This is a genomic window from Achromobacter sp. UMC71, from assembly GCF_014170305.1.
Taxonomy (GTDB): Bacteria; Pseudomonadota; Gammaproteobacteria; order Burkholderiales; family Burkholderiaceae_B; genus Achromobacter.
The window spans coordinates 1-193,953 of sequence record NZ_LZZT01000056.1; the positions used below are offsets into that span (position 1 = coordinate 1).

The window sequence follows — 193,953 nt, forward strand, 5'->3', positions numbered from 1 at the left end:
GCGTCTTCGGCCAGGGTGCGGCTGTCGGCAAAAATCTGCACCACGTGGCGCGCGGGCACCTCGGCGTCTTCCAGCACGGTCCAGCCCAGGCCGGCCTCGGCCAACAGGCGGCTGATGAAGGCGTAGTCGGTCTCGCGATACTGCGTGGTGTAGGGGCGCGGCGCCAGGTCGGCCAGCGCCCCTTCGACGTCGGCCGCGATGCGGTAGACATAGCCTTCATACGTGTCCAGCACATGGCGCACGATGTCCAGCACGGGCTTGTTCTCAAACAACCGGCTGGCACGCCGCTGCGTGGCCAGCCACAGCCAGGGCACCACCGTGAGCCGGTAGCGCGCCAGGCCCGCATCGCCGGCCAGCAGTTCAGCCTCGCGCACCACGCCGCTGCGGCCGCTGTGGCTGCCATCGGCGCGGGTGGTCCAGAGGGTAACGGGGCGCGAGATCATGTCCTGCAACGACAGGCCGGCGTCGTCCGACAGGGCCACCACGCGCAACTGCGCCACGTCCGACAACGCTTCGCGGCCGGTCCAGCCTTCGACGTGCAGCGACGCCAGTGCCCCCTCGCCTTGCAGGCGGTAGAGGCGGGCCTCGGAATTGAACAGGCCGCTCATTGGGGCAGCCCGACACGCAATAGCACCAATGACAGCATCAGGGATCTCCCATGTCGCATTGCACCTGCGCGCCGACAACGAGTGTCGATACGCCCCGGGGTCAACATCCCCGGTGGACAGGAAGAAATACCACGACGATTTGGCGTCAATGACAACCAACGTCGCTCAAGTTGCAACAAAAATTGAAAAAACGGCACGAGAATGAAAAAATCGAATGCTTCCTATCCGTCGTGCCGCCCCCGCGGCGCTTGCCCCACGCCATGCGCCTGCTTGCCGGCACCGCCTCCTGGACCGACCCCACGCTATTGGCCTGCGGCCGCTTCTATCCGCCTCACGCCAACAGCGCCGAAGCGCGGCTGCGCTTCTATGCCTCGCGTTTCAGGCTGGCCGAGGTGGATTCCAGCTACTACGCCCTGCCCAGCGCGGAAAACGCCTACCTGTGGGCGCAACGCACGCCGGACGACTTCGTCTTCAACATCAAGGCGTACCGGCTGTTCACCGGCCACCAGACGCCGCTGACGGCGCTGCCGGCCGATATCCGCCAGGAACTGGGCGACTGGCCCGAACCGGTGATCTACCACCGCGGCATGCCCGACGACCTGCGCGACGAACTATGGCGCCGCTACACGCTGGCGCTGGAGCCGCTGCGCATGGCGGACAAGCTGGGCGCGGTGCATTTTCAGTTTCCGCCGTGGGTCCAGCGCGATGCGCGCGGCATGGCGCTGGTTGCCGACTGCGTGCGGCGCCTGGACGAGCATCTGGTGTCGGTGGAATTTCGCCATCGCAGCTGGTTCGCCTCGGCCGAGGCCACGGCCGGCACGCTGGCGATGGAACGCGAATTGGGCGTGGCGCATACGGTGGTCGACGCGCCGCAAGGCTTTGACAACAGCGTGCCGGCGGTCTGGGCATGCACCCATCCCGACCTGACGCTGCTGCGCCTGCATGGCCGCAACGCAGCCACCTGGAACGCGACGGGCCCGGCCTCGTCGGGGCGTTTCCAGTACGAATATACGGAAGCGGAACTGGCCGAACTGGCGCGGCGCTTCCAGCAACTGGCGCAGCAGAGCGCGCAGGCGCACGCGGTGTTCAATACCAACTTCGAAGACCAGGGCATGCGCAACGCCGCGGCATTCAAGGCGGCGTTGGGCGGTGACGGCATTCAAGGCGGACGGGTTTGAATGCCGCGTGCGCTCAGCGCGACGGGCGCCCGCCTGCCCGACAGACCTAGGCCTCGGTTTCCGACAGCGCCTGCGGCGCGGGCGTGGCGCGTGCCACCTCCGCCAGGCTTTCGAGCAGCACTTCGAATTTGCGCGCGATGTCATGCTCGGGCACGCAGGCGTAGCCCAGCAACAGGCCAGGCCGGCGTCCTTCGGCATTGACGTAGTAGCGCGACAGCGCGCGGGTCAGCACGCCCTTGCGCCGCGCCACCTCGACCACGCGCAGGTCGTCCATGTGCGCCGGCAGGGTCAGCACCAGGTGCAGGCCCGCCAGGCTGGCATCGCGATGCAGCCAGTCGGGACCCAGGCGGCGTTCGATCAGGTTGACCAGCATGGCGCGGCGGCGCGCATACAGCATGCGCATGCGGCGGATATGGGCGGCGTAGTGGCCTTCGGCGATGAAGGTGGCGAGCGCCGCGTGCGTCATCAGGTGGCCTTCGCGGTAAAGCTCGGCGTGCGCGGCCTGGAACGCGGCGGTCAGCGCCTTGGGCAGCACCAGGTAGCCCACCCGCAGGCCGGGATACAGCGTCTTGCTGAAGGTGCCCATGTAGATCACGGGCGCGTCCGGTTCCAGCCCCAGCAGCGACGCGATGGGCCGGCCCGAGAAGCGGAATTCGCTGTCGTAGTCGTCTTCGATGATCCAGCTGCCGTGCTGGTGCGCCACCGCCAGTAGCTGGCGCCGGCGCGCCAGCGACATGACCGGCCCCAGCGGATACTGGTGCGATGGCGTGACGAAGATGAAGCGCGGCGGCGCGCCGCCCGGCAAGGCGCCGCCTTCCGGCAGCCGCATGCCTTCTTCGTCGACCGGCAGGTGCACCGTGCGCAGGCCATTGGCCTGCAGCACCGTGCGCGCGCCCCAGTAGCCGGGGTCTTCGACCCAGGCGGTTTCGCCCGTTTCACCCAGGATGCGGGTGGCCAGGTCGATGGCCTGGTGCGAGCCTTCGGTGATCAGGATCTGGTCGGGGTCGCAGTCGATCGAGCGCGTCAGCGCCAGATGCTGGGCCAGCGCCTCGCGCAGCGCGGGCAGGCCGCCGCCGTAGGCGTAGGTCAGCAGGTCCGGCGCGGGATTGCGCCACAGCGCGGAAAAGATGCGGCCGAATTTCTTGTGGGGGAATTCGGTCAGGTCGGGCACGCCCGGCATGAACGCGCCCCACTGGTAGGGCGAGGCCGACACGCCGTCGACGATGGCGGCCCCGCGCGCCGACAGGACCGCGCGCGGCGGCGGCGCCGGCGCGCGCCGCGACTGGCGGCCGCTGGCCAGGTAGGAATCCGGCAGCGAGGCGTTGACGAAGGTGCCGTTGCCCTGGCGGCTGCGGGTGTAGCCTTCAGCCAGCAGCTGGCTGTAGACGTGCACCACCGTATTGCGGGCGATGCCCAACTCGGCCGCCAGGTCTCGCGATGCGGGCAGGCGCGAGTCCGCGGCAATGGATCCATCGAGGATGGCTTCGCGTATGCCGTGGTAGAGCCGCTTGTTCATCGGCCCGCCCGCGGCATCAGCCAGGCGCAGCAGCAGCAAGTCACCGACGATGGACCGCAATTGGTTCTACCTGATTTATAAAAGTGGTTCCCACCAATGGGGCCATAGTAGCATTAAATAAACGCTTTCCCGCCCACTTGCCATCCGAGGCTGAGATGAAGAATCAGGACCTGAATACCCGCCGTTCCCTGGCCACGCCGCGCGGCGTCGGCGTCATGTGCGATTTCTATGCCGTGCGCGCCGAGAACGCCACGCTGTGGGATGCCAACGGCAAGGAATACATCGATTTCGCGGGCGGCATCGCGGTGCTGAACACCGGTCACCTGCACCCCAAGGTCAAGGCCGCCGTCAGCGCCCAGTTGGACAACTTCACGCATACCGCCTACCAGATCGTGCCCTACGAGGGCTACATCTCGCTGGCCGAGCGCATCAACCGCCTGGCCCCCATCGACGGCCTGAAGAAGTCCGCCTTCTTCACGACCGGCGTCGAAGCCGTCGAAAACGCCATCAAGATCGCGCGTTCGGCCACCGGCCGTTCGGGCGTCATCGCCTTCTCGGGCTCTTTCCACGGCCGCACCATGCTGGGCATGGCGCTGACCGGCAAGGTTGCCCCCTACAAGCTGTCCTTCGGCCCGATGCCGGGCGACATCTACCACGTGCCCTTCCCCAACGGCACGCAGTCCATCACCGTAGCCGATTCGCTCAAGGCGCTGGACTTGCTGTTCAAGGTCGACATCGATCCCAAGCGCGTCGCGGCCATCATCATCGAGCCGGTGCAAGGCGAAGGCGGCTTCAACATCACCCCGCCCGAACTCATGACCGCGCTGCGCAAGGTCTGCGACGAGCACGGCATTCTGCTGATCGCCGACGAAGTGCAGACCGGCTTCGGGCGCACCGGCAAGCTGTTCGCCATGGAGCACCACACGGTGCAGGCCGACCTGATCACCATGGCCAAGAGCCTGGGCGGCGGCTTCCCGATCTCGGGCGTGGTCGGCCGCGCCGACGTCATGGACGGCCCGGCCGCGGGCGGCCTGGGCGGCACCTATGCCGGCAACCCCCTGGCGGTGGCCGCGGCCCACGCCGTGCTGGACGTGATCGCCGAAGAAAAGCTGTGCGAGCGTTCCGTGATCCTGGGCGACAAGCTGCGCGCCCACCTGGAAGGCCTGCGCGCCAAGGTGGCGGGCATCGCCGACGTGCGCGGCCTGGGCTCGATGGTGGCGCTGGAACTGAACGACGCCAACGGCAAGCCCGACGCCGAAGCGGTCAAGAAGGTGCAGGCCCGCGCCCTGGAACGCGGCCTGATCTTGCTAAGCTGCGGGGTGTACGGCAACGTTCTGCGCTTCCTGTACCCCTTGACCATTCCCGACGCCCAGTTCGATCGCGCGCTGGCCATCCTGACCGAGTCGCTGGCCGCTTAAGGTCAAGTCGGTCCAGGTCAGGGCCCCGGCCCGACCATCCGGTTTTGCGGCCGTCGGGCACGGCGATTGCGGGCGTAGCGGAGTTCCGCTGCGCCCGCGTCAATTCCGCCCCGGCGGCTGCGTTCCCATATTGGAGACTTTTGCAATGACGTCTTTGACCCATCCCCTTTCGCGTCCCGAACTGCTGCGTGACGCCTGCTACATCGACGGCAAGTGGGTATCCGCCGGCAACGGCCCGTCCATTCCCGTAGACAATCCCTCGACCGGCAAGACCATCGTTTCCGTGCCCAAGCTGGGTCGCAAGGAAACCGAACAGGCCATCGCCAGCGCCGAGGCCGCCCTGCCCGCCTGGAGCGCCAAGACCGGCAAGGAGCGCGCCGCGATCCTGCTGAAGTGGGCCCAGCTGATGCTGCAGAACCAGCAGGACCTGGCCGCCATCATGACCTCGGAACAGGGCAAGCCCGTGACCGAGGCCGCCGGCGAAATCGCCTACGCGGCGTCGTTCCTGGAATGGTTCGCCGAAGAAGCCAAGCGCATCGACGGCGAAGTGCTGCAAAGCCCCAAGGCTGGCCAGCGCTTGATGGTGCTCAAGCAGCCCATCGGCGTGACCGCCGCGATCACGCCCTGGAACTTCCCGGCCGCGATGATCACCCGCAAGGTGGGCCCAGCCCTGGCTGCCGGCTGCACCATGGTGGTCAAGCCTGCCCAGCAGACGCCGCTGACCGCGCTGGCGCTGGCCGTGCTGGCCGAAGAAGCCGGCGTGCCAGCCGGCGTGTTCCACGTCATCACCGGCAGCTCGCGCGACATCGGCGCGGCGCTGTGCGAAAGCGAGGTGGTGCGCAAGCTGAGCTTCACCGGTTCGACCGAAGTGGGCCGCACGCTGATGGAACAATGCGCCCCCACCATCAAGAAGCTGTCGCTGGAACTGGGCGGCAATGCGCCGTTCATCGTGTTCGACGACGCCGACCTGGACCGCGCCGTGGACGGCATCCTGGCGTCCAAGTACCGCAATGCCGGCCAGACCTGCGTGTGCGCCAACCGCATCTACGTGCAGGCCGGCGTGTACGAGGAAATCGCCAAGCGCCTGGTGGCCAAGGTCAATGCCATGAAGGTGGGCGACGGCTTCGGTGACGGCGTGACGCAGGGTCCGCTGATCGACGCCAACGCCGTCGAAAAGGTGCAGGAGCACATCGCCGACGCCACCGCGCACGGCGCCAAGGTCATCGCTGGCGGCAAGCCGCATGCGCTGGGCGGCACGTTCTTCGAACCCACCGTGGTGCGCGACGTGACGCAGTCGATGCGCTTTGCCACCGAAGAAACCTTCGGGCCCGTGGCCCCGTTGTTCCGCTTTGAATCCGAAGACGAAGTCATCGGCATGGCCAACGACACCATCTTCGGCCTGGCCGCCTACTTCTTCACGCGCGACTACGCCCGCATCTGGCGCGTGTCCGAAGCGCTGGAATACGGCATCGTCGGCATCAATACCGGCCTGATCTCCAACGAAGTCGGCCCGTTCGGCGGCGTCAAGCAATCGGGCCTGGGCCGTGAAGGCTCCAAGCACGGCATCGAGGAATACCTCGAGCTCAAGTATCTGTGCGTGGACCTGGGCGCCTGAGCCGCCAGGGCCGGCCGGTCGCGACGAAAAGGCGCTCCCTTTACGTGGCGACAGGCTCTGGCCCCCCGGGCGCCCACGGCGCCCGGCCTGCGGATGGGGAGGATGAAACGGGACTCGGGTCCCGTTTATCCCCAGGAATTGTGGACAACCTGGCAGATAAGTCCTGCACAGGTAGCAAATTCCCTTTAAGTTCATACGGTTATAAATCACGATCAATTGCCGCCCAGGCGTGATAGATTTGCGCGTTCCCTGGACGAGCCAATATGAGCAGATCATTTACCCGTGAGGACACCCGCCGGCTGGCGAGCATCCTGGCAGAAGCGGCGCAGGCGGAAGTCATGCCGCGCTTTCGCAACCTGCCCGAGGGGTCCGTGCGCGACAAGACCTCGCCGCGCGACCTGGTGACCGACGCCGACGAGGCCGCCGAACGCCTGATCGCCGCGCGCCTGTCCAAGCTGCATCCGGGCGCCGTGCTGATCGGCGAAGAAGCCTCGACCCGCAATCCCGCCTTGCTGAACATGCTGGTCGACGCCGACCTGGCCTTCCTGATCGACCCGATCGACGGCACCCGCAACTACGTCGCCGGCCTGCCGCTGTTCGGCATGATGATCGCCGCCTGTCATCGCGGCGACGTGATCGCCGGCGTGATCTACGACCCCGTCAGCCGCGACAGCGCGCTGGCCGTGCGCGGCGAGGGCGCCTGGATGGAATACGAGAACGGCAAGCAGGCCACGCTGGCGGTGGCGGCCCCGGCCCCGCCCGAAGACATGGACGGCCTGATCTCCACCGGCGCCCTGCCCGAACCGCTGCGCACCACCGTCAACAGCAATCTGTCGCGGCTGGGCAGCACGGCCAGCCTGCGCTGCGCCGCGCACGAATACCGCATGCTGGCGGCCGGACATAGCCATGTCGCCCTGTACAACCAGTTGACGGCTTGGGACCACGCCGCCGGCTGGCTGCTGCATCGCGAAGCGGGTGGCTATGCGGCGCGCTTTGACGGGTCGCCCTACAAGCCCACCCACCGCAGCGGCGGCCTGTTGTATGCGCCCGATGCGGGCAGTTGGCATGCGGCGCGCAAGGCCCTGCTGGGCGACGCGGCGCCGGACGCCGAGGGCTGAAACGTCGGCCAATTCGCCGGAAAATGCTCGCAAACTCGGGGTTATCCCTAGGAATTATCCACAGTATCTGTGGACAACCCTATGGAAAGGTCTGTAACTGGCCGAAAAAACCCTTACAGGGCAGGCACTTGGTTAAACCGGTCAAAAACCGGCCGGCCTCTGTCCCCGTTATAAGGCGTCCAGCGCCACCGCGCAGGGCAGCTCCACCTTCAGGGTCAGCAGGTTGTCGGCCCGCGTGCGGCCCAGGTTGATGGCGGCGATCGGCATGCCGTTGCGCGCCGCCGCCGTCACAAACCGGTAACCGGAATAGACCATCAGCGACGAGCCGGCCACCAGCACCGCGTCGGCCGCCATCAGGCCGGCGTTGGCCCGCTCGACCCGGTCGCGCGGCACCGTTTCGCCGAAGAAAACCACGTCCGGCTTGACCACCCCGCCGCAGCGCGGACAGGGCGGCACGCGGAACGAAGCGAAATCCACCCCGTCCAGGTCGGCGTCGCCGTCCGGCGCGTCATCGGCCTCGAAGGCGATCCAGCCGGGATTGCGTTCGTGCAGGGTTTCCTGCCAGGCCTGGCGGCCGCCGCGCCAATCGCAATTCATGCAGCGCACTTCGTCCAGCCGGCCATGCAGGTCGACGACGTCGCGGCTGCCGGCGGCCTCGTGCAGGCCATCGACGTTCTGCGTGACCAGGATGGACACCAGGCCGCGATGCTGCAGGCGCGCCAGCGCCCGGTGCGAGGCGTTGGGCTGCACCTGGCCGAAACGGCGCCAGCCGACCATGCTACGGGCCCAGTAGCGGGCCCGGGCCAGGTCGTCGCCCATGAAGGTCTGCAGCGTCATGGGCGGCTTGCGCTTCCATTCGCCGTCGGTGTCGCGGTAATCGGGAATGCCGGAGTCGGTGCTGACGCCCGCCCCGGTCAGGACGAACAACCGCGGGTGGCGGTCGACAAAGCCGCGCAACGCGGCCAGATCCGAAACTCGTGTGTCCATCCTGGCTCCCTATCGACCGCCGCAACGCGGGTGTCAGCCGCCCAGGCCGCAATCCGGCATGTCGCTGACCAAGCTGGCCTGGGTGACGTTGCTGCCCGGCGGCACGCTGCGCGTAAGCCAGACGTTGCCGCCGATGGTCGACCCCTTGCCGATGGTGACGCGCCCCAGAATGGTGGCGCCCGCGTAGATCACGACATCATCTTCGATCAGCGGATGGCGCGCCAGGCCTTTCTTGAGCTCGCCGTTCTCGCCCGGCGGGAAGCGCTTGGCGCCCAGTGTGACCATCTGGTAGAGCCGCACGCGGTCGCCGATGATGGCGGTTTCGCCGATCACGACGCCCGTGCCGTGGTCGATGAAGAAGCTGCGGCCGATGGTGGCGCCGGGGTGGATGTCGATGCCGGTGTCGGCATGGGCGATCTCGGCCACGATGCGCGCCAGCATGGGCACACCCAGGCGGTACAGCACGTTGGCCAGGCGGTGGTGGATCATGGCGGCCACGCCGGGATAGCACAGCAGCACTTCGTCGACGCTGTGCGCGGCCGGGTCGCCCTGGTAGGCGGCGGTCACGTCCAGGTCCAGCGCGGCGCGCACGCGCGGCAGTTCGGCGCCGAACTGGCGCACGATCTCGATGGCGCGCTGCTGCGTATCGGCCTGCTGCGCAGGATCCTGGCGTCCGACGTATTGCAGTTCCAGGCCGACCTGGTGCAACAGCGCATCCAGCGCCGCGCCGATGGTGTGGCCGACGTAGAAGTCCTCGACTTCCTCGCGCAGGTCGATGGGGCCCAGGCGCATCGGGAACAAGGCGCCACAGAGGTCCTTGATGATCTGGCGCAGGCTTTCCTGGGACGGGAATTCGCGCAGGCCGGCATCTTCGCGCAGGCGGCCGCGCGGACCGCGCCAGGCGACGCGCGCCTCGCGCAGGCCGGACACGATGCTGTCCAGGTTCCAGTGGGCCGGGGGCAGGTAGGCCGGGCCGCTCATAGGGACCGCCCCGCCGGGGTGGACAGGCCGGCACGCAGGCCGGCCGGGGAATGGGAATCGAACATGAGGGTGCCTCGCTGACGGTGCATCGCCGGATGACGGCCGGGCCGCGCGGCGATGCTGCTTCGCAATATTTCCGTCAACTGTAACCGCTTCGCCCGGTTCGCGGAATCTGTCCGACAGGCTGTCGGGGTTTTATGCCGCGGGCGGATCGGTCTCGTAACCCCGCGGATTGCCCTGTTGCCAACGCCAGCCGTCAGCGCACATGGCGTCCACCCCGCGGCGGCTGCGCCAACCCAGCAGGGACGCCGCCAGGGCGGGATCGGCCCACATCCGCTCGATGTCGCCGGGACGGCGCGGCTGCGTGCGCAGGGGAATGCGGCACTGGTTGACCCGTTCGAACGCCTGCACCAGCTCGAGCACGCTGGTGCCCTGCCCCGTGCCCAGGTTGACCGCCACGAACCCGGGATGCGCCAGCGCATAGTCCAGCGCCTGCACATGCCCCTGGGCCAGGTCCATGACATGCAGATAGTCACGCACGCCGGTGCCGTCCGCCGTGGCGTAGTCGTCGCCGAACACGTTCAGGAAGGGCCGGCGCCCCACCGCCACCTGCGTGATGAAGGGAAACAGGTTGTTGGGCACGTCGCGCGGGCTTTCGCCGATCTGGCCGCTGGGATGCGCGCCGATCGGGTTGAAGTAGCGCAGCGTCACCGCGCCGAAACCGGCTTGCGCCGCGCACAGGTCGCGCAGCATCTGCTCGACCATCAGCTTGGTGCGGCCATAGGGATTGGCGGGCGCCAGCGGGTGCGCCTCGGTAAACGGCAGCGACTGAGGCTCGCCGTAGACCGTGGCCGACGAGCTGAACACCAGCCGCGCCACGCCCGTCTCGCGCATGGCGTGCAGCAGCGCCAGCGACCCCGCCACATTGTTGTCGTAGTACTTGAGCGGGTCGGCCACCGATTCGCCCACCGCCTTGCAGCCGGCCAGATGCAGCACGGCCCGCACCGGGTCGCCGCCGGCCGCCGCCTGCGCCAGTACGGCCTGCACCACGCCGGGCTGGCGGATATCGCCTTCGATCAGCGGAATCGACGCGCTGCACAGGCGCTCGACCCGTCGCACCGCCTCGGCGCTGCCGTTGCTGAAGTTGTCCAGCACCAGCGGGCGCTGGCCCGCGGCCAGCATCGCCACCAGCGTGTGCGCGCCGATATAGCCCGCGCCGCCGGTGACCAGAACTCGCATATCCGCCATAGCCCGCTCCGTCAAAGGTGGGCGGCCACGCCCGGCATGCGCGCATGACGCGGCAGCGGCGCTTGCGCGTGGCCGCGGTAGCGGTCGATCCAGTACGAGGTCGACGCGTCGTGGCCCCAATCCACCACGCCGGCCGACACTGGCACCGCCAACTCGCGCTCGATGCCGCTGGCCAGCCGCTTGCCCAGTTCCACGCCCCATTGGTCGAACGGATTGATGCCCCAGACCACGCTTTGCACGAACACCTTGTGCTCGTACAGCGCCAGCAGCGCGCCCAGGCCGCGCGGATCCAGCTGGCGCAGCACGATCAGTGTGGACGGCCGCCCGCCCGGATGCACCATGTGGCGCGCCAGGCTGCCCGCCTTGTCCGGGTCGTCGATGTGCGCCACGTCCAGCAGCGCCTGCTCCAGGCTCTTGCCGCGCAGCAACGCCTGGCGCTGCGCCAGGCAATTGGCCAGCAGCATGCGATGCGCATCGGGGCTGTCCAGATGGCCTTGCAGGCTGGCGATGAAATCCACCGGCGCGCCTTCGGCGCTCTGGTGCAACCACTGGAAGAAGGTGTGCTGCCCATCCGTGCCCGGCATGCCCCAGATGATGGGCGCGGTGGGCACGCCGACCTCGGCGCCGTCGCCGTCGACGCGCTTGCCCAGCGACTCCATTTCCAGCTGCTGCAGATAGGTCACCAGGTGCAGCAGCCGCGCGCTGTAGGCGGCGATGTTGAGCGAACCGTGGCCCAGCACGCTGCAATTGACCAGCCCGGCCAGCGCCAGCTGCACCGGGGCATTGGCGGCCCAGGGCGCCTGCTGGAAGTGCTGGTCCATGGCCTCGGCGCCGGCGCGCATGCCGATCAGCACGTCGGCGCCTACGGTCAGCGCGATCGACAGCCCCGCGACGGACCAGACGGAATAGCGGCCGCCGACCCAGTCGCACATGCGGAACACCTGGCTGGACGGCACCCCCAGGGCGCGCGCGGCCGGCACGTTGGCGGTCACCGCCGCCAGGTGCGCGGACACGTCCGCCACGCCGCCCTGCTTGAGCCAGGCGATGGCGGCGCGCGCGTTGTGCAGCGTCTCGGCGGTGGTGAACGACTTGGACGACACCACCACCAGGCAGCGCCGCGGGTCGACCCCCGCCACCGCATCATGAAACGCGTGGCCATCGATATTGGACAGGAAGCGGATCTGGCGCCGCTGCGCCGCGCCGCCAAAGGCCTGGATGGCCAGGCGCGGCCCCCAGTCGCTGCCGCCGATGCCGATGTGCAGCACCGTGGAGAAGTCAGCCGTCTGGTCCGTGCGCCGCACGAAATCAGCCATGCGCGAATATTCGCAGACCGAATCCTCGTCCTGGCCGTCCGGCTGTTCACGCGTGCGCCCGGCCCGCAGCGCGGTGTGCCAGGCGGGTTTGCCTTCGGTCCAGTTGACCGGTCCGCCCGCGAACAGCGCCTGGCGCGCCGCGTCCAGCCCGCGCGCCCGCAGCAGCGCCAGGGCGGCCGCTTCCAGCGCGGGTGACTGCCGCTGCATGGTCAGGTCCACGCACAGCCCCGCCGCCTCGATCACCTTCAGCGCGCCGGCGTCCAGGGGGGCATTGCCCGCCGCTTGCGCAAACGCCTGCCATTGCGGGCTGCCGGCCAGGCCGCCCGCCTCGCTCTCCGCCGCAATCTCTCTCGCAAAATTCGCCTTTCCCATCGCGTGATGCTCCTTAGAACGGTAAACGGATATGAGGTGCAATGCGCCGGAACGCATTGCGGAAGTCCTCCTCGATCCGGGCCAGCGCGGCCACGGTGTCTCCTTCAAAACGCAGTACGACCGTCGGCGTGGTGTTGGACGGGCGCGCCAGGCCGAAGCCATCGGCATAGTCCACCCGCACGCCGTCCAGGTCGTTGATGGACAGCGCGCCGGGAAACACCCCGTGTTCGCGCAGCGCCTCCACCAGCGCCACCTGTTCGCCTTGCGCCGTATCCAGCTTCAGTTCGGGGGTGGCGCAGGACTGCGGCAGGCTCTCGAGCAGCGCCGAGGGGTCCGGCGCCGCGGACAGTATCTCCAGCAGCCGGGCCGCCGCGTAGATGCCGTCGTCAAAGCCGTACCAGCGCTCCTTGAAGAACATGTGACCGCTCATCTCGCCGGCCAGCAGCGCCCCGGTTTCACGCATCCGGGCCTTGACCAGCGAATGCCCGGTCCGGCACATCGTCGCCTTGCCGCCCGCCTCGGTGATGGCGCGCGCCACGTGGCGGCTGCATTTGACGTCGTAGAGAATCTCGGCGCCGGGATTGCGCGCCAGCACGTCGCGCGCGAACAGGATCAATTGCCGGTCCGGCCAGATGATCTGGCCGGACTTGCTGACCACGCCCAGGCGGTCGCCGTCGCCGTCGAACGCCAGGCCGACTTCGCAATCGGAATAGCGCAGGCAATAGATCAGGTCCTGCAGGTTCTGTGGATCGGCGGGGTCGGGATGGTGGCCGGGGAACGAGCCGTCCACCTCGCAGAACAGTTCGGTGACCTCGCACCCCAGCGCGCGGAACAGCGCCGGCGCCACCGCGCCGGCCACGCCGCTGCCGCAGTCGATGGCGATCTTCATCGGCCGGCTCATGCGGATGTCGCCCAGCAGCCGGGCCGCGTAGCACGGCTGCATCTGCATCTGCGTGCGGCCGCCCGCCACGCTGGCCGAGGCGATCGGCAGACGCATGGCGTCGCGCAGCGCGGTGATGCCGTCGCCATACAGCGACGCGCCGTCCAGCACGATCTTGAAGCCGTTGTGCGCCGGCGGATTGTGGCTGCCGGTGATGGCGATGCCGGCCCCGGTATCCATCAGCCGCGCCGCGAAGTAGACCATCGGCGTGGTGGCCATGCCGATATCGATGACGTGCATGCCGGCCGAGCGCAGGCCAGCCTGCAGCGCGGCCGCGAGTTCCACGCTGCTCAGACGGCCATCGCGGCCCACCACCATGGCGCGCGCGCCCAGCTCCAGCGCCCGCGCGCCGGTCGCCATGCCCAGGCTATGGGCGAAGCGCGCGTCGATCTCGTCCGGCACCGTGCCGCGTATGTCGTAAGCCTTGAAGACCGCATCCAGGATCTGCGGGGATTCCCAGCCAAAAGTTCCATGCATGCCAGTTCTCCGCGGAGGTTACTTGGGGCCGTTCTGCTTGAAATCGCCGTAGTAGGCCGCCCGCGAGTAGCGGTAACCGCCATACTTGGACCGAAAGCCGAAGCGTTCGGGCATCAGTTTCAAGCCGTTGAACAGCACCCCGTCCACCGGCGCGCCCGCCTGGATCAGGCGCTTGGCGGTCTCGCGGATCTCGCCCACCGTATTCATGCCCGAACGCACCACCACCATGACCGCCGCCGCATGCGTGCCGACCACGGCCGCGTCGGGCGAGGACAGCACCGGCGCCGTATCCAGGATGACCATGTCGTACTGGCTGGCCAGTTCGCGCAGGGTCTGACCGAACACCGGCGAGGCCAGCAATTCCGACGGATCGAAGGTAACGGCGCCCGTGGCGATGAAGTCCACGCCTTCGGACACGCTGTGCTTGCGCACGCGCTCAAGCGGCACGGTGCCCGACAGCACTTCGAACAGGCCGTCTTCCTTGGGCACGCCAAAGTAGCGGTTCAGCTGCCCCTTGCGGAAGTCGGCATCGATCAGCAGCACGCGCTTGCCCACCCCGCCCTGGATGAAGGCGAAGTTGGCCGACAGGAACGACTTGCCCACGCCCGCCACCGGGCCGGTGAACATGACCATGTTGTTGGCCGACTGGCGCAGCGAGGCTTGCAGCACGTTGCGGAACGACCGCAGGCTTTCGATGGGCGGCGCGTTGCCCTGGCTTTGCGCCAATAGCGCCGGCACCGTGGCGTTCTTGCGGCGGCTGCGGCGCCATAGCTTGTCCTGCAGATCGCTGTGCGGAATGGCCGCCAGCACCGGCAGGCCGGTGTAGCGCTCCACGTCATCCGGTTCCGACAGGCCGCCGAACAGCGCATTGCGCACGAACGCGCACAGCATGCCGAAGATCAGGCCGATGGCCGTGGCCACGCCGACGATGATGGCGGCCTTGGGGCGCACCGGCTTGTCCGGCTGCACCGCCGCATCCAGGATGCGCACGTTGCCCACCTTGCCGGCGCGGATCAGGCGCAGTTGTTGCGCGTTGTTCAGCAGCCCCGTGTACAGCTCGGTATTGACGCGCACGTCGCGCACCAGCCGCACCACGTCCTGCTCCAGGTCGGGCAACTGCTTGATGTTGTTGCCGATGCGGTTGACGTCGCCGGTCAGCGAGGCGATCTGGCGGTCGATGGCGACAATGCTGGGATGGGTCGGCGCGAAGCGGGTGATCAGTTCCTGGCGCTTGGAGCGCAGTTCCATCACCTTGGTCTGGGCGTCGACCGATTGCGCCAGGATCAGCTTGGCCTCTTCGCTCAGGTCAATGGTGCCGCGCTTGTTACGCAGCGAGTTGTACTTGGTCTCGGCCGCATCCAGCTCCTGCTTGAGCTGCGGCAGCTGCTTGTCCAGGAACGCCAGCGACTTCTCGGCCTGGGCCGACTTGCGGTTGACGTTCTGCTGCACGTATTCCTGACCGATCTGGTTCAGCACCGCGGTAGTCAGCAAGGGATCGTTGCCTTCCAACGTCACGCCGATGACGCCCGAGGTGCGGCCACGCTCGAAGATGCCCAGGCGCGATTGCACGTCTTCGATGGCGGCCAGGCGCGAGCTGCGCGACACCGTGAATTCCGTGCCTGGCCGGCCGCCGATCGCATCGATATGCACATCCAGCGCCGCGCCGCCCGGCAGAACGAAGTGCTCGGGCTTGCCGACGGCGCCGCGGAATGTGGTGCCGGTGACTTTGTCGGTCAGGCTGTAGGCGCCCTCGCCCAGGGCTGTGACGCGAAAGGGCTTGCCCAGCCATTCGTTGGGCACATCCAGCTGCGACACCGAAATGGACTCACCGCCCCAGGCGTAGCCGCCACGCGGCAGGCCGGACGGATACGGCAGGCTTTCATAGCGCTGCGCCAGCCATTCGCCCACCACGGGGAAGTAACGCGGCTTGGCGTGGATGTACAGCATGAACTTGTCGACGGCCGGCCCCACCACCATGCGCGAACGCAGGACTTCCATCTCGCCGGAAGTCTCGGCCTTGGTGTCGAATATGGCCGAAACGTCGCCCAGCAGGCTGCGGCTCTGGCCCTGCGGCATCTCCTCCTCCACCTGGACGATGATGTCGGCCTGGTAGACCGATGGGGTGATCATGACGTAGGCGACTGCGCCCAATAGCGCAATCAAAGTGATGGCGATGATCAGCCATCGGTTGGAGAAAATGGCGTCCACGTGCGAGGACAGGGGGGTTTCCTGCTGACGAGCCGGGACGGAGGGCTCGAACGATTCGATGGGCAACGACATGCAGCTCTCCAAGAATAGGCGCCGCCGCGGTTGCGGCGCCCCCAAAGGCGTGGGTCGGAATCCGCGCGCGCCCAGCGGCGCGGGGCGGACCCCGGGTCAACTACTTGATTGAATGCACGGTCTGTACCGTTTGCGCGCTTGGGAACAGATTGCTGATGAAGCGGTTCCACCGCACCAGCGCAGCCGTATCCACGAACACGACGTCTTTGGGTTGCAACTCGAACTTCTCCGCCACCGCGTAAGCCTGCGGCGAAGCGGCGTTCAGATGGAACACCAGCGGCGTCGCCTGCTCGGTACTGCGCACCACGAACACCTGCGACGAATCCGCAGTCAGCTGGTTGGGTCCTCCGGCCACGCCCAGCGCTTCGTTCAACGTCAGCCTGCCGTCCCGCATCACGATCGAAGCGGGCGTCGTCACTTCACCGGTCACGAACACCTTGCTGTCTTCGCGCGGGGTCACCCTGACAATGTCGCCCGACTTCAGCATGACCTGGTTCAGGTCCTGGCCGCGGTCGATCAGCGCGGGCAGGTTGACGCGTGTGGGCTTGCCGTCGCGGATGACATAGACGCTGCTGCGGTCGCCGGTGGGCAGGATGCCGCCCGCGCGGTTGATCGCTTCAAGCAAGGTCATGGGGATGTCGTTGATCGCGACGGTGCCCGGCGTCTTCACTTCCCCTTCGACGTAGACCCGTTTGCTGCGGTACCCCAGCACCCGCACGGTGATCTGCGGATCCTGAATATATTTCCCCGAACTGTTCACTATGAGATTGCGCGCCTGAAGTTCCGTCAAGCCCGCCACTTTCAGCAGTCCTGTATAGGGAAATTGGATGTATCCAGTGGATGAGACCGTATACCCCGGAATGCCCGAGGCGGTATCCCCAAAGGCTAGTTCGGTCACCCCAGTGCCGATGGCGTAGGTTTGCGTCGGAAGGACCAGCTCGGGGTGATCCCACACCACGATCGAAAGGATGTCCCCGGGCCCGATGCGGTACGGCTCGGTCTTGTCGACCAGGCGCGATATGCCGTCGTTTTCCAGCAGCGCCTGGCGCGCCCGGTTGTCGGCCAGCACCAGGCTGGGCGTGATTTCCCGGATCTCGGCGACCGAGTTCGGATCGAGAGGATCGACGCGATGCTTGGCGTCGAAAGTCATGCCGGGGGAAAGGGCGCAAGCGCCTAGCGAGGACACGAGCGCGATGGCAGCGATGGCTCGGCTCAACGTTCCGAAAAATGTCGTCATGGCAAATCCACTGTGAATGACTTCGTTGCTTGGAAAGGAGCCCGATGCGTAACGGGTTGCGACATTCCACTCTCTTTTCAAGCCCCCGCACATTCGACGGATGCCCTAAGCCTTCTCCTACATCGTTTGGAGGTTTCGGGTGGCCCTTGCACTCAATAAGATTCCCACGGTAGCCACATGCTTTTGCGGCAGTGCACCGTTTTTTCCCCGCGGCCGCAGGGCGACTCCCCACCGGAAGGAGTTAGCGATGGACCCGTCTCAAACGGACACGTCGGCAAGATTCAACCGCGCCAGCTATCTGTACCGCATGCTGGATGCCGCAATCGTCGTCATTTGCGGCCTGGCCGTCACCGAGTTCAAGTTCTCGGACGAAGCGGTGATCGATCCGCCGCAGATCCACCTGTTCCTGATCTATCTGTGCGGCCTGGGCGTCATCGCCCTGTTCCCCGCCTTCCGTCTGTACGTGTCGTGGCGCGGCCGGATGCTGACCGATCTGGTCGTGCGCAGCCTGGCCGCCTGGGCCACCGTGTTCGCGCTGGGCATCCTGGTCAGTTTTCTCATGCATCAGAGCGCGGCGGTATCGCGCATGTGGGCGGCCACCTGGTTCGGTTGCGCGGCGCTGGCATTGGCCGGCGTACGCCTGGCGGTCTACGCCGTGCTGGGTGCGGCGCGCGACCGTGGCCTGAACAAAAAGCGCGTGCTGCTGGTGGGCTTTGGCGCCCTGGGCCATGACCTGTGGCGCCGGGTGGAACGCTATCGCGAGGCCGGCTACGAGGTCGCCGGCATCTATGCCGAACCCCATGAAAGCCTGCCGCCGCAGGTGCGGCGCCTGCATGAGCTGAACGCACTGCATAGCTTTGTGCGCGAACACACCGTGCGGGAAGTCTGGATCGTGCTGCCGATGGAGGCAGGCCAGGAATTGCGCGAGGTGCTGTACCACCTGCGCAACGACCTGGTGGATATCCGCTGGATTCCCGACGTGATGTCGATCCAGCTGCTGGGCCACCGCATCGGAGAATTTCTGGGCTTGCCCGCGATCCAGCTGAACAGCCTGCCGGCGGCCGGCGTGCGCGGCCTGGCCAAGGAAGCGTTCGACCGCAGTTTCGCGCTGTGCGCGCTGATCGGCCTGTCGCCGCTCATGCTGGCGGTGGCCGCCATGGTCAAGCTGACCTCGCGCGGCCCGGTGCTGTTCACCCAGCCGCGCCTGGGCGTGGACGGCAAGGTCTTCCATGTCTACAAGTTCCGCACCATGACCGTGCACCAGGAGCACGGCGTGGTCACCCAGGCCACCCGCAATGACAACCGCATCACCCGCATCGGCGGCTTCCTGCGCCGCACCAGCCTGGATGAGCTGCCGCAGTTCCTGAACGTGCTGCGCGGCGATATGTCGGTGGTGGGGCCGCGGCCGCATGCGCTGGAACATAACGAGCTCTACAAGGACCTGGTGCAGCGCTACATGATGCGCCACCGCGTCAAGCCCGGCATCACCGGATGGGCGCAGGTCAATGGCCTGCGCGGGCAGACCGACACGCTGCGCAAGATGAGCGACCGGGTCGAGTACGACATCTACTACATCCAGCACTGGACGTTCCGGATGGACCTGATGATCATCGCCCGCACGGCGGTTTCCGGATGGACGGGCCGAAATGTCTACTGAACCCTTGGGCTGGCCCGCCCTGCCGGGCCACCGCAAGCCCGCCGCGCCCCGCCTGGCCATCCCCGCCGCCGGCCTGCTGGCCGAGGACGACTTCCGCCGGGCGGTGCAGATGCTGCCGCTAGTGTCCATCGACCTGCTGCTGCGTGATCCGGCCGGCCGCTACCTGACGGGGCTGCGCAGCAATCCGCCCGCCCAGGGGGCCTGGTTCGTGCCGGGCGGCCGCGTGCGCAAGGACGAAACGCTGTCCCAGGCGCTGTGCCGCCTGGCCCGCGAAGAGCTGGGCCTGGCGGTGCCGCCGCAGGCCTGGCGTCCCCGCGGCGTCTACGAGCACTTCTACGGCACCAATTTCGCCGGCGAGGCCGGCCGCTCCACGCATTACATCGTTCTCGCCTATGAGGCCGAGCTGGCGCCCGACACCGCCGCCCTGCCCCTGGGCCAGCACCGACGCTACCGCTGGCAGCCCGCCGCGGCCATCGCCGCCGATCCCGGCGTGCACCCGTACACCCAGGCCTACTTCAAGGAGTCAGCGCCATGACCCAGCCCCAACCCCATCCCCCCTACCGGGCCGTGATTCTTTGCGGCGGTTCGGGCTCGCGCCTGTGGCCGTTGTCGCGCGAGCTGTTGCCCAAGCAGTTCATCCGTTTGACCGATGACCGCAGCCTGCTGCAGAACACCCTGCGGCGTCTGGATTCGGCCGGCGCCCAGGCCCGCCCGATGCTGGTCTGCAACGAGGCGCACCGCTACATCGCCGCCGAGCAGGCGCTGGAAATGGACATCCAGGATGTGGAGATTGTGCTGGAGCCCTTCGCCCGCAATACCGCGCCCGCCATCGCCGCGGCCACGCTGCGTGCGATGCGCGACGGCGAGGACCCGATCATGCTGATCATGCCGTCGGACCACGTGCTGGAAGACGGCCCGGTGCTGGCCGAGGCGTTCGCCCAGGCCTACCAGGCGGCCCGCGAGGGCGCGCTGGTGACCTTCGGCATCACCCCCACCGCCCCGCTCAGCGGCTACGGCTACATCCAGGCCGCCGAACCGGGCGACCTGGCGCCTGCCCGCCGGGTGCGCCGGTTTGTCGAAAAGCCCTCGCCCGAAGTGGCGCAGCGCTTCATCGAAGACGGCGGCTACTTCTGGAACAGCGGCATGTTCGCGTTCCAGGCCTCGGTCTTCCTGACCGAAATGGAACGGCTGGCCCCCAAGATCCTGGCGCAGGTGCGCGCCGCGGTAGCCGCCGGCCAGGGCGAAAGCGCCCTGTTCCAGTTGGACAGCGCCGCCTTCGAAGCCTGCCCCAGCGACTCGATGGACTACGCCATCATGGAGCGCACCGACAGCGCGGTGGTCATCCCGCTGGCTGCCTCCTGGAGCGATGTGGGCGCCTGGGACGCGGTCTGGGGCATCGCGCAGAAGACGGCCGAGGGCAATTCCACCACCGGCGACGTGATGGTCGAGGATTCGCGCAACTGCCTCATCCACTCGACCAGCCGCCTGGTCGCATCGGTGGGACTGGACGACATCGTGGTGATCGAAACCGCCGACGCCGTGCTGGTGGCCCACAAGACACGCTCGCAGGACGTCAAGCGGCTGGTGGAGGTGTTCAAGACCCAGCACCGCGCCGAAATGAACCACCACCGCGAGGTGCAGCGCCCCTGGGGGTCGTATGACTCGGTCGGCCACGGCCCGCGTTACCAGGTCAAGCGCATCACCGTCAAACCCGGCGCGCGCCTGTCGTCGCAGATGCATCATCACCGGGCCGAGCACTGGGTGGTGGTGTCGGGCACGGCCCGCATCTACAACGGCGACAAGCAGTACCTGCTGACCGAGAACCAGTCGACCTACATCCCGCTGGGCGAGGTCCACAGCCTGGAAAACCCCGGCAAGATTCCGCTGGAAATCATCGAGGTGCAGTCCGGCGCCTATCTGGGCGAAGACGACATCGTGCGCTTCCAGGACATGTATGGCCGGGTCTGACGTGACGGGTTCGGCCTCATCCCGTTCGGCCTCATCCTTTTGGCGCCCCGGCGTGGCGCGCTATTGCCTGCCGGCGGCGGCGGCGTTCTTCCTGACGCTGGTCACGGTGGGCAACCTGCCCGGCCTGGCGGCCGACATGTCCGCCACCTTCGGCGACAAGCGCCTGCACCTGGCGGCCTACGCCTGCCTGACCCTGCTCGTCTACGCCTCGGTGCGGCGCCGGCCGGGGCTGACCGCCCTGCTGGCCGTGACGGTGCTGGGTGCGCTGGACGAATGGATCCAGTCCTTTTTTGCCTACCGGCAAGCCGATCTCTTAGACCTTTTGGCCGATATCTCTGCGGCGGGTGCGACAGTAATCTCGTTGAACATCGGTTCCGCAGCCTTCGGCTCTTTTCGTGCAATGACTAAGTCTTAAGGATAAAACCATGCAAAAACGGGCACTGATTACCGGCGTTACCGGCCAAGACGGCGCCTATCTGGCGGAGTTCCTGCTGGCCAAGGGCTATGAAGTCCACGGTATCAAGCGGCGCGCCTCGCTGTTCAACACCGCGCGCATCGACCACCTGTACCAGGATCCGCACGACCAGCCCCGCAATTTCGTGCTGCACCACGGCGACATGACGGACTCCTGCAGCCTGATCCGGATCGTGCAATCGGTGCAACCCGACGAGATCTACAACCTGGCGGCGCAGAGCCACGTCGGGGTGTCGTTCGAAGAGCCGGAGTACACCGCCAATGCCGATGGACTGGGCACCCTGCGCCTGCTTGAAGCGATCCGCATTCTGAAGCTGGAGGACAAGGCCCGCTTCTACCAGGCGTCGACCTCGGAGCTGTACGGCCTGGTGCAGGAAACGCCGCAGAAGGAAACCACCCCGTTCTATCCGCGCAGCCCCTACGCCGCGGCCAAGCTGTACGCCTATTGGATCAGCGTGAACTACCGCGAAGCCTATGGCATGTACGCCTGCAACGGCATCCTGTTCAACCACGAATCGCCCAAGCGCGGCGAAACCTTCGTGACCCGCAAGATCACCCGCGGCCTGGCGCGCATTGTGCTGGGGCTGCAGGAATGCCTGTACCTGGGCAATCTGTCGGCGCTGCGCGACTGGGGCCACGCCCGCGACTACGTCGAAATGCAGTGGCTGATGCTGCAGCAGGACACCCCCGAGGACTACGTCATTGCCACAGGCCTGCAATACAGCGTGCGCGAATTCATCAATACCGCGGCGCGCGAGCTGGGCATCCTGCTGGCCTGGGAAGGCGAAGGCCTGGAGGAAACCGCCACCGTGCTGTTCAGCCCGGTGCACGACATCAAGCCGGGCCAGGTCATCGTGCGGGTCGATCCGCGCTATTTCCGCCCCACCGAGGTCGAGACCCTGCTGGGCGATCCCACCAAGGCGCGCGAAAAGCTGGGCTGGTCGCCCCGCACCACCTTCGCGCAACTGGTCAAGGAAATGGTGGAAAGCGACCTGAAGGACGCCCGGCGCGATGCGCTGGTGGAACAGAACGGCTACGAAATCTACGCCTACAAGGAGTAGCGCGCCATGACGAACCTGGACCAACGCGTGTTCGTGGCGGGCCACCGCGGCATGGTGGGGGCCGCGCTGGTGCGCGAACTGCAGCGGCGCGGCTACCGCAACATCGTGACGCGCGGGCACGCCGAGCTGGATCTGGAAAACCAGAACCAGGTACACCGCTTTTTCTCGACCACGCCCGTCGACGTGGTGTACCTGGCCGCCGCCAAGGTGGGCGGCATCCTGGCCAACCAGAATCATCCGGTGGATTTTCTCTACCGCAACCTGATGATCCAGTGCAACGTCATCCGGGCGGCCTATGCGGCCGGGGTGCGCAAGCTGCTGTTCCTGGGCTCGTCCTGCATCTACCCGCGCGAAGCACCGCAGCCGATCCGCGAGGATGCGCTGTTGACCGGTCCGCTGGAAGCCACCAACGAGCCCTACGCCATCGCCAAGATAGCGGGCCTGAAGCTGTGCGAGGCCTATCAGCGCGAATACGGCGCGCGCTTCATCTGCGCCATGCCGACCAACCTGTACGGCCCGCATGACAACTACGACCTGCACAGCAGCCATGTGCTGCCGGCGCTTATCCGCAAGTTCCACGAAGGCCGCGAGGCCAACCACGACAGCGTCACGCTGTGGGGCACCGGCAAGCCGCTGCGCGAGTTCCTGTATGTGGACGACCTGGCGCAGGCCTGCCTGATGCTGATGGAGTCGCCCTCGGCCGAAGGTATCTACAACATCGGCGCCGGCCAGGACCTGTCCATCGCCGAGCTGGCCCGGGTGGTGTCGCAGGTGGTGGGCTTCCAGGGCGCCATCGTGTACGACGCCAGCAAGCCCGACGGCACGCCGCGCAAGCTGCTGGATTCGTCGCGGGTGCGCGCGCTGGGCTGGAAACCGGAGATTTCGCTGCACCATGGCGTGACGCTGGCCTATGGCCACTTCCTGCGCGAGCAGGCACGCCATCCGCTGCCCGTGGCCTGAGCGCCACGCCCACAGAAAACAGGCTATCCGATGGTCCGATTCATCAGGAAGCACATCGCCGGCAATGCCTCGTTCTGGGGGCTGGTGGAATACGGCATCGGCCCGGTCGCCGCGCTGGTGGCGCTGCCGTTGCTGTTTCGCCAGCTGGGCACGGTGGGCTTCGGCCAGTATTCCATGATCATCGCGCTGGCGGGCTTTGGCAACGCCGCCAATCTGGGCGCGGCGGTCACCGCCACCAAGCTGGTGTCCGAGCGCGCCCACGAGCCCGGCGGCGCCCTGCGCGCGGCGGGCGTGGCCATGTCGCTGATCGGCTGCGCGCTGGGCGTGGTGACGCTGGCGGCCGTGGTCCTGTGGCTGGCGGTGGATCTGGGGTGGCCGGCCGCCACCTTCGGCGGCGTCGCCGTCACGCTGCTGGCCATGCCGGCCCTGGCGATCTACCTGACCCAGCAATACGACCAGTTGATGTCCGGTTGCCTGAAGGGGCGCGAGGATTTCCGCGCCACCGCGCTGTGCGAGGTCGTCAGCCGCAGCGGCACGATGGCGCTGGCCTGCGCCACGGCCTGGCTGACCGCGTCGCCCACCTGGACCGGGCTGGCCCAGGCGGTGGGCCTGCTGCTGGCCGGTTCGGTAAAGATGCGGGTGTTCGCCCGCCGCTATGGCCGCGTGCTGGTGCGTCCGGTGCGCGATCGCGGCGCCATGGCGGATGCCTTCCGGTTTTCACGCTGGTCCTGGCTGAACAGCCTGAGCGCACTGGCGTTCGGCTCGGTCGACCGGGTGCTGGTGGGCAGTCTGATGGGGCCGGCGGCGCTGGCCATCTATACGGTAGGGGTACAGGTCGGGCAGATCATCCATACGGCGTCGGTGGCCATCTTCCAGAAGGCGATGCCGCGCGTCAGCCGCCTGTCGGTGGCGCCGCCGCACCCTGGCGCGGCCGAGGAAGAAATCCGCCGCATGATGCTGTGGAACCTGCTGCTGTCCGCCAGCGCCACGCTGGCGGTGCTGGCGGTGAGCCGGCCGCTGCTGGACCTGCTGCTGGGCGATGCCGTGGCCAATGGCCACCTGGGCACGTTCCGCCTGCTGATCGTGGCGTCCGGATTGCTGTCGCTGAACGCGGCCGCGCATTTTTCGCTGCTCGGGCTGGGCAATTCCCGGGCGGTCGCCATTCTCAATGGCCTGGGCGGCCTGGCCATGCTGTGCGTCATGGCGGGGCTGGTACACGCGGTGGGGGAACATGCCGCGGCCTGGGGCCGCATGGCGTACGCCGCGATCACGCTGGCCGGCGTGGCCCTTGCCATCCGTCAATCCCGGCCCGACTACCCGGGCGCATTGCCTGCGGCAACCCGGTAGCCACCATGTTGAGGTCTTATATGCGCAAGCGTCACAACGAGTACTCGCGTCAACTCATCGACTTCGTCCGCGAGCTGCGTCCGCCCGCGCCCATCGCCGGCGGCCTGCTGCCCAAGGTGACCATCGTGACGCCCTCGTTCAACCAGGCCCGCTTCCTGGAGCGCACCATCGTGTCGGTGCTGAACCAAGGCTATCCACGGCTGGAATACATCATCATCGACGGCGGCTCCACCGATGGCAGCGTGGACATCATCCGCAAGTACGAGCGCTACCTGACCTACTGGGAAAGCGCGCCGGACCGCGGCCAGTCGCATGCCATCAACAAGGGGTTCGAGCGTGCCACCGGCGACTACGTCGGCTGGCAGAATTCCGACGACCTGTACTACCCCGGCGCACTGCGCAAGCTGGGCGCGGCGGCCGCCAAGGGCCGCGCGCCGATCGTCAGCGGCAACCTGTTCGTGGCCGACGCCGACAACCACATCTTCCGCAAGATCCACTACACCCCCGTGAACCGCGGCACGCTGACGGTGGTGAAGGCGTCGATTCCCAACCAGTCGGCCATCTTCCGCCGCGACCTGCTGCGCAAGCACGGCCTGCTGCAGGAGAGCATGCGCTACTGCATGGACCTGGAACTCTGGAGCCGGCTCCTGCGCGAGGGCAAGAACCTGATCGTGCCGGACGCCATGGGGGTCTACACCACCCATGACGAAACCAAAACGGCCCTGATGCAGGACGTGCTGCTGGAAGAGCGCGAACAGATCGTCGACCGGATCCGCCGCACCGAGCCGGGGCTGGGCAAGCTGTTCGAGCTGTCCTGCCGCGCGTCCAAGGTGGCGGCCCACGCGCGCCAGGGCGACCTGTCCTACCTGTTCGAAAAGCTGACCACCAAGCTGTTGGGACGCGACGACTGGGCCGCGCATTGACGCCTGCCACCCGCCATGGAGACGCCATGCAACCGCAACGCCGCTTATCCACCTTGCATCTGCTGGGCCTGTTCGCGTTCACCGCGCTGGCCCTGAATGATGACCGCTTCATCCTGGGGGTGGGCAGCTTCAAGCTGTCGCCTTTCGACGTACTGTTCGTGGCGATCGTGTTCGTCAAGATGCTGCGGCTGGCGGACCCCGGCGCCTATGCGTTGCCGCGCGGCGCGCTGGGCATGCTGCTGGGGCTGCAGACCCTGTCGGTGATCTACCTGCTGCTGGTGTCGCTGCACCACCCCGGCATCGACACCGGCGACGTGGCGCGGGACCTGCGGATCGTCTTCTATTTCCTGTGCACGCCGTTCCTTTGCTACAAGGATATCGACAGCCCGGCGGCCTACGCGGTGCTGCAGAAGTACATCGTGGCGGCCTGCCTGGCCGTCGCCACGCTGATGCTGCTGGAACAACTACAGGGCTTCAACGTCGCCAACCCGCTGCGCAACGTGCGCCTGGGCGTGTGGGCGATTCCGTTCGGCGTGGTGTCGCTGCTGTACTTTCGCAAGACGCTGAATGTGTCCGGGCCCAAGGCCTATATCCTGACGTTGTACATGCTGCTGGCGCTGGTGTTCTCGCTGAACCGCAGCCAGTACCTGCAGCTGATGGTGTCGGTGCTGCTGGCCGTGATGCTGGCCTCGGGGTCCGACATCCGGCGCCGCGTGGTGCTGATCTTCGCGCCGGCCGCCGTGGCCGGGCTGCTGGTCTTTGCCAGCATCGGCTACCTGGACGTGCTGACCAACCGGGTCTTCAGCGTCGAGCGCCTGGATGAAGACTCCAGCTACGGCGCCCGCATCCAGGAGATGCAGGGCCAGATGGATTCGTTCGCGGAAAGCCCGGTGTTCGGCAAGGGCGCGGGCTTTCGCAGCTGGGTGATGGGCGAAAACGGCTTCGAACTCAGCACCTTCGCGCACAATTCCTGGGCCTTCTACCTGATGAAGTTCGGCGTCGTCGGCACCATCATGATCATGCTGCCGCCCCTGCTGATCCTGCTGCTGACGCTATTCCGGCGCTACGCGCACCCCGGACTGGAACTGCACCGGCGCTATCTGCTGGCGACCGCGCCGATGTACATCTTCGTGGACTCGCTGTCCGGCGGCCTGGCCTATGCGCCCAAGACAGCCTTCACCGGATTCCTGCTGTGCTATTGCCTGTCGTTGATGCGCAATGCCCGCGCCATGCCCGTGCCGCCCGCTCCCGCGGACCCCAGCCCCCGTCCGGCCGCCCCGCGCCGGCCGCTACCGCGAGTCCTGCCCCATGCCTGATGTCCTGTTTGTGGCGCCCGATCTGCACGGCGGCGTCGGAAGATGCGTCGCCTTCATCGCCGATGCCCTGCCCGAACGCGGCGTCCAGGCATCGCTGTTCCTGCTGCGCGCCCGCAACCGCGAATACCCGGTATCCAATCCCCGGGTGACACGGGCCCTGCCCGTGATCGAATCGCCCACGTCGCTGCGGCTGATGCTGCCGCTGGCCTTCGCCCGCCTCGTGGCGCAGATCCGCCGCGACAAGCCCGCGGTGGTCTGCTCGCACGGCCTGCTGTGCAACATGCTGGTGGTGCTGGCCAAGAAGGTGCTGCGCGGCGACTTCGCCACGGTCGCGTTCGAACACAGCAGCCCGGCCATCCACTACGGCGCCTCGCGCATGCGGCGCCTGAAGTGCTGGCTGGTCAGCCAGACCTACCGCCGCCACGACGCCGTGGTCGGCGTCTCGCGCGGCGTCAAGGAAGATCTGGTCAGCATGTTCCCGCCGCTGCGCGGCAAGGTCCGCACCATCTACAATGGCGTGCCGCTGGAAAACGTGCGCGAGCAAAGCGCCCGGCGACCCGCACCGGGTCCCGCTGCCGCATCGATGGCCGCCGCGGCCGCCGGCCAGGCGCCCTATCACGTGGTCGCCGTGGGCCGCCTGGAGGCCGTCAAGGACTACGCGACTCTGATCGATGCCGCCGCGCTGCTGGACGACCCCGGCATCCACTTCACCATTCTGGGCGAAGGCTCGGAACACGCCGCGCTGCAAAAGCGCATCGACGCGCGCGCCTCGCGCAGCCCGGTGACGCTGGCCGGCCACATCGACAATCCGTTTCCGGTGATCGCCGGCGCCGGCGCCTTTGCCCTGACCTCGCTGCGCGAGAGCTTCGGCAATGTGCTGGTCGAGGCCCTGTGCCTGGGCGTGCCGGTCATTTCCACCGATTGCCCCCACGGGCCGGCCGAGATCCTGGATTCGGGCCGCTACGGGCTGCTGGTGCCCGTGGGCGACGCCGCGGCCCTGGCCGCGGCAGTGCGCCGCCTGGCCTACGACGGCGACATGCGCGAACAGCTGGCGGCCCAGGGCCCCGAGCGCGCCGACGCCTTTTCACTCGAACGGCATTGCCGCGACGTCATCGCGCTGTTCCAGCCGCTGATGCGCCGCAGCGCCTCCTGAACAAGGAAAGCATCATGTCCAAGATACCGGTATCCGTCGTCGTCATGACGAAGAACGAGGAACGCAATATCGCCAAGTGCCTGAAGGCGCTGGCCGATTTCGACGAAGTCTTCGTGGTCGACTCCAACAGCACCGACGCCACCTGCGCCATGGCCGCCGCGCTGGGCGCCAAGGTGTCGAACTTCCAGTGGAACGGCAAGTACCCCAAGAAAAAGCAGTGGTGCCTGGAGCAACTGCCCTTCACCCATCCGGTGGTCTTATATGTCGACGCCGATGAAGAGATGACACCGGCGCTGGCCAGCGAGATCCGGGCGGCGCTGCCACGCTTTGCCGCCGGCGCCGGTGGCGCCTTCGTGCCGTTCGACTATGTGTTCTGCGGCAAGAAGCTGCTGCACGGCCATCGCGTCTACAAGCTGGCGCTGCTGGCCCGCGAGCGCTCGCGCTTCCTGGACTACGACGATCTGGACGTGGCCCACATGTGGGAGGTCGAAGGCCATTACCAACCCCAGGTGCAGGGCGAGACCTTCGCGCTGCATGCCCGCATGGTGCACAACGACCACGATTCGCTTTACCACTACTTCGACAAGCACAACCGCTATTCGGACTGGGAAGCCAACCTGCGCATCAAGGGCCTGATGAACGATCCGCGCGAAGCCAACGTGGGCGCGCGCGCCCTGCTCAAGCGTATTTTCCAGGCCATGCCGTTCAAGGCGCCCATCTCGTTCCTGCATTCCTATGTGCTGCGGCTGGGCTTCCTGGACGGCCGCGCAGGCTTTGACTACGCCGTGGCCCGCGCCATGTATTACTGGCAGATCCGCATCAAGACCGAGGAAATCCGCAAGGCGCGCCAGGCGGATGCGGCCCAGGAACGCGGCGACGCCCTGCCTGGAGCCGCCAAATGAGCGCGCTGCAACGGCTGGACCACTTCGCGCTCGCCCCGGGCCAGCGCGGCCGCTCGGCGCTGACCGTGCAGCTGTGGTGGCTGGTGCAGGGGTCGCTGTTCCGCTGGTCGCCCCAGGTGGCCTATGGCTTCCGGCGCTGGCTGCTGCGCCGCTTCGGCGCGCGGGTGGGCCAGAAGGTATTGATCCGGCCCAGCGCCACGGTGACCTATCCCTGGAAGGTCGACATCGGCGACTACGCCTGGATCGGCGACGACGCGGTGCTCTACAGCCTGGGCCCGATACACATCGGCGCGCACGCGGTGGTGTCGCAACGCAGCTATCTGTGCGCGGCGGACCATGATGCCGCGCAGCCCGACTTTCCGCTGCGCGAGCGCGCCGTGTGCATCGAGGACGGCGCCTGGGTGGCGACCGACGTGTTCATCGGCCCCGGCGTCACCGTCGGGCGCGAAGCCGTGGTCGGCGCGCGCAGTTCGGTGTTCCGCAGCCTGCCGCCCGCCATGATCTGCCACGGCAGCCCCTGCAAGCCCGTCAGACCTCGCGTGGCGCCGCCGGCATGAAGATCCTTCTATATGGCATCAACTACGCGCCGGAGCTGACCGGCATCGGCAAATACAGCGCGGAGCTGGCCGAATGGCTGGCCGCCCGCGGACACGAGGTCAGCGTCGTCACGGCCCCGCCCTACTATCCCCAATGGCAGGTGCAGGACGGCTACCGCGCCGGCCGCTACCGCAAGGAAACACGCGCCGGCGTCACCGTCCGGCGCGCGCCGCTGTGGGTGCCCAAGCGGCCTGGCGGCGCCAAGCGCCTGGTCCACCTGGCCAGCTTCGCGCTGTCCAGCCTGCCGTCGCTGCTGCGCGCGGCGGCCGGCCGGCCCGATCTGATCATCGTGGTCGAACCAGCGCTGTTCTGCGCGCCCGCCGCCTGGCTGGCGGCGCGGCTGTGCGGCGCGAAGGCCTGGCTGCACATCCAGGATTACGAAGTGGACGCGGCTTTCGACCTGGGCCTGCTCAAGGGCGCCTGGCTGCGCACGGCCGTGCTGCGCGCCGAACGCTGGCTGATGCGGCGTTTCGACCGGGTGTCGACCATCTCGGGGCGCATGCGCGACCTGGCCCTGTACAAGGGCGTCGACCCCGAGCGCGTGGCGCTGCTGCCCAACTGGATCGATGTCAACGCCATCGCGCCCGGCCAGGCAGGCGGCCTGCGCGCCGAGCTGGGCATTCCCGCCGACGCCGTGGTGGCGCTGTATTCGGGCAACATGGGCGGCAAGCAAGGCCTGGGCACGCTGGCCGAGGTCGCGCGGCTGCTCGAACGCGAGGAACGGCTCTGGTTCGTCTTCTGCGGCCAGGGACCCGAGCGGGCGCCGCTGCAGGCCCAGTGCCAGGGCCTGGCGCGCGTGCGCTTCCTGGACCTGCAGCCGGCCGACCGGCTGGGCGCGCTGCTGAACACGGCCGACATCCATCTGCTGCCACAGCGCGCCGGCGCGGCCGACTTGGTGATGCCGTCCAAGCTGACCGGCATGCTGGCCAGCGGCCGTCCTGTCGTATGCGGCGCGGCGCGTGGCACCGAGCTGGCTGGCGTGGTGGCCCATTGCGGCCTGGTCACGCCGCCCGAAGACGCCGCCGCCATGGCGCAGGCGGTGCGCCAACTGGCCGGCAACGCGCAGATCCGCGCAACGATGGGCGCCGCCGCGCGCCGCTACGCCCTGGATCATCTGCACGTGGATGCGGTACTGGCGGCGGCGGAACGCGAGTTCGCCGCCGTGATCGGCGCCCCCGCCGGCCTTATTGCCCGTCGCCGCTCTTAGGGCCGCCCGGCGCCGTGGCTGGCGCTGGCGCTCCCGCGCTGCGCACCAACCCCATCTGCACCGCGATATAGGCCGCTTCCGCCTGGTTGCGCGCATTCAGCTTCCAGTACAGCGTGCGCGCGTGGCTCTTCACCGTGGCCACCGAGATGCCCACTTGCTGTCCGATCTCGCGCATGGTCTTGCCCTGCACCAGCAGTTGCAGGATCTCTTCCTGGCGCTGCGTCAATTCACGCAATTCCTGCAACGGCGCCGTTGATGAAACCATTGGCCGCCCGCTGGGCTGGGGATAGCATTCGCCCCCCGCCAGCACCAGACTCACCGCCGCGGCCAGCGCGTCCGGGCTGGAGGCCTTGGGCAGATAGCCCGCCACGCCGGCCCGGGCGCAGGCCGCCATCACGCTCGGATCCAGCACGGAATACAGCACCAGCACCAGCCGCGGCATGAACAGCGCCATGGCCTGCGACAGCAGGCCGATATCCGGTTCGGCCACGCCGCTGCAACCGATCACCAGCAATTCCACCGGCCGGTTGATCGAACTGGACATATTCACGAGATGGGCTGGCGAGATCGCCAGGATGTCCTCGGCGGTCCGCACACGCTCCAGCACATGCTGGATGGCGACACGAAGCAGAGCGTAGTCTTCGATTAGAACGGTTGTCATCCCGAGGGAAACCTTGTGACGCAGGGCCCAGACACGGTTCCCATGACCAGGCTGCGCCACGCTGCAACGGCGGCTCTGGTGCGTCGCCAGACTCACGGGAATCTCGTCCACTGCGCGGCGTCGTTCTGGCGGGCCTTGTGATTCGCCATCTCAACCCATGCTTGCGGACACAACCCATGCTATCAGCGGCTACGTCCGCTGAATCTCGTGCAGGAGGATGATTGGAGGTGGAAGGCCGCGGCACGGCGACCGCCGATGCTGCGTTGGATGCCCTAGGCGGGATGGTCGGGAGGCCTGGCATGGCGGACGCCGGCTGCCGGGCCGTGACCGCTATCCAAGCTTGCGACCGTACAGCTGACCCGCGTCCACATCGCGGCCGTTCGGTTCATGCCATTCCAGCGTGGCGCCACGCTGCAGGGCCGCGTAGACCGCTTCGCCCTTGTTCTTGACATGCAGGCGCTGGTACAGCGTGCAGGCATGCGTCTTGGCCGTTGCGACCGAGATATTGAGCATGCGGCTGACCGTCTTGATGGGGTAGCCCCTGGCCAGCAACACCAGCACCTCGTACTGGCGCGGCGTGATCTGCAGCAGCTGCGCTCCCGCGCTCATAGGCATCGAGCCCCTGGCGGCGCCGTCGTCCAGTTCGCGCGCCGGCAACGCGCAGGCCGCCTGCGCTGGCGCTTGCAGCGCCTGTTCACTGGGAAAGCACTGCCCGCCCGCCATGACCAGGCGGATCGCCGCTTCCAGTATTTCCACCGAAGCCGTTTTCATCAGGCAGCCATAGACGCTGGCGCCCGGCAACCCTTGCACCGGCATCGGCAACGGCATGACATCCGTCAGCAGCAGGATCCGTTTCGGGCTAAGCACCCGCTGGATCTCGTGCAACGTGCTCCAGGCCTCTTCGTTGTCTACCGGCAAGCCGTAGATCAACAGGTCTGCCCCTGCATGCGCGCCGTCCGCCTTGGAGACGTCGGCAAGCCCCATCCCTTCGATTTCCCACACATCATCCAACTTGCTCAGAATCTGCCACAACCCCAGCCGCAAGAGCGGGTGGGCTTCAATCAGGACCATCTTGGCCATGGTGTCCTCCTGGTTGTTCAACAGGCCTAGAAGGGATCTTCGCTGTGCTGAAGACTATTTTTTTTCCAACCCCGCGGGGGTGGTCCGCGTATCCCGGAATATCTAATGAAGCCGTACCGGGTCGTTTGGGCTGGGAGACTTTCGTAGCCAACATAACGGATGGCATGAACCAATCTTATGGTTCGGAATTGGCAAAATCAAGACGCTTCGAGTCGATATAATCCGACAAAAACAGAAATCATTCGTTAGCCTTAATCAGCCTCGTAAATCAGGATGAGAACGCCCCATCATCCTTTCATCCGCTAGGGTTTTCACCAGCGCTCCCAATGGGACAGGCGGCCGTCTCCCTCTAGGGAATAGCCATAAGGAATGGTTGCGGGCCTTGCATTCAGGCGGGCGGCAGACGGCTGCAAGCGCCATCGGCGCGGCGCGCCGCGGCGGCAGGAAGCACTCAGATTCGCCGGTGGTTCTGTCCATATGTTTCGGCGGACACATTGAACCCCGGTGTGCCGGTGGTAATCGAAATATAGGTAACATTTTTATTTTCAATTACGCCGCGTCATTTACTCCATATAGGCGAAGTCAAATACCGTATGCCCCCCCTGATGGTGCCAATGGTGCATTGAAGCATGACGTTTCCTCAGGAAGCTGGCGTAGTGGATTTCACCGTCCGTTTCGACGTAGGTGGACGGCGACAGCTCTTCGATGCGGTTCAGCGAGACGCCCTTGCCGTAGTGGCAGAAGCCTTGGTACTGCGCGCAGCGGGTGACCTCTCCGCCAGGCGAGACAACGATCCCGGCGTTGCGGGCCCGCATCGGGTTGCGCACGATGGGGTTGCTGGCGTGGGGCGTCCAGTGGCTGGAGCGCGGCGAGTCGGCGAAAAACGCGAACAGCTCGTCGCAGTGATTCTGGCCGTCGGCGCGATCGATATTGGTTAATAGCCACCAATATTCACCGCGCTTAAAAATAATGGTATCCACGGCCGAAATATCGGTCATAAGCGTTATATCAAGTTCCCATTTCAAAGGAAATTCCGTGCACTTCCATAATTCAATACTGCGATTTCCGCACGTCTCTGGAACCATGTACGTCGTGCCCTCATATTCAAATATGTAGGGAAACGATAAATGGTAGGGCAGGTTCAAGGCCGTACCCAATAGGCGGAAAGCCCCGTCCTCAAAGGTTGCGACCGAGATCGTGCCCTTGCGGGAAGTGAAATCGTAGTCTTCGAAAAATATATATGGATTCTTATCCTTGGTATATACAAAAGGATCCGCGAAAAAACGCCCCTTGGGTGGCTGCAATACCATAGCCTCGGATACCACCGCCTGTTGCCGGGTGGACGGAAACATACCGATCCGCCAGCGCACATTGCGCCCCATGACGCGGCGCACAATCAAATCCGTCATTAACCAGGCCTGGCGCGCGATGTAGGCGGCGCTGTCCCATTCGGCCGGATCGTCGCGGCGCTGGCCGCTCATGATCTGCATGACGGGCGGGGCGACCCCAGGCCGCGAGCGCGCCATCGCCTGCAAGGCGTCATAGACCATGAAGTTGCCCAGGCTGAATGCGCGCGTCTGGTTCTTCAGCCAGAACACTTCCGTGTTGAAACTGCGCTGGTCCAGCAGCGCATCCGCGTCGGCGTCCTGCCCGATCCGCCACAGCTTGACCGTCGTATGGTCCTCGCGTTGATAGACCTCCCAGAAGCCCGCGTAGCGGCTGGTGGCGACGGCAATATCGGAATAACTCAGGCGCCACAATCCCTGGCGCGCCCAGCCCGCCACCCGGGCGCGCGGTGTCGGCAGGGCGCCCAGCAATAGCACCAGGTCCAGACCCAACGCGGCGATGCCATCGTCGACGCCGGCTTCGGCGGGGCCGGCCGCCAGATTCAACACCGCGGTGGACGCGGGCACGCTGGCGCGCATGTCGCGGCAAGTCAGCATCTGCCGTTGCTTGGCGGGCAGCAGCCGCGACTCCAGCCGCGACAAGGTACCGAACAAGGCCTTCGCGCCCAGCCGCAACCTGCCATCGCCAGGCGCTTTTTGCATGACCAGCAGCGCGGTCAACTCGAATTCCGGACTGCGCGCCAGCCATTCGGCCATGTCGTGAATCCAGCCGGGCTGGTCCGTCCCGTCTATCAACAGCCCCACTCTGTAGGTTTTCATGTCTCCTGCTCCTGTGTCAGGGCGTGATGGCCAGCGGCACCGGAACGGCGATCGGGCTCGCCAGGTGCATGCACGGTGCAACGCTTTCAAGACCTCGCGCTGATACTGCGGCGTTTCGGCGAGGTCTTCCAGACGGCTTTCATCCTAGGTCGGCCGCCCGAGACCAAACGGCGTACGGCCATACGGATGAGGCGTTCGGGGTAAACCCTATTCGGGATTGCCGGGGGTCGCCTCTCTGGAACAGGGGGTGCATACTTCTTTCAAACGAACGTTTGAATTGAATCTAATGCAAGAACTCAGATCCTCCACTACTCGCGAATCGATTCTGGACACCGCCGAAGCCTTGTTCGCGCAACAAGGCCACGACGGCACGTCCATGCGCCAGATCACCGGCGCGGCGGGCGTCAACCTGGCGTCGGTGAATTACCACTTCGGCTCCAAGGAATCGCTGGTCCAGGCCGTGCTGAAACGGCGTCTGGAGATTCTCAACCGCGAACGGCTGCGCTTGCTCGACGAACTCGAGGCCCAGGCCAACGGCAAGCCGCTCAAGCCTTCGCAGATCGTCGACGCATTCTTCGGCACGCTGTTGCGCCTGGCCGCCGACCCTGGCCAAGCCGGCAGCACGTTCCTGCCGCTGCTCGAACGCACCATGACCGACCCGTCCGACTTCATCCGCGCGCTCTTCGCCGAGGAATACGCCGATGTGCTCGAGCGCTACCGCAACGCGCTGTTCGCGGCGTTGCCCGACGTGCCTCGCGCCGAAATCGTGTGGCGCTTCCAATTCATGCTGGGCGCCACGTCCTACGCCATCATCGGCACCGACCTGCTGCGGTCCGTGACCGGCTGGACGCTGGACGAAGCCGAGCAACCCGACAACCCCGGCCTGCTGCTGCCCCGCCTGATGAGCTTCCTGCTCGGCGGACTGCGCGCGCCCCTGCCGCAGCATTGCGCCACCTAGCAGGCGGCGGCGCGGCGGGTCCACAAGAATATTGAGAAAGGAGACAAGGAAATGAACGCAGTCATCGTCGCGCTGGTCGTCATCGCGCTCCTGGCCGCCGTGCTGCTGGGCGTGCGTCCGATCCGGCGCGCCTTGCTGTCGGCCCCGATCTTCAATCTCTACCGCAAGGTGCTGCCGCAGATGTCGGACACCGAGCGCGACGCGCTGGAGGCCGGCACGGTCTGGTGGGAAGGCGAACTGTTCCGCGGCCGCCCCGACTGGAGCCGCCTGCTGGCCTATCCGCGCCCGCGCCTGACTGACGAAGAGCAGCGCTTCCTGGACAACCAGGCCGAAGAGGCCTGCCGCATGGTCAACGACTGGAGCGTCACGCAAGAGCGCTTCGACCTGCCCGCCGAGGTCTGGACCTACCTCAAGCGCAACGGCTTTCTGGGCATGATCATTCCCAAGGAATACGGCGGCCTGGCCTTCTCGGCCTATGCCCATTCCGAAATCGTGACCAAGCTGTCGACCCGCTCGTCGGCGCTGGCGGTGTCGGTGATGGTGCCCAATTCGCTGGGGCCGGCCGAGCTGCTGCTGCACTACGGCACCGATGAACAGAAGAACCACTACCTGCCGCGTTTGGCGCGCGGCGACGAGGTGCCCGCCTTCGCGCTGACCAGCCCGTGGGCCGGCTCGGACGCCGCCGCCATTCCGGACAGCGGCATCGTCTGCAAAGGCGAATGGCAAGGCCGCGAAGTGATCGGCATGCGCGTCAGCTGGGACAAGCGCTACATCACGCTGGCGCCGGTCTGCACGCTGCTGGGCCTGGCCTTCCGCCTGTACGATCCCGACGGACTGCTGGGCAGCAAGAAAGACCTGGGCATCACCTGCGCGCTGGTGCCGCACGACCACCCGGGCGTGGACACCGGCCGCCGCCACTTCCCGCTGAACGCCATGTTCATGAACGGCCCCACCCGCGGGCAGGACGTGTTCATGCCGCTGGACTTCATCATCGGCGGTCCCGCCATGGCCGGCCAGGGCTGGCGCATGCTGATGGAATGCCTGGCCGCCGGCCGCTCGATCTCGCTGCCCTCGTCCAACACCGGCATGTCCAAGCTGACGGCGCGCGCCGTGGGCGCCTATGCCCGCGTGCGCAGCCAATTCCGCACCCCGGTCGGCAAGTTCGAAGGCGTGGAAGAAGCGCTGGCCCGCATCGGCGGCCACACCTACATGATGGACGCCGCCCGCAGCATGACCGCCGGCGCGGTCGACCTGGGCGAGAAGCCCTCGGTGGTGTCGGCCATCGTCAAATACCACGTCACCGAGCGCGCCCGCCAGGTGGTCAACGACGGCATGGACGTGATCGGCGGCAAGGGCATCTGCCTGGGGCCGTCCAACTTCCTGGGCCGCGCCTATCAGCAGATTCCCATCGGCATCACGGTGGAAGGCGCCAACATCCTGACGCGCAGCCTGATCATCTTCGGCCAGGGTGCGATCCGCTGCCATCCCTACGTGCTGGCCGAGATGCAGGCCGCGCAGTCGCCGGACCGCAAGCAGGGCCTGGACGATTTCGACCGCGCCTTCTGGGGCCATGTCGGTTTCGTGATGCGTAACAAGCTGCGCGCGCTGGGCACGTCCCTGACCGGCGGCCGCTGGGTCGGCGTCAACGCCGACGTAGCGCCCGAAATGAAGCGCTACTACCAGTTGCTCAGCCGCTATTCCGCCGCGTTCGCGCTGCTGGCCGATACCTCGATGCTGGTGCTGGGCGGCAGCCTGAAGCGCCGCGAGCGCCTCTCGGCGCGCCTGGGCGACATTCTGTCGCAGATGTACCTGGTCAGCGCCACGCTCAAGCGTTTTGAAGACGAAGGCCGCCAAAGCGCCGACGCGCCGCTGGCGCACTGGTCGATCCAGGACGCCCTGTTCCGGCTGCAGGAAGCCTTTGACGGCGTGCTGGAAAATTATCCGAACCGCCTGGTCGCATGGAGCCTGCGCCGCATCGTCTTCCCCTGGGGCCATCCGCAGGCCCTGCCGTCCGACCAATTGGGCCAGGAAGTGGCGCAACTGCTGATCAACCCGGGCGCCGCGCGCGACCGCCTGACCGCCGGCTGCCACCTGCCCGCCACCGCCGACGAGCCGGTGGGCGCGATCGAACAGGCCCTGGCCGCCACGTTGCAAGCCGAACCCATCGAAGCCAAGATCCGCGCCTTCGAGAAAAGCGGCGCGCTGGAAGGCAACCCGCAAGCCAACGTGCGCGACCTGGCCGACGCCGCCTTTGCGGCCGGCGGCATCACCGCCGAAGAATATGCGGTGGTCAAACGCCGCAACAGCTTGCGCGATGCGGTGGTGAAAGTGGATGATTTCCCCTTTGACTTCGGCATCACCGGCGCGGTCAAGCCGGCAGCCGAACGCAAAGCGGCCTGACCCAGGGAGGGATCGGATGGCATTCAAACCGGTATACGTGGTCGACGGCGCCCGCACGCCCTTCCTGAAGGCGCGCTCGGGCCCCGGCCCGTTTTCGGCCGGCGATCTGGCCGTGCAGGCCGGCCGCGGCCTGCTGCTGCGCCAACCCTACGCGCCCACCGACCTGGACGAGGTCATCGTGGGCTGCGCCGCACCCTCGGCCGACGAAGTCAACATCGGCCGCGTGATCGCGCTGCGGCTGGGCTGCGGCGACAAGGTGCCCGGCTGGACCGTGATGCGCAACTGCGCCTCGGGCATGCAGGCGCTGGACTCGGCCATCGCCAACATCCAGACCGGCCGCTCGCAATTGGTGCTGGCCGGCGGCGTCGACGCACTGTCGCGCGCGCCGGTGCTGTTTTCGGACAGCATGGTGCGCTGGCTGTCGGGCTGGTACGCCGCCCGCGGCGCGGGCGCCAAGCTGGCCGCGCTACGCCGCCTGCGCCTGCGCGACCTGGCGCCGGTCATCGGCCTGCTCAAGGGCCTGACGGATCCGGTGGTGGGCCTGTCCATGGGCCAGACCGCGGAAAACGTCGCCACCCGCTTCGGCATCAGCCGCCAGGCCATGGACGCCTATTCCGCGCAAAGCCACGCCCGCGCGCTGGCCGGCCGCGCCAGCGGCGCATTCGCCGAAATCGCGCCCCTGATCGACACGCAAGGCAAGCCCTACCCCGACGACGACGGCGTGCGCGAAGACTCCACGCCCGACAAACTGGCCAAGCTCAAGCCGGTGTTCGACAAGCCCTGGGGCAACATCACCGCCGGCAACAGCTCGCAGGTCACCGACGGCGCCGCCATGCTGGTGCTGGCCTCCGAAGCCGCCGTGCAGCGCTGGAACCTGCAACCGCTGGGCCGCATCCTGGACAGCCAATGGGCCGGCCTGGACCCCGCGCAGATGGGCCTGGGGCCGGTGCACGCGGCCACGCCCATCCTGCAGCGCCACGGCCTGGGCTTGAATGACCTGGACTTGTGGGAGATCAACGAGGCCTTCGCCGCCCAGGTGCTAGGCTGCCTGGCGGCCTGGCAGGACGACGCCTACTGCCAGGAACACTTCGGCACGCCCGCCTGGGGCGCGCTCGACCCCGCCCGCCTGAACGTGGACGGCGGCGCCATCGCCATCGGCCACCCGGTGGGCGCGTCCGGCGCCCGCATCGTGCTGCACCTGCTGGACGCGCTCAAGCGCCGCGGCGCCCGGCGCGGCATGGCCGCGATCTGCATCGGCGGCGGCATGGGCGGCGCGATGCTGGTAGAAACGTTGAACGAGGATCGCCAATGACCGCCCTGGAATCGCTTTCGCATTGGCGCCTGGAGCGCGAGGCCGACGGCTTGGCGTGGCTGACCTTCGACCGCGCCGGCAGCGCGGTCAATGCCTTGTCCGCCGACACCATGGCCGAGCTGGCCGTGGTGCTGGACGCACTGGATGCGCAGCCGCCCAAGGGCCTGGTGATCCGCTCGGGCAAATCGTCGGGCTTCATCGTGGGCGCCGACGTCAACGAATTCGCCGAACTCACCACGCCCGAGCAGGGCCGCGCCCTGGTGGCGCGCGGCTGGAACTTGTTCCACCGCCTTGCCGCGGTGCGCTACCCCACGCTCGCCCTGATCCAGGGCCACTGCCTGGGCGGCGGCCTGGAACTGGCGCTGGCCTGCCGCTACCGCCTGGTCGAGGACGCGCCCGGCGCGTCGCTGGCCCTGCCCGAAGTCATGCTGGGCATCTTCCCCGGCTGGGGCGGCATGCTGCGCCTGCCCCAAGTCATCGGCGCGCCGGCCGCGCTGGACATGATGCTGACCGGCCGCGGCGCCGACGCGCGCCGCGCGGCCTCGCTGGGCCTGGTCGATGCCCGCGTGCCCGCGCGCCTGCTGCTGGCCGCGGCGCGCGCCACCGTGCTGTCGGGCAAGCCGCCGCGCCGCGCGCGCGGCCTGGGCGCCTGGCTGAACCGCTGGCCGCTGAAAGCCGTGGCCGCCAACCGCGCCCGCAAGCAGATCGCCGCCAAAGACCCGCAGGTCCACTATCCCGCCGCGCCCGCCATCGTCGACATCTGGGAAAAGCACGGCGGCAACGCCCTGCAGGCGCCCGCGCTGATCGACGGCATCATCGCGTCGGACACCGCCCGCAACCTGCTGCGCGTGTTCCGCCTGCAAGAGCGCCTGAAGGCCAACGGCCGCCAGGCCGGCGTGCCGCCCGTGCGCCATGTGCACGTGGTCGGCGCCGGCGTCATGGGCGGCGACATCGCCGCCTGGTGCGCGCTCAAGGGCATGACGGTCACCCTGCAGGACCAGGACCTGGCCCGTATCGCCCCCGCCATCAAGCGCGCCGCCACCTTGTTCTCGCGCCGCCTGAAAGACCCGCGCGCCGCCCGCGCCGCGTTCGACCGCCTGGTGCCCGATCCGGCCGGCAGCGGCGTGCCGCTGGCCGACTTGGTAATCGAAGCCATCAGCGAACAGCCGGACGCCAAGCGCGGCCTGTACCAGACGCTGGAGCCGCGCATGAAGGCCGACGCGCTGCTGGCCACCAATACGTCCAGCCTGTCGCTCGAAACCTTGCGCACCGGGCTGGCGCGGCCCGAACGCCTGGTGGGCATCCACTTCTTCAACCCCGTGGCCAAGATGCCGCTGGTGGAAGTGGTGCACGCCGACGGCATCGCCGACGCCACGCTGGCGCGCGCCTGCGCCTTTGTCGGCCAGATCGGCAAGCTGGCCCTGCCCGTCAAGAGCGCGCCCGGCTTCCTGGTCAACGCGGTGCTGGCGCCCTACATGCTGCAGGCCATGCGCAGCGTGGACGACGGTCTGTCGCCCGCCGTGGTCGACGCCGCGATGGTGGCCTTCGGCATGCCGATGGGGCCGCTGGAACTGGCCGACACCGTCGGCCTGGACATTGCCCGCGCCGCGGGCCAGGAATTGGCCGGCGGCGCCGAACCGCCGCGCTGCCTGGCCGAACGGCTGGCGCGCGGCGACCTGGGCAAGAAAAGCGGCAGGGGCTTCTACACCTGGCGCGACGGCAAGCCGGTCAAGGACAAGGCGGGCGATGCGCGCGCGCCGGCCGGCCTGGCCGAGCGCCTGATCCAGCCCCTGATCGATGCCACCCGCGAGCGGGTCGAGTCCGGCGTGGTCGCCGACGCCGACCTGGCCGACGCGGGCGTGATTTTTGGAACCGGGTTCGCGCCATTCACGGGCGGGCCCTTGCATTACCAGCGCAGTCGCAGTTCGCAGCACAGCAGAGAAACGGCCAAGGAATCCATAAACCCCCAAGCCGAATAGACCGGGACACGAGACCGGCAGTGCCATAGACACACACATCCAACACGAGGAGGCAGTACCATGAGCAGACGTTCATTGTCCCTGAGCACCCTGTCCGCCCTGGTGGTCGGCCTGGGCGCAACCAGCGCCGCCCATGGCGCCGGCTTTCAGCTCCTGGAGCAGAATGCCAGCGGCCTGGGCAACGCTTACGCGGGATCGGCGGCAAATCCGGAAAACGCCAGCATCATCTACTACAACCCGGCAGGCATGACCTACCTGCCCGGCATCAACGTGTCGGGCGGGGTCAATCTGATCAAGCCCTCGTTCAAGTTCTCGGACAACGGCAATAGCCGCAATCCCACCGCGCTGGGCGGCACCCGCCCCACCGGCGGCGACGGCGGCGATGCTGGCAACCTGGGCGTCGTGCCCAACCTGTACGGCTCGTGGCAACTGAGCGACCAGTGGTTCATCGGCCTGGGCGTGGGCGCCCCGTTCGGCCTGATGACCGAGTACGACAAGGGCTGGGACGGCCAGTACCACTCGAACAAGTTCGAGATCAAGACCATCAACATCAATCCGTCGATCGCCTACAAGGTCAACGACAAGTTCTCGATGGGCTTTGGCGTGAACTGGCAGCACATCGACGCCACCTACAAGAAGAAGACCGTCGTGCCCGTGGCGCTGCCCGGCGGGCGCACCGTCTTCACCAACGGTGACGCCGACCTGAACCTGAAGGGCGACGCGTGGGGCTGGAACGTGGGCTTCATGCTGCAACCCACCGAAGACACCCGCATCGGCCTGTCGTACCGCTCCAAGATCAAGCACACCGCCAAGGGCGACACCGACATCGACAACATCGGCCCGACCGGCCAGTCGGTCTCGTTCGACGCCAAGGCCTCGGTCGACCTGCCTGACACCTTGATCCTCAGCGCTACCCACCAGCTCAACGAGAAATGGGAACTGCTTGGAGACATCTCGTGGACGGGCTGGAGCAGCATCCCCGACCTGAAGATCCGCAACTCCGGCACCGGCGCGCGCGATGACGACCTGCCGCTGAACTTCCGCGACACCTGGCGCATCGCCGTGGGTACGACGTATAAGTTCGCGCCCGACTGGAAGTGGAAGTTCGGCCTGGCCTACGACCAGTCCCCGGTCCACAAGGCCGAAGACCGCCCGACCTCGCTGCCCGACAACGACCGCTACTGGTTCTCGACGGGCGTGCAGTGGGCCGCCACCAAGAACACCACGATCGACCTGGGTTATACCTATCTGTACCTGCGCAAGACGGACATCGACACCACGTCCGGCAATCAGCTGACCAAGGGCCGCGTTGCGGGCACCTATGACAGCAGCGGCCATATCTTCGGCCTGCAACTGTCGTCCCGCTTCTAGCCTTGCCCCGGGCGGCGGGCGGGCCGGTCCCGCCTGCCGTCTGCATTTTCAGGAGACTTCCTTGAGCAAGTTCGTCGTCAAACACGTCGCCGTGCTGGGTGCCGGCGTCATGGGCGCGCAGATCGCCGCCCACCTGGCCAATGCCGGTGTGCCCGTCACGCTGTTCGATCTGGCCGCGCCCGAAGGCGACCGCAACGGCATCGTCAAGAAAGCGCTGGCCGGCCTGAAGAAACTCGAGCCCGCGCCGCTGGCCGGCGCCGCCCGCCTGGCCCTGATCACGCCCGCGAACTACGACGACCACCTGGAGCGCCTGCGCGGCTGCGACCTGATCATCGAGGCGATCGCCGAGCGCATGGACTGGAAGACGGCGCTGTACGAGCGCATCGCTTCGCACGTCGCCCCCGGCGCCATCATCGCGTCCAACACCTCCGGCCTGTCGATCGACGCGCTGGCCAACGCCCTGCCCGCCGGGCTGCGCGACCGCTTCTGCGGCATCCACTTCTTCAATCCGCCCCGCTACATGCGGCTGGTGGAAATCATCGCCACCTCGCACACCCAGCCGCCGGTGCTGGACCAGCTGGAAACCTGGCTGACGTCCACCCTGGGCAAGGGCGTCATCCGCGCGCTGGACACGCCCAACTTCGTGGCCAACCGGATCGGCGTGTTCTCGATCCTGGCCGCCGTCCACCACACCCAACGCCTGGGCCTGGGCTTTGACGAGGTCGACGCCCTGACCGGCCCCAAGATCGGCCGTCCCAAGAGCGCCACCTACCGCACCGCCGACGTGGTCGGGCTGGACACGCTGGCACACGTGATCGGCACCATGGACAAAGGCCTGCCGGACGACCCCTGGCACCGCTACTTCACGCTGCCGGCCTGGCTGTCGGCGCTGATCTCCAAGGGCGCGCTGGGCCAGAAAAGCGGCGCCGGCGTCTACCGCAAGGCCGGCCGCGAGATCCAGGTGCTGGACCTGAAAACGCAAGACTACCGGCCCAGCGACGGCAAGCTGGCCGACGAGGTCGCCGCCCTGCTCAAGGAACGCGATCCGGCCAAGCGCTTTGCCGCGCTGCGCGCCAGCAGCCATCCGCAGGCCCAGTTCCTCTGGAGCCTGTTCCGCGACATCTTCCACTACAGCGCCGTGCAGCTCGGCCAGGTCGCCGACAACGCGCGCGATCTGGACCTGGCCATGCGCTGGGGCTTCGGCTGGGCCCAAGGTCCGTTTGAAACCTGGCAGGCCGCGGGCTGGCAGGACATCGCCCGCGCCGTGGCCGACGACATCGAAGCTGGCCGCGCCATGAGCGACGCGCCGCTGCCGGCCTGGGCCCTGGAGCCCGACCGCAAAGGCGTGCACACGCCCCAAGGCTCGTACTCCGCCCGCACCGGCAGCCTGCACCCGCGTTCGACGCTGCCGGTATACCGGCGCCAGCTGTTCCCCGAGCGCGTCTTCGGCGAAGGCGCCGACGACCGTGGCGTCACCGTCTGGGAAAACGAAGGCGTGCGCCTGTGGAACCTGCCCGACGTGGATGCCGGCATCGCCATCCTGTCGGTCACGTCCAAGAACCACACCCTGGGCGCCGAAGTGCTCGAAGGCATCCTGCAATCCGTGGCCCGCGCCGAACGCGACTTCGACGGCCTGGTGATCTGGCACGACGCGCCCTTCGCGGTGGGCGCCAATCTGCAGCAGGTGTCGGAGGCCTGCGCGGCGGGCCAATGGGAGATGCTGGAAGCCACCGTCGAGAAATTCCAGCGCACCTCGCAGGCGTTCAAGTACGCGCAGATTCCCACCGTGGCGGCCGTGCAAGGCATGGCGCTGGGCGGCGGCTGCGAATTCCTGATGCACGCCTCGCACCGCGTGCTGGCGCTCGAAAGCTACATCGGCCTGGTCGAAGCCGGCGTCGGCCTGATCCCCGCCGGCGGCGGCAGCAAGGAATTCGCTGGCCGCGCCGCGGCGCTGGCGGCCAAGACGGCCACGCCCACGGAAGTCTTCCCCTACTTGCAGCCGGTGTTCCAGACCATCGCCATGGCGCAGGTCGCCAAGAGTGCGCGCGAGGCCGTCGACGCTGGCTTTGCCCGCGAACACGACATCGTGCTGTTCCACCCTGGCGAGCTGCTGTTCGTGGCCATCGGCCAGGCGCGCGCCGCGGCCACCGCCGGGTACGTGCCGCCGCCGCGCCTGCAGAACATTCCGGTGGCGGGCCGCAACGGCATCGCCAATTTCGAGATGGTGCTGGTGAACATGCGCGAAGGCGGCATGATCAGCGCCCACGACTACCGGGTGGCGCGCAGCGCGGCCGTGGCCCTGTGCGGCGGCGAAGTCGAGACCGGCGCCAAGGTGGACGAGGAATGGCTGCTGGCCGTCGAACGCAAGGAATTCGTGGCGCTGCTGCGCACGCCTGAAACCCAGGCCCGCATCCGCCATACCCTGGACACCGGCAAGCCCCTGCGCAATTGAGGAACTGACATGAGCAAGCAGATTCAAGAGGCCTATATCGTCGCCGCGACGCGCCTGCCGGTGGGCAAGCGCAACGGCGTCTATGCCACCACCCGGCCCGACGACATGCTGGCCGCCGTCCTGCGGGGCGTGCTGGCCCAGACGCCCTGGCTGGACCCGGCGCGCATCGACGACGTCATCACCGGCTGCGCCATGCCGGAAGCCGAGCAAGGCATGAACGTCGCGCGCATCGGCCTGTTGCTGGCCGGCCTGCCGCAAAGCGTGGCCGGCGTCACCGTCAACCGCTTCTGCGCCTCGGGCCTGCAGGCGGTGGCCGATGCCGCCGCCCGCATCCGCACCGGCGAAGCCGACATCATGATCGGCTCGGGCACCGAGTCCATGAGCGCCATGCCGCAGATCATGGGCAACAAGGTATCGCTGAACCCGTCCATCTTCTCGCACCCCGAGAACATCGGCATGGCCTTCGGCATGGGCCTGACCGGTGAAAAGGTCGCCGAGCAATGGAAGGTGTCGCGCGAAGACCAGGACGCCTTCGCGCTGGCCTCGCAACAGAAGGCCAACGCAGCCATCGCCGCCGGCCACTTCCGCGCCGAGACCACGCCGTTCGAAGTGGTAACGCGCCTGCCGGGCGGCTCCGACGGCAACCTGCGCGAAACCCGTCGCCTGGTCGAGGTAGACGAAGGTCCGCGCCCGGACAGTTCCGCCGAAGGGCTGGCGCGCCTGAAGCCGGTGTTCGCCGCGCGCGGCAGCGTCACCGCCGGCAACAGCTCGCAGATGTCCGACGGCGCCGCCGCCGTGGTGCTGGTGTCCGAACGCGTGCTGCGCGAGTTCAACCTCAGCCCGCTGGCGCGCTTCGTGGCTTTTTCCGTCGCCGGCGTGCCGCCGGAAATCATGGGCATCGGCCCCATGGCCGCCATTCCGAAGGTGCTGACCCGCGCCGGCATCCGCCAGGAAGACCTGGACTGGATCGAACTGAACGAGGCCTTCGCCGCCCAGTCGCTGGCGGTGATCCGGGAACTGAAGCTCGATCCCGCCAAGATCAACCCGCTGGGCGGCGCCATCGCGCTGGGCCATCCGCTGGGCGCCACCGGCGCGATCCGTACCGCCACCCTGACCCACGGCCTGCGCCGCACGGGCGGCAAGTACGGCTTGGTGACCATGTGCATCGGCACCGGCATGGGCGCGGCCGGTCTGTTCGAGGCCCTGTGACGCGGTGAAGCCCTATTGGTTCAAACGCCTGTCGCCGGCCTGGCGCGCACGCCTGATGCGGGTGGGATTCAACCTGCATCCGGCATTTCGCGCCACCGGCGGCCGGGTGTTGCACGTGTCGCAGGATTTTCAGCACATCCGCATCAAGCTGCCGCTGCTGCGGCGCACGCGCAACATTGTGGGATCCATGTACGGCGGCTCGCTGTTCGCGGTGACCGACGGCGCCCACCCCACCATGCTGATGTCCGCGCTGGGCGCGGACCACATCGTGTGGGACAAGGCGGCGTCCATCCGCTACCGCAAGCCCGCCTACACCACGCTGTATGTGGACTTCCGGCTGCCGCCGGGAGAAATCGCGGAAATACGCAGGATTCTTGCGCAGGACCATGAGACCACCCGGACCTACACCGTGGAATTGAAGGACAAGGACGGCGTCGTCTACGCCGTCGTGGAACGCACGATCTACATCGCCGACAAGAAGTACTACAAGCAGAAAACGACTGGAGGAGACACATGCGTTGCATCTCTGGAGGGCGAACCGCCGCCCTGAGCCTTATCCTGGCCGCCTGCCTGGCAGGCGCCCCGGCGCTGGCCGCCGACATGGAAGTGGCCGGCGTGCGCGTGCCGGAGCAATTGTCCGAAGGCGGCCACACGCTGGTGCTGAACGGCGCCGGCCTGCGCACCAAGTTCGTGGTCAAGGTCTACGTCGCGGCGCTGTACGCCAGCGCCCGGAGCCAGGACGCCGCGGCCTTGATCAACAGCAACGAGCCGCGCCGCATGCGGCTGCAGCTCTTGCGCGATGTCGACAGCAAGAGCCTGGACGCCGCGCTGCAGGACGGCTTGCGCGACAATACCCATAAAGCGGAACGCGCCGCCCTGCAGGCGCACGCCGACCGCCTGTCCGCCCTGATGGCCGAGATCGGCTCGGCCCGCGAAGGCGATGTGATCGACCTGGACTTCGACGCTCGCGGCGTCACCGTCACCGACAACGGCAAGCAGCGCGGCCGCATCGACGACCCGGCCTTTGCCCGCGCCCTGCTGCGGGTCTGGCTGGGCGACAACCCGGCGCAGTCTTCCCTGAAAAAAGCCCTACTGGGAACCCCGTAAAGATGGAACCAATCTGGCAAAAGAGCTACCCCCCAGGCGTGCCGGCGCAGATCGAGCTGGATCCGGCCGCCACGCTGGTCTCTATCGCGCGGGACAGCTGCCGGCAGTATGCCGACAAGACGGCGTACCTCAGCATGGGCAAATCGCTGACCTACCGCGAACTGGACCAGTTGACCCGCGACTTCGCCGCCTGGCTGCACGCCAACGGCCTGGGCCGCGGCGACCGCGTCGCGCTGATGATGCCCAACTTGCTGCAATATCCGATCTGCCTGTTCGGCGCGCTGCGCGCCGGCTGCGTCGTGGTCAACTGCAACCCGCTGTACACCGCCCACGAACTGGAACACCAGCTGGCCGACTCCGGCGCCCGCGCCATTGTGGTGGCCGACAACTTCGCGGCCACCGTGCAAAAGGCCCTGCCCAAGAGCGCCGTCGAATGCGTGCTGGTCACCTCCATCGGCGAACTGCTGGGGCCCGTCAAGGGCCGGCTGGTCGACTTCATGGTGCGCCGTGTAAAACGCATGGTGCCGGCCTGGTCGATCCCCGGAGCGCAGCGCCTGGGGCGCGCCCTGCGCGCGGGACGCGTTGCGCCGTTCAGCGAAGTGCCGTTGACGCAACGCGATCTGGCCTGCCTGCAATACACAGGCGGCACCACCGGCGTGGCCAAGGCCGCCATGCTGACCCACGGCAACCTGGCCGCCAACGTCACCCAGGCGCACACCTGGATCCGCCCCTGGGTGAGGGAAGGCCAGGAGTGCATCGTCACCGCGCTGCCGCTCTACCATATCTTCGCGCTCACGGCGAACTGCCTGACCTTCATGAAGATCGGCGCCAGCAACCTGCTCATCATCAATCCGCGCGACATCCCCGGCCTGATCAAGGAGATGTCCAGGGTGCCCGTCAGTGCCTTCACCGGCGTGAACACGCTCTTTAACGCCTTGCTGAACCACCCGGATTTCGCGAAGCTGGATTTCTCGCACTGGCGCATGACGCTGGGCGGCGGCATGGCGGTGCAGCGTGCCGTGGCGGACCGCTGGCTGGCCGTTACCGGCAAGTCGCTGGCGCAAGCCTACGGCCTGACCGAGACGTCGCCCGCCGTGACCATCAATCCGCTGGACGTGCAGACCTTCACCGGCTCCATCGGCCTGCCGGTGTCGTCCACCGAGATCTCCATCCGCAACGACGAGGGCCAGGAACAGGGCGTGGGCGAGGCGGGCGAAATCTGCGTGCGGGGGCCGCAGGTCACCCAGGGCTATTGGAACCGCCCCGACGAAACCGCGCTGGTGATGACCCCCGACGGCTTTCTGCGCACGGGCGACATCGGCTATGTCGACGAGGCCGGCTACGTCTTCCTGATCGACCGCAAGAAAGACATGATCCTGGTGTCCGGCTTCAACGTCTATCCCAACGAGGTCGAGGACGCCGCCGCGCTGCACCCCGGCGTGCGCGAGGTCGCCGCCATCGGCGTGCCGGACGAACGCTCCGGCGAAGCGGTCAAGCTGTACGTGATCCGCAAGGATCCCAACCTGGACGCCGAAACCCTGATCGCGCATTGCCGCACGCAGCTCACCGGCTACAAGGTGCCGCGCTACGTCGAGTTCCGCGACGAACTGCCGCGCACCAACGTGGGCAAGATCCTGCGGCGCGAGCTCAAGCCGGCGGCCGCGCCGCAGAAGGACACGGCCGGCGCCTGAGCCGGCCGGGACGCGTCGCGGGCGCAGCCTGGCGACGCGTCTCTCTTCACCACTGCCCGAAAAACACCCCCGCGCGCTTGTGCGCATTGGTGGCGCGTTCCACGGCATCGTCGCCCATGGTGATGCGGCGCTTGCCGCGCAGCATCCATTCCAGCAGACGCTGGCGCAATTCGGCGCGTACCGCCGCATGCGCGGCGCTGGCGCCCAAGTCCTGGAATTCGTCGGGGTCCGCCTGCAGGTCATAGAGCTGTTCGGGTTCGTCCAGCCAATACACATATCGCCAGCGGTCGGTGCGCACCGACCAGGCGCGCGCATTCTGCGGCGTCTTGCCGCGCAGCAGCCGGGCCTGGCGAAAGCTGTAGTCCAGCTCCGAGAACACGCAATCGCGCCACGGATCGTCGGCGGCCCGGCCGTGCAGCACCGTCTGCAGTTCGCGCCCTTCCAGCCGGTGCCACGGCCGTTCCACGCCCAACGCGCGCAGCACCGTGGGCACCAGATCGACGCTTTCCACCATGTCGGCCAGCGCCTGGCCGCGGGTGGCGTCGGCGGCGGCCGTCGGGTCCATGACGATGAACGGCACGCGCTGCACGGTGTCGTAGAACAGCTCTTTTTCGCCCAGCCAGTGATCGCCCAGGAAGTCGCCGTGGTCCGCCGTGAACACGATCAGCGTATTGCGCATCAGGCCGGCGCCTTCCATATAGTCGAACAGCCGGCCCAGGTGATCGTCCAGCTGGCGGATCAGGCCCTGGTAGGCCGGGCGCACCACCCGCACGCATTCGTCCGAGGAAAAGCTGACGCTTTCCTCGTGCTGGCGATAGGCCGCCACCACCGGATGGGCGCCTGCAAGCTCTTCGCGGTTGCGCCGCACCGGCAGGCACTGGTCCGCCGTGTAACGCGCGTGGTAGGGAGCCGGCGCCATGTAAGGCCAGTGCGGTTTCACGTAGCTCAGGTGCAGCACCCAGGGCTGGCTGCCGCGTCCTTTCATGAAATCCAGCGCCTGGTCGGTCATGTAGGCAGTTTCGGAATGCGGCTCGGCCACGCGCGCCGGCAGGTGCACGTTGCGCATGTTCCAGCCGCTGGCCACGCGGCCGTGCGCATCGACGCCGGCAATGACATAGTCGGTCCAGGGGTCCGGGCTATCGTAGCCCTGGCTGCGCAGAAAGGCCGGGTAGCCGCTTTCCTTGCCGGGTTCATGGTGGCCGTCGTAGCGGTCCGCCTCGATGAAGCCCCCGCGCGACAGCAGCGCGCCCAACTCGGAGCCGCCGTCGATCGACAGGCGCTCCATGCCGGCCCGGTCGGGGATGACGTGGGTCTTGCCCGCCAGCACCAGGTCGCGGCCCTGCCCCGCCAGGTATTCGCCCAGCGTGATCTCGTTGACCGACAGCGGCACCCGGTTCCAGGTGGCGCCGTGGCGCGACGGATAGCGGCCCGTGTAGTAGCTCATGCGCGACGGCCCGCACACGCCGGAATTGACGAACGCGCGGTCAAAGCGCACGCCGCGCGCCGCCAGGGCGTCCAGGCTGGGCGTCTGCAGATAGGGATGGCCGTAGCAGCTCAGGTGGTCCGCCCGCAGCTGGTCGGCCATGATGAACAACACATTCTGTACCGTGCTCATCGACATCCGCCTTTATTGCGTGGCCGTGAAGCCGGAAGCCCGCACCACCGGCTCCCATTGCTTGCGGTAGGCATCGAGCTCGGCCGTGGTGGCGGCCACGTCGGACGATACCGGCTCCAGGTACGACTCGCGCACCGCCTGCTGCATGGCGGGTTCGCGCATCAGCGCCGCGATGTCCGCGCCCAGCCGCTCGGCCTTGGCCGGGGCCATCGATGACGCGGCGAAGAACGCGTTCCAGCCGTCGGCCGCCAGGTTCACTCCCGCCTCGCGAAAGGTGGGCACGTCGGTCAATTCCGGATCGCGCGCCTCGCCCGAGGTCGCCAGGATGCGGATCTTGCCCGCGCGGTGCTGCGGCAGCAGCGTATCCAGAGTGTCGACCGCCTGCGGCAGGATGCCGCCGATCAGTTCGGAAATCAGCGGCGCCGACCCGCGGTAGCCGACCACCTCGGGTTCCTGCCCGAGTTCGCGGCCCAGCATCAGCGCGAAGAAGTGAGGCAGGCTGCCGGTGGCCGGCACGCCCACGGTGAACTGGCGCGGATTGGCCTGCAGCCATTGGCGCAGCGCCGCCACGTCGCGGATCGGCGAGGTGGCCGGCACCGCCAGGGCGAACTTGTAGCGGCTGACCAGCGACACCGGCTTGAAATCGCGCTGGGCGTCGTAACCCGGTTCGGCATAGACCAGCGGCGCCACCACCATCACGGCGGGGTTGGCCAGCATCAGCACGTTCTGGCGGGCGGCAAGGGCATGCAGCCCCTGCGCCGCGATGCGCCCCCCGGCCCCTGTCTTGTTTTCGACCACCACCGTCACGCCCAGCCGGTCCTTCAGCCGGTCGGCCACCAGCCGGGCCACGCGGTCGGAGCTGCCGCCGGGCGGGTAGCCCACCACGATGGTCAAAGCGCCGTCGAGCGGCGCTGTCTGGGCACAGGCCGGAACGGCCGAAGCCGCCGCAAGCGCCGCGAAAGCGGCGCCGGATATCCATTTACGCACGGTAATCTCCTTGGCGACAGCGGCCCCGCTGTCGGTTATGGTTCTATATGCTGGGCCTGGGGCCTGTTCACACTAGGCCAGGATAGGCGAAATGACTGTAGCGCCGCCGAGATGGCTTGATCTAATCCAGTACTTGGCATAACGATATGACCCCAAAAGAACCTGTCGAACACCCGCTGGCCGAGATGCTGATGTACCGGCTCTACCAGGCCTGGTCGCAGTCCAACCCCGTCTTCGTGCGCCTGTGCGAGGGCCGCTTCGGCATCACCCGGCGCGAATGGCGCCTGCTGGCCTGTGCGGTGGAAGGCGGCATCATGACGTCGGCCGAGCTGGCCGCCGCCGCCAAGCTGGACCTGGCGCGCACCTCGCGCACCCTGGGCGCGCTGTGCGAAAAAGGCTGGCTGCGGCGCCTGCCGGACAGCGCCGACCGGCGCGTGGTCCGCATCGAGGCCACCGAACGCGGCCTGTCGCGCTACCGCGCCCTCCTGCCCGAGGTGCTGCGCCTGAACGACCTCTTGGTGCAGGACCTGGACCCGGGCGAAGTCGCGCTGCTGCGCAACCTGCTGGCCCGCATCGAACAGCGCGGCCGGCGCATGGCCGAAGACAACATCGTGTCGGAAAAAGCCAGCCGCCGCGAAGGCGGAACGCGGCGCGCGCAATACGCCTGACGGCGCGCGGGCCCTTTATTTTTCAGGGGTGTCCCTGATACGCTTGGCCGGCCTTCTCTTACGGACCTGCCATGTCCAGCGACAAACCGAATCCCGTTTTCCGCTACTTCGAAAGCCTGGTCGACCCCTTCCGCGACGCCCCCGACGTCACTCCGCCGGGGCGGGTGCTGCGGTTCTATGCCTACTACCTGCTGCAGGTCTGGCCGATCTTCGCCGTGCTGCTGCTGGTGGGGTTGGGCGGCGCCCTGGTGGAAGTGGCGCTGTTCAGCTTCCTGGCCGACCTGGTCGACATGGCCCAGCGCACGGCCCCGGCGGACTTCTTCCGCGAGCACGCCTATACCCTGGCCTGGATGGCCTTCGTGGTGGTGGTGCTGCGCCCGCTGTCCATCGCCCTGCACGACCTGCTCTCGCACCAGACCATCTCGCCCAGCCTGACGACTCTGGTGCGCTGGCAAAACCACCGCTACGTCCTGAACCAGGGGCTGGCGTTCTTTCACAACGACTTCGCCGGCCGGGTCGCCAACCGCGTGCTGCAGACAGGCTATTCGCTGCGCGATTCCGCGGTGCAGTCGGTGGACGCGCTGTGGCACGTCATCCTCTACGCGGCCAGCGCGCTGTATCTGTTCGCCGAGGCCGACTGGCGACTGGTGATCCCGCTGGTGCTGTGGATCGCCATCTATTGCTGGATGCTGGCCTACTTCGTGCCGCGCATGCAGGCGCGCGCGGTGATCGCGTCGGAAGCGCGCTCCAAGCTGATGGGCCGCATCGTCGACGGCTACACCAATATCTCCACGCTCAAGCTGTTTGCCCACACCCGCCAGGAAGAAGACTACGCACGCCAGGCCATGACCGAGCAGACGGAAAAGCAGCGCCTGTCGACCCGCGTCATCACGGCCATGGACGTGTCCATCAACACGCTGAACGGCGTACTGATCGTCAGCACCGCCGGCCTGGCGCTGTGGCTCTGGAGCATCGGCAGCATCAGCCTGGGCGCCATCACGCTGGCGATGGGCCTGGTTATCCGCATCAACAACATGTCCGCCTGGATCATGTGGGAGGTCAACGGCATCTCCGAAAACGTCGGCATGGTGCAGGACGGCCTGGCCACCATCTCGCAGCCACGCCAGGTGCTGGACGCGCCCGATGCCCAACCCCTGCGCATCACGCAGGGCGAGGTGCGCTTTGACGACATGTCGTTCCATTACGGCAGCGGCCGCGAGATCATCTCGCACCTGAACCTGACCGTGCGGGCGGGCGAAAAGATCGGCCTGATCGGGCCTTCCGGCGCCGGCAAATCCACCCTGGTCAACGTGCTGCTGCGCCTGTACGACCTGGAAGGCGGCCGCATCCTGATCGACGGGCAGGACATCGCCCACGTCACCCAGGCCAGCCTGCGCTCGCAGATCGGCGTGGTCACGCAGGACACCTCGCTGCTGCACCGGTCGATCCGCGACAACCTGCTGTACGGCCGGCCGGACGCGACCGATGAGCAACTGCAGGATGCCATCCGCCGCGCCCGCGCCGACGAATTCATCGGCGCGCTGGTCGACGGCGACGGCCGCCGCGGGCTGGACGCCCACGTCGGCGAGCGCGGCGTCAAGCTGTCCGGGGGCCAGCGTCAGCGCATCGCCATCGCCCGCGTGCTGCTCAAGGACGCGCCCATCCTGATTCTGGACGAAGCCACATCGGCGCTGGATTCCGAGGTCGAGGCAGCCATCCAGGAAAGCCTGGAAACGCTGATGCAGGGCAAGACCGTGATCGCGATCGCGCACCGCCTGTCCACCATCGCCCGGATGGACCGGCTGGTGGTGCTGGACCGCGGCAAGATCGTGGAGTCCGGCACCCATGCCGGACTGGTGGCGCAGGGCGGGCTGTATGCGCGGCTCTGGAGCCATCAGACAGGAGGGTTCGTTGGGCTGGATTGACGCCGGCAGGGGATTTTCCGGGGCGGCCCAATCAGGGTCAACCCTGTACGTACCATCTGTACGTACAGGTGTACACTAGCGGCTTTCAACCCCGACAGACGCACGCATGAACGTCTGCGCCCCAGAACATTCCTCCTGGAGACTCCGATTGTGACGACCGAAACCACCCGCTCGCCTTTCTTTGGCACGATGCAGAAAATCCCCGGCGGCCTGATGCTGGTGCCGCTGATCCTGGGCTCGCTGATCGGCACCTTCGCGCCCGACGCGCTGGCCATCGGCGGCTTCACCACCGCGCTGTTCAAGAACAGCGCCCTGCCCCTGATCGCCCTGTTGATCTTCGCCACCGGCACCCAGGTCAACACCCGCACCGGCGGCCCGATCCTGGCCACCGCCGGCACCATCCTGCTGATGAAGACCCTGGTCCCGGCCACCCTCATCATCATCCTGGGCAGCTACGTCGGCCTGGACGGCGTGCTGGGCGTTTCCATCCTGGCGATGCTGGCCGCGTTCGACAACAGCAACGGCGGCCTGTGGCTGGCCTATACCGGCCAGTACGGCGATGCCCGCGACCGCGGCGCCTATGTCGCCAGCGCGGTCAATGACGGCCCCTTCTTCAGCCTGCTGTTCCTGGGCGCCTCGGGCTTGGCCGACATCCCGCTGATCGCCCTGGTGGCGGCGCTGGTGCCGTTCCTGCTGGGCGTGGTGGTGGGCAACCTGGATCCGAAGTGGCGCGACGTGCTCAAGCCCGTGCCCAACATCGTGATCCCGTTCTTCGCCTTCGCGCTGGGCACCGGCATCAACCTGGGCGCCGTGGTCAGCGGCGGCATCAGCGGCCTGATCCTGGGCCTGATCATCAGCCCCATCACCGGCGGCCTGGTCTACCTGGGCTACCGCGTCATCCTGCGCCGCGGCGGCAAGAGCGGCCTGGGTTTCGCGGCCGGCACCACCGCCGGCAACGCCATCGCCACGCCCGCCGTGGTCGCGGCGGCGGACCCCAACTTCCAGCAGTACGTGTCGACCGCCACCGCGCAGGTCGCCGCCTGCGTACTGATCAGCTCCATCCTGGCGCCGATCCTGGCGTCGTACTTCCTGAAGCGCGCCGGTGAACTCAAGCCGGTGGACGCCAGCGGCGAGATACCTGCCGGCGGCTTGCGCGAAGCGCGCGGAGAGGCCTTGTGAAACCCGTGATCGCGATCGTCGCCGACGACCTGACCGGTTCGGGCGATACCGCCGTGCAATTCGTGCGCGCCGGCTGGAACACGCACCTGTCCATCGATGGCGCCGACGCGGCGCTGGCTGCGCCGGCCTCGGATACCGTTGAAGTGCTGGCCGTGACCACGCATAGCCGCGCCCTGCCGGCGCGCGAGGCGGGCGACGTCATCCGCCACAACGTCGAACGGCTGCGCGCCGCCGGCGTGACCCGGCTGTACAAGAAAGTGGACTCCACCCTGCGCGGCGCCTTCAAGGCCGAGATCGACGCCGCGCGCAGCGCCTGGCGCAGCGACGCCATCGCGGTCATCTGCCCGGCGTTTCCCGCCACGGGCCGCACGCTGGAAGACGGCGTGCTGAAGGTGAACGGCAAACCGGTCACCGAGACCTCGGCGGCCACCGACCCGGTCACCCCCGTGACCGAGAGCCACGTGCCGACGCTGCTGGGCTGCGCCCACGTCGCGGCCCTGGACGGCGAAACGCCCGAGGCCCTGGCCGCCCGCATCGCCCAGGCCGGCCACACCGTAGTGGTGGACGCGCGCGATGACGCCGACCTGGAACGCCTGGCCCGCGCCATCGCGGTGCTGGGCGACCGTGCGCTGCCCGTCGGCGCGGGCGGCCTGGCCGTGCCGCTGGCCCGGGTCTGGGCCGGCGCCGACCAAACCGCGGCGGTCGTGGTGGTGGTGACCTCGCAGCACAGCGCCGCGCGCGCCCAGGCCACCGCGCTGCAGGCCGCCGGCGCCCGCACCTGGGCACCCGGCCTGGCGCAACTGGCCGACGACGCTGCCTGGCAGGCCTGGAGCCAGCCGCTGCTGGACGCCCATGCCAAGGACGGCGCGCGCGAAGCCGGCACATTGCTGCTGCTGGCCCCCGAAGGCCAGCGCGACGGACTCGATTCCGAAACCGTGGCCGAGCGGCTGGGCACACTGGCCGCGCAGGCCATCGGCGCCTCGCGCGCCGCGGGCGTGGTGGCCACCGGCGGCGACGGCGCGCGCCAGGTGCTGATGGCGCTGGGCGCCAGCGGCATCGCCCTGGTGGATGAAGTGATGGGCGGCGTGCCTTTGGGCACGCTGACCGGAGGCACGGCCGCAGGCCTGCCCGTGGTGACCAAGGCCGGCGGCTTTGGCGCCGAAGACGTACTGGTTCGCGCCGTGTGCGCGATCCGCGACAGGAGATTCAAGCGATGACACAAACCCCTCCCCCCAAGCTGCCGTTGCTGGCCGTCACCCTGGGCGACGTGGCGGGCATCGGGCCGGAGATCACGGCCAAGATGCTGATGGGCCACGACGCGCTGCGCCAGAAGGCGCGCCTGGTGGTGGTCGGCGACGTGGACGTGATGACCAACGCCGTGCGCGACCTGGGCGGCGATCCCGCCATCGTGCGCCGCGTGGAACGCCCCGCGGACGCCACCAACACGCCCGGCACGATCGAGGTGCTGCAGGCTGGCCCGTCGCTGGCCGGCGTGAAACTGGGCGAGATCAGCGCCGCGGCCGGCGACGGCTCGGTGCGCTTTGTCACCACCGCCTGCGCCCTGGCGCGCGCCGGCGAGGTCGACGGCATCGTCACCGCCCCGCTGAACAAGGCGGCCATGCACGCCGCCGGCCACAAGTGGCCCGGCCATACCGAGCTGCTGGCCCATGAATTCGGCGTCAAGACCTTCTCGCTGGTGCTGTCGGCCGGCGACCTCTATATCTTCCACGCCACCACCCACGTGTCGCTGCGCCAGGCCATCGACGACCTGACGCCTGCCCGCATGCGCGCGGTGTTGCGCCTGGCCGGCTCGTTCGCCAAGGCGCTGGGCCGCGGCGACCAGCCCGTGGCGGTGTCCGGCCTGAACCCGCACGCCGGCGAAAACGGCATCTTCGGCAGCGAGGACGCCGACATCCTGGCGCCGGCCGTGGCCGAAGCCAACGCCGCCGGCATCCTGGCCGCCGGCCCGATCCCGGCCGATGCGCTGTTCCCGCAGGCCGTGCGCGGAAAATGGCAGTTCGTGATCGCCTGTTACCACGACCAGGGCCACGCGCCCTTCAAGGCCGTGTACGGCGACGACGGCGTTAACATCACCGTCGGCCTGCCGGTCGTGCGCGTGTCCGTCGACCACGGCACCGCGTTCGATATCGCCGGCCAGGGCATCGCCCGCGAAGACAGTCTGATCCTGGCCGCCGAGCGCGCCGCGCATCTGGCCCCCGGCTGGACGCATGTATGGGAAACTGCGCGGGCTCAAACAGGAGGTTGATTCCATGGCGCCCGCCAACGCTGACGATTTGCCCGCCCTCGACCGCTCGGGCGAGGTGCCGCTGCATGCCCAGATGGCCGCGCTGCTGCGCGGTGACATCCGCACCCGCAAGCTGGACGCCGGCGCCTTGCTGCCCAGCGAGGCCGCGCTGTGCGAACGCTTCGGCGTGGCGCGCAGCGTGGTGCGGCAGGCCTTGTCGGCGCTGGCCGCCGAAGGCCTGATCCAGCGCGAAGCGGGCCGTCCGGCGGTGGTAGCCGCGCCGCAGGAACACCGGCGCCTGGTGCAGCGGTCCACCGGCCTGTACGAACAGTTCGCGCAATCCGGCGTCGCGCTCAAGACGCGTGTATTGGCCTTTGGCGCGGGCGATCCGCCCAAAGCCGTGGCCGACTTCTTCGGCACGTCCCAGCTGTTGCTGCTGGAGCGCCTGCGCCACGTCGCCGATGCGCCCCTGGCGTATGTGCGGACCTGGCTGCCCGCCGCCGCGGTGCCCGGCCTGCGCGCCCAGGACTTGGCCGACGCCTCGCTGCACGGCGTCTTGACCCAACGATTCGGCCTGCGCCCCGGCGCCGGCCGCAACCAGATCCGCGCCGTCGCGGCCGACGCCTCGCTGGCCGCGCTGCTGGACACCCAGGCCGGCACGCCCTTGCTGATGCTGGAAGGCCAGGGCATGGACCAGCACGGCCATCCGCTGGAATGGTTCACCACCTGGCACCGGGCCGAGAAGCTCGTGTTCGACGTGGACGTCAGCGTGGCCCATGAAAGCGTGCAGCCCCGGCTGCGGGAAGATGGGGCGGCCCACGCCGGGGCGGCTCAAACCCCCATCGCCGCCCCCCATCACGACCCGCTGGCCCGGGCCCAGGCCCTGGTGGCCGAGCTGTCGGCCGAGCTGGCCCGCTTGCGCGGCCGCGGCTAAACGATACCCGGGTCCATGGACGCCGCGCGCCGCGCCAGCGCCTTGCGGTCGACCTTGCCCACCGCGTTCTCGGGCAGGCTATCCACCCACCACACCGCCTTCGGCACGTAGATCCGGCCCAGCCGCGCCAGCACTTCGGTGCGGATGGCCGGCGCTTGCGGTGCGGCGGCGGCCAGCGCCATGTCCTGGGCCGCGCGCTGCACGAACGCCACCGGCACTTCGCCCAGGTCATCGTCCGGCGCGCCGACCACGCAGCACGCGGCCACGCCCGCCATCGCCGTCACCACGCCTTCGATCAGCGCAGGCGAAATATTCTCGCCGCCGCGGATGATCACGTCCTTGATGCGGCCCGTGATGCTCAGGTAGCCGTCGGCATCGAAACGCCCCAGGTCGCCCGTCGCCAGCCTGGCTGGCGCGGCCTGGGCCGGTTCCTGCGCCACGCCCAGGTATCCCAGCATCAGGCTGGCGCCTTCGATGCAGATCTCGCCCTCGCCGCCGGCCGGCGCCTCGCGGCCGTCCGGCAGGCGCAGCGTCACGCGCTGGCCCGCCAGCACCGTGCCGACCGATCCGATGCGCCGCGCCGCGGGCGGATTCATGGTCGACGTGCAGGTCGCTTCGGACAAGCCGTACGACACGATCAGCGGACATCCCAGAAAGGCCTCGATGCGCTGGTGCAGCGCCTCGGTGATCGGCGCCGATCCGCAACGCGCGAAGCGCAGCCCGGCCAGGCTGCTCGCATCGAACGGCAGGTCCAGCATGCGCGCATACATCGTGGGCACGCCGGTGATGATGGTGGGCCGCCAGGCCTGCAACAGGCCCGGCATGTCCTCGGCGCGAAACCGTCCGGCCAGCGCCACGCAGGCGCCGGCCAGCAAGGGCGCGAACACCTGGTTGTTCAAGGCGTTGGTATGGTGCAGCGGCATCACGTGCAGCAGCCGGTCGGCCGGCGTCAGGCCCGTGTGCGCCAGCACGCCGCGCGCATTGTTCATCAGGCCGCCATGACTGAGCAGCACGCCCTTGGGATGGCCGGTGCTGCCCGACGTGAACAGCAGCAAGCCCGGATCGCGCGGATCGGGCGCCACCGCCGGCCACGCCGCCTCGCCGCGCGCCAGGCCGGCCGCCGGCAACAGGCGGGCATCGGCCAGGCCGCTGGCCTGCGCCGTGGCCGCGTGGGCGTCATCGAACAGCATCCATCCCAGGCCCACCGCGGCCACGCGGCGCGCGGTTTCCTCATGCGCCAGGCGCGGCTCCAGCGGGCAGGGGCAGGCGCCCGCCGCCATCGCCCCCAGGATCGCCACCAGTTGGGCCGGCGAGCGCTCCATCGCCACGGCGACGTAGTCACCCCGCTGCACGCCCGCGGCCAGCAAGGCGCCGGCGGCGCGGCTCACCTGCCGATACAGGTCGGCGTAGGTCATGGTCTCTTCAGTGGTCACGATCGCGGCACGCGCCGCCCACTCGGGCTGCGCCCACAGGCGCGCGCCGGCCGCCGTCACGGCGGTGTCGGAATCCCTCAGCATCAGCGTCTCTTCCCGTATGCGTCCGGCGCTGGCTCATCGGCCAGCGCCCGGCCGCTAGCGCAGCGTCACCGCCGCATCGCGTTCAAACTGGCCGTCGGCATCCAGCTCGCGCAACGCGCGCGCCTCGGCCTCGGTCGGCAACGCGGTCGGTTCGGCGCCGGCCGCATCGAACGCAAACCCCGTGCGCTCGCGCACTTCCGCCAGACTGGACTCCGGATGCCAGGACTGCAGCGCCAGGCGGCCGTCGCGCTTGATGAACACCGCGATCGGCGTCACCACGCCATGGAACCCGCCCCAGGACGTCATGAAGTCCAGCTTCTCGACGAAGGCGCGGCGCGAATGCTCGGTGCGCCAGGTGCAAGCGCGCCTGGCGGTGGGCAGCATCACCGCGCCGCCGCCCCCGCCCGGCAACCGCACCTTGGGCGCATGCCAGTCGCCGATGCAGGAATTGTTGGCGCAGCCGGCGCCGTCGATCTGCGCCGCTCCCAGAAACGTCAGATCCATGCGGCCGCGCGTGCACAGGTCGTAGAAGTCTTCGTTGGCGAAGATGGACGCGGTGTGTTCGGCCAGCACCGGATCCGAGCTGGACAGGGGAATGTGCGAAGGCCGCGGGTTCACGCCCCCCGCGACGTTGATGTAGACGAAGTCCCAGTCATAGGCGCGCTTGGCCAGCAGGCAGGCCAGCATCGGCATCGTGGAATTGACGCCGCTGAAGGTAATCTCGTCGGGGCGGATGAAGCGCGCCAGATTGGTGACCAGATACGAAAAACCCGACCATTGCTCAGCCATGCGCCGCTCCCGCTTCGGGCGCCGCGGCCAGGTGGGCCGCCAGGTCGCCGTTCTTGTCCATGTATGCCTCGACCGCCGGATAGTCGATGGCGTAATCCGGCCAGCACGACCCGGGCCAGGCAGAACGCGGCAGCACCGTGAACGCCTGCACCATGAAGTACGGCACCAGTGTGGCCTCGGGCTGCGCCTCGAACACCGCGCTGTCCACCCGCTTTTCCGCCACCACCAGCACGCTGCCCGCCGCGCGCGACATGATGCGGTCCCAGTGGGCCGTGCCCGCTACCCGCACATTGCCCAGCGCATCGACTTCGGACGCCTGGATCACCGCGAATTCCGGCCTCACCGCCGGCACCACCCAGGTCTTTTCGCCGCTGCCGTAGGGGTCGTCCAGGCATTGCCAGCCGTTCAGCCGCGGCAGGTCGCTGCCGTGCAGGCCGCCGCAGGGCTGGAACGGCACGCCGAAAGCCGCGGCCCGCAGGCCCGCCGTCAGGCTGGCGCAGGCATGTTCTTCCAGTTCCACCTCGCGCTGCTCCACCGCTTTGCGATACCAGGGCGCCAGGCCGAAGTTGCCTTCCATCGCCACGATGCCGGCCCGCACGCGTTTGAGCGCGCCGGCCCGGCACAGGATGTCCACGTCGTAGCCAGGCGATTGCTTGACCAGTTCCAGGTCGCGCCGTCCCTGCCGGATCAGTTCGCGCACGAACGCGAACGGCCCGCGATGCAGGAAGCTGCCGCCCAGGGCGATCGACGCCCCGTCCGGCACCAGCGCCGCCAGCTCGGCCAGCGAACGCTGCTTGTCTTTCTGATTGAATCCCGAACCCATGCTGTCTCCTTGCTTGCTTTTATCGTTGCGCCTGGGGCGGCGTGCGTGTTCTAACGTGACTGCAGATAGGCCGCCACCCGCGCCTTCAGGCCAGGTTCGGCCGCCGACCGCACTAGCCGCGCCAGATCGGTATCCGGTTGCTCCGCCGACAGCGCCGCGTAGAGCTGCACGCGGCTGGACGCGGCCAACGCGGCCGCCGTGTCCTGGGCCTCGCGCTCAATTTCCGGCCAGGCGTCCGGCGGCGCCAGGCGGCTGGCGAAGCCATCATGCAGGGCCTGGTCGGCGCTGAACGGACTGGCCTGCTTCAGGATGACGCGGGCGCGTTCGGCGCCCACCAGCGCGCCAAAGCGGCGCGTACCCAGCACCAGCCCGAACTTCAGGCCCGGCATGCGAAAGCTCGCGTCCGGCGCGCTGATGCGCCATTTGCAGGCCCCGAACAGATCCACGCCCGCGCCGAAGTTGCGCCCATGCGCCAGGCCCACCGTCAGGCAGGGCGATGCCGCGACACGCTGCAGCAAGGTCTCGATGCGCACGAAGCGCAACAGCAGATCGCCTTCGCTTTGGGCTTCCCAATCACCGAAATCAAAGCCCGCGCTGAAATTGCGGCCTTCGCCTTGCAGCACGATCACCTGCGCGCCTTGCGCCGCCGCGCCGTCCACCGCGGCGATCAGCGCTTCGACCAGTTCCGCCGACAACGCATTCATTTTTTCCGGACGGGCCAGCGTCAGCGCGTGCACCGCGCCGCGCGTCTCGATACGCAACGCCGCGCTCATACCGTCACGCCCTTCAGGCGCAGCGCGCCCAGCACTTCGTCGTTGTGCTCGCCCAGCGCGGGCGGCGGACGGCGCAATGCAGTGGTCTGGCCGTCAAAGCGCACTGGCAGGCCAAACGTGCGCGTGCGCACGCCATTGGGCAGCTCGACCGGCTGCACCCAACCCATGTGTTCCACCTGCGGATCGGACAGCACTTCGGAATAGGTATTGATGGGCGCGCAAGGCACCCCGGCCGCGCGGAACCGCGTCAGCCAGGTCGCGGCATCGTCGGCCGCGAAGATGGCTTCCAGGATGTCGCGCAGGGCTTCCTGGTTACGGGCGCGCGCGCTGGTGTCGGTAAAGCGCGGGTCGGCCAGCAGGTCTTCGCGGCCCACGGTCACGCAGACGCCCTTCCACAAGGCGTTGTTGCCCGCCGCCATGCCGAAGTAGCCGGCCTTGCAGCGAAACGCCTGGTACGGCGCGTTGCGCGGGTGCGCCGAGCCCAGCTTGACCGGATCGCGCCCGCTGCCGAAGAACTCGGATGTCTGCAGGGCCGCGATGCCCAGCGTGGCGCCCAGCATCGGCACGTCGATATGCGTGCCCTGGCCGCTGGCCTGGGCGGCGCGCAAGGCGGCGGCAATGGCAAAGGCGCCATACAGCCCCGCCGAGAAATCCGCCACCGGCACGCCGCACTTGACCGGTTCGCCGCCGGCCTCGCCGGTGACGCTCATCAACCCGCTCATCGCCTGGATGGTCAGGTCAAAGCCGCCTTCCTGCGCGCGCGGTCCGGATTGCCCGTATGCCGAGATCGAGCAATAAACCAGCTTGGGATTGGCCTCGCGCAGCGCGGCGTAACCCAGCCCCAGGCGGTCCATCACGCCCGGCCGGTTGTTTTCGATCAGCACGTCCACGCTGAGCGCCAATTCACGCGCCAGCGCCAGGTCGGCGGGGTTCTTCAGGTTCAGCGTCACCGACCGCTTGTTGCGGTTCAGCGAGGCGAAGTTCTCGCTGTAGCCCTGGCTGAGCGGCGGCCAGCTGCGCAGCGTGTCGCCGCCCTCGGGGTTTTCCAGCTTGATCACGTCGGCGCCCATGTCCGCCAGCAGCATGCCGCAGAACGGGCCCGCCGCGACGTTGCAGATCTCAAGCACGGTAACGCCGGCCAATGCCGAGCTAGGTGTCATGTCCGACCTCTCGTTATATGAATTCAATATTTAGGATGCGAGAAAAATTATAAAGCGCCGGCCTGCCCCATGGCATCCTGCCTGGCACGACCGCGCTTTATGCCAGCTATTCCTAGAGCAATCCCTAGGTAAGCTGCGTAATTGTTGACCAGCATAGCATCGTGTGGAATCCTACGTAAATCATTTATTGGAATTCAAATCCTATTATTTAGGATTTATAAAAAAAGGACCGCGGCGTTTCACTGCGCATCCGCGCCACGCGTGACGGCCCTGCCCACACCAAGGAGACGCTGATGAGATATTTGTGGCGCATTGCCGCGGCAGCCGCCGCGCTGGCCGTGGCCGCGGCCCCCGCCGTGGCCCAGCCCTGGCCCGCCAAGCCCGTGCGCATGGTGGTGCCGTTCCCTCCCGGCGGCGCCACCGATGCGGCCGCGCGCATCTATGCGCAGCAGTTGGGCGATTACCTGGGCCAAAGCGTGGTGGTGGAAAACAAGGCTGGCGCGGGCGGCGAGATCGGTGCGGAGTACGTCGCCAAATCCGCGCCGGACGGCTATACGCTGCTGATGGGCGCGCTGGGCAGCCACGCCATCCATGCCGCGCTGCCCGACAAACCCGGCTATGACTTCGCCACCGCCTTCGTCGGCGTGTCGATGGCGACCAGCATGCCGATGGCGCTGGCGGTCAACAGCAAGATCCCCGCCAATACCGTGCAGGAACTGATCGCGCTGGCCAAGAGCCGGCCGGGCACATTGACGTTCGGTTCGGCCGGCCCCGGCACCTCGCAGCACATGGCGGGCGAACTGTTCCAGGCCCTGACCGGCACCCGCCTCATGCATGTGCCGTACCGCGGCAGCGGCCCCGCCATCACCGATCTGCTGGGCGGCCAGATCGACATGGTGTTCGAGACCTTGCCGGCGCTGCTGCCGCAGGCGGCCAGCGGCAAGATCCGGCTGCTGGGCGTCACCACGGCCAAGCGCGCTACCGCGCTGCCTGACTTGCCAACGCTGATGGAACAGGGCGTGAAGGACTATTCGGTAGCCACCGCTTACGCCTTGCTGGCGCCTACGGGTACGCCCAAGGCCATCGTCGACAAGCTCTCGACAGGCATGCAGCGGGCGGCTGCCCTGCCCGCCGTGCAGCAGGCCGCGCTGAAGCTGGGCGCGGATGCCGTGGCCACCACGCCCGCCGGCACCGACCAGGTGCTGAAACAGGAAGTCGGGCGCTGGGCCGACGTGGTGAGGCTGTCGGCGGCCCGGCAGCAATAGGCGTTTCGCGGCAGGGTGCCGTCGGCGCCCAGGCTTCTATTGGCCCAGGAAGCCGCGCCGGTAGCCCATGCCCTGCGAAATCGACTGGGCACAGGCGGCCACGTCCGGCGCCAATTGCTTCATGCGGGCCGCGCTCAGGCGGTCCAGCGGGCCGGAGATGCCGATGGCCGCCACCGGCTGGTCCAGGCTGTTGAACAGTGCCACGGCCAGCCCGCCCACGCCTTCGCGCCATTCACCGCGATTGACGGCATAACCGGCGCGGGCCACCTTGCGCAGCTCGTCTTTCAAGAGCGGCATCGACACGATCGTGGCCGGCGTGTGCCGCAGCAACTTGTCCGCATAGCGCTCGACATAACCCTCGGCCTGATAGGCCAGCAGCGCCTTGCCGGTGGCCACCGCGTAGGCCGGCGCGCGCCCGCCTATCATCGAATACGCGCGGATCGGCTGCGGGCTGTCGATCTTGTCGACGTAGACCACGTCGAAACCGTCCAGCACAGACAGGTGCACGGTCTCGCCGGTCTGGTCCGCCAGCGTGCGCATGAAGGGCGCGGCCAGCTTGCGCACGTCCAGCTGCCCCAACTGACGCGCGGCCAGTTCGAACAGGCGCACCGCGCCGCGATAGCCGCCGCCGTCTTCGTCCTTGACCACATAGCCCGCGTGGATCAGCGTTTGCAGCGTGCGGTGGGTGTTGCTGCGGGTCAGCCCGACCCGGGCGGCCAGCGCATCGATCGTGCGCGGCGGATTGTCCACGTCGGTCACCGCCTCCAACACCATCAGCCCCTTGAGCAGCGTCTTGTCCATTGTTTTGGCATTTCCCAATATTTAGGACGCGAACATAGCACGGGCGACCGCCCGCGAACAGGTCTTACGCGGGCTGCGCCGGCAACGCCGCGCGCACGGCCGCCGAGCGGTCCCACAGGTTGGGCACGCTGGCCGCCGAATAGCCGGACACAAACGGCTTGGCCTGGCCGGTGGCCGGATCGTAGACATGACGCGATACCGCGCCGATGTTGCCACCGTACATATGCACGCTGATCGATACCTGGTCGGCAAACGCATTGGACACCCGGTGAATATCGCCCTCTTGCGGCGACAGCCGTTCCACATCGCCCGGGCGCAAGGTGCTGGGCTCGCCCAGCAGCGACAGACCGCCATCGGCGCCGCGCACGTAGCGCTGGTTCACTTCCGCGCCGCGCAGCATGCCAACATAGCCCCACACCTCGTGGTCATGCACCGGCGTCTGCTGCCCCGGGCCCCAAACGAAACTGACCAGCGAGAAGCGCTCCAGCGGATCGCAATGCAGCAGGTACTGCTGGTAATACTGCGGATGCGGCGCGGTACAGGCCTCGGGTAGCCAGTCGTCGTGGCGGATCAGCGCCGCGAACGCGGCCTGCAGCTCGGGCGATTGCGCCAGGCCGGCCGGCGTGGCCAGGCGGGTCGCGGTGGCGATGAAATGGCGCAACCGGTCCAGGCCGGCGGGTGCTTCGGACATGCTCGTGTCTCCGAATCGGCGCGGCCACGTCGGGGCCGGAGCCAGGTCCGGGCGCGAGCCATGCCATGAAATATCCCAATTGGGAGGTCCAGTATCCATGATTCAGGACATCCGCGGCAATGCCCCGCATCCGCATCGGCGCGACGGGCGCTGGAATCGTCCTGCGCGTTGCGTTCACCCGCTGGAATCATCCTGTGCATTGCGCCTCACCATTTGCAGCCGCTGTCGCGCACCGTATCGGCCAGCAGCATCGGCAACGCCAGCAGCCCCAGATGGGCATGCGCATCGCGGCATGGCGGCCGCGCGCTTTGCGCAATCCCCTTGGCCAGCGCCGACGGTTCGGGGCGGGCCTTGGGCGCGAGATTCACCAGGGGTTCACCACGAGCCCGAGATGCGCCTTGCGCGGCGGCATCCTCGCCACGCCAGCGGAAATCCCGCGCCGGCGCATCCGGCGGCGGCTCCGCGTCGTGGGCCGGCTTTGCGGAAGCACGCGGCGCGCGCGATGGCGACGGCGATGGCGATTTCGTCGGCGGCGCCGAAGGCCGTTGCATCACCGCGGCGGGTTGAGACGTGGGCAAGGGCGGCGTCACGGGTGCAGGAGGCGATGCCGACACAGGTGCGGGCACAGGAGCAGACGCTGATTGAAAAGCCGGCGCAGATTGCCGCGATGCTGGCGCGGATTGCGGGATTACCGGCTGGGCGCGTTCGGCAGGCAGCAGGTCCACGAAGAACTCAATCTCTTGCTGCCGCGGCGCCAACCCTGTCGACGCGCTCGCTGCGCGCCACAGCCACCACGCCGCCAGCGCATGCAGGGCGCAGACCACGATCACGGCCCACCAGGCGATCCCGCGCCAACGCGGCGCGAACCGCGAGGAGGGCGGCGCGCTCATCACAAGAGAGAACATCACGGCGGCTCGTACAAACGCTGGCGACAAAGCGCCCATCTTGCCGTCGACAATCCTCCGGCAACACGCAAACGCGTGAAGATTTGTGAAGATGTTCAGCCCGCGGAAGGACTACGATGAAGAAACGCTGGCGGTGCAGGGGAAACCCCGAATTCCACCACAAGCGCAGAGGGATACAGTGGCAGAAAACCATTCCAGCCCTGGAGATCATCATTCCGTTTTCCTGGAGACTTCCCGACGTGTTCGTGCGTTCGCCGGACGGTATCCTGCACCGTGTGGTGCGGCACGCCACAACCACGGAGACCATCGCCAAACTCGAGAGCATTCCCAGTGATTACCACCTGGATTGCGAATGCATGCTCGACAACGGCGAAGCCCTGTCCTGGATCGGTGAAAACCTCTACCGTCAGATCAACGGCGGCATGATCTTCACCGCGGAACCCGCTGCGGCGCCGCCGCCGACTGACGCCCGCAAAAGCGCCAAGGCCAGAAATACCTTGCGGGACGCCTGCCGCCCGCCCGCCGCGCACAAAGCACCCGCTGCGCGGCAAAGCGTCGTACCATCAGCTGTAGCAAGTCTAAAAACCGGCAACGATTGGAGCCTGATACGCGCCTGGCGCGAGCATCTGAACATCAGCACTGCTGATATGGCTGCCCGGCTGGGTGTGGACCACTCCATCTACATCGAATTGGAAAGGCCCCGGCCTCGGCCCCGCCAGATTATTCTGGACCGCATTTCGGAAGCCCTGGGCGTCTCGCCAGACCAACTCGATGATTCATCGTTAGGAGGACATTTCCATTGACGCCAGGCAGGTTCAACCCGACCCTTCCCGCAAGATGGAAATGTTCGAACGACTTTGGCGCCGCGTGAAAGACGGCCCGCGCATGGGAGGTACTTGAAATGCTCGGAACCGCAAGACGATTGACCGACGTGCTGGCCACCGCCCCCGACGGCACGCTGTATCGCATCGAACGCTTCGTATCGGACCCGGACGCCTATTCTGCCCTGGGCACGTCCCGCTTCGATCCCAAGACGCACTGCGTCTGCCGCACCAGTTCGGGCGAAAAAGTCGCCTGGCTCGGCGGGCAGGCCTACCAATTGCTCAAGAACGGCATTTGCCTGACCGCCGTGGACCGACGACGCGGCTGACGCCCGCCCTTTTCTAGCCCGCGCGGTGTCTGCCCGCCTTGCGCGCGAACCGAGCCACGACGAAGTCCACGAACGTCGTGAGCTTGGGTAGCGCCTGCCGGTCCTTCGCGTAGAGCAGCGTGATGGGCCGCGCGGCGGGCCAATACGGCTGCAGGATCGGCGTCAGTCGGCCTGCGCGCACGTCGTCCTCCAACAGGATTTCAGGCTGCAGCACGATACCGAAGCCGGCCAGCGCCGCTTGCCTGAGCGCCTGGCCATTGTTGGAGATGAACCGGCTGGTCGGCGGATAGTCGGCATCGCCGCCGTCGCCATTGCCCAGGCGCCAGCCCGTGCGGCGCCCCCAATACGAGAAGTCCAGGCATTGATGGCGGGCCAGGTCCGCGGGCGTTTCCGGCGCGCCGTAGCGCGCCAGATAGGCAGGCGCCGCGCAGATGATCATCTGGTAGCTGCCGATACGGCGCGCCACCAGGCCGGAATCCTGCGGTTCGCCAATGCGCACCGCCAGATCAAAGCGTGAAGCGACCATGTCTTCAACAACATCGCTCAGCGACAGTTCGACACTGACATCCGGGTACTGACCCAGGTAATCAGCAATCGCCGGCGCCAGGGCCACGGAGCCGAACGACACCGTCGACGTGATGCGCAGATTGCCCCGCGGCGCCAGGCGCAGCGCTTCGGCGCCCTGCTCCGCATCGACGATGTCGGCCAGGATCGCCTTGCAGCGCACGTAATAGGCCTGGCCCGCCTCGGTCAGGCTCTGGCGGCGGGTCGTGCGGTTCATCAGGCGCAGCCCCAGCCTTGCCTCCAGCCCCTTGATGTGCTTGGCCGCCATGGCGGGGGACATCTCGTGGCGAGCGGCGGCGGCCGTCAGGCTGCCCAGTTCGACCACCGCCACGAAGATCTCCATGCTGAGCAGACGATCCATGAATTACGCACCCTGGGTATGAAGTGTTCCAACCAATCCCGGATTTTTCCACAGGAATGGAAACCGCAGAATGCTTTCATGCGCAGGCGGATCCGCCGGCGCCCCCTTCCACTGCGACCAGGAATCACAACATGAAAATCGTCCTTATCGGCGCCAGCGGCACCATCGGCCGCGCCGTGGCCCAGGAACTCGGCCAACGCCATGACATCATCACCGTGGGCAAGACCCAGGGCCAGCACCAGGTGGACATCACCCAAAGCGACAGCATCCGCGCCCTGTTCGAGCGCATCGGCAAGGTCGACGCCATCGTCTCCACCGCCGGCGCCCTGCACTTCGGCCCCTTGGCCGAGATGACCGCCGAGAAATTCAAGATAGGCCTGCACGACAAGCTGCTGGGCCAGATCGACCTGGCGCTGATCGGCCAGCACTACCTGAACCAGGGCGGCTCGATCACACTGACCAGCGGCATCGTCAGCGACGAGCCGATCCGCTTCGGTGCCAACGCGTCCGCCGTCAACGCCGCCATCGATGGTTTCGTGCGTGGCGCGGCCGTGGAACTGCAAGGCGCGCGCATCAATTCGGTCAGCCCCACTGTGCTGCAGGAATCGTGGGAAGGCTACGGCCCCTACTTCCTGGGTTTCGAAGCCGCCCCCGCCAAGCGCGTGGCGCTGGCCTACAGCCGCAGCGTCGAAGGCGCGCAGACGGGCCGCACGTATCGCGTGTGGTGACGTTCAGCCGCCCAGATGGCGGTTGTACGTGAGGAACACCTCGTCACGCTCCCAGCCCAGCGACTCGTACAGCGCCTGGGCCGGCAGATTGGTCCTTGCCGTAGTCAGGTCCATGCGCGCGAAACCGCCTGCCCGCGCATGTGCTTCCGCCTGCCGCAGCAAAGCCCGCCCGGCGCCGCTCTTGCGCGCCGTCGGTGCCACGAACAGGTCGTACAGCACATAGATGGGCGCCGCGATCACCGAGCAGAACGACGGGTACAACTGGCAAAAGCCCGCCGCGTCGCCACTTGCCGTATCCTCGGCCAGCAGGATCACTGATTCACCGCGCGCCAGCCGCGCATGGACAAAGGCCATTGCGCCCGCCGCATCCGCGGGCTGTTCGTAGAACTGCCGATAGGCGTCGAACAACGGCGCCACGCGCGCGGCGTCGTCCAGCGTGGCAAGGCGGATGGCGATTTGAGTCATGGTGATGGCCGCGAAAAATGGCAACGGCGGTTGATAGCGGCCCATGGTGGCGCTGCAAAGCGAAAACTGTACACTTTTTGCTCTCTTGGGAGAATCGCATGCGCTACGCCCTGATCCTCGCCTGCCTGGCCACCGCGGCCCTATCCTCCGCCTGCTCATCGCGCCAAGCCTATGGCGCCGGACAAGGATGGCAGCAAAACGAATGCGGCAAGATCCCCGACATGCAGGAACGGCAGCGCTGCATGGGCTCGGCATCGACGTCCTACGACACCTATCAGCGCCAGCGGCAAGACATCCAGAAATAGCTAACTACCGGACCGCAAAAGCAAACGGCCTGACGAAAAATCGTCAGGCCGTTCAAATAAGGTGGCGCGCCCGGCAGGATTCGAACCTACGACCCCCTGGTTCGTAGCCAGGTACTCTATCCAGCTGAGCTACGGGCGCGCTAAAGAGGCGTGTTTATAACATGAAGCCGCAAGGGTCGGCAAATCAGCGTGGCTTGCCGAACGCAGGAATAGGCGGTCTGCCGAGTTCGGCTCGCCCGCAGCATACGATTTGTCGAACGCTGCGCTGCGTTTACTGAGCGCCTCGTTTACTGAACGCCTCGTTTACTGAACGCTTCGTTTACTGAACGCTTCGATATCCGACCCGCAAAACAAAAAGGCCTTCGATGCGAGATCAAAGGCCTTTCCATTTTTACTGCGGTTTCTTTGCCGATCTTACTATTTACTTTGGCGCGCCCGGCAGGATTCGAACCTACGACCCCCTGGTTCGTAGCCAGGTACTCTATCCAGCTGAGCTACGGGCGCTCCGGCAAAGAGGCAAAATTATATCAGAATAATTTCACCGCTGCACTGCATCTGCTTTTTTCGATCTTATTTTTCGATCTTATCGATCTTATTTTTTCGATCTTATTTTCAATCTCACGTTGTTTCGTAGACCTGTCTTGGCATGCAGCATGAAAATCAATGCCGCGATTGCCTTGCAAGCCTGCAATTCAATGGCGCGCCCGGCAGGATTCGAACCTACGACCCCCTGGTTCGTAGCCAGGTACTCTATCCAGCTGAGCTACGGGCGCGTGAAAAAGCAAGCCTTGAATCATAGCGTTGTTTCGCAAACCGTGCAAGTCGGCGGCCGCCATCGGCAGTTAGCGCAGCCTTGATCACCCTCGCGGCGACGCACCCAGACCGGCGTCGACACGGACTGGCGCTAGCGCATCGTCAACCCCGTCCCCGACGACTCTCCCGATCGCTCACACCTTATCGACAACACATCTCATTATCATTGACTGACGGTCAGTCATGAAATATAGTCTGCCCAAGACATCGCGCCCCCCGCCACGCGCCCTCTTCAGACCTCCGCCATGATTGCTCCCTTCTCCTTGCCGCCAGCGCTTGTCCCGGATCGCGCCGCCGTGCCGCCGTCTTTTCATGGCCCGCTTTGCACCGGGCCCTTGCCCGCGGGCGCGCTCACGGTGCTGCTGGGGCCCGCGGGCTCGGGCAAGACACGGCTGCTGCGCCGCATCGCGCACCATCTGACCGATGACGAGCCCGGCGCCCGCATCATCCTGGCAGACACGCCGGCCACTGCCGTGCCGTCGTTACGGGTATTCGAAGCGCTGCTGCTGGCGCACAAGCAAGGCGACCGCTGGGCGGTGGGCGCGCCGGAAATCCAGGCCGTTGGCGCCAGCCTGGAGCAAGTCGGCCTGGCGCACGCCGCCGGCATGCTGGTCAATGCGCTGGACGCCAACGCGCGCCAGCGCCTGCGCCTGGCCCAGGCCTTGATCCGCCAGCCCGACGCGTTGCTGCTCGATGAATCCGAACACGCGCTGAGCGCGCAGGATCAGGCAGGCATCGCCGCGCAGTTCAAGAATGCGGCCATCGCACAGGGCTTTCGCGCCGTGATGGCGACGCCGCATGCGCACGTTGCCCTGCAAGTCGCCGACAAGCTGTTGGTGCTGCATCATGGCCGCCTGATCGCCGAAGGCGCGCCCGCGGAGATGCTCGCGCGGGTCAAGGCGGGCGACATCGATCCGGCAGCGCTGGCACCCTGACATGCGCCGCCAGCCGGCTCGGACAAACGCTTGTCCCCGCCCCTGACACAGCTAGGGCCTCCTAACACTAAAAGGCCCTAGGGCCTGTTCCCACGAGAAGGCGCCACGCCCAGCATGCGCAGGTACGCATCCGAAATACCGCGCGCGAACGCAGACGAATCCGATAGCTTCGACAGGATCGCGTCGTCGGTCGCGCAATGCACGCCGGCATAGATCAGCAGCGCCGTCATGCTCGGGTTGTCCAGCTTCCAGGCCCCGGCCGCGGCGCCGGCCTGCAGGATGCGCTGCAATTGCTGCACCACATCGTTTTCCGTATGGCCTTCGCGCGCGTGGTGGTGCGGATGCGTGAAGACGATGTCGTGCACGCGGTAGGTGCGCAGGTACGTCGCCACGTTGGTATGGATCCAGGCGCGCAACCGTCCGACCCAATCGTCTGGCGCGCACGCGCCGATGGCTTCATCCAGCGCTTGCAGGAACTGGCGCACGTAGCGCTCGCCCAACGCGATCAGCATTTCCTGCTTGGACGGGAAATAGACATAGAACGTGCCCTTGGCCACGCCCGCCGCTTCCGTGATCTCGCTGATGGTGGTGGCGTCCACGCCCTTTTCCAGGAACAGCGCTTCGGCGGCGCCCATCAGTTCGTCCAGCCGCACTTCCGGCGGCTTGGTGCGGGACGTCGCCGTCTTGCGTGCGGGTTCGTCTGCGGGGTTGTCGGTCATTGCTTTCACTCGGGTTTCACCAATTGCACAAGTCTAAGGGAAATCTGCGCCGAGCTCCCCGGCATACAGCTTTCTGACAGCAGAACGTCACACCGTTAGAACCTTGCGTCTCTAGCCTAGCGCCCGTTAACGATGCCGGCTGTCATCCGGCGATCCCGTGGCGCCATGACAGGACGCCGCCCTATCCGCAAGGTCTACAACCATGTCTGAAAAAGAAAAAAGCGCGAATGCGCAGGCTGCCGCGACGCCGACGGCCGCCGATCCCGCGGGCACCGACTCGACCCTCCGCGCCACCCGCCGGGGCTTCCTGACCGGCATCGCCGCGCTTGGCGCCAGCGCCGCCACGCTGGGCGCCCTGGCCGGGTGTTCCAGCGATGGCGACGATGACAACGACGCGCCTGCCACTCCCGCGCCCGCGCCGGACGTCACCGCGCAACTGCGCAAGAACGTCAAGACGCTGGTCGTGATCTTCGCGGAGAACCGCAGCTTCAACAACCTGTTCTCCAATTTCCCGGGCGTCGAAAAGCCGCTGTCCGCGTTGACCGCCGCCGACTACACGCAGTACGACCGCGACGGCACGCCGCTGTCCGTGTTGCCGCCGGTATGGGGCGGCATGGTGCCGACCTCGCAGCAGGCCAACCACGTCACCTACCAGGTCGACCAGGCCGCGCCCTACATGAACAACCTGCCCAACGCGCCGTTCGATCTGCGCGGCCCGCAGGGTGAACCGCTGCCGCAAGGCGTGGTCACGCGCGACCTGTGGCACGTGTTCTACCAGAACCAGATGCAGATCAACGGCGGCAAGAACGACCGCTTCGTTGCCTGGGCCGACTCGGGCGCGCTGGTCATGGGCCGCTACAGCGACTCGGCGTATAACCTGCGCCTGTGGAAGCTGGCCCAGGAATTCGTGCTGTGCGACAACTTCTTCCAGGGCGCATTCGGCGGTTCGTTCCTGAACCACCAATACCTGATCTCCGGCCGGCCGCCGTTCTACCCGAACCTGGACAGCGCCTCGCCCACGATCAAAGGCCAGATCGCCACCCTGCAAAGCAGCGATCCGACCGATCCGCGCCTCAAGCCCGCGGGCACGTCGCCGGCCAGCGCCGCCACCGGCGCCCCGCAATTCGGCCCCAGCGCGCTGACGCCGGACGGCTATGGCGTCAACACCATGGGCCCTCCGTACTGGCCCGCGTTCTCGCGCGATGCCGCCAACCCCACGCAAGCAGATCCCACCACGGTCTTCATGCCGCCGCAGACCCACAGCAACATCGGCGACCTGATGACCGCCAAGGGCCTGGACTGGGCCTGGTATGCGGGCGGCTGGCAGGCCGCCGTCGACTCCACGGCCAACACCGGCTTTCCGTCGTCGCCGAACTTCCAGGCGCACCACCAGCCTTTCAACTACTTCCAGAGCACCGGCCCCGGCACGGCGGCCCGCACGGCGCACCTGCGCGACGGCGGCCTGGGCGACCTGTCGACGACCAACAAATTCCTGGACGACGCCGAAGCCGGCAAGCTGCCCGCGCTGACGTTCTACAAGCCGCAAGGCAACCTGAACATGCACGCGGGCTACGCCGACGTCGACTCGGGCGACCGCCACATCGCCCACATCGTCGACAGCCTGCGCAAGAGCGCGCAATGGCAGAACATGGTGGTGGTCATCACCGTGGACGAAAACGGCGGCTGGTGGGACCACGTGGCGCCGCCCAAGGGCGACCGCTGGGGCCCGGGCACGCGTATTCCGGCAATCGTGGTGTCGCCCTTCGCCAAGAAGGGCACGGTGGATCACACCATCTACGACACCGGCTCGATCCTGCGCCTGGCCACGCGCCTGTTCGACCTGCCCATGCTTGACGGCCTGAAGGCCCGCGATGACGCCATGAAGGCGCGCGGCCAGCAGCCCATGGGCGACATGACCAACGCGCTGGCGTTCCCCGCGTAAGCGCTGTTCCAACCCGCGTACGGCGTCCTGCGCGCCGTACGCGGACCTGTCCGGCGCGGCCCGCCCGCCGCGGCGTGCGAGAATTCGCCATCCCCTCTCTGGATGGCCCCGCCTTGAACCACCTGCTCGCCGGCTTGGAAAAGCTGGATGATTTCGACGAAATCATCGACGTGCGCACACCGCTCGAATATGCCGACGACCACATTCCCGGCGCCCTGAACGCGCCCGTGTTCAGCAACGACGAGCGCGCGCAGGTCGGCACCCTGTACCGGCAATCCCCGTTCGATGCGACCCGCCTGGGCGCGGCGCTGGCCGCGCGCAACATCGCCCGCCACCTGGAAACCACCTTCGTCGCCCGGCCGCAAGGCTGGCGGCCGCTGATCTATTGCTGGCGCGGCGGCAAGCGGTCCGGTTCCATGACCGTGATGTTCAACATGATCGGCTGGCGCGCCCGCCAGCTCGACGGCGGCTACAAGACCTACCGCCGCGCAACGCTCGACACGCTGGATGCCCTGCCGCCCACGCTGCGTTTCGTGGTGCTCACCGGCCCCACCGGCAGCGGCAAGACGCGGCTGCTGAACGCCCTGGCACAGGCCGGCGCGCAGACGCTGGACCTGGAAGCGCTGGCGGCTCACCGCGGCTCGTTGCTGGGCGCCTGGCCCGGCACCGCGCAGCCCACGCAAAAAGGATTCGACACCCGCCTGGCCGCCAGCCTGCGCGGATTCCAGCCCGGCCGCCCCGTCTTCGTCGAAGCCGAAAGCCGCAAGATCGGCGCGGTGGCCTTGCCGGCCGCGCTGTTGGCCGCCGTGCACCAAGGCGCCTGCGTCGAGGTCGCCGCCAGCCGCGAGGACCGGGCGGCGTTCCTGCAGCAGGACTACGCGCAACTGTTCGAGCATCCCGACTGGTTCAAGTCCCAGTTGCAGCGCATGGTCGGCCTGCACAGCCGCGAGACGGTCGCCGCATGGCAACAGATGATCGACGAGGGCCGCCGCGCTGACCTGGCCGGCGAACTGATCGACCGGCACTACGACCCCGCCTACGCGCGCAGCAGCCAAGCCCATTTCACCCGTTTGCCGCAAGCGTTGCGGCTGGACTTCCGGCCCAACGATGCCGACGTCTTGGCGCAGGCGCAAGCGCTGCTGGACAAGCTGGCCTGACCGATCCCCCGCCACGGTCAGGCCCTTGGCGGAGCGCCGGATCGCAAGCACGCAACCGCGGCCGCGCGATTGAGAATTTTCTGGTTTTCAGTCCCTTACTTGTGCTGCGAATCAATGCGGTGCTTTTAAGAATCGTCCTGTTTTTTAGTGTCCTGCCGCAACGCAACATGAAGGCTACCGCTACGTCATCGCCTTTGTCCGATACGTGCCAGTACGCTTCAGCGACGCCGGGATTGCCGGATCGGGTTCTGTTCGATGTGTATGGGTGCGCCAAGGCCAAGGGCCAAGGAGCCCTCAATGCGCACCCCTCTGAACCCCATCATGCTCGGATTACTGGCCGCCACGCTGCCCGTCTTCGCCGGGTCTGCCCAGTCCGCCGAACTCGGGCAAGTCATCGTCAATGACTCCAGCGGCGGCACCCAGCTCACGCTGGACAACGGCGACAGCGTCACCCATGCCGGCGCCGGCGCCGCGATTGACGTATCGGTCGCCGGCAACGCCGTGCGCGGCGACGGCGTGACCGTTACTGCCGGGTCGGCCTCGGCGCGCAACACCATCGGCGTGCGCGCCAGTGCCGGCGGCGCCGCCACGCTGACCAACAGCACGATCACGACCCTGGGCGATGGCCAGAACGCCCATGCCCTGAACGCCACCGGCGCCGGCAGCCTGATCAGCGCCGACAACAGCCAAATCAGCACCAACGGATCCTGGTCGCATGGCGCTTTTGCGCAGAACGGCGGGCGAATCTACCTGGAGGGCGGCAGCGTCGTCACCTCGGGAGGCAATGGCTATGGCCTGCGCGCCGAGGGCAGCAATGCTTCCGTCATTGCCAAGGACGTGACCATCACCACCTCCGGATACGGCAGCACCGGCGCCTATGCCGAAAACGGCGGCAACGTCAGGGTCGAAGGCGGCACGATCACCACCACCGGCAACTACGCGGCCGGCGTCGGCGTCAGCGGCGCCAACGCCGTTGTGACCCTGCGCGGCACAGTGGTCAACGCCGCCGGCGTAGGCGCCAACTTGTACGGCGGCCGGTTCGACATGGACGGCAGCAGCATTACCGCAGGCGGCGACGCGGTGACGCTCGGCTCGGGCGGCGGCGCGCCCGCCAGCGTCGATATCCGCAACGCCACACTCGTGTCGAACGGTTACGCCAGCAACGGCATCAATATCAACGCCGAGGACACCTCCGCAGTGGTGTACAACGTTTCCATCTCGGCGCTGGGCCAGCTGGGCACCGGCGTGTGGCTACCCTCCACCGGCACCGTGTTCACGGCCACTCGCTTTCACATCACCTCGACACATGTGGGCATCGACAACCGCGCCGGCGCGGTCACGCTGACCGACGGCACCGTCACGACCCAAGGCAACAACGCTCACGGCCTGTACGTCTCGCGCGAATACGGCAATTCGGCCACGATCAAGGCCACCCGCGTCCGCGTCGACACCCAGGGCGCCGGCGCGGTGGGCGTGCTGGCGCGCATCGGCGGCGCTGCCATCACCCTGCAAGACGTCAACGTCGCCACCCGTGGCACCACCGCCTATGGCCTGTTCGTCAGCGGTAGCGGCGCCAGCCTGTCGGCGCTCAATACCGTGGTGAATACCAGCGGCGCCAACGCCTCCGGCCTGGCCATAAGCAACCGCGCCGCCGTCACGCTGGATAACACCCGCCTTATCGCGGAAGGCGCCGGGGCCAACGGCATCTGGAGCTATGTGACCTCCGCCGGCCAGAGCAACAGCGTGACGCTGCGCAATGGCAGCCAGATCAACACTGGGGACGGCGTCGGCCTGCTCGCCTCCGGCGGCGGTCACACCTTCCTGGTATCGGACTCCCGCATCACCGCCCGCGCGGGCGGCGACATCGACAGCGGAGTCCTGTTGCACTCGCGTCCGGTCACGGTGACCAGCGGCGGCGTGTCGACCGTGATCGAAAGCGAACAGGTCACCCTGGACGCGTCCAATTCCGTGCTGACCGGCGACGTGCTGGCCGACAGCGGGACCGTGGACGTGGCGCTCAAGAACGGCTCGGTCCTGACCGGCGCCCTGGTGCAGCGCGGCCCCGGCCGCATCAACAGCCTGACGCTGGACAACGCCAGCACCTGGAACGTACGCAATGACTCCAGCCTGGGCACGCTGAACAATGCCGGCACCGTCGCCTTCGTCGCGCCCGCCGGCGGCGCGAACTTCAAGACCTTGACAGTCAACAATTATGTCGGCGGCGGCACGCTGGTGCTCAACACCCGCCTGGGCGACGATGCTTCGCCCACCGACAAGCTGGTCATCGACGGCGGCACGGCGTCGGGCAATACCGGCCTGCGTATCGTCAACGCGGGCGGCGCTGGCGGCCAGACCCAATACGGCATCCAGGTCGTGCAAACCATCAATGGCGGCACCACCGCCACGGACGCCTTCCACCTGGATGCCGGCTCGACCGGCTACCGCGCCAGCGCCAACACCGTCTCGCTGAACGGCTACGATTACAGTCTGATCCGCGGCGGCAACGGCGGCGTGGCGCCCGACTGGTACTTGACGTCCGACTACACCCCGCCGACCACCCCGCCTGGCCCCACCGATCCTGGCGTCCCGACGGACCCGGCCGATCCGGCGCCGCCGGTAACCCCGCCCGACATCATCCTGCCCGGCGGCCCCGGCTTCAAGAACGTATCCCCCGAAAGCGGCGCCTATGCCGGCAACCGCCTGGCCGCCACTCGCCTGTTCACCCACGGCCTGCACGACCGCGTGCCCGCTTATGTCGATGACGGCACAGCCACCGGCCGCGGCCTGTGGGCCCGCGTGCAAGGCCGCCATGACAGCGGCTTGCGCATGGCCGAGGGCCGCGTGGATATCGACACCGACAGCGCCCTGGTGCAACTGGGCGGCGATGTGCTCAAGGCCCCGGTGGGCAAGGATGGTGCCGTCTATGCGGGCCTGATGGGCGGCTATGGCGACGCGCGCTCGCGTTCCGTGTCGACGTTGATGCTGCCGGGCACCACCCAGCAGGTCCGGGCCCGCGCCCGCGGCAAGGTCTCGGGCTATTCGGTGGGCCTGTACGGCACCCTCTATCAAAACGATGCCACCCGCCTGGGGGCCTACGCCGACACCTGGCTGCAATATGGCCGCTACGACAACCAGATCAGCAGCGAACTGGGCTCGGTCGACTATCGCTCGAACGTGTGGAGTGCCTCGCTGGAAACCGGCTACGCGTTCAAGCCGTTCGCCGACGGCTCCACCCTGGGCGCGGTGGTCATCGAACCGAATGCACAACTGGTCTACAGCCGCTACAACGCCAAGGATGCCACGCTGCAAGGCACCCGCATGCGCAGCGGCAACGACAACGCCTGGCAGTCTCGCGTGGGCGTGCGCGTCTACCCCCAAGCCAAGCCGCAACATGCGGATGCGCCGTCGGTGCGCCCCTTCCTGGAAGCCAACTGGCTGCATAACGGCAGCAACCCGTCGGTACGGATGGGCGACAACGCGCTGGACGCCCTGCCGTCGCGCAACGCGCTGGAACTGAAGCTGGGCGCGGAAGGCCGTGTCACCAAGGCGGTGCAGGTGACCGGCCATGTCTTCGGCCAGGCGGGCAGCCATGATCAGCGTGGGTATGGCGGCATGCTGAACGTCAGCTATCGCTGGTAGACAAGCCAAACCGGCGATTGACCTGCTGTTTGGCGTGGCCATGCGCGTGATCCCTGCGCGCATGGCCACGCGTCCTTCAACTACACGCCGATCGGACCGCCATCGGCGCGTTGAATGACGACCGTCGACGATCGCGGGCGCACTGCAGTCGTGGTCACGACAGCGGCATCGTCCGTGCCATAGGCAGGCCAATTCACCGGATGCTGAACATTCAGGAAGATGCTGGTGTAGTCCGGCGTGAACGCGAAGCCCGTGATTTCGGCCTCGTTGGGGCCGACGAAGAAGCGCCGCAAGCTTGCCTGATTGGATGCGTTGATGGCCGGACCCGTCCCGGTGCTGTCGGCCAGCGCGCCGGGAATCACGGCCAGCATCTGGTCGTTGGTGGCGCGGGCGACGTTATTGTTGCGGCCGCCATCGATACCGTTGTCGGTCTGGATCCACAGGATGCCGCGGGGGTCAAAGCCCAGGCCATCGGGGCTGGCCAGCTGGTTCAACTCGGTCAGGCCCGAGCGGTTGGTGTCGGCATCGGCGCCGGCATCCGAACCGAAGACAAAGATGTCCCATTTGAACTTCGTCGAGCCGGCTTCGTCGTGCCAGCGAACGATATGGCCGTTGACGTTGTTCAGACGCGGGTTGGGCCCGTTCGTGCCGGAAGCGGCATTGCGGCTGCTGTTGTTCGTCAGCGTCACATAGATGTCGCCGTTGGTCGGATGCGTGACCGTCCACTCGGGGCGGTCCATCGGGGTGGCGCCCACGAAGTCGGCCGCGCCGCGCGTGTTGATCAGGATGGCGTCCAGGCTGCCGAATTCATCGGCCAGCGTGCGGCCGCCGGCGCCGGTGGCCGTGCCAGTCAGGGCCAGCCATTCCCCCGTGCCATCGTCGTTGAAGCGGGCGACGTACAGCGTGCCCTTGTCCAGGTACTTGGCGCCCACCGCCAGGCGGTCGGTGCGCTCGGCGTCCTTGGGGTCCCACACGGCTTCGGAAACGAAGCGGTAAATGTACTCAAAGCGCGAGTCGTCGCCGCTGTAGAAAGCCAGGGGCTTGCCGGCTTCGGGCTTGCTGTAGGTGCAGCCTTCGTGGGCGAAGCGGCCCATCGACGTGCGCTTGGTGGCGATGCTGGACGGGTCGTAGGGATCGATCTCGACCAGGTAGCCGAATCCGTTGACCTCGTTGCGCCAGTCCTGCGTGGCGTCGGCGCCGGTTTCCGTGACGTTGAAGCGCGCGAATTCACCCAGCACTTCCGAAGCATCGCCGGCGGCGGTTTCCCAACGGTAGCGCCCGGCGGAGGCGGACACGCCCACGCGGCGCTGGTGCGCCGGGCGCGTGCCGGTGTTCACGAAGCAGGCCGCCCAGTTTTCTTCGGCGGTGATGTAGGTGCCCCACGGCGTGTAGCCGTTGCCACAGTTGTTGTTGGTGCCGCGCACTTGCGTGCCATTGGGCGAGAACGGGGTCTTGACCCAGTCCGTGCCGCCAACGGGGCCAGCCAGCTTCATGGCGGTCGCCGAGGTGAAGCGGCGGTTATAGCGCGAGTTGTTGACGATGACCCAGCGGCCGCTTTCACGGCGCACGTGCACGATGGCCACCCCGTGCGCGTTGATTTCCTTGCGGACCTCTTCCGCGGGACGCTTGCCCGCTACGAGCGTCGGGCCATTGGGGTGCAGGGCTTGCGCGTCGATGTACTCGTGATTGACGGCCAGCAGGCCTTCCGTGGAACTGCCTTCGATCGGAAAGAAGTGCATGCCGTCGTGGTGCATGCCCATGGCGTTGAGCAGGTCGTTCGACGAGTTGTTGCCGTTCTGGTCCCAGGGCTGCGCATTGTCGTTCAGCGGCGTGCCCCAGGCAGCGAACACATGGGCCACATAGCCGGCAGGGACCACGCAGCCGTCGGTCATCGAGTTGGGCAGGGATTCAAAGCCCAGCTTCAGCGCGGCGGGCGGGGCGACGGGATTGCCGGGCGCCTGGCCGTTGTCCGCGTCATCGTCGTCGCCGCTGTTGCAACCGGCCAGCCCCAGGCTGGTCATCGTCGCGAACGCGGCAGCCAGGCCGCCGCGCATCACCGTACGGCGTGACATGTTTCTTTCAAGGATCTCGCTGAAAGGGATGCTCTGGGTGCGGTTGAGGATGGTCTTTTCAGAAATCGATTTGCTCATTGGATACCTAGCATGGCTGCCGTCGCGTGAAGGGATGAGCAATGCTAAGACAGGCAAATGAAAGGTAGATGACTAAAAGCTGAATAATCCGAATCAGACCTCGGTCAGCGTCCTGGTCAGCGCAGCCACCAGCGTCTTGAGCTTCGCCCCGACCGCGCCCCCCAGCCCATCGGCGGCCAGCGTGTCTTCCGCGCTTTGCGCCAAATGGTGCAGGTTTCGCGCCTGCACCGCCGCGAAACCGCCGCGCATGCGATGCAGCACCAGGCGCAACTCCCGCGCGTCGCTGTCGGCGATTGCCCGTTCCAGGCGAGCCAGGTCGTGGCTCATCGTCTGCCGGAATATCTCCCGGTACTTGGCGGGAATCGTTGGCACGCCTGGCGCTGGCGTCTCCGATGCCGTCGCATCGGCCGGCGGCGCCACGGGAGCCTCCGCGGCAGTTGGCGCCGCGCCCAAGGCACGGGCGACGGCCGACACGCCTTGCGCCGCGCTGCGGTAGGCCCGCAGCTGGCTCCACAGCAGGCTCAGCTTGATCGGCTTGACCAGCCAGTGGCTCATGCCGGCCGCCTTGCAACGGGTCTCTTCGTCTTTCAAGGCATTGGCCGTGACGCCGATGATGGGTACGGTCACGCCCAGCGCGCGCAAAGCGCCTGCCAGCTCGTAGCCACTCATGCGCGGCATGTTGACATCGGTCAGCACCACGTCGAAGGGCGCGATGTGCCACTGCGCCAGCGCCTCGGCGCCATCGGGCGCCACGGTCACCTCGCAGCCCAGTTGCTCCAGCTGGTCGCGCATGGTCACTTGATTGATGGGATTGTCTTCGGCCACCAGCACCCGCAGATTCAACGGGGCATAGCGGGCGGCGACGGCCTCGCGCGCAATCTCGGCCTCGCCCGCCGCGCAGCGCTGCACCGTGAAGCCGATGCTGAACACGTCGTGCCGGTCCGCATGGTACGGCGTCGCGCCGGGGTTGTCGCCGCCGGCCACCACCACCGGGCCCGGCCATTCCCAGGGCGGCATGACGTCGCCGGCGATGTGCACATCCACCAGCACCTCATCGCCTGCGTCATCGCGCGATGGCACGGCCGTCGCCAACACGGCCATGGCGCCCCACTGCGTCAGCCACAAGCAGAGGTTCTCGCTCAGTTCCTTGCGCGAGCTGCGCACCTGGACACGCAGGCCGTCCAGGCGCGGCGCCGGCGCGGGCGTCGCCTCGGCCAGCTCCAGCTCGATGGCCAGCGAAAAGCTGCTGCCCAGGCCCAGCTCGCTGGTGACCTGGATCTCGCTGCCCATCAGCTCTGCCAGCCGGGCGCAAATGGACAGACCGATGCCGGCGCCGCGCACCAGGTGCGAGCCGCTGTCGATCTGGTAGAAGGGTTCGAACAGGCGGACCTGGTTTTCGGCGCTGATGCCCACGCCGCTGTCGACCACCTGCAAGTGCAGCCGCACCCGCCCGCCGGACAGGTCCTCGGCCCGCAGCCGAGTCACGACATGCCCCGAATCGGTGAACTTGATCGCGTTGTTCACCAGGTTGTTCAGAATCTGTCGAACACGGCCACCGTCGCCCATGACACAGGCTGGCGTAGACGTATCGACGCAGCTGTAGATCACCAGGCCCTTCTGTTCGGCCATGCCGGCATACGATGCCACCGTGCTCTGCATCAGCTCGCGCGGATCGAACCGGTCCATTTCCAGCGCCAACTGGCCTGATTCGATCTTGGTGATGTCCAGGATGTCGCTGATCAGCTGTTGCAGGATCACCGATGAATCCTGGATGCGGTCGACGTGCCGGCGCTGTTCGCCGTCCAGCTGCGTCAGTGACAGGACTTCCAGCGTGCCAAGCACGCCGTAGAGCGGCGTGCGGATCTCGTGGCTCATGGTGGCCAGGAAGGTGGACTTCGCCTCGTTGGCTCGATCGGCCTGCTGTTTGGCTTGCGCCAGGGTGCGTTCCATCTCGGCGCGGGCGCTGATATCCGCAAACGCGCACAGCACCACGTCCTGCTTCTTGTAGCGGGTCGGCGCGAACGCGACGAACAAAGGCCGGCCCTCATGGGTATGAAAGGTCTCGATGGTGCCCGGCCCGGCCGCGCCCAGCACTTTGCGCAGCAACTTGTTGGCGTCCGGCGAATCCTGCAGCTGCTCGCCCACGCCGATACCCAGCCATTGCGCCGCCAACGTATTGCCGAACACGATCCGCCCGCCGGGCCGCGACAGCACGCACAGGGCCACCGGCGCGGTATCCAGCACGGTGCGGCTGAACTCCTCGCTCTCGACCATGTCCAGATGCGCCAGTTCGGCGGGCCGGACCACGCGCCGGTTGTACCAGAACAGATAGCCGGCCCCGGCCGCCAGCCCCACGCCGAACATCAGCAGCACGGCGATCGGCAGCCACATGTTGGCGCGAAAGAAACTGCCGTAGTTCAGCCGGTAATACGCCGTCCAGGTATCGGACCGGTCCGCGATGCGCAGGATCAGGCCTTGCGAAGTGAAATGAAAGCCTGGGCGCGCAAGCTGCGGCGGCGGCCCATCGCCGATCATCAACCCGTCGCCCTGGCGCTGCAACCAGAACTGATCGTATAGCGGCACATTCAGCACCCGTTCCGAAATGCTGACGCGGCTTCGATTCAGCAACGAGACGGCGTAGACATTTCGCCGCTGCGTGACCGTGCCATCCTTGGCGTTCAGCGGCAGCATTACCGGCGTCATGGCGATCATGGAATTGGGCAGTTCCGCGTCGCGCAGCCAGGTGATTCTTGTGCTTTCACTGATCGACCGGTCGTCAGGATCGGTGCCGCCGGCTGCCAATTCCACCGCATCCACCACGGACAGGAACGTGGCGCGGGTCAGCGGCTCGTAGCCTGACACCGCGGAAATGGCTGGCACGCTCAGGCTGAGCTGCTGGCTAGGGGAAATGATGAACAGGGGCGCCGCTGGAAACACCGAGGCAGCCCAGCGGGTTGAATAGAAATCCGACATGTAGCCGCCAATGCCGGTGAACACGCCATGGACCACCGGACACGAATCCGGGCTTTGGCAGAGCAGCGAAAAAGGCATCGCCGCGATCGCGTGCTGGCCGTCGAAGAACTCCCAGGACGCCCGCTCGAAGCCCGACGTCTCGCTGACGGGCGTGGCCGACACCAGCCGGTGGCCATCCGGGTTGAGGCCCTGCGCGTTCAGGCCTTGCAGCACGGTTTCGTGGGCGCGGATGTATCCCGTGAGAATCGAGAAATCGATGCGCAGCTTTTCTTCTTCCTGCTGCAAGATGCGGTGGCCGCCCCAATACAGCACCCCGCCCAGCACCAGCAACAGCGGCAAGACACCGAACAGCGCAATGTTCAACCGGCGCGAAGCGCGTATGACCTTGATGAGCGGTGTATCCAGTTTCATGGACCCAGTCGGCTAGTAGGGAATCGCCTGGCGCGGCACGGGATCGCGCATCGCGCCATGGCCAGGTTCGTTGGCCAGCAAAGCATTGAACGCGGCCAGGTCCACGGCCGCGGAAATCAGGAAACCCTGCACGCAATCGCAGCCGATACGGCGCAAGAATTGCAGGTCATCGAGGGTTTCGACGCCTTCGGCCGTAACCTGCAAGCCAAGTTGCCGGCCGAGTTGCACCGAGGACACCAGCGCAGCGGCCCGGACCTCGTCGCCCGCGGCCCCATGGACAAAGGCGCGGTCGATCTTCAGCTCGGTAAACGGCGTCGAGATCAGGCTGTACATCGAACTATATCCCTTGCCGAAGTCATCTTGCGACAAGCCGAAGCCCTTCAACCGCAAGCGGCTGGCGCCCATGTAGTAGTTGCCTGGAGCCACGGTCATATCGTCCTCGAGGAGTTCGAATGTTACGTCTTCGGCCGGAATGCCGCTATGGGTGACCTGCTCGTACAGTTCATCCGGCAATTGCGGCCGGTCCAGCAGGCTGACCGGCAGATTGACCGACACCGGGATGCGATGCCCCAGCCGGCGCCAGGCGCGGCAGGCGGCCAGGCTGTCTTCCAGCATGCGCATCAGCAGCTCGTGGTCAAGGCCGTACTCGCGCAGGGTGCGCAGAAAGGAGCCCGGCATCATCAGCCCCAGCCCCCGGTGCTGCCAGCGCACCAGCGCCTCGGCCCCGACGATGGCCCCCGACGCCAATGATTTCTTCGGCTGGAACCAGGCCTGGATGCTGCCGTCGCGCAAGGCCGCCACCACGCTTTGGCGGTCCAGCAGGCTGCCGGCGTCGCCGGCTTCGTCTTGCGGCGCCAACCCTGCGCCAGGAGTCCGCCGGCCCAGGCGGTCGGCCAGGCAGGCGATCTGCTCGCGGGTCACCGGCTTGACGAACGAACCCAGCATCGCAAAGCCGTTCTCCTTGGCCATCAGGCCGATACTGTTGGCCATGCGGCGCGAGCACGCGGTTGCGATCGCCAGGATCGGCCGCAGATTCAGGCGCGCCAGTTCATGGATGAACTGCGCGCCGTCCATGCCGGGCATGCTGACGTCCATCAGCACAAGGTGATAGCCCTCGTCGCGTATCCGCGCCAGCGCCTCCGGCGCGCTTTCCACCGTATCCACGCGGCCAAAGCCAGCCTCTTCCAACAGGTCCTTCAACTGCAGGCACTGCAGGGCATGGTCATCCAATACCAGCACTTTGTAGTCAGACAGCATGTTCACTTCAGTTCCTTTGCGATGCCATGCAAGGTTTGCGCCAACGCCATGAACGGCAGCGGCTTGGACAACACCTGGCTCATGCCTGCGGCCAGCCCGCGCTGCGCGACTTCCGCTGCGGAACTCGATGTCAGGCCGATGATGGACCCGGCATAACCGCCGTCACGCAACGACCGTGCCAGCTCATAGCCGTTGACGATGGGCATGTTCAGGTCGGTCAGTACCAGATCAAACAGTTCGGCGTTCCAGAGCCGCAGGGCTTCGCCGCCATCGGAGGCCAGCGTCGTCGCGCAGCCCAGGTGTTCCAGCTGCTCGCGCAGGATCAGCTGGTTGATGGCGTTGTCTTCCACCACCAGGATGCGCAGCCCCAGGTGCCTGGGCTGGGCGCCATCCCGGCCTTGCGCGCCGCTTTCGACGCCATCCTGCGCCCGTTGCACCGCGCGGCAGATGCTCACCGGATTGAAGGCGCTCGCCATAGCCTGGCGCGGCGCCGGGGCCATGAACGTCTCCTGGCCCGAACCGGGCGCCAGCACCCACACCCGCTCGTGGCGCCAGCGCGGTTCGGGCACGGCCGGCGGCCACGTCTGCACCAGCACGGTGCCCGGCCGGTCCACGGCGTCCGCCTGCTTGCGATACGGCAATGCAATCGCACCGCAGGCGTTCAGCCAGGCGCACACATTGGCCACCACCTCCGGCACGGCGCCGTCCACGTACACCGCGCGCGGCTGCAAGACGATCGGCGCGGGCGCCAGGACGTCGCCCCCACCCGCCGGCAGCGGCAAGCAGAACGAAATGCTGGTGCCCAGCCCCTCTTCGCTGACTACCGACAGCGTGCCGCCCATCAGGTCCGCCAGCCGGCGGCAGATCGTCAGGCCCAGGCCCGTGCCAGCGACATCGCCGTCCTGGCTCGCCGGCGCGCGGAAATACGGTTCGAACAACCGCAGACGGTGGCTCTCGCGGATGCCCGGCCCGGTATCGGCCACCTGGAACCGCAAGCGCAGGCCCCCGATTCCGTCGGCCTCGGCATGGGCCCGCAGCACCACCCGCCCCGACTCGGTGAACTTCACGGCGTTGCTGACCAGGTTGTTCAGAATCTGCAGGATCCGGATCGCGTCGCCCATCACCGTCAAGGGCATGCCGACCTCGGTGATGGCGTAGAGGTCCAGCCCCTTGGCCTGCGCCCGCGCCGCGTAGTTGGCCACCACCTGCTCGACCAGGTCCGCCGGCGAGTAGGGGCCGATCTCCAACTCTTCGCGCCCGGCTTCGATACGCGACAGGTCCAGCGTGCCGTTGATGGTGCGCAGCAAGGTCGACGACGACTGCTGGATCGTGCTCAGGTACTGCTCCTGCTGGCCCGACAACCCCGTCAACGCCAGCAGTTCCAGCGTGCCCAGGATGCCGTACAGCGGCGTGCGGATTTCATGGCTGATGGTGGCGAAGAACATCGCCTTGGACTCGCTCGCCTGGTCGGTGGCCAGCTTGGCGCTGCGCAGCGCGTGCTCCACATTCTTCTGCGCGGTGATATCGCTGATTCCGCACAGCACCACGTCTTCGGACTGGTAGGTCGTGGCGGCGAAGGTCAGGTAGGCGCTGCGGCCGTCCGTCAGCGCATATTCCTTGCCGCCCGTCTCGGCGCCGGCCTGGCGCAGCGTCTCGCGCCACTGGTCCTGTTCGCCCAGCCACTGGCGTGCCGCCGCGTTGGACAACAGCAAGGCCCCATCCGAGCGGCGCAGCAGGCACAGGCCCACCGGCGCCACCTCCACGATCTTCTGGTTCAGCGCCACGCTGTCGACCAGCGCCTGGTACTGGCGCACCGCAGGCTTGACCAGCCGGTTCCTGATATAGCGCACGGCCAACAGCACAATCACGATCAGCAATACCGCCACCGCGCCTGCCGTCCAGAACGATCGGGCGCCATCTTTCAACAGGTCGCTGATAGGCACGTAGTACGCCAGGCGCCAGCCCGCCTCGCCCACTGACTTGACCAGCACCAACGTCTGCGGCCACCAGCCGTCGCCCTGCAGGCGAAAGGAATCGCGCGACAGGTAGGCCGCCGTCTCGCCGACCCGCGCGGGCAAGCTGCCGCCGTGCAGCGCCATCACGCCGTTGCCGTCATACAGTGCATAACTGGCGCCGTCGCTGGCGCACTGCGCCTGCCCGATCACCGAGCCCAGCCCATCGACCTCCAGGCCGATCCAAGTGCCCTCCACGCCGTCGATATCGACGGGGGTGTAGAGGAACAGCCGGCTGTCCGCGTCCATGGGCGGACGCAGCCAGACAATAGGCGCACGGCCGTCCGCACCCGGTTGGGTGGTGCGCTGACGCAGCGTCTGGGCCAGCCATCGGAAGCTCTCGTCCTTCAGCGGCGCCGCCGCATGCGTCGCATCGGCCTGGGCCGACAAGGGCCGGGCCGTGGCATCCGCCGGCGACACGTACACAATGTGTGCCTTCAGCCGCGCCACATCCGCGCGGTCGCGCGGCGTCAGGATCAGCGCCCATTCGTAGCCGCCGTCCGGCGCAATCAACGGATCCACGCTGATCTGCCCGGTTTCACCGAACGTCTTGGGCGTGCGCGACACCGGCATGCGATCCGTGTTGCGCACGGCGGACGCCGCCACGGAACGCAGCAGCGCCTCGCGCTGGTCGAAATACAGCTGCGCGTTGTAGGCGCCCGCGTTCATGCGGCGGCGATACTTGGAAACTTCCCCTGTGAACGACCAGTAGGCGTAAAGCGCCGTTCCCACCACGATGCAGGCCGTCAGGGCGACGGCGAACAGGTGAAGAAGAAGCATGGGCAACCCAGGGGCCGCCGCCGTCAATGCTTCCCGCGGACGGGGTTTTACGATCATGAATTGATCATAAAATTCCGCTTTGCCGGGGGGCTCAAGAATATTCTCAAATGTTGCGTGACGCGGCTCCGGCCGAGAAGCGCTACGTGAATCCGCAAGGGGCGAACGATCATGGAAGCGACGGATCGTCTTCAGCCCGCCGCATCGGGCCGCGGCGCCGCAACTAAGATGTGAGGCTACGATTTCGCCCTTCGTTCCATGCGACACAGAGCAAACATTGTCAGCAGATACAGACGCATCGCACGGCCTGCCCCTCCCGTTGCCGGCCGGCAAACACGACCTGCTTGCCGCGCAGGCGATCGTCGCCGCAGGTTACCCGGCCGTTCAAGCACAACTGCCTGCCCTGCTCACCTGGATGCAAGACATCAATTGGCCCGTCGCCCGAGTGCTGGCGCCCTTCCTCGCAAGCATCGGCAAACCCTTGGCGCCCCCCCTGGCCCAGGTCTTCGAATCCAATGACGCCATCTGGACCTGCAACGTGCTGACGTATCTGGTCAGCGCCTGCCCCCCGCTCGCGATCGCCCTGGAACCCCAACTATCACGCCTGGCTGCGCGCCCTACCCAGGCTGAGCGCGACGAAGGCGTCGATGACATCGCCAGGCAGATCCTGGCGACACTGCCCGCACGTCGTTAAAAACAGCCGTAGCCCGGGCAGCCTTCCCCGCCACATGTAACAAAAATAAAAAAATCTATGCGACGCCATGGGCAGTTTGCCCGCGCCCCGTGGCTCGCCGTGCAGGCGCCGGCCCTATGCCGCCCCCATGAAAAGGCCTCGTTTTTCTCCAAGCTTGCCCCATGGGAACCCCGGTAAAACCGATTTACCAGGTGGGTAACGGCAAGCACGGGGTGTTGAATACACGCCACACCCCCCTCTCGCCATGTTCACGACCTGCTGGCATGATGCGGCGCGTAGGGCACCTGTCAAGCATCTGAACAAGGAAAACAAAGTGCGATTCAGTCTCTTCAAGGCCCTGCTGGCCTGCCTGTGCGGCGCCATGCTCAGCGCCTGCACCACCTGGGACGTGGCGATGATGCGCCACAAAGGCAAGCCGGTGAACGACATCGTGGTCGACTGGGGCGTCCCCGACCGCGTCTATGCCAGCGAAGACCTGCCGATCGGGCAACTGGTCTACATGTGGCAGACCTCCGGCGAAGTCTCGTGGGATGAAGCCGTCGGCAGCTTCTACGTGCCCCCGCCCGGCGGCGTCAGCTACGGCTTCGGCAACAACACCGGCACCATCTACCAGCGGCGCACGGGCGTGGCCAGTTGCTACACCATGCTGTACGTCGACGAGAAGGGCATCGTCGTCGGCGGTGACCTCGTCAACAACGGCACGACGTGCAAGATGTGGTGATGGCAACGACCCGCAGACCTCCCATGCCCCCTGACGGCCGGCCTGCTCTCGGACAACCCGCGAAAGAACTCCTGATGACGACCATGAAAGCCACTCTCATCCCCCTGATCGCCCTGGCCATGTTGACCGGACCGGCCTTCGCCGCCGAAAAGAAACCCACCGAGGGCGACATCTCACGCGCCATCGCCTATGCCGACGTGATGCGCGCCTTTGCCTACAGCAAGCAGGCCAACGAGTTCAAGGCACGCTACGACAAGATCGGCCCCGGCCAGGACGGCCTGGAAGCCATGACCCACGCGGCCAACCTGATGACCCTGGCCAACCAGGCCATGCGCGCGGCCTGCGCGCGCGAACCGCACTACGTGGAAAAAGGCATCGAGGCCTTTCGCTGCAGCAAGATCAAGTAGCGCGCTGCCGGTATGCGGCAAAGAAAAAACCCGCAGAACTTGCGTTCTGCGGGTTTTTATTCAGCCTGGCGAACCAGGCTGAGAATCTGGCGGAGATGGTGGGATTCGAACCCACGATGCAGTTTTTAGCCACATACTCCCTTAGCAGGGGAGCCCCTTCAGCCTCTCGGGCACATCTCCGAAGAGAACGAGATTCTAGCACGACTTTTTAGCCATTTTCCCCGGGCAGGGCCCGGGGTATGAAAAAAATCGTGCCGGAGCCGCGAGCCTCAGGCCTTGGTCGCCGGCGCCTGGTCCAGGCCAAAGGCCTTGTGCAATGCGCGCACGCCCAATTCCATGTACTTGTCGTCGATGATGACCGAGGTCTTGATTTCGCTGGTGCTGATCATCTGGATGTTGATGCCTTCTTGCGAAAGCGTCTGGAACATCAGGCTGGCCACGCCAACGTGCGAACGCATGCCGATGCCGACGATCGAGACCTTGGCGACCTTCTCGTCGGTGGACAGCTCGCGAGCGCCCACGGCGGGAATGACTTCGCGCTTGAGCAGGTCGACCGCGCGGGCGAACTCGTTGCGGTTCACGGTGAACGAGAAGTCGGTCGTGCCAGCCACGGACTGGTTCTGCACGATCATGTCGACATCGATATTGGCGGCGGCAACCGGACCCAGGATCGAGAAGGCGATGCCGGGCTTGTCGGGAACGCCCAGCAGGGTGATTTTGGCTTCGTCGCGGCTGAAGGCGATGCCGGAGACAACGGCGGCTTCCATTTTTTCGTCTTCCTCAAAAGTAATCAGCGTGCCCGAACTCATTTCTTCGTCGAGCGGGATGAGCGGGTCGGTCAGCGAGGACAGCACCCGCGTCGGCACACGGTATTTGCCGGCGAATTCGACCGAGCGGATCTGCAGGACCTTGGAGCCCAGCGAGGCCATTTCCAGCATTTCCTCGAAGGAAACGACGGCCATGCGGCGCGCTTCGGGCACCACCCGCGGATCGGTCGTGTAGACGCCATCCACATCGGTGTAGATCAGGCATTCATGGGCCTTGAGCGCCGCCGCCACGGCCACGGCCGAGGTGTCGGAGCCGCCACGGCCCAGGGTCGTGATGTGGCCTTCGGGGTCCACGCCCTGAAAGCCGGTGACGATGACCACGCGGCCGGCGTCGAGGTCGGCGCGGATGCGGGCGTCGTCGATGGACGTGATGCGCGCCTTGGTGAAGGACGAATCCGTGCGCACCGGCACTTGCCAGCCCGCATAGCTGCGGGCGGCCACGCCTTCGGCTTGCAGTGCGATGGCCAACAGGCCGCTGCTGGCTTGTTCGCCGGTGGCGGCGATCATGTCGAGTTCGCGGGCGTCGGGCTGGGGCGTGATTTCGCGGGCCAGGCCGAGCAGGCGATTGGTTTCGCCTGCCATGGCCGAGGGCACCACGACAACCTGGTGGCCGGCAGCGTGCCACTTTGCGACGCGTCGCGCCACGTTCCGGATGCGCTCTACCGAGCCCATCGAAGTACCGCCATATTTATGAACGATCAGGGACATCTCGTACTCTGGCTGGGAACCCGCCGCAAGTGTTGACGGGCAAAACCTCATATTCTATCTCGCCGGTAAAAATTTGCGCAGGCCATGGAATTTTCTTTCCATTCCACGGTCATTTTTCCCCGAAAACTGTCGTTTTGAGCGAAATTCCCTGGCGCTCAAGAAACATCGGCCCCGGCTTGCGGGCGCGGCTCGATCCATACGCGCCCGCGATGGCAGCGCACCACGTGGCCGGCTTGCTCCACCCGCAGTTGCCGGTCGTGGCCCAGGCTGTGCAGTTCGCGCAGCTGGCGCAGCAGGTCGCGCAGACGTGCGTCGGTGGGCATGCGGGCGCCGTTCTGTGCCAGCCAGTAGCGCAGCGCCTGGGCCTGGCGGGCCGGCGACAGGCGGCGCCAGGCCGCCAGCGAAAAACTGGCGCCGTCGGGGCTGGGTTCCAGCCCGGCCAGGTCCTCGCGCGCCACCTCGTCCAGGATCTCGGCGGCCTCGGCCATATGGCGGGCGTGGCGGGCGACGATGGCGCGCCAGCCGGGCCAACGGCCATCCAGCACGGGCGCCAGCAGTTCGCGCAGCGCGGCCCGGGTATAGCGCGGGTCGGCATTGGTGGGGTCCTGCACGGGATGCCAGCCGGTAGCGCTGGCGAAACCGTCCGCGGCCTGCAGGATCGCTTCCCTGCCCTGCTCCAGCCACGGACGCAGGTACACCACGCCGTCGCGTTCTGATTGCGCCGCCATCGCCGCCATGCCGGCCAGGCCCGTGCCGCGCAGCAGACGCAGCAGCACGGTTTCCGCCTGGTCGTTGCGATGATGGGCCAGCAGTACCAGCGCCACGCCATCGTCCTGGGCCAGGCGGGCCAGCGCCGCATAACGCGCGTCGCGGGCAGCGGCCTCGATGCCTTTGCCGCTGCCCTCGTCCACCTGCACCCGGGCCAGGCGCAGCGGCAGGCCCAGCAAGTCGGCCAAGGACTGCACCTGCTGGGTCCAGCCATCGGCCGCGGCCTGCAAGCCGTGATGGACATGGAACAGGACCACGTTCAAACCTGCCGCGCGCGCCAGGGCGGCGGCATGCACGGCCAGCATGGCCGAGTCGGCGCCCCCGCTGACGGCCACGGCAATGCGCGCCGGCGGCTGCGGCAGGCACGCCAAGGCGCGGCGCAGGGCCCCGATCAGTTCAGGCGAGACGGGAAACGGGAAGGACTGCTCCGCGGCGGCCGGCTCAAGCGGATCGGCGTCGGCGGCGGGGGTGGTCATGGCGGACGGCGCAAGGGTTGCTCGGCCGCGGCGCCGGCGGTGGCCGGCGCGCGGGAGCCCTCAGGCGCGCACTTCCTGGAAGGCGCCGAACGACAGCAGGCGCTGGACGCGCTGTTCGACGAGCTGCTCGGGCGTCATGCCCTGCAGCTGGCGCAGGGCATCGCCCAGCGCACGGCGCAAGAGGCGCGCCATGACGCGGGGATCGCGGTGGGCGCCGCCCACCGGCTCGTTGATGACGCGATCCACCAGGCCCAGGTCCTTCAGGCGGGGCGCGATGATGGCCAGCGCATCGGCGGCCTCGGGGGCCTTGTCGGCGCTGCGCCACAGGATCGACGCGCAGCCTTCCGGCGAAATCACGGCATAGGTGGCGTACTGCAGCATCAGCACGGTATTGCCCACGGCGATGGCCAGGGCGCCGCCCGAGCCGCCTTCGCCGATGATCGTGGCGATCACGGGGACCTTCAGCTCGGCCATGGCGTACAGGTTGTGGCCAATGGCTTCGGATTGGCCGCGTTCTTCGGCGCCGATGCCGGGATAGGCGCCCGGGGTGTCGACGAAGGTGAACACGGGAACGCCGAATTTTTCAGCCAGGCGCATCAGGCGCAGGGCCTTGCGATAGCCTTCGGGACGCGGCATGCCGAAATTGCGCGCGGCGCGCTCTTTGGTGTCGCGGCCTTTCTGGTGGCCGATCACCATGCAGGGCGTGCCGTTGAAGCGCGCCAGACCGCCCACGATGGACTGGTCATCGGCGTACATGCGGTCGCCGTGCAGTTCGTGAAAGTCGGTGAAGATTTCGCGCACGTAGTCCAGCGTGTAGGGACGCTGGGGGTGGCGGGCGACCAGCGCCGTCTGCCAAGGCGTGAGCTTGGCGTAGATTTCCTTGGCCAGGGACTGGCTCTTCTGCTGCAGACGTCCGATCTCGTCGGAGATGTCTACCGCCGAATCGGCCTGCACGTAGCGCAGCTGCTCGATCTTGTTTTCAAGCTCGGCGAGCGGCTGTTCAAATTCCAGAAATGTATTGCGCATGTAGTGTGGTTCCGTAGATGGGCGACCTGGCTTGCGTCAGTATTGGACCGGCGTCGGTTCCAGACTGCGCCACAGATACCAGGTTGCCACGGTACGCCAGGGTTGCCACGCCAACGAGACTTCGCGAGCCTCGAAGCGCGAGACAGGCTCGCCGCTGAAATAGTGTAGCGAGATTGCCTTGAGCAACCCAGGATCATCCAGCGGCAGAACATCGGGCCGCTGCAGATTGAAAATCAAAAACATCTCCGCCGTCCAGCGTCCGATGCCCCGGATGGCGGTCAATTCAGAAATGACGGCTTCGTCGTCCATCGCCGCCCATTTTTCGGGGTGGACCCGGCGTTCGCCGAAATGCACGGCCAGATCCAGCACGTATTCGGCCTTGCGTTGCGACAGGCCGGCATTGCGCAGGCCTTCCAGGCCGACGCGCAGCACCGCCACCGGGGTGGGACGCTTGCCGGCGGCTTCCAGGAACCGTTCCCAGACGGCGTCGGCCGCCTTGGCCGACACCTGCTGGCCGATGATGGCCCGCGCCAGCGTCACGAACGGCGTGCCGCGCGAGGTCAGCCAGACCTCGGGATGCTGGGGAATGATCTTTTTCAGGATGCGGTCGCGCCGCATCAGGTGGGCGACGGCGGCCTCCCAATACTCAGGCTTGGGAATGTCGGTATCTGCGATGGACATGTCGGGCGCTTCCTGGGGGTTCACGCTCGACGCCATTGCGTCAGGCCGCCCGGTTTGTCATCGAGTTCGATACCGGCATCGCGCAGCTCGGCGCGAATGCGATCGGCCTCCGCGAAGTTGCGGGCCGCCTTGGCGGCCGCGCGGGCATCGATCAGGGATTGGATGGCGTCGGCGCCCAGCTCAGGCCGCGCGCCCTGCTCCATGGCGGCGGCCGAATAGCGGGTGGCCGACTGGAAGTAGGCGGCCGGGTCCTGTTGCAGGAGGCCCAGCAGACTGGCCAGCGCCTTCAATTGACCGGCGCTGCGCGCGCTTTTGGTGCGATTGGCCTCGGACGCCAGTTCGAACAGGGCCGCAATGGCGCCCGAGCTGTTGAAATCGTCGTCCATGGCGGCCTTGAAGGCCTGCGCCTGCGGCTCGTTCCAGTCGATGCCCTGGCCGTCGGCCGGCACGTTCTGCAGCGCCTGGTACAGGCGGTCGAGCGCGTTCTGCGCGTCGACCAGATTGTCCGGCGTGTAGTTCTGCGGGCTGCGGTAGTGGTTGCGCACGATGAAGAAGCGCACCATTTCGGCTTCACGCGGATTGACCTGGTAATCGGCCGTGTCGGCCGGCGGCTCGCCCTGGGCGATGGTCTGGCGGATAGTGCGGAAATTGCCCAGCGACTTGGACATCTTGTCCGAATCGACCATCAGCGGGCCGCAATGCATCCAGATGTTGGCCAGCACGCCGCCGAAGGCGCCTTCGGTCTGGGCGATCTCGTTTTCGTGGTGCGGGAATTTCAGGTCGGGACCGCCGCCATGGATGTCCAGGGGCAGGCCCAGCAACGACTTGCTCATGGCCGAGCACTCGATGTGCCAGCCGGGGCGGCCCAGGCCATAGGGCGATTCCCACTTGGTGTCGGCGGGTTCGTCGGCCTTGGCCGACTTCCACAGCACGAAATCGAGCGGATCGCGCTTGGACGAGCCCACGGCCACGCGTTCGCCGGCGCGCAGGTCGTCCAGCGTCTTGCCGGACAGCTTGCCGTAGCCTTCAAAGCCGCGCACGGCGTAGTTCACGTCACCGTCGTCGGCCTGGTAGGCCAGGCCGTTCTGTTCGAGCTTGCCGATGATGTCGAGCATTTCGCCGACATACTGGGTGGCGCGCGGCTCGCGGTCGGGCGGCGCCACGCCCAGCGCGCGCTCGTCGGCGTGCATCGCGGCGATATAGAACTCGGTCACTTCGCCGATGCGGCGGCCGGTTTCGACCGCGCGGCGGATGATCTTGTCGTCGATGTCCGTGATGTTGCGTACGTAGTCGACGGCCAGGCCGCTGGCGCGCAGCCAGCGCTGCACCACGTCGAACGACACCAGCATGCGGGCGTGGCCCAGATGGCAGAAGTCGTACACGGTCATGCCACACACGTACATGCGCACCTGACCGGCCTGGGCCGGCTTGAACGGTTCTTTGGTACGCGATAACGTGTTGTAGATTTGCAGCATGGCGCTTTTGATTTGTCCTAATTTTTTCCGAGGCGGCTGCGGAAAACGTTGTGCCCGAAGGACGATACCTTCAAGGCTTGGCCGGCCTTTTTACCCAATGTCGAGCCAAAAACTCAACCGAGGCTAAAATGGCGGTCGTCAAGTATAGCAAGCGGCCCGGCCCCACGCGTAAGCGCGGGCTGGCCACGACTTTTAACGGATGCCCACGTGACTATCAAGCCGCGTTTTTGCGTCACCCTGCTCGCCCTGGCTCTGGCCGGCTCGCCGGTGACCGGCGCTTTCGCCCAATCCATGGCGGGGGGATCGGGAGAAAACCCGAACGCCAGCCGGACTACCCTGGATCCCATCCCCCCAGAGGGCGGCTGGGAGGGCTTGGCCAATGTGCTCAAGTCCGTGCAGCCCAGCGTGGACACGCGTCTGCAGCCGACCGCCTCGCAGATCACCACCTACATCGAACGCCTGCTGAACCGCGGTGAAAATGCGCAAGCGCTCGAAATGATCGAAAAGCGTGAAGCCGAAATCAAGGACCAGCGCGGCACCGACGTGCAACTGATGTTCCAGCACGCGCGCGCCCTGGCCGCCCTGGACCGCAAGGCCGAAGCCATCGATCTCTACACCGAGATGACGACCCGCTTCCCCGAATTGCCGGAACCTTGGAACAACCTGGCGGCTCTATATGCCAGCCGGGGTGAACTTGAAAAAGCGCAAGACGCCCTGCAAATGGCCTTGCGCGCCGACCCGGGCTACGCCGCCGCGCGCGCCAACCTGGGCGACCTGCAATTGCTGCAGGCGCTGCGCACCTACAAGCAGGCCGCCAGCGAAGGCGTGCCGGGCATGCAGGACAAGGCTCGCGAAGTCGAAACCATGCTGAAGGACAAGCAACACAAATGATGTCTCGCTACTCCCCTCTCCACCTGCTGCGCCTGACGGCGTGCTCGTTCGCGCTGGCCGCCTTTGCCCCAGCGCTCGTCAGCGCCGCGCCTGCGGCCGCCCCCTCAACCTCCCCTTCTGAAGGCACAAAATCCATGAGCACCAACCCCCGCGTCAAGCTTCACACCAACCAAGGCGACATGGTCATCACCCTGGACGCCGCCAAGGCGCCCAAGACCGTTGAAAACTTCCTGACCTACGTCAAGGAAGGCTTCTACAACGGCACGGTGTTCCATCGCGTGATTGACGGTTTCATGATCCAGGGCGGCGGTTTCGAACCCGGCATGAAGCAGAAGCAGACCCACGCCCCGATCGAGAACGAGGCCAACAACGGCCTGAAGAACGACAAGTACACCCTGGCGATGGCCCGCACCAGCGACCCGCACTCGGCGACCGCCCAGTTCTTCATCAACGTGTCCAACAACGACTTCCTGAACTTCACCGCGCCCACGCCCAATGGCTGGGGCTACGCCGTGTTCGGCAGCGTCACCGAAGGCACCGACGTGGTCGACAAGATCAAGAACGTCAAGACCGGCAACAAGGGCTTCCACCAGAACGTGCCGAACGAAGACGTGATCATCGAGAAGGCCGAAGTTCTTGAATAAGCTTGCCCTGGCCGGCCCGATCTGGCTGGCGTCCGACCTGCACCTGGGGCCGGCAACGCCGGCCACCTCGGAGGCCTTCCTGGCCTTTCTGCAGGCCGCTGAAGAAGAAGCCGCCGCCCTGCTGTTGCCGGGCGACATCTTCGACGCCTGGATCGGCGACGACGTGATTCGCGCCGCGCCGCCCTGGCTCGCCACGGTGCTTAAGGCGCTGCAGGCCACGGCCGCGCGCATTCCCGTGTGGCTGGGCCGCGGCAACCGCGACTTCCTGATCGGCGAGGAACTGGCGGCCGCGGTCGGCGCCAAGCTGCTGCCCGAACCGGCGCTGCTGCAGACCGACTACGGCAATGTGCTGCTGACCCACGGTGACGAATTCTGTACCGACGACGCGGCGTACCAGCAGTTCCGCCAGATGGTTCGCAATCCGCAATGGCAGGCCGAGTTCCTGTCCAAGACGATCCCTGAACGCCTGGCCATGGCGCAGCAGGCCCGCGGCGAAAGCCAGGCCGCGAACCAGGCCAAGTCCATGGAGATCATGGACGTGAACGCCGGCGCCATCGCGCAGGTGTTCCGCGACACCGGCGTCAACGTGCTCGTGCACGGGCATACCCATCGCCCGGCCCGCCACGTGCTGGATGTCGACGGCGCCAAGCGCGAACGCTGGGTGCTGCCCGACTGGGACTGCGACCACGTCTCGCCGCCCCGCGGCGGCTGGCTAGTCATCGACCGCGACGGCTTGCAGTTCTACGACCTGGAAACCGAGGAATAGGCCCGGGGCCCGCGCCCGCCTTGCCTCGACCCAAACGAAAAGGGCCGCGTCACAATGACGCGGCCCTTTTTCCATTGACCCGCCCCTTGCGGGGACAGCGGCCTTAACGGGTGAAGATCCAGGCGGCCACGATGGCGCCGAACACGATGCGATACCAGGCGAACACGCGGTAGGTGTGATTGGCCACGAAGCGCAGCACCGCGCGCACCACCACCATGGCGCTCAGGAAGGCCGCCACGAAGCCCACGGCGATGCCGGACAGATCGTGCTGGGTCAGCAGATCCATGTTCTTGTACATGTCGTACACGGCCGCGCCCAGCATGGTGGGCATGGCCAGGAAGAACGAGAATTCGGTGGCCGTCTTGCGCTGGATGCCCGCGATCATGCCGCCGATAATGGTGGCGCCCGACCGTGAGGTGCCTGGAATCATGGCCAGGCACTGGGCCACGCCCACGCCCAGCGCCTGCTTCCAGGTGATCTGTTCCAGCGTGCGCGCCGTGGCGTGCTCGTCGGAAGCGGTGTCGTCCGCGGCGCCCGGCACGTCGCCAGGGGTGTGGCGGGTGCGGCGTTCGACGTACAGCATGATCAGGCCGCCCAGCACCAGCGTCACCACCACCACGCCCGGGTGATAGAACACCTGCTTGATGGACTTGATGAAGATGGCGCCGATGACGGCGGCGGGCAGGAAGGCAATCAGCAGGTTGCGGGTAAAGGCCACCTCGCTGGGCACCCCGGTCAGGGTGCCGCGGATCAACTGCATCAGGCGGGCCCGGAAGATCCACATCACCGCCAGGATCGACCCCAGCTGGATCACGACTTCAAAAACCTTGCCTTGGCTGGATTCGAAATTGATCCAGTCGCCGATCAGGATCAGGTGACCCGTGCTGGACACGGGGATGAACTCGGTCAGGCCCTCGACGATGCCAAGGATGAAGGCTTTGATCAGGTATAGCGTGGAGTCAGTCACGATGGCGGGATTCCAGGTAAACAAGGGCGGGGCTAGGGCTTATCGGCGCTAATCGCTGGTCAGCGAGGCGTCTTCGTCCAGCGGTTCCGGCGCGCGCTTTTCGACGCGCACCAGCGCGATGCGGCGGCCATCCATTTCCACGACTTCAAAGCGGAAATGGTCGTGGTGGATATCGTATTCGCACACGTCGCCCGGCTTGGGCAGGTGGCCGAAGCGCGACAACAGGTAGCCGGCCAACGTGGAGAATTCCTGGGCGTCGTCGACCAGGCCTTCGGTTTCGAGCACCTGCTCGACATGATGCAGGTCGGCCGCGCCGTCGATCTTCCAGGTGTTGGGGCCGTCGGCGACGATGTCGGGCAGTTCGTCTTCGTCGGGGAATTCGCCGGCGATGGCTTCAAACACGTCGATCGGTGTCACCAGCCCCTCGATGGCGCCGAACTCGTCAGCCACCAGCACCAACTGGCCGCGCGAGCGCTTGAGCGTATCCATCAGGCGCAGAATGCCGATGGCCTCGTGGACGATGATCGGATCGCGCAGGCGGTTGCGGCGCACGCGGCCTTCGGTGATCAGGTCGGCCACCAGGTCCTTGGCGCGGGCGATGCCCAGCACTTCGTCCAGCGAGCCGCGGCACACCGGGAAGAAGCTGTGCGGCGCCTCGGTGATCTGGCGCCGGATGGTTTCCGGGTCGTCGTCGATGTTGATCCAGGACACGTCCGTGCGCGGCGTCATGATCGACCGGATGGAACGCTCGGCCAGGGTCAGCACGCCGCTGACCATATTGCGCTCTTCGACCCCGAACGCCGGCATGGCCGGGCCGTCGGCGCTGGGCAGGTCGGGTTCTTCGGCGGGCGGGCGCTTGCCCAGCATGCGCAGCACGGCCGACGCGGTGCGTTCGCGCATGGGGCGGCGGGCGTCCAGCTTGAGCAGGTTGCGGCGCGCCACCTGGTTGAGCGCTTCGATGGCCACCGAGAAGCCGATCGCGGCGTACAGGTAGCCCTTGGGCACCTTGAAGCCGAAGGCCTCGGCCAGCAGCGAAAAGCCGATCATCAACAGGAAGCCCAGGCACAGCACCACGACCGTGGGGTGGGCGTTGACGAAGCGCGTCAGCGGCTTGGACGCCAGCAGCATGATGCCGATGGCGATGACCACGGCGATCATCATGATGGCCAGGTGGTCGACCATGCCGACGGCGGTGATGACCGAGTCCAGCGAGAACACGGCATCCAGCACCACGATCTGCGTCACGATGACCCAGAAGCTGGCGTACACGCGCGGCCCGGACGAGCCGCCATGCTGGCCGCCTTCCAGGCGCTCGTGCAGCTCCATCGTGCCTTTGAACAGCAGGAAGAAACCGCCGGCCATGAGGATCAGGTCGCGGCCCGAGGGCGATAGCGGTCCGACTGAAAACAGGGGGGTGGTCAGGGTGACGAGCCACGACATGACCGACAGCAGGCCAAGCCGCATGAAGAGCGCCAGGCTCAGGCCCAGGATGCGCGCGCGGTCGCGCTGCGACGGCGGCAGCTTGTCCGCCAGGATGGCGATGAAAATGAGGTTATCAATTCCCAGGACGATCTCAAGGACGACCAGGGTAAGCAAGCCGACCCACGCAGCGGGGTCCAGCAGCCACTCCATCAGGAGCTCCAGAAGTTACACGACCGGTAATCGTACATGGAAAATCCGTGACACGCCGGTGACACGCCTCGTCCACACGCCCTACGGCCGCGGGTTGCGCGGCACTGACGCGTGCCGCGGCGCGCATGAAAAAACCGGCCGCAAAGGGCCGGTGGGCAGGCCGCGCGCAAGGCGCGGCCGGATCGCGCCGCCGTCTCAGGCGGCCGACCGGCGGGCAATGGCCGCCGGACCGGACAGGCGGCTCAGGCCGCCGGCGCCGGGTTCAGGGCCGACAGCATCTGGGTGAAGATCTTCGGGCTGGCGGCCAGCACGTTGCCGGTGTCCATCCAGCCTTGCTCGCCGTCGAAGTCGGCGATCAGGCCACCGGCTTCCAGCACCATCAGGCTGCCGGCTGCCAGGTCCCAGGGCTTGAGGCCCACGCCGCAGAAGCCATCCAGGCGGCCGCAGGCCACGTAGGCCAGGTCCAGCACCGTGGCGCCCAGGCGGCGCACGCCCGTGCTGCCTTCGGCCATGTTGCGAAAGCGCGCCGAACCTTGCTCGGGATCGCCGGAGTTGGGCCAGTGCGCGCCCAGCAGGGCCTCGTGGTAGCGGGTGCGGCCCGAGACGCGCACGCGGCGGTCGTTCAGGAACGTGCCGCTGCCACGGCTGGCGGTGAACAGCTCGTTGCGCGACGGGTCATAGATGACCGCCTGCGTGACCTGGCCGCGCTGCGTCAGCGCGATCGACACGGCGTAGTTGGGCAAACCGTGGATGAAGTTGGTGGTGCCGTCCAGGGGATCGATGATCCATTGGAATTCGGCTTGGTCGGGACCTTGCAAGCCGAATTCCTCGCCCAGGACCGCGTGATCCGGGTAAGCGGCGTGCAGCGTCTCGACAATGGACTCCTCGGCGGCGCGATCCACTTCCGTGACATAATCGCGCGGCCCCTTGCGAGCCACGGTGAGTCGTTCCAAATCCATGCTGGCACGGTTGATAATGGTGCCGGCACGCCGGGCCGCCTTGATGGCGATGTTGAGCATCGGGTGCATAAAATTCCGTACGTATGCGGTGAGTAGGCCGCTAGCCGCCCCCCGGGCCGGCCGTTGTCCCCATAGGGGAAATCGACCCAAAAAACCAGGAAGGCACTAAGCCAAACGTGCCATTTTAAATGACTCAAGCATTTTCACGCGTTCGCTTCATTATGGTGAACCCCAGCCACCCCGGAAACGTCGGTTCGGCGGCCCGTGCGATCAAGACCATGGGCTTCTCCGAACTGGTGCTGGTGGGGCCCAAATTCGCCGATGTGACCACCCAGCCGGAAGCCGTGGCCCTGGCCAGCGGCGCCCTGGACGTGCTGGAGAACGCGCACATCCACGACACCCTGGAAGAGGCCCTGGCGCCCGTGACCCTGGCGTTCGCCCTGACCGCCCGGGTGCGCGACCTGGGTCCCCCGCCCTGCGACATCCGCCAGGCGGCCGACCTGGCGCGGGCGCACCTGACCGACACGACCGAAGGCAGCACCGCCATCGTGCTGGGCACCGAGCGCGCCGGGCTGACCAATGAGCAGATCGGGCTGTGCCACCGCATCTGCCACATCCCGGCCAATCCGGAGTACAGCTCATTGAACGTGGCTCAGGCCCTGCAGCTGGCCGCCTGGGAATTGCGCTATGCCCTGCTGGTGGACCAAGGCGCCCCGCTGCTGCCGGCCTCGACGGCGCAAGAGCCCGCCCGCGGCGCGCAGCCGGCGTCCGGCGAGGCCGTGCAGGCCTTCCTGGCCCACTGGGAAGAAGCGCTGGTGGGGGTGCAGTTCCTGGATCCGGCCCACCCCAAGAAGCTGATGCCGCGCATGCGGCACCTTTTTTCGCGCGTGGCCCTGACCCGGGACGAAGTCGACATGCTGCGCGGCGTCTGCACCGCGATGCTGGCCACCGCCCGGGGCGAGCGCGGCACAAAAAAATAGGGACGGGCATCCGCCCGTCCCTGCTCATCGGTCGCGGGCGGCAAGCCGCCCGCGGCACGAAGCGGGTCAGTCGACCGTGGCGCCCGAGGCCTTGACCACCGGCGCCCAGCCTTCCACTTCCGACTTGATGAACTGGCCGAATTCGGCCGGCGTGGTCTTCACGCCCACGGCGCCCAGCTTTTCGAAGCTGAGCTGCACTTCGGGCTTGTCCAGCGCCTTGACCATGGCGGCGTTCAGCTTGTTGACCACGTCGGGCGGCGTGCCGGCCGGGGCGATCAGGCCGAACCACGACGACACGTCGAAGTTGGCGAAACCGGCTTCCTTCATGGTGGGCACGTCCGGCGCGCTCTTGGAGCGTTCGGAGGTGGTCACCGCCAGCGCGCGCAGCTTGCCCGACTGCGCGTGCGGCCAGGCCGACGGCATGTTGTCGAACATGAACTGCACCTGGCCGCCGATCAGGTCGGTGATGGCCGGGGCGCTGCCCTTGTAGGGCACGTGCAGCACATCGATGCCGGCCTGCATCTTGAACAGTTCGCCGGCCATGTGGATGGACGTGCCGCTGCCCGACGAGGCGAATGCCAGCTTGCCGGGGTTTTTCTTGGCGTAGGCCACCAGTTCCTGCACCGTCTTGACCGGCACTTGGGGATTGACCACCAGGATGTTGGGTACCTTGGCGCCCAGGGCAACCGGGGTGAAATCGCGGGTCAGATCGAACGTGACGTTCTTGTACAGCGTCTGGTTGATGGCGCTGGTCACCGCCACGAACAGCAGCGTGTAGCCGTCAGGGGCGGCGCGCTGGACCTGGTCGGTGGCGATATTGCTGCCCGCGCCCGGCTTGTTTTCGACCACGAACGACTGGCCCAGGGCTTCGGTGAGCTCCTTGGCCATGATCCGGGCGATGACGTCGGTGGTGCCGCCGGCGGAAAAGCCGACCACGATGCGGACAGGTTTATCGGGATACGCAGCCTGGGCAGAACCCATTGCGAAAGCGCTTGCGGCGGTAGCCAGCAGCGTGGCGGCAATACGCCGCAAACCAGGCTTTTGACCGGTAATCATAGAGTCTCCGTGCAGATACTGTCCATCTAGTGGACGATTTGAATTATTGGATGACGCATTCTGATCTATACACGAGCAGTGCATCAAGGTAGAGTCCACGCTACGGACTATGGTTTTCCCTTGACCGTTCCGCAATAACCCCAAAAGTTCAGAGAGTTGCATGCAAGACAGCGATGCCGCGGCCGCAGGCCCACGCACATTGCGGCGCGGATTGGCCGTTCTGGCCGCCCTACGGGACCAAGGCCCCGACGGGCTCAGCGTGACTGATATCGCCCGCCTGACGGGCATACAACGCCCCACCATCTACCGGCTGCTGGCGGCCCTGCTCGACGCGGGCCTGGTGCTGCCCGTAACGGGCACCAAGAAATACCGCGCCCAGCTGGCGGTGGACCCCGACACGCGGTCCCGCGATCCGCGGGTGCGCCAGTTGCTGCCGGTGCTGCGCCGATTGGCCGACCGCACCGGCGACGCCGTGTTCCTGGTGGTGCGCGACGAAGACGATTCGATCAGCCTGCACCGCGAGATCGGCAGCTACCCGGTGCAAATCCTGGCCACCTACGCCGGCAAGCGCCAGCCGCTGGGCGTGGGTTCGGGCGGCATGGCGCTGCTGGCCGCGCTGCCCGACGACGTCGCCCGCGGCATCGTCGAACGCAATTCCAGCCGCCTGGACGAATACGGCGGCATGACGCCGCAAGAGATGTTCCGCCTGATCGAAAACACGCGTGCGCGCGGCTATTCGGTGGTGGGCAACCATGCCGTGCGCGGCGCGCTAGGCGTGGGCTGCGCGCTGCTCGATGCGCAAGGCGCACCGCTGCTCGCGGTGAGCGTCACGGCCATCATCGACCGCATGCCGGCGCAGCGCCAGCGCGAAATCGCCGGCTGGATCAAGGGCGAACTGGCGCGACTGGCGATGCAGGCCTGAACCTGCGCGCGACGCCGGCCAGGTGCCGGGTCGACCGCAGGTCATGAATCGCGGCGCGGCGGCTTACCGCGCCTCGTCTCGCGATGAATCCCCCCAAGAAAAAGGGCGTCCGTGCCAGCACGGACGCCCTTTCCGTTTGCGCGGGCAGCTTAAGCCGGCGCGTTGGTCTTGGGGTTCTGGATCTCGCGCAGCGGAATCGGCGCCTGGAAGCCCGCGGCTTCGAGCGAGCTGCGGATTTCCTGGTACAGGCCCCAGCGCAGGTCCCAGTACTTGGCCGCTTCGGCCCACACGCGCACGTTCACGACCACGCCGTTTTCCTTGTAGTCGATCACCTTGACCAGCGGCAACGGATCTTTCAGCGCATTGGGATTGGCATCGACAATGCCTTGCAGCTTGGCCAGCACCGCGTTCAGGTCGTCGCCATAGCGCACCGGCACCGGAATATCCAGGCGGCGGGTCTTGTTGCGGCTGTAATTGGTAATGGTGGCGTTCCACACCGTGCTGTTGGGCAGCGTCAGGTGGATGCCGTCGACCTGGACGAGGCGCGTCAGGAACAGGCCGACCTCTTCGACCGTGCCTTCCGCGCCGGTGCTCAGGCCCACGTATTCACCTGCGCGCACCGGGCGCAGGATCAGAAGCATGATGCCCGCGGCGATGTTCTGCAGCGTGCCCTGCAGCGCCAGGCCGACGGCCAGGCCGGCGGCGCCCAGCACGGCGATCAGGCTGGCGGTCTGCACACCAAAGCGCGCCAGCACCGCGATGAGGGTGAAGATGCGCACCGTCCAGACCACGGTGCTGTAGAACATCGGCACGATCGTCGGATCGATCTTGCTGGAACGCGTGGCGATACGCCGCACCCAGCGGCCGAGCAGCGCCGACACCCACCAGCCGATGACCAGGATCAGCAGGGCCACCAGCAGATTGATGCCCAGATCCACCAGCCTGGGGGCCCAGGCGTTGAATTCCTTCAAGGCGTCTTCCATCGTTAACGCTCCCTCATGCAAAAAAGACAGCCGAAAACTTTATCAGATGCGGCTTGCAGGCAGGGGCGGATGACGCGCCGGGTGTGTCAAGCTTTGTAAGGACGCAGCCCGTGGATCGCCACTGGCCGGCATGCCGCGATGGCGACGGCGCGAGGCTTACGTCGCGCCGGTCACCTTGCGCAGGTGGTTGTCCCAGGCGCGCTCGCGCGATGGGGTCATGAGCGGCTGTTCGCGGCCGGCGGCGTCGGTGCGGAGCATGGCACCCAAGCCGCTGCTGATCAGAAAGCCCGCGCCATCCGCGGGCGCCACGCCGCAGCCGTCGGCCAGGCGCGTTTCGCCCAGGCTGCGGCCGCTTTCCGCGTCCCAGTACATGACCTGCCCACCCACCGGACTGGACGTGGCGACCACTTTGCCCGCCACGTCCACCGCCACCGATCCCACGTAGTTGCGCATCTCCCGCAGCGCCGCCGTGGGGCCCGGGAACAGTTCCATCGGCGCGCCGCGGCGATGGCGGCCGACCAGTGCGGGGCGATCCCCCGCCGGCCCCATGTACTGGCAGCCGAACCAGATGCTGCCGTCGGCCGCCAGCGCCAGGTGGCGGATCGACAGGCGATGCAGCTCGGGCGCCAGTTCCACCCGTTCCAGCAGCCGGCCGCTGGCCGCGTCGATATACGCCAGCGACGCGCGCATGGTATCTAGATTGAGTTCCAGCTTGCCGTAGTCCGGATGCGTCAGGATGCCGCCATTGGCCACGCACAGCGTCTTGCCGTCGGGCATCAGCACCACTTCGTGCGGGCCGATGCCGCCGCTGTCGAATTCGGCGATGCGGCGATAGCCACCGCCGGGCGTGGCATCGTAGATGCCCAGCACGCCGCGGCCGCCTTCAAAATCGTTCTCGGTGGCGGCCAGCAGCCGGGCGCCATCGAAATAGGCACCGTGGCCGAAGAAATGGCGATCCTCGGGCAGCGGCAATGCCACGGGCGCGCGCTCGCCGCTGACATCGAAGGCCAGGGCGAAGAAGCCCGGCTGGCGGCCGAACACCACCGCGCGCGTGCCGGCCGGATCGATGGCGAAGCTGTGTCCGCGTGCCGGCATGGGCAGCACGCGGCGGTCCTGGCCGGCGGCGTCCAGCACCACGGCTTCGTCGCGTCCGCCGCGTTGACGGGCCGTGAGATACAGCGCCGCGTTATCGCGCGCTGGCCCGGCCAGCGCCTGGCCAGGCCAGCCCAGCGCCGCGCCCAATGCGCCGCCGCAGGCGGCGCCGAACACGCCGGCCGCAGCCCGCGCCAGGAAATCGCGGCGTGCAGGTTGCGCGGCGCGTGCGCCAGGCCCTTGCGGAATCATCGCCGCCGCAGGTTGCGGGTCAGTCGCCATCGAGCGCGTTAAAGCCGATGGTGACGCCCAATGCGGGCGCCAGGTCTTGATCGACGATGGCCTTGGCGTTCTTCAGGGTCAAGGCGGCCAGGCCCAGCAAGCGGCGCCCTTCCGCGTCCGCCAAGGCCTGCTCCAGCGGCGCGGGCACCTCGCGCAGCGTCTTGGCCGCGCTGGCCAGTTCGCCCAGCACCGCGGCCGGCATCCATTCGCCGCCCTTGGGCGACTCATAGCCGCCCGCCGTGTAGAACGCCGCCAGGCCGTCCAGGTTGGCCGCCAGCATGCGGGTGGACAGGTCGCTGCGCCAGAACGCGGCGCGCTTGGGGCGGGCGCTTGCCGCGGCATCGCCCAGCACCGGCAGGATCTTCACGTCGCGCGCGAACTGCAGGCCGGTGGACAGCGCCTTCATGGCTTCGGCCGCCACTTCCTGCGGATCACGGTACAGGTCGTTGCCCGCCTGCGGCCGCGCGAACTGGCGGCCGAATTCCCCCTGCGCGCTCCAGGCCTGCGCTACGTCGCGCGACATGGCCGCGACGTTGGCCGACACCGCCACGGCGTAACCGCAGGCGTAGGCAAAGGTGGGCGTGCCAGCCTGCTTGAGCAGCGCGGGCTCGCCGTACAGCACGAATTCCAGCGCCGGCAGGCCCTGCACCGCCACGCTGCGCCCGGCCAGCGCGCCAGCCTTGAGCAGCTCGGCGTCCTGCGCGGCGATCAGCGCCTGCACCTGCCTGGGCATCACGCCGCGGGTATCCGGCCAGAACGCCAGGCGCTCGAAGCGGTTGGCCTGCACCAGCGGCCCGAAACGCAGCAATTCCACGCGCGACCAGGCCAGCGCCAGCGCCGTGAAGGCGTCCTGCACCCGCTTGGCGCCGGCCGCATCCGGCTTGGCGCACCACGGTCCCAGCACGCCCTCCAGGCGGCCGGCGGCCTCGGCCATGCCGGTGGCGGCCGGGCGGGCATAGCCCTGCGCCAGGCGCTCGCCCAGGTCGGCGGGCAATTCGGCGTGGGCCGCCACGGGCCAGGCCGACGCGCCGGCCAGCAATAGCGCGGCCAGCGCGGCCTTGGCCGGACCTTGCCGGCGCGCAACAGGGGATGGCATCACAGCGACTCCAGGAAACGGATGAGATCGGCGCGTTCTTCGGGTGTCATCGCCACCACGCGGTCACGCGCGGGCTGGCCCGCGCCGCCGTGCCACAGCACGGCTTCGAGCAGCGTACGGGCGCGGCCATCGTGCAGCCAGGTGGCGGTGGGGTTCACCGTATTGGTCAGGCCGATGCCCCAGAGCGGCGGCGTGCGCCATTCGCGGCCCGTGGCCTGTCCGTCGGACACGCCATCGGCCAGCTCGTCGCCCATGTCATGCACCAGCATGTCGGTGTAGGGCCAGATCAGCTGGAAGCGGTGCTCGGCCTGCCTGGCGTTGCGGCTGGTGACATACTTGGGCACGTGGCACGCGACGCAGTTGGCATCGTAGAACAGTTTCTTGCCCGCCAGCACGCGGGCATTGTCGGTATCGCGCCGCTGCGGCACGGCCAGATTGGTGGAATAGACAGTGACGAAATCCATCAGCTTGGCCGGCACTTCTTCCGGGCCAAAGCGCGGCTGCGCGCCATGCGGCATCTTCAGACACTGCGGCTGGGCCGGCGTGCAATCGCCGTAATGGCTGGGAAACAGCGGCGTGGACAGGCCCATGTCGTTGGAAAACGCCGCAGCGCTCTGCTGCTCGACCGTGGGCTGGCCGGCCTTCAGGTTGAAGCGGCCCAACGCCCGCTCACCGGTGCGCGCGTCGGTGACCCAATTGGCCTTGCCCACGATGCCGTCGCGCTTGTCCGCGCCGATATTGGCGAGGATGTCGGATTGGTGGATGGATTCCAGCAGCCCCAGGCCGATCATCGGCGGCGCCAGGCGCGGCGAAATCTGCGTGTCCTTGCGCATCGGGCCGTAGCCGAGGTTGTCGATGCGGTAGACCGGCTTCATCAGCGTAGCGGTTTCGCCGCCGTTGAGTTTGACGGTGACCGGCGTATATTCGATTTCCATGCGGCCTTCGGCGGGCAGGCCCGCCACCGCGAAGTTCTGCAGCTGCACGCCATAGACGGGCTCAGGCAGCGCCGCCAATTCACCGGGCGCCAGTTTCGGATGGCCACGGTCCGGGCCTTCCGGCACCGCCAGGCGCAGCAGCAGCGCCACGGCGTCGGGACGCTCCAAAGGATCGAAGCCTGGCACGGAGCCGCGCCCGTCCTTGGTATGACAGGCCTGGCACGAGCGCGCGTTGAATAGCGGCCCCAAGCCGTCGGAGGCCTGCGTGGACGCGGGGGCCGAGACCCAGTCCTTGCGGAACAGGCCGTTGCCCACCTGAAACTCCTGGCGGCGCTCGAAACTCATGTTGGCCGATGGCTGCGAAAAGATGTCGGCGTTGATGAGTTTGTTGGTGGTCGTGGCGCCCGCCTGCATGGTCTCGAAGGTCTCGGCCTTGGAGAAATCGCGCGTGGGCGCGGTAATGGCGCGGACGCGCTTCCAGTCTTCGGCGGTCAGATCGTCGCGCCCGGCAGGCGCGGGGGGAGCGGCGGCGGCGGCGGCGGCGTGAGCCGACGCCGCCAGTACGGCGGCGAATACGAGCTTCACTTGAATACGGCGTCGGGTTTATCCAGGCTGTCGGAACCTTCGATGGCGACCTTGCCCAGGTCCAGCAGCGTGATCACGCGCTCCAGGCTGCGGGTCTGGTCGACCAGGCGGTCGATGGCGGCCTGCACCACCGCGTTGCCTTCCTTGTTGCCGTCCGCGATCATCTGGTCGTAGGTCTCGACCGTCTCGGCGCGGGTCTTGAGCGCCTGCATGGCGGCCACGGTAGCGTCCAGCTTGGCGCGCACCTCGGTGTCCAGCTTGGGATCGCGCGCCTTGACCAGTTCCGACAGGCTGGCGCCCGTCACGGTCTTGCCGTCGATGCGCGTGTACGAACCCAGGTAGACATTGCGGATGCCGATCTGGTCGTAGTAATGCGAATTGTGGGTGTTGTCCGAAAAGCAGTCGTGCTCTTCCTCGGGATCGTGCAGCATCAGGCCCAGCTTCATGCGTTCGCCGGCCAATTCACCGTACGACAGGCTGCCCAGGCCAGTCAGCATCGCGATCAGGCCGGCCTTGGGATCTTCTTGCACGGCCTTGCGGGCGGCGCCGTCTTGCTTCCAGTTGCCCACCATTTCTTCCAGGTCGGTCACCAGCAGATCGGTCACGGCCTTCAGGAATTCGATGCGGCGTTCGCAGTTGCCGCCGGTGCACTGCTTGGGATCGAAGTCGGTGTGCGGGCGGTTGCCGGCGTGGCGCTCTTGCGGCGTGCCCTTGCGGTCGGCCGGCGCGGGGCCGGTGCCGTTCAGGTCCTGGCCCCACAGCAGGAATTCGATGGCGTGGTAGCCGGTAGCCACGTTGGCTTCGTTGCCGTCGGCCTCGTGCAGCACTTCGGACAGCAGCTTGGGCGTGATCTTGCTGACATCGACGGTCTTGCCGCCGACCGAGATCTTGGCGTTGGCGATGACGTTGACCGCGTAGTAAGCATTCTCGTCGTTTTCCGTGCCGTAGGATGCGTCGACGTAGTCGATCAGGCCTTCGTCCAGCGGCCAGGCGTTCACGCGCCCTTCCCAGTCGTCGACGATGGGGTTGCCGAAGCGGTAGGCCTCGGTCTGCTGGTAGGGCACCCGCGCGGCCAGCCAGGCGTCGCGGGCGGCCTTGAGCGTCTGCTCGCTGGGCTTGGATACCAAGGCATTGATGGCATCGCGCAGCGTCTTGGCGGAGGCCAGCGAATCTTCGTAGCCCGCCAGCGCCAGGTCCGAATAGGTGGCGACCACGGCCTTGGGCTGCACCGCGGCGTGCGCCGTTCCCCCGAACACCGCGGCTGCCAGCACCGCTCCCAACAACAACTTGCGCATCGACTTCTCCCGTAACGCGAACGAGGTTGCGCCCCGCGGCGGCCCCGTCCTGACTTGAATTTTGTGGATGCGAGTGTAAACAATTTTCGTTTGATATTCAGCGAAAAGTCAGATACCTGACGTTTTGCCGAACAAATCGGTCGCTCCGCGGCCTGGCCTAGACGAAAAAAAGGGCCCGGAATCCGGGCCCTGCCGCGTGGCCGGGGCCTGCCCGGCCCCGGTGCGGGATCAGCGCTGCAGCGGCGACTTGGCCGTTTCCTTGGCGGCCAGCACCGACAGGGCGGTCACCACCAGCGCGGCGGCGACATACAGCGAAATCGCCAAAGTGGAATGCCACGACTTGAACAGGCTGGCGATGATCAGCGGCGCGAAGCCCCCGCCCACGATGCCGGCCAGGGTGTAGGCCAGCGACGATCCGGCGTAGCGCACCCGGCCCGGGAACTGCTCGGTGATGAAGGCGGCCTGCGGGCCGTACATCATCGCGTGGATCAGCAGCCCCACCACCACCGCGGCGCAAATGGCGATGGGATGCGCGGTATCCATCAACGTGAAGAAGACGAACGCCCACACCATCCCCAGCACCGCGCCCGCCAGATACACCGGACGGCGCCCGATCCTGTCCGACAGATGCCCGAACAGCGGCACGGTCACGGCGTTCAGCGCGGCGCCCAGCATGGTCGCCGTCAAGGCCATGGGCCGCGACAGGTGCAGCACCGTCGTGACATAGGTCAGCGTGAACACCACCACCAGCGCGTACAGCACGTCGGAACCGATGCGCGAGCCGCCCGCCACCAGCAGCTGGCGCCAGTACTGGCCCAGCACTTCCTTGATCGGCGTGCTGGCGGTTTCGCGCTTTTGCTCCATTTCCAGGAACACCGGCGTTTCTTCCACGCCGCGGCGCAGCCACAGCCCGAACAGCACCAGCGCCACGCTCGATATGAACGGCACGCGCCAGCCCCAGGCCTGGAATTCCTCGGGACTGAGCCAGGCCGAGATCACGGCGATGAAGCCGGTGCCGATCAGCGTGCCGCACGACGGGCCCACTTGCGTGAACGACGCGTTGCGGCCGCGCTGATTGGGTTTGCCGTGCTCCATCGACAGCAGCACCGCGCCGGCCCATTCGCCGCCCAGGGCCACGCCCTGGATGAAACGCAAGGCCACCAGCGCCACCGGCGCCCACACGCCCCAGCTGGCGTAGGTGGGCAGCATGCCCATCAGGCCAGTCGAGATGCCCATGATCACCAGCGTGGCGACCAGTACGAACTTGCGGCCCAGGCGATCGCCCAGGTGGCCGAAGACGAAGCCGCCCAGCGGCCGCGAGACGTACCCGACCGCGTAGGTCGAGAACGCCAGGATGGTGCCGGTCAGCGGATCGAACGACGGAAAGAAGATCGAATTGAAGACCAGCGCCGCCATCAGGTTGTAGATGGTGAAGTCGTACCATTCCAGCGTGGTGCCGACCGAGCTGGCCATCGCCAGGCGTTTCATCTTGTCCGGCGAGGCCGCCGGATGCGCCGATGCCGGCGCGTGCAGCGTGTTTTCAGCCATTGTGTTTCCCCATGTTGTGGTGTGTGGAGGGCGCTTCGGCTCAGCGCAGATCGGCGGCCGCCAGCTTCCAGCCCAGTTCCAGCAGCCAGGTGTCGGCGGCGCGCGCGCCCAGCGCGGCGGCGGCCTGCTCGCCCAGCGCCCGCGCCGCGTCGGCCGAGCTGGCCTCGACGACGAACAGCGGATCCAGGCGGCGGTTTTCAGTGGATTCGCGCGGCAGCGGGCCGCTCAGGGCGGCATCCGGCGCCAGCAGGTACGACTGCACGAAGCCATCGGCTTGCGCCAGCGTGGCGCCCGCGTCGGCGGCGCGCGCCGTCAGCGCGGCGGCGGCGCCGCCGAACACCAGCGGCAGCACCGCGATGTGGCTGCCGCTGCCGAAGCCGGTCACGGCCTGCACGGCGCAGACGCGGCGCATCGGGTCGCGCATGCGATCCAGATTGGTCACCGACCACGGCGTCTGGCGCTCGAACGCGGCGCGGTAGTCGGCCGTGGTGAACGCGCCCAGCGATTCGGTGCGGTACAGGCCCAGGTACTTGCGCCCGCCCGACAGCGAAAAGTAGCGCGCGCCGGACAGAAAGCCCGGGATGCGCACGCGCTCTTGCACGTGCTCGCGGTCGTACCAGCGGTTGAAATCGGTTTCGAACGCGGGATCGACGTCGCAGGCGACGAACAGCATCCCGTTGGGCAGCGGCGTGGAAGACGTGGTGGCTTGGCTCATGGAAGACGAAAACCCTTCGATTGCAGAAGGCTTCATCTTCGGTCTACCGGCCTTGCCAAGCCAAACGAGTAATTCTTCGCGGCGGCAACAGAATTACTGAAAGCCCACTAAGGGCCTGTTCACACTAGAAGGCGCCTCGCACAGGCCGGTAATCGGGCGCCAGGCTAGGCGCGGTCGCCGCCGCGTGGCTGTGCCACGCAAGGTGAGCGCAACGACGCCTGGCGCCCGATTACCGGCCTGCCCGAAGGGTGAGTACCCAAATGAGCGCCTCTCAGCGTTGCGAATGCTCGCCGGGGGCCGGCCACGACTGCGCTTCGCGCCTTGATAGCCACTCATTTGGGTACTCATGCGAGGCGCCTTCTAGTGTGAACAGGCCCTCAGGGATAACGCTATTGCGCCGAACCGAATTTGGGCGGCGCGACCGACGCGGTGTACTGATCCGACGCCCGGCTGGCCAGTTCGGCCACGAGGCGGATGGCATCGGACCCGGCGCCTTCCAGGTAGCTCACCACCAGCAACTGCGGCGGCACCGGCATGTCGCTGCGGATCACCTGCATCTCGCCGCGCGCCACGTATTCATAGATGGGCGGCAGTGGCACCAGCGCGCGGCCAAAGCCGCTGCGCACCAGCCGCGCCAGCGCCGAGATCGAGCTGACGCAATGCACCTTGCCCAGCGGAATGCCGGCCTCGCGGAACAGGTTCTTCAAGGCCTCGTGCGGCTGCGAGCCGGGGCTCATGGTCAGCACCGGTTCGCTGAGCAGCTGCTGCACGGTCAGCGATTCTTCGTCCCCCGCCGGCCCCACCCAGCCCATTTCCATCGGCAGGCACGGCGTGCTGATGACGCCCGTGTCCGTCAGTAAATCCGTCTGAAACGCGATGTCCAGCGTGCCTTCGCGCAGCCCGCGATGCAACGCGCGGGTGGTTTCCGACGTCAACTGCACCTCGATGCCCGGATAGGTGGACCGCAGATTGGTCAGGAAACCGATCAGCCAGGTGTGCACCACCGTTTCGATGGCGCCGATGCGCACCAGGCCAAACACTTCTTCGCCGGTGCGGCCCAGCGACAGGATCTGCTGGCGCAGTTCGAGCAGGCGCTCGCCGTAGTCCAGCAGGCGCGTGCCCACCGCCGTCAGCCGCAGTTCCTTGGCATCGCGCTCGAACAGGCGCGCGCCGATGTCTTCTTCGAGTGAGGCGATGCGGTTGGCGACCGCCGCCTGGGTGATGTGCAGGCGGTCGCTGGCCGCACGGAAACTGCCCAGCCGGGCTGACCACAGAAACGCTTCGACAAAACGGGTATTCATATCCACGCCGCGGCGCGCCAGACGGCGCGCCCCCTTCCTAGAACGCCAAGGCGGCAAGCCTTGATCCGCCCACATCCTAACGCCTGACGGCGCGCGGCCGCCACTGCCGCCCTGCCGCGGTGCCGGCACGCACCAATCTGGTTCATGCCGGGCCCCGCGGCGGCACCCGACCGTGCGTCGCCCCAGTAAACCCTGCCATGTTCACAAGTTGGCACGGCTCTTGCTTATCTGCTGGTATGCAAGCTTGTCTACAAGCGTCCATCCAGCCGACCAGGAGTTCCGCATGACCCACCGCCCCGCGCCCTTTGCCTTCAACGCCACCCGCCGCAAGCTGATGCAGGGCGCCGCGCTGGGCGCCGCCGCATTGGCCGCGCCCGCGCTGGTGCGGGCCCAGTCCGGTCCGGTGATCCGCATCGGCTACTGGCCCGTGGCGGCCGGACTGCCGTTCTATGCCGCCATCGAAAAGGGCTACTTCAAGGAAGCCGGCCTGAACGTCGAGGCGCTGAAGTTCGCCGGCGCCCAGCAGGTCATGGAAGCCATGCTGGCCGGCCGCGCCGACGGCAGCGCCAACGGCACCGGCTCGGCCAACCTGGCCATCGGCGAGATCGCCTCGCCCGGCCTGTTCAAGATCTTCGCGTCCAATCCCAGCAACGCGAAGAACGTGCTGGACGAGTTCATTGTCGCCAAGGACAGTCCCATCCAATCCATCGCAGACCTCAAGGGGAAAAAGGTCGGTTCTGGACCCGGCATCCAGAATGCCACGCTGGCCAAGGCAGTACTGGAGCGCGCCGGCGCAACCGGGGCAACCGTGGTCGAGTTGGCGATCAGCCAGCACGTCGCCGCGGTTGCCGCCGGCCAGTTGGACGCGTGCTACACGCTGGAACCCACCGGCACGGTCGGCCGCCTGAACGGCACCACCCGTGTGCTGGAGACCGGCGTGATCGCCAAATACGTGCTGGGCGATCCGATGGCGCCGTGGTTCGGCGGCTCGGCATCGCTGACCACCGCCTTCCTGAAAAAGCATCCCGAGGAAAGCAAGAAATTCATCGCCGCCTATGCCCGCGGCATCGAGCTGATCCGCAGCAAGCCGGACGAGGCGCGCCCCTTCATGAAGGGCTACACCGCCATCGAAGGCCCCATGACCGACGCCGTGCCGCTGGCCGCCTACACGCTCTACAACGAGTTCACGCCCAGCGACATCCAGTACTTCCAGAAGTTCTTCGACCTGTTCGCCGACAAAGGCATCTTCGCGCAGAAGGTCGACGTGGCTTCGATGCTGTACAAGGGCTGAGCCATGGACGCGATCAACGTGAACCGCGCGGCCACGGCGCCGGCCGCCGCCGTAGCGGCGGCACCGCAAGCCGCGAGCGCCCCCCATGGCATGACCGGCGCGCCCGCCTCCCGTCCGCCGCGCCAGTGGACCGCCGCGCGGCTGCTGCCGCTGATCGGCCCGCTGGCGCTGTTCGTCGTGTGGGACCTGGTGGTACGGCTGCAACTGGTCAGCCCCGTCCTGCTGCCCACGCCAAGCGCCACGCTGGTGGCGCTGGCCAAGGGCATGGCGGGCGGCCCGCTGCTGGGGGATTTTCTGTCGTCCGTCAACCGCACCCTGCAGGCCTTCGTGATCGCCGGCGTGATCGGCGTGCCGCTGGGCGTGCTGCTGGGCAGCAACGAAAAAGCCTACCGCAGCGTGGAATTCCTGGTGGACTTCTTTCGCTCCACGCCGTCGTCCGCGCTGATCCCGCTGTTCCTGATGATCTTCGGCGTGACCGACATGAACAAGATCGCCATTGCCGCCTTCGCGGCCGTGCTGGTGATCCTGTTCAACAGCGCCTACGGCGTCATCAACGCCCGCAAGCAACGCGTAATGGCGGCGCGGGTCATGGGCGCTTCGCGCTGGCAGATCTTCAAGGACGTGCTGATCTGGGAAAGCCTGCAGCCGACCTTCGTGGGCCTGCGCAGCGGCGTGTCGATGGCGCTGGTCATCGTGATCGTGGCCGAGATGTTCATCGGCGCCGACAGCGGGCTGGGCAACCGCATCATCAATGCCCAGCAGGTGCTGAACGTGCGCGAGATGTACGCATCGATCCTGGCCGCGGGCGCTCTCGGCTATGTGCTGAACATTGTCTTCCTGGTGCTGGAAAAGCGCGTGGTCCACTGGAGCGGCCGATAACCATGTCCACCGTCATCAACCCCATCATCGCCCCTGCCCCCACGCCCGCGCCGTTCGAGCCGGGCCCGGCAGGCACCCACATCACGATCCGCGGCCTGACCAAGTATTTCGCCGGCTGGCCGCTGTACGAGAACTTCAACCTGGACATCCCCAAGGGCAAGATCGTCTCGGTGTTCGGCCCCAACGGCTGCGGCAAGTCCACGCTGATCAACATGATCGCGGGGCTCATCCCCATCGATGCCGGCGAGATCCTGTTCGACGGCAAGTCGCTGGCGCAGACCAAGATCGGCTACGTGTTCCAGAACTATCGCGAAGCCATGTTCCCGTGGCTGCGCACCATCGACAACATCGCCTATCCGCTGCGTCTGGAAGGCCGCAGCAAGGCCGAGGTCGATGCGCGCGTCGAGGAATTGGTAGCCTCGTTCGACGTCAAGTTCGACCTGAAGCGCTACCCCTATGAGCTGTCGGGCGGCCAGCAGCAGACCGCGTCGATCATGCGCGCCCTGGCGCCGGGGCCCGAAGTGCTGTTCCTGGACGAGCCGTTTTCCGCGCTGGATTTCGAGATGACGCTGTTCATCCGCGAAAAACTGCAAGAGGTCTTCATGCAGACCGGCACGACCATGCTGCTGGTGTCGCACGACCTGGAAGAAGCCGTCTACCTGGCCGACCAGGTGCTGCTGCTGACCAAGCGCCCGACCCGCGTGGCCGAAATCCTGGACTACGGCGATGCCCGGCCGCGCACGGTCGAAACCCTGTCCGAACCCAGCTTCATCGGCATGAAGAAACTGAGCCTGGAAATCTTCCAGCGCGAAGTGCGCCGGTAAATCCTTCCCCAATTCCTTCTGGAGAACCCGCCATGACCCAGGAAACCATCGACCAATACGTCCGCAGCGCGCTGGCGCTGTCGGGCTACGCCCTGCGTGACGCGGACGTCGCCGATGTGGCGCAGCAGTTCTCGCGCATCCATGACATCGCCTCGACCTTCATTGACGAAGCGCTGCCGGTGGAGTTGGAATCGGCTTCGGTGTTCCGTCCGTGAGCGGCGCCGCCCTGGAGATCGCGCGGCAGGTGCGCAGCGGCGAACGCAGCGCGACGGCGGTGCTGGAAGCCGCATTGGCGCAAGCGCATGAACTTGGCCCGCGCTACAACTGTTTTACCGCCGTCACCGAAGGCCGGGCGCGGCGAGAAGCCGCCGCCATCGACGCCCGCCGTGCGCGGGGCGATACCCTGCCGCCCCTGGCCGGCGTGCCGTACGCGGTCAAGAACCTGTTCGATACCCAGGGCGAGACGACCCTGGCCGGCGGCCGGGTCAATGCCGGCAATCCGCCGGCGCAACGTGACTCGGCCTTGGTGGCGCGCCTGCGCGACGCCGGCGCCGTGCTGGTGGGCGCGCTGAACATGGACGAGCATGCCTACGGCTTCACTACCGAAAACACCCACTACGGCGCCTGCCGCAACCCGCACGACCTCACCCGCATCGCGGGCGGCTCGTCGGGCGGCAGCGCCGCCGCGGTGGCCGGCGGCCTGGTACCGCTGACGCTGGGGTCCGACACCAACGGCTCGATCCGCGTGCCCGCATCGCTATGCGGCGTGTTTGGCTTGAAGCCCACCTTTGGCCGACTGCCGCGCACGGGTTCGTACCCCTTCGTCGGCAGCCTGGATCACCTGGGCCCCTTCGCTGCCAGCGCAGCCGACCTGGCCCTGGCCTACGACGTGCTGCAAGGCCCGGACGCCGACGACCCGGCCTGCGCGCAACGCGCCATCGAGCCCACGCTGACCGCATTGACCTCGGACCGCCCGCTGCGCGTGGCCGTGCTGGGCGGCTATTTCGCGCATTGGGCCGGCCCCGAGGCCCGCCTGGCGGTGGAGATGGCCGCGCGCACCTTGGGCGCGGCCGATACGATCGAACTGGCCGGCGCCGAGCAGGCGCGCGCCGCGGCCTTCATCATCACCGCGGCCGAAGGCGGCGCCCTGCACCGGCAACGGCTGACGACGCGCTACGACGACTACGAGCCCCATTCACGCGCCCGCCTCGTCGCGGGCAGCCTGGTGCCCGCCGCCTGGGTACAGCAGGCGCAGCGGATCCGCCAGCGCGTCTATCGCGATGCGCTGGCGCTGTTTGCGCGCTACGACGTGCTGATCGCCCCCGCCACGCCCGTGCCCGCCACGGCGATCGGCACCGACACGCTGATGCTGGCCGGCCGGCCCCTGCCCGCGCGCGCCACCATGGGCCTGTTGACGCAACCCATCTCGTGCCTGGGCCTGCCCGTGTGCGCCGCGCCGCTCTGGCCCGGCATCGGACCAGACGCGCATCTGCCGCTGGGCGTGCAGTTGATCGGCGCGCCCTGGCGCGAGGCCGACTGCCTGTTGGCCGCGCACCGGCTGGAACAAGCAGGTGCGGCCGACGCGCGCCTTTTCCGATAACCAGACCGTTCATCCAGGCCCCGACATGGACTCTCCCTTCGCCGTCCTCGACACGCCCCGCAACCTGGCCGACGCCGCCTACGGCGCGCTCAAGCGCGACATCCTGGATTTCCGGCTGGCGCCCGGCGACCGTTTCACCGAAACCGAAATCGCCGACCGCCTGCGCGTCAGCCGGACCCCGGTGCGCGAGGCCCTGTTCCGGCTGGAACGCGAAGGCTACCTGGAGGTCCGCCAACGCAATGGCTGGCTGGTGAAGCCGCTGGACTTCGACACGCTGGATCATTTCTATGAACTGCGCAGCGTGCTCGAAACCGCGGCGGTGCGCGCCCTGTGCGCGCCGGACCAGGTGCCCGATCCGCGGCGCGCGCTGCAGCCGCTGACCGACACCTGGCTGGTGGATGCCGGCCATTACTCGCAGGACGGCGAATGGCTGGCCGACCTAGACGAACGCTTTCACATGGAGCTGGTCGCCGCGGCCGGCAATCCCGAAATCGCCCGCGTGCACCGCGCCGCCACCGAACGCATCCGCATCGTGCGGCGGCTGGATTTCACGCAGCCCGAGCGCATCGCCCGCACCTACGCGGAACACGGCGCGATCCTTACCGCCATCCTGCAACGCGACGCGGATGGCGCCACGAAACTGCTGCAGGCCCATATCGGCGACAGCCAGGCCGCCGTGCGCAAGATCACGCTGCATCGGCTCTATGCCACCCGCCGCGCGCAGGCGGCCTAGGAATGTCCCACGCGCAGCGGCGCCCAGCCCACGCTCAACGGGGCTGCAACCAGCGGCTGAGCCGGCGCGTGACGAACGGAATGCAGACGAACACCATTACCGGCGTCATCGCCACGCTGGTGACCAGCGCGCGCCAGAACACCGGCAACACCGCCAGGTGTTCGCTGACCAGCAGCGAAAACGCCAGCAGCACGGGGAAGTACGCCAGCCAGATGCTGACCGCCTGCTTCCAGCGCGGCGGCGTGCTGCTACCTTGCGGGCCGAACCAGCTGTCCATGCCGCTGACGCGGCGCGCATGGCTGGTGCGCACCAGCGCCGCGCCGCGTTCCAGCCACATGCGGCGCGGCAGGGATTTTTCCCAGCGGTTCAGGCTGGCCTCGTCGTTAAAGCGCAGCACGATCTGGTACTGGTCGCCGCCCTCGGGCGGCTGCAGCACGCCCGAGCCGAGAAAGCCGGGAAAGCCCGCGGCCAGGATTTCGCCCTGGCGCATCCAGGACAGGAAATCCCCGTAGCGTTCGGGCGTGATGTGGCGGGTGACCAGCATGGTGACCGGGGCGGAAACTGCGGAACTGGACATGACGGAACTCCTGGGGCAGCGTACAGCGTGTTATGCCGTGTTTACCCTAGCAAACGGCGTGCCAGCCTTGCGGCGCAGCATGCCGCCCTTGCCAGAAGCACCTGTCGGCTCGCGGGCGAAATTTGCGCACCGCAGCAGACACCATATTGGTGATTACCCTAAATTACGCACCACGACGGTGCGTGCAACGAAACCATAAGGAAACCGATGGACATCAACCTGCCCGACGTCGTCGCCGACGTCACCGCGGCCTTTGCCCGCTACGAGACCGCCCTGGTCAACAACCAGGTCGATGTACTGGACGAGCTGTTCTGGAACAGCCCGCATACCCTGCGCTACGGCGCCGGCGAAAACCTCTACGGCTACGACGCCATCCGCGCCTTTCGCGCCGGCCGCTCGCCGCAAGGCCTGGCACGCCAGGTGCTGCGCACCGCGATCACCACCTATGGCCGCGATTTCGCCACCACCAACATCGAGTTCCAGCGCGACGGCAGCGACCGCATCGGCCGCCAGAGCCAGACCTGGATGCGCACGCCGCAAGGCTGGCGCGTGGTGTCGGCGCACGTCAGCCTGATGGCGGGGTGAACCGCGGGCCGGCGCATGACGCGGATCAAGCCGCGTCATAAGGTTATTGGCCGGCTGGCATTGAGCCGTCATGAGGACAGGTCTACACTGGGCTTTCCCTAGTCCCCTGGAGCACCCGCCCCATGAGCACCTACAAGATCGCTGTCTTCGTCGGCAGCCTGCGCGCCGCGTCGATCAACCTGCGCCTGGCGCGTGCGCTGGAAAAACTGGTACCCGCGGACTTCAAGTTCGACTACGTCAGCCTGGGCGATGTGCCGCTGTACAACCAGGACAACGAGAACAACCTGCCCGCGCCCGCCGCCAAACTCAAGCAGCAGATCCAGGACGCCCAGGGCATCCTGTTCGTCTCGCCCGAGCACAACCGCTCGCTGCCCGCCGCCGTCAAGAACGCCATCGACTGGGGCTCGCGTCCGTGGGGCCAGAATTCCTGGACCGGCAAGGCCGTCGGCATCCTGGGCACCTCGCCCAGCGCCGCGGGCACCGCGCTGATGCAGCAGCACCTGCGCAACATCCTGGCCGCCGAAGGCGCCGTGGCCCTGACCACGCCGGAAGTCTTCCTGCAATACACCGACGGCCTGGTCGACGATCAATACAACATCACCAACGAAGGCACGCGCAAATTCCTGCAAGGCTGGATCGACCGCTACGTCGACTGGATCAAGAAGTTCAACGCCTGATCGCCGCCGTTGCCGGATACGGGGCGCCTCCCCGCCCGGCACAGATCGCCCGCCTACCTCCGGGCGATCAAGCCCCCCGATGCGTCGGGGGGCTTTTTTTTTGCAAGGACGACCGCGTGGCGGCACGGATCGATAGTTACCCCCGGGAACTGTGGAAAACACTGAGGACAGCTTGGGGGGAGAGTCAAAATTCCCTGTCTCGCCAAGCACTTGCTGGGCACGATCAAAAAATGCGCAATCCTCCGTATGGATGAAATCCGGCGCACTTATACACATCAACCCTGGATGCATGACCAGCTATCCCGGACGCAAGCGGTCGCGTGGGGATTTGTCCCAGCATTCTGTGGGCAAGCATGAGGACAGCTCGGGGGCAGGTCGATAATCTCCTTGCATATCAACAGCCTGCAAGGGGTGAGCAAGAATGGTGCAATGGGCCGTGCGACGGCCGAGGTTGTCCCCGTCAAATGTGGATAAGCCTGAGGACAGCCTGCGCGTAGCCCGAGAAAACGCTTATGCACCAACGACTTGCAGCAAGCGGGCAAAGAACGCTCAGTTGAGGCACCGGCGCCAGACCCGGCGCCGGTCCTCGGCGTCGCGCGAAGAACCTGGCCGGCTTGTCCCCATCGAATGTGGACAAGCCTATGAACAGTCGCACAACAAGTCGAAAAACCCGTTATCCGACAATCACTTGGACGGTGCGGTCAAAAACTCACCAGCGCGGGTTATTCATTGCCTTCCAGGCGCATGCCGATCTTCAGACCCACTTGCCAGTGGGCGACCTTGCCGTCCTTGATGTGGCCGCGCACTTCGGTGACCTCGAACCAATCCAGGTTGCGCAGGGTCTCGGATGCGCGCGCAATGGCTTGGGTGATAGCGTCGTCGGTGGACTTGGTGGAAGAACCCACCAATTCGATCTGCTTGTAGACATGATTCGACATAGCTCGTCTCCGCGGTAGAGGGGGTGAGTCGTGAATCGTCAGGCGCGCGCGGTGTTCCGGCGCTTACGACCGGCAATCCATTCGAACACACAGGATACCCGCTGGGCGCTAGAGTGGTGTTACGAGTTCCGTCGCCGCGGCCTCGGTCGCGACGACGGATTCGATCCCGCAACCGCAAGCAAGGAGGTCTCGTCATGCCTGAACGAAAAACCCTGCAACGCGCCGCGCGCGACAAGCAGCAAGGCAAATCCGCATCCACCCAGGCCGGCGAATTCGTCCGCGAGGAAATCGACCGGGTCCGGCAGGGCAAACACGGTGTGCGCTCGACCAAGCAGGCCATCGCCATCGGCCTGTCGCAGGCGCGGCGCGCCGGCGTCGATCTGCCCGCCCCCAAGAAGGCCAGCGCGAGCACGCGCCGCAAGGCCGAGCAGGACAGCCAGGCGGCCCATGACGGCCACGCCAAATCCGCGACCCGCGCCCGCGCCACCACCCGCGCCCTGAAACAGGAAAGCACCAAGCCGGCCTCCAAGGCTGCGTTGTCGCGCCATGCCAGCAAGGCGGCTGCCTCGCGCACCGCCGCGAATCGCTCGGCCGCGGCCAAGAAGGCTGCCGCCACCAAGGGTGCGGCGGGACGTTCGGCCGCCGCCAAGAAGGCCGCCCGCACCCGGGCAGCGAATGCGCGGGCCGCCGCAAATCATTGAGCGGCGCATCGCGGGCTGAAATCGCGTGGGCAGCGGCGTCGCGACGCGAAGCATCCGCGCCCCGGACATCGCTGGCCGCGGTATCAGCGTGCAGGCTCGGCGCCCGCCTCGAACTCGCGCAGGCGCGTCTGCAGGAATTCACGCAGCCGCTTGACCGTGGGCGACAGCAGGATGCGGTGCACGCACAGCAGGTATAGCGGCGAGGGCTCGCTGGCGTAGTCGGACAGCGCCTCGACCAGCCTGCCCGCGCGCAAGTCGGACAACACGTCATAACGCGACTTGTAGGCCACGCCATGCCCCGCCAGCGCCCAGCGCCGCACCAGATCGCCGTCGTCGCCCACGCGGTCGCCCTTGACTGGCACGGTCTGGCTGACGCCCGCGCGCTCGAACGACCAGCGGTCGTGCAGCGACTCGCCCAGCACGAAACACAGGCAGTTGTGGCGGCGCAGGTCGGCCGGCGCCTGCGGCGTGCCGTGACGCGCGAAATACGCCGGCGACGCGCACACCACGCGGCGGTTGTGCTCGCCCAGCGGCAACGCCACCAGGCTCGAATCGTTGGGCGTGCCGTAGCGCAAGGCGATGTCAACGGGCTGGCGGTACAGGTCGGCCAGGCGGTCGCTGATGCGCACCTGGAAACTGACACGCGGATGGCGCAGCTGGAATGCATCCAGCCAGGGCAGCAACACGTTGCGCCCCAGGTCCGACGGTATCGACACCGACAGGCTGCCGGATATCGCAGTCTTGTCCCGCGCCAGGGCGTTCTGCCCCGCCTGCAACGTCGACAGCGCGGCCCGCGCATATTCCAGGTAACGCTCGCCGTCGCTGGTCAGCCGCAGGCTGCGGGTGGACCGCACGAACAGGCGCGTTTCCAAGGTCAGCTCCAACCGCTTGAGGGCCGCGCTGGCTACGGCGGGCGTCAGGTCAAGCTCGCGCGCCGCCGCGGAAAAACTGCCGTGATCCGCCGCCGCCACAAAGATCCGCAGGTCTTCAAACCGAAGCATGATGGGCTCATTTTCAAAAAAATATTGAAACTGAGTCCGATGCTAGCCGGTTTTTCATTGTCCGCGGACAGGTAATGATGGCCACACACCCGAACCTGCAATGGAGTCCCCCATGAAAATCGAACTGAACGGCAAGAAGGCCCTGGTCACCGGGTCATCCGGCGGCATCGGCCTGGCCATCGCGCAAGGCCTGGCCGAGAGCGGCGCCGCGGTCGTGCTGCATGGCCGCAACGCCGACAAACTCAAGCACGCCACCGACGCCATCGCCCGGCAGCATCCCGGCGCGCAGGTCAGCACCGTGCAGGCCGACATCGCCACCGCCGACGGCGCCGCCTCGATCTGCGCCGCCCATCCCGACATCGACATCCTGGTCAACAACGCCGGCTACTTCGCGCCCAAGTCGTTCACCGAGATCACCGACGACGACTGGCAAGTCATGCTGGACACCAACGTCATGAGCGGCGTGCGCCTGTCGCGCTACTACCTGCCGCGCATGCTGGCCGCCAATTGGGGCCGCATTGTGTTCATCTCCAGCGAGTCGGCGCTGCACATCCCGGCCGAAATGATCCATTACGGCGTCAGCAAGACCGCGTTGCTGGGCGTGTCGCGCGGCCTGGCCGAACTGACCGCCGGCACCGGCGTCACCGTCAATGCCGTGCTGCCCGGCCCCACGCGCTCGGAAGGCGTGGCCGACTTCTTCGCCGAAATGGCCAAGGAACAAGGCATCCCGCAAGAACGGATGGAACGCGACTTCATCGCCCAGCATCGCCCGACCTCGCTGCTGCGCCGCCTGGCGACCGTGGAAGAAGCGGCCAACATGGTCGTGTACGCCTGTTCCAAACAAGCCTCTGCCACCAACGGCGCCGCGCTGCGCGTCGACGGCGGCGTGGTCCGCACCATCGCCTGATCCCCTTTCCCCGTCCACGAGCCCCTCCATGAAAGCCATCGCCTATTTCAAGAACCTGCCCGCCAACGATCCCCAAGCGCTGCAGGACATCACCATGGCCGACCCCGTGCCCGGCGACCACGACTTGCTGGTCGAGGTCCACGCCATTTCCGTCAATCCGGTGGACGTGAAAATCCGCGCCAACCGCAAGCCCAAGGACGGCCAGCCCGAGATCATCGGCTGGGACGCGGCCGGCATCGTGCGCGCCGTGGGCGCCAAGACCAGCCTGTTCCAGCCCGGCGACCGGGTCTGGTATGCCGGCGCCCTGACGCGCCCCGGCGCCAACAGCGAATTGCACGTAGTGGACGAGCGCATCGTCGGCCGCATGCCGCAAAGCCTGGACTTCGCCCAGGCGGCCGCCCTGCCGCTGACCACCATCACCGCGTGGGAGCTGCTGTTCGACCGTCTGCGCGTGCTGGACAACGCCGCCCCCAGCCAGGGCACCCTGCTGGTGATCGGCGCGGCCGGCGGCGTCGGCTCGATCCTGGTCCAGCTGGCGCGCCAACTGACTGGCCTGACCGTCATCGGCACCGCCTCGCGGCCCGAAACCCAGGCCTGGGTGCGCGCGCTGGGCGCGCACCATGTCATCGACCACAGCAAGCCCCTGACCGAGGAGCTCAAGCGCATCGGCTATCCACAGGTGAGCTTCATCGCGGGCTTGAACCAGACCGACAAGCACTTCGCGCAGATGGCCGAGGCCATCGCGCCGCAAGGCAAGATCGCCCTGATCGACGACCCGGCGGCCATCGACGTGCGCCTGCTCAAGGGCAAGTCGGCCTCGCTGCACTGGGAGTTCATGTTCGCCCGGCCGCTGCACGGCACACCCGACCTGATCGCCCAGCACGAACTGCTGAACCAGGCCGCGCGGCTGATCGACAACGGCACCCTGCGCACCACGCTGGGCGAGCACTACGGCAAGATCAATGCCGGCAACCTGCGCCGCGCCCACGCCTTCATCGAAAGCGGCAAGGCCCAGGGCAAGGTGGTGCTGGAAGGCTTCTGAGGGAGCCGCCTTTCCTGGCGAAACAGGACGGGCGTCTCGCATTACCGTAAAGAAAGAGGTACAAACTCGACTGCGCGCCACGGGCCTTCAGCCCGCGGCCGCGCTTTCGGGAGTCTGCTCTGATTTGTCACCTGTTTCGCCAAGCGCAGGAACCCATGCTCTGGGGCATGGTGGCGTTCACCCTGCTGATGCTGCGGCTGGTCCCCTTGCAAGGGTGGCGGGCCGTCGTCATCGCGGGCGTCACCGCCGGGCTGGTGTTCGACACCATCCAGTTCCGGGTCGGCCCGCCGCGCCTGTGGGACGCGCTGGTCCTGGGGTCCGTCCTGGCCGCGCTGCTCGCGGCCGCCGTGCTTGAAGGCCTGTTCCAACTGCTGCGATACCTGCGCGCCGCGCGCGCTCGGACGTAAGCGCGGGCCGGCAGCGCACTGCCTGCGCCGGCACCGGCATTCCCACCGGCAACCGCTACGCGCCGTCGCAGGCTGGGGCCGTATGGCTGTACTCCGACCCGCCGCATGCTCAGTTTGCAGTCGTCGGCCTGCTCCAAGCGGAAAGCGCGGCCGGCATCAGCGCCCAGGAATCCCTGGAATACGCCATCGAGCAACTGAACAAGCAGGCCGCGCGCAGACCCAGGGTCAGGCGTGGCCTTCGCGCTTGGCGCGTGCATGGGGGTCGCTGATCTCGGCATCCAATTCGGCGATCAGCCAGTCGAACCAGCCATTCTCGGTGCGCGCGTACACCACCGCCGACGGCGTCTTGCCTTCGCGCCAGCCCGGCTGGTGCGCGTCCATCCAGGCGGACAGGCTCTTGTGCGGCGCCAGCAGGCCGGACAGCCACGACCAGACATAGTCGGGCACGTTGCGCCGGAAGCCTTTGGCGCTGGCGTAGATCGTCGGCTCGAGCGGCAGGTTGCCCGCGCGGGCCAACTTGGCCTGCGCACGGCGCAGCGTCTCGGCCGCAGCCTGCAATTGTTCGGTGCTGAGCTTTTTCACGTAACGACTCCTGGACTGGGTTTTGCCGGATTATCGCCGCAGGGCCGGCCGCATGCCAGTGGCCATTTCGAATCAACGATTCGCGCGCGGCGGCTGCAACGCCAGCAGCAGCGTGGCGCTGAAACGCGCGCCCGGCTCCAGCACCTGCATGCCGGTGCGGGTATCGCCCGACGCCGCCAGATTGAAGGCGTCGGCCACGTTGGTCACCGGCTCCACGCACAGGAACGCCGAGCCCGGCGCGGTGTAGACCACCAGGTGCGCAAAGGCCGGATCGGCATGCAGCAACAGTTCGTGCCCGTCCGGCCAATGCAGCGTGGCGTGACCGCCCCATTGCGACAGATAGGTATCGCAACCCTGCGCCGAACGGCCCAGTTCGCGCACGTGCGTCGTCTGGCTGGCGGCTGGCAGGCCGTCCGCATCCGCCGGCCAGATGCGGCGCGCGTGCAGGGCCACCCGCTCGGCGGTGAAGTACGGATGGATGCCGCAGCCGAACGGCATCGGCGCGTCGCCGTGATTGATCATCAGCAGCGTCAGCGACAGGCCCCGCGAATCCAGCCGGTAGCGCTGCACGCATTCAAACGCCCAGGGCCAGCCCAGCACGCCGGCCGGCTGTTCCAGCACCAGGTCCACCGCATCGTCGGCCAGGTGTCGCACCTGCCACGCCTGATACAGGCCACTGCCGTGGATGGCCTGCGGCCGTCCAGGCAACGACTGCAACGCGTGACGCGCGCCATTGAACGTGAAACTGCCGCCGCGCACGCGGTTTGAGTACGGCGCCAGCGGATAGGACCCCGCGCGCGGCCAGTCGGCGGGCGGCCAATCGGACTCGGTCAACGGCACGATCCACTCGTGCACGCCGGTGGCCAGGCGCGTCAGCCGTCCGCCGCCGCCCGGGGCGAACTCGGCGCGGTGGACGCCGTGGGCAATCGTCACCCGTTCGCTGGCGTCCAGCGTGGCGGGAAAGGGAATCTCGGACATCGGGTGCTCCGGCGGCGCTGCAACGGCCGCGTCGCGCCATTGTGCATGGCCGGGTCGGCCAGCGGCAAGCCAGGGAGCCGGGCGTTGCGGCCTGGATGCCCCTGGCGGCGCATGCCCACACGGCCATGAACCAGCGCCCACGCATGAGCCTGGATCCGCCGGAGCGGGCCGAAGCGTCAGGCCAGTGCCTTGGCCTGGATCGGCGCCCCAGGCAGGCAACCGAGCCCGCACAACGTCGCTTCCACTGCCTCGTCCCGCGGCGTGTGCGGTTCGGCGCCCAGCCATTCGACCAGCCGCGCATTGTCCATGCGCAATGGCTGACGCCACAGATAGCGCATTTCCATCAGCTCGCGCAGCGTCGGCGCGAACGGCGCCGCCAGACGCAGCAGCCCCCACGGAAACGCGCGCAGTCGCGGGTTCATGCCATGGCGCCGGGCCACGCGCACGATAGCGGCGGCCATCTGCGTGCCATCCGGATCCCAATGTCCCGCCATATGAAACGCCGCGAACGGCGGCAGCGCCTCGCGGCGCGCCAGCAGTTGCACGAGCGCGCGCGCCACATCCGGCAGATAACTCCATTGGTGGCCCACGCCCGGCTCGCCCGGCAGCTGCACCGCCCGCACCGGCTGCCCCGGCTTGACCAGCCCCTGCGAGAACCAGTTGTTGCCCGCCCGTGGCCCGAAGAAATCCCCCGCCCGCAGCACGATCACGCGGACGCCTTGGCCGCTGGCCAGTTGCAGCCGGTGTTCCAGCTCGACCCGGATCGCGCCCTTGCGCGTCAAAGGATGCTGCGGCGACGTCTCGGTCAGCACCGGAAACGCGTCCGGCCCATAGTTGTAGATCGTGCCCGGCAGCACAATAGCGGCCCCCTGCGCGGCCGCCACCGCGATCGTGTTGTCGATCATCGGCAGCACCAGTTCGCTCCAGCGGCGGTAGCCTGGCGGATTCACCGCATGCACGATCACGTCGCACCCTTGCGCCGCCCGCGCCACATCCCGCCGGCGCATTGCATCGCCACGTAGCCACGTCATGCCATCGCGCTGCGCCGTTTCCGTTTCCAGCCCGCGCACCAAGGCGCGCACGCCCCAGCCGGCGTCGCGCAATTGCCGCGCCGTCTCGCCGCCGACTCCGCCAGTGGCGCCCAACACCAAGGCCGTCCCTGGCCGGCCCGCATCAATCGTCTTCATGGTCTCGCTCCTGTCGTCCATGGCAATCATTCTGGCGCGGTCTTATCCATAAATAAATTGCCGAACAAAGGCGTGCCGCTATACATTTACGCATGACCAATCCGATCGGCTGGGAACTGTATCGCAGCTTTCTCGCGGTGCTCGACGAAGGCTCGCTATCCGGCGCGGCACGCGCCCTGGGCATCACCCAGCCCACGGCGGGCCGCCACATCGCGGCCCTGGAAAGCGCCCTGGGCCAGGTCCTCTTCACGCGCTCGCAGACCGGCTTGCTCGCCACCGACGCCGCCCTGGCGCTGCGCGGCTACGCCCAAGCCATGCAAAGCAACGCCGCGGCGCTGCAACGCGCGGCGGCCGGCCACGGCGCAGGCATCGCCGGCACCGTGCGCATCTCGGCCAGCGAAGTCATCGGCATCGAGGTGCTGCCTGCCGCCCTGGCGCAGTTGCGGCGCGATCACCCGCGCCTGACCATCGAACTGGCGCCGACCAACCGCGTGCAGAACCTGCTGCTGCGCGAGGCCGACATCGCCGTGCGCATGGCTCCGCCCAGCCAGGAACAGCTGATCGCCCGCTCGGTCGGCGCCGTCGACATCGGCCTGTTCGCCCACAAGGACTATCTGCGCCGCCACGGCACCCCCTCCACGCCAGCCGACCTGGCCGGCCACGCGCTGATCGGCTATGACGCCGAAACCCCCTTCCTGCGCAATGCCCGCAAGCGTTTCCCGGTCCCCGCCTGGAACCGCGACGCCTTCGCCCTGCGCGCCGACAGCGACCTGGCGCAGCTGGCCCTGATCCGCGCCGGCGCCGGTATCGGCACCTGCCAGGCCGCGCTGGCGCGGCGCGACAAAGCGCTGGTGCGCGTCCTGCCGCGCGACGTCGCGTTCCCGCTGGAAACCTGGATCACCATGCACGAAGACCTGCGCGCCAGCCCGCGCTGCAAGGCCGTGTTCGATGCGCTGGCGGATTGCCTGCTGGCGCACACGGGCACGCCAGCGGCTTGATTGGCCGGCTGGCGAGCGGGATTGATGTCGCCGGCCTGGAAGCCGGCGCCCCATGGCGTCGCGACGGACACACCAGAGGCCCACCTGTCCGCCCTACCCTCGCGATATCAGACCGATGCGACATCGTGGCTCTGGAAAGTAGGACTGTTCGGATATACTGTTTATTCATACAGTATTTAGACCACCTTGGCGTCCCACCCATGACCAGTCTGATCAACTCCCCACCCCCGCGCAGCATCTGGCTCAGCGCCTTCCCGCGCCTGGCCGGCGTGAAAAATGGCGACTACCTGCCCCTGGGCCGCCTGCAGGAGGCCACGGGCGTAGACGGCGGCCAGAAGCTGCGCGAAGTCCTGGCCGCCGCCGAGCGCGAAGGCCTGCTGCTGATCGACCGCGCCGCCTCGCCCGCGAGCTACCGCGCCACGTACGCGCTGGAACGCCAGGTCACCCTGTTCGCGGCCGATTGAACGTCAAGGCCCGGCAGTCCCCTGCCGGTAGAGTGCTAACGATCACTTGCAATGCTGTTACATCCGGCGAAATAGAATTCCCCGGGAATGCACGACAAGGAGAAGACCATGCAAGAAGACACCACCAAGCCCGAACCCACCCGCCGCCGCTGGCCGTTCGGGTATGGGCAGGAAACGAAGATCGGCCGTTAACTGCGCCTTTGCCGACAACATCGTAGAACGCGTCTGGCATCCACAGCCAGACCGAAATTATCCAGCCCCGTCAGGGGTTTACGCGCAGACGCGCGGCTGGAATTCAGGCTACCCGCAGTGCCCCCCAAGACCGTTTCGACGTCTGCTCATCTGATAGGGCAGCCGAGGCGCGAGCTCGTCCTATAAGCGGGCGCGTTCGCCGTTTGACCGACCCGTTTTGATTATTCTGCTTCGGTTGATTAAAAAAAATGGAACGGCAGTGAAGCAGGATGGACTGACACTCAACCACCGGGCCCCGGGAGCCCGCGGGCCCTCGTTTGGCACGGGGGTCCATGGAAGCGATAATGCGCGAATGAATCGCTTGGCACACCTTGAAAAGCGGGTAGATGCTATCGACGGCCGACTTGGCCGAATCGAGAGGGACGTCGACACGCTCAAGGGCGATGTCAATACGCTCAAGGGCGACGTCAACACACTGAAAGGCGACGTCAACACGCTCAAGGCCGACGTCAATACCTTGAAGGGCGATGTCAGCGCCGTCAAGACCACCCTCGCCAGCATCGACTCGAAGCTGGATATCGGAAGCATTCGCGCCTCCGTGGAGCGGGCTCATACAGACATTTACAAGTGGATCGTCAGCATCATCGCTGTCATCGGGGCTATTTACTTCGGCCTTCAACGCATGCCGCCGGCGGCCTTTCCGCAGGTGTACTCCTATGCGCCCTCGCCAGCGCAAGCAGTACCGGCACCTCTGGCCCCCGGCGCACCGCCCGCTTCGAGATAAAGCACGGTCTGCGGTCCTCGCTCAATCGCGGCAGACCTGGCTGGCCTGAAATTCTTGTCCAGCCCGCCGTCCTGGCCCCAACCCCACCCCACATCCCCCGCCTCAGCCCGATACAATCACGGGCATGAATTCCGCAACACAACTCTCCGCCGCCGAGGCCCACGCGGGCCACACTCCCATGATGCAGCAATACCTCCGACTCAAGTCGGAGGCAGGTCCGTTGCTGCTGTTCTATCGCATGGGCGACTTCTATGAAATGTTCTACGAAGACGCCGAGCGCGGCGCGCGGCTGCTCAATCTGACGCTGACCAAGCGCGGCTCGTCCAACGGCACCCCCATCCCGATGGCTGGCTTGCCGGTGCATGCGATGGAGCAGTACCTGGCGCGGCTGGTGGCGGCGGGCGAATCGGTGGCCATCTGCGAACAGATCGGCGATCCGGCGACCTCCAAGGGGCCCGTCGAGCGCCGCATCGTGCGCATCGTCACGCCGGGCACCTTGACCGACGACGCGCTGCTGCCGGCCAAGGCCGACCGCGCGCTGGCCGCGGTGTTTGTGTCCGGCAACGCCCGGGCGCCCCGCGCCGGGCTGGCATGGATGAACCTGGCCAGCGGCGACTTCCGCGTGACCGAATGCGCGCCGGCGCAACTGGAATCCGAACTGCATCGTGTCGCGCCGGCGGAGATCATCTGCGCCGACAGCGCGGAATTCGATTTCCCGTTTGAAGGCGCGCGCTCGCGCGTGCCGGACTGGCATTTCGAAAGTGACGGCGCGCGCGCGCATCTGCTGGCGCATTTCAAGACCGACACGCTGGCCGGTTTCGACATCGAAGACATGCCCGCGGGCATCTGCGCCGCCGGTGCGCTGCTGCGCTACGCGGCCCGCACGCAGTCGCAGGCGCTGGCGCACGTGCAGAGCCTGTCGGCCGAACGCCCCGGCCAGTTCGTGCTGCTGGACCCGGTGACGCGCCGCAACCTGGAATTGACGCAGACGCTGTCCGGCGAAGATGCACCCACGCTGTTCTCGTTGCTGGACGGCTGCCGCACGCCGATGGGCAGCCGCCTGCTGCGCCGCTGGCTGCATCATCCGCTGCGCGAGAACGAGCAGGCCCAGGCCCGCCAGCAGGCCATCTCGGCCCTCCTGGCCGGCCGCATGGACGTCGAGCAGACCTTCGGCTCGGCCGGCCTGCTGGAAGCGCTGCGCGGCGCCCTGAACGCGTTTCCCGATATCGAGCGCATCGCCGCGCGGCTGGCGCTGCGCTCGGTGCGCCCGCGCGAGCTGGCCAGCCTGCGCGATGCGCTGCAGGCCCTGCCGGCGCTGCGCGACCTGGTCGAGCCCATGGCCGATTCGCCGCGCCTGGGCCAACTGATCTCGCACCTGTCGGTAGACCCGGCGCTGGCCGCCCTGCTGGTGCGCGCCATCGCCGCCGAACCCGCGGTCGCGATCCGCGACGGCGGCGTGCTGGCCGCGGGCTTCGATGCCGAATTGGATGAGCTGCGCGGCCTGGCCGCCGACGGCGGCGACTTCCTGGTGCAGCTGGAAGCGCGCGAGCGCGAGCGCACCGGCATCAGCAACCTGCGCGTGGAATTCAACCGCGTGCATGGCTTCTATATCGAAGTCACCAAGGGCCAGACGGCCAAGGTGCCGGAAGACTACCGCCGCCGCCAGACGCTCAAGAATGCCGAGCGCTACATCACCCCGGAACTCAAGACCTGGGAGGACAAGGTACTGTCGGCGCAGGACCGTTCGCTGGCGCGCGAGAAATGGCTGTTCGAGCAACTGCTGGACGTGCTGGCTGAGCACGTGCGGCCGCTGTCCGACTGCGCCGGTGCGCTGGCCGAGCTGGACACGCTGGCCGCGCTGGCCGAACACGCGCGCCGTCACGACTGGATCGCGCCTGAATTGTCCGAACAGGCCGACATCGATATCGACGCGGGCCGCCATCCGGTGGTCGAGCACGCGATCGAGCGCTTCACCCCCAACGGCTGCCGGCTGGACCCGGCGCGCCGCATGCTGCTGATCACCGGCCCGAACATGGGCGGTAAATCGACCTACATGCGGCAGGTGGCGCTGATCGTGCTGCTGGCGCGCATCGGCAGTTTCGTGCCGGCCGCCCGCGCCCGCATCGGCAAGATCGACCGCATCTTCACCCGCATCGGCGCCGCCGACGACCTGGCGGGCGGACGCTCGACCTTCATGATGGAAATGACCGAAGCGGCAGCCATCCTGTCGGCCAGCACGCCCAACAGCCTGGTGCTGATGGACGAGATCGGCCGCGGCACGTCCACCTACGACGGTCTGGCGCTGGCCTGGGCCATCGCCTGCCGCCTGTTGGCGCACAACCGCGCGCTGACGCTGTTCGCCACGCACTACTTCGAACTGACGCGCCTGCCAGCCGAACAGCCCGCCTCCGCCAACGTGCACCTGGCCGCCGCCGAATCCGCGGGCGGCATCGTGTTCCTGCACGAAGTGCGCGAAGGCCCCGCCAGCCGCAGTTACGGGATCCAGGTGGCGCAACGCGCCGGCGTGCCCGCCGCCGTGATCCGCCAGGCCACCCGCGAGCTCGAGCGCCTGGAAGCGCAAGGCGCGCCCACGCCGCAGTTGGGCCTGTTCTCGGCGGCAGCCGACGCTGACGCGCAGGCCTACGCCGACGCCGACCGCGCCGACGCCATCGAGGCGCTGGACTCGCTGCGCGAAGAACTGGCCGGCATCGACCCCGACAGTCTGACCCCGCGCGAAGCGCTGGACGCCCTCTACCGCCTGAAGAAGCATCTGCAATGAACCTCGACCACCCCCTGCCGCTGCTGGGCGACCAAAGCCCCAACGACTTCATGCGCCGTTACTGGCAAAAGAAGCCGCTGCTGATCCGCCAGGCCATTCCCGGCTTCAAGCCGCCGGTGACCATCGCCGCCATCAAGAAGCTGGCCCGCCGCGACGACGTCGAATCGCGCCTGATCTGGCGCGAGAACGGCGAATGGCAGATGGAAAGCGGCCCGTTCGCGCGCCTGCCGAAAGACAACGAAGGCGACTGGACGCTGCTGGTGCAAAGCGTAGACCTGCACAGCGATGCCGCGGCCGAGCTGCTGCAGCAGTTCCGCTTCATTCCGGATGCCCGCCTGGACGATGTGATGATCAGCATCGCCAGCCACGGCGGCGGCGTGGGTCCGCATTTCGACAGCTACGACGTGTTCCTGCTGCAGGCTGCCGGCGAACGCGAATGGCGTTACGGACGCCAGAAAGACTTGTCGCTGGAACCCGGCCTGCCGCTGAAGATCCTGAGCCGATTCGAGCCCGAAGCGCAGGCCGTGCTTGCGCCCGGCGACATGCTGTACCTGCCGCCGCAGGCCGCGCACGATGGCATCGCCGCAGGCGACGGCTGCATGACCATCTCCATCGGCTTCCGCGCCCCCACGCAAGCGACGCTGGCGCGCGGCCTGCTGGAAGCCGCGGCCGACCAGGTGATGGCCCGGGTCGGCCTGCTTGGCGGCCCCTACGGCGAACCGGCGCTGCCCGGCCCCAAGCTGTCGGCCGTGTACCGCGACCCGGCCCAGGCGGCGGTCACCACGCCCGCCCAGGTGCCGGACGCGCTGGTCGAGGCGACGCTGGAAACCGTGCAGAAACTGCGCTTTGACGACGCGCTGGCCTCGCGCTTCCTGGGCTGCTGGCTGACCGAGCCCAGCAACCTCAGCGTCTTCGACGCGCCCGAAGGCCTGGACGTGGACCTCGAAGACCACTGGCCCGCCACCGGCAAACTGGTGCTGGATCGCCGCAGCCGCATGCTCTACCGCGGCAAGCAGCTGTTCATCAACGGCGAGACCGCCATGACGCCGGCCTCGGCCGCACTATGCGAGCTGGCCGATGCGCGCAGCCTGGATTGCGCCGATCCCGCCTGCGCCCGCTTGACGGACGAGGCGCGCTCCTGCCTGGCGGATTGGCTGGATTCGGGCTGGATCCATTACGTGGCTTCGTAGTATCCAGACACCTGCGCGTATCCGTTCCACACAGAACGCAATGAGGTCTGAGCATCGGGTCACATAAGGAAAGACATCACACCTTGCGGAAAGGTTTGTTGCCGTTGGGATGCCACCTCTTTAATTTTCACACTCGCATCCCTGACGGCTTCCTGTAGCCTGGGTTCTGGTTTCCCCTAACGGGGTTTCAAGAGTCGTCATCTACAGGAGTCCAAAAATGATGAGCAAAACCTTGATTATTGCGTCGGTGCTGGCCGTGTCGCTCAGCGCCTGCAACAAGAAGGAAGATGCCGCGGCGCCCGCGAACAACCCCACTCCGGGCGCAAGCAGCCCCGCGCCGGCCACGACGCCGCCGGCCACCTCTCCGGCTCCGGCCCCCACGCCCGGCACGACGCCTGGCGGCGGCTCGAACACCCCGGGCGGCTCGACCACGCCCGCATCGTAAATAGAGAAGAACCCCCGCTCTAAGCACGACAAGGCCCCGGCAGCGATGCCGGGGCTTTTGCTTGGAGCAAGGGCAGGCGTTCCCTGGATAGCGGCCCGTTAGAGGCCGGAAAGACGTCAGCCAAAAGGCCTTTACGCCCCGCCCAAAAGAAAAGGCCCCCGCAGGGGCCTTTTAGCCGTGCAGACGCTGTTTTCAAGCGCCTGCAACTGGCATGGATCACATCTTGTCTTTCAGCACGCTCAGCAGACGCTGGGCCGTGGCGCTGCTGTCGCGTTCGCCCTTGGCGTCCAGCACCGTCACGTTGGTCTGCTCGCCGCTGGCGGTCAGGTGAATGCGGTACTGCGGCGCCTCGGCCTTCTTGTCGCCCGAGAACATGCGGCTGAAGAAGCCCGGCTGGTCGATCTTTTCGCCCGTGTCGGTATCGAAGTAGCGCACGAAGTAGTCGCCGGCCGAACGGTCGCGATCGTCCACCGCGAAACCGCCGCCGTCCAGCGCCACGCCGACGCGGCGCCATGCGCGGTCGAACGATTCGTTGACGACCAGCAGCGCGCCCTGGGCGCGGACGTCTTGCTGCACCGCGGGCTTTTGCGGCGCGGCTTCCGCCTGCTGCACCAGCTTGCGGGCGTTGTCGACGTCGGAACCCAGGTAGACCATCATGCGCGCCAGCATGGCGGCGTTCAGGCCCGGATCTTCCTTGCCGTTCTGCCATTGCACTTGCGAGCCGTCGCCGCCGACGCGCTTTTCCAGCATCTGGCGGTGGCTGACGTAGACTTCGGTGTGGCCGTTGACGCGTTCGACGCGGGTGCGGAATTTCTCGCGCTCGCCGCTATCCCAAGCCGATTCCAGCACCGCGCCCAGCGCTTGGCGCAGCCAGCTTTCCGGGATCTTGGCGCGGTTTTCCGCCCAGTCGGTTTCGATCAGGCCGGCGCCAGGGTTGTTGCTGGCCACGGTGAAACCATTTTCGGTCCAGAAGTCGACCAGACGCGGGAAGACATCTTCGGGGGCACGGTCGACCACGAGCCAGCGCAGGTCGCCGTCGCGTTCGACACGCATGTCCTGGCGGCCGGGCAGCACATTGCTGGCCTTGGGGCTGCTGGCTTGCGCCTGGCCCTGTTGCTGGAACTGCGAGTACGTCGTCGAGCCGGAAGCGGGCGCGCGGTAGCGCGGATCGCTGGCTGCCTGGGTCAGGTCAGGCGGAATGCTCAGAGGCTCTCCACGCTGAGTGACTGCGCTCTTGTAGTTGACGGATTCTTCATTGCCCAGGAATTGGTTGACCTCGCTGCAGCCGGCCAACAACACCAGAGACATCAATGCCGACAGACCGGCATGACGCTTGTTCATACGTATCCTCACGATATTTAGAGCAGACCCGTTTCCTGGAGCACACGACGCACCGTTTCGTGGTGCTGCGCCCCCAGTTCAACCAGCGGAAGCCGGTAGCCCAGTGCGGTGCGGCCCATTTCGGCCAACGCCCACTTGACGGGGATAGGATTGGCTTCAACGAACAAAGCCTTGTTCAGACGGGCCAAATGCGCATTAAGTTCACGCACCTTGGGAACATCGCCCGCCAGTGCGGCCGCGCACAGCTCGCGCATGAGCTTGGGCGCGACGTTGGCGGTAACGGAAATATTGCCGCGGGCCCCCAGCAGGATCAGGGCGGCGGCGGTGGGATCATCGCCGCTGAAGACCTGGAAGCTGGCAGGCGCCTCGCGCAGCAGCAGGCCGCCGCGGGCGATATCCCCGGTGGCGTCCTTGATGCCGATGATGCCCGGCACCTGGGCCAGGCGCAGAACCGTTTCGTTGCTCATGTCGGCAACGGTGCGGCCCGGCACGTTGTACAGGATGGTGGGCAGGTCCACGGCTTCCGCGATCGTGCGGAAGTGGCGGTACAGGCCTTCTTGCGAGGGCTTGTTGTAGTACGGAACCACTGACAGGCCTGCCTGCGCGCCCACGGCCTTGGCGTGGCGGGTCAGGTGGATGGCTTCGTCGGTGGAGTTGGCACCCACGCCGGCGATGACCGGAATGCGGCCAGCGGCATGCTCAACCGCCACGCGGATGAGTTCCGCGTGTTCTTCCATGGAAACCGTCGGCGACTCCCCCGTGGTGCCCACCACCACAAGTGCGTCGGTTCCTTCCTGGACATGCCAGTCGATCAACGACCGGTAGGCAGCGTAGTCAAGGCTGCCATCGGGCTGCATCGGGGTGACGAGGGCCACCATGCTGCCCTGGAAATTAACGCCTGCGGCGGTTGCAGGGGATGCCATAAATGAAGGGCTCCAACGCCCCATGGCGGGATGCCTCAGGGCCAGAATCAATGAAACCGCTGAGTTTAACGGATATTGGCCGAAATCCTACAGAAACCACTGAACGATTGTCGTTCCTAACGCCAGGATCGGACTCATCAATACCCAGAGCACATTGGTGACCAGCAGCACGATCACGATCACCATGCCATACGGCTCGATTTTCGCGTATTGCCACGCCAAGCGGTTGGGCAGCAGGCTGAACAGGATGCGTCCCCCATCCAGCGGCGGAATCGGCAGCAGATTCAGGGCCATCAGCACCAGGTTGACCTGCACGCCGGCCATTGCCATTTCGAACCAGAAGCTTTCCTGCATGCCGGATTCCAGGAACAGGCGCAGCGAAAACACCCACAGGATGGACATCAGGAGATTGGCCGCGGGACCGGCCAGCGCCACCCACAACATGTCTTTCTTGGGGCGGCGCAGGCGGCCGAAGTCCACCGGCACCGGCTTGGCCCAGCCGAACAGCATGCCCGAGCTGCCCATCAGTTTGGACATCAGCAGGATCACCACCGGCACCAACAGCGTGCCGACCGGATCGATGTGGCGCGCCGGATTCAGGCTGACGCGGCCAGCCTGGTAGGCGGTGGGGTCGCCCAGCATGCGCGCGACGTATCCGTGCGCTGCCTCGTGCAGGGTGATCGCGAAGATCACCGGTATCGCGTAGACCGCGATGGTTTGGATGATGTCATTCATGGAGAAACGCGGCGGGCAGGGTCAAGCCAGGCCCAGCGTGGCCGGATCGCCGCGGCCCACGCGCACCACGACTGGCTCTTCGCTGGTCAGGTCGATGACGGTGGTCGGCGAATGGGGGCAAGCACCGGCGTCGATGATGGCAGCCAGTTCGTGATCGTAGCGCTCGCGGATGGCTTCAGCATCGTTCAGCGCGTCGGTCTCATCCTTGGGGATGAGGGTGGTGGACAGCAACGGCGCCCCCACCTGCTCGAGCAAGCCCAGCATAACGGCATGGTCGGGCACGCGAATGCCGATGGTCTTTCGCGACGGATGCGATACGCGGCGCGGCACTTCCTTGGTGGCTTCGAGAATGAAGGTCCAGGGGCCGGGCGTGGCGGCTTTCAGCAAGCGGTACTGGCGGTTGTCCACGCGGGCAAAATGGCCGATTTCAGCCAGGTCGCGGCATAGCAACGTGAGATGATGGCGTTCGTCCAGGCCGCGCAAGCGCCGTAGCCCGTCGGCGGCGTTCTTGTCGTCCAGGCGCGCGACGACCGCGTAGCTGGAATCGGTGGGTACCGCCACCAGCCCCCCGTCGTTCAGCCATTGGGCGGCCTGCTTGAGCAGGCGCGGTTGGGGATTCGCGGGGTGGATATCTAAATGAAGGGCCATGGGATTATCCTAACACTCTTGAAGGCCGCCCTGCCAACGGCGGCAACGCAACACATGGCGGCCTTGCCGGCCTGCCCGGAGACACAGTATGCGCCTGGATGATTCCCGCGAAAGCGACAATGTGGAAGACCGCCGCGCCGGCGGCCCGCGTATCGGCGGACGTGGCACCATCGGTATCGGCACCATCGTGCTGGCCTTGGTGGCCATGTATTTTGGGGTGGACCCCAACGTGGTGCTGCAGATGGCCGAAGGCCCGCCCACACAGCAGCAACAGGCGCCCGCCGCCAAACCGCCCGCCAACGACCCGCAGGCCCGCTTCGTGTCGAAGGTGCTTGGCGAGACCGAAGACACCTGGAGCGCCATTTTCCAGAAGGACCTGAACCGCCAGTATGTGGCCCCCAAGCTGGTGCTGTTCCGCGGCGCCACGCCCACGGCCTGCGGCACGGGCCAAGCGGCGATGGGGCCGTTCTATTGCCCCGGCGACAGCAAGGTGTATATCGACCTGGCATTCTTTGACGAGCTGCAGAACAAGTTCAAGGCGCCCGGCGACTTCGCACAGGCCTATGTCATTGCGCACGAAGTCGGCCATCACGTCCAGCATCTGCTGGGCATATCGGACCAAGTCGACAACCTGCGCCGCCGCAATCCGTCGCAGGCCAACGCCCTGTCGGTACGGCTTGAGCTGCAGGCCGATTGCTTCGCAGGGCTGTGGGCGCAGCGCGCCAACGCGGCGCGCAACATCCTGGAAAGCGGCGACGTCGAGGAAGCGCTGGCCGCCGCCACCGCCATCGGCGACGACCGGCTGCAGAAGCAAAGCCAGGGCTATGTGGTGCCCGACGCCTTCACGCATGGCACGTCGGCGCAGCGGGTGCGCTGGTTCAAGCGCGGCCTGGAAAGCGGTAGCGTGAAGCAATGCGACACGTTCGCCGCCAGTTCGCTGTAGCCGGGGCAGCCGGGGCGCGGTTTACGGCCTGCGGGCCGCGCCGCGCTGACGGGGGCCCGCCTTGGCCGCCCCGCCGCCTCTGACTGTATATCCATACAGATTCAGGACTGACCCCGTCTTCATCTTGTAAGATTACGGCCCCGCGCCCTGTGAATGGCGCGGACCAGCTCCCGCGAGGGGGCTTTTCCCATTGGGCGGCCCGATGGGAAAAGACCGCGCCCCCGCAATGCCGCGCATGCACACGCGTTCGCCGCGGCAAGACGGGCGGCGCATTTCCAGACACTAGATCCGTTCCATGGCCAACAAGTTCGAACCGTTAATCACCGTTGATGAGGTGCAAGAGATCCTTGCCGAACCCAAGGAAACCATCAAGCAGATCACCTGGATCCCCAAGCCCGGCGGCCTCAGCATCCAGTGGATGGAATTTGCCAGCCCCTGCCGCATCAAGGGTGAAGTGCGCGACGACGTGATTTTCCGCGCCACCTACCGCGGCGCCCGCACCGTGGTGCACGGCCAGGCCACCATTTTCCTGACCGAAGCGTTCTGCGCCAGCCTGTTCGTAGGCCCGCACCGCGTGTTCGGTGTGGACACAGACGATTCCTTCCATACCAGCCTGGTGGGCGAAGGCCGGCCGCAATACCGCAAGCCGCTGGCGGACCGCAGCCACGAACATATCTGGGTGGACGAAGGGGAAGGCTATGCCGAACCCATCGTGCCCGCCCTGCACACGATCGGCGAGCTGATGCAGTATTTCCTGCCCAGGGCCAACCTGACCCTGACCGGTGGATTCGCGCATCCCCTCAAAGGCCGACAAATCGAATTGATCCTATGAGCACTTTCCTGGAAGCCTCCGGCTGGACCGTCCTGCCGGCGGGCGAACACGCCATCCGCGCGATCTCGCCGATGACGCTGGGCCTGGACGGCCAGCACGCGGCGTTTTTCATCGCGCATCCGGACGACGCCACGTTCTATCTCACCGATGCCTGTGAGACCGCGATGCACGCGTCCAGCTACGGCATCGACCTGGCGGCCAAGCGCATCGACATCCTGAACGAAACGCCGGGCGTCAGCCTGGCGCACTTCGACAAGTCGGGCGCCATTGTCGCCTCGGGCCCCAACGAGCAGTTGCAGGAAGCGCTGTGGGACGCGGTCAAGCTGGCCATGGCCCTGTCGTTCCAATGCGCCAAGTGGATGCCCAAGTTCAGCCAGCTGCGTTTCCGTGCCCAGGTCGGCCGGGCACTGGCAGCTGGCGTGGGCGTGAACCGCATGGTCAAGGGCGCGCGCGCCAAGGGCAGCAGCGGCCACACCGCCGACTTCGCCTTTGCGGTGCGGGCAGCCGGCAGCACCGCGCTGACCTATATCGAACCGATCGCGCTCAAGGCCGGCAAGAAGATGGACTGGACCCAGGTCTACCAGACCCACGGCAAGATGTCGGACGTGAAAATGGCGGACGCGCGCAACTCGCGCATGGTCATTCTGGAAGACGGGGCGTCGGCCGAGGAATTCAAGAAGGCCGTGACCATCCTGGAGCAGTCGGCGAGCGTGCAGACGCTGGCCAAGGCTCGCGACTGGCAAGCCGTATTCGCCGACTAGGCCGGCAGCGAACGTCGATGGCGGCCCGTCAGGCGGCCATGTTGGTCAGGCCGTCGACGATTTCGCGGCCATGCAGAATGGCGGCATGCACCGCTTCGCGCGGACTGAAGACAAAGCCGCCTTCGGCGAAACGCGGTACCGGATATTCGTCGCCGCCTTCGCGCACGGCGCCAGCCTGGACCACCATGATCGATGCGACGAAGACAGGGCCGCTGGGCAACGCTTGAACCTCATCGCCTGCGCCCCGGGACACTTTGGCCGTCAGCCGGTATCCCTTGTAGATCAAGTTGTTCTGATGCACTTCGGATGCCCTCTTTCTGCGATTCAGCATACCCCGGCTGTTCATGACAGTTCGGATATGTTTTGTAACGCGGGCATCTACTAGAAACATTGTTGCGATCACAGAATTACGTCCCCGTTTTCTCGGACGGAATGGACGGTGCCCCCGGATGCGTCGATCCGCAAGCGGGGCGCGGCTGACAGGCAGATGAAGCCGATTGGCCCCGCCCGCCTGTCCGCCCCATCCCGGGGATTTCCCTAAAGCTGTTGCGAAAGCGCACCATCGGACGGACTCATACCCGTCGCGCGCAGGTAATCGGGCAACGTCCAGCCTCGCCCCAGCAGGAACATGCGGGTGTGCAGATCCTGCAGCACCGGCGGCGTCACCGTGCGGCCCAGATAGGTCAGGTGCTTGCGCCGCAAGTCGGCATAGCCCAGCTCATAATGGCGCGCCAACCGCTGCCACAAGCGGCAGGCGCCGACCGATTGGCGCGCCCCGCTCATGATGCACAGGCCCGCGTCCAGCCCCCAGCGGTAGACCGAGGTCGCCAGTCCCATGCCCTGGTAGGGCGCGGCGTACTTGGAATGCGGCGCGCGCACGTAGGGATCGGCCCGCCGCGCCACCTCGATCAGGCGGTTGAACACGGTGTATCCCGCCAGCCTGCCCCGCCGCACGTCCACCACATACACGTAATACTCGCCGTCGGCTTCGCGGTAGCGAAGCACCATGCCAGGGATGTCGGTTTGAACCTCCGGCAAAGCGTGCAGACGGTCCGAAGGACGGTTCATGCGGTGGTAGATGGCATCGAGTTCGTTGTCCACTTCGCGCGGACCATGGTTGACGTCGATGCGCAGTTCCGTCGCGATAGGCAAGATCCGACGAAAAGCGTGCAGGGCCAGCGTAGGCAAGGCCACCTCCTGTATAGGGCGAATGCCCGTTGAAAAAAGCCGTGGTTAGCGCGCCCGCAAGGCGGGCGCCGGTCGTGCAATGGGAAAAGGGCCGCGCGGCGGCCTGGGCCGGGCGGCGTTCAACGGCGGAGCCGCCGCGAGAGAGGCGCTAGGCCGCCACGTGACCGCCCGAACGGGTCCAGTCCGCCGTATCTCCCGGCGCCTGCCCAGGCATGCCGAAAAACGCCGGGAACTGCCGCGCGCCTTTGCGCGTGACGGAGAGGGCGCGCGAATCCAGGTCCTTGTCGACCCAGCCGCGCCGCAGCAAGGCGTCCAGCAACGCGGCACCGAGCGCGCCGCCCAGGTGCGAGCGGCGCTCGCTCCAGTCCAGGCAAGGACAGGCGAAGCGGCGGCGCCGCTGACGCGCCTGCGCCACGTCCACGCCCACCTGCGCCAGCGAGGCTTCGCCCAGCGGCGTCAGCACGTAATCACGGCCGTCGGCAGCCAGCCATTGGCGGGCCAGCATCGCGTCGTGGATGCGCACGGCCAGCGTGCCGGCCATATGGTCGTAGCAGGTGCGCGCCTCGCGCAGCGCCGACGGCGTGTTGGGCTTGAACGGCGTGCGTTCGGCGCCTGCCACCACCAGCAATGCCTCCAGCGCCTGCGCCACCTCGCCGTTGGCCAGCCGGAAATAGCGGTGCTTGCCCTGCACCGCCATGTCCACCAGGCCTTGCTCGCGCAGCCGCTGGAAATGGCTGCTGGCCGTGGACGCGCCGATATCCGCTGCCGCGGCCAATTCCGTGGCGGTGCGCGCGCGGCCATCGAGCAGCACGCATAGCATGCGGGCCCGCGCCGGGTCGGCGATGGCCCCGGCCACGGCCGAGAGATTGATGTCGGCGAACTTGGATTCCATAATTCGGCGCAGACCAAAGTGTTGTGTACAGGCCCAAGCATACTTCGAGTCATCTCAACAAGACAGCCGGCCCCCTCGTCGGCTCCCATCATGCGTAACGCACCGCGCTTTTTCGGTTGGAACGTCCTGTATGCCACCTTCGCCCTGGCCATCTTCGGCTGGGGCGTGGGCTTCTACGGCCCGCCTGTTTTCCTGCATGCGGTGGTGCAACGCACGGGCTGGAGCGTGGCGCTGGTATCGGCCGCGGTCACGCTGCACTTCCTGTGCGGCGCAGTGGTGGTGGCCAACCTGCCGCGGCTGTACCGGCGCTGGGGCGTGCCGGCATCGACATTCATGGGTGCGGTGCTGCTGGCGCTGGGCGTTTCGGGCTGGGCGCGGGCAGACGCGCCGTGGCAGTTGTATGTAGCGGCACTGTTTTCCGGCATGGGCTGGGTGACCTTGGGTCCAGCCGCGGTCAACGCCCTGATTGCGCCCTGGTTCGTGCGGCGCCGGCCCGCGGTGCTGGGCATGGCGTACAACGGCGCCAGCCTGGGCGGCGTCATCTTTTCGCCGTTGTGGGTGTTCCTGATCGCCAGCTACGGGTTCCCGCAAGCCGCGCTGTGGGTGGGCGCGGCGATGGTCCTCCTGATCGCGGTACTGTCACGCAAGGTGTTCGCCGTCACGCCGCAACAACTGGGTCAATGGCCCGATGGCGCCACGCCGGATGCGGCGACGCAAGCGGCGGCCGCGGCGCAGCCCCTCGTGCCGCGGCTGTGGCGCGACCGCGCGTTCCTGTCGCTGGGCGCGGGCATGACGCTCGGTTTGTTCGCGCAGATCGGCCTGATCGCGCATCTGCTTTCGCTGCTGGCGCCGCTGCTGGGCGCGCAGACCGCGGGCATCGCGATGGGGCTGGCCACGGCCAGCGCGATTGCCGGGCGCACGCTGGTGGGCTGGCTGATGCCGCCCTCCGCCGACCGGCGCAAAGTCGCCTGCGTGGCCTATGGAGTGCAAATCGCGGGCTCGCTGGTGCTGATGCTGGCCGCGGATCACACGTGGGCCGTTTGGGCGGGTGTATTGTTGTTCGGATCGGGCATCGGCAACGCCACCTCGCTGCCTCCGCTGATCGTGCAGACGGAGTTCGCGCGCGAAGACACATTGCGGGTGGTGCCGTTGATCACGGCGGTGTCACAGGGCGCCTATGCCTTCGCGCCGGCCGTGTTCGGCGTGCTGCGGTCCGTGTCGGGCGAAACGAGCCGCTCGATGTTCTGGTTCCTGGCCTTGGCGGCCTGCCTGCAAGCGGCGGCAATCGCCTGCCTGGCGTGGGGACGCGGCGCCTCGGCGCGCCGGCAAGCAGTCACGGCCTGAGCGCGATGCGCCAGCACACACCCGGATCCCATGCACTGGGCCGGCGCGTTGCGCGGCCCAGGCAGGATCAGTCCAGCCCGCCGCGGCGCGCGACCAGGCCGGCCATGACGGCGTCGCCCTGCTCGTTGGCCAGGCCCGCCGCCACGCCCTGGCGGTCCGCCGGCGTGCGGTTCTGGCTGACTTTCCATTTGCCTTCGATGCGCGAGATGGCGATTTCCACGCCGACGATGGCGCGCATCTGCGCGGCGATGAAGTCTTCGGGTGCATCTTCGACCCGCCAGGGGTGGGCCCGCGCCTTTTCCTGCGCGTCGGTCAGCGCGCCGATCTGTGCACGCACCCATGACGGATCATCGTGAACCTGGGGCGTGCCCCAGACGTGCACGGCAACGAAGTTCCAGGTGGGCACGACCTTGTGGGTCTCGGCCTTGGTCGCGTACCAGGACGGCGTGATGTAGGCCTGCGCGCCATGGAACACCACCAGGCACTCTGCGCCCGCGGCCAGTTCCTTCCATTGCGGATTGGCGCGGGCCATGTGCAGGCGCAGCACCCCTTGCGGGCCTTCCGGATAGAGCAGACAGGGAATGTGGTTGGCCATCAGCCCGCCCTCCCCGCTGGTCATGAGCACCCCCAGGGGATGCGCGCGGATGAAATCGTGCTGGACCTCGGGCGATTCTTCGCGAAAAGCGGACGGCAGGTACATGGCGGGAATGGGCGTCTTGGGGAGAAAGACACACGATAGCGCCGGCCTGGCCCCATAGCCAGAGCCATATACCCTGCATTTCATGGAGCCAGAATGCCTTCCGGGCGAGGATACCGGCCGGAAGGCGGCGGAGCGGTTCAGCTCGCCAGGGATTTCACCAGCAGCACCGTGGTAAAGCCGCTGTCCCACTCTTCGTCGGGATAGGTGTCGACCTCGGCGTAGCCATGCTTGCCGTAGAACGCCCGGCTCTGGGTATTGAAGGTATCGGTTTCCAGCCGGGCGTCTGCGTAGCCCGCCGCCCGCATGCCGGATTCGGCCAGCGCCAGCAACGCCGCCCCCACGCCGCGCCGTTGCTGGTCCGGATGCACGTGCAGCGCCCAGATGAAGTTCTTTTCCCAGTCCACCATGCCCGCCACGCGGCCGTCGACCTCGCAAACGTGAAACAGCGCACCGCGCTCGGCCACGTATCGCGGGATCTTGCCGCTGTCCAGAAAATGCCGGTATTTTTCCGGCGTCATCTGCGGCTGCCAGGTGCCTTCGTAGGTACGCGTCAGCACATCCTCGAGCGCAGCCGCGTCTTCGGCGCGCGCCGGCCGGATCGTCAGGGGGGAACGTATTTGCGTCATGTACGGCAGTTTACAACCGCCGCGCGCAGGTCATTTTCGGACGCGCTCGTAAGCTTCGTTCATGCGCTCGCGCGCGCTGGTCTCGTGTGCATAAGCGCGGTCATAGGTCTCCAGGCACCCTTGTGTGGGATTGGGCCATTTGATCGCGGCGACCGCGGCGGTGAGCTCGTCCCGCGCGCGCTGCCATTCCTTGACGGCGGCATACCATTCCTTGGTCGTGTCCATAGTTTCCTCCCTATGTGCACGCCCCCATGGTATTCCTGCCCGGTCCCGCATGATTGATGCCTGCGGCGACGCAGAAGGATGAGTTGCGTCCATTACAGGGTGGCTGCTTTCGGATGAGATACGCCCGCCCGCGCCGCCAAGGTAGAATTGCGCGCCGCGACCTCGCGGCCCGCGGCAGCGTGCTGAAAAAAGCGCCCCTGCTGCTGCCGAGTGAACCCGACGCCGCCGCCGCTGTCCATAAGCTGGCCGGCCTTGCCGCCAAGCTTGCTGCCGCCTTTCAAGACCGCCCGCGCGCGCCGCCGCGATTCCCCCCGTTCATATCACGATGTGATGAATATTGACGTCAACCCTCACTTACCCACGGCCACAGCTAATGCTACTGTTCCGCCTGTGCAAGGAGTACTAGCAATGGATCAGAAAACGAAGCCCTGGGCCTTTCCCAAACCCCATCCGGAAAACACCCCGCGGGGCGAACGGAACAAACAGGAATTCGACGCGCCCGTCGCTTCGAAACCGGCCGCCACCAAACCGCGCGCCAAGAAAATCGCCGCCGCGGCCGCCGCCGCCAAATCATGAAGCGCTGCTGACAGCGCCTACCCCCACGCCCCCATGCGTTTGTCCGCCTTTACCCTGATCCGCCGCACCGCCACCGGCGCGCTCTGCGCCCTGTCGCTGGCTGCCACAGCGGCGCCCGGCATGCAGACGGGCGACCTGGTGTTCCAGCAATCGCGATCCGCGCAAAGCCTGGCCGTGCAGCAGGCCACGCATTCGCCCTACAGCCACATGGGCATGATCGTGCTGCGGCAAGGCCGCCCCTATGTGCTGGAAGCCGCGGCCACGGTGCGCTATACGCCGCTGGCCGCGTGGGCCGCGCAAGGCGAGCGCGGCGCCTATGTCGTCAAGCGCCTGCGCGATGCGTCGCAGCTCACATCGCAGGCCCGTGACCGCCTGGCGGCCATCGGTGCCACCTACGCAGGCAAGCCATACGACGCCGCGTTCGGCTGGTCCGACGACAAGATCTATTGCTCTGAATTGGTCTGGAAAATCTACCAGCGCGCGCTTGGCATCGAGATCGGCGCGCTGCAGCCCTTGAAGCAATTCGACCTGAGCGCCCCGGCCGTGCGCGCCAAGATGCAAGAACGCTACGGCGAGGCCATCCCTTGGGAAGAACCTATCATCTCGCCCGCCGCGATGTTCGATTCGCCCTTGCTGCGCACGCCATGACGGCTCGCATCGATCCGTTCATGAACCCCGTGCTGCACGGTGCGGGCAGGATCACCGGCGTTTTCTTCAACCCCGCCGGCGACATCGCCGCCGTGGCCTCGACGTTTCCGCTACTGACCAATCCGCGCGCCCGGGCCGCTTATGGCGGCGCGGCGCTGCGTTACCGCGTCGGCCTGTACTGGCGCGGCGAAACCCTGCCGTTCGCGGTCCATGACGCGCTGCGCCTGCCGGTCAACGACGTGGCATTCCACCCCGGCAAACCGATAGTCGCGATCGGCGCGGGCAGCTACGACGGCGGCTATTCGTTCGACGGCGACCTGGTTTTCTGGAACTGGCAAAGCGGCAAGAGCCGCCGCCCCTACGCGGCCATTCCCGAAGTGGTGCGTTGCCGCTATCGCGACGACGGCGGCATCCTCGAAGCCTGGGTCAGGCCCTGGGACGAAGAATGGGGCGACCGGGAGCGCGATCCCGACGGCGACTGGAACCAGATCCTGGACACCTTGTACCGGGTGCAAGCCGACGACACCGACGCGGCCTGGCGCGTGCGTACCCCCCTGACGCTGGAATTGGACGAGGCCACGGCCAGCACCGGCGGCGCCCCCACGCCGGATCCCGGCGTGGCCAGCCGCCTGGCCGACTGGCTGGGCGTGCGCGACCTGGCCCTGCGCAGCGCGATCTGGGATATTGCGTGGCTGGATGCAACGACCCTGGGCGCCACGCACGACGGCTGCCTGCTGGATCGCTACGACACGCAAGGCGCGCTGATCGCCCGCCATGAAGGCGGCGGGCATGGCGCGGAAATCCTGCGCGGCGCGGCGGTCACGGTGCATGCGATCGCCCCGCCCGACCCGGCCGATATCTTCCGGCGCGACTCGCGCCTGTATGTCCTGAAGGACGACGCGCTGATTGCCGCGCGCGATTATCCCGGGCAATACACGTTTTCAGTGGCCGCCGACGGCCACCTGCTCGGGCGCCAGGACCGCATGGGGCCGACGCGTCCGCGCGCCTTCGACGTCCTGCTGGATGCCACGCTGGCCACCGAACGGCGCCTGGACGCCGGCCACTACGATTGCTTCAACCACTACATCGGCATCAACGGCGCACCTGCGCTGTTCTGCCTGCAAGGCACGCCGCCCAGCTCGCACGAAGGCAAGCACCTGTGCATCGTCCATCCAGACGGGCGCATCGAACGCCTGTGGCCGCTGCTGCAACCCGATGGCACCCACGCCAGCCACGCCATGGAGTGCCGCGGCGCCTACGTCGACGACGCGCAAGGCCCGGGCGTCGTCATCGCCGGCAAGCATTACTCGCCCACGGTCGACAACCGCTACCAAGGTTTTATCTTCCGCAAACGCCTGGCGCGCGGCCAGGTGGTCTGGCGCCACGCCACCGGCGCGTCGCCCACGAGCATCGTGCCACTGACCGCGGCAGGCCTGGTGGCTGCGGCGTTCCTGGATGGCCGCCTGATGCTGCTCGACGCGCAAACGGGCGAACAGCAATTGGACGCCAAGATTTGCATGCACGGCATCGCCACGGTTATCTACGCGATGGACGCACGCGACAACACGCTGGCGGTAGGCACGATAGACGGACGCATCGCCGTCATCAGCCTGGATGCCTTGCTGGCCACGCCCGTGACGGACGGCGCCATCGATCTGGCGTAACGCCTGCCAGGCGCGTTCGGCGCCACGCGGCATAATCGGCGTTTCCCGTCACGGCATCCGTTCATCATGCACTACACCCAAGACCCCAATACGCCGCCTGCCCCCACCGTCAGCTTCGACGACTTCATGAAGGTCGACATCCGCGCGGGCACAATCATTGCCGCCGATCCGTTTCCCGAGGCGCGCAAGCCCGCCTACAAGTTGACGATCGATTTCGGCGCCGGTGTCGGCGTGAAGAAAAGCTCGGCGCAGATCACCGGGCGCTATGCGCTGGCAGACCTGCCGGGCAAGCGCGTGCTGGGCATCGTGAATTTCCCGCCGCGCCAGGTCGGTCCGGTGCGCTCGGAGGTGCTGGTGCTGGGGTTGGCTGACGATGCCGACCACACGGTACTGGTCACGCCAGAACGGGACGTGCCCAACGGGGCCCGCTTGACCTGACGCCACCCGCCACACGGCCGGCCCTGCCCCCTCTCTCGGCGAGCGAGGGCCGTCATGCCCGTGCAACGCGCCTTTTGGTACACTGGCTGACCTCTTTGGGGAGTAGCCTCTTTCGGCCCGTCCGAAAGCGTTTGCGTCAACATTCTTGGCCCCCCTGGCCATGGCGCAAACAACCGATACGGTTTGGCGAGACCATGGACTTTTCCGTAGCTTCTGACCGGGCGATAGGGAAAAAGTCTATGCGTTTCGCCCGGTCGGAGCTTCTCTCGCATGAACGCCCTTTCCACGATTGTCCTGGCCTTCGCCATGTCCACCGACGCCTTTGCCGCCGCGGTCGGCAAAGGCGCCGCGCTGCATAAACCCCGCTTGTCCGAAGCCCTGCGCACCGGCATGATCTTTGGTGTGATCGAAGCGATCACACCCGTGATCGGCTGGGCCCTGGGCTCCATGGCCGCGCAATTCGTGCAGGACTGGGATCATTGGATCGCCTTCGGCATGCTCTGTATCCTGGGCGCGATGATGATCCGCAACGGCCTGGGCGCGGACAAGGAAGAAGCCGCGCCGGTCGGCCGCCATTCGTTCTGGCTGCTGGCCGCCACGGGCTTCGCCACCAGCATCGACGCCATGGCGGTCGGTGTCAGCCTGGCCTTCATCGACAACAACATCGCCGTCACGGCGCTGGCGATCGGCCTGGCGACCATGCTGATGGTGACCTTGGGCGTCATGATTGGCCGGCTGGTCGGCAACGTGGCCGGCAAGCGCGCCGAAGTGTTGGGTGGACTGGCGCTGATCGGCATCGGCGCCACTATCCTGTATGAACACCTGAAGGCTTGATGCCAGAGCTGTGCGCGCAGGCGATCCCGGTCCAGGGCTTGATCAGCAATAGCACGGCCACGACCGAGTCCAGCGCGGTCAGCGCGGCCCCGCTGACGCCTCGCGCTACACCCCGCTGGCCCGCATGACCGGCACCGCTTCCGTCTTGCCCGGGCGGACGCGCGGCGCGATGCGCCTGGCCCAGAAGGCCGTCAGCATGGGCACCAGCAGCGCGGTGATCACCACGCAGGCCGCAACCAAAGCCGTAGCCGCCGGCGCCCACGGCTGAAACTGCGGCGCGGCTGCCGCCACCAGGCTGGGCGTAGCCGCCGCGGCGCCGGCGGTACTGGAGGCCGCCACGCCGGCCGTCCCGCGGCCGCCGCCGATCAAGATGTCCGAGATCACCAGCGCCACGCCCGACGCCAACATCACCCCCACCGCCACCACGATGCCGAGCAGGCCCGTGTCCACAATGACGGACAGGTTGATCGTGTTACCCAGCGCGAAGGCGAAGAACGGGATCAGCATGCGCGGCCCGCGGCTGAAGAATTCGCGCAGGTCTTCGTCCAGGTTGCCCAGCGCGAAGCCGATCAGGAACGGAATCACCACGCCGACCAGGTGATGCGCTTCGAACGCCGCCAGGCCGGTCGTGCCCAGGATGATCATGGTCATGAGCGGACCGGACTCCATGCCGATCAGCACCGAGGCGCCCGCCTCTTCGCGCGTGCCGTATTCCTCCATCAACGATGCGAACAGGCCTGCGTTGGTCATGTCCAGCGCCGCCACCAGCGCCAGCACCGACAGGCCGGCGAAAAAGCCCGTGGCGATGCCGCCCTCGGGCAACCAGCGCGAGGCCAGGAGCGCGACGACCCAGGCCAGACCGAGCTTGGCGCCAATCAGCGCGCCGGACTTGCGCAGCACGGTGCCGGTAGCGCGCAGATTGATCGACGCGCCCAGGCAGAACAGCCAGACGGCCAGAATGGGCACGACGCCGGTGATCAGGCCGTTGGTGAAGGAGCCGAAGTACTTGCCGGTATTGGGCCAGAAGGTGTGCAGCGCGGATCCCAAGAGGAGCGGCACGAGCATCATGCCGCCGGGGATCCGTTCGATCGAACGCTTGATTTTCATGGTGTCTCCGTTATTGCGCGTCGCTTGGTGCGTTTCGGTGCGCTTTATTTTTCTAATGAAATCAAGTTTTACGACAAATCACCACCAGAAAAGTCAAAAACACGGCTTATTTAACGAAAAATTCGGGTAATCACCTAAATCCCAGGTGAAATTTCTCAAATTTATATTTCATAGGTAATATTTATTTTTATAAATAAAATAACCTGACCCAAAACCCGTCTGCTGGCCGAAGGGCGTCCGCCGCAGGCCACGGCGCCGCCTATTGATACTGCAGCGTGATGGTGACCGCGCCATTGGCGCCCCCCGGGGTCACGCCAGGCGACGTCTGGTAATACCTCGCGCTGTACGGCAGGTCCCAGCCGGGGCCGTGCCTGCCGTAATCAATCGTCGTCCCCAGCGGCACCGGATTGCCCGCCCAATCCAGTATCTGAATGGCGACGCCGGCCGCACCACCAGAGACTTCAACCAAACCGCGCCCGGCATCGGCAACCCGGGCGGCCGTCACCACCACCGTCACGTTGGTGTTGGCCTCGCAGGAAAGTCCCAGACTGAACGGCCTGGCCCCCGTCGTGGTGCCCACGCTGCGGAATAGGTGCGTGCCGAAATCGCCCAACGGAATCGTTCTATTCATCCCGCCCGTCACCGTGCAGCCGGGCGGCGTCGGATTGAAATCGATATTGATCGGACCGCTGCACCACGAATGGAAGAGCGGGTTATCCGCATTCGGCCGCAATGACGACCCGGCCCAGAGCTGCGTGCTGACCGGACCGCCAGGCGTATAGACCGCCGTGCACGAGGTTCCGCCCCCCGCCTGGCACTGGACCGGCGCCCCGTTTGCCGAGCGCAGCATCCTGTTGTTGGACGTGTAGAGCGTGATCCATGGCCGCGCGCCGCCCGTTCCGCTGCCCTGGCGAAAGGAAAACGTGATCGCCTGCGTGGTCTGGCTGGTGATCGACACCCCCACGGTCTGCGCCTGGCAACGGAAAGGCGCGGCCTGGGCCGCCACCGAAAAGCAGATTCCCGACAAGGCGAAAGCCGTGTTGCGCAGCATCGCTGCCGAGAGGAATTGAGCATGAGTCATCGGTATACGATCGTAAAGGTGGCCGTCCCGTTGGCGGAACCGGCCACGATTCTGTTCGGCGCCGCCTTCTGGTAGTAGGCGGCTTTCAAAGAGACAAAGGCGCTGCCCGCCCCCGCGGGCGCCTGCACATAGATCGGCGCGCCCCAAGTGATCGGCGCGCCGGTGCCGTCCATGACCTGGATGACGATGCCCGCCGCGGTACTGCCCGGGCTCAAGGCCATCGCGCCAGCCACCACGGGATCGGGCCGCGCGGCCTCCAGGTAAATGCCGAGGGTGCCCGGCCCTCGCGTGCAGTCCAGGCGGACGGTGAAATCCGTGATCCCGACCCGTTTGCCTATCGCGGTAAACGCCGTCTTGTAGTGCTCGCCCAACAAGACATCCTGAGAGGGCGCGGAGGCCTTGCAGGCGGTTTCAAGAATGCGCCCATTGAATGCAGCGCTGACATCCGCGTGCGTCTCCATGGACAACGCAAGCAGCATCGCCCAGAGTCCGCCCACCCATGCCTGGCGCACGTATCGGCGGCGCATGCGGCAGATTCGCCATTGATCGCGCGAGCTCATTGGTATTGGATCGTGAATTGCGCCGTGCCATTGGCGTTGCCCGCGCCAATGCTGGTGCCGGTGCGGTAGTAGCGGGCGTAATACCCCAGGTCCCAGTTGCTGTCATGCCCGTCGCCATAGTCGGTCTGGGTTCCAAGGCTGACCGGCTGCCTGCGCCAATCGAGCAACTGGATGCCCACGCCGGTGGCTCCGCCCGTGACACCGAACACGCCGATGTTCGACGAGATGACGTTCGAGGCGGACGGCGTCACCAGCACCCTGACAGACGTGGAAGGGCAACGGATTCCCAGCGTGAAGTATTGCTCGCCCCGCGTCGAACCGATCGGGCTGTCGAAATCGGCGGCATCGTGCGTGCCCAGCGAGAGATTGATATTCGGACTGACCACGGAGCAGGCCGAAGCGGTGATCCTGCCCGTGAAATTGGCATTGACCGTGTCCGCGCCGTGCGCGCTTCCCATGGCACCGGCGGACAGCCCTGCGCAGGCCGCGACGAACGTTCGTATGTACCGCGACGAAATAGCGGATTCTTTGATCATGATTGATTCCTACGAGAATTAGTCAATCCTGTTGGCGCACGTCGCCTCGGCGCGCTGGAATTGCGCGTTTTCATCGATGGGCTTGTGCAACACATACCGCGCATCGCAACGCATCCCCTCGGCCTCGCCCCACCGGATGCGGATCAATCCCTGCTCCTTGGCACCCGAGATGAACGCCTGCCCGTCGTTACCGACCACGCCGACCTCCTTGCCGTCGTCATCGCTGATGAGGGATCCGAACGGCGGCACCTCGCCCCGCGCATCGCGGATATTGAGCATGACGCGATAGCCGACCGTGGTCTGGTAGGCGGCCAGCACCACCGCGCCACGGGTCGGGATCACCTCGACCGCCGCGTTGGCAACGTCCACATTGCTGCCCAGATCCTCCGTGCGCAGCGCCAGGCGGTTGATGCGATAAGGCTGGACATAGGGCACCACCGTTCGGCCGGCAACATCGGTGCGCACGCCTGTATACCCCTCGACCCCGACGCCATTGGCGGCGGGCGCGTCGACCAGCGCCACGGTCTCGCCCAGGGACTGCGACAGGGTCACGCCGCGGTCATGCAGCAACACGCCCCCCTGCATGCCGACCGTGGTCTGCCCATAGCCGTTGCCCTGCGACCGGCCGAGATCAAACTGCGCCATCTGGCCCAGATAGCTCGCCGATGCGCTGGTGTTCGAGCCCCTGCCTTGATTGGACTGCCCCGCCGTGAGGGAATAGGCAAGGCGGCTGTCATCGAAGGCCGAGCCGAAGACCGAAACCTGATTGTTGGTGCGCCCGCCGGACTCGGTGGTCAGGTTGTATTGCGCGGAGGCCTTGGACGATCCGAGCGGAATCTGCAGCGTCAGCATGAACTGCCGATTCGAGGGCATGCCGCCCATCTGCGTGTAGTTGAAATACGCACCGACCGCCAACTGCCTGTAAGCCGTGTTGTAGCCCAGCTGCAGGGTTCTTTCCGGCGCGCCGCCCTGCCAATAGGTTTCATTGCGGGCCGTCACATAGGCGTAGCCCAGCCCGCCCAGTTGCTGGCTGATCTGGCCTTCGATGCGGCTGCGGCGGCCCTGGCGCTGCATGGGGTAGCGCTGGCCGTCCTCGCTGAATCCGCCTGGCTCGGCAGCTTCGGCAAAGGTACGGAACCCCTCGGTGGAATAGCGATAACCGAGAATCCGAAAATCCGTGCCAATCGGGACGAACGACTTTGCGTACAACATGCGCAACGACTGTCCGCTGCGCCAGAGATTGTCCTGCGCCCTGCTGCGCGCATGCGTGGCATCGACGGACACAGCGCCAAAATCGCCGAGATTCTTGCCCACGCCCGCCAGCGCCGATTGGTAGACGTCCGCGCCGATCGCCCCGCCATACAGCGAAAAGCCCTGCGGCATGCCGCGGGCCACGGTGACTTGCGCGAAAATCGGCTGGCTGGCGCGTGTGTAGCCCGAACGGTACTTGCCGGACGTGGCGCTGTAGCGCCATACGCCTTCACGCAGCAGCGTGGGCACCGCCGAGAACGGCTGTATGAACCGCGTCTCCCGGCCATTCGCCTCGGTCACGACCACTTCCAGATCGCCGCTGGTCGCCGTGGGATAAAGATCGTCGATCGCGAACGGGCCCGGCGCCACGTATTTGGTATAGACGATGTAGCCATTCTGGCGAACAGTGACCTTGGCATTCGATTGCGCGATGCCGCGGATGACCGGCGCATAGCCCTGCAGGCTGTCTGGCAGCATCTGCTCGTCCGAGGCCACCTGGATGCCACGGAATTGAATGCCGTCAAACAGATTGCTGGGCGTCGTGCCATCGCCCAGCAGCACACGCCCCCGGATGGCGCTGACGTCCCGCTGCGCGTAGGTTTCGATCGCGCGCCAGGTGGACGCGCCGGACAGATCGCGGTTGTAGGTCGAGAAATGGCGCACCCGCCAGGCATCGAGATTCACCCCGCCCCGGAGCGAGCCAAAATACGTATTTCCCGCTGGAGCACCCGACGAATAGCCGCCGCGGGTATTCGCATAGTTCAATTGATAATTCAGAAGCGCCGCGTTGATGCCGTTGTCCCACCGGTCCATCGACACGCTGCCCCGCGCCACATTGATCATCGCCGCCTGGGGAATGCTGACAGACAACCGCTGGCTCGCGGCCTCGTAGGCGACCGTTGAATCCGGTATGACTGTCTCAAGATTGATGCAGTCTCCTTCAGCCGCGGCAACGACGGCCGGAAACGCGGCGCCATTGACCTTCCAGGCAGTCAATTGCTGCCGGGTCACGCAGGGCGCCGCATCCCCATCGCCCGCCTCGGCAAACCGGATTTCCTCCTGCCCGACGAAAGCCTGATTGACGAACACATCCACCCGGTAAATACCGGGCACGACCCGGTTGCCTTTGCTGAACAACGACAGATCCGCTGGCGCGGTGCCATTGATCTCCAGAAATCCGGGATTGAACTGCACGTCGCCGGCATCGGCCGCGGACGACGCCAATTCGGCAGCGCACGCGGACGCGCTCCAGGCGACCGTCAGGGGCAACAGCGTGCAGCTCAGCCATGTGCCGGCCAGGCCAGATCGATTCCGGCCCGGCGGGCACGGCGAATGAACAGAATGCACAGCCATATTCATCCGCTCAACGTTGAGGCGCATCCGCCGCCGATTCGTCGGCGACGAGACGGCCATCCGCATCAAGCAGCAGCGACATCTTTGGGGTCACCGCCCCGAAATCGTTGATCGTCGTATAGGTGACGCGTGTGGCGCCATTGCGCGGCGCGCTCTTCACCGCAAGCGTGACCGACTGCTTGGGCGCGATCATGTCGGGCTTCAGTTCCTCCCGATCCGCGCCGGACCCGACATCCAGCGTAGCCAGGGTCACGTGATAGACCGTGGGGTTGTCGATCTTGAGCGCCATGCGCCGTCCGTCGCCATCCGGCACGAACGACCAGGTCAACTGCGCCGGCGCGCGGTCTGCCTGACCGGGCAGGCCGGACGGCCGGTAGAACAGCTTGATGCGAGTCCGCATGGCGATCTGCAGCGTGTTCTCTCCCGCGCTCTTGGGCGGAATTTCCTTTACGTTCAACCAATAGACGGACTCTTGATCCTGGCGCACTTCGCCCGCAAGCAGGACGCGCAGGATGTTTTCTTTGCCGGGGTCCAGGCGAGACAACGGCGGCGTGACGAAAAACGGGGTCTTGTTATTGCCTTCTCCCGCATCGACCCAGGTTTGAACCACATAGGGCGTCTTGCCGTCGTTCTTGATGGAAACAGACGCTTGCTGCTTCGCTTCCTCGAATATCACGCGCGTCCCGCCCACCATGACCGCAGCCGATGCCGCATTGACCAATGCCACAAGCAGGCACCCTGCAGCGCAAACCAACCGGAGGCGAGCGTGATTCATAGGGGTTCCATTCCAAATAAACAGGCGATAGCTATCCAGCCGCGCACCGGAATGCGCGGTCAATGACCATCTGGGGAGTCGGCCGGCGAAGCGCCGGCCGCATGAGGACTTGGCGCGAAGCGCGCCGGACTTAGTTGTAGGCGACCGTGAACTGCGCGGTGGCGTTGGCGGTACCCGCGGTCACGGCCGAGCCGCCAGCCGCCGGGTTCTCGGCCGTTTGAATGTAGGCCGCCTGGAACTGCAGCTGGTTATCACCCCGGAGCACGGCGTAGTTACCCGAATCGGCCCCCACCTGAATGGCCGTGCCTGACGAATCCTGCAACTGGATCGCAATGCCTCGGGCGACCGACGAGATCACTTCGCCCGCGCCGATGCGCAGATTGCCGTCGGCATCGGCAATGCCGTCAAAGCGAACGTTCGCCGTTCTGTCGGCGCTGCAACGCAGCAGATCGATCGTGAACTTCGACGCCGCGGTCGTCGATCCCTGGGCGGTGAAGGAATCGGTGTTCCAACTGCCCATATTGACCGTCATGTTCTGGCTGGCCGGGGAAATGGCGCAAGGCGAGGTATTCACCAAACCCTGGAAGCTGATGTTGCCATCCGCAGCCAACGCCGTGCCGGCGGCAAATGCGCCACTCACGGAAACCGCAACAATCAGGAGTTTCTTGATGTTTTTCATGATTGGATAATCTCGCTTAAAGTAGACCAAGGAAACACTGAAAAAACCGGTCCGCCTGGCACAAGAACCGTCGCCGGATCAATGGCGCTAGCGAGGTATTTTCAGCACTGACTAACGCCTGCCCCTGCTTTTTTCCAAGGGCTTACCGGCAGCGAAAATATAAATCCATCATGCTCGACCGCGACGTAAGAGAAATCCGAAAAAAAATGGCGCGACGCGCCCTACCGTCTGCGAAAGGCGTTTAAACGCGATATGCCGCACCGCTCGGCACATAGCGGGAAGTGCCTCGCCGAAGTAACAACCATTAGGAATATTCCGAAAAATCCTGGATTTTCTTCAAATATCCCATCCCGCACTCCATCATGAGCGTCATCGTGACCATCCTCTCGGACATGCGCTGTGAAACACGACGTCGTTATTGCAGATGACCATCCTATTATCCGTGCCGGCATCGAGCTGGCGATTCGTCAGATTCCATACTGCCGTTTGACTGCGCAGGCCTCGCACGGCAAGGAGTTGATCGACCTTCTGGCCGCGCACAAATGTGACGTTCTGATCGCTGATTACTCCATGCCGCACGAATCATCGCCGGACGGCTTGGCACTGATCGATTTCGTGAGGCGACGCTACCCGCAGACCCGGATAATTATTCTCACGATGGTGGATAACCCCCTGCTCATCCATCGGATATATGAACTTCGCGTCGCGGCGTTGTTGAGCAAGATGGACTCTTTCGAACACATCGAGAACGCCATGCATGCGCTGGGCGGCGAGACGCCCTATTGCTCGCCGATCGTGCAATCGATTCTGAAGACGTATCGGAAGGGCCGCGGGGATCATCCGCCGCTCGAACGGCTGTCGCCCCGGGAATTGGAAGTACTGAGACTGTGCGCCTCGGGACTACCGGTGGGAAAAGTCGCCGAACAGCTCCGGCGCAGCATCAAGACAATCAGCTCGCAGAAAATCGCGGCCATGAAAAAACTCGGCATCAAGAACGATGCAGATCTTTACTGCGCCATCTTCGAACACAAACTGCTCAAGAACATCGCTATCTGACGATCTCTGCTGCCCGGTCAGCCACGAGTGCGACGGGGCTAGTCGCTATCGCGCGGCATCGTTCGCGCCGTGTTCGATCTTCGTGCCACTGGGGATCACAGGCGGTATCGAATCGGCACCCATGCCCGAGCAATCAAGCCCAACTCGAATCGCCTGTCCCGTGACGGCTTTACTTCAAGAGCATGAATAGGCGGGCGCGCAAGGGTTCCGGCCGGGCGCGCGGATCATACAGATACTGCTCAAACAGCGGGAACGCTGCCGGCTCCCTGCCGCTGGCCGGCAACCACTCGGCGAACAGCCACTGATACGCCTTGATGACCCCGGCCGCGGGCCCCGCGTAGTCCAGAATCGCATACTGCCCCGCGGGAATCTCAAAGCGCTGGAGCTTGCCCCCCAGATAGGCGCCTGGCGCCACGGATACACCTGCCAGGGAACGCAGCTTGGCAACCGGCACTTTTTCAGGATCGTCAAAGTAGACGCCATAGCCCTGGGCATTCTTGCCGGCCAGGCCCCGTTCGGTGGCCAGCGTCAGGGCGCGTTCGAATACAGGGCCGATTTCGTGATAGCAGCCATGATGAAGCAGTACGGCAAGGCTGGTTCCGGAGAAAGAGTCAATGGTGATGGGATACAAGCGTTGCTCCTGAAGACGAGAGCCCGACCGGGCTGGGAGGCTTCTCCAGGAGCAATCTACGGGGCGCGTCTCTCAAAGCACCATTGGAAAATTCTGATTTTTGAGCCAGAGGCATCGCGCCCCGGCCCGGCGGGCGTGGATCCGGGACGGCAACGTTGGTCGTGCCTGGTCAGGTGATCCGGTAATCCCCCTGCAAAAACGATGATCGCTAAAAATGAGGAGATTACCTTGGATGTTCAATCGCGTCCCCTATAGACGAAAAAATCCCGCCGAAGCGGGTTAATAAATGATCAAATCGGCAGCGTCGATTAAGACGCTCGCCTGTCTACTCTTGCTCTTTTTGCTCGGGGTCCGGCATATCGTCGATGATCGCCTGCTTCACCTGCCCCCCCTTCGTACTGACAATGACTTGCAGGTACACCATAGTCTGCTCTTGGACCGCCTTCCAAAATTTCTCCCGTTGCTCAGCCGACAGTGGCCCTCCTTCAGAGAGGTCGACAATTGCCGAAAGTTCACCACTTTTGTTGCTGAGGGAGAAACGAGCCATGTCAGCACCAGGCGGCCGACGATGCCCTGTGACTAAGAACCAGTCACGAACCACATCACGTTCCGTGGATTCGCGAGCGGATCGCGCTTTGATTTCCTTGACGGCATCCTGATCGAAGCTCACTACACCCAACGAAGCCGCTATCACGTTTGGAGACGCCTTCACCGCTTGCTTCGTTCCTTCAGCCGTTGCATGCTTGAATGCAGCAACCTCCGGCAACTTGCTCACGACGTTATCCACGATTTCAGCAACCTGCCCTAGGCGCGCCGTTTCACCTTGACTGCGCAGTTCTTCCACGCGGATCTGCCCATCAATTTCCAGCCGCTTTACCTTGGCGTCGTAGTGAGCCGCCCCGATCTTAGTCGCCGCATACCCGAGTGCCAGCACCACGGCGATTCCGAGGATTGCGACAAGCTTGTAGGTGTCATCCATGTTGCTCAGCCCCTCGCCTAGTTTTGTCAAGAAGCCTGAGATACCAGCTTCAAACTCGCTGCTACCTTCATTGACGTGGAAAACAAGATTAAAGTTCTCGAGATCTTCCTTGGATAGCTTACGCAAATCGTCAGTCTTGTACAGAGCAGCAGCAACCGCCCTATATATTTCTTCTTGGAATCCCCACAACCCTCGTGCAAACGCTCCCGGCACGGTGCGATGGAAATCCGGTCCTTCTATGCGAAGCTCGACAGACCTCAAGTCACCCGCGAAGACGATCTGCTTCGGAAACTCAAACTGCTGACCCAACTGCACCTGGGCCAGAATCTCCTGAATCTCCTCAAGGGTCGAGATAGTCAGTATGCCATTCTGCCCGAGTTCAGCCATTCATCTTCTCCTAAGGAATGCGCAGAATCATACTGTATCCAAGTGTCACGACCAAAACCGAGCTTCGAAGAATAGAAGAGCCAACTACTTTTTTCCCGTAAGAGCTTATATGTTCAACATGGACGAAAAAAATGCCCGCCGAAGCGGGCTAACACTGTGCACCTTGTCACACTAGGCTCAATTCCTGGTGCTTGTCGCCGGAGCAGCCCGGTGGCGGGATGTCCTCCGACACCCATTCCCCGTTCTTCACGCTGTAGTGCTTACCGTCCTAAATGCTGCTTGGAGGAGCCTTGTCGCTCGCCCCTCCCTGGATGAGATATACCCCGGGCTTCAGAGGCGATTCATCAAGAGTGACGGGGTCGACCAGAAATCCCATGGAGTCCTACTGCGAAACGATCTTTCCCATTTCATCCCCGATCAGTATTTGATGCACGCCAGCAGCGCGACGTTGCGCGGGAGAGGTTCAGCACCAAAGTTGGCAGGGTTTGCGCCGGAACCGGAAATCCCCTGAGTGTTTTGGGCATTGCCGGACGAGCTCACCACATATTGCTGATTACCGGTGGTGGTCCCGCTAGCAAGATACCGTGAGCGTGGCTGTGGTTCTGGAGCTGGTCAGTCTGATTCGACCCGAATGCGCGACGGGGGGCGGTGCCTTTCCCACTTTCCCATCATCCCAGCCGCGTACGAACTCCCCTCGCAGATTCGGAAGAACGATATAGGCCCCAGTGGTGCTGCGGGTCGTTGCAGGATTGGCTGCATCCGTGCAGCGATACCCGAATGAGGCCGTAGCATGGAGAGCGTTGCCGCAATAAATGTTTGTTGCCAACGCCGCATAAGTGGCTACAGACACAGCCGCGCCGTTGGCCTGAGCGAGGTCGCGGGAGCGGTGGTCATCGCGAGTGATGTATCGCCCCCGGGAGTGCCTGCGACACTACCGACTGCACAAATACGGTGGTCGCAAGCTGGGTGGTGTTCGTCCCAGTTGCGGCGGTGGGCGCGGCAGGGGGACCCCGTTAACTGAGGAGAGTTCAGAATTGCAATTCCTGTCCAATTCGCCGATGGCCTAGAGTCTGGATTTACCGTACTGTTACCAATTGGATCGTCGTGGGCATTGTCGGGACAGGTCCACCGTCCGGGCCGGAGTGTTCCCCCCGATCCTTGAACATTTCAAGGTGGCGCCCTATATCGACCAGCGCGCCCTTCTTGTCAAGCAGCTTAACCTTTAGCCCTTCGCGGCCTTCGGATATCGCGGAGATCGCCGCGGCGGTGTTGTCGTCGATATCGTCCGCGCTCACCAGTGCCAGGCCGTGACAGGGCTCGGTCACTTCACCCTCATGGTCGCCGGCTTCCGTGACTCGCAGTTCCGTCTTGCCCCTGCGGACGACCTTGTGGATATCACTGAAACCGATCATTGCCAGCTCGCGCAGGACCATGTCCTGAGTGATCTCGGTACGCTCGGCACGCGCCGCCAGGGCTTCCTGAACCGCCGCGGCGATTTCAAGTTTCTTCAAGTTTTGCTCGCCGATCTGGCCAGCAGTTTTCTGGCTACACCTGGCCCTTATCGACGCTTGTGTGGCATTGAAATCAACCAGGTACTCACCCACGAAACGACGCTGTTTGTGTGTCAGCGGCATTATCTATATATTCCATTCAGTAACAAAATAGATCTTTCCAATTCCACCTTGAGCAGCGAGGCAATACCAATGACCATCAATAAGCAAGATCTAATGACTGTGTGCCTTTGCGGGGATGCGGACGGCAGGCGCGTCAGCGCTGGCCCGAGCATGGGCCGTTTTAATGGCTCCGGCACGGTCTATCTTTTGACCCCCGTAATTGACGTGAATCATGAAGAACCACGGGCGTTCTACGTCGATAAAACTGCTCCCCCCACAAAATGGGAACCTCTAGCAAAAGAGCGCTGGGCCGACGGAGTCGAATGCCGACGGCTATATGGCGCCCCCACCCCGGCAGGGCATATCGCCGAAATTAGGGAGCTCGCGGCGAGGCTGTATGGCACGAACATGCGAATCAACCTTCTTCGTCTAGCGGCTGGCTCAGCCGCCATCGTTGAAACGAATATGCGAATCCAGGAGCTTGCCACGCTGCAACAAAACATCCTTGCGCTAGGCGCAACGCTTTCCTCGCGCGACGGCTTCGAGGGCGGAGATCTGCCGATCGTTAAAATCATCCACGAAAACTATAAGGTGGAAGAGATTAACTACAATTTCGGCAGGCTCTGGAATGAGCGCATGTCCAATGGGGATTGCTGAACGCTGCACTCCATACGGCTCAACCTTGTCACAAACGCGCTGTCGAATGTCCCTTTCCCACAAACTCGGACTCACAACGAATGCCATACGACCCAGCATCTATTAGCACATCTGACTTTGCAGCATTGAAGGATGATGATTTCATATGGATACATTTGCATGCTCGCCCCACGACGCACTGCCGATCTCACGCAATTCTGTCGACTCTAGGCGTTGCACTTTCAGAGTCTTGGTCGGCAAAGGCGAACAACCACACTAGCGTCTTTCTGCCCCTATTAGGCTTATTTGCAGCTCTCGACCAAATCGGAAGCACTTATGCCGATTCGGCAAAGATGCACACCGAAAACCCAGCGTGGTCTGGCATTAAAAAGGCTCTTCACCACTTTAGCCACATACCGGGCGACAGCGACGAATGCAAGGCGCTGTATGGCCTACGGAACGCGCTCGTTCACAATGGGAGCATTGCAACCCGAGGACGGCTAGATAGCGCCGGCAATGCTCAAGGCCCCTTTCATCGCTTCTCATTCGAGACCCGCGGCGCTGGGGGAAGCGTCGTTGAGTTTCCCCCCACACCATGGGACGGCGCCTGGGGGAAGGCCCCTTATACCGTCCTCAACAAGGATCGCTTTTACGATTTAGTGGAAGAGGTTGTTCGTAATGTAAAAGGCTTATTTATCAACGGCGGGCTTCAGGTCAGAATCACCTCCGATGAATTGGTTGACTCATTCATCATGACTTTGCCTCACCCGCCCAAACCAAGGACTTAGATCGCCTCACTAGCTCAGCGCCAATCGGCATTGATTTTTAGAGCGCAAGAACCCGCACTTATAGTCCCGCTTCTTGTCCCGCTTTTGTGGCCGTCATGTCCCGGAAGCGGGACACAGAGTACTCTGCCGACGCGCCAGACACCTCTGCCGGCTGAGTTACCGCGATGGTTCCCGCGGTGATCAGCGCATCCAGCACGCGCTTCACCGCCTTCCGGGCTGCTTCTCGCTCTACCACAGTGAGAGGCTGGCCCCGTGTGGCATGCCGTACCAACTACCCTGAACGAGCGCGCCGGATACGCCTCCATCAAGTCCAACACTTCGTGCGCGTACTTCACGCGAACCTCCTTTCAACCTGGTTGCAGAAAAGGCCCAGGTACAGCTTGTATTCGTTCTCGGTCATGCGCTCGAAGCCCAGCATAGGCTTGTCCGTGCCGTTAGTCAGCACCTGCTTGGCGTTGCCCGCATTGCCGATCAGCATAGGCGCCTGGGACTTGAATCCATTCTGACTGTTCTAAGCCTCGGCGATCCCGACAAGCGTGCGCGGGACCCACCCGCATTTCGGCCCTAAGCCCGTGGACGTCTTCGTCCTGAACGTCGAGCCGCTTCCCGGCGAGCACTGGAGACCCAGCAACGGCACCGTGGGCTACTCGTTCGTCACCGAAATCTGCGGCACCTACGCCCGGGACCAGGATGATAACTGCCCTATCTTGGTCAGGTCATTCCACGGCGAGGCCGTTGAATGGCGCAGCACGGCCAGCGGCCCAATTTGCGTGGCCTACTCGCCTGCCGGAGAGTCCATCCCGAGGCAGCAGTGCGCGCACACTATGGCGCTGCCGCTGGGCGCCGACACCGACAAGAAGGAGAGATAGATGGCTTCCCCCTACCTCACGCCAGATGAGACCAAGGCGCTGACCGGCTATGCCACGCGCCGCAGCCTGCCGCTGGCTGGAACGAAACGGCTCGCCCTTCGCCCGTGCTGCCGGCGACGGCTGGCCGCGCATCCTGCGCGAGTACCATGATGCCCGTCTGTCGGGCGAGGAAAAGCGTCGGCCAAAGGGTGGCGCCGAGCCAAATTGGAGATGCGCGGCATGATTGCCAGGCGAACTAAGAACCTGAAACTGGGCCTGCTGCCCCGCATGGACGCTCGGCCCCGTGCAAAAGGCGGTTGGACGTTCCGCTACTACACCTATGATCGGAAGTACATCAACCTAGGCCATGACCGGGCAGAGGCGATCAAGCGCGTGCTGGAAATGGAGCGCCGCGCGCCGGACACAGGAACCGTGGGCGAGCTGATCCGGGAATACATGGCCAGCGGCGGCTTCAAGAACTACCTGGCCCCCAAGACGCAGGACGACTACATCACGGCGAGCAAGCAGGTGCTGGAGCGATTCGCCGCTATGCAGGTTGATGACGTCAAACCGCCCCACATCGCGCGATATCTACGCGTGGAGCGCGCTGCGGCGCCGGTGCGGGCAAACCGTGAAATGGCGTTCCTGGCATCGGCCTTCCAATTTGGGATTGAGCAGGGGTATGCCACGACCAATCCCTGCCGACAGGTGCGCCGGAACAAGGAGCGCCCGCGCTCGCGCTGCCCGTCCTGGGAAGAGATCGAATCCTTCTGCGCCACCGCGGCCAAGAAGGGCCCGTCGTCGCACGTCATTGGCTTGATGGCCAAGTTCATCGCGCTCACCGGGCGCCGCCGCGTGGAGTTTCTGGAGCTGCGCAAGACCGACATGGGTACGGCCGGCATTTCGGTGGGCTTTGCCAAGGCCAAGGCGGGCGATGCATTGCGCCGGGGGCTGATCGAGTGGACGCCAGCGCTGCGTCAGTTGTTTGCCGAGCTCGCCCAGCTGGATCGCCGCGCACGCGACGGGAAATCGGCGATCCCTGAATCGATGTTCGTGTTTACCAACCGCGATGGGCAGCCATACACGGAGCAGGGTTTCAAAGCCCTGTGGTCGAAGATCATGGCCGATTGGGTCAAGGTTCCAGGCCGGGAGCGATTCACCTTCCACGACCTGCGCGCCTACTACGTGACGGTGCTGGTGGGCCGCGACGAGAATCCGGAAACCCATGCAAATCCGGCCACCACCAGGCGGGTGTACGACCGCCGGCGCGTGGTCAAGATCAAAGGCAGCGCCTGACGCATGCCACCATTGTCGGATCTTGCCACCATTCGGGAATGAAAAAAGGCACTCCGCTTTCGCGTAAGTGCCTGTTTTCATACTGAATTCTTGGGGTGGCTGATGGGGCTCGAACCCACGACAACTGGAATCACAATCCAGGACTCTACCAACTGAGCTACAGCCACCACTGGTTTTCTTTGCCACTGAAATAAAGCGTCTGGCTTTGTGTTCAGCAGCGAAGAGGCCGAATTCTAGCACGTTTTTTTCGCGTGTGTAAAACCCCCGGTGCCGAACCCGTCACAATTCCAGTTGCCCCCGGGATGCACCGCGCTGCCGCCTTGCTATCCTTGCGCCTTGGAACACGCTTTGGATCCCTTTTTGGAGGCCCGCCCCGCGCCGCAGCTATGGATCGCCTACACGAATTATTGATCGCTTATTGGCCGCACATGGTGTTCGGCATCAGCTTGGTGGCTGGCGCCGGCGCGGCCGTGCATGCGGCCATGACCAAGCAGGACGTGCGGTCGGCCATCGGCTGGGTCGGGCTGGCGCTGTTTTCGCCGCTGTTCGGGGCGCTGGCCTACTTCGTGGCGGGGATCAACCGGATCCGCAAGACGCGGCTGTCGCAGCAACGCGACGAGGCCATGCTGGTGGACGCGGCGCAGGTGGAAACGCCGAGCGTGGACGTCGCGCCGATCTCGGGGCCGCAGTTCGCATCGCTGAAGGTACTGGGCGACCGGGTCAGCCGTTTCCGGCTGCTGGGCGGCAATACGGTGCAGCCGCTGGCGGGCGGCGACGAGGCCTATCCCGCCATGCTGCAGGCGATACGCGGCGCCCGCCATGCGGTGGCGATGCAAAGCTATATCTTCGACAACGACGCGATCGGCCGCGAAATGGGTCAGGCGCTGATCGAGGCGCAGGCGCGCGGCGTGCAGGTGCGGGTGCTGATCGATGCGATCGGCTCCAAGTATTCGCACCCGCCGATCGTGCGGATGCTTGCTCGTGGCGGGGTACCGGTGGCGCGCTTCATGACCAATCCGCTGGGCGTGCTGCGCATGCCCTACGCCAATCTGCGCAGCCACCGCAAGGTGCTGGTGGTGGACGGGCGCATCGGATTCACGGGCGGCATGAACGTGCGGGCGGCGTTTGTCACGGCGCTGGCGGGCGCGGCGACCAACGTGGATACGCACTTCCGGGTGGAAGGCCCGATCGTGACGCAGCTGATGTCGGTGTTCGCGCACGACTGGAATTTCACGACCCACGAATCGCTGCCAGCCGCCCCCTGGTTCGATCCCAGCGCCCAGCCGCCACACGGCAATGTGCCCATGCGCTGCGTGCCCTCAGGCCCCGACCGGGCCATGGGCAGCGCCCACAGCATCCTGCTGGGCGCGCTGGCGGTGGCGCAGCGGCATGTGCGGATCCAGTCGCCCTACTTCCTGCCCGACCAGCCGCTGATCGGCGCGCTGGCCACGGCGGCGCGGCGCGGGGTGGTGGTGGATATCGTGATTCCCGGCAAGAACAACCTGCGGCTGGTGGACTACGCCATGACGGCGCAGCTGGACCAGGTGGTGCGCACGGGGTGCCGGGTGTGGCGATCCAGCGGCGCGTTCGACCATTCCAAGCTGATGACGGTGGACGACGGCTGGGCCTACGTCGGCTCGTCCAACCTGGACCCGCGCAGCCTGCGGCTGAATTTCGAACTGGATACGGAAATCTACGACCCGGCGGTGGCGCGCTGGATCGGCGCGAAGATCGACGCGCTGGTGGGCAAGGCGCGCCGCGTGACACTGGAAGATCTGCAGCAGGCGCCGTTCGCCAAGCGCCTGCGCAACAAGGTGATCTGGCTGGCTACGCCTTATCTGTAGGCGGCCGGTGCACGGACCGCTGGCGCGGCCGCCGCGCGGGAAGACACCTGCACCGCCTGCCTGCTGGCTTGGCCAGTCTGCGCTGCCTTCCCCCGATCAACCGTCCGACGTCGGCGTGGCCGCTTGCCGCACCGCGAAGACCGCGCTGGCCTTGAGCACCAGCCGGTCATCCACCTGCAGCCGGCAGGTGGCGTAGATCAGGCGCTTGCCGCGTTTGTCGATGGTGACGTGCGCTTCGAGCCAGTCGCCGGGCATGACGGCGTTCAGGTATTCCACCGACATCTGCGCGGTGACGACCGAGGCCTGGCACCGGTGCGCAATGACAAATCCCAAGGCGCTGTCGGCCAGCGTGGCCAGGAAGCCGCCGTGGGCCATGCCGTGCATGTTGCCGTGGACCTGGCCCACGCGCAGGGCCAGCACGTCGTCGGCCTCGCGCCGGTAAAAGCCGCTCAGGTCCGCCAGGTGTTGCATGAAGGCGCTGCTGGGGCGCCAGGGCGCAAAGCCGGAGGGAATGGAATCTGTCATGGCAAAAAGGGGAAATCCGCTGCGGAATCTGCAACGGTAGCGCAATCCGGCCGCCGCGGCCGGGCGCGGGGTCCGGACGGCCGGTGACCGGACAATATCGCTCCTGGCTGGCGCGGCCGTCGCGCCGGCGCTACATTCTCGCCATGCAACCGCCCGACTTTCCGCTCCCCGCATGAACCCCATCAAGACCTACGGCATGGCCGAGCGTGCGGATTATTTCGATTTCGATATCCGCGCGCAGCAGGTGCGCGAGCCGCTGGAGCAGCCGCACCGCCACGAGTACTTCCAGATCCAGGTAAACCTGGACGGCGATACCCGCCAGACCATCAGCGGCACGGTGCGGCCGTTCAAGCGCGGCTGCCTGAGCTTCGTGCTGCCGTACCGGGTGCACCTGGTGCCGCATCCGCCGGGCGCGCGCTACGTGATCATCAACTTCGCGCAGCGCTTCCTGTGGCCGGAACTGACCGTGGACCCGCTGGACCTGGAAGAGGTGCCGGTGTCGCAGGCCCCGGCGCTGGCGCCCTTCCTGTTCCAGGAATACCTGGATTTCGAGCTGGACGAAGAGGCTTTCGCCCAGGTGCGGGACCTGATCGAGCGCCTGACCGAAGAGAACCAGCGGCGCGGCTTCGGCTCGTTGACGACGATCCGCGGGCTGACGCTGCAACTGATCGGCCTGGTGTGCGGGCGCCATGAGGCGGACCTGCTGCATATGGCACGCCACCACGCGGGCAGCAGCCGGCGCGGCAGCGTCAAGCGGGTGCTGGCGCATATCGGCGCGCACATCACCGAAAACCTGACGCTGAACGACGCAGCCGCGGCGGCGTTCCTGTCGCCCAATTACCTGGCACACCTGCTGAAGAAGGAAACGGGCAAGACCTTCACCGAGCTGGTGGCCGAGCGCCGCATGGCGCTGGCCCGCGACCTGCTGGCCCATTCAGCGCGCAAGGTGAGCCAGGTGGCGCATGCGGCGGGTTTCGCGGACGAGGCGTATTTCTCGCGGCGCTTTCGCCAGCTGGAAGGCATCAGCCCGACCGAATACCGCGAACGGCTGCGCGCGGGCGGCACCGAGGGTTGAACGCCGCCAGTCCGCGCGACGGCGGCCTGCCTGAAGGCCGGGCCCTCCGTCCCGATACGCGGAATCGTCCAGGGATTGCGTAATCGCCTCCAGTAGAAGCGCGCGCTGCCGCCATAAGCTGGCGGCAACCCTCGCAACGATCAGGAGACCCGCGATGAGCCAACCCGTACAAACCCCGTTCACCGTCGCCCAGACCACGGTGCCGATCGCCGGCAGCGCGCAGCGCTTTCCGGTGCGCCGCATTTACTGCATCGGCCGCAATTACGCGGCCCATGCCATCGAGATGGGCTCGGACCCGACCCGCGAGCCGCCGTTTTTCTTCCAGAAGCCCACGGACGCCATCCAGGTGGTGCCGCCGGACGGCGTGACGGACCATCCCTACCCGCCGCTGACCAGCAACTACCACTACGAGGTGGAGCTGGTGGCGGCGCTGTCCAAGGGCGGCCGCGATATTTCGCCCGAGCAGGCGCTGGACTGCGTTTACGGCTATGCGCTGGGCCTGGACATGACGCGGCGCGACCTGCAACGCGGCATGGGCGATCAGAAAAAGCCCTGGGAAATCGGCAAGAGCTTCGACCACGCCGCGCCGATCGGCCCGATCCATCCGGTGGCCCAGACCGGCCACTACAAGGAAGGCGAGATCTGGCTGTCGGTCAACGGTGAACGCAAGCAACAGGCGACGCTGAGCCACATGATCTGGTCGGTGGCCGAGCAGATTTCGCGGCTGTCGCAGGCCTTCGAGCTGTTCCCCGGCGACCTGATCTATTCGGGCACGCCCGAGAACGTGGGACCGGTGGTGCGCGGCGACGTGATCCGCGCGCACGTGGACGGCTTGCCGGAACTGAGCATCCGCATCGTCTGACGCGCAGGGGCGCGGACGGCCCGTGGGCCGTCCCGCATCTGAGAGTAAGATTTACGCCATAACAAACGAAACGCCCGCGAGGCAGGAGCAGTGGAAGATGGCGAAGATCGGTATGGTTGGCATCGGCCTGATGGGCCATGGCATTGCAAGCAATCTGGTCAAGCATGGTCACGCGTTGACCGTGCTGGAACATCCGGGCAACCAGCCGCTGGATGCCCTGAAGGCGGCTGGCGCCACCAGTTGCGCCGACGGTGCGACGCTGGCGGCGCAGTCGGACGTGATCATCCTGTGCGTCACGGGCAGCCCGCAGGTCGAGGCCGTGCTGTTGTCGCCGGGCGGCGTGCTGGAAGGGCTGCGCCCGGGCACCGTGATCATTGATTGCTCGACGGCGATCCCCTCGTCCACCCTGAAGGTGGCCGAGGCGGTCATCGAGCGCGGCGGCCGTTTCCTGGACGCCCCCATGACCCGCACGCCCAAGGAAGCCGCCGAAGGCCGGCTGAACCTGCTGGTGGGCGGCGACGCCGCGCTGTTCGCGGAGTGCCGGCCGGTCCTGGCCTGCTTTGCCGAGAACATCACCCATGCCGGCCCCATCGGCGCGGGCCACCGAATGAAGCTGCTGCACAACTACGTGTCGCTGGGCGCGATCGCGCTGCTGTCCGAAGCAGCCGCCTGCGCGCTGCGCGCGGACATCGACCCGGCGGTGTTCGCCGAGGTGCTGACCAAGGGCGGCGGCGGCGGCGTGGCGCTGGAGCGCTTGAAGCCCTACCTGCTGGAACAGGACCCGTCGTCGCTGCGCTTTTTCATGTCGAACGCGCAGAAGGACCTGTCCTACTACAACACCATGGCCGCCGAGACGGGCGCGGTGCGCGAGATCGGCGCCGCGGTGCTGCACACCTACGACCAGGCCGTGAACCAGGGCGGCGGTGACCGCTATGTGCCCGAGCTGGTGTCCCTGCTGAAAGACCGCTGAGGCCGCGACGGCGGGCCCGGGTGCAAACCTGGGTCAGGAACGCGACCGGTGCGCCGGGCCGGATGTGCCTGGCGCTCACCTGAAACGCCGCGCCCCTACGACCGGCTCGCCGCCATTGCCGGCACGGCGCGCAATGCGCCGCGCCGCGGCAGCTGCATCGAAATGATGGCCGCCAGCAGCAACAAGGCGCCGGCCGCGCCGAACGCCACCCAGTGCGTGTGGAACCGTTCGAAGGCCCAGCCACCCAGCCACGAGCTGATCATGCCGCCGACCTGGTGGCCCAGGTACGTCAAGCCATACAGCACGCCCACCAGCCGCACGCCATAGACGTCAGCCAGGATGGCGGACGACAGCGCGATGCTGCCGGCCCAGACGATGCCGCCGATGGTGGCGGCCGCGTACAGTTCCCAATGCGCGCCCACCATGACCAGCGCGAAGAATCCCAGCCCGCGCACCAGGTAGATGGTGGCCAGGATGTTGCGCCGCTCGACCTGGTCGGACATGCGGCCCAGCACTAGCGTGCTGAAGATAGCGACCAGGCCGATCAGGCCGATGCCGAGCGAACTGGTGGTGGCGTCAAAGCCGTGGTCCATCAGCATGGGCATGCCGTGGGTGCCCAGCAGGTTCATGCTGAAGCCACAGGCGAACAGGCCCAGCGCCACCTGCCAGAACGGCAGCGTGCGCACGGCGTCCTTGACCCGGGTGTCCGGCGCCTTGGCGGCGGCCTTGCCCGAGGATTTTTTATCGACGATCTGGTGCGGCAAGAGATCGGTGTGCTCCGGCGCCGTGTCGCGCATGACGAACAGTGCCACGGGCACGGTCAGCAGCGCGAACAGCACCGCAAAGCCCAGCAGGGTTTCCCGCCAGCCCACGGCCGAGATCGCGAAGGTCAGCGTGGGCGTCATCAGGGCGATGCCCGCCATGGAGCCGGTGGACAGGAAGAACAGCGCCATGCCGCGCTGGCGGGTGAACCAGCGGCTGATCACGGGAGTCAGCGCGACGGGGCTGGTGAAGGCCAGGCCGATCGAGAGCGCCACGCCGAAGGCCAGCAGGAATTCGATGGGACCGCGCGCGAAGACGGTCCAGATGGACGAGGCCACCACGATGGCGGCGCCGGTCAGCAATACGAAGCGGGTGCCGCGCGTGCTGACCAGGTAGCCGGCCAGCGGCATGCCCAGGCCGTAGCACAACATGCCGACCGCGACGATGCCCGACAGCAGGCTGCGCGAAAACCCCAGGCCGTCGGCCATGGGCAGGAAAAACGGCCCGATACCCATGCGCAGGCCCACCGTCAGCAGGGTGAGCACCGTGGCGGCGCCCACGATGTTCCAGCCGAAATACCAGCGGCCTGGTGCTTGCTTGTCCACTTGCCTCGCTCCTTGATGTCTTTTTATTGGTGATTTCCTGCCGTCGCCCGGGACGCTTCAAGAGTCAGACACCACAAGGGATGCGCGTAAACAGAAGCCGGCCGCCGGACGCGCCATATTACTCCCGGCTATATGAGGCGGACGTGGCGGGCGCAAGAACCTGTCCGGTGACCGGTCGCCCGGGCTACCGTTCGCAATTTCCGGCGGAGCAAATATAATTGATAGCTATTTTCATTACCGAACCGCTGCCCTGGCGGCTTTCTCCCTTTCCGCCTCTTGCGCGTTTTCGATGCCCACGGCCGCGTCCCGCCCCGATCCCGACCTGCATGCCTGGTATGTCGACCACGGCGGCTGGCTGCTGGCCTGGCTGAAGAAAAAGCTGGGCTGCCCGCATAACGCCGCCGATCTGGCCCACGACACCTTTGCGCGCATCCTGGCCTCGCGCGATACGCTGGCCGCAGTCAACGAGCCGCGCGCCTATCTGTCGGTCACGGCCAGCCGGCTGATCATCGACCAGGCGCGGCGCCGCGAGGTCGAAGCCGCCTACCTGGCCGAACTGAGCCTGGCGCTGCGCGACCAACCCGGCGCGCCGTCGCCGGAACAGATCCTGATGACCTCGCAGGCGCTGGCGCAGATCAGCGCCATCCTGGACGGGCTGGCCGAGCGCCCGCGCCAGGCCTTCCTGCTGCACTACCTGGATGGCGACACGCATGCGCAGATCGCCGCCAGGCTGGGCGTGTCCGACCGCATGGTGCGCAAGTACCTGATCGCGGCGCTGGTGCACTGCCACGAACAGGTGCAGGCATGAGCGCGGCCGGCGCGCCGTCGATTGCGCACGAGGCCGCCCAATGGCTGCTGCGCCTGACCGAGGATGGCGCCAGCCCGGCCGAACGCGCGCAATTGCGCGCCGGCTTTGACGCCTGGAAACGCGAGAACCCGCAACACGAGGCCGCCGCGCTGCGGATGGAGTCGGTGCTGGCGCAACTGGGCGCGCTGCGCGACGACGCGCAGGGGCAGACGCTGCCGCTGCATGCGGGCATTGCGGCCGGCTGGGCCGCGGGCCGGCGGCGCCGGCTGCGGCGCGCCGCGGCCGCTCTGGCGCTGGCGGGCGTGCTGGCCGCGCCGCTGGCGGTGTTCCTGCATTTCTATCCGTCGTCCTACCTGCTAGCCGACATGCGCAGCGGCGCCGGTCAATGGCAGACGCACGTGCTGTCCGACCAGAGCCGCGTGACGCTGGAGCCGGGCACCGCGCTCAATCTGCATTTCGACCCGCAACGCCGCGATGTGGAGCTGGTGCGCGGCGACATCCTGGTCGAGGTGGCCAAGGACGCGGCGCGGCCCTTCACGGTGCGCACCGCCGAAGGCACGGTGCGCGCGCTGGGCACCCGCTTCGTCGTGCATGCCGAAGACGGCGTCACGGTGCTGACCATGCTGGAATCAACAGTGCTGGCCACGCCGCGCGCCGGCGCCGCGCGCGAGGTGACGGCCGGCCAGGCCGTGCGCATCACCGCGCAGGGCGTGGGCGAGCCGGCCGCCGTGGACGCGGCGGCGATGGAAGACGCCTGGAAATACCGCCGCCTGGTGGTGCAAGACCAGCCGCTGGCCGACGTGCTGGACACGCTGGCGCGCTACCGGCCCGGCGTGATGCGCATCGACCGCGATGCGCTGGCCGGCCTGAAGGTCAACGCCGTGCTGCCCCTGGGCGACCCCGAGCGCGCGTTGCAGCTACTGGCCAGCAGTTTCCCGATCCGGGTGCGCACGCTGACCCCGTGGGTGGTCATGATCGACCGGACGCAGGCGCCGCGTTGATTATTTTGCTGGAACGGTTCCGCTTTTTTCGCGTGGCGCGTCATAGCAATCAGGACACTCACGCACACGGAACCCGCTATGCCCTTGCCGACCCTGACCCTACGCCTCACCCCGCTGGCGCTTTGCCTGACGCTGGCCGCGCTGGGCGCCGCCACCGCCCTGCCAGCCCAGGCCCAGCAGCAAACCGGCGGCGCGCTGCTATACGACATCCCCGCCGGCCCGCTTGCGCCGGCGCTGAACCGCTACGCCCAGCAGGCGGGTGTGGCCATTTCGGTGGACGCCAGCCGCATCCAGGGCTTGAGCACGCCGGGGCTGCGCGGCCGCTACCAGGTGGACGAAGGCTTTCGCGCCTTGCTGGCCGGCAGCGGTTTCGCCGCGACCCGCAGCGCGGGCGGCTATGTGCTGACCCCGCTGCCGCAACCCGGCGCCACGACGCTGCCGGCGGTGCGTGTCAGCGGCCAGGGCGTACCCGGCGCGCTTGATCCCACCGCGGGTCTGCTGGCCTCGACCAGCTCCAGCGCCACCAAGACCGACACGGCCTTGATCGAGACGCCGCAGTCGGTGTCGGTGATCACCCGCGAACAGCTGGACGAACAGAAGCCGCGCAGCGTGTCCGAGGCGCTGCGCTACACGCCGGGCGCCTTCACCGGCCTGGTGGGCGCCGCCGACCGCTACGACTACGTGGCGCTGCGCGGTTTTATCGAGAACAGCACCGACAACACCATTTACGATGGCCTGAAGCTGCTGAGCGATTCGGGCACGTTCAGCTCGATCCAGATCGACCCCTACTTCGTCGAGCGCATCGACGTGTTCCGCGGCCCGTCATCGGTGCTGTTCGGCCGCAGCGCGCCCGGCGGCCTGGTGCAGCTGACCAGCAAGCGGCCCCTGTTCGAGCCGTACCGCTCGGTGGAGGTGTCGTACGGCACCCAGGGCCAGAAAAGCGCGGGCTTCGACCTGGCCGGGCCGGTGGACGACAACGGCAAGGTCGCCTACCGCGTGACCGGCCTGGGCCGCTCGACCGACACGCAGTTCGACAACACCCGCGAGGAACGCTACGCGATCGCGCCGCAGGTGATGTTCAAGTTCACCCCCGACACCAGCCTGCTGCTGCAGGCCTATCTGCAACGCGACCCCAGCGGCGGCTTCCATAGCGGCGTGCCGGCCGACGCCAGCATCACCAACGACCACGCAGGCCAGCGGATCTCGCGCCACTTCGTGGATTCGGATCCTGACGACAACCAGTTCAAGCGCAACGAACGCATCTTCGGCTATCAGTTCGACCACCGCTTCAACGACCGCTGGACCTTCCGCCAGAATGCCCGCTACGTATCGTCGGACGTGCGGCTCAAACAGGTCTACGGCTATGGCTGGGCCAATGGCACCGAGCTGACGCGCTATTACTCCGGCGCCCGCGAAACGCTCAGCGCGTTCGCCATCGACAACCAGTTGCAGGGCCAGTTCGAGACGGGCGCGGTCAAGCACACGCTGCTGCTGGGCATGGACTACCAGCACCGCCACGCCGACGGCCGCTGGGATTCGGGTTCGGCGTCGAACCTGGATGCGTTCAATCCCGACTACGCCAACGGCGACGTACAGATCACCAGCCGCACCTTCTTTGACCGCAAGCTGGAGCAGACCGGCTTCTACCTGCAGGACCAACTGGCCTACGACCGCTGGCGCCTGACGCTCAGCGGCCGCCAGGACGAGGTGCGCACCACGGATTCCAGCCGCACGGGCGCCTATCTATCGGACAAGAACTGGAACGGCTCGAAGTTCACCAAGCGCGGTGGCCTGGTCTATCTGTTCGACAACGGCATCTCGCCCTACGTCAGCTACAGCGAGTCGTTCAACCCCAACGCCTATGTGGACCGCCAGGGCAATCTGCTGCCGCCGACCCAGAGCAAGCAATATGAAGTGGGCGTGAAATATCAGCAGCCCGGCACCGAGAACATGGTGACGCTGGCCGCCTTCGACCTGACGCAGGACAACGTGGCCAACCGCGTGCTGGCCCAGACCTACTACACGGCCGCGGGCAAGGTGCGGTCGCGCGGGATCGAACTGGAGGGCAAGGCGCGCCTGACCGACAACCTGACGATGTTGGCCGCCTACACCTTCACCGACATGAGCTACCGCGAGTCGGCCGAGGGCCTGGCCGGCAAGACGCCGTACCAGGCGCCGCGCCACATGGCCTCGCTGTGGGGCGACTACCAGTTCGACAACGGCCTGGGCGTGGGCGCCGGCGTGCGCTACGTGGGCACCAGCTGGGCCGACAACGCCAACACGCTGAAGGTGCCGGCCTACACGTTGCTGGACATGTCGGTGCGCTACGACCTGGGCCGCCTGTCGTCGTCGCTCAAGGGCATGAGCGTACGGGTCGCGGCCAACAACCTGCTGGACAAGACCTACGTGGCGTCGTGCGCCAGCCTGAACTACTGCTACTACGGCGAAGAGCGCAATGTCGTGGCGACGCTGAAGTACGAGTTCTGAGGCGCGGGTTCTACAGCAGGTCTCCCGGCCGAAGCGCACCCTTGCGCCGCCGCACGGCCCGCGGCGCAAGGCTCTCTGCGCGGCTACCAGCGGTAGCGCGCCGTCATCATCACCGTGCGCTCGGCGCCGCGGTAGCACTCGCCCATGTAGCAGATCGAGTAATAGTCGCGGTTGAACAGGTTGGTGGCGTTCAGCGCCAGGCGCCACGGTCCGGTCTCGTAGTGCACCACGGCATCGACCAAGGCCACGCCGGGCTCGCTGGACGTGTTGTGCTCGTCATTCTGGCGGCGGCCGGTATAGCGCACCCCGGCGCCCGCGCCCAGGCCTTGGGCCAGCGTGTAGTCCAGCCACAAGGCCGCGGTGTGCTTGGGCACGCCCATCGGGATCTTGCCGACTTCTTGCGGATCGCCGCTGCTGCGCACCTTCATGTCCAGATAGGTATAGGACGCGGCAACGTTCAGGCCGCGCACCAATTCGCCCTTGGCTTCGAGCTCGATGCCGCGGGCACGCTGCTTGCCGGTCTGGCGCTGTTCGTCGGTAATGGGGTTATAGCTGACGATGTTGGTCTTGTTCAGGTCGAACACGGCCAGGGTGTACAGGCTGCGCGAGCCAGCCGGTTGGTATTTGACGCCCACTTCCACCTGTTTGCCGCGGCTGGGCTTGAATGGATTGTTGTCCGCGTCCACGCCGCTGTTGGGCACGAACGATTCTGAATAGCTGAGGTAGGGTGCCAGGCCGTTGCCGGCCAGGTAGGTCAAACCGGCACGGCCACTGAAGGCGTTGTCCGTTTGCTTTTGGTAGGTATTGTGCAGGCGGTCGTCTGTGGTTGAAGTGACCCGGTCCTGCCGCCCGCCCAGCGTCACGATCCAGTGATCGTCCAGCTTGATCTGATCCTGCAAATACAGGCCGGCCTGGCGGATCGTCTGGCGGTAGTCGGCCAGCGGATTCGTGGGTGTCGCGATCGGCACGCCGTAGATGGGGTTGCGCAGGTCCAGGTCGGGCGCCGGGCCAATGTAGCGGTTCGCCTTGGCGCGCTGTTCGCTCCAGTCGAACCCCATCAGCACGGTGTGCTCGGTACCCCACAGCCGCAGCTTGCCCTGCATCTGGGTATCCACCACCGACTGGCTCAGGGGGTCGTCCCAGGTGCGGGCGACGCGGGAAATGGCGGTCACGTCTTCATTGACCTGGTCGGTCCAGATCACGCGCCGGTCCATCGACAGGTGGCTGTAGCGGAAGTTCTGACGGAAGGTCCAGGCATCGTTGAAACGGTGTTCCAGCAGGTAACCGATCGACGCCTGTTCGCTGCGCATGCGGCTGAAACCGGGGTCACCCATCTTCACGTCGGTCAGCTTGTAGTCTTTGGCGAAATAGTAAGGATCTTCGCCGGTCTTGTTCTTGATGTACTCGGCCAGCAACGTCACCGATGTCGCCGCGCTGGGCTGCCATCGCAGCGAGGGGGCCAGGTACAGCCGTTTGCGATTGATTTTGTCGCCGTTGGGGTATTTGTCCTGGTCATCGCTGTCCAGCCCTACCCCCACCAGGCGGTAGCTGAGTGCATCATCCGGACCGAAGGCGTCGCCCAGATCGAAAGCCAATTGCTTGCGCTCGTAGCTGCCGTACTGCATTTCCACTTCACGGATGCGTTCGCCGGTGGGCCGCTTGCTGATGCGGTTAAGAACGCCGCCGGCGTCTCCTTGGCCGAAGGTCATCGACGACGGGCCACGCAGCACTTCGATGCGCTCCAGGCCGTAAGGCTCGGTGGAGTACCGGGTGACGCCGGTCGGGGTCTGCGCCAGGCCGTCACGGAACGACACGTAATAGGTCGAGAAGCCGCGCAGGTTGATGTATTCCCAGCCACGGTTGTCGGGGCCGTACGTATTGCCGCTTACGCCCGGGGTGTATTGGACGGCGTCCATCACATCCAGTGCGCCGCGTGCCTCCATTTCCTCGCGGCCCACCACCGAAATCGACTGCGGCACTTCCAGGATCGGCGTGTCGGTCTTGGTGGCCGTGGCGGTGCGGCTAGCGGCATAGCCAGGCACGGCGCTGAAGGCGGTTTCACCCGTGACGACTACGGCGGGCAATATGGCGACGCCGGCCGTGGGCGCCTCGCGCAGCACGTAGTTGCCGTCACCGCGATGGCGGGCTTCGAGCCCGCTGCCGGCCAGCAGGTACGCCAGGCCCGCCTCCACGGTGTAGGCGCCCCGGATGCCGGCGGACTGGCGGCCACGGGTCTGGTCGGCGTTGAACGACAGGGTGATGTCGGCCGCGGCGGCGTAACGGCTCAGCGTCACGTCCAGCGGACCGCCAGGGATGTCGTAGCTGCGCGCCGCGGGTACCGTCTGGGCCGATGCGGCGGGCGCCAAGGGACTTGCGGCCGACGCGGCCCAGACGGCGGCGGCGACCAGCACGGGCAATAAGCGCGGCGCGGCCAGGGCGCGCGGCGGCCGAGAAGGTAGACCGGACGTCAAGGAGAATTCGGGATGGGACGCGGGGCGGACAACGGCGGCTAGCGGCTTGCGGGACACGGCGGCTCTCATAGGCAGGACAGGACATGCCGCAAGGTCCAGGCAGGGTTGGCACACCCTGGACCAGGCGGCCCTATCTGACAGGCCGGATGAGAACGGGAAAGAGCAACCCCGCGACGAAAATATTCCGGGATCAACGCGGCACGATGCGCACCCAGTAGCGGGTGCGGGTGCGCAGCGCCACGGGCAGCGAGGCCGCCACGTTTTCCAGCACCGCGTCGGTATCGGCCAGGCGGAAGGCGCCCGACAGGCGCAGATGGGCCACCGCCGGATCGCAGGTGAGGCTGCCGCGCCGGTAGCGCGCCAGCTCGGCGATGAAGTCACCCAGCGGCTGGTCGATGGCCACCAGCCGGCCGTCGACCCAGGCAGCCTGCCCCTGCGACACCGGCTGGGGCACGGCGGCGGCGCGCGCCGTCAACAGGCTTTGCTGGCCGGCCGCCAGGCGCAACGCCACGGCCCCCGCGTCGGCGGGCTGCAGCAGCACCGCGTCCTGGAAGACCGCGACCCGCGTGGCGTGATCTTCGCGCCGCACCGAGAAGCGCGTCCCCAACGCGCGTACGCTGCCGTCTGGCGTCAGCACCTCGAACGGCCGGCGGCCGGCGTTGTCGGGCGCGGTCTGCACCAGCACCTCGCCCTGGTGCAGACGCAGCAAGCGGCGTTCGGACCCGTAGTCGACATCGACGGCGGATCCGGTATTCAGATAGAGCATGCCCCCGTCTGGCAAGGTCACGGTGCGCCGTTCGCCCGTATCGGTGCGCAGGCCAGCCGTCAGCACCCGCCAAGGCGGCGCGCTGTACAGGCCCAGGGCCGCGCCGCCCCCGGCCAGCAAGGCCAGGGTCAAGAGGCGCCGGCGCTGCTGCTGGCGGGCCGCCTGCAATGTGGGCAGCAGCACGTCACCGGGCACGCTGCCCAGGCGTTCCTGCAGGTCCAGCATGCGCGCCCAGGCCTGGCGGTGGCGAGCGTCGGCGTCCAGCCAGCGGCCCCAGCCGGCACGGAGGGCATCGTCGGCGTCCGTATCCTGCAAGGCCACGTACCAGCGCGCAGCGGCCTCGAGCGTTTCTGCGGAAATCGTCATGGATCAGCACGTCCGAACACGAAAGGGAGCCCCTAGGGCCTGTTCACACTAAAAGGCGCCTCGCACAGGCCCTACTCGGCGGCCAGCAACAGGCACTGCGTCAACGCGCGCACCATGTGCTTTTTGATGGTCGTGACGGACACGCCGAGCTTGGCGCCGACCTGGGCGTAGGTCAGGTCCTCAAACTGCACCAGCAGGAAGATTTCGCGGGTGCGCGGCCCCAGCTCGTCCAGCATGCGGTCGATGGCCAACACCGTTTCCAGCAGGATGGCGCGCGCCTCGGGCGAGATGGCGACCGGTTCGGGCCGCGCGGCCAGGGTTTCCAGATAGGCGCGTTCGATGGCCTGGCGGCGGTAGGCGTCGGTCGCCAGCCCGCGGGCAATGGTGGCCAGGTATTCGCGCGGCCGCAGAATGGCGTCGACGTTGCGGTTGGCCAGCACGCGCAGAAAAGTGTCCTGCGCCAGATCGGCGGCGCTGTCGCGGTTGCCGAGCTTGCGCCGCAGCATGCCCACCAACCAGGGATGGTGATCGCTGTAGAGCGCTTCAAGAGAGACGACGGGGGCCTGTTCTGACATGGGACGGACTTGACGCCCATGCAACCGAGCGGCTTAAGAATGAATATTATTCTCGATTCTAGCCGAGAGGCCAGCCACCGTGGCAGAGGAAAAAATCGGGCCGTTGCGGCAAACCCACGGCTGGCCGCTGCACGGGTCCCAATCGCGCCGCGCTTCACGTCCTGGGTCGGGCTTGCGGCCGGCGCAACATCGGGGCCAGCTTGACGGTGGATCCGCTGGGCGTGGTGATCGCCCAGGCGGGCGAGCAAGGGCCCTGGCATTCGCCGACCTGGGGCCCGCGCGCATCCGCGATGCCCGCGAGGTGCAGCCGGTGCTGAAGAACCGGCGTTTTGCGCGGCCTGAATTGGCGTAGCGGGATTTGCGCAGACATTGACGTCAGGCGCGGTGGCTTGCCGCCACCGCGCCTGACGCGTTATCTCAATACATTGCGCACGAAGCGCAGCGGCGTCTCGCCATCGTTGCGGTACGAATACGGCTGGGCGCTGCTGTAGATGACGAAATCGTTCGCCTGCACCTGCTGTTGCGCGCCCGACAGTTCCAGCAGCAGCGTGCCTTCGATGACGTAGATCATCTCGTGCCAGCCCGGCGGATCGGGTTCGGCGACATACGTTTCGCCCGGCCCCAGCGCCCATAGCCACAGTTGCGCCTCGCAGCTGGCGGGGGCCGCGCCCAGCAGCACCGCCTGGCTGCCCGGCCGCTTGCCACGCCAGGCGCGGGCCTCGATGCGGCGCCGTTCGCGCGCCGGGTCGCTGACCAGGTCCACGAACCCCACCTCCAGCGCCTGCGCCAGCTTGTCCAGGCTGGACAGGCTGATATTGGCCGTGCCGGCCTCCACGCCCGCGATCATGCGGCGGCTGATGCCCGAGGCGTCGGCCAAGGCCGTCTGGCTCAGGTCCGCCGCCTTGCGCAGCCGCTTCAAATTGGCCCCGACGTGCGTGAGGACATCACTCTCGGAATTAGTAATGTGCAGTATATTGCTCAAATTAGTGACACCTGAAGTCTGCCGTGAAGCCCAAATCGATGTTCGCCTTGTCGCGCCAGGAAATCGCCCTGGTGCTGGTCACCATGCTGTGGGGAAGCACGTTCCTCATTATCCATATCGCCATGCAGCATAGCGGACCGCTGTTCTTCGTGGGACTGCGCTTCACCATTGCCGGGGCCTTGTCGATGCTGCTGTTCCGCAAGCACATGGCCGGCCTGACGCGGCACGAGGCGGGCGCCGGCATCGCCATCGGCTGCGCATTGTTCCTGGGCTACTACCTGCAAACGCACGGGCTGCGCACCATCACCAGCAGCCAGTCGGCGTTCATCACCGCGCTGTATGTGCCGATCGTGCCGCTGTTGCAATGGGCCGTACTGAAACGCCCGCCCGGCCTGATGAGCTGGATCGGCGTGGCGCTGGCATTCACCGGCCTGGTGCTGCTGACTGGGCCCGAGGCCGGATCGCTGAATTTCAGCCCAGGCGAAATCGCCACGCTGGCGGGCGCCGCGGCCATCGCCGCCGAGATCATCCTGATCGGCCATTTCGCCCAGTCGGTGGACAGCCGCCGCGTCACCGCCGTGCAATTGCTGACGGCGGGGCTGGTGTCGTTTGCGCTGATGCCGGCGCTGGGCGAAGGCATCCCCGAATTCTCTTGGCTATGGGCGGGCGCCGCGATCGGGCTGGGGCTGGCCAGCGCGGTAATCCAGCTGACCATGAACTGGGCGCAGAAATCGGTGTCGCCCACCCGCGCCACGGTGATCTACGCCGGTGAACCGGTGTGGGGCGGCATCGTCGGCCGGCTGGCCGGCGACCGCCTGCCGGGGCTGGCGCTGGTGGGCGCCGCCTTGATCGTGGCCGGCGTGCTGGCCAGCGAAATGAAGTTCAAGCGCCGCGCCAAGCAGAAGCTGCGCGAGGCCTGACAGGCGTTTGCGAGACGTTCAGCCCGCCTGCTCCAGAAATGCCTGCAACGCCGGCACGGTGTTCAACACGTGCTGGCGCATCGCCGCTTCGCATTTGTCCGGGTCGCGCGTCTGCAACGCGTCGATCAGTTCCTGATGCGATTCGCGCACTCGCAGCACGCGGCCCGGCTGGGCCGCCCACAGGCGCATATAGGGTTCGACCACCGAGTGCAGCTCGGATATCTGGCGCAGCAGCCGTGGCTGCTGACAGAAGCTGCACAGGTATTCGTGGAAATCGCGGTGGGCGGTGGTCCAGTCCAGGTAGTCGCCCGAGCCTTGCTCCAGTTGATCCAGCATGCTGGCCAGGCGGCGCACATGTTCGGCGCTCATATTCAGCACGGCATTGCGCATGGCCAGGCCTTCCAGCACCGAGCGCATTTCAAAGACTTCGCGCATTTCCTGCTGGTTCAGCCCGCGCACCACGGCGCCGCGGTTGGCGCGGATATCCACCAGGCCTTCGGAGGCCAGGCGGCGCAGCGCGCCGCGCACCGGCATGCGGCTGGTGCCGATTTCAGTGGCGATGACTTCCGGGACCAGCCGGTGCCCTGGCGGGTAATTGCCCAACCGGATCTCGCGCTGCAGGTGCAGATAGGCTTCTTCTTCGGCGCTGACGGCTGTCTTCTGGAATTGCAGCATCTTCGTCCCCGGGTTCGCAAAGCCGCCATGATAGATAAACGCAAAAATAACACAAATTGGATCCAATGATCCATGGATGCAAATACCTATGGTCGCGGGCGGCCTGCTCGCGTCAAATCCAGTCTGGCGCGCCGGCCGTGCGCGCCCGCCGGAACCGCAACGGGCGCCAGACCCGCCCGGCGCAACCGCCGGGCCAGCCAGCCCGGGCACGTAGCCTGACTACACAGCGATCAAGGGGAATCCATGCAATTTCGTCTCATCCGGGCCTTAGGCGCCGCCGCCACGCTCTTCGCCGCCCAGGCGGGCGCCCAAACGGCCCCCGCCGCCACCGATTGGCCGCAGCATCCCGTGCGCATCGTGGTGCCCTTCCAGGCCGGTTCGGCCACCGACCTGATCTCGCGCCAGCTGGGCGCGGCGTTGTCCACCGAACTGGGCCAGCCCTTCGTGGTGGAGGCCCGTCCCGGCGCGGCCGCCGCGATCGGCAGCGCCTCGGTGGCGCGTTCGACGCCGGACGGCTACACGCTGCTGATGGGCGGCCCGGCCGCCATCGTCACCAACCGCTTCCTGCAAAAACGCCTGGCCTACGATCCTGACGCCTTCGCGCTGGTGTCGATGGTGGCCTACACGCCCAACATCCTGCTGGCCAATCCGCAACAGCCGTTCAAGACGCTGCCCGAAATGGTGGCCTACGCCCGCGCCAACCCGGGCAAGCTGACCTATGCCTCGTTCGGCACCGGCACCACGTCGCACATGGCCGGCGAGATGCTCAAGTCCGTGGCCGGTATCGACATCCTGCACGTGCCGTACAAGGGCGCGGGCGAAGCCATCCCGGCGCTGCTGAGCGGTCAGGTGTCGATGTACTTCGACACCATCATGACCGGCCTGCCGCAGGTCAAGAGCGGCGCGCTGCTGGCGCTGGGCATGTCCAATTCGCAGCGTTCGGCGCTGGCGGCCGACATCCCCACCATCGCCGAACAGGGCTATCCCGGCTACGACATCGCGCCGTGGTACGGCCTGGTGGCGCCGGAAGGCACGCCGGCCCCGGTGCTGGACAAACTGAACCGCGCCGTCAACAAGGTGCTTGCGGATCCCGTGCTGCGCGGTAAGCTCGCCGAAGCCGGCGCCGAGCCGCGTGGCGGCAGCCGCGAGGAATTCGCCGCCTTCATCAAAGCCGAAATTCCGCGCACCAAGCAACTGATCGACCAGGCCGGCATCACGCCGCAGTAATCACCCTTAACCATCCTTTGCCCATGTCTTCCCCCTTCGATTGGTCCTTCCCCTACGCCTCCCGAAAAATGCCGGTGCTGGCCGCCAACGCGGTCGCCACCAGCCAGCCGCTGGCGGCGCAGGCGGGCTTGCGCATGCTGCTGGCCGGCGGCAACGCCGTGGACAGCGCAATTGCCACCGCCATCGCCCTGACCGTCGTCGAGCCCGTGATGAACGGCATCGGCGGCGACATGTTCGCGCTGGTCTGGCACGAAGGGCGGCTGCATGGGCTCAATTCCAGCGGCTGCTCGCCGGCTGCGTGGACGCCCGAGTACTTCGCCGGCCGCGACGCCATGCCCGGCACGGGCTGGGGTACGGTCACCGTGCCGGGGCAGGTAGCCGGCTGGAAGGCGCTGTCCGACCGCTTCGGCAAGCTGCCGTTCGCGACGCTGTTCGAACCGGCCATCGCCTATGCCGAGGAAGGCTTTCCCGTCAGCCCCACCATTGCGCGCCAATGGGCCACGCAAATGCCCAAGCTGGCCAACGAGCCGGGCTTTGCCGAGGCCTTCCTGCCGCAAGGCCGGGCGCCGCAAGCGGGCGAATGGTGGCGCTTTCCCGACCAGGCGCGCACCTTGCGCGAGATCGCCGAAAGCGGCGGCGACAGCTTCTACCGCGGCGCGCTGGCCGCCAGGATCGCCGACTTCGCCGCCCGCACCGGTGGCGCGCTGACCGCCGCCGACCTGGCCGAGCATCGCGCCGACTGGGTCGAGCCGATCTCGCAATCGTTCCGCGGCTACGAACTGCACGAAATCCCGCCCAGCGGCCAGGGCATCTCGGCGCTGATGGCGCTGGGCATGCTGGACCAGTTCGACCTGGAAGCCATGGGCCGCGACAGCGCCGACTACTACCATGTCAGCATCGAAGCCATGAAGCTGGCGTTCGCCGACCTGCACCAGCACGTCGCCGACCCGCGGCACATGCGCACCGATGCGCGCGCCCTGCTCGACCCGGCCTACCTGGCCGACCGCGCCCGCCTGATCTCGATGGACCGCGCCGCCGTGCCGGTGGCCGGCACGCCCGCCACCGGCGGCACGGTGTACCTGACCGCCGCCGACGCATCCGGCACCATGGTGTCGTTCATCCAGTCCAACTACCACGGCTTCGGGTCCGGCGTGGTGGTGCCGGGCACCGGCATCAGCCTGCACAACCGCGGCCTGAATTTCGTGCTGACACCGGGCCACGCCAACCAGGTGGCGCCGCGCAAGAAGCCGATGCACACCATCATCCCCGCCTTCGTCACGCGCGGCGGCGAGCCGGTGATGTCGTTCGGCGTCATGGGCGGCTCGATGCAGGCGCAAGGCCATCTGCAGATGATGACGCGCCTGGCGGCCTTCGGCCAGAATCCGCAGGCCATGAGCGACGCGCCGCGCTTCCGGGTCGAGAAAGGCCCGGTGGTCAACGTGGAAGCGCACCTGCCCGCCGATGTGGTGCAGACGCTGCGCCAGCGCGGCCACAACGTGGCCGTGGCGCCGGCCGACAGCCTGGAATTCGGCTCGGCCCAATTGATCTGCCGGCTGCCGCAAGGCGGTTATGTGGCGGCGTCGGACTCGCGCCGCGACGGCCAGGCCGTCGGCTTCTGAAGACGGGCAGCAGCACGCGGCGCCAGGTGGCGCCGGCCAGCGCTTGCCCTGACGCATCCCTGCCGGCCCTGGCCGGCAGAAATCGGCGATACCGGCCACGAAGCGGGCTTTATCGGTCATATGGGCGACGCGGCGCGCGGCGATACTGGCGCGCTGATCTCCCACACAGGCCCAGCCTGCCGGCCCCATGCCCTTGATCCCGTGCGCGCTTGCGAGCGCGCGTTTGTCCCGCCGCACGGCGCGCGCCCTGATATTGGCCGCCGCGCTTGCCGTGTCCGCGCTCGCCCCGGCCGCCCAGGCTGCCCTGCCGATGGCCGTGGACGGCCAGCCGCTGCCCTCGCTGGCGCCGATGCTCGAACGCGTAACCCCGGCCGTCGTCAACATTTCGGCCCAAGGCGACAGCCGCCAGGCGCCCGCCTTCGGCCAGGCCGCGGGGGCGGGCCGCCAGAGCATCGGCTCGGGCGTCATCGTCGACGCGGCCCAGGGCAACATCCTGACCAACCATCACGTCGTGCGCGGCGCCACGTCCATCCGCGTGTCGCTGCAGGATGGGCGCAGCTTCACCGCCACGGTGGTCGGCAGCGATCCGGACACCGACCTGGCAGTGCTGCGCATTCCGCCGGATAAGCTACAGGCGCTGACGCTGTCGGATTCCAGCGATCTGCGGGTGGGCGATTTCGTGGTCGCCATCGGCGACCCCTACGGCCTGGGCCAGTCCGCCTCGTCGGGCATCGTCTCGGCGCTGGAGCGTTCCAGCCTGCGCGCGGCCGGCTACCAGAACTTCATCCAGACCGACGCCTCCATCAACCCCGGCAACTCCGGCGGCGCGCTGGTCAACCTGAATGGCGAGCTGGTCGGCATCAACACCATGATCTACACGCCGTCCGGCGGCAACGTCGGCATCGGCTTCGCGATTCCGTCCAACCTGGCCGGCGAAGTCATGCGTCAGCTGCTGCAACACGGGCAGGTGCAGCGCGGCGGGCTGGGGCTGGATACCGTGGACGTCACGCCGCGCAATGCCCGCCAGTTGGGCCTGGCGCCCGGCACCACCGGGGTGGCGGTGGCCCGCGTGGCGGACGGCTCGCCGGCGCAGCAGGCGGGCGTACAGGCGCGCGACCAGATCCTCGCGGTGGACGGCAAGGCCATCGCCACCAGCGCCCAGCTGCGCAATGCCGAAGGGCTGCTGCCCGTGGGCAAGCAGGTGCGGCTGACGCTGCTGCGCGCCGGCCAGCGCACCGAAGCCGTGCTGCGCATCGAACCCGAAAAGAACGAGCGGCTGCACGGCGGTGCGCTGGACGCGCGGCTCAATGGCGTGGAGTTCGCCGAGATCGGCCGTGACCAGCGCCTGAAGGGCAATGATGGCGTAGCGGTCAGCGCCACCTATCCCGACCGCGGTCCGGTCGCGGCGCGGATGCAGCGCGGCGACATCATCATCGGCGTGAATCAGCGGCCCGTCAGCCGGCTGGCGGACCTGCGCGGCCTGCTTGCCGGCGCGGCGCAGGGGCAGCCGCTGCTGCTGACGCTGGTGCGCGGCCAGGCGATGTATACCTTGCAGGTCAATTGACCGTCGCCCGCCGGCAACAGCCGGCCGGGCGCGGCATGGTCCCCCGGGGCCGGGCGGGCGATAATCCCCGCTCCCTGGCCTTTGCCCCACCGCCGCTGCATCCATGCCTTTCCCTGACGCCTCCCTTGCCCTCTGGGCCGTTTCCGCCCTGGCGATCGTCGGCATCCTGCTGCGCCCCTGGAACCTGCCCGAATACGCCTGGGCCGCCGGCGCCGCCGCGCTGCTGACGGCGACCGGCCTGATTCCCTGGCAGGCGGCGCTGGGCGCAATCGGCAAGGGCCTGGACGTCTACCTGTTCCTGATCGGCATGATGGTGCTGGCCGAACTGGCGCGCCAGCAGGGGCTGTTCGACTGGCTGGCCATGGTGGCCGCGCGCCACGCCCGCGGGTCCGCGCGGCGGCTGTTCGATCTGGTATTCCTGGTGGGCATCCTGGTCACCGTATTCCTGTCCAACGACGCCACCGCCGTGGTGCTGACGCCGGCCGTGTACGCGGCAGCCAAGGCCGCCGGCGCGCGGCCGTTGCCGTACCTGTTCATCTGCGCCTTCATCGCCAACGCCGCCAGCTTCGTGCTGCCGATCTCCAACCCGGCCAACCTGGTGGTGTACGGCAGCCAGATGCCGCCCCTGCTGGACTGGCTGCGGCAGTTCACCCTGCCGTCGCTGGCGGCCATCGGCCTGACCTATCTGGCGCTGCGCTACACCCAGCGCGACGCGCTGCGCCAGCCGCTGCGGGCCGACATCGCGGCCCAGCCGCTCAGCGCCGGCGCGCGCCTGACCGGCCTGGGCATCCTGCTGACCGCGGCCGTGCTGATGCTGGCGTCCGCCTTCCATGCCGACCTGGGCCTGCCGACCTTCATTGCGGGCCTGGCGACCGCGGCGGGCATCCATGTGCACCAGCGTATCAGCCCGCTGCCGGTGCTGCGGCACGTGGCCTGGGGCGTGCTGCCGATGGTGGCCGGCCTGTTCGTGCTGGTCGAAGGCCTGGCCGAGAGCGGCGCGATCGACGCGCTGGCGCGGGCGCTGGTGCAACTGGCCAGCCAGTCGGCCGGCCAGTCCCTGTGGGGCGCCGGCATCGTGTCGGCGCTGGCCAGCAACCTCATCAACAACCTGCCCGCCGGCCTGATCGCGGGGTCGGTCGGCCAGATCGCCCACCTGCCCGCGCAGACCACCGGCGCGCTACTGATCGGCGTGGACCTGGGGCCCAACCTGTCCATCACCGGCTCGCTGGCGACGCTGTTGTGGCTGATCGCGGTACGGCGCGAGGGCCAGCACGTCAGCGGGCTCGCCTTCCTGAGGCTGGGCGCGCTGGTGATGCCGCCGGCGCTGCTGGGCGCGTTGCTGGCGCTGGCCGCCGGCTAGCGCCAAACGCCTGGCGGCCTTGCCGTCAGGCTGCGCGGCCGGCGCGGCGCCCGTTTCAAGGCTGCGCCAGCAGCCGCTGGATCTCGGCCTCGGTCTGGGCATAGTTCCCTTCGCCGAAGTGGCGGTAAACCACATTGCCCTGCTTGTCGATCAGATAGAACGCCGGCCAGTACTGATTGCGGTAGGCGTCCCAGGTCTTGTACTGGTTGTCCTGCGCCACCGGATAGCCGATGCCGAAGCGCTTGATGGCGTCCTCGACGTTCCTGGTGCTGCGCTCGAACGGAAACTCCGGCGTGTGCACGCCGACCACCACCAGCCCCTTGTCCTTGTATTGCTGATGCCACTGCTTCACGTACGGCAGCGTGTTGATGCAGTTGATGCAGGTATAGGTCCAGAAATCGACCAGCACCACCTTGCCGCGCTGGCCGGCCAGCGTCAGCGGTTCGCTGTTCAACCAGGTCTGGATGCCGGTGAACTCCGGCGCGGGCGCCGGCGCCGATGCGGCATGGGCGGCCGAGCCCAGCAAGAGGCTGGCCAGGGTCAGCTTGACGGCAACAAGGACACGTTGGGCGGGGATACGGGTGAACATCATGGTGTGCTCCTTCAAAGGTCGAAAGCCGGGACAAGCCGGCACGGCAAACGGGTCACGGGAAAAGGCGGCTGATCCAGGCGTAGGCCAGCACGTCGTACTGAAAATGGATGGCGATGGCCGAGGCCACCAGCAGCACGCCGAACACGCGTTGCAGCCGCACGGCGTGGCGGGCGATGGCGCTTACCCGCCGCGCGGCGAAACTGCCGCCATAGGCGATGGCCAGCATCGGAATGCCCGCCCCCAGGCCGTAGGCCAGCAGCAACAGGCTGGATTGCCCCAGGTCTTCGGCACGCGCGGCCAGGATCAGGATCGACGCCAGCACCGGCCCGGCGCACGGGGTCCAGACAGCGCCCAGCGACATGCCCAGCAAAAAGCCGCCGGCATTGCCGTCGCCGCCCTTGCCGCCCAGCCCGATCACGCCCTGCAACGGACCGCTCAGGCGCGCCGCCAGCCAGTCGTAGGGCTGTGGCCAGATGCGCGCCAGCCCGAACAGCGCCAGCAACACCACCGATACCGAACGCACCGCCTCATGGGCCGATTCCACGGCGTTGGACAGCAGGCTGAGCGCGATGCCCAGCCCGGAAAACGCCAGCACGAAGCCCAGCACGATGCACAGGGGCCGCAACCGGCCCGATCGTTCGACCGCGCTGCCCAGCAGGATCGGCAACAAGGGCAGCACGCAGGGCGAAGCCACCGTCAGCATGCCGGCGGCCAGCGCCAGAGGGGTGTTGATGAGGGTCATGGTGCAGCGGTCCGTTTCGTCTCGATGACCGCATTGGACGCGCGCCGGGTATCTGCCCTGTGCCTGGCGAGGGGCTTTTTGCACCGTTTTTGTATCGTGCGGGGGTCTGCATACACTACGACACACTTCGCGCCGCAGGCGGGGCTATAACCTGCCGGACACCCCTGGCAGGAGCCCGCCATGTCCCCCGTCCCC

General features: G+C 66.7%; 177 protein-coding genes, 5 tRNA genes, 1 pseudogene and 1 riboswitch. Of the genes and pseudogenes, 96 read left to right on the forward strand and 87 right to left on the reverse strand.

Features of this window, described 5'->3' with window-relative positions; genetic code table 11:
• On the reverse strand, positions 1–608 hold a 608-nt coding region (locus tag A9974_RS26895; protein ID WP_220806140.1), incomplete at its 3' end, for a type VI secretion system Vgr family protein.
• A gap of 260 nt (positions 609–868) precedes the next feature.
• Between A9974_RS26895 and A9974_RS26900 the strand changes: the two genes are divergently transcribed.
• Positions 869–1,786 carry a DUF72 domain-containing protein gene (locus tag A9974_RS26900; RefSeq protein WP_183007227.1) on the forward strand — a complete coding sequence of 306 codons (918 nt, stop codon included), beginning with the start codon at positions 869–871 and terminating at the stop codon, positions 1,784–1,786.
• A gap of 46 nt (positions 1,787–1,832) precedes the next feature.
• Here A9974_RS26900 and A9974_RS26905 read toward each other — a convergent pair whose 3' ends face one another.
• Positions 1,833–3,362 carry a PLP-dependent aminotransferase family protein gene (locus A9974_RS26905; RefSeq protein ID WP_370539688.1) on the reverse strand — a complete coding sequence of 510 codons (1,530 nt, stop codon included), beginning with the start codon at positions 3,360–3,362 and terminating at the stop codon, positions 1,833–1,835.
• A 95-nt stretch (positions 3,363–3,457) separates the two neighbouring features.
• Between A9974_RS26905 and gabT the strand changes: the two genes are divergently transcribed.
• The 3 genes from gabT (at position 3,458) to A9974_RS26920 (ending at position 7,453) form a co-directional block, all read left to right on the forward strand.
• On the forward strand, positions 3,458–4,720 hold the full coding sequence (gene gabT / locus A9974_RS26910) for a 4-aminobutyrate--2-oxoglutarate transaminase (protein ID WP_183007228.1): 1,263 nt from the start codon (positions 3,458–3,460) through the stop codon (positions 4,718–4,720).
• Between the two features lie 145 nt (positions 4,721–4,865).
• Complete coding sequence (locus A9974_RS26915) at positions 4,866–6,335, forward strand: NAD-dependent succinate-semialdehyde dehydrogenase (protein ID WP_183007229.1); 1,470 nt, start codon at positions 4,866–4,868, stop codon at positions 6,333–6,335.
• A gap of 263 nt (positions 6,336–6,598) precedes the next feature.
• A complete protein-coding gene (locus A9974_RS26920) occupies positions 6,599–7,453 on the forward strand; it encodes an inositol monophosphatase family protein (RefSeq protein WP_183007230.1) in 855 nt (284 codons plus the stop codon).
• A gap of 168 nt (positions 7,454–7,621) precedes the next feature.
• On the opposite strand, the gene A9974_RS26925 is transcribed toward A9974_RS26920, so the two are convergent.
• The 7 genes from A9974_RS26925 to A9974_RS26955 form a co-directional block, all read right to left on the reverse strand.
• Positions 7,622–8,440, reverse strand: coding sequence for an NAD-dependent protein deacetylase (locus A9974_RS26925; protein ID WP_183007231.1), 819 nt, complete (start codon positions 8,438–8,440; stop codon positions 7,622–7,624).
• 33 nt (positions 8,441–8,473) lie between these two features.
• Entirely contained in the window at positions 8,474–9,421 is a 948-nt protein-coding gene (gene epsC, locus A9974_RS26930) for a serine O-acetyltransferase EpsC (RefSeq protein ID WP_183007232.1), read from the reverse strand.
• Between the two features lie 195 nt (positions 9,422–9,616).
• Positions 9,617–10,669, reverse strand: a complete 1,053-nt coding sequence (gene galE / locus A9974_RS26935; RefSeq protein ID WP_183007233.1) for a UDP-glucose 4-epimerase GalE — start codon at positions 10,667–10,669, stop codon at positions 9,617–9,619.
• 11 nt (positions 10,670–10,680) lie between these two features.
• Positions 10,681–12,354, reverse strand: coding sequence for a glucose-6-phosphate isomerase (pgi, locus tag A9974_RS26940; RefSeq protein WP_183007234.1), 1,674 nt, complete (start codon positions 12,352–12,354; stop codon positions 10,681–10,683).
• Positions 12,355–12,367: 13 nt separating this feature from the next.
• Positions 12,368–13,771, reverse strand: a complete 1,404-nt coding sequence (locus A9974_RS26945; RefSeq protein ID WP_183007235.1) for a phosphomannomutase/phosphoglucomutase — start codon at positions 13,769–13,771, stop codon at positions 12,368–12,370.
• 18 nt (positions 13,772–13,789) lie between these two features.
• Positions 13,790–16,051, reverse strand: a complete 2,262-nt coding sequence (locus A9974_RS26950; protein ID WP_183007236.1) for a GNVR domain-containing protein — start codon at positions 16,049–16,051, stop codon at positions 13,790–13,792.
• A gap of 100 nt (positions 16,052–16,151) precedes the next feature.
• Positions 16,152–17,288, reverse strand: a complete 1,137-nt coding sequence (locus A9974_RS26955) for a polysaccharide biosynthesis/export family protein (protein ID WP_183007237.1) — start codon at positions 17,286–17,288, stop codon at positions 16,152–16,154.
• A 247-nt stretch (positions 17,289–17,535) separates the two neighbouring features.
• Here A9974_RS26955 and A9974_RS26960 point away from each other — a divergent pair, with 247 nt between their 5' ends.
• The 13 genes from A9974_RS26960 (at position 17,536) to A9974_RS27020 (ending at position 30,853) form a co-directional block, all read left to right on the forward strand.
• Positions 17,536–18,945: an undecaprenyl-phosphate glucose phosphotransferase gene (locus tag A9974_RS26960; RefSeq protein ID WP_183007238.1), complete on the forward strand. Its 1,410-nt coding sequence runs from the start codon at positions 17,536–17,538 to the stop codon at positions 18,943–18,945.
• A gap of 73 nt (positions 18,946–19,018) precedes the next feature.
• Complete coding sequence (locus A9974_RS26965) at positions 19,019–19,480, forward strand: GDP-mannose mannosyl hydrolase (RefSeq protein ID WP_220806149.1); 462 nt, start codon at positions 19,019–19,021, stop codon at positions 19,478–19,480.
• A complete protein-coding gene (locus tag A9974_RS26970) occupies positions 19,477–20,913 on the forward strand; it encodes a mannose-1-phosphate guanylyltransferase/mannose-6-phosphate isomerase (protein WP_183007240.1) in 1,437 nt (478 codons plus the stop codon). Before A9974_RS26965 ends, A9974_RS26970 begins: the two co-directional genes overlap by 4 nt.
• On the forward strand, positions 20,900–21,328 hold the full coding sequence (locus A9974_RS26975) for a VanZ family protein (RefSeq protein ID WP_220806141.1): 429 nt from the start codon (positions 20,900–20,902) through the stop codon (positions 21,326–21,328). The genes A9974_RS26970 and A9974_RS26975 overlap by 14 nt, the downstream gene beginning before the upstream one ends.
• A gap of 10 nt (positions 21,329–21,338) precedes the next feature.
• On the forward strand, positions 21,339–22,448 hold the full coding sequence (gene gmd, locus A9974_RS26980; RefSeq protein ID WP_183007241.1) for a GDP-mannose 4,6-dehydratase: 1,110 nt from the start codon (positions 21,339–21,341) through the stop codon (positions 22,446–22,448).
• 6 nt (positions 22,449–22,454) lie between these two features.
• Positions 22,455–23,408 (forward strand): GDP-L-fucose synthase, encoded by a 954-nt coding sequence (locus tag A9974_RS26985; protein ID WP_183007242.1) that lies wholly within the window; start codon positions 22,455–22,457, stop codon positions 23,406–23,408.
• A 30-nt stretch (positions 23,409–23,438) separates the two neighbouring features.
• Positions 23,439–24,755 carry a lipopolysaccharide biosynthesis protein gene (locus tag A9974_RS26990; protein ID WP_183007243.1) on the forward strand — a complete coding sequence of 439 codons (1,317 nt, stop codon included), beginning with the start codon at positions 23,439–23,441 and terminating at the stop codon, positions 24,753–24,755.
• Positions 24,756–24,775: 20 nt separating this feature from the next.
• Complete coding sequence (locus tag A9974_RS26995) at positions 24,776–25,678, forward strand: glycosyltransferase family 2 protein (RefSeq protein ID WP_183007244.1); 903 nt, start codon at positions 24,776–24,778, stop codon at positions 25,676–25,678.
• A 26-nt stretch (positions 25,679–25,704) separates the two neighbouring features.
• The gene (locus tag A9974_RS27000; RefSeq protein ID WP_183007245.1) at positions 25,705–26,994 is read left to right on the forward strand and encodes an O-antigen ligase family protein; all 1,290 of its coding nucleotides are present in this window, start codon (positions 25,705–25,707) and stop codon (positions 26,992–26,994) included.
• Positions 26,987–28,147: a glycosyltransferase gene (locus A9974_RS27005; protein ID WP_183007246.1), complete on the forward strand. Its 1,161-nt coding sequence runs from the start codon at positions 26,987–26,989 to the stop codon at positions 28,145–28,147. Before A9974_RS27000 ends, A9974_RS27005 begins: the two co-directional genes overlap by 8 nt.
• Positions 28,148–28,161: 14 nt before the next feature.
• Positions 28,162–29,049 carry a glycosyltransferase family 2 protein gene (locus tag A9974_RS27010; RefSeq protein ID WP_183007247.1) on the forward strand — a complete coding sequence of 296 codons (888 nt, stop codon included), beginning with the start codon at positions 28,162–28,164 and terminating at the stop codon, positions 29,047–29,049.
• The gene (locus A9974_RS27015; protein WP_183007248.1) at positions 29,046–29,606 is read left to right on the forward strand and encodes a putative colanic acid biosynthesis acetyltransferase; all 561 of its coding nucleotides are present in this window, start codon (positions 29,046–29,048) and stop codon (positions 29,604–29,606) included. The genes A9974_RS27010 and A9974_RS27015 overlap by 4 nt, the downstream gene beginning before the upstream one ends.
• The gene (locus A9974_RS27020; protein WP_183007249.1) at positions 29,603–30,853 is read left to right on the forward strand and encodes a glycosyltransferase WbuB; all 1,251 of its coding nucleotides are present in this window, start codon (positions 29,603–29,605) and stop codon (positions 30,851–30,853) included. Before A9974_RS27015 ends, A9974_RS27020 begins: the two co-directional genes overlap by 4 nt.
• On the opposite strand, the gene A9974_RS27025 is transcribed toward A9974_RS27020, so the two are convergent.
• The 3 genes from A9974_RS27025 to A9974_RS27035 all read right to left on the reverse strand — a co-directional run bounded on the left by A9974_RS27025 (position 30,831) and on the right by A9974_RS27035 (position 34,759).
• On the reverse strand, positions 30,831–31,514 hold the full coding sequence (locus tag A9974_RS27025; protein WP_183007250.1) for a response regulator transcription factor: 684 nt from the start codon (positions 31,512–31,514) through the stop codon (positions 30,831–30,833). The two genes, A9974_RS27020 and A9974_RS27025, sit on opposite strands and share 23 nt — an antisense overlap.
• A 330-nt stretch (positions 31,515–31,844) precedes the next feature.
• A complete protein-coding gene (locus A9974_RS27030) occupies positions 31,845–32,594 on the reverse strand; it encodes a response regulator transcription factor (protein WP_183007251.1) in 750 nt (249 codons plus the stop codon).
• 563 nt (positions 32,595–33,157) lie between these two features.
• The gene (locus tag A9974_RS27035) at positions 33,158–34,759 is read right to left on the reverse strand and encodes a hypothetical protein (protein WP_183007252.1); all 1,602 of its coding nucleotides are present in this window, start codon (positions 34,757–34,759) and stop codon (positions 33,158–33,160) included.
• Positions 34,760–35,045: 286 nt separating this feature from the next.
• Between A9974_RS27035 and A9974_RS27040 the strand changes: the two genes are divergently transcribed.
• The 10 genes from A9974_RS27040 (at position 35,046) to A9974_RS27085 (ending at position 49,238) form a co-directional block, all read left to right on the forward strand.
• Positions 35,046–35,717: a TetR/AcrR family transcriptional regulator gene (locus A9974_RS27040; RefSeq protein WP_183007253.1), complete on the forward strand. Its 672-nt coding sequence runs from the start codon at positions 35,046–35,048 to the stop codon at positions 35,715–35,717.
• Positions 35,718–35,768: 51 nt separating this feature from the next.
• Positions 35,769–38,117: an acyl-CoA dehydrogenase gene (locus A9974_RS27045; RefSeq protein ID WP_183007254.1), complete on the forward strand. Its 2,349-nt coding sequence runs from the start codon at positions 35,769–35,771 to the stop codon at positions 38,115–38,117.
• A 16-nt stretch (positions 38,118–38,133) separates the two neighbouring features.
• Positions 38,134–39,429, forward strand: a complete 1,296-nt coding sequence (locus A9974_RS27050; RefSeq protein WP_183007255.1) for an acetyl-CoA C-acetyltransferase — start codon at positions 38,134–38,136, stop codon at positions 39,427–39,429.
• Positions 39,426–41,408, forward strand: a complete 1,983-nt coding sequence (locus A9974_RS27055) for a 3-hydroxyacyl-CoA dehydrogenase NAD-binding domain-containing protein (protein ID WP_183007256.1) — start codon at positions 39,426–39,428, stop codon at positions 41,406–41,408. The genes A9974_RS27050 and A9974_RS27055 overlap by 4 nt, the downstream gene beginning before the upstream one ends.
• 60 nt (positions 41,409–41,468) lie before the next feature.
• Positions 41,469–42,779 (forward strand): OmpP1/FadL family transporter, encoded by a 1,311-nt coding sequence (locus tag A9974_RS27060; protein ID WP_183007257.1) that lies wholly within the window; start codon positions 41,469–41,471, stop codon positions 42,777–42,779.
• A gap of 61 nt (positions 42,780–42,840) precedes the next feature.
• Positions 42,841–45,231, forward strand: a complete 2,391-nt coding sequence (locus tag A9974_RS27065; protein ID WP_183007258.1) for a 3-hydroxyacyl-CoA dehydrogenase/enoyl-CoA hydratase family protein — start codon at positions 42,841–42,843, stop codon at positions 45,229–45,231.
• A gap of 9 nt (positions 45,232–45,240) precedes the next feature.
• Entirely contained in the window at positions 45,241–46,440 is a 1,200-nt protein-coding gene (locus tag A9974_RS27070; protein ID WP_183007259.1) for an acetyl-CoA C-acyltransferase, read from the forward strand.
• Between the two features lie 4 nt (positions 46,441–46,444).
• Complete coding sequence (locus tag A9974_RS27075) at positions 46,445–46,990, forward strand: DUF4442 domain-containing protein (protein WP_183007260.1); 546 nt, start codon at positions 46,445–46,447, stop codon at positions 46,988–46,990.
• Complete coding sequence (locus A9974_RS27080; RefSeq protein ID WP_183007261.1) at positions 46,954–47,547, forward strand: chalcone isomerase family protein; 594 nt, start codon at positions 46,954–46,956, stop codon at positions 47,545–47,547. The genes A9974_RS27075 and A9974_RS27080 overlap by 37 nt, the downstream gene beginning before the upstream one ends.
• A gap of 2 nt (positions 47,548–47,549) precedes the next feature.
• The gene (locus tag A9974_RS27085; protein WP_183007262.1) at positions 47,550–49,238 is read left to right on the forward strand and encodes an AMP-binding protein; all 1,689 of its coding nucleotides are present in this window, start codon (positions 47,550–47,552) and stop codon (positions 49,236–49,238) included.
• 46 nt (positions 49,239–49,284) lie between these two features.
• Here the strand turns inward: A9974_RS27085 and A9974_RS27090 are convergent, their stop codons facing one another.
• Both A9974_RS27090 and A9974_RS27095 read right to left on the reverse strand, forming a co-directional pair.
• On the reverse strand, positions 49,285–50,853 hold the full coding sequence (locus A9974_RS27090; RefSeq protein ID WP_183007263.1) for a sulfatase-like hydrolase/transferase: 1,569 nt from the start codon (positions 50,851–50,853) through the stop codon (positions 49,285–49,287).
• Positions 50,854–50,865: 12 nt separating this feature from the next.
• The gene (locus A9974_RS27095) at positions 50,866–51,828 is read right to left on the reverse strand and encodes a Bug family tripartite tricarboxylate transporter substrate binding protein (protein ID WP_370539692.1); all 963 of its coding nucleotides are present in this window, start codon (positions 51,826–51,828) and stop codon (positions 50,866–50,868) included.
• Between the two features lie 158 nt (positions 51,829–51,986).
• On the opposite strand from A9974_RS27095, the gene A9974_RS27100 reads away from it, so the two are divergent.
• The 6 genes from A9974_RS27100 (at position 51,987) to A9974_RS27125 (ending at position 58,791) form a co-directional block, all read left to right on the forward strand.
• Positions 51,987–52,508, forward strand: coding sequence for a MarR family winged helix-turn-helix transcriptional regulator (locus A9974_RS27100; protein ID WP_183007265.1), 522 nt, complete (start codon positions 51,987–51,989; stop codon positions 52,506–52,508).
• 71 nt (positions 52,509–52,579) lie between these two features.
• Complete coding sequence (locus A9974_RS27105; protein ID WP_183007266.1) at positions 52,580–54,433, forward strand: ABC transporter ATP-binding protein; 1,854 nt, start codon at positions 52,580–52,582, stop codon at positions 54,431–54,433.
• Positions 54,434–54,583: 150 nt separating this feature from the next.
• Entirely contained in the window at positions 54,584–55,612 is a 1,029-nt protein-coding gene (locus A9974_RS27110) for a 2-keto-3-deoxygluconate permease (RefSeq protein WP_183007267.1), read from the forward strand.
• Positions 55,609–56,829 carry a D-threonate kinase gene (gene dtnK, locus A9974_RS27115; protein WP_183007268.1) on the forward strand — a complete coding sequence of 407 codons (1,221 nt, stop codon included), beginning with the start codon at positions 55,609–55,611 and terminating at the stop codon, positions 56,827–56,829. Before A9974_RS27110 ends, dtnK begins: the two co-directional genes overlap by 4 nt.
• Positions 56,826–57,878 (forward strand): 4-hydroxythreonine-4-phosphate dehydrogenase PdxA, encoded by a 1,053-nt coding sequence (gene pdxA, locus A9974_RS27120; RefSeq protein WP_183007269.1) that lies wholly within the window; start codon positions 56,826–56,828, stop codon positions 57,876–57,878. Before dtnK ends, pdxA begins: the two co-directional genes overlap by 4 nt.
• A 4-nt stretch (positions 57,879–57,882) precedes the next feature.
• The gene (locus A9974_RS27125; protein ID WP_183007270.1) at positions 57,883–58,791 is read left to right on the forward strand and encodes a GntR family transcriptional regulator; all 909 of its coding nucleotides are present in this window, start codon (positions 57,883–57,885) and stop codon (positions 58,789–58,791) included.
• Here the strand turns inward: A9974_RS27125 and A9974_RS27130 are convergent.
• From A9974_RS27130 to A9974_RS27150, 5 genes are read right to left on the reverse strand one after another with little or no spacing between them, the layout of a single operon-like run.
• The gene (locus A9974_RS27130; RefSeq protein ID WP_370539689.1) at positions 58,788–60,308 is read right to left on the reverse strand and encodes a class I adenylate-forming enzyme family protein; all 1,521 of its coding nucleotides are present in this window, start codon (positions 60,306–60,308) and stop codon (positions 58,788–58,790) included. The two genes, A9974_RS27125 and A9974_RS27130, sit on opposite strands and share 4 nt — an antisense overlap.
• A gap of 54 nt (positions 60,309–60,362) precedes the next feature.
• Positions 60,363–61,097: a CoA-transferase subunit beta gene (locus A9974_RS27135; RefSeq protein WP_183007271.1), complete on the reverse strand. Its 735-nt coding sequence runs from the start codon at positions 61,095–61,097 to the stop codon at positions 60,363–60,365.
• Positions 61,090–61,920, reverse strand: a complete 831-nt coding sequence (locus A9974_RS27140) for a CoA transferase subunit A (protein WP_183007272.1) — start codon at positions 61,918–61,920, stop codon at positions 61,090–61,092. The genes A9974_RS27135 and A9974_RS27140 overlap by 8 nt, the downstream gene beginning before the upstream one ends.
• A gap of 50 nt (positions 61,921–61,970) precedes the next feature.
• Positions 61,971–62,693: an enoyl-CoA hydratase/isomerase family protein gene (locus A9974_RS27145; RefSeq protein WP_183007273.1), complete on the reverse strand. Its 723-nt coding sequence runs from the start codon at positions 62,691–62,693 to the stop codon at positions 61,971–61,973.
• Positions 62,690–63,853 carry a CaiB/BaiF CoA-transferase family protein gene (locus A9974_RS27150; RefSeq protein ID WP_183007274.1) on the reverse strand — a complete coding sequence of 388 codons (1,164 nt, stop codon included), beginning with the start codon at positions 63,851–63,853 and terminating at the stop codon, positions 62,690–62,692. The genes A9974_RS27145 and A9974_RS27150 overlap by 4 nt, the downstream gene beginning before the upstream one ends.
• A 293-nt stretch (positions 63,854–64,146) precedes the next feature.
• Here A9974_RS27150 and A9974_RS27155 point away from each other — a divergent pair, with 293 nt between their 5' ends.
• Entirely contained in the window at positions 64,147–65,118 is a 972-nt protein-coding gene (locus A9974_RS27155; protein WP_183007275.1) for a tripartite tricarboxylate transporter substrate binding protein, read from the forward strand.
• 36 nt (positions 65,119–65,154) lie between these two features.
• Here A9974_RS27155 and A9974_RS27160 read toward each other — a convergent pair whose 3' ends face one another.
• From A9974_RS27160 to A9974_RS27170, 3 genes are all read right to left on the reverse strand, one after another.
• Positions 65,155–65,919, reverse strand: a complete 765-nt coding sequence (locus A9974_RS27160; RefSeq protein WP_183007276.1) for an IclR family transcriptional regulator — start codon at positions 65,917–65,919, stop codon at positions 65,155–65,157.
• A 64-nt stretch (positions 65,920–65,983) separates the two neighbouring features.
• On the reverse strand, positions 65,984–66,610 hold the full coding sequence (locus A9974_RS27165; protein ID WP_183007277.1) for a cysteine dioxygenase: 627 nt from the start codon (positions 66,608–66,610) through the stop codon (positions 65,984–65,986).
• A gap of 206 nt (positions 66,611–66,816) precedes the next feature.
• On the reverse strand, positions 66,817–66,978 hold the full coding sequence (locus A9974_RS27170) for a hypothetical protein (RefSeq protein ID WP_183007278.1): 162 nt from the start codon (positions 66,976–66,978) through the stop codon (positions 66,817–66,819).
• Positions 66,979–67,715: 737 nt separating this feature from the next.
• On the opposite strand from A9974_RS27170, the gene A9974_RS27175 reads away from it, so the two are divergent.
• Positions 67,716–68,318: a helix-turn-helix transcriptional regulator gene (locus tag A9974_RS27175; protein WP_183007388.1), complete on the forward strand. Its 603-nt coding sequence runs from the start codon at positions 67,716–67,718 to the stop codon at positions 68,316–68,318.
• Positions 68,319–68,416: 98 nt separating this feature from the next.
• Complete coding sequence (locus A9974_RS27180) at positions 68,417–68,665, forward strand: hypothetical protein (RefSeq protein WP_183007279.1); 249 nt, start codon at positions 68,417–68,419, stop codon at positions 68,663–68,665.
• Positions 68,666–68,678: 13 nt separating this feature from the next.
• On the opposite strand, the gene A9974_RS27185 is transcribed toward A9974_RS27180, so the two are convergent.
• Complete coding sequence (locus tag A9974_RS27185) at positions 68,679–69,590, reverse strand: LysR family transcriptional regulator (protein WP_183007280.1); 912 nt, start codon at positions 69,588–69,590, stop codon at positions 68,679–68,681.
• Between the two features lie 131 nt (positions 69,591–69,721).
• Between A9974_RS27185 and A9974_RS27190 the strand changes: the two genes are divergently transcribed.
• The gene (locus tag A9974_RS27190; protein WP_183007281.1) at positions 69,722–70,318 is read left to right on the forward strand and encodes a short chain dehydrogenase; all 597 of its coding nucleotides are present in this window, start codon (positions 69,722–69,724) and stop codon (positions 70,316–70,318) included.
• Positions 70,319–70,321: 3 nt separating this feature from the next.
• Here A9974_RS27190 and A9974_RS27195 read toward each other — a convergent pair whose 3' ends face one another.
• The gene (locus tag A9974_RS27195) at positions 70,322–70,783 is read right to left on the reverse strand and encodes a GNAT family N-acetyltransferase (protein WP_183007282.1); all 462 of its coding nucleotides are present in this window, start codon (positions 70,781–70,783) and stop codon (positions 70,322–70,324) included.
• A 98-nt stretch (positions 70,784–70,881) separates the two neighbouring features.
• Here A9974_RS27195 and A9974_RS27200 point away from each other — a divergent pair, with 98 nt between their 5' ends.
• Entirely contained in the window at positions 70,882–71,088 is a 207-nt protein-coding gene (locus A9974_RS27200; protein ID WP_183007283.1) for a hypothetical protein, read from the forward strand.
• Positions 71,089–71,150: 62 nt separating this feature from the next.
• Here the strand turns inward: A9974_RS27200 and A9974_RS27205 are convergent.
• The 3 genes from A9974_RS27205 to A9974_RS27215 all read right to left on the reverse strand — a co-directional run bounded on the left by A9974_RS27205 (position 71,151) and on the right by A9974_RS27215 (position 71,861).
• Positions 71,151–71,227: transfer RNA gene (locus A9974_RS27205), tRNA-Arg, on the reverse strand.
• Between the two features lie 288 nt (positions 71,228–71,515).
• A tRNA-Arg gene (locus A9974_RS27210) sits at positions 71,516–71,592 on the reverse strand.
• Between the two features lie 192 nt (positions 71,593–71,784).
• Positions 71,785–71,861: transfer RNA gene (locus A9974_RS27215), tRNA-Arg, on the reverse strand.
• Positions 71,862–72,197: 336 nt separating this feature from the next.
• Here A9974_RS27215 and A9974_RS27220 point away from each other — a divergent pair.
• Positions 72,198–72,836, forward strand: coding sequence for an ATP-binding cassette domain-containing protein (locus A9974_RS27220; RefSeq protein WP_370539690.1), 639 nt, complete (start codon positions 72,198–72,200; stop codon positions 72,834–72,836).
• A 77-nt stretch (positions 72,837–72,913) separates the two neighbouring features.
• Here A9974_RS27220 and A9974_RS27225 read toward each other — a convergent pair whose 3' ends face one another.
• Entirely contained in the window at positions 72,914–73,555 is a 642-nt protein-coding gene (locus A9974_RS27225; protein WP_183007285.1) for a TetR/AcrR family transcriptional regulator, read from the reverse strand.
• A 202-nt stretch (positions 73,556–73,757) separates the two neighbouring features.
• Between A9974_RS27225 and acpA the strand changes: the two genes are divergently transcribed.
• The 3 genes from acpA (at position 73,758) to A9974_RS27240 (ending at position 80,293) form a co-directional block, all read left to right on the forward strand.
• Entirely contained in the window at positions 73,758–75,497 is a 1,740-nt protein-coding gene (gene acpA / locus A9974_RS27230) for an acid phosphatase (protein ID WP_183007286.1), read from the forward strand.
• A gap of 113 nt (positions 75,498–75,610) precedes the next feature.
• Positions 75,611–76,654, forward strand: a complete 1,044-nt coding sequence (mnmH, locus tag A9974_RS27235) for a tRNA 2-selenouridine(34) synthase MnmH (protein ID WP_183007287.1) — start codon at positions 75,611–75,613, stop codon at positions 76,652–76,654.
• A 297-nt stretch (positions 76,655–76,951) separates the two neighbouring features.
• The gene (locus tag A9974_RS27240; protein WP_220806142.1) at positions 76,952–80,293 is read left to right on the forward strand and encodes an autotransporter outer membrane beta-barrel domain-containing protein; all 3,342 of its coding nucleotides are present in this window, start codon (positions 76,952–76,954) and stop codon (positions 80,291–80,293) included.
• 80 nt (positions 80,294–80,373) lie between these two features.
• Here the strand turns inward: A9974_RS27240 and A9974_RS27245 are convergent, their stop codons facing one another.
• From A9974_RS27245 to A9974_RS27260, 4 genes are all read right to left on the reverse strand, one after another.
• Positions 80,374–82,365, reverse strand: coding sequence for a PhoX family phosphatase (locus A9974_RS27245; RefSeq protein WP_255468340.1), 1,992 nt, complete (start codon positions 82,363–82,365; stop codon positions 80,374–80,376).
• 171 nt (positions 82,366–82,536) lie between these two features.
• Positions 82,537–85,827: a hybrid sensor histidine kinase/response regulator gene (locus A9974_RS27250; RefSeq protein ID WP_255468341.1), complete on the reverse strand. Its 3,291-nt coding sequence runs from the start codon at positions 85,825–85,827 to the stop codon at positions 82,537–82,539.
• A gap of 12 nt (positions 85,828–85,839) precedes the next feature.
• On the reverse strand, positions 85,840–87,084 hold the full coding sequence (locus A9974_RS27255; protein WP_183007289.1) for an EAL domain-containing protein: 1,245 nt from the start codon (positions 87,082–87,084) through the stop codon (positions 85,840–85,842).
• Between the two features lie 2 nt (positions 87,085–87,086).
• Positions 87,087–89,876, reverse strand: a complete 2,790-nt coding sequence (locus A9974_RS27260) for an ATP-binding protein (RefSeq protein WP_183007290.1) — start codon at positions 89,874–89,876, stop codon at positions 87,087–87,089.
• Between the two features lie 274 nt (positions 89,877–90,150).
• Here A9974_RS27260 and A9974_RS27265 point away from each other — a divergent pair, with 274 nt between their 5' ends.
• The 3 genes from A9974_RS27265 to A9974_RS27275 all read left to right on the forward strand — a co-directional run bounded on the left by A9974_RS27265 (position 90,151) and on the right by A9974_RS27275 (position 91,695).
• Positions 90,151–90,567, forward strand: coding sequence for a DUF5071 domain-containing protein (locus A9974_RS27265; RefSeq protein WP_183007291.1), 417 nt, complete (start codon positions 90,151–90,153; stop codon positions 90,565–90,567).
• Between the two features lie 313 nt (positions 90,568–90,880).
• Positions 90,881–91,288 carry a hypothetical protein gene (locus A9974_RS27270; RefSeq protein WP_183007292.1) on the forward strand — a complete coding sequence of 136 codons (408 nt, stop codon included), beginning with the start codon at positions 90,881–90,883 and terminating at the stop codon, positions 91,286–91,288.
• A 74-nt stretch (positions 91,289–91,362) separates the two neighbouring features.
• Positions 91,363–91,695 carry a hypothetical protein gene (locus A9974_RS27275; RefSeq protein ID WP_183007293.1) on the forward strand — a complete coding sequence of 111 codons (333 nt, stop codon included), beginning with the start codon at positions 91,363–91,365 and terminating at the stop codon, positions 91,693–91,695.
• A gap of 87 nt (positions 91,696–91,782) precedes the next feature.
• On the opposite strand, the gene A9974_RS27280 is transcribed toward A9974_RS27275, so the two are convergent.
• From A9974_RS27280 to cysS, 6 genes are all read right to left on the reverse strand, one after another.
• Positions 91,783–91,875, reverse strand: a tRNA-Ser gene (locus A9974_RS27280).
• Between the two features lie 89 nt (positions 91,876–91,964).
• Complete coding sequence (locus A9974_RS27285; protein ID WP_183007294.1) at positions 91,965–93,230, reverse strand: aspartate kinase; 1,266 nt, start codon at positions 93,228–93,230, stop codon at positions 91,965–91,967.
• A gap of 155 nt (positions 93,231–93,385) precedes the next feature.
• Positions 93,386–94,381, reverse strand: a complete 996-nt coding sequence (gene tilS / locus A9974_RS27290) for a tRNA lysidine(34) synthetase TilS (RefSeq protein WP_370539693.1) — start codon at positions 94,379–94,381, stop codon at positions 93,386–93,388.
• 153 nt (positions 94,382–94,534) lie between these two features.
• Positions 94,535–95,500, reverse strand: coding sequence for an acetyl-CoA carboxylase carboxyltransferase subunit alpha (locus A9974_RS27295; RefSeq protein ID WP_183007296.1), 966 nt, complete (start codon positions 95,498–95,500; stop codon positions 94,535–94,537).
• Between the two features lie 36 nt (positions 95,501–95,536).
• A complete protein-coding gene (locus tag A9974_RS27300; RefSeq protein WP_183007297.1) occupies positions 95,537–96,181 on the reverse strand; it encodes a DNA-3-methyladenine glycosylase in 645 nt (214 codons plus the stop codon).
• 20 nt (positions 96,182–96,201) lie between these two features.
• Positions 96,202–97,656: a cysteine--tRNA ligase gene (gene cysS / locus A9974_RS27305; RefSeq protein ID WP_183007298.1), complete on the reverse strand. Its 1,455-nt coding sequence runs from the start codon at positions 97,654–97,656 to the stop codon at positions 96,202–96,204.
• Positions 97,657–97,863: 207 nt separating this feature from the next.
• On the opposite strand from cysS, the gene A9974_RS27310 reads away from it, so the two are divergent.
• From A9974_RS27310 to A9974_RS27320, 3 genes are all read left to right on the forward strand, one after another.
• The gene (locus A9974_RS27310; protein ID WP_183007299.1) at positions 97,864–98,547 is read left to right on the forward strand and encodes a tetratricopeptide repeat protein; all 684 of its coding nucleotides are present in this window, start codon (positions 97,864–97,866) and stop codon (positions 98,545–98,547) included.
• A gap of 134 nt (positions 98,548–98,681) precedes the next feature.
• Positions 98,682–99,191: a peptidylprolyl isomerase gene (locus A9974_RS27315; protein WP_183007300.1), complete on the forward strand. Its 510-nt coding sequence runs from the start codon at positions 98,682–98,684 to the stop codon at positions 99,189–99,191.
• Positions 99,184–99,957, forward strand: coding sequence for a UDP-2,3-diacylglucosamine diphosphatase (locus A9974_RS27320; RefSeq protein ID WP_183007301.1), 774 nt, complete (start codon positions 99,184–99,186; stop codon positions 99,955–99,957). The genes A9974_RS27315 and A9974_RS27320 overlap by 8 nt, the downstream gene beginning before the upstream one ends.
• A gap of 103 nt (positions 99,958–100,060) precedes the next feature.
• Here the strand turns inward: A9974_RS27320 and A9974_RS27325 are convergent, their stop codons facing one another.
• From A9974_RS27325 to A9974_RS27335, 3 genes are all read right to left on the reverse strand, one after another.
• Positions 100,061–100,924: an undecaprenyl-diphosphate phosphatase gene (locus A9974_RS27325; protein ID WP_183007302.1), complete on the reverse strand. Its 864-nt coding sequence runs from the start codon at positions 100,922–100,924 to the stop codon at positions 100,061–100,063.
• A gap of 48 nt (positions 100,925–100,972) precedes the next feature.
• On the reverse strand, positions 100,973–102,556 hold the full coding sequence (locus A9974_RS27330; RefSeq protein ID WP_183007303.1) for a TerC family protein: 1,584 nt from the start codon (positions 102,554–102,556) through the stop codon (positions 100,973–100,975).
• 242 nt (positions 102,557–102,798) lie between these two features.
• Positions 102,799–103,584, reverse strand: a complete 786-nt coding sequence (locus tag A9974_RS27335) for an inositol monophosphatase family protein (RefSeq protein WP_183007304.1) — start codon at positions 103,582–103,584, stop codon at positions 102,799–102,801.
• Between the two features lie 119 nt (positions 103,585–103,703).
• On the opposite strand from A9974_RS27335, the gene A9974_RS27340 reads away from it, so the two are divergent.
• Positions 103,704–104,495 (forward strand): RNA methyltransferase, encoded by a 792-nt coding sequence (locus tag A9974_RS27340; protein WP_183007305.1) that lies wholly within the window; start codon positions 103,704–103,706, stop codon positions 104,493–104,495.
• 66 nt (positions 104,496–104,561) lie between these two features.
• On the opposite strand, the gene A9974_RS27345 is transcribed toward A9974_RS27340, so the two are convergent.
• Positions 104,562–105,551: a tripartite tricarboxylate transporter substrate binding protein gene (locus tag A9974_RS27345; RefSeq protein ID WP_183007306.1), complete on the reverse strand. Its 990-nt coding sequence runs from the start codon at positions 105,549–105,551 to the stop codon at positions 104,562–104,564.
• 160 nt (positions 105,552–105,711) lie between these two features.
• Between A9974_RS27345 and A9974_RS27350 the strand changes: the two genes are divergently transcribed.
• Positions 105,712–106,473, forward strand: a complete 762-nt coding sequence (locus tag A9974_RS27350; RefSeq protein ID WP_183007307.1) for an IclR family transcriptional regulator — start codon at positions 105,712–105,714, stop codon at positions 106,471–106,473.
• 149 nt (positions 106,474–106,622) lie between these two features.
• On the opposite strand, the gene A9974_RS27355 is transcribed toward A9974_RS27350, so the two are convergent.
• The 8 genes from A9974_RS27355 to A9974_RS27390 all read right to left on the reverse strand — a co-directional run bounded on the left by A9974_RS27355 (position 106,623) and on the right by A9974_RS27390 (position 116,305).
• Positions 106,623–107,456, reverse strand: a complete 834-nt coding sequence (locus A9974_RS27355) for a mechanosensitive ion channel family protein (protein ID WP_183007308.1) — start codon at positions 107,454–107,456, stop codon at positions 106,623–106,625.
• A 156-nt stretch (positions 107,457–107,612) separates the two neighbouring features.
• Entirely contained in the window at positions 107,613–108,800 is a 1,188-nt protein-coding gene (locus A9974_RS27360) for a DUF1513 domain-containing protein (protein WP_183007391.1), read from the reverse strand.
• A gap of 19 nt (positions 108,801–108,819) precedes the next feature.
• Positions 108,820–109,926 carry an imelysin family protein gene (locus A9974_RS27365; RefSeq protein WP_183007309.1) on the reverse strand — a complete coding sequence of 369 codons (1,107 nt, stop codon included), beginning with the start codon at positions 109,924–109,926 and terminating at the stop codon, positions 108,820–108,822.
• Positions 109,926–111,446 (reverse strand): di-heme oxidoredictase family protein, encoded by a 1,521-nt coding sequence (locus A9974_RS27370; RefSeq protein WP_183007310.1) that lies wholly within the window; start codon positions 111,444–111,446, stop codon positions 109,926–109,928. Before A9974_RS27370 ends, A9974_RS27365 begins: the two co-directional genes overlap by 1 nt.
• A complete protein-coding gene (locus A9974_RS27375) occupies positions 111,443–112,741 on the reverse strand; it encodes an imelysin family protein (protein ID WP_183007311.1) in 1,299 nt (432 codons plus the stop codon). The genes A9974_RS27370 and A9974_RS27375 overlap by 4 nt, the downstream gene beginning before the upstream one ends.
• Before the next feature lie 228 nt (positions 112,742–112,969).
• The gene (locus A9974_RS27380) at positions 112,970–114,289 is read right to left on the reverse strand and encodes an MFS transporter (RefSeq protein ID WP_183007312.1); all 1,320 of its coding nucleotides are present in this window, start codon (positions 114,287–114,289) and stop codon (positions 112,970–112,972) included.
• 40 nt (positions 114,290–114,329) lie between these two features.
• Positions 114,330–115,004: a DUF4286 family protein gene (locus A9974_RS27385; RefSeq protein WP_183007392.1), complete on the reverse strand. Its 675-nt coding sequence runs from the start codon at positions 115,002–115,004 to the stop codon at positions 114,330–114,332.
• Between the two features lie 389 nt (positions 115,005–115,393).
• Positions 115,394–116,305 (reverse strand): LysR family transcriptional regulator, encoded by a 912-nt coding sequence (locus A9974_RS27390; protein WP_183007313.1) that lies wholly within the window; start codon positions 116,303–116,305, stop codon positions 115,394–115,396.
• 283 nt (positions 116,306–116,588) lie between these two features.
• Here A9974_RS27390 and A9974_RS27395 point away from each other — a divergent pair, with 283 nt between their 5' ends.
• From A9974_RS27395 to A9974_RS27420, 6 genes are all read left to right on the forward strand, one after another.
• Positions 116,589–117,596 carry an ABC transporter substrate-binding protein gene (locus tag A9974_RS27395; RefSeq protein ID WP_183007314.1) on the forward strand — a complete coding sequence of 336 codons (1,008 nt, stop codon included), beginning with the start codon at positions 116,589–116,591 and terminating at the stop codon, positions 117,594–117,596.
• Positions 117,597–117,686: 90 nt separating this feature from the next.
• On the forward strand, positions 117,687–118,475 hold the full coding sequence (locus tag A9974_RS27400) for an ABC transporter permease (RefSeq protein WP_183007393.1): 789 nt from the start codon (positions 117,687–117,689) through the stop codon (positions 118,473–118,475).
• 2 nt (positions 118,476–118,477) lie between these two features.
• Entirely contained in the window at positions 118,478–119,299 is an 822-nt protein-coding gene (locus A9974_RS27405; RefSeq protein WP_183007315.1) for an ABC transporter ATP-binding protein, read from the forward strand.
• 32 nt (positions 119,300–119,331) lie between these two features.
• Entirely contained in the window at positions 119,332–119,514 is a 183-nt protein-coding gene (locus A9974_RS27410; protein ID WP_183007316.1) for a DUF4089 domain-containing protein, read from the forward strand.
• Complete coding sequence (locus A9974_RS27415) at positions 119,511–120,899, forward strand: AtzE family amidohydrolase (RefSeq protein WP_183007317.1); 1,389 nt, start codon at positions 119,511–119,513, stop codon at positions 120,897–120,899. The genes A9974_RS27410 and A9974_RS27415 overlap by 4 nt, the downstream gene beginning before the upstream one ends.
• 25 nt (positions 120,900–120,924) lie before the next feature.
• Positions 120,925–121,632 carry a GntR family transcriptional regulator gene (locus A9974_RS27420; RefSeq protein ID WP_183007318.1) on the forward strand — a complete coding sequence of 236 codons (708 nt, stop codon included), beginning with the start codon at positions 120,925–120,927 and terminating at the stop codon, positions 121,630–121,632.
• A 34-nt stretch (positions 121,633–121,666) separates the two neighbouring features.
• Here A9974_RS27420 and A9974_RS27425 read toward each other — a convergent pair whose 3' ends face one another.
• Positions 121,667–122,209 (reverse strand): antibiotic biosynthesis monooxygenase, encoded by a 543-nt coding sequence (locus A9974_RS27425; protein ID WP_183007319.1) that lies wholly within the window; start codon positions 122,207–122,209, stop codon positions 121,667–121,669.
• A 207-nt stretch (positions 122,210–122,416) separates the two neighbouring features.
• On the opposite strand from A9974_RS27425, the gene hpxZ reads away from it, so the two are divergent.
• On the forward strand, positions 122,417–122,794 hold the full coding sequence (gene hpxZ, locus A9974_RS27430; protein ID WP_183007320.1) for an oxalurate catabolism protein HpxZ: 378 nt from the start codon (positions 122,417–122,419) through the stop codon (positions 122,792–122,794).
• 122 nt (positions 122,795–122,916) lie between these two features.
• Positions 122,917–123,471, forward strand: a complete 555-nt coding sequence (locus A9974_RS27435) for an NADPH-dependent FMN reductase (RefSeq protein WP_183007321.1) — start codon at positions 122,917–122,919, stop codon at positions 123,469–123,471.
• 722 nt (positions 123,472–124,193) lie between these two features.
• Here the strand turns inward: A9974_RS27435 and A9974_RS27440 are convergent.
• Complete coding sequence (locus A9974_RS27440; RefSeq protein WP_183007322.1) at positions 124,194–124,409, reverse strand: dodecin; 216 nt, start codon at positions 124,407–124,409, stop codon at positions 124,194–124,196.
• A gap of 194 nt (positions 124,410–124,603) precedes the next feature.
• Between A9974_RS27440 and A9974_RS27445 the strand changes: the two genes are divergently transcribed.
• Complete coding sequence (locus A9974_RS27445) at positions 124,604–125,110, forward strand: DUF6496 domain-containing protein (RefSeq protein WP_183007323.1); 507 nt, start codon at positions 124,604–124,606, stop codon at positions 125,108–125,110.
• 83 nt (positions 125,111–125,193) lie between these two features.
• On the opposite strand, the gene A9974_RS27450 is transcribed toward A9974_RS27445, so the two are convergent.
• The gene (locus tag A9974_RS27450) at positions 125,194–126,111 is read right to left on the reverse strand and encodes a LysR family transcriptional regulator (protein WP_183007324.1); all 918 of its coding nucleotides are present in this window, start codon (positions 126,109–126,111) and stop codon (positions 125,194–125,196) included.
• A gap of 112 nt (positions 126,112–126,223) precedes the next feature.
• Here A9974_RS27450 and A9974_RS27455 point away from each other — a divergent pair, with 112 nt between their 5' ends.
• The 3 genes from A9974_RS27455 to A9974_RS27465 all read left to right on the forward strand — a co-directional run bounded on the left by A9974_RS27455 (position 126,224) and on the right by A9974_RS27465 (position 128,467).
• Entirely contained in the window at positions 126,224–127,018 is a 795-nt protein-coding gene (locus A9974_RS27455; protein ID WP_183007325.1) for an SDR family NAD(P)-dependent oxidoreductase, read from the forward strand.
• Between the two features lie 28 nt (positions 127,019–127,046).
• Positions 127,047–128,060: a zinc-binding alcohol dehydrogenase family protein gene (locus A9974_RS27460; RefSeq protein ID WP_183007326.1), complete on the forward strand. Its 1,014-nt coding sequence runs from the start codon at positions 127,047–127,049 to the stop codon at positions 128,058–128,060.
• Positions 128,061–128,215: 155 nt separating this feature from the next.
• Positions 128,216–128,467 carry a hypothetical protein gene (locus A9974_RS27465; protein WP_255468344.1) on the forward strand — a complete coding sequence of 84 codons (252 nt, stop codon included), beginning with the start codon at positions 128,216–128,218 and terminating at the stop codon, positions 128,465–128,467.
• Positions 128,468–128,692: 225 nt separating this feature from the next.
• Here A9974_RS27465 and A9974_RS27470 read toward each other — a convergent pair whose 3' ends face one another.
• The 3 genes from A9974_RS27470 to A9974_RS27480 all read right to left on the reverse strand — a co-directional run bounded on the left by A9974_RS27470 (position 128,693) and on the right by A9974_RS27480 (position 131,214).
• Positions 128,693–129,049 (reverse strand): hypothetical protein, encoded by a 357-nt coding sequence (locus A9974_RS27470; protein WP_183007327.1) that lies wholly within the window; start codon positions 129,047–129,049, stop codon positions 128,693–128,695.
• 72 nt (positions 129,050–129,121) lie between these two features.
• Entirely contained in the window at positions 129,122–130,027 is a 906-nt protein-coding gene (locus A9974_RS27475; protein WP_183007328.1) for an aldose 1-epimerase, read from the reverse strand.
• Between the two features lie 176 nt (positions 130,028–130,203).
• Entirely contained in the window at positions 130,204–131,214 is a 1,011-nt protein-coding gene (locus A9974_RS27480; protein WP_183007329.1) for an NAD-dependent epimerase/dehydratase family protein, read from the reverse strand.
• Between the two features lie 92 nt (positions 131,215–131,306).
• Between A9974_RS27480 and A9974_RS27485 the strand changes: the two genes are divergently transcribed.
• The 6 genes from A9974_RS27485 (at position 131,307) to A9974_RS27510 (ending at position 138,066) form a co-directional block, all read left to right on the forward strand.
• Positions 131,307–132,212: a LysR family transcriptional regulator gene (locus tag A9974_RS27485; RefSeq protein WP_183007330.1), complete on the forward strand. Its 906-nt coding sequence runs from the start codon at positions 131,307–131,309 to the stop codon at positions 132,210–132,212.
• A gap of 200 nt (positions 132,213–132,412) precedes the next feature.
• Positions 132,413–132,676, forward strand: a complete 264-nt coding sequence (locus tag A9974_RS27490) for a hypothetical protein (RefSeq protein ID WP_183007331.1) — start codon at positions 132,413–132,415, stop codon at positions 132,674–132,676.
• A 544-nt stretch (positions 132,677–133,220) separates the two neighbouring features.
• Positions 133,221–133,652, forward strand: a complete 432-nt coding sequence (locus A9974_RS27495; protein ID WP_183007332.1) for a hypothetical protein — start codon at positions 133,221–133,223, stop codon at positions 133,650–133,652.
• A 124-nt stretch (positions 133,653–133,776) separates the two neighbouring features.
• Positions 133,777–136,431 (forward strand): DNA mismatch repair protein MutS, encoded by a 2,655-nt coding sequence (gene mutS, locus A9974_RS27500; RefSeq protein WP_255468345.1) that lies wholly within the window; start codon positions 133,777–133,779, stop codon positions 136,429–136,431.
• On the forward strand, positions 136,428–137,621 hold the full coding sequence (locus tag A9974_RS27505; RefSeq protein WP_183007333.1) for a cupin domain-containing protein: 1,194 nt from the start codon (positions 136,428–136,430) through the stop codon (positions 137,619–137,621). The genes mutS and A9974_RS27505 overlap by 4 nt, the downstream gene beginning before the upstream one ends.
• A 217-nt stretch (positions 137,622–137,838) precedes the next feature.
• Positions 137,839–138,066 carry an endopeptidase gene (locus tag A9974_RS27510; RefSeq protein WP_183007334.1) on the forward strand — a complete coding sequence of 76 codons (228 nt, stop codon included), beginning with the start codon at positions 137,839–137,841 and terminating at the stop codon, positions 138,064–138,066.
• Positions 138,067–138,282: 216 nt separating this feature from the next.
• On the opposite strand, the gene bamC is transcribed toward A9974_RS27510, so the two are convergent.
• The 4 genes from bamC to A9974_RS27530 all read right to left on the reverse strand — a co-directional run bounded on the left by bamC (position 138,283) and on the right by A9974_RS27530 (position 141,713).
• Positions 138,283–139,407, reverse strand: coding sequence for an outer membrane protein assembly factor BamC (gene bamC / locus A9974_RS27515; protein WP_183007335.1), 1,125 nt, complete (start codon positions 139,405–139,407; stop codon positions 138,283–138,285).
• A 17-nt stretch (positions 139,408–139,424) separates the two neighbouring features.
• Positions 139,425–140,330, reverse strand: a complete 906-nt coding sequence (dapA, locus tag A9974_RS27520; RefSeq protein WP_183007336.1) for a 4-hydroxy-tetrahydrodipicolinate synthase — start codon at positions 140,328–140,330, stop codon at positions 139,425–139,427.
• An 87-nt stretch (positions 140,331–140,417) separates the two neighbouring features.
• Positions 140,418–141,065 (reverse strand): site-2 protease family protein, encoded by a 648-nt coding sequence (locus A9974_RS27525; protein WP_183007337.1) that lies wholly within the window; start codon positions 141,063–141,065, stop codon positions 140,418–140,420.
• 21 nt (positions 141,066–141,086) lie between these two features.
• Positions 141,087–141,713 carry an L-threonylcarbamoyladenylate synthase gene (locus A9974_RS27530; protein WP_183007338.1) on the reverse strand — a complete coding sequence of 209 codons (627 nt, stop codon included), beginning with the start codon at positions 141,711–141,713 and terminating at the stop codon, positions 141,087–141,089.
• Positions 141,714–141,801: 88 nt separating this feature from the next.
• Between A9974_RS27530 and A9974_RS27535 the strand changes: the two genes are divergently transcribed.
• The 3 genes from A9974_RS27535 to A9974_RS27545 all read left to right on the forward strand — a co-directional run bounded on the left by A9974_RS27535 (position 141,802) and on the right by A9974_RS27545 (position 144,249).
• Positions 141,802–142,656 (forward strand): neutral zinc metallopeptidase, encoded by an 855-nt coding sequence (locus A9974_RS27535; RefSeq protein WP_183007339.1) that lies wholly within the window; start codon positions 141,802–141,804, stop codon positions 142,654–142,656.
• Positions 142,657–142,951: 295 nt separating this feature from the next.
• Positions 142,952–143,488 carry a hypothetical protein gene (locus A9974_RS27540; protein WP_183007340.1) on the forward strand — a complete coding sequence of 179 codons (537 nt, stop codon included), beginning with the start codon at positions 142,952–142,954 and terminating at the stop codon, positions 143,486–143,488.
• Positions 143,485–144,249, forward strand: coding sequence for a DUF1828 domain-containing protein (locus A9974_RS27545; protein ID WP_183007341.1), 765 nt, complete (start codon positions 143,485–143,487; stop codon positions 144,247–144,249). The genes A9974_RS27540 and A9974_RS27545 overlap by 4 nt, the downstream gene beginning before the upstream one ends.
• A 28-nt stretch (positions 144,250–144,277) precedes the next feature.
• Here the strand turns inward: A9974_RS27545 and A9974_RS27550 are convergent, their stop codons facing one another.
• The 3 genes from A9974_RS27550 to A9974_RS27560 all read right to left on the reverse strand — a co-directional run bounded on the left by A9974_RS27550 (position 144,278) and on the right by A9974_RS27560 (position 146,329).
• On the reverse strand, positions 144,278–144,550 hold the full coding sequence (locus tag A9974_RS27550; RefSeq protein WP_183007342.1) for a hypothetical protein: 273 nt from the start codon (positions 144,548–144,550) through the stop codon (positions 144,278–144,280).
• Positions 144,551–144,786: 236 nt separating this feature from the next.
• Positions 144,787–145,437 (reverse strand): N-acetyltransferase, encoded by a 651-nt coding sequence (locus tag A9974_RS27555; RefSeq protein WP_183007343.1) that lies wholly within the window; start codon positions 145,435–145,437, stop codon positions 144,787–144,789.
• 148 nt (positions 145,438–145,585) lie between these two features.
• On the reverse strand, positions 145,586–146,329 hold the full coding sequence (locus A9974_RS27560; RefSeq protein ID WP_183007344.1) for a helix-turn-helix transcriptional regulator: 744 nt from the start codon (positions 146,327–146,329) through the stop codon (positions 145,586–145,588).
• A 90-nt stretch (positions 146,330–146,419) separates the two neighbouring features.
• Here A9974_RS27560 and A9974_RS27565 point away from each other — a divergent pair, with 90 nt between their 5' ends.
• Positions 146,420–147,673 (forward strand): MFS transporter, encoded by a 1,254-nt coding sequence (locus A9974_RS27565; RefSeq protein ID WP_183007345.1) that lies wholly within the window; start codon positions 146,420–146,422, stop codon positions 147,671–147,673.
• A 67-nt stretch (positions 147,674–147,740) separates the two neighbouring features.
• On the opposite strand, the gene A9974_RS27570 is transcribed toward A9974_RS27565, so the two are convergent.
• The 3 genes from A9974_RS27570 to A9974_RS27580 all read right to left on the reverse strand — a co-directional run bounded on the left by A9974_RS27570 (position 147,741) and on the right by A9974_RS27580 (position 149,224).
• Positions 147,741–148,373 carry an FMN-binding negative transcriptional regulator gene (locus A9974_RS27570; RefSeq protein ID WP_183007346.1) on the reverse strand — a complete coding sequence of 211 codons (633 nt, stop codon included), beginning with the start codon at positions 148,371–148,373 and terminating at the stop codon, positions 147,741–147,743.
• A gap of 137 nt (positions 148,374–148,510) precedes the next feature.
• Positions 148,511–148,999, reverse strand: a complete 489-nt coding sequence (locus A9974_RS27575; protein WP_183007347.1) for a GNAT family N-acetyltransferase — start codon at positions 148,997–148,999, stop codon at positions 148,511–148,513.
• Between the two features lie 30 nt (positions 149,000–149,029).
• Entirely contained in the window at positions 149,030–149,224 is a 195-nt protein-coding gene (locus A9974_RS27580) for a hypothetical protein (RefSeq protein ID WP_183007348.1), read from the reverse strand.
• 408 nt (positions 149,225–149,632) lie between these two features.
• Here A9974_RS27580 and A9974_RS27585 point away from each other — a divergent pair, with 408 nt between their 5' ends.
• From A9974_RS27585 to mntP, 5 genes are all read left to right on the forward strand, one after another.
• Complete coding sequence (locus tag A9974_RS27585; RefSeq protein WP_183007349.1) at positions 149,633–149,800, forward strand: hypothetical protein; 168 nt, start codon at positions 149,633–149,635, stop codon at positions 149,798–149,800.
• A gap of 33 nt (positions 149,801–149,833) precedes the next feature.
• Positions 149,834–150,448: a YiiX family permuted papain-like enzyme gene (locus A9974_RS27590; protein ID WP_183007350.1), complete on the forward strand. Its 615-nt coding sequence runs from the start codon at positions 149,834–149,836 to the stop codon at positions 150,446–150,448.
• The gene (locus tag A9974_RS27595) at positions 150,445–152,112 is read left to right on the forward strand and encodes a hypothetical protein (RefSeq protein WP_220806145.1); all 1,668 of its coding nucleotides are present in this window, start codon (positions 150,445–150,447) and stop codon (positions 152,110–152,112) included. Before A9974_RS27590 ends, A9974_RS27595 begins: the two co-directional genes overlap by 4 nt.
• A 66-nt stretch (positions 152,113–152,178) precedes the next feature.
• A complete protein-coding gene (locus A9974_RS27600) occupies positions 152,179–152,550 on the forward strand; it encodes a tRNA-binding protein (protein ID WP_183007351.1) in 372 nt (123 codons plus the stop codon).
• Between the two features lie 85 nt (positions 152,551–152,635).
• A riboswitch (yybP-ykoY riboswitch) is annotated at positions 152,636–152,807 on the forward strand.
• 13 nt (positions 152,808–152,820) lie between these two features.
• Positions 152,821–153,384 (forward strand): manganese efflux pump MntP, encoded by a 564-nt coding sequence (gene mntP, locus A9974_RS27605; protein ID WP_183007352.1) that lies wholly within the window; start codon positions 152,821–152,823, stop codon positions 153,382–153,384.
• A gap of 105 nt (positions 153,385–153,489) precedes the next feature.
• On the opposite strand, the gene kdgT is transcribed toward mntP, so the two are convergent.
• The 7 genes from kdgT to A9974_RS27640 all read right to left on the reverse strand — a co-directional run bounded on the left by kdgT (position 153,490) and on the right by A9974_RS27640 (position 160,726).
• Positions 153,490–154,491 (reverse strand): 2-keto-3-deoxygluconate transporter, encoded by a 1,002-nt coding sequence (kdgT, locus tag A9974_RS27610; protein WP_183007353.1) that lies wholly within the window; start codon positions 154,489–154,491, stop codon positions 153,490–153,492.
• A 259-nt stretch (positions 154,492–154,750) separates the two neighbouring features.
• Entirely contained in the window at positions 154,751–155,572 is an 822-nt protein-coding gene (locus A9974_RS27615) for a fimbrial protein (protein ID WP_183007354.1), read from the reverse strand.
• The gene (locus A9974_RS27620) at positions 155,569–156,132 is read right to left on the reverse strand and encodes a fimbrial protein (protein WP_183007355.1); all 564 of its coding nucleotides are present in this window, start codon (positions 156,130–156,132) and stop codon (positions 155,569–155,571) included. Before A9974_RS27620 ends, A9974_RS27615 begins: the two co-directional genes overlap by 4 nt.
• The gene (locus A9974_RS27625; protein WP_183007356.1) at positions 156,129–156,668 is read right to left on the reverse strand and encodes a fimbrial protein; all 540 of its coding nucleotides are present in this window, start codon (positions 156,666–156,668) and stop codon (positions 156,129–156,131) included. The genes A9974_RS27620 and A9974_RS27625 overlap by 4 nt, the downstream gene beginning before the upstream one ends.
• An 18-nt stretch (positions 156,669–156,686) precedes the next feature.
• Complete coding sequence (locus A9974_RS27630; RefSeq protein WP_255468346.1) at positions 156,687–159,299, reverse strand: fimbria/pilus outer membrane usher protein; 2,613 nt, start codon at positions 159,297–159,299, stop codon at positions 156,687–156,689.
• The gene (locus A9974_RS27635) at positions 159,283–160,047 is read right to left on the reverse strand and encodes a molecular chaperone (RefSeq protein WP_183007357.1); all 765 of its coding nucleotides are present in this window, start codon (positions 160,045–160,047) and stop codon (positions 159,283–159,285) included. The genes A9974_RS27630 and A9974_RS27635 overlap by 17 nt, the downstream gene beginning before the upstream one ends.
• Positions 160,048–160,177: 130 nt before the next feature.
• Positions 160,178–160,726 carry a fimbrial protein gene (locus A9974_RS27640; protein ID WP_183007358.1) on the reverse strand — a complete coding sequence of 183 codons (549 nt, stop codon included), beginning with the start codon at positions 160,724–160,726 and terminating at the stop codon, positions 160,178–160,180.
• Between the two features lie 399 nt (positions 160,727–161,125).
• On the opposite strand from A9974_RS27640, the gene A9974_RS29700 reads away from it, so the two are divergent.
• Positions 161,126–161,782: a response regulator transcription factor gene (locus A9974_RS29700; protein WP_183007359.1), complete on the forward strand. Its 657-nt coding sequence runs from the start codon at positions 161,126–161,128 to the stop codon at positions 161,780–161,782.
• A gap of 169 nt (positions 161,783–161,951) precedes the next feature.
• On the opposite strand, the gene A9974_RS27650 is transcribed toward A9974_RS29700, so the two are convergent.
• The 3 genes from A9974_RS27650 to A9974_RS27660 all read right to left on the reverse strand — a co-directional run bounded on the left by A9974_RS27650 (position 161,952) and on the right by A9974_RS27660 (position 165,413).
• Complete coding sequence (locus tag A9974_RS27650) at positions 161,952–162,413, reverse strand: GyrI-like domain-containing protein (protein ID WP_183007360.1); 462 nt, start codon at positions 162,411–162,413, stop codon at positions 161,952–161,954.
• A gap of 325 nt (positions 162,414–162,738) precedes the next feature.
• On the reverse strand, positions 162,739–163,779 hold the full coding sequence (locus A9974_RS27655; RefSeq protein WP_183007361.1) for a hypothetical protein: 1,041 nt from the start codon (positions 163,777–163,779) through the stop codon (positions 162,739–162,741).
• A 1,076-nt stretch (positions 163,780–164,855) separates the two neighbouring features.
• Positions 164,856–165,413, reverse strand: a complete 558-nt coding sequence (locus A9974_RS27660; RefSeq protein ID WP_183007362.1) for a terminase small subunit — start codon at positions 165,411–165,413, stop codon at positions 164,856–164,858.
• 69 nt (positions 165,414–165,482) lie between these two features.
• Here A9974_RS27660 and A9974_RS27665 point away from each other — a divergent pair, with 69 nt between their 5' ends.
• Together A9974_RS27665 and A9974_RS27670 are read left to right on the forward strand one after the other, a co-directional pair.
• The gene (locus A9974_RS27665; RefSeq protein ID WP_183007363.1) at positions 165,483–166,049 is read left to right on the forward strand and encodes a hypothetical protein; all 567 of its coding nucleotides are present in this window, start codon (positions 165,483–165,485) and stop codon (positions 166,047–166,049) included.
• Between the two features lie 332 nt (positions 166,050–166,381).
• On the forward strand, positions 166,382–166,816 hold the full coding sequence (locus tag A9974_RS27670; RefSeq protein ID WP_183007364.1) for a hypothetical protein: 435 nt from the start codon (positions 166,382–166,384) through the stop codon (positions 166,814–166,816).
• Positions 166,817–167,147: 331 nt separating this feature from the next.
• Here the strand turns inward: A9974_RS27670 and A9974_RS27675 are convergent, their stop codons facing one another.
• On the reverse strand, positions 167,148–167,294 hold the full coding sequence (locus tag A9974_RS27675; protein WP_183007365.1) for a hypothetical protein: 147 nt from the start codon (positions 167,292–167,294) through the stop codon (positions 167,148–167,150).
• 94 nt (positions 167,295–167,388) lie between these two features.
• Here A9974_RS27675 and A9974_RS27680 point away from each other — a divergent pair, with 94 nt between their 5' ends.
• From A9974_RS27680 to A9974_RS27685, 3 genes are read left to right on the forward strand one after another with little or no spacing between them, the layout of a single operon-like run.
• On the forward strand, positions 167,389–167,685 hold the full coding sequence (locus A9974_RS27680) for a hypothetical protein (protein ID WP_183007366.1): 297 nt from the start codon (positions 167,389–167,391) through the stop codon (positions 167,683–167,685).
• Positions 167,686–167,734: 49 nt separating this feature from the next.
• Positions 167,735–167,908: a DUF4224 domain-containing protein gene (locus A9974_RS29705; RefSeq protein WP_220806146.1), complete on the forward strand. Its 174-nt coding sequence runs from the start codon at positions 167,735–167,737 to the stop codon at positions 167,906–167,908.
• On the forward strand, positions 167,905–168,960 hold the full coding sequence (locus A9974_RS27685; RefSeq protein ID WP_183007367.1) for a tyrosine-type recombinase/integrase: 1,056 nt from the start codon (positions 167,905–167,907) through the stop codon (positions 168,958–168,960). The genes A9974_RS29705 and A9974_RS27685 overlap by 4 nt, the downstream gene beginning before the upstream one ends.
• Positions 168,961–169,051: 91 nt before the next feature.
• Here A9974_RS27685 and A9974_RS27690 read toward each other — a convergent pair.
• Positions 169,052–169,127: transfer RNA gene (locus tag A9974_RS27690), tRNA-His, on the reverse strand.
• Positions 169,128–169,346: 219 nt separating this feature from the next.
• On the opposite strand from A9974_RS27690, the gene A9974_RS27695 reads away from it, so the two are divergent.
• A complete protein-coding gene (locus A9974_RS27695; RefSeq protein ID WP_183007368.1) occupies positions 169,347–170,804 on the forward strand; it encodes a phosphatidylserine/phosphatidylglycerophosphate/cardiolipin synthase family protein in 1,458 nt (485 codons plus the stop codon).
• A gap of 96 nt (positions 170,805–170,900) precedes the next feature.
• Here the strand turns inward: A9974_RS27695 and A9974_RS27700 are convergent, their stop codons facing one another.
• The gene (locus A9974_RS27700; RefSeq protein ID WP_183007369.1) at positions 170,901–171,329 is read right to left on the reverse strand and encodes a PaaI family thioesterase; all 429 of its coding nucleotides are present in this window, start codon (positions 171,327–171,329) and stop codon (positions 170,901–170,903) included.
• A 172-nt stretch (positions 171,330–171,501) separates the two neighbouring features.
• Here A9974_RS27700 and A9974_RS27705 point away from each other — a divergent pair, with 172 nt between their 5' ends.
• From A9974_RS27705 to A9974_RS27715, 3 genes are all read left to right on the forward strand, one after another.
• Positions 171,502–172,404 carry a helix-turn-helix domain-containing protein gene (locus tag A9974_RS27705; protein ID WP_183007370.1) on the forward strand — a complete coding sequence of 301 codons (903 nt, stop codon included), beginning with the start codon at positions 171,502–171,504 and terminating at the stop codon, positions 172,402–172,404.
• 154 nt (positions 172,405–172,558) lie between these two features.
• Entirely contained in the window at positions 172,559–173,266 is a 708-nt protein-coding gene (locus A9974_RS27710; RefSeq protein WP_220806147.1) for a fumarylacetoacetate hydrolase family protein, read from the forward strand.
• Between the two features lie 97 nt (positions 173,267–173,363).
• Positions 173,364–174,236 carry an NAD(P)-dependent oxidoreductase gene (locus tag A9974_RS27715; protein ID WP_183007371.1) on the forward strand — a complete coding sequence of 291 codons (873 nt, stop codon included), beginning with the start codon at positions 173,364–173,366 and terminating at the stop codon, positions 174,234–174,236.
• Between the two features lie 95 nt (positions 174,237–174,331).
• Here A9974_RS27715 and A9974_RS27720 read toward each other — a convergent pair whose 3' ends face one another.
• Positions 174,332–175,603, reverse strand: a complete 1,272-nt coding sequence (locus tag A9974_RS27720; RefSeq protein WP_183007372.1) for an MFS transporter — start codon at positions 175,601–175,603, stop codon at positions 174,332–174,334.
• Between the two features lie 289 nt (positions 175,604–175,892).
• Here A9974_RS27720 and A9974_RS27725 point away from each other — a divergent pair, with 289 nt between their 5' ends.
• The 3 genes from A9974_RS27725 (at position 175,893) to A9974_RS27735 (ending at position 179,899) form a co-directional block, all read left to right on the forward strand.
• Positions 175,893–176,411, forward strand: a complete 519-nt coding sequence (locus A9974_RS27725) for a sigma-70 family RNA polymerase sigma factor (protein WP_183007373.1) — start codon at positions 175,893–175,895, stop codon at positions 176,409–176,411.
• On the forward strand, positions 176,408–177,412 hold the full coding sequence (locus A9974_RS27730) for a FecR domain-containing protein (RefSeq protein WP_183007374.1): 1,005 nt from the start codon (positions 176,408–176,410) through the stop codon (positions 177,410–177,412). Before A9974_RS27725 ends, A9974_RS27730 begins: the two co-directional genes overlap by 4 nt.
• Before the next feature lie 78 nt (positions 177,413–177,490).
• Complete coding sequence (locus A9974_RS27735; protein WP_183007375.1) at positions 177,491–179,899, forward strand: TonB-dependent siderophore receptor; 2,409 nt, start codon at positions 177,491–177,493, stop codon at positions 179,897–179,899.
• Between the two features lie 83 nt (positions 179,900–179,982).
• On the opposite strand, the gene A9974_RS27740 is transcribed toward A9974_RS27735, so the two are convergent.
• The 3 genes from A9974_RS27740 to A9974_RS27750 form a co-directional block, all read right to left on the reverse strand.
• Positions 179,983–182,370: a TonB-dependent siderophore receptor gene (locus A9974_RS27740; RefSeq protein WP_255468347.1), complete on the reverse strand. Its 2,388-nt coding sequence runs from the start codon at positions 182,368–182,370 to the stop codon at positions 179,983–179,985.
• A 190-nt stretch (positions 182,371–182,560) separates the two neighbouring features.
• Positions 182,561–183,502, reverse strand: coding sequence for a FecR domain-containing protein (locus A9974_RS27745; RefSeq protein ID WP_183007376.1), 942 nt, complete (start codon positions 183,500–183,502; stop codon positions 182,561–182,563).
• 71 nt (positions 183,503–183,573) lie between these two features.
• Entirely contained in the window at positions 183,574–184,077 is a 504-nt protein-coding gene (locus A9974_RS27750; RefSeq protein WP_183007377.1) for a sigma-70 family RNA polymerase sigma factor, read from the reverse strand.
• 173 nt (positions 184,078–184,250) lie between these two features.
• Here A9974_RS27750 and A9974_RS29595 point away from each other — a divergent pair.
• Positions 184,251–184,429: pseudogene (locus A9974_RS29595) on the forward strand (hydrolase); the annotation flags it as partial.
• Between the two features lie 60 nt (positions 184,430–184,489).
• On the opposite strand, the gene A9974_RS27755 reads toward A9974_RS29595, so the two are convergent.
• Complete coding sequence (locus A9974_RS27755) at positions 184,490–185,059, reverse strand: XRE family transcriptional regulator (RefSeq protein ID WP_183007378.1); 570 nt, start codon at positions 185,057–185,059, stop codon at positions 184,490–184,492.
• A 38-nt stretch (positions 185,060–185,097) separates the two neighbouring features.
• Here A9974_RS27755 and A9974_RS27760 point away from each other — a divergent pair, with 38 nt between their 5' ends.
• A complete protein-coding gene (locus tag A9974_RS27760; RefSeq protein ID WP_183007399.1) occupies positions 185,098–185,979 on the forward strand; it encodes a DMT family transporter in 882 nt (293 codons plus the stop codon).
• A gap of 18 nt (positions 185,980–185,997) precedes the next feature.
• On the opposite strand, the gene A9974_RS27765 is transcribed toward A9974_RS27760, so the two are convergent.
• A complete protein-coding gene (locus tag A9974_RS27765) occupies positions 185,998–186,654 on the reverse strand; it encodes a GntR family transcriptional regulator (RefSeq protein WP_183007379.1) in 657 nt (218 codons plus the stop codon).
• Positions 186,655–186,897: 243 nt separating this feature from the next.
• Here A9974_RS27765 and A9974_RS27770 point away from each other — a divergent pair, with 243 nt between their 5' ends.
• From A9974_RS27770 to A9974_RS27785, 4 genes are all read left to right on the forward strand, one after another.
• Entirely contained in the window at positions 186,898–187,881 is a 984-nt protein-coding gene (locus A9974_RS27770) for a tripartite tricarboxylate transporter substrate binding protein (protein ID WP_183007380.1), read from the forward strand.
• Positions 187,882–187,904: 23 nt separating this feature from the next.
• Positions 187,905–189,500, forward strand: a complete 1,596-nt coding sequence (gene ggt, locus A9974_RS27775) for a gamma-glutamyltransferase (RefSeq protein ID WP_220806148.1) — start codon at positions 187,905–187,907, stop codon at positions 189,498–189,500.
• Positions 189,501–189,771: 271 nt separating this feature from the next.
• Entirely contained in the window at positions 189,772–191,064 is a 1,293-nt protein-coding gene (locus A9974_RS27780) for a trypsin-like peptidase domain-containing protein (RefSeq protein WP_370539691.1), read from the forward strand.
• Between the two features lie 103 nt (positions 191,065–191,167).
• The gene (locus A9974_RS27785; RefSeq protein ID WP_183007381.1) at positions 191,168–192,424 is read left to right on the forward strand and encodes an arsenic transporter; all 1,257 of its coding nucleotides are present in this window, start codon (positions 191,168–191,170) and stop codon (positions 192,422–192,424) included.
• Between the two features lie 55 nt (positions 192,425–192,479).
• Here A9974_RS27785 and A9974_RS27790 read toward each other — a convergent pair whose 3' ends face one another.
• Both A9974_RS27790 and A9974_RS27795 read right to left on the reverse strand, forming a co-directional pair.
• On the reverse strand, positions 192,480–193,016 hold the full coding sequence (locus tag A9974_RS27790; protein WP_183007382.1) for a thioredoxin family protein: 537 nt from the start codon (positions 193,014–193,016) through the stop codon (positions 192,480–192,482).
• Positions 193,017–193,068: 52 nt separating this feature from the next.
• Positions 193,069–193,758 (reverse strand): cytochrome c biogenesis CcdA family protein, encoded by a 690-nt coding sequence (locus tag A9974_RS27795; protein WP_183007383.1) that lies wholly within the window; start codon positions 193,756–193,758, stop codon positions 193,069–193,071.
• Between the last annotated feature and the right edge of the window lie 195 nt (positions 193,759–193,953).

Coding starts and splice junctions, on each gene's coding strand:
- A9974_RS27225 (WP_183007285.1), bottom strand. CDS start 73,555: ATGACCGACAACCCCGCAGACGAACCCGCACGCAAGACGGCGACGTCC.
- A9974_RS27445 (WP_183007323.1), top strand. CDS start 124,604: ATGCCTGAACGAAAAACCCTGCAACGCGCCGCGCGCGACAAGCAGCAA.
- A9974_RS27285 (WP_183007294.1), bottom strand. CDS start 93,230: ATGTCCCTGATCGTTCATAAATATGGCGGTACTTCGATGGGCTCGGTA.
- A9974_RS27485 (WP_183007330.1), top strand. CDS start 131,307: ATGACCAATCCGATCGGCTGGGAACTGTATCGCAGCTTTCTCGCGGTG.
- A9974_RS27730 (WP_183007374.1), top strand. CDS start 176,408: ATGAGCGCGGCCGGCGCGCCGTCGATTGCGCACGAGGCCGCCCAATGG.
- A9974_RS27405 (WP_183007315.1), top strand. CDS start 118,478: ATGTCCACCGTCATCAACCCCATCATCGCCCCTGCCCCCACGCCCGCG.
- A9974_RS27560 (WP_183007344.1), bottom strand. CDS start 146,329: ATGGAATCCAAGTTCGCCGACATCAATCTCTCGGCCGTGGCCGGGGCC.
- A9974_RS27635 (WP_183007357.1), bottom strand. CDS start 160,047: ATGAATCACGCTCGCCTCCGGTTGGTTTGCGCTGCAGGGTGCCTGCTT.
- A9974_RS27255 (WP_183007289.1), bottom strand. CDS start 87,084: ATGCTGTCTGACTACAAAGTGCTGGTATTGGATGACCATGCCCTGCAG.
- A9974_RS27345 (WP_183007306.1), bottom strand. CDS start 105,551: ATGATTACCGGTCAAAAGCCTGGTTTGCGGCGTATTGCCGCCACGCTG.
- A9974_RS27245 (WP_255468340.1), bottom strand. CDS start 82,365: ATGTCACGCCGTACGGTGATGCGCGGCGGCCTGGCTGCCGCGTTCGCG.
- A9974_RS26985 (WP_183007242.1), top strand. CDS start 22,455: ATGACGAACCTGGACCAACGCGTGTTCGTGGCGGGCCACCGCGGCATG.
- A9974_RS27620 (WP_183007355.1), bottom strand. CDS start 156,132: ATGAGCTCGCGCGATCAATGGCGAATCTGCCGCATGCGCCGCCGATAC.
- A9974_RS27125 (WP_183007270.1), top strand. CDS start 57,883: ATGGCGCCCGCCAACGCTGACGATTTGCCCGCCCTCGACCGCTCGGGC.
- A9974_RS27640 (WP_183007358.1), bottom strand. CDS start 160,726: ATGAAAAACATCAAGAAACTCCTGATTGTTGCGGTTTCCGTGAGTGGC.
- A9974_RS27000 (WP_183007245.1), top strand. CDS start 25,705: ATGCAACCGCAACGCCGCTTATCCACCTTGCATCTGCTGGGCCTGTTC.
- A9974_RS27685 (WP_183007367.1), top strand. CDS start 167,905: ATGATTGCCAGGCGAACTAAGAACCTGAAACTGGGCCTGCTGCCCCGC.
- A9974_RS27055 (WP_183007256.1), top strand. CDS start 39,426: ATGACCGCCCTGGAATCGCTTTCGCATTGGCGCCTGGAGCGCGAGGCC.
- pgi (WP_183007234.1), bottom strand. CDS start 12,354: ATGGGAAAGGCGAATTTTGCGAGAGAGATTGCGGCGGAGAGCGAGGCG.
- A9974_RS27480 (WP_183007329.1), bottom strand. CDS start 131,214: ATGAAGACGATTGATGCGGGCCGGCCAGGGACGGCCTTGGTGTTGGGC.
- gabT (WP_183007228.1), top strand. CDS start 3,458: ATGAAGAATCAGGACCTGAATACCCGCCGTTCCCTGGCCACGCCGCGC.
- A9974_RS27365 (WP_183007309.1), bottom strand. CDS start 109,926: ATGCCATCCCCTGTTGCGCGCCGGCAAGGTCCGGCCAAGGCCGCGCTG.
- A9974_RS27240 (WP_220806142.1), top strand. CDS start 76,952: ATGCGCACCCCTCTGAACCCCATCATGCTCGGATTACTGGCCGCCACG.
- hpxZ (WP_183007320.1), top strand. CDS start 122,417: ATGGACATCAACCTGCCCGACGTCGTCGCCGACGTCACCGCGGCCTTT.
- mutS (WP_255468345.1), top strand. CDS start 133,777: ATGAATTCCGCAACACAACTCTCCGCCGCCGAGGCCCACGCGGGCCAC.
- A9974_RS27315 (WP_183007300.1), top strand. CDS start 98,682: ATGAGCACCAACCCCCGCGTCAAGCTTCACACCAACCAAGGCGACATG.
- A9974_RS27150 (WP_183007274.1), bottom strand. CDS start 63,853: ATGACACCTAGCTCGGCATTGGCCGGCGTTACCGTGCTTGAGATCTGC.
- A9974_RS27510 (WP_183007334.1), top strand. CDS start 137,839: ATGATGAGCAAAACCTTGATTATTGCGTCGGTGCTGGCCGTGTCGCTC.
- A9974_RS27085 (WP_183007262.1), top strand. CDS start 47,550: ATGGAACCAATCTGGCAAAAGAGCTACCCCCCAGGCGTGCCGGCGCAG.
- A9974_RS27180 (WP_183007279.1), top strand. CDS start 68,417: ATGCTCGGAACCGCAAGACGATTGACCGACGTGCTGGCCACCGCCCCC.
- A9974_RS27275 (WP_183007293.1), top strand. CDS start 91,363: ATGACGACCATGAAAGCCACTCTCATCCCCCTGATCGCCCTGGCCATG.
- bamC (WP_183007335.1), bottom strand. CDS start 139,407: ATGAACAAGCGTCATGCCGGTCTGTCGGCATTGATGTCTCTGGTGTTG.
- A9974_RS27590 (WP_183007350.1), top strand. CDS start 149,834: ATGCGTTTGTCCGCCTTTACCCTGATCCGCCGCACCGCCACCGGCGCG.
- A9974_RS27375 (WP_183007311.1), bottom strand. CDS start 112,741: ATGCGCAAGTTGTTGTTGGGAGCGGTGCTGGCAGCCGCGGTGTTCGGG.
- A9974_RS27700 (WP_183007369.1), bottom strand. CDS start 171,329: ATGACAGATTCCATTCCCTCCGGCTTTGCGCCCTGGCGCCCCAGCAGC.
- A9974_RS27625 (WP_183007356.1), bottom strand. CDS start 156,668: ATGATCAAAGAATCCGCTATTTCGTCGCGGTACATACGAACGTTCGTC.
- A9974_RS26945 (WP_183007235.1), bottom strand. CDS start 13,771: ATGCATGGAACTTTTGGCTGGGAATCCCCGCAGATCCTGGATGCGGTC.
- A9974_RS27745 (WP_183007376.1), bottom strand. CDS start 183,502: ATGACGATTTCCGCAGAAACGCTCGAGGCCGCTGCGCGCTGGTACGTG.
- A9974_RS27410 (WP_183007316.1), top strand. CDS start 119,332: ATGACCCAGGAAACCATCGACCAATACGTCCGCAGCGCGCTGGCGCTG.
- A9974_RS27185 (WP_183007280.1), bottom strand. CDS start 69,590: ATGGATCGTCTGCTCAGCATGGAGATCTTCGTGGCGGTGGTCGAACTG.
- A9974_RS27395 (WP_183007314.1), top strand. CDS start 116,589: ATGACCCACCGCCCCGCGCCCTTTGCCTTCAACGCCACCCGCCGCAAG.
- A9974_RS27385 (WP_183007392.1), bottom strand. CDS start 115,004: ATGAGCCAAGCCACCACGTCTTCCACGCCGCTGCCCAACGGGATGCTG.
- A9974_RS27750 (WP_183007377.1), bottom strand. CDS start 184,077: ATGTCAGAACAGGCCCCCGTCGTCTCTCTTGAAGCGCTCTACAGCGAT.
- A9974_RS27300 (WP_183007297.1), bottom strand. CDS start 96,181: ATGTCCATCGCAGATACCGACATTCCCAAGCCTGAGTATTGGGAGGCC.
- mntP (WP_183007352.1), top strand. CDS start 152,821: ATGAACGCCCTTTCCACGATTGTCCTGGCCTTCGCCATGTCCACCGAC.
- A9974_RS27035 (WP_183007252.1), bottom strand. CDS start 34,759: ATGAAAACCTACAGAGTGGGGCTGTTGATAGACGGGACGGACCAGCCC.
- A9974_RS27100 (WP_183007265.1), top strand. CDS start 51,987: ATGACCCCAAAAGAACCTGTCGAACACCCGCTGGCCGAGATGCTGATG.
- A9974_RS27760 (WP_183007399.1), top strand. CDS start 185,098: ATGTTCGCCTTGTCGCGCCAGGAAATCGCCCTGGTGCTGGTCACCATG.
- A9974_RS27670 (WP_183007364.1), top strand. CDS start 166,382: ATGCACACCGAAAACCCAGCGTGGTCTGGCATTAAAAAGGCTCTTCAC.
- A9974_RS27140 (WP_183007272.1), bottom strand. CDS start 61,920: ATGGGTTCGGGATTCAATCAGAAAGACAAGCAGCGTTCGCTGGCCGAG.
- A9974_RS26900 (WP_183007227.1), top strand. CDS start 869: ATGCGCCTGCTTGCCGGCACCGCCTCCTGGACCGACCCCACGCTATTG.
- A9974_RS27595 (WP_220806145.1), top strand. CDS start 150,445: ATGACGGCTCGCATCGATCCGTTCATGAACCCCGTGCTGCACGGTGCG.
- A9974_RS27465 (WP_255468344.1), top strand. CDS start 128,216: ATGCTCTGGGGCATGGTGGCGTTCACCCTGCTGATGCTGCGGCTGGTC.
- A9974_RS27360 (WP_183007391.1), bottom strand. CDS start 108,800: ATGATTCCGCAAGGGCCTGGCGCACGCGCCGCGCAACCTGCACGCCGC.
- A9974_RS27135 (WP_183007271.1), bottom strand. CDS start 61,097: ATGGCTGAGCAATGGTCGGGTTTTTCGTATCTGGTCACCAATCTGGCG.
- cysS (WP_183007298.1), bottom strand. CDS start 97,656: ATGCTGCAAATCTACAACACGTTATCGCGTACCAAAGAACCGTTCAAG.
- A9974_RS27790 (WP_183007382.1), bottom strand. CDS start 193,016: ATGATGTTCACCCGTATCCCCGCCCAACGTGTCCTTGTTGCCGTCAAG.
- A9974_RS27195 (WP_183007282.1), bottom strand. CDS start 70,783: ATGACTCAAATCGCCATCCGCCTTGCCACGCTGGACGACGCCGCGCGC.
- A9974_RS27535 (WP_183007339.1), top strand. CDS start 141,802: ATGCGCCTGGATGATTCCCGCGAAAGCGACAATGTGGAAGACCGCCGC.
- A9974_RS27540 (WP_183007340.1), top strand. CDS start 142,952: ATGGCCAACAAGTTCGAACCGTTAATCACCGTTGATGAGGTGCAAGAG.
- A9974_RS27725 (WP_183007373.1), top strand. CDS start 175,893: ATGCCCACGGCCGCGTCCCGCCCCGATCCCGACCTGCATGCCTGGTAT.
- A9974_RS27490 (WP_183007331.1), top strand. CDS start 132,413: ATGACCAGTCTGATCAACTCCCCACCCCCGCGCAGCATCTGGCTCAGC.
- A9974_RS27070 (WP_183007259.1), top strand. CDS start 45,241: ATGAGCAAGCAGATTCAAGAGGCCTATATCGTCGCCGCGACGCGCCTG.
- A9974_RS27460 (WP_183007326.1), top strand. CDS start 127,047: ATGAAAGCCATCGCCTATTTCAAGAACCTGCCCGCCAACGATCCCCAA.
- A9974_RS27005 (WP_183007246.1), top strand. CDS start 26,987: ATGCCTGATGTCCTGTTTGTGGCGCCCGATCTGCACGGCGGCGTCGGA.
- A9974_RS27735 (WP_183007375.1), top strand. CDS start 177,491: ATGCCCTTGCCGACCCTGACCCTACGCCTCACCCCGCTGGCGCTTTGC.
- A9974_RS27160 (WP_183007276.1), bottom strand. CDS start 65,919: ATGGACAAGACGCTGCTCAAGGGGCTGATGGTGTTGGAGGCGGTGACC.
- A9974_RS26975 (WP_220806141.1), top strand. CDS start 20,900: ATGGCCGGGTCTGACGTGACGGGTTCGGCCTCATCCCGTTCGGCCTCA.
- A9974_RS27655 (WP_183007361.1), bottom strand. CDS start 163,779: ATGGCTGAACTCGGGCAGAATGGCATACTGACTATCTCGACCCTTGAG.
- A9974_RS27105 (WP_183007266.1), top strand. CDS start 52,580: ATGTCCAGCGACAAACCGAATCCCGTTTTCCGCTACTTCGAAAGCCTG.
- A9974_RS27795 (WP_183007383.1), bottom strand. CDS start 193,758: ATGACCCTCATCAACACCCCTCTGGCGCTGGCCGCCGGCATGCTGACG.
- A9974_RS27705 (WP_183007370.1), top strand. CDS start 171,502: ATGAACCCCATCAAGACCTACGGCATGGCCGAGCGTGCGGATTATTTC.
- A9974_RS27710 (WP_220806147.1), top strand. CDS start 172,559: ATGAGCCAACCCGTACAAACCCCGTTCACCGTCGCCCAGACCACGGTG.
- A9974_RS27200 (WP_183007283.1), top strand. CDS start 70,882: ATGCGCTACGCCCTGATCCTCGCCTGCCTGGCCACCGCGGCCCTATCC.
- A9974_RS26955 (WP_183007237.1), bottom strand. CDS start 17,288: ATGACGACATTTTTCGGAACGTTGAGCCGAGCCATCGCTGCCATCGCG.
- A9974_RS27295 (WP_183007296.1), bottom strand. CDS start 95,500: ATGCGCAATACATTTCTGGAATTTGAACAGCCGCTCGCCGAGCTTGAA.
- A9974_RS27570 (WP_183007346.1), bottom strand. CDS start 148,373: ATGTACCTGCCGTCCGCTTTTCGCGAAGAATCGCCCGAGGTCCAGCAC.
- A9974_RS27250 (WP_255468341.1), bottom strand. CDS start 85,827: ATGAAACTGGATACACCGCTCATCAAGGTCATACGCGCTTCGCGCCGG.
- A9974_RS27665 (WP_183007363.1), top strand. CDS start 165,483: ATGACCATCAATAAGCAAGATCTAATGACTGTGTGCCTTTGCGGGGAT.
- A9974_RS27190 (WP_183007281.1), top strand. CDS start 69,722: ATGAAAATCGTCCTTATCGGCGCCAGCGGCACCATCGGCCGCGCCGTG.
- A9974_RS27440 (WP_183007322.1), bottom strand. CDS start 124,409: ATGTCGAATCATGTCTACAAGCAGATCGAATTGGTGGGTTCTTCCACC.
- A9974_RS27050 (WP_183007255.1), top strand. CDS start 38,134: ATGGCATTCAAACCGGTATACGTGGTCGACGGCGCCCGCACGCCCTTC.
- A9974_RS27715 (WP_183007371.1), top strand. CDS start 173,364: ATGGCGAAGATCGGTATGGTTGGCATCGGCCTGATGGGCCATGGCATT.
- A9974_RS27165 (WP_183007277.1), bottom strand. CDS start 66,610: ATGTCCGAAGCACCCGCCGGCCTGGACCGGTTGCGCCATTTCATCGCC.
- A9974_RS27585 (WP_183007349.1), top strand. CDS start 149,633: ATGGATCAGAAAACGAAGCCCTGGGCCTTTCCCAAACCCCATCCGGAA.
- A9974_RS26915 (WP_183007229.1), top strand. CDS start 4,866: ATGACGTCTTTGACCCATCCCCTTTCGCGTCCCGAACTGCTGCGTGAC.
- A9974_RS27765 (WP_183007379.1), bottom strand. CDS start 186,654: ATGCTGCAATTCCAGAAGACAGCCGTCAGCGCCGAAGAAGAAGCCTAT.
- A9974_RS26920 (WP_183007230.1), top strand. CDS start 6,599: ATGAGCAGATCATTTACCCGTGAGGACACCCGCCGGCTGGCGAGCATC.
- A9974_RS26970 (WP_183007240.1), top strand. CDS start 19,477: ATGACCCAGCCCCAACCCCATCCCCCCTACCGGGCCGTGATTCTTTGC.
- acpA (WP_183007286.1), top strand. CDS start 73,758: ATGTCTGAAAAAGAAAAAAGCGCGAATGCGCAGGCTGCCGCGACGCCG.
- A9974_RS27575 (WP_183007347.1), bottom strand. CDS start 148,999: ATGACGCAAATACGTTCCCCCCTGACGATCCGGCCGGCGCGCGCCGAA.
- A9974_RS27155 (WP_183007275.1), top strand. CDS start 64,147: ATGAGATATTTGTGGCGCATTGCCGCGGCAGCCGCCGCGCTGGCCGTG.
- A9974_RS27330 (WP_183007303.1), bottom strand. CDS start 102,556: ATGGAGTGGCTGCTGGACCCCGCTGCGTGGGTCGGCTTGCTTACCCTG.
- A9974_RS27335 (WP_183007304.1), bottom strand. CDS start 103,584: ATGCACCCGATGCTCAACATCGCCATCAAGGCGGCCCGGCGTGCCGGC.
- ggt (WP_220806148.1), top strand. CDS start 187,905: ATGTCTTCCCCCTTCGATTGGTCCTTCCCCTACGCCTCCCGAAAAATG.
- A9974_RS27425 (WP_183007319.1), bottom strand. CDS start 122,209: ATGTCCAGTTCCGCAGTTTCCGCCCCGGTCACCATGCTGGTCACCCGC.
- gmd (WP_183007241.1), top strand. CDS start 21,339: ATGCAAAAACGGGCACTGATTACCGGCGTTACCGGCCAAGACGGCGCC.
- A9974_RS27505 (WP_183007333.1), top strand. CDS start 136,428: ATGAACCTCGACCACCCCCTGCCGCTGCTGGGCGACCAAAGCCCCAAC.
- A9974_RS29705 (WP_220806146.1), top strand. CDS start 167,735: ATGCCACGCGCCGCAGCCTGCCGCTGGCTGGAACGAAACGGCTCGCCC.
- A9974_RS27675 (WP_183007365.1), bottom strand. CDS start 167,294: ATGCTGATCGGCAATGCGGGCAACGCCAAGCAGGTGCTGACTAACGGC.
- A9974_RS27020 (WP_183007249.1), top strand. CDS start 29,603: ATGAAGATCCTTCTATATGGCATCAACTACGCGCCGGAGCTGACCGGC.
- A9974_RS27015 (WP_183007248.1), top strand. CDS start 29,046: ATGAGCGCGCTGCAACGGCTGGACCACTTCGCGCTCGCCCCGGGCCAG.
- A9974_RS27010 (WP_183007247.1), top strand. CDS start 28,162: ATGTCCAAGATACCGGTATCCGTCGTCGTCATGACGAAGAACGAGGAA.
- A9974_RS27145 (WP_183007273.1), bottom strand. CDS start 62,693: ATGAGCGCGGCGTTGCGTATCGAGACGCGCGGCGCGGTGCACGCGCTG.
- A9974_RS27580 (WP_183007348.1), bottom strand. CDS start 149,224: ATGGACACGACCAAGGAATGGTATGCCGCCGTCAAGGAATGGCAGCGC.
- A9974_RS27045 (WP_183007254.1), top strand. CDS start 35,769: ATGAACGCAGTCATCGTCGCGCTGGTCGTCATCGCGCTCCTGGCCGCC.
- A9974_RS26925 (WP_183007231.1), bottom strand. CDS start 8,440: ATGGACACACGAGTTTCGGATCTGGCCGCGTTGCGCGGCTTTGTCGAC.
- pdxA (WP_183007269.1), top strand. CDS start 56,826: ATGACACAAACCCCTCCCCCCAAGCTGCCGTTGCTGGCCGTCACCCTG.
- A9974_RS27450 (WP_183007324.1), bottom strand. CDS start 126,111: ATGCTTCGGTTTGAAGACCTGCGGATCTTTGTGGCGGCGGCGGATCAC.
- A9974_RS27545 (WP_183007341.1), top strand. CDS start 143,485: ATGAGCACTTTCCTGGAAGCCTCCGGCTGGACCGTCCTGCCGGCGGGC.
- A9974_RS27355 (WP_183007308.1), bottom strand. CDS start 107,456: ATGGAAGACGCCTTGAAGGAATTCAACGCCTGGGCCCCCAGGCTGGTG.
- A9974_RS27350 (WP_183007307.1), top strand. CDS start 105,712: ATGCAAGACAGCGATGCCGCGGCCGCAGGCCCACGCACATTGCGGCGC.
- dapA (WP_183007336.1), bottom strand. CDS start 140,330: ATGGCATCCCCTGCAACCGCCGCAGGCGTTAATTTCCAGGGCAGCATG.
- A9974_RS27660 (WP_183007362.1), bottom strand. CDS start 165,413: ATGCCGCTGACACACAAACAGCGTCGTTTCGTGGGTGAGTACCTGGTT.
- A9974_RS26995 (WP_183007244.1), top strand. CDS start 24,776: ATGCGCAAGCGTCACAACGAGTACTCGCGTCAACTCATCGACTTCGTC.
- A9974_RS27420 (WP_183007318.1), top strand. CDS start 120,925: ATGGACTCTCCCTTCGCCGTCCTCGACACGCCCCGCAACCTGGCCGAC.
- A9974_RS27495 (WP_183007332.1), top strand. CDS start 133,221: ATGAATCGCTTGGCACACCTTGAAAAGCGGGTAGATGCTATCGACGGC.
- A9974_RS27785 (WP_183007381.1), top strand. CDS start 191,168: ATGCCTTTCCCTGACGCCTCCCTTGCCCTCTGGGCCGTTTCCGCCCTG.
- A9974_RS26960 (WP_183007238.1), top strand. CDS start 17,536: ATGGACCCGTCTCAAACGGACACGTCGGCAAGATTCAACCGCGCCAGC.
- A9974_RS27340 (WP_183007305.1), top strand. CDS start 103,704: ATGACTCAAGCATTTTCACGCGTTCGCTTCATTATGGTGAACCCCAGC.
- A9974_RS27615 (WP_183007354.1), bottom strand. CDS start 155,572: ATGACTCATGCTCAATTCCTCTCGGCAGCGATGCTGCGCAACACGGCT.
- A9974_RS27600 (WP_183007351.1), top strand. CDS start 152,179: ATGCACTACACCCAAGACCCCAATACGCCGCCTGCCCCCACCGTCAGC.
- A9974_RS27080 (WP_183007261.1), top strand. CDS start 46,954: ATGCGTTGCATCTCTGGAGGGCGAACCGCCGCCCTGAGCCTTATCCTG.
- A9974_RS27630 (WP_255468346.1), bottom strand. CDS start 159,299: ATGCGCCTCAACGTTGAGCGGATGAATATGGCTGTGCATTCTGTTCAT.
- kdgT (WP_183007353.1), bottom strand. CDS start 154,491: ATGAAAATCAAGCGTTCGATCGAACGGATCCCCGGCGGCATGATGCTC.
- A9974_RS27380 (WP_183007312.1), bottom strand. CDS start 114,289: ATGGCTGAAAACACGCTGCACGCGCCGGCATCGGCGCATCCGGCGGCC.
- A9974_RS27130 (WP_370539689.1), bottom strand. CDS start 60,308: ATGCTGAGGGATTCCGACACCGCCGTGACGGCGGCCGGCGCGCGCCTG.
- A9974_RS27475 (WP_183007328.1), bottom strand. CDS start 130,027: ATGTCCGAGATTCCCTTTCCCGCCACGCTGGACGCCAGCGAACGGGTG.
- A9974_RS27435 (WP_183007321.1), top strand. CDS start 122,917: ATGAGCACCTACAAGATCGCTGTCTTCGTCGGCAGCCTGCGCGCCGCG.
- A9974_RS27695 (WP_183007368.1), top strand. CDS start 169,347: ATGGATCGCCTACACGAATTATTGATCGCTTATTGGCCGCACATGGTG.
- A9974_RS27400 (WP_183007393.1), top strand. CDS start 117,687: ATGACCGGCGCGCCCGCCTCCCGTCCGCCGCGCCAGTGGACCGCCGCG.
- A9974_RS27530 (WP_183007338.1), bottom strand. CDS start 141,713: ATGGCCCTTCATTTAGATATCCACCCCGCGAATCCCCAACCGCGCCTG.
- A9974_RS27565 (WP_183007345.1), top strand. CDS start 146,420: ATGCGTAACGCACCGCGCTTTTTCGGTTGGAACGTCCTGTATGCCACC.
- A9974_RS27770 (WP_183007380.1), top strand. CDS start 186,898: ATGCAATTTCGTCTCATCCGGGCCTTAGGCGCCGCCGCCACGCTCTTC.
- A9974_RS27260 (WP_183007290.1), bottom strand. CDS start 89,876: ATGCTTCTTCTTCACCTGTTCGCCGTCGCCCTGACGGCCTGCATCGTG.
- A9974_RS27030 (WP_183007251.1), bottom strand. CDS start 32,594: ATGGCCAAGATGGTCCTGATTGAAGCCCACCCGCTCTTGCGGCTGGGG.
- A9974_RS27090 (WP_183007263.1), bottom strand. CDS start 50,853: ATGAGCACGGTACAGAATGTGTTGTTCATCATGGCCGACCAGCTGCGG.
- A9974_RS27390 (WP_183007313.1), bottom strand. CDS start 116,305: ATGAATACCCGTTTTGTCGAAGCGTTTCTGTGGTCAGCCCGGCTGGGC.
- A9974_RS27040 (WP_183007253.1), top strand. CDS start 35,046: ATGCAAGAACTCAGATCCTCCACTACTCGCGAATCGATTCTGGACACC.
- A9974_RS27525 (WP_183007337.1), bottom strand. CDS start 141,065: ATGAATGACATCATCCAAACCATCGCGGTCTACGCGATACCGGTGATC.
- A9974_RS27455 (WP_183007325.1), top strand. CDS start 126,224: ATGAAAATCGAACTGAACGGCAAGAAGGCCCTGGTCACCGGGTCATCC.
- epsC (WP_183007232.1), bottom strand. CDS start 9,421: ATGAGCGGCCCGGCCTACCTGCCCCCGGCCCACTGGAACCTGGACAGC.
- A9974_RS27060 (WP_183007257.1), top strand. CDS start 41,469: ATGAGCAGACGTTCATTGTCCCTGAGCACCCTGTCCGCCCTGGTGGTC.
- A9974_RS26990 (WP_183007243.1), top strand. CDS start 23,439: ATGGTCCGATTCATCAGGAAGCACATCGCCGGCAATGCCTCGTTCTGG.
- A9974_RS26950 (WP_183007236.1), bottom strand. CDS start 16,051: ATGTCGTTGCCCATCGAATCGTTCGAGCCCTCCGTCCCGGCTCGTCAG.
- A9974_RS27025 (WP_183007250.1), bottom strand. CDS start 31,514: ATGACAACCGTTCTAATCGAAGACTACGCTCTGCTTCGTGTCGCCATC.
- galE (WP_183007233.1), bottom strand. CDS start 10,669: ATGGCGGATATGCGAGTTCTGGTCACCGGCGGCGCGGGCTATATCGGC.